The organism is Paenibacillus sp. OAS669, assembly GCF_014873645.1.
Classification (GTDB): domain Bacteria; phylum Bacillota; class Bacilli; order Paenibacillales; family NBRC-103111; genus Paenibacillus_S; species Paenibacillus_S vulneris.
In genome coordinates this window covers 532,422-763,107 of the sequence record NZ_JADBDR010000001.1, presented here as the reverse complement: position 1 = coordinate 763,107, position 230,686 = coordinate 532,422, and the positions used below count along the sequence as shown (strand labels likewise).

The 230,686-nt window shown below is 50.4% G+C and carries 217 protein-coding genes, 1 tRNA gene, 1 other RNA gene, 2 pseudogenes and 1 riboswitch (2 of these 222 only partly in view); of the genes and pseudogenes, 141 read left to right on the top strand and 80 right to left on the bottom strand.

The features are described 5' to 3' along the window. The 12 genes from GGC63_RS03025 to GGC63_RS02975 form a co-directional block, all read left to right on the top strand. Positions 1 to 613, top strand: partial view of a phytanoyl-CoA dioxygenase family protein gene (locus GGC63_RS03025; protein ID WP_079908517.1) — the 3' portion only. 218 nt of this gene lie to the left of the window's left edge; 613 of the gene's 831 nt are visible here — the last part of the coding sequence; its start codon lies beyond the left edge, outside the window; the stop codon is at positions 611 to 613. A 179-nt stretch (positions 614 to 792) separates the two neighbouring features. Continuing rightward, on the top strand, positions 793 to 1,155 hold the full coding sequence (locus GGC63_RS03020; protein WP_192701043.1) for a DUF2294 domain-containing protein: 363 nt from the start codon (positions 793 to 795) through the stop codon (positions 1,153 to 1,155). 163 nt (positions 1,156 to 1,318) lie between these two features. Beyond that, positions 1,319 to 3,670 carry an FdhF/YdeP family oxidoreductase gene (locus tag GGC63_RS03015; protein ID WP_192701042.1) on the top strand — a complete coding sequence of 784 codons (2,352 nt, stop codon included), beginning with the start codon at positions 1,319 to 1,321 and terminating at the stop codon, positions 3,668 to 3,670. A 6-nt stretch (positions 3,671 to 3,676) separates the two neighbouring features. Further along, entirely contained in the window at positions 3,677 to 4,477 is an 801-nt protein-coding gene (gene fdhD, locus GGC63_RS03010) for a formate dehydrogenase accessory sulfurtransferase FdhD (RefSeq protein WP_192701041.1), read from the top strand. A gap of 172 nt (positions 4,478 to 4,649) precedes the next feature. After that, the gene (locus GGC63_RS03005; protein WP_225947875.1) at positions 4,650 to 6,233 is read left to right on the top strand and encodes a glycoside hydrolase family 28 protein; all 1,584 of its coding nucleotides are present in this window, start codon (positions 4,650 to 4,652) and stop codon (positions 6,231 to 6,233) included. A gap of 191 nt (positions 6,234 to 6,424) precedes the next feature. After that, the gene (locus GGC63_RS03000) at positions 6,425 to 7,201 is read left to right on the top strand and encodes a TIM barrel protein (protein ID WP_192701040.1); all 777 of its coding nucleotides are present in this window, start codon (positions 6,425 to 6,427) and stop codon (positions 7,199 to 7,201) included. Between the two features lie 224 nt (positions 7,202 to 7,425). Further along, on the top strand, positions 7,426 to 11,262 hold the full coding sequence (locus GGC63_RS02995) for a response regulator (RefSeq protein WP_192701039.1): 3,837 nt from the start codon (positions 7,426 to 7,428) through the stop codon (positions 11,260 to 11,262). A 92-nt stretch (positions 11,263 to 11,354) separates the two neighbouring features. Then, positions 11,355 to 12,047 carry a response regulator transcription factor gene (locus GGC63_RS02990; RefSeq protein ID WP_192701038.1) on the top strand — a complete coding sequence of 231 codons (693 nt, stop codon included), beginning with the start codon at positions 11,355 to 11,357 and terminating at the stop codon, positions 12,045 to 12,047. 159 nt (positions 12,048 to 12,206) lie between these two features. Then, a complete protein-coding gene (locus GGC63_RS02985) occupies positions 12,207 to 12,536 on the top strand; it encodes a helix-turn-helix domain-containing protein (protein ID WP_079908524.1) in 330 nt (109 codons plus the stop codon). 37 nt (positions 12,537 to 12,573) lie between these two features. Then, a complete protein-coding gene (locus GGC63_RS02980; protein WP_192701037.1) occupies positions 12,574 to 14,892 on the top strand; it encodes an EAL domain-containing protein in 2,319 nt (772 codons plus the stop codon). After that, a complete protein-coding gene (locus tag GGC63_RS34830) occupies positions 14,871 to 15,002 on the top strand; it encodes a hypothetical protein (RefSeq protein ID WP_264082001.1) in 132 nt (43 codons plus the stop codon). Before GGC63_RS02980 ends, GGC63_RS34830 begins: the two co-directional genes overlap by 22 nt. Before the next feature lie 198 nt (positions 15,003 to 15,200). Further along, positions 15,201 to 15,968 (top strand): sugar phosphate isomerase/epimerase family protein, encoded by a 768-nt coding sequence (locus tag GGC63_RS02975; RefSeq protein WP_192701036.1) that lies wholly within the window; start codon positions 15,201 to 15,203, stop codon positions 15,966 to 15,968. Positions 15,969 to 16,039: 71 nt separating this feature from the next. Here the strand turns inward: GGC63_RS02975 and GGC63_RS02970 are convergent, their stop codons facing one another. Further along, on the bottom strand, positions 16,040 to 16,225 hold the full coding sequence (locus GGC63_RS02970; protein ID WP_192701035.1) for a hypothetical protein: 186 nt from the start codon (positions 16,223 to 16,225) through the stop codon (positions 16,040 to 16,042). Positions 16,226 to 16,307: 82 nt separating this feature from the next. After that, a complete protein-coding gene (locus tag GGC63_RS02965) occupies positions 16,308 to 16,454 on the bottom strand; it encodes a DUF6254 family protein (protein WP_179135845.1) in 147 nt (48 codons plus the stop codon). A gap of 197 nt (positions 16,455 to 16,651) precedes the next feature. On the opposite strand from GGC63_RS02965, the gene GGC63_RS02960 reads away from it, so the two are divergent. The 5 genes from GGC63_RS02960 to GGC63_RS02940 all read left to right on the top strand — a co-directional run bounded on the left by GGC63_RS02960 (position 16,652) and on the right by GGC63_RS02940 (position 21,152). Next, positions 16,652 to 17,419: an IclR family transcriptional regulator gene (locus GGC63_RS02960; RefSeq protein ID WP_192701034.1), complete on the top strand. Its 768-nt coding sequence runs from the start codon at positions 16,652 to 16,654 to the stop codon at positions 17,417 to 17,419. A 192-nt stretch (positions 17,420 to 17,611) separates the two neighbouring features. Next, complete coding sequence (locus GGC63_RS02955) at positions 17,612 to 18,532, top strand: fumarylacetoacetate hydrolase family protein (RefSeq protein WP_192701033.1); 921 nt, start codon at positions 17,612 to 17,614, stop codon at positions 18,530 to 18,532. Further along, on the top strand, positions 18,501 to 19,964 hold the full coding sequence (gene gucD, locus GGC63_RS02950) for an alpha-ketoglutaric semialdehyde dehydrogenase GucD (protein ID WP_192701032.1): 1,464 nt from the start codon (positions 18,501 to 18,503) through the stop codon (positions 19,962 to 19,964). Before GGC63_RS02955 ends, gucD begins: the two co-directional genes overlap by 32 nt. Positions 19,965 to 20,079: 115 nt before the next feature. Next, a complete protein-coding gene (locus GGC63_RS02945; RefSeq protein WP_192701031.1) occupies positions 20,080 to 20,532 on the top strand; it encodes a hypothetical protein in 453 nt (150 codons plus the stop codon). After that, entirely contained in the window at positions 20,529 to 21,152 is a 624-nt protein-coding gene (locus tag GGC63_RS02940) for a hypothetical protein (protein ID WP_192701030.1), read from the top strand. Before GGC63_RS02945 ends, GGC63_RS02940 begins: the two co-directional genes overlap by 4 nt. Before the next feature lie 6 nt (positions 21,153 to 21,158). Here the strand turns inward: GGC63_RS02940 and GGC63_RS02935 are convergent, their stop codons facing one another. Beyond that, positions 21,159 to 21,377 (bottom strand): hypothetical protein, encoded by a 219-nt coding sequence (locus tag GGC63_RS02935; RefSeq protein WP_192701029.1) that lies wholly within the window; start codon positions 21,375 to 21,377, stop codon positions 21,159 to 21,161. 174 nt (positions 21,378 to 21,551) lie between these two features. Between GGC63_RS02935 and GGC63_RS02930 the strand changes: the two genes are divergently transcribed. Continuing rightward, a complete protein-coding gene (locus GGC63_RS02930; protein ID WP_192701028.1) occupies positions 21,552 to 21,851 on the top strand; it encodes a hypothetical protein in 300 nt (99 codons plus the stop codon). Positions 21,852 to 22,037: 186 nt separating this feature from the next. Here GGC63_RS02930 and GGC63_RS02925 read toward each other — a convergent pair whose 3' ends face one another. Further along, complete coding sequence (locus GGC63_RS02925) at positions 22,038 to 22,664, bottom strand: FMN-dependent NADH-azoreductase (protein ID WP_079908534.1); 627 nt, start codon at positions 22,662 to 22,664, stop codon at positions 22,038 to 22,040. Between the two features lie 190 nt (positions 22,665 to 22,854). After that, positions 22,855 to 23,139 carry a hypothetical protein gene (locus GGC63_RS02920; RefSeq protein WP_192701027.1) on the bottom strand — a complete coding sequence of 95 codons (285 nt, stop codon included), beginning with the start codon at positions 23,137 to 23,139 and terminating at the stop codon, positions 22,855 to 22,857. Positions 23,140 to 23,371: 232 nt separating this feature from the next. On the opposite strand from GGC63_RS02920, the gene GGC63_RS02915 reads away from it, so the two are divergent. Continuing rightward, positions 23,372 to 24,037, top strand: coding sequence for a tetratricopeptide repeat protein (locus tag GGC63_RS02915; protein WP_079908536.1), 666 nt, complete (start codon positions 23,372 to 23,374; stop codon positions 24,035 to 24,037). A 39-nt stretch (positions 24,038 to 24,076) separates the two neighbouring features. On the opposite strand, the gene thiO is transcribed toward GGC63_RS02915, so the two are convergent. Together thiO and GGC63_RS02905 are read right to left on the bottom strand one after the other, a co-directional pair. Continuing rightward, on the bottom strand, positions 24,077 to 25,189 hold the full coding sequence (thiO, locus tag GGC63_RS02910; protein WP_225947874.1) for a glycine oxidase ThiO: 1,113 nt from the start codon (positions 25,187 to 25,189) through the stop codon (positions 24,077 to 24,079). After that, positions 25,186 to 25,824, bottom strand: a complete 639-nt coding sequence (locus GGC63_RS02905) for a thiamine phosphate synthase (RefSeq protein WP_079908538.1) — start codon at positions 25,822 to 25,824, stop codon at positions 25,186 to 25,188. The genes thiO and GGC63_RS02905 overlap by 4 nt, the downstream gene beginning before the upstream one ends. A 175-nt stretch (positions 25,825 to 25,999) precedes the next feature. On the opposite strand from GGC63_RS02905, the gene thiD reads away from it, so the two are divergent. The 3 genes from thiD to GGC63_RS02890 all read left to right on the top strand — a co-directional run bounded on the left by thiD (position 26,000) and on the right by GGC63_RS02890 (position 28,180). Beyond that, entirely contained in the window at positions 26,000 to 26,836 is an 837-nt protein-coding gene (gene thiD, locus GGC63_RS02900; RefSeq protein ID WP_192701026.1) for a bifunctional hydroxymethylpyrimidine kinase/phosphomethylpyrimidine kinase, read from the top strand. Between the two features lie 118 nt (positions 26,837 to 26,954). Beyond that, positions 26,955 to 27,386 (top strand): DUF86 domain-containing protein, encoded by a 432-nt coding sequence (locus GGC63_RS02895; RefSeq protein WP_192701025.1) that lies wholly within the window; start codon positions 26,955 to 26,957, stop codon positions 27,384 to 27,386. Between the two features lie 161 nt (positions 27,387 to 27,547). Beyond that, on the top strand, positions 27,548 to 28,180 hold the full coding sequence (locus tag GGC63_RS02890) for a helix-turn-helix transcriptional regulator (protein WP_192701024.1): 633 nt from the start codon (positions 27,548 to 27,550) through the stop codon (positions 28,178 to 28,180). Positions 28,181 to 28,255: 75 nt separating this feature from the next. Here the strand turns inward: GGC63_RS02890 and GGC63_RS02885 are convergent, their stop codons facing one another. From GGC63_RS02885 to GGC63_RS02870, 4 genes are all read right to left on the bottom strand, one after another. Then, positions 28,256 to 29,845: a DUF2339 domain-containing protein gene (locus tag GGC63_RS02885; RefSeq protein ID WP_192701023.1), complete on the bottom strand. Its 1,590-nt coding sequence runs from the start codon at positions 29,843 to 29,845 to the stop codon at positions 28,256 to 28,258. A 99-nt stretch (positions 29,846 to 29,944) separates the two neighbouring features. Beyond that, positions 29,945 to 30,679: a polymer-forming cytoskeletal protein gene (locus tag GGC63_RS02880; RefSeq protein ID WP_192701022.1), complete on the bottom strand. Its 735-nt coding sequence runs from the start codon at positions 30,677 to 30,679 to the stop codon at positions 29,945 to 29,947. 16 nt (positions 30,680 to 30,695) lie between these two features. Then, positions 30,696 to 31,319 carry a YhbD family protein gene (locus tag GGC63_RS02875; RefSeq protein ID WP_192701021.1) on the bottom strand — a complete coding sequence of 208 codons (624 nt, stop codon included), beginning with the start codon at positions 31,317 to 31,319 and terminating at the stop codon, positions 30,696 to 30,698. 312 nt (positions 31,320 to 31,631) lie between these two features. Further along, positions 31,632 to 32,273 (bottom strand): bifunctional 4-hydroxy-2-oxoglutarate aldolase/2-dehydro-3-deoxy-phosphogluconate aldolase, encoded by a 642-nt coding sequence (locus tag GGC63_RS02870; RefSeq protein ID WP_192701020.1) that lies wholly within the window; start codon positions 32,271 to 32,273, stop codon positions 31,632 to 31,634. 255 nt (positions 32,274 to 32,528) lie between these two features. Here GGC63_RS02870 and GGC63_RS02865 point away from each other — a divergent pair, with 255 nt between their 5' ends. The 9 genes from GGC63_RS02865 (at position 32,529) to GGC63_RS02825 (ending at position 41,524) form a co-directional block, all read left to right on the top strand. After that, complete coding sequence (locus GGC63_RS02865) at positions 32,529 to 34,127, top strand: OPT/YSL family transporter (protein WP_192701019.1); 1,599 nt, start codon at positions 32,529 to 32,531, stop codon at positions 34,125 to 34,127. 9 nt (positions 34,128 to 34,136) lie between these two features. Then, the gene (locus GGC63_RS02860; protein WP_192701018.1) at positions 34,137 to 35,204 is read left to right on the top strand and encodes a DUF917 domain-containing protein; all 1,068 of its coding nucleotides are present in this window, start codon (positions 34,137 to 34,139) and stop codon (positions 35,202 to 35,204) included. 29 nt (positions 35,205 to 35,233) lie between these two features. Further along, the gene (locus tag GGC63_RS02855; protein ID WP_192701017.1) at positions 35,234 to 36,169 is read left to right on the top strand and encodes a DUF1177 domain-containing protein; all 936 of its coding nucleotides are present in this window, start codon (positions 35,234 to 35,236) and stop codon (positions 36,167 to 36,169) included. Positions 36,170 to 36,234: 65 nt separating this feature from the next. Beyond that, on the top strand, positions 36,235 to 36,909 hold the full coding sequence (locus tag GGC63_RS02850) for an AroM family protein (RefSeq protein WP_192701016.1): 675 nt from the start codon (positions 36,235 to 36,237) through the stop codon (positions 36,907 to 36,909). A gap of 19 nt (positions 36,910 to 36,928) precedes the next feature. Continuing rightward, on the top strand, positions 36,929 to 37,876 hold the full coding sequence (locus GGC63_RS02845) for an aminopeptidase (protein ID WP_192701015.1): 948 nt from the start codon (positions 36,929 to 36,931) through the stop codon (positions 37,874 to 37,876). 238 nt (positions 37,877 to 38,114) lie between these two features. Next, the gene (selD, locus tag GGC63_RS02840) at positions 38,115 to 39,179 is read left to right on the top strand and encodes a selenide, water dikinase SelD (protein ID WP_079908551.1); all 1,065 of its coding nucleotides are present in this window, start codon (positions 38,115 to 38,117) and stop codon (positions 39,177 to 39,179) included. A gap of 76 nt (positions 39,180 to 39,255) precedes the next feature. After that, positions 39,256 to 40,287, top strand: a complete 1,032-nt coding sequence (gene mnmH / locus GGC63_RS02835; RefSeq protein ID WP_192701014.1) for a tRNA 2-selenouridine(34) synthase MnmH — start codon at positions 39,256 to 39,258, stop codon at positions 40,285 to 40,287. Between the two features lie 386 nt (positions 40,288 to 40,673). After that, complete coding sequence (locus GGC63_RS02830; protein WP_192701013.1) at positions 40,674 to 41,126, top strand: DUF948 domain-containing protein; 453 nt, start codon at positions 40,674 to 40,676, stop codon at positions 41,124 to 41,126. 23 nt (positions 41,127 to 41,149) lie between these two features. Then, the gene (locus GGC63_RS02825) at positions 41,150 to 41,524 is read left to right on the top strand and encodes a YtxH domain-containing protein (RefSeq protein ID WP_079908963.1); all 375 of its coding nucleotides are present in this window, start codon (positions 41,150 to 41,152) and stop codon (positions 41,522 to 41,524) included. A 148-nt stretch (positions 41,525 to 41,672) separates the two neighbouring features. Here GGC63_RS02825 and GGC63_RS02820 read toward each other — a convergent pair whose 3' ends face one another. From GGC63_RS02820 to GGC63_RS02795, 6 genes are all read right to left on the bottom strand, one after another. Beyond that, positions 41,673 to 42,824: a phosphodiester glycosidase family protein gene (locus tag GGC63_RS02820; RefSeq protein WP_192701012.1), complete on the bottom strand. Its 1,152-nt coding sequence runs from the start codon at positions 42,822 to 42,824 to the stop codon at positions 41,673 to 41,675. Positions 42,825 to 42,913: 89 nt separating this feature from the next. Further along, positions 42,914 to 44,725, bottom strand: a complete 1,812-nt coding sequence (locus GGC63_RS02815) for an EAL domain-containing protein (RefSeq protein ID WP_192701011.1) — start codon at positions 44,723 to 44,725, stop codon at positions 42,914 to 42,916. 58 nt (positions 44,726 to 44,783) lie between these two features. Next, complete coding sequence (locus GGC63_RS02810; protein ID WP_192701010.1) at positions 44,784 to 44,906, bottom strand: AgrD family cyclic lactone autoinducer peptide; 123 nt, start codon at positions 44,904 to 44,906, stop codon at positions 44,784 to 44,786. Further along, positions 44,903 to 45,463, bottom strand: coding sequence for an accessory gene regulator B family protein (locus GGC63_RS35290; RefSeq protein ID WP_192701009.1), 561 nt, complete (start codon positions 45,461 to 45,463; stop codon positions 44,903 to 44,905). Before GGC63_RS35290 ends, GGC63_RS02810 begins: the two co-directional genes overlap by 4 nt. After that, the gene (locus GGC63_RS02800; RefSeq protein ID WP_192701008.1) at positions 45,460 to 46,131 is read right to left on the bottom strand and encodes a hypothetical protein; all 672 of its coding nucleotides are present in this window, start codon (positions 46,129 to 46,131) and stop codon (positions 45,460 to 45,462) included. Before GGC63_RS02800 ends, GGC63_RS35290 begins: the two co-directional genes overlap by 4 nt. Positions 46,132 to 48,759: 2,628 nt before the next feature. Further along, a complete protein-coding gene (locus GGC63_RS02795; protein ID WP_192701007.1) occupies positions 48,760 to 49,413 on the bottom strand; it encodes a helix-turn-helix domain-containing protein in 654 nt (217 codons plus the stop codon). A 197-nt stretch (positions 49,414 to 49,610) separates the two neighbouring features. Between GGC63_RS02795 and GGC63_RS02790 the strand changes: the two genes are divergently transcribed. The 3 genes from GGC63_RS02790 to GGC63_RS02780 all read left to right on the top strand — a co-directional run bounded on the left by GGC63_RS02790 (position 49,611) and on the right by GGC63_RS02780 (position 53,535). Then, positions 49,611 to 50,048, top strand: coding sequence for a hypothetical protein (locus GGC63_RS02790; protein ID WP_079908562.1), 438 nt, complete (start codon positions 49,611 to 49,613; stop codon positions 50,046 to 50,048). Between the two features lie 155 nt (positions 50,049 to 50,203). Continuing rightward, a complete protein-coding gene (locus tag GGC63_RS02785) occupies positions 50,204 to 52,243 on the top strand; it encodes a glycoside hydrolase family 15 protein (protein WP_192701006.1) in 2,040 nt (679 codons plus the stop codon). Next, entirely contained in the window at positions 52,240 to 53,535 is a 1,296-nt protein-coding gene (locus tag GGC63_RS02780; RefSeq protein WP_192701005.1) for a glucose 1-dehydrogenase, read from the top strand. Before GGC63_RS02785 ends, GGC63_RS02780 begins: the two co-directional genes overlap by 4 nt. Before the next feature lie 122 nt (positions 53,536 to 53,657). Here GGC63_RS02780 and GGC63_RS02775 read toward each other — a convergent pair whose 3' ends face one another. Further along, on the bottom strand, positions 53,658 to 54,518 hold the full coding sequence (locus GGC63_RS02775) for an AraC family transcriptional regulator (protein WP_192701004.1): 861 nt from the start codon (positions 54,516 to 54,518) through the stop codon (positions 53,658 to 53,660). An 85-nt stretch (positions 54,519 to 54,603) separates the two neighbouring features. On the opposite strand from GGC63_RS02775, the gene GGC63_RS02770 reads away from it, so the two are divergent. The 3 genes from GGC63_RS02770 to GGC63_RS02760 all read left to right on the top strand — a co-directional run bounded on the left by GGC63_RS02770 (position 54,604) and on the right by GGC63_RS02760 (position 56,799). Further along, on the top strand, positions 54,604 to 55,041 hold the full coding sequence (locus GGC63_RS02770; RefSeq protein ID WP_192701003.1) for a disulfide oxidoreductase: 438 nt from the start codon (positions 54,604 to 54,606) through the stop codon (positions 55,039 to 55,041). A 118-nt stretch (positions 55,042 to 55,159) separates the two neighbouring features. After that, entirely contained in the window at positions 55,160 to 56,458 is a 1,299-nt protein-coding gene (locus GGC63_RS02765) for an alpha-glucosidase/alpha-galactosidase (protein WP_079908567.1), read from the top strand. Between the two features lie 164 nt (positions 56,459 to 56,622). Next, positions 56,623 to 56,799 (top strand): DUF11 domain-containing protein, encoded by a 177-nt coding sequence (locus GGC63_RS02760; protein WP_192701002.1) that lies wholly within the window; start codon positions 56,623 to 56,625, stop codon positions 56,797 to 56,799. Between the two features lie 89 nt (positions 56,800 to 56,888). Here the strand turns inward: GGC63_RS02760 and GGC63_RS02755 are convergent, their stop codons facing one another. Together GGC63_RS02755 and GGC63_RS34330 are read right to left on the bottom strand one after the other, a co-directional pair. Further along, positions 56,889 to 57,716: a methyltransferase domain-containing protein gene (locus GGC63_RS02755; protein ID WP_192701001.1), complete on the bottom strand. Its 828-nt coding sequence runs from the start codon at positions 57,714 to 57,716 to the stop codon at positions 56,889 to 56,891. 260 nt (positions 57,717 to 57,976) lie between these two features. Further along, positions 57,977 to 58,267: a hypothetical protein gene (locus tag GGC63_RS34330; protein ID WP_225947872.1), complete on the bottom strand. Its 291-nt coding sequence runs from the start codon at positions 58,265 to 58,267 to the stop codon at positions 57,977 to 57,979. Between the two features lie 31 nt (positions 58,268 to 58,298). Between GGC63_RS34330 and GGC63_RS34325 the strand changes: the two genes are divergently transcribed. From GGC63_RS34325 to GGC63_RS02735, 4 genes are all read left to right on the top strand, one after another. Further along, positions 58,299 to 59,042 (top strand): delta-lactam-biosynthetic de-N-acetylase, encoded by a 744-nt coding sequence (locus GGC63_RS34325; protein ID WP_318780971.1) that lies wholly within the window; start codon positions 58,299 to 58,301, stop codon positions 59,040 to 59,042. A 165-nt stretch (positions 59,043 to 59,207) separates the two neighbouring features. Continuing rightward, the gene (gene racE, locus GGC63_RS02745) at positions 59,208 to 60,017 is read left to right on the top strand and encodes a glutamate racemase (protein ID WP_318780970.1); all 810 of its coding nucleotides are present in this window, start codon (positions 59,208 to 59,210) and stop codon (positions 60,015 to 60,017) included. A gap of 156 nt (positions 60,018 to 60,173) precedes the next feature. Then, positions 60,174 to 61,085 (top strand): M14 family metallocarboxypeptidase, encoded by a 912-nt coding sequence (locus tag GGC63_RS02740; protein WP_192700999.1) that lies wholly within the window; start codon positions 60,174 to 60,176, stop codon positions 61,083 to 61,085. 304 nt (positions 61,086 to 61,389) lie between these two features. Continuing rightward, positions 61,390 to 61,629: a hypothetical protein gene (locus GGC63_RS02735; RefSeq protein ID WP_192700998.1), complete on the top strand. Its 240-nt coding sequence runs from the start codon at positions 61,390 to 61,392 to the stop codon at positions 61,627 to 61,629. Between the two features lie 144 nt (positions 61,630 to 61,773). Here the strand turns inward: GGC63_RS02735 and ytvI are convergent, their stop codons facing one another. The 3 genes from ytvI to GGC63_RS02720 all read right to left on the bottom strand — a co-directional run bounded on the left by ytvI (position 61,774) and on the right by GGC63_RS02720 (position 64,009). Continuing rightward, entirely contained in the window at positions 61,774 to 62,862 is a 1,089-nt protein-coding gene (ytvI, locus tag GGC63_RS02730; protein ID WP_192700997.1) for a sporulation integral membrane protein YtvI, read from the bottom strand. 24 nt (positions 62,863 to 62,886) lie between these two features. Next, positions 62,887 to 63,252 carry a winged helix-turn-helix transcriptional regulator gene (locus GGC63_RS02725; RefSeq protein WP_079908574.1) on the bottom strand — a complete coding sequence of 122 codons (366 nt, stop codon included), beginning with the start codon at positions 63,250 to 63,252 and terminating at the stop codon, positions 62,887 to 62,889. A gap of 205 nt (positions 63,253 to 63,457) precedes the next feature. Next, the gene (locus tag GGC63_RS02720) at positions 63,458 to 64,009 is read right to left on the bottom strand and encodes a hypothetical protein (protein WP_192700996.1); all 552 of its coding nucleotides are present in this window, start codon (positions 64,007 to 64,009) and stop codon (positions 63,458 to 63,460) included. Between the two features lie 233 nt (positions 64,010 to 64,242). On the opposite strand from GGC63_RS02720, the gene GGC63_RS02715 reads away from it, so the two are divergent. The 3 genes from GGC63_RS02715 to GGC63_RS02705 all read left to right on the top strand — a co-directional run bounded on the left by GGC63_RS02715 (position 64,243) and on the right by GGC63_RS02705 (position 67,583). Next, positions 64,243 to 66,417, top strand: coding sequence for a sensor histidine kinase (locus GGC63_RS02715; protein ID WP_192700995.1), 2,175 nt, complete (start codon positions 64,243 to 64,245; stop codon positions 66,415 to 66,417). Between the two features lie 18 nt (positions 66,418 to 66,435). After that, on the top strand, positions 66,436 to 67,074 hold the full coding sequence (locus GGC63_RS02710) for a response regulator transcription factor (protein WP_192700994.1): 639 nt from the start codon (positions 66,436 to 66,438) through the stop codon (positions 67,072 to 67,074). Positions 67,075 to 67,406: 332 nt separating this feature from the next. Next, on the top strand, positions 67,407 to 67,583 hold the full coding sequence (locus GGC63_RS02705; RefSeq protein WP_225947871.1) for a hypothetical protein: 177 nt from the start codon (positions 67,407 to 67,409) through the stop codon (positions 67,581 to 67,583). A 232-nt stretch (positions 67,584 to 67,815) separates the two neighbouring features. On the opposite strand, the gene GGC63_RS02700 is transcribed toward GGC63_RS02705, so the two are convergent. Continuing rightward, positions 67,816 to 69,021 carry a cytochrome P450 gene (locus GGC63_RS02700; protein ID WP_192700993.1) on the bottom strand — a complete coding sequence of 402 codons (1,206 nt, stop codon included), beginning with the start codon at positions 69,019 to 69,021 and terminating at the stop codon, positions 67,816 to 67,818. Between the two features lie 195 nt (positions 69,022 to 69,216). Continuing rightward, entirely contained in the window at positions 69,217 to 70,119 is a 903-nt protein-coding gene (locus tag GGC63_RS02695) for a LysR family transcriptional regulator (protein ID WP_192700992.1), read from the bottom strand. A 138-nt stretch (positions 70,120 to 70,257) separates the two neighbouring features. On the opposite strand from GGC63_RS02695, the gene thrC reads away from it, so the two are divergent. From thrC to GGC63_RS02665, 6 genes are all read left to right on the top strand, one after another. After that, positions 70,258 to 71,541, top strand: coding sequence for a threonine synthase (thrC, locus tag GGC63_RS02690; RefSeq protein ID WP_318780984.1), 1,284 nt, complete (start codon positions 70,258 to 70,260; stop codon positions 71,539 to 71,541). Between the two features lie 78 nt (positions 71,542 to 71,619). Beyond that, on the top strand, positions 71,620 to 71,922 hold the full coding sequence (locus GGC63_RS02685; protein WP_079908580.1) for a heme biosynthesis protein HemY: 303 nt from the start codon (positions 71,620 to 71,622) through the stop codon (positions 71,920 to 71,922). A gap of 33 nt (positions 71,923 to 71,955) precedes the next feature. Next, on the top strand, positions 71,956 to 72,183 hold the full coding sequence (locus tag GGC63_RS02680; RefSeq protein ID WP_079908581.1) for a DUF1450 domain-containing protein: 228 nt from the start codon (positions 71,956 to 71,958) through the stop codon (positions 72,181 to 72,183). A gap of 196 nt (positions 72,184 to 72,379) precedes the next feature. Next, the gene (locus GGC63_RS02675; protein ID WP_192700990.1) at positions 72,380 to 73,867 is read left to right on the top strand and encodes an esterase-like activity of phytase family protein; all 1,488 of its coding nucleotides are present in this window, start codon (positions 72,380 to 72,382) and stop codon (positions 73,865 to 73,867) included. Positions 73,868 to 74,013: 146 nt separating this feature from the next. Continuing rightward, positions 74,014 to 75,237: an MDR family MFS transporter gene (locus GGC63_RS02670; RefSeq protein WP_192700989.1), complete on the top strand. Its 1,224-nt coding sequence runs from the start codon at positions 74,014 to 74,016 to the stop codon at positions 75,235 to 75,237. An 80-nt stretch (positions 75,238 to 75,317) separates the two neighbouring features. Beyond that, positions 75,318 to 75,408, top strand: a riboswitch (cyclic di-GMP riboswitch). A 100-nt stretch (positions 75,409 to 75,508) separates the two neighbouring features. Beyond that, positions 75,509 to 75,808, top strand: a complete 300-nt coding sequence (locus GGC63_RS02665) for a hypothetical protein (protein WP_079908584.1) — start codon at positions 75,509 to 75,511, stop codon at positions 75,806 to 75,808. A gap of 247 nt (positions 75,809 to 76,055) precedes the next feature. Here the strand turns inward: GGC63_RS02665 and GGC63_RS02660 are convergent, their stop codons facing one another. Next, a complete protein-coding gene (locus GGC63_RS02660; protein WP_192700988.1) occupies positions 76,056 to 76,955 on the bottom strand; it encodes a LysR family transcriptional regulator in 900 nt (299 codons plus the stop codon). A 109-nt stretch (positions 76,956 to 77,064) separates the two neighbouring features. On the opposite strand from GGC63_RS02660, the gene GGC63_RS02655 reads away from it, so the two are divergent. Beyond that, positions 77,065 to 78,366: an adenylosuccinate synthase gene (locus GGC63_RS02655; protein ID WP_192700987.1), complete on the top strand. Its 1,302-nt coding sequence runs from the start codon at positions 77,065 to 77,067 to the stop codon at positions 78,364 to 78,366. Between the two features lie 171 nt (positions 78,367 to 78,537). Here the strand turns inward: GGC63_RS02655 and GGC63_RS02650 are convergent, their stop codons facing one another. Then, a complete protein-coding gene (locus GGC63_RS02650; protein ID WP_192700986.1) occupies positions 78,538 to 79,692 on the bottom strand; it encodes a THUMP domain-containing class I SAM-dependent RNA methyltransferase in 1,155 nt (384 codons plus the stop codon). A gap of 141 nt (positions 79,693 to 79,833) precedes the next feature. On the opposite strand from GGC63_RS02650, the gene GGC63_RS02645 reads away from it, so the two are divergent. After that, positions 79,834 to 80,469, top strand: coding sequence for an O-methyltransferase (locus GGC63_RS02645; RefSeq protein ID WP_192700985.1), 636 nt, complete (start codon positions 79,834 to 79,836; stop codon positions 80,467 to 80,469). Positions 80,470 to 80,659: 190 nt separating this feature from the next. On the opposite strand, the gene GGC63_RS02640 is transcribed toward GGC63_RS02645, so the two are convergent. Together GGC63_RS02640 and GGC63_RS02635 are read right to left on the bottom strand one after the other, a co-directional pair. After that, a complete protein-coding gene (locus tag GGC63_RS02640) occupies positions 80,660 to 80,842 on the bottom strand; it encodes a hypothetical protein (RefSeq protein ID WP_079908590.1) in 183 nt (60 codons plus the stop codon). Positions 80,843 to 80,877: 35 nt separating this feature from the next. Next, positions 80,878 to 82,092, bottom strand: coding sequence for an MFS transporter (locus tag GGC63_RS02635; RefSeq protein ID WP_144027733.1), 1,215 nt, complete (start codon positions 82,090 to 82,092; stop codon positions 80,878 to 80,880). Between the two features lie 365 nt (positions 82,093 to 82,457). Here GGC63_RS02635 and GGC63_RS34825 point away from each other — a divergent pair, with 365 nt between their 5' ends. The 3 genes from GGC63_RS34825 (at position 82,458) to GGC63_RS02620 (ending at position 87,022) form a co-directional block, all read left to right on the top strand. After that, positions 82,458 to 84,011 carry a CapA family protein gene (locus GGC63_RS34825; protein ID WP_318780969.1) on the top strand — a complete coding sequence of 518 codons (1,554 nt, stop codon included), beginning with the start codon at positions 82,458 to 82,460 and terminating at the stop codon, positions 84,009 to 84,011. A 331-nt stretch (positions 84,012 to 84,342) separates the two neighbouring features. After that, the gene (locus tag GGC63_RS02625) at positions 84,343 to 84,969 is read left to right on the top strand and encodes a fumarylacetoacetate hydrolase family protein (RefSeq protein ID WP_192701405.1); all 627 of its coding nucleotides are present in this window, start codon (positions 84,343 to 84,345) and stop codon (positions 84,967 to 84,969) included. Between the two features lie 85 nt (positions 84,970 to 85,054). Then, the gene (locus GGC63_RS02620; RefSeq protein ID WP_192700984.1) at positions 85,055 to 87,022 is read left to right on the top strand and encodes an ATP-dependent DNA helicase; all 1,968 of its coding nucleotides are present in this window, start codon (positions 85,055 to 85,057) and stop codon (positions 87,020 to 87,022) included. Positions 87,023 to 87,059: 37 nt separating this feature from the next. Here GGC63_RS02620 and GGC63_RS02615 read toward each other — a convergent pair whose 3' ends face one another. Continuing rightward, on the bottom strand, positions 87,060 to 88,235 hold the full coding sequence (locus GGC63_RS02615) for an HD-GYP domain-containing protein (RefSeq protein WP_318780968.1): 1,176 nt from the start codon (positions 88,233 to 88,235) through the stop codon (positions 87,060 to 87,062). 136 nt (positions 88,236 to 88,371) lie between these two features. On the opposite strand from GGC63_RS02615, the gene GGC63_RS02610 reads away from it, so the two are divergent. Beyond that, positions 88,372 to 89,196: a DUF92 domain-containing protein gene (locus tag GGC63_RS02610; protein WP_192701404.1), complete on the top strand. Its 825-nt coding sequence runs from the start codon at positions 88,372 to 88,374 to the stop codon at positions 89,194 to 89,196. A gap of 264 nt (positions 89,197 to 89,460) precedes the next feature. Here GGC63_RS02610 and GGC63_RS02605 read toward each other — a convergent pair whose 3' ends face one another. The 6 genes from GGC63_RS02605 to GGC63_RS02580 all read right to left on the bottom strand — a co-directional run bounded on the left by GGC63_RS02605 (position 89,461) and on the right by GGC63_RS02580 (position 95,160). Then, positions 89,461 to 90,792, bottom strand: a complete 1,332-nt coding sequence (locus GGC63_RS02605; RefSeq protein WP_192700982.1) for a diguanylate cyclase domain-containing protein — start codon at positions 90,790 to 90,792, stop codon at positions 89,461 to 89,463. Between the two features lie 160 nt (positions 90,793 to 90,952). Further along, positions 90,953 to 91,279, bottom strand: a complete 327-nt coding sequence (locus GGC63_RS02600) for a lipopolysaccharide assembly LapA domain-containing protein (RefSeq protein WP_079908595.1) — start codon at positions 91,277 to 91,279, stop codon at positions 90,953 to 90,955. Positions 91,280 to 91,371: 92 nt separating this feature from the next. After that, positions 91,372 to 93,162 carry an oligoendopeptidase F gene (gene pepF / locus GGC63_RS02595; protein ID WP_192700981.1) on the bottom strand — a complete coding sequence of 597 codons (1,791 nt, stop codon included), beginning with the start codon at positions 93,160 to 93,162 and terminating at the stop codon, positions 91,372 to 91,374. A gap of 235 nt (positions 93,163 to 93,397) precedes the next feature. Further along, entirely contained in the window at positions 93,398 to 93,577 is a 180-nt protein-coding gene (locus GGC63_RS02590; protein ID WP_079908597.1) for a hypothetical protein, read from the bottom strand. Positions 93,578 to 93,865: 288 nt separating this feature from the next. Further along, the gene (locus tag GGC63_RS02585) at positions 93,866 to 94,663 is read right to left on the bottom strand and encodes a TerC family protein (protein WP_079908598.1); all 798 of its coding nucleotides are present in this window, start codon (positions 94,661 to 94,663) and stop codon (positions 93,866 to 93,868) included. A 263-nt stretch (positions 94,664 to 94,926) separates the two neighbouring features. Then, entirely contained in the window at positions 94,927 to 95,160 is a 234-nt protein-coding gene (locus GGC63_RS02580) for a hypothetical protein (RefSeq protein ID WP_079908599.1), read from the bottom strand. A gap of 220 nt (positions 95,161 to 95,380) precedes the next feature. Here GGC63_RS02580 and GGC63_RS02575 point away from each other — a divergent pair, with 220 nt between their 5' ends. Together GGC63_RS02575 and GGC63_RS02570 are read left to right on the top strand one after the other, a co-directional pair. After that, positions 95,381 to 96,088 (top strand): class I SAM-dependent methyltransferase, encoded by a 708-nt coding sequence (locus tag GGC63_RS02575; RefSeq protein ID WP_192700980.1) that lies wholly within the window; start codon positions 95,381 to 95,383, stop codon positions 96,086 to 96,088. 102 nt (positions 96,089 to 96,190) lie between these two features. Then, entirely contained in the window at positions 96,191 to 96,388 is a 198-nt protein-coding gene (locus GGC63_RS02570) for a cold shock domain-containing protein (protein ID WP_079908601.1), read from the top strand. A 268-nt stretch (positions 96,389 to 96,656) separates the two neighbouring features. Here the strand turns inward: GGC63_RS02570 and GGC63_RS02565 are convergent, their stop codons facing one another. From GGC63_RS02565 to GGC63_RS02540, 6 genes are all read right to left on the bottom strand, one after another. Beyond that, on the bottom strand, positions 96,657 to 97,304 hold the full coding sequence (locus tag GGC63_RS02565; protein ID WP_079908602.1) for a nitroreductase family protein: 648 nt from the start codon (positions 97,302 to 97,304) through the stop codon (positions 96,657 to 96,659). Between the two features lie 110 nt (positions 97,305 to 97,414). Beyond that, the gene (locus GGC63_RS02560) at positions 97,415 to 98,515 is read right to left on the bottom strand and encodes an efflux RND transporter periplasmic adaptor subunit (RefSeq protein WP_192700979.1); all 1,101 of its coding nucleotides are present in this window, start codon (positions 98,513 to 98,515) and stop codon (positions 97,415 to 97,417) included. A gap of 12 nt (positions 98,516 to 98,527) precedes the next feature. Next, positions 98,528 to 99,931 (bottom strand): ABC transporter permease, encoded by a 1,404-nt coding sequence (locus GGC63_RS02555; RefSeq protein WP_192700978.1) that lies wholly within the window; start codon positions 99,929 to 99,931, stop codon positions 98,528 to 98,530. After that, on the bottom strand, positions 99,928 to 100,620 hold the full coding sequence (locus tag GGC63_RS02550; protein ID WP_192700977.1) for an ABC transporter ATP-binding protein: 693 nt from the start codon (positions 100,618 to 100,620) through the stop codon (positions 99,928 to 99,930). The genes GGC63_RS02555 and GGC63_RS02550 overlap by 4 nt, the downstream gene beginning before the upstream one ends. A 331-nt stretch (positions 100,621 to 100,951) precedes the next feature. Then, positions 100,952 to 102,106, bottom strand: a complete 1,155-nt coding sequence (locus GGC63_RS02545) for an MFS transporter (protein WP_192700976.1) — start codon at positions 102,104 to 102,106, stop codon at positions 100,952 to 100,954. A 29-nt stretch (positions 102,107 to 102,135) separates the two neighbouring features. Next, positions 102,136 to 103,467 (bottom strand): multi antimicrobial extrusion protein MatE, encoded by a 1,332-nt coding sequence (locus tag GGC63_RS02540; RefSeq protein ID WP_079908607.1) that lies wholly within the window; start codon positions 103,465 to 103,467, stop codon positions 102,136 to 102,138. A 171-nt stretch (positions 103,468 to 103,638) separates the two neighbouring features. Between GGC63_RS02540 and GGC63_RS02535 the strand changes: the two genes are divergently transcribed. The 4 genes from GGC63_RS02535 to pfkA all read left to right on the top strand — a co-directional run bounded on the left by GGC63_RS02535 (position 103,639) and on the right by pfkA (position 106,778). Beyond that, positions 103,639 to 103,956 (top strand): hypothetical protein, encoded by a 318-nt coding sequence (locus GGC63_RS02535; protein WP_079908608.1) that lies wholly within the window; start codon positions 103,639 to 103,641, stop codon positions 103,954 to 103,956. 149 nt (positions 103,957 to 104,105) lie between these two features. Further along, positions 104,106 to 104,702 (top strand): hypothetical protein, encoded by a 597-nt coding sequence (locus tag GGC63_RS02530; RefSeq protein WP_192700975.1) that lies wholly within the window; start codon positions 104,106 to 104,108, stop codon positions 104,700 to 104,702. Positions 104,703 to 104,745: 43 nt separating this feature from the next. Further along, positions 104,746 to 105,771 carry a tetraprenyl-beta-curcumene synthase family protein gene (locus tag GGC63_RS02525; RefSeq protein ID WP_192701403.1) on the top strand — a complete coding sequence of 342 codons (1,026 nt, stop codon included), beginning with the start codon at positions 104,746 to 104,748 and terminating at the stop codon, positions 105,769 to 105,771. 41 nt (positions 105,772 to 105,812) lie between these two features. Beyond that, complete coding sequence (pfkA, locus tag GGC63_RS02520) at positions 105,813 to 106,778, top strand: 6-phosphofructokinase (RefSeq protein WP_079908609.1); 966 nt, start codon at positions 105,813 to 105,815, stop codon at positions 106,776 to 106,778. A gap of 88 nt (positions 106,779 to 106,866) precedes the next feature. Here pfkA and GGC63_RS02515 read toward each other — a convergent pair whose 3' ends face one another. After that, entirely contained in the window at positions 106,867 to 107,298 is a 432-nt protein-coding gene (locus tag GGC63_RS02515; RefSeq protein ID WP_192700974.1) for a peroxiredoxin, read from the bottom strand. Between the two features lie 132 nt (positions 107,299 to 107,430). Here GGC63_RS02515 and GGC63_RS02510 point away from each other — a divergent pair, with 132 nt between their 5' ends. The 3 genes from GGC63_RS02510 (at position 107,431) to GGC63_RS02500 (ending at position 108,969) form a co-directional block, all read left to right on the top strand. After that, positions 107,431 to 107,640: a DUF3906 family protein gene (locus tag GGC63_RS02510; RefSeq protein ID WP_192700973.1), complete on the top strand. Its 210-nt coding sequence runs from the start codon at positions 107,431 to 107,433 to the stop codon at positions 107,638 to 107,640. Between the two features lie 96 nt (positions 107,641 to 107,736). Beyond that, positions 107,737 to 108,270 carry an NADPH-dependent FMN reductase gene (locus GGC63_RS02505; RefSeq protein WP_192700972.1) on the top strand — a complete coding sequence of 178 codons (534 nt, stop codon included), beginning with the start codon at positions 107,737 to 107,739 and terminating at the stop codon, positions 108,268 to 108,270. A 24-nt stretch (positions 108,271 to 108,294) separates the two neighbouring features. Then, on the top strand, positions 108,295 to 108,969 hold the full coding sequence (locus GGC63_RS02500; RefSeq protein ID WP_079908613.1) for a uracil-DNA glycosylase: 675 nt from the start codon (positions 108,295 to 108,297) through the stop codon (positions 108,967 to 108,969). Between the two features lie 73 nt (positions 108,970 to 109,042). Here GGC63_RS02500 and GGC63_RS02495 read toward each other — a convergent pair whose 3' ends face one another. Further along, the gene (locus GGC63_RS02495) at positions 109,043 to 110,224 is read right to left on the bottom strand and encodes a putative glycoside hydrolase (protein ID WP_192700971.1); all 1,182 of its coding nucleotides are present in this window, start codon (positions 110,222 to 110,224) and stop codon (positions 109,043 to 109,045) included. A gap of 130 nt (positions 110,225 to 110,354) precedes the next feature. Here GGC63_RS02495 and GGC63_RS02490 point away from each other — a divergent pair, with 130 nt between their 5' ends. Further along, positions 110,355 to 111,527, top strand: coding sequence for an MFS transporter (locus GGC63_RS02490; RefSeq protein ID WP_192700970.1), 1,173 nt, complete (start codon positions 110,355 to 110,357; stop codon positions 111,525 to 111,527). 8 nt (positions 111,528 to 111,535) lie between these two features. Here GGC63_RS02490 and tatA read toward each other — a convergent pair whose 3' ends face one another. The 5 genes from tatA to GGC63_RS02465 form a co-directional block, all read right to left on the bottom strand. After that, positions 111,536 to 111,781, bottom strand: a complete 246-nt coding sequence (gene tatA, locus GGC63_RS02485; RefSeq protein ID WP_192700969.1) for a twin-arginine translocase TatA/TatE family subunit — start codon at positions 111,779 to 111,781, stop codon at positions 111,536 to 111,538. Positions 111,782 to 111,899: 118 nt separating this feature from the next. Further along, on the bottom strand, positions 111,900 to 112,094 hold the full coding sequence (locus GGC63_RS02480) for a hypothetical protein (protein ID WP_028547871.1): 195 nt from the start codon (positions 112,092 to 112,094) through the stop codon (positions 111,900 to 111,902). Between the two features lie 159 nt (positions 112,095 to 112,253). After that, the gene (locus tag GGC63_RS02475; protein ID WP_192700968.1) at positions 112,254 to 113,078 is read right to left on the bottom strand and encodes a YitT family protein; all 825 of its coding nucleotides are present in this window, start codon (positions 113,076 to 113,078) and stop codon (positions 112,254 to 112,256) included. A gap of 150 nt (positions 113,079 to 113,228) precedes the next feature. Further along, positions 113,229 to 113,960, bottom strand: a complete 732-nt coding sequence (locus tag GGC63_RS02470) for a DUF4247 domain-containing protein (protein WP_079908618.1) — start codon at positions 113,958 to 113,960, stop codon at positions 113,229 to 113,231. A gap of 57 nt (positions 113,961 to 114,017) precedes the next feature. Beyond that, positions 114,018 to 114,551, bottom strand: coding sequence for a DUF4178 domain-containing protein (locus tag GGC63_RS02465; protein ID WP_192700967.1), 534 nt, complete (start codon positions 114,549 to 114,551; stop codon positions 114,018 to 114,020). 276 nt (positions 114,552 to 114,827) lie between these two features. On the opposite strand from GGC63_RS02465, the gene GGC63_RS02460 reads away from it, so the two are divergent. Continuing rightward, positions 114,828 to 116,414 (top strand): DEAD/DEAH box helicase, encoded by a 1,587-nt coding sequence (locus GGC63_RS02460; RefSeq protein ID WP_192700966.1) that lies wholly within the window; start codon positions 114,828 to 114,830, stop codon positions 116,412 to 116,414. Between the two features lie 103 nt (positions 116,415 to 116,517). Here GGC63_RS02460 and GGC63_RS34310 read toward each other — a convergent pair whose 3' ends face one another. Beyond that, the gene (locus tag GGC63_RS34310) at positions 116,518 to 116,610 is read right to left on the bottom strand and encodes a YjcZ family sporulation protein (RefSeq protein WP_225947869.1); all 93 of its coding nucleotides are present in this window, start codon (positions 116,608 to 116,610) and stop codon (positions 116,518 to 116,520) included. A 157-nt stretch (positions 116,611 to 116,767) separates the two neighbouring features. Between GGC63_RS34310 and GGC63_RS02450 the strand changes: the two genes are divergently transcribed. The 3 genes from GGC63_RS02450 to fsa all read left to right on the top strand — a co-directional run bounded on the left by GGC63_RS02450 (position 116,768) and on the right by fsa (position 118,769). Further along, positions 116,768 to 117,643: a YesL family protein gene (locus GGC63_RS02450; RefSeq protein ID WP_192700964.1), complete on the top strand. Its 876-nt coding sequence runs from the start codon at positions 116,768 to 116,770 to the stop codon at positions 117,641 to 117,643. Between the two features lie 77 nt (positions 117,644 to 117,720). After that, a non-coding RNA gene (gene ssrS, locus GGC63_RS02445) (6S RNA) lies at positions 117,721 to 117,901 on the top strand. Positions 117,902 to 118,112: 211 nt separating this feature from the next. Continuing rightward, a complete protein-coding gene (gene fsa / locus GGC63_RS02440; protein WP_192700963.1) occupies positions 118,113 to 118,769 on the top strand; it encodes a fructose-6-phosphate aldolase in 657 nt (218 codons plus the stop codon). 129 nt (positions 118,770 to 118,898) lie between these two features. Here fsa and xylB read toward each other — a convergent pair whose 3' ends face one another. After that, positions 118,899 to 120,440 (bottom strand): xylulokinase, encoded by a 1,542-nt coding sequence (xylB, locus tag GGC63_RS02435; RefSeq protein WP_192700962.1) that lies wholly within the window; start codon positions 120,438 to 120,440, stop codon positions 118,899 to 118,901. Between the two features lie 158 nt (positions 120,441 to 120,598). On the opposite strand from xylB, the gene GGC63_RS02430 reads away from it, so the two are divergent. Next, positions 120,599 to 121,762: an ROK family protein gene (locus GGC63_RS02430; RefSeq protein WP_192700961.1), complete on the top strand. Its 1,164-nt coding sequence runs from the start codon at positions 120,599 to 120,601 to the stop codon at positions 121,760 to 121,762. Between the two features lie 207 nt (positions 121,763 to 121,969). Continuing rightward, positions 121,970 to 122,359, top strand: coding sequence for a DUF1499 domain-containing protein (locus tag GGC63_RS02425; protein WP_079908624.1), 390 nt, complete (start codon positions 121,970 to 121,972; stop codon positions 122,357 to 122,359). Between the two features lie 94 nt (positions 122,360 to 122,453). Here GGC63_RS02425 and tpx read toward each other — a convergent pair whose 3' ends face one another. Beyond that, entirely contained in the window at positions 122,454 to 122,972 is a 519-nt protein-coding gene (tpx, locus tag GGC63_RS02420; RefSeq protein WP_079908625.1) for a thiol peroxidase, read from the bottom strand. A 101-nt stretch (positions 122,973 to 123,073) separates the two neighbouring features. On the opposite strand from tpx, the gene GGC63_RS02415 reads away from it, so the two are divergent. Further along, on the top strand, positions 123,074 to 123,967 hold the full coding sequence (locus GGC63_RS02415) for a LysR family transcriptional regulator (RefSeq protein ID WP_079908626.1): 894 nt from the start codon (positions 123,074 to 123,076) through the stop codon (positions 123,965 to 123,967). Positions 123,968 to 124,017: 50 nt separating this feature from the next. On the opposite strand, the gene GGC63_RS02410 is transcribed toward GGC63_RS02415, so the two are convergent. Together GGC63_RS02410 and GGC63_RS02405 are read right to left on the bottom strand one after the other, a co-directional pair. Next, positions 124,018 to 124,704 carry a zinc metallopeptidase gene (locus GGC63_RS02410; RefSeq protein WP_079908627.1) on the bottom strand — a complete coding sequence of 229 codons (687 nt, stop codon included), beginning with the start codon at positions 124,702 to 124,704 and terminating at the stop codon, positions 124,018 to 124,020. Positions 124,705 to 124,725: 21 nt separating this feature from the next. Further along, positions 124,726 to 125,157 (bottom strand): MerR family transcriptional regulator, encoded by a 432-nt coding sequence (locus tag GGC63_RS02405; protein WP_079908628.1) that lies wholly within the window; start codon positions 125,155 to 125,157, stop codon positions 124,726 to 124,728. A gap of 423 nt (positions 125,158 to 125,580) precedes the next feature. On the opposite strand from GGC63_RS02405, the gene GGC63_RS02400 reads away from it, so the two are divergent. Genes GGC63_RS02400 through GGC63_RS02390 form a run of 3 tightly spaced genes read left to right on the top strand, consistent with a single transcriptional unit; the run spans position 125,581 to position 128,863 of the window. Beyond that, complete coding sequence (locus GGC63_RS02400) at positions 125,581 to 126,969, top strand: ammonium transporter (RefSeq protein ID WP_079908629.1); 1,389 nt, start codon at positions 125,581 to 125,583, stop codon at positions 126,967 to 126,969. A 46-nt stretch (positions 126,970 to 127,015) separates the two neighbouring features. Continuing rightward, positions 127,016 to 128,095, top strand: coding sequence for a DUF294 nucleotidyltransferase-like domain-containing protein (locus tag GGC63_RS02395; RefSeq protein WP_192700960.1), 1,080 nt, complete (start codon positions 127,016 to 127,018; stop codon positions 128,093 to 128,095). A gap of 30 nt (positions 128,096 to 128,125) precedes the next feature. Then, complete coding sequence (locus tag GGC63_RS02390) at positions 128,126 to 128,863, top strand: exonuclease domain-containing protein (protein ID WP_192700959.1); 738 nt, start codon at positions 128,126 to 128,128, stop codon at positions 128,861 to 128,863. 102 nt (positions 128,864 to 128,965) lie between these two features. On the opposite strand, the gene GGC63_RS02385 is transcribed toward GGC63_RS02390, so the two are convergent. Both GGC63_RS02385 and GGC63_RS02380 read right to left on the bottom strand, forming a co-directional pair. After that, positions 128,966 to 129,418 carry a M67 family metallopeptidase gene (locus GGC63_RS02385; protein ID WP_225947942.1) on the bottom strand — a complete coding sequence of 151 codons (453 nt, stop codon included), beginning with the start codon at positions 129,416 to 129,418 and terminating at the stop codon, positions 128,966 to 128,968. Positions 129,419 to 129,469: 51 nt separating this feature from the next. After that, the gene (locus GGC63_RS02380) at positions 129,470 to 130,777 is read right to left on the bottom strand and encodes an MFS transporter (RefSeq protein WP_079908633.1); all 1,308 of its coding nucleotides are present in this window, start codon (positions 130,775 to 130,777) and stop codon (positions 129,470 to 129,472) included. Between the two features lie 207 nt (positions 130,778 to 130,984). Here GGC63_RS02380 and GGC63_RS02375 point away from each other — a divergent pair, with 207 nt between their 5' ends. Beyond that, complete coding sequence (locus GGC63_RS02375) at positions 130,985 to 131,530, top strand: TlpA disulfide reductase family protein (RefSeq protein ID WP_192700957.1); 546 nt, start codon at positions 130,985 to 130,987, stop codon at positions 131,528 to 131,530. A 63-nt stretch (positions 131,531 to 131,593) separates the two neighbouring features. Here the strand turns inward: GGC63_RS02375 and cimA are convergent, their stop codons facing one another. After that, on the bottom strand, positions 131,594 to 133,210 hold the full coding sequence (gene cimA / locus GGC63_RS02370; protein ID WP_079908635.1) for a citramalate synthase: 1,617 nt from the start codon (positions 133,208 to 133,210) through the stop codon (positions 131,594 to 131,596). A 199-nt stretch (positions 133,211 to 133,409) separates the two neighbouring features. Here cimA and GGC63_RS02365 point away from each other — a divergent pair, with 199 nt between their 5' ends. The 9 genes from GGC63_RS02365 to GGC63_RS02325 all read left to right on the top strand — a co-directional run bounded on the left by GGC63_RS02365 (position 133,410) and on the right by GGC63_RS02325 (position 144,219). Beyond that, complete coding sequence (locus tag GGC63_RS02365; RefSeq protein ID WP_192700956.1) at positions 133,410 to 133,562, top strand: hypothetical protein; 153 nt, start codon at positions 133,410 to 133,412, stop codon at positions 133,560 to 133,562. Next, on the top strand, positions 133,546 to 134,841 hold the full coding sequence (locus GGC63_RS02360; RefSeq protein WP_192700955.1) for a DNA polymerase IV: 1,296 nt from the start codon (positions 133,546 to 133,548) through the stop codon (positions 134,839 to 134,841). The genes GGC63_RS02365 and GGC63_RS02360 overlap by 17 nt, the downstream gene beginning before the upstream one ends. Before the next feature lies 1 nt (position 134,842). After that, positions 134,843 to 135,364: a molybdopterin-guanine dinucleotide biosynthesis protein B gene (gene mobB, locus GGC63_RS02355; protein ID WP_192700954.1), complete on the top strand. Its 522-nt coding sequence runs from the start codon at positions 134,843 to 134,845 to the stop codon at positions 135,362 to 135,364. 93 nt (positions 135,365 to 135,457) lie between these two features. Continuing rightward, on the top strand, positions 135,458 to 135,691 hold the full coding sequence (locus GGC63_RS02350; protein ID WP_079908638.1) for a ferredoxin: 234 nt from the start codon (positions 135,458 to 135,460) through the stop codon (positions 135,689 to 135,691). A 163-nt stretch (positions 135,692 to 135,854) separates the two neighbouring features. Continuing rightward, complete coding sequence (locus tag GGC63_RS02345) at positions 135,855 to 137,687, top strand: CHASE2 domain-containing protein (protein ID WP_192700953.1); 1,833 nt, start codon at positions 135,855 to 135,857, stop codon at positions 137,685 to 137,687. A 106-nt stretch (positions 137,688 to 137,793) separates the two neighbouring features. Next, a complete protein-coding gene (locus tag GGC63_RS02340; RefSeq protein WP_192700952.1) occupies positions 137,794 to 140,100 on the top strand; it encodes a FecR domain-containing protein in 2,307 nt (768 codons plus the stop codon). Positions 140,101 to 140,128: 28 nt separating this feature from the next. After that, positions 140,129 to 141,745, top strand: a complete 1,617-nt coding sequence (locus GGC63_RS02335) for a stalk domain-containing protein (RefSeq protein WP_192700951.1) — start codon at positions 140,129 to 140,131, stop codon at positions 141,743 to 141,745. A gap of 157 nt (positions 141,746 to 141,902) precedes the next feature. Further along, positions 141,903 to 142,628 carry an HD-GYP domain-containing protein gene (locus GGC63_RS02330; RefSeq protein WP_079908642.1) on the top strand — a complete coding sequence of 242 codons (726 nt, stop codon included), beginning with the start codon at positions 141,903 to 141,905 and terminating at the stop codon, positions 142,626 to 142,628. 157 nt (positions 142,629 to 142,785) lie between these two features. Continuing rightward, positions 142,786 to 144,219, top strand: a complete 1,434-nt coding sequence (locus tag GGC63_RS02325; protein WP_192700950.1) for a L,D-transpeptidase family protein — start codon at positions 142,786 to 142,788, stop codon at positions 144,217 to 144,219. Between the two features lie 67 nt (positions 144,220 to 144,286). Here GGC63_RS02325 and GGC63_RS02320 read toward each other — a convergent pair whose 3' ends face one another. Beyond that, complete coding sequence (locus tag GGC63_RS02320) at positions 144,287 to 144,424, bottom strand: hypothetical protein (protein ID WP_192700949.1); 138 nt, start codon at positions 144,422 to 144,424, stop codon at positions 144,287 to 144,289. A 164-nt stretch (positions 144,425 to 144,588) separates the two neighbouring features. On the opposite strand from GGC63_RS02320, the gene GGC63_RS02315 reads away from it, so the two are divergent. The 4 genes from GGC63_RS02315 (at position 144,589) to GGC63_RS02300 (ending at position 148,545) form a co-directional block, all read left to right on the top strand. Further along, positions 144,589 to 145,689, top strand: coding sequence for a quinone-dependent dihydroorotate dehydrogenase (locus tag GGC63_RS02315; protein WP_192700948.1), 1,101 nt, complete (start codon positions 144,589 to 144,591; stop codon positions 145,687 to 145,689). A gap of 27 nt (positions 145,690 to 145,716) precedes the next feature. Then, entirely contained in the window at positions 145,717 to 146,520 is an 804-nt protein-coding gene (locus tag GGC63_RS02310; protein WP_079908645.1) for a GTP pyrophosphokinase family protein, read from the top strand. Positions 146,521 to 146,532: 12 nt separating this feature from the next. After that, on the top strand, positions 146,533 to 146,961 hold the full coding sequence (locus GGC63_RS02305; RefSeq protein WP_192700947.1) for a DUF309 domain-containing protein: 429 nt from the start codon (positions 146,533 to 146,535) through the stop codon (positions 146,959 to 146,961). Positions 146,962 to 147,219: 258 nt separating this feature from the next. After that, positions 147,220 to 148,545, top strand: a complete 1,326-nt coding sequence (locus tag GGC63_RS02300; protein ID WP_192700946.1) for an ABC transporter substrate-binding protein — start codon at positions 147,220 to 147,222, stop codon at positions 148,543 to 148,545. A 103-nt stretch (positions 148,546 to 148,648) separates the two neighbouring features. On the opposite strand, the gene GGC63_RS02295 is transcribed toward GGC63_RS02300, so the two are convergent. Then, the gene (locus GGC63_RS02295; RefSeq protein ID WP_192700945.1) at positions 148,649 to 149,161 is read right to left on the bottom strand and encodes a thioredoxin family protein; all 513 of its coding nucleotides are present in this window, start codon (positions 149,159 to 149,161) and stop codon (positions 148,649 to 148,651) included. Positions 149,162 to 149,343: 182 nt separating this feature from the next. Here GGC63_RS02295 and GGC63_RS02290 point away from each other — a divergent pair, with 182 nt between their 5' ends. Genes GGC63_RS02290 through GGC63_RS02280 form a run of 3 tightly spaced genes read left to right on the top strand, consistent with a single transcriptional unit; the run spans position 149,344 to position 153,262 of the window. After that, positions 149,344 to 150,975 carry a hypothetical protein gene (locus GGC63_RS02290; protein ID WP_192700944.1) on the top strand — a complete coding sequence of 544 codons (1,632 nt, stop codon included), beginning with the start codon at positions 149,344 to 149,346 and terminating at the stop codon, positions 150,973 to 150,975. A 30-nt stretch (positions 150,976 to 151,005) separates the two neighbouring features. Beyond that, positions 151,006 to 152,517, top strand: coding sequence for an RsmF rRNA methyltransferase first C-terminal domain-containing protein (locus GGC63_RS02285; RefSeq protein WP_192700943.1), 1,512 nt, complete (start codon positions 151,006 to 151,008; stop codon positions 152,515 to 152,517). A 1-nt stretch (position 152,518) separates the two neighbouring features. Beyond that, positions 152,519 to 153,262 (top strand): pseudouridine synthase, encoded by a 744-nt coding sequence (locus GGC63_RS02280; protein ID WP_192700942.1) that lies wholly within the window; start codon positions 152,519 to 152,521, stop codon positions 153,260 to 153,262. A 228-nt stretch (positions 153,263 to 153,490) separates the two neighbouring features. Here the strand turns inward: GGC63_RS02280 and GGC63_RS02275 are convergent, their stop codons facing one another. After that, positions 153,491 to 153,583, bottom strand: a complete 93-nt coding sequence (locus GGC63_RS02275; RefSeq protein WP_079908652.1) for a sporulation protein YjcZ — start codon at positions 153,581 to 153,583, stop codon at positions 153,491 to 153,493. Positions 153,584 to 153,832: 249 nt separating this feature from the next. Between GGC63_RS02275 and GGC63_RS02270 the strand changes: the two genes are divergently transcribed. Continuing rightward, positions 153,833 to 154,924, top strand: coding sequence for a hypothetical protein (locus GGC63_RS02270; protein ID WP_192700941.1), 1,092 nt, complete (start codon positions 153,833 to 153,835; stop codon positions 154,922 to 154,924). Positions 154,925 to 155,077: 153 nt separating this feature from the next. Here the strand turns inward: GGC63_RS02270 and GGC63_RS02265 are convergent, their stop codons facing one another. After that, positions 155,078 to 156,469 carry an RsmF rRNA methyltransferase first C-terminal domain-containing protein gene (locus GGC63_RS02265; RefSeq protein ID WP_192700940.1) on the bottom strand — a complete coding sequence of 464 codons (1,392 nt, stop codon included), beginning with the start codon at positions 156,467 to 156,469 and terminating at the stop codon, positions 155,078 to 155,080. A 263-nt stretch (positions 156,470 to 156,732) separates the two neighbouring features. Continuing rightward, positions 156,733 to 157,149 (bottom strand): helix-turn-helix domain-containing protein, encoded by a 417-nt coding sequence (locus tag GGC63_RS02260; RefSeq protein ID WP_079908655.1) that lies wholly within the window; start codon positions 157,147 to 157,149, stop codon positions 156,733 to 156,735. A gap of 209 nt (positions 157,150 to 157,358) precedes the next feature. Between GGC63_RS02260 and GGC63_RS02255 the strand changes: the two genes are divergently transcribed. Continuing rightward, positions 157,359 to 157,565 carry a helix-turn-helix domain-containing protein gene (locus GGC63_RS02255; protein WP_079908656.1) on the top strand — a complete coding sequence of 69 codons (207 nt, stop codon included), beginning with the start codon at positions 157,359 to 157,361 and terminating at the stop codon, positions 157,563 to 157,565. A gap of 71 nt (positions 157,566 to 157,636) precedes the next feature. Here GGC63_RS02255 and GGC63_RS02250 read toward each other — a convergent pair whose 3' ends face one another. Continuing rightward, entirely contained in the window at positions 157,637 to 158,773 is a 1,137-nt protein-coding gene (locus tag GGC63_RS02250) for a GGDEF domain-containing protein (protein ID WP_192700939.1), read from the bottom strand. 401 nt (positions 158,774 to 159,174) lie between these two features. Between GGC63_RS02250 and GGC63_RS02245 the strand changes: the two genes are divergently transcribed. The 5 genes from GGC63_RS02245 (at position 159,175) to GGC63_RS02225 (ending at position 164,914) form a co-directional block, all read left to right on the top strand. Beyond that, positions 159,175 to 160,305 carry a glycosyltransferase family 4 protein gene (locus tag GGC63_RS02245; RefSeq protein ID WP_079908658.1) on the top strand — a complete coding sequence of 377 codons (1,131 nt, stop codon included), beginning with the start codon at positions 159,175 to 159,177 and terminating at the stop codon, positions 160,303 to 160,305. A 246-nt stretch (positions 160,306 to 160,551) separates the two neighbouring features. Next, positions 160,552 to 161,439, top strand: coding sequence for a carbohydrate ABC transporter permease (locus GGC63_RS02240; RefSeq protein WP_192700938.1), 888 nt, complete (start codon positions 160,552 to 160,554; stop codon positions 161,437 to 161,439). 16 nt (positions 161,440 to 161,455) lie between these two features. Continuing rightward, a complete protein-coding gene (locus GGC63_RS02235) occupies positions 161,456 to 162,334 on the top strand; it encodes a carbohydrate ABC transporter permease (protein ID WP_192700937.1) in 879 nt (292 codons plus the stop codon). A gap of 25 nt (positions 162,335 to 162,359) precedes the next feature. Next, complete coding sequence (locus tag GGC63_RS02230; protein ID WP_318780967.1) at positions 162,360 to 163,517, top strand: efflux RND transporter periplasmic adaptor subunit; 1,158 nt, start codon at positions 162,360 to 162,362, stop codon at positions 163,515 to 163,517. A 71-nt stretch (positions 163,518 to 163,588) separates the two neighbouring features. Continuing rightward, positions 163,589 to 164,914, top strand: a complete 1,326-nt coding sequence (locus GGC63_RS02225; RefSeq protein WP_192700936.1) for an ABC transporter substrate-binding protein — start codon at positions 163,589 to 163,591, stop codon at positions 164,912 to 164,914. A gap of 110 nt (positions 164,915 to 165,024) precedes the next feature. Here the strand turns inward: GGC63_RS02225 and GGC63_RS02220 are convergent, their stop codons facing one another. Together GGC63_RS02220 and GGC63_RS02215 are read right to left on the bottom strand one after the other, a co-directional pair. Continuing rightward, positions 165,025 to 165,945, bottom strand: coding sequence for an EamA family transporter (locus GGC63_RS02220; protein WP_192700935.1), 921 nt, complete (start codon positions 165,943 to 165,945; stop codon positions 165,025 to 165,027). Between the two features lie 135 nt (positions 165,946 to 166,080). Further along, positions 166,081 to 166,842 (bottom strand): glucose 1-dehydrogenase, encoded by a 762-nt coding sequence (locus GGC63_RS02215; protein ID WP_192700934.1) that lies wholly within the window; start codon positions 166,840 to 166,842, stop codon positions 166,081 to 166,083. Positions 166,843 to 166,930: 88 nt separating this feature from the next. Here GGC63_RS02215 and GGC63_RS02210 point away from each other — a divergent pair, with 88 nt between their 5' ends. Both GGC63_RS02210 and GGC63_RS02205 read left to right on the top strand, forming a co-directional pair. Then, positions 166,931 to 167,224, top strand: a complete 294-nt coding sequence (locus GGC63_RS02210; protein WP_192700933.1) for a hypothetical protein — start codon at positions 166,931 to 166,933, stop codon at positions 167,222 to 167,224. Positions 167,225 to 167,320: 96 nt separating this feature from the next. Next, on the top strand, positions 167,321 to 167,746 hold the full coding sequence (locus GGC63_RS02205; RefSeq protein WP_079908666.1) for a hypothetical protein: 426 nt from the start codon (positions 167,321 to 167,323) through the stop codon (positions 167,744 to 167,746). Here GGC63_RS02205 and GGC63_RS02200 read toward each other — a convergent pair. Then, entirely contained in the window at positions 167,672 to 168,718 is a 1,047-nt protein-coding gene (locus tag GGC63_RS02200) for a hypothetical protein (RefSeq protein WP_192701401.1), read from the bottom strand. The two genes, GGC63_RS02205 and GGC63_RS02200, sit on opposite strands and share 75 nt — an antisense overlap. A 161-nt stretch (positions 168,719 to 168,879) precedes the next feature. Here GGC63_RS02200 and GGC63_RS02195 point away from each other — a divergent pair, with 161 nt between their 5' ends. Beyond that, entirely contained in the window at positions 168,880 to 169,503 is a 624-nt protein-coding gene (locus GGC63_RS02195; protein ID WP_412973841.1) for a DedA family protein, read from the top strand. Between the two features lie 74 nt (positions 169,504 to 169,577). Here GGC63_RS02195 and GGC63_RS02190 read toward each other — a convergent pair whose 3' ends face one another. Next, complete coding sequence (locus GGC63_RS02190) at positions 169,578 to 170,282, bottom strand: DUF4309 domain-containing protein (protein ID WP_079908667.1); 705 nt, start codon at positions 170,280 to 170,282, stop codon at positions 169,578 to 169,580. 311 nt (positions 170,283 to 170,593) lie between these two features. On the opposite strand from GGC63_RS02190, the gene GGC63_RS02185 reads away from it, so the two are divergent. After that, positions 170,594 to 171,166: a xanthine phosphoribosyltransferase gene (locus GGC63_RS02185; protein ID WP_079908668.1), complete on the top strand. Its 573-nt coding sequence runs from the start codon at positions 170,594 to 170,596 to the stop codon at positions 171,164 to 171,166. 95 nt (positions 171,167 to 171,261) lie between these two features. Beyond that, positions 171,262 to 171,585 (top strand): hypothetical protein, encoded by a 324-nt coding sequence (locus GGC63_RS02180; RefSeq protein WP_079908669.1) that lies wholly within the window; start codon positions 171,262 to 171,264, stop codon positions 171,583 to 171,585. 167 nt (positions 171,586 to 171,752) lie between these two features. On the opposite strand, the gene GGC63_RS02175 is transcribed toward GGC63_RS02180, so the two are convergent. Next, on the bottom strand, positions 171,753 to 172,061 hold the full coding sequence (locus GGC63_RS02175) for a hypothetical protein (protein WP_192700932.1): 309 nt from the start codon (positions 172,059 to 172,061) through the stop codon (positions 171,753 to 171,755). Positions 172,062 to 172,208: 147 nt separating this feature from the next. Here GGC63_RS02175 and GGC63_RS02170 point away from each other — a divergent pair, with 147 nt between their 5' ends. Beyond that, complete coding sequence (locus GGC63_RS02170) at positions 172,209 to 172,436, top strand: hypothetical protein (RefSeq protein ID WP_192700931.1); 228 nt, start codon at positions 172,209 to 172,211, stop codon at positions 172,434 to 172,436. A gap of 86 nt (positions 172,437 to 172,522) precedes the next feature. After that, positions 172,523 to 173,158, top strand: coding sequence for an adenosylcobinamide amidohydrolase (locus GGC63_RS02165; protein ID WP_225947868.1), 636 nt, complete (start codon positions 172,523 to 172,525; stop codon positions 173,156 to 173,158). A gap of 71 nt (positions 173,159 to 173,229) precedes the next feature. On the opposite strand, the gene GGC63_RS02160 is transcribed toward GGC63_RS02165, so the two are convergent. Beyond that, complete coding sequence (locus GGC63_RS02160; RefSeq protein ID WP_179135855.1) at positions 173,230 to 173,373, bottom strand: hypothetical protein; 144 nt, start codon at positions 173,371 to 173,373, stop codon at positions 173,230 to 173,232. A gap of 128 nt (positions 173,374 to 173,501) precedes the next feature. Here GGC63_RS02160 and GGC63_RS02155 point away from each other — a divergent pair, with 128 nt between their 5' ends. After that, entirely contained in the window at positions 173,502 to 173,708 is a 207-nt protein-coding gene (locus tag GGC63_RS02155) for a hypothetical protein (protein WP_192700929.1), read from the top strand. A gap of 10 nt (positions 173,709 to 173,718) precedes the next feature. On the opposite strand, the gene GGC63_RS02150 is transcribed toward GGC63_RS02155, so the two are convergent. Both GGC63_RS02150 and GGC63_RS02145 read right to left on the bottom strand, forming a co-directional pair. Continuing rightward, positions 173,719 to 173,940 carry a hypothetical protein gene (locus tag GGC63_RS02150; protein ID WP_192700928.1) on the bottom strand — a complete coding sequence of 74 codons (222 nt, stop codon included), beginning with the start codon at positions 173,938 to 173,940 and terminating at the stop codon, positions 173,719 to 173,721. A 317-nt stretch (positions 173,941 to 174,257) separates the two neighbouring features. Further along, positions 174,258 to 174,599 (bottom strand): hypothetical protein, encoded by a 342-nt coding sequence (locus tag GGC63_RS02145; protein ID WP_192700927.1) that lies wholly within the window; start codon positions 174,597 to 174,599, stop codon positions 174,258 to 174,260. A gap of 198 nt (positions 174,600 to 174,797) precedes the next feature. On the opposite strand from GGC63_RS02145, the gene GGC63_RS02140 reads away from it, so the two are divergent. The 10 genes from GGC63_RS02140 to GGC63_RS02095 all read left to right on the top strand — a co-directional run bounded on the left by GGC63_RS02140 (position 174,798) and on the right by GGC63_RS02095 (position 187,945). Then, positions 174,798 to 174,885 (top strand) — tRNA-Leu (locus tag GGC63_RS02140). 74 nt (positions 174,886 to 174,959) lie between these two features. Beyond that, positions 174,960 to 175,445 carry a GNAT family N-acetyltransferase gene (locus GGC63_RS02135; RefSeq protein ID WP_192700926.1) on the top strand — a complete coding sequence of 162 codons (486 nt, stop codon included), beginning with the start codon at positions 174,960 to 174,962 and terminating at the stop codon, positions 175,443 to 175,445. A 541-nt stretch (positions 175,446 to 175,986) separates the two neighbouring features. Then, entirely contained in the window at positions 175,987 to 178,224 is a 2,238-nt protein-coding gene (locus GGC63_RS02130) for a helix-turn-helix domain-containing protein (protein ID WP_192700925.1), read from the top strand. 404 nt (positions 178,225 to 178,628) lie between these two features. Further along, entirely contained in the window at positions 178,629 to 180,227 is a 1,599-nt protein-coding gene (locus GGC63_RS02125) for an extracellular solute-binding protein (RefSeq protein ID WP_225947867.1), read from the top strand. A 168-nt stretch (positions 180,228 to 180,395) separates the two neighbouring features. After that, entirely contained in the window at positions 180,396 to 181,253 is an 858-nt protein-coding gene (locus GGC63_RS02120) for an ABC transporter permease (RefSeq protein ID WP_192701398.1), read from the top strand. Between the two features lie 32 nt (positions 181,254 to 181,285). Further along, complete coding sequence (locus GGC63_RS02115; RefSeq protein WP_192700924.1) at positions 181,286 to 182,158, top strand: carbohydrate ABC transporter permease; 873 nt, start codon at positions 181,286 to 181,288, stop codon at positions 182,156 to 182,158. 102 nt (positions 182,159 to 182,260) lie between these two features. Next, complete coding sequence (locus GGC63_RS02110) at positions 182,261 to 183,208, top strand: sugar phosphate isomerase/epimerase family protein (protein WP_192700923.1); 948 nt, start codon at positions 182,261 to 182,263, stop codon at positions 183,206 to 183,208. Between the two features lie 12 nt (positions 183,209 to 183,220). Next, entirely contained in the window at positions 183,221 to 183,880 is a 660-nt protein-coding gene (locus tag GGC63_RS02105) for a hypothetical protein (RefSeq protein WP_192700922.1), read from the top strand. Between the two features lie 23 nt (positions 183,881 to 183,903). After that, positions 183,904 to 185,637 carry a hypothetical protein gene (locus GGC63_RS02100; protein WP_192700921.1) on the top strand — a complete coding sequence of 578 codons (1,734 nt, stop codon included), beginning with the start codon at positions 183,904 to 183,906 and terminating at the stop codon, positions 185,635 to 185,637. A gap of 13 nt (positions 185,638 to 185,650) precedes the next feature. Next, positions 185,651 to 187,945 (top strand): glycoside hydrolase family 105 protein, encoded by a 2,295-nt coding sequence (locus GGC63_RS02095; protein WP_192700920.1) that lies wholly within the window; start codon positions 185,651 to 185,653, stop codon positions 187,943 to 187,945. Between the two features lie 141 nt (positions 187,946 to 188,086). On the opposite strand, the gene GGC63_RS02090 is transcribed toward GGC63_RS02095, so the two are convergent. Genes GGC63_RS02090 through GGC63_RS02080 form a run of 3 tightly spaced genes read right to left on the bottom strand, consistent with a single transcriptional unit; the run spans position 188,087 to position 191,481 of the window. Next, positions 188,087 to 189,502 carry a sensor histidine kinase gene (locus GGC63_RS02090; RefSeq protein ID WP_192700919.1) on the bottom strand — a complete coding sequence of 472 codons (1,416 nt, stop codon included), beginning with the start codon at positions 189,500 to 189,502 and terminating at the stop codon, positions 188,087 to 188,089. Continuing rightward, entirely contained in the window at positions 189,492 to 190,199 is a 708-nt protein-coding gene (locus GGC63_RS02085; RefSeq protein ID WP_192700918.1) for a response regulator transcription factor, read from the bottom strand. Before GGC63_RS02085 ends, GGC63_RS02090 begins: the two co-directional genes overlap by 11 nt. Next, entirely contained in the window at positions 190,192 to 191,481 is a 1,290-nt protein-coding gene (locus tag GGC63_RS02080; protein ID WP_192700917.1) for an FG-GAP repeat domain-containing protein, read from the bottom strand. Before GGC63_RS02080 ends, GGC63_RS02085 begins: the two co-directional genes overlap by 8 nt. 288 nt (positions 191,482 to 191,769) lie before the next feature. Here GGC63_RS02080 and GGC63_RS02075 point away from each other — a divergent pair, with 288 nt between their 5' ends. The 3 genes from GGC63_RS02075 to GGC63_RS02065 all read left to right on the top strand — a co-directional run bounded on the left by GGC63_RS02075 (position 191,770) and on the right by GGC63_RS02065 (position 195,901). Continuing rightward, a complete protein-coding gene (locus tag GGC63_RS02075; protein WP_192700916.1) occupies positions 191,770 to 193,467 on the top strand; it encodes a methyl-accepting chemotaxis protein in 1,698 nt (565 codons plus the stop codon). Between the two features lie 177 nt (positions 193,468 to 193,644). Continuing rightward, the gene (gene argS / locus GGC63_RS02070; protein ID WP_192700915.1) at positions 193,645 to 195,363 is read left to right on the top strand and encodes an arginine--tRNA ligase; all 1,719 of its coding nucleotides are present in this window, start codon (positions 193,645 to 193,647) and stop codon (positions 195,361 to 195,363) included. A gap of 340 nt (positions 195,364 to 195,703) precedes the next feature. Further along, complete coding sequence (locus GGC63_RS02065; RefSeq protein WP_192700914.1) at positions 195,704 to 195,901, top strand: YqzE family protein; 198 nt, start codon at positions 195,704 to 195,706, stop codon at positions 195,899 to 195,901. A gap of 88 nt (positions 195,902 to 195,989) precedes the next feature. On the opposite strand, the gene GGC63_RS02060 is transcribed toward GGC63_RS02065, so the two are convergent. The 3 genes from GGC63_RS02060 to GGC63_RS02050 form a co-directional block, all read right to left on the bottom strand. Beyond that, complete coding sequence (locus GGC63_RS02060) at positions 195,990 to 196,901, bottom strand: hypothetical protein (protein WP_192700913.1); 912 nt, start codon at positions 196,899 to 196,901, stop codon at positions 195,990 to 195,992. A 149-nt stretch (positions 196,902 to 197,050) separates the two neighbouring features. Further along, a complete protein-coding gene (locus tag GGC63_RS02055) occupies positions 197,051 to 198,085 on the bottom strand; it encodes a YqhG family protein (protein WP_192700912.1) in 1,035 nt (344 codons plus the stop codon). Beyond that, on the bottom strand, positions 198,082 to 199,890 hold the full coding sequence (locus GGC63_RS02050; protein ID WP_192700911.1) for a DEAD/DEAH box helicase: 1,809 nt from the start codon (positions 199,888 to 199,890) through the stop codon (positions 198,082 to 198,084). Before GGC63_RS02050 ends, GGC63_RS02055 begins: the two co-directional genes overlap by 4 nt. A gap of 159 nt (positions 199,891 to 200,049) precedes the next feature. Between GGC63_RS02050 and GGC63_RS02045 the strand changes: the two genes are divergently transcribed. Continuing rightward, on the top strand, positions 200,050 to 201,138 hold the full coding sequence (locus tag GGC63_RS02045; RefSeq protein ID WP_192700910.1) for a hypothetical protein: 1,089 nt from the start codon (positions 200,050 to 200,052) through the stop codon (positions 201,136 to 201,138). A 16-nt stretch (positions 201,139 to 201,154) separates the two neighbouring features. Beyond that, positions 201,155 to 201,997 carry a biotin/lipoate A/B protein ligase family protein gene (locus tag GGC63_RS02040; RefSeq protein WP_192700909.1) on the top strand — a complete coding sequence of 281 codons (843 nt, stop codon included), beginning with the start codon at positions 201,155 to 201,157 and terminating at the stop codon, positions 201,995 to 201,997. Between the two features lie 37 nt (positions 201,998 to 202,034). On the opposite strand, the gene dat is transcribed toward GGC63_RS02040, so the two are convergent. After that, a complete protein-coding gene (gene dat, locus GGC63_RS02035; protein WP_192700908.1) occupies positions 202,035 to 202,880 on the bottom strand; it encodes a D-amino-acid transaminase in 846 nt (281 codons plus the stop codon). Between the two features lie 517 nt (positions 202,881 to 203,397). Here dat and GGC63_RS02030 point away from each other — a divergent pair. From GGC63_RS02030 to GGC63_RS02010, 5 genes and pseudogenes are all read left to right on the top strand, one after another. After that, complete coding sequence (locus GGC63_RS02030) at positions 203,398 to 205,932, top strand: adenosylcobalamin-dependent ribonucleoside-diphosphate reductase (protein ID WP_192701397.1); 2,535 nt, start codon at positions 203,398 to 203,400, stop codon at positions 205,930 to 205,932. 132 nt (positions 205,933 to 206,064) lie between these two features. Continuing rightward, a pseudogene (locus GGC63_RS02025) lies at positions 206,065 to 206,780 on the top strand (hypothetical protein). 122 nt (positions 206,781 to 206,902) lie between these two features. Continuing rightward, on the top strand, positions 206,903 to 207,904 hold the full coding sequence (locus GGC63_RS02020; protein ID WP_318780966.1) for an NAD(P)-dependent alcohol dehydrogenase: 1,002 nt from the start codon (positions 206,903 to 206,905) through the stop codon (positions 207,902 to 207,904). Between the two features lie 385 nt (positions 207,905 to 208,289). Further along, positions 208,290 to 210,209 (top strand): PAS domain S-box protein, encoded by a 1,920-nt coding sequence (locus GGC63_RS02015; protein ID WP_192700907.1) that lies wholly within the window; start codon positions 208,290 to 208,292, stop codon positions 210,207 to 210,209. A 358-nt stretch (positions 210,210 to 210,567) separates the two neighbouring features. Continuing rightward, positions 210,568 to 211,743 carry a DUF4272 domain-containing protein gene (locus tag GGC63_RS02010; protein WP_192700906.1) on the top strand — a complete coding sequence of 392 codons (1,176 nt, stop codon included), beginning with the start codon at positions 210,568 to 210,570 and terminating at the stop codon, positions 211,741 to 211,743. 70 nt (positions 211,744 to 211,813) lie between these two features. Here GGC63_RS02010 and GGC63_RS02005 read toward each other — a convergent pair whose 3' ends face one another. Both GGC63_RS02005 and GGC63_RS02000 read right to left on the bottom strand, forming a co-directional pair. Further along, a complete protein-coding gene (locus GGC63_RS02005; protein WP_192700905.1) occupies positions 211,814 to 212,872 on the bottom strand; it encodes a hypothetical protein in 1,059 nt (352 codons plus the stop codon). Next, positions 212,869 to 214,704, bottom strand: coding sequence for an HSP90 family protein (locus tag GGC63_RS02000; RefSeq protein ID WP_192700904.1), 1,836 nt, complete (start codon positions 214,702 to 214,704; stop codon positions 212,869 to 212,871). Before GGC63_RS02000 ends, GGC63_RS02005 begins: the two co-directional genes overlap by 4 nt. Before the next feature lie 116 nt (positions 214,705 to 214,820). Between GGC63_RS02000 and GGC63_RS01995 the strand changes: the two are divergent. From GGC63_RS01995 to GGC63_RS01935, 13 genes and pseudogenes are all read left to right on the top strand, one after another. Next, positions 214,821 to 214,961: pseudogene (locus GGC63_RS01995) on the top strand (transposase); the annotation flags it as partial. A gap of 213 nt (positions 214,962 to 215,174) precedes the next feature. Next, a complete protein-coding gene (locus GGC63_RS01990; RefSeq protein WP_225947865.1) occupies positions 215,175 to 216,020 on the top strand; it encodes a class I fructose-bisphosphate aldolase in 846 nt (281 codons plus the stop codon). A gap of 16 nt (positions 216,021 to 216,036) precedes the next feature. Continuing rightward, positions 216,037 to 217,194 carry a Gfo/Idh/MocA family protein gene (locus GGC63_RS01985; RefSeq protein WP_192700903.1) on the top strand — a complete coding sequence of 386 codons (1,158 nt, stop codon included), beginning with the start codon at positions 216,037 to 216,039 and terminating at the stop codon, positions 217,192 to 217,194. A gap of 2 nt (positions 217,195 to 217,196) precedes the next feature. Next, positions 217,197 to 218,423 (top strand): carbohydrate kinase family protein, encoded by a 1,227-nt coding sequence (locus tag GGC63_RS01980; RefSeq protein ID WP_225947864.1) that lies wholly within the window; start codon positions 217,197 to 217,199, stop codon positions 218,421 to 218,423. Positions 218,424 to 218,426: 3 nt separating this feature from the next. Further along, entirely contained in the window at positions 218,427 to 218,987 is a 561-nt protein-coding gene (locus GGC63_RS01975; protein WP_192700902.1) for a D-lyxose/D-mannose family sugar isomerase, read from the top strand. Further along, positions 218,984 to 220,033, top strand: coding sequence for an aldose 1-epimerase family protein (locus GGC63_RS01970; protein WP_192700901.1), 1,050 nt, complete (start codon positions 218,984 to 218,986; stop codon positions 220,031 to 220,033). The genes GGC63_RS01975 and GGC63_RS01970 overlap by 4 nt, the downstream gene beginning before the upstream one ends. A gap of 21 nt (positions 220,034 to 220,054) precedes the next feature. Then, entirely contained in the window at positions 220,055 to 220,822 is a 768-nt protein-coding gene (locus GGC63_RS01965) for a DeoR/GlpR family DNA-binding transcription regulator (RefSeq protein WP_192700900.1), read from the top strand. A 302-nt stretch (positions 220,823 to 221,124) separates the two neighbouring features. After that, positions 221,125 to 222,036 (top strand): ABC transporter permease, encoded by a 912-nt coding sequence (locus GGC63_RS01960; protein ID WP_192700899.1) that lies wholly within the window; start codon positions 221,125 to 221,127, stop codon positions 222,034 to 222,036. Between the two features lie 8 nt (positions 222,037 to 222,044). Continuing rightward, entirely contained in the window at positions 222,045 to 222,974 is a 930-nt protein-coding gene (locus GGC63_RS01955; protein WP_079908723.1) for a carbohydrate ABC transporter permease, read from the top strand. A gap of 29 nt (positions 222,975 to 223,003) precedes the next feature. After that, on the top strand, positions 223,004 to 224,560 hold the full coding sequence (locus tag GGC63_RS01950; RefSeq protein ID WP_192700898.1) for a DUF3502 domain-containing protein: 1,557 nt from the start codon (positions 223,004 to 223,006) through the stop codon (positions 224,558 to 224,560). A 70-nt stretch (positions 224,561 to 224,630) separates the two neighbouring features. After that, positions 224,631 to 226,856 carry a helix-turn-helix domain-containing protein gene (locus tag GGC63_RS01945; RefSeq protein ID WP_192700897.1) on the top strand — a complete coding sequence of 742 codons (2,226 nt, stop codon included), beginning with the start codon at positions 224,631 to 224,633 and terminating at the stop codon, positions 226,854 to 226,856. Positions 226,857 to 226,967: 111 nt separating this feature from the next. Then, a complete protein-coding gene (locus tag GGC63_RS01940; protein ID WP_225947863.1) occupies positions 226,968 to 230,351 on the top strand; it encodes a fibronectin type III domain-containing protein in 3,384 nt (1,127 codons plus the stop codon). A gap of 105 nt (positions 230,352 to 230,456) precedes the next feature. After that, a protein-coding gene (locus tag GGC63_RS01935; RefSeq protein ID WP_192700896.1) for an ABC transporter permease crosses the window boundary here: on the top strand, positions 230,457 to 230,686 show its 5' end (the start). The gene runs 721 nt beyond the window's last position; the window shows 230 of its 951 coding nt (coding positions 1-230); the start codon lies at positions 230,457 to 230,459; its stop codon lies off the right edge, out of view.

The window sequence follows — 230,686 nt, the reverse complement described above, 5'->3', positions numbered from 1 at the left end:
GCTTCCGCTCATGGTTCAATTGCTGGGCCCTAATCTTCAGCTGCATATATCGCATTTGACCATCCGCAAGCCGAATCCGCAGGATGAGAAAACAGCATCACAAAGCTTTATTAACTGGCATCAGGATGGCCCGCATCCTCAGTTTCCCAAAATCAACGGGGTTACGTCCACCTACTATATTAAAACATGCTATATCCTAAGCGATATGTCCGAGCCTAATCGCGGCAACACCAAGATCATTCCGGGCTCTCATAATCGGCCGTTTCAGCCGGTTTCGCAAAATGTGGACGATATGCTTCAGGAGGAAGTCCAAATCTGCGGCAATCCCGGCGATGTGTTTATTTTTCCGCAAAATTTGTGGCATGCCGGTGCGCCTAACCGTTCCGGCTTTACACGGAGACAGCTGTTTCTAGGCTACAGTCCGATTTGGATGCGGCCCATTGATTATCGAACTGCATCGGAAAAACTCTTAAAGGATGCATCGCCAATCCGCAAGCAGCTGCTGGGTGTGATTGATGATAATCCGTTCAAATATTACGTTCCGGACGAATCGATGATCCCTTTAAAGCAGCAATTTAGGGGTGATTCCGGAAAGAGCGAGTATGCTCAGTAATCGTTTCAGGAATAGCTCTCGTATAGAAGGTAAGAACTCCATTAGGAATCGAAATAGATGAAATGCGGAATCGGCTTCATGCGCTGTAATAGCGGGGAGCCGAATTTGTATTGGGATTGAACAAAGCCGGCCTCCGTGATAAAATTTGGTTGAAGATAAGTAAATGAGGTTATCCATGTATGAACAAAACCGAAGCGGAATTCAGCAATTTAGTGAAAGCGTTTCGAAAACGCCACATGGGCAAAGGACCGCGTGAAATCCGCACGACCTTCTGCAAGCATTGGGCGATCTGCGAGATGGACGGCAATCTTTCACCTGTAGAGAAGTTTATTGCTTCCGGGACGGATGGCAAGCAGGCTCTGCGCACCGCGCGAACCGAAATGGTGAAGGAGATGTACAAGAACAATCCTCCGGTGGAGATGGAGCAGCTGCTCGGAGCTAAATTTCTCGAACTGTTCGTCGATATTGATTTGGAAAAAGATTTTGGAATGTCTATCTTCGTATTTGATCAGGACATTCAAAGCAAATTTGCCGTAAAATAATTTCATCATGTGCCGTTGGCACTTGGCAGCGAACCTGCTTAAGACTAACCGCCGCAGTAGACACTTCTTTTTTTATGAGATGTAAAAAGAGAGGCTGTTTGCTGCGGTTTTTTCATTGCCGGCTCATAGGCTGCAAATAACAAGATCATAGGTGGGAATCCATATGGGAACAACGAAGCATAACGGTCCGATTCGGCTGCCGAAGCGGCCAGATCCCAGGCTGTGGGTCAGCAAGGCCCCGTTCGGGCTTGGACAGGTAAAGCCGCATCATATTAAGGAGACTATGAAGATTGCGTGGGAGAACCGCGATCAGCTGCCTTATGCCTATCGCATTTTAACTCAGGGTGTGTGTGATGGCTGCGCTTTAGGGGTATCCGGTTTATACGACCGAACGCTTGAAGGGCCGCATTTGTGCACAACAAGGCTGAACGTACTGCGGCTTAATACGATGCCGGCCATTCGTCCGGAGGTGCTGCATCAGGATATCGGAGAGCTGGAGAAGCTCGACAGCACGGCGCTGCGCAAGCTCGGCCGAATCCCTTATCCCCTGATCCGCCGCAAAGGAGAGACCCGATTCTCCCGAATATCCTGGGATGAGGCGCTAGATACGATTGCCGGCAAAATCAGGGAGATCGACCCTAAGCAGCTGGCGTTTTATTTGACGGCACGAGGGATTACGAACGAATGCTATTATGCGGCAGCCAAGGTAGCCCGTCTGCTGGGTACGAACAACATTGACAATGCGTCCAGAATATGTCACTCCCCGTCCAAAACGGCTTTGAAGCGGTCCGTTGGGATAGGGGCATCCAGCTGCAACTACAAGGATTGGATCGGCACGGATGTACTGGTGTTTTGGGGCAGTGTGGCGGCGAATAATCAGCCGGTCTCGACCAAATATATGTACGCTGCCAAACGAAAAGGCACGAAAATTATCGTGATCAATCCTTACTACGAGCCTTCCATGGAGCAGTACTGGATTCCGTCTATCCCGGAATCGGCGCTGTTTGGCACGAAGCTGGCCGATGACTTTTACCAGGTGAACATCGGCGGGGATATCGCCTTCATGAACGGGGTCATGAAGCATTGGTTCGAGATGGAGGAGCAGCAGCCGGGAAGCGCTGTCGATCATGCCTTTGTGCAGGAGCACACCAAGGGGTACGAGGAGCTCAAGACGCATGTCTTGAAGAAGGATTGGGCGCTGCTGGAGAAGTCTTCTGGGCTAACCCGGGAACGTATGCTTGAATTTGCCCGGCTGCTGTCCGGTGCCCGTTCAGCGGTATTCGTCTGGAGCATGGGGCTGACCCAGCACCGCTTCGGTACGGATAATATATCACAGGTTGCGAATTTGGCTCTGCTCCGCGGGTTTCTCGGCAGAGAACACTGCGGCTTGATGCCGATTCGCGGTCATAGCGGGGTACAGGGCTCCGGCGAGATGGGCGCCGATCCCTTCAGCTTGCCGGGAGGGGATTTTAAACCCGGAGATATCGAGCGCATGGAGCGTCTGTGGGGCTTCGAGCTGCCCAAATGGCAGGGAGATATCGTAGGCGTATCGTTAGAGAATGCGCTCCTGCCGGAGGATCACGAGCGGAGACTCAAAGTATTTTACACGTCCGGCGGTAATTTCCTGGAGACGATGCCGGACCCGGAGTTTATAAGGCGGTGCCTGGAGCAAATCGATATCCGCGTCCATCAGGATATCGTGCTGAATACGTCCACGCTCGCGGAGGCACGTGAAGCGGTCCTTGTGCTTCCGGCGATGACCCGGTACGAGCAGCCGGGAGGGGGCACGTCCACCTCGACGGAACGGATGGTCTATTTCTCTCCCGAGATCGACGGGCCGAGAATAGGAGAAGCGCGCGCCGAATGGGCGATCTATGCCGAGCTTGCGGCCCGGGTGGACCTGCAGCACCAGCAGAAGGTGGGCTTTGCCACAGCGCAGCAGATCCGGGAGGAGATCGCCAGAGCGGTGCCCTACTATGACGGCATTCAGCATCTGGCGAACCGGGGGGACGTCTTCCAATGGGGCGGAGCCTGGCTGTGCGAGGACGGGATTTGTCCGACGCCGGACGGCCGCGGGCAGCTGCTCCCGATTGAGCTGCCGGAGCTTCGAAAGCCCGAAGGGCATTTCATGGTGACGACACGCCGCGGCAAGCAGTTTAATTCGATGATCTATAGCGAGACGGATCCGTTCAACAACGCAGACCGTTATGATGTGCTTATGAACGAGGAGGACGCCGGAAGTATCGGCCTGCGGGCAGGAGACGCCGTCGTGGTCTATAACCGTCATGGGCTGATGCACGGGCGATGCAAGTCGGTACCCATCCGGAGGGGTAATATCGAGGTACATTGGCCTGAGGGCAACAGCCTGATCCCCAAAGGGGTCTATGAGCCTCATGCAGGGATACCGGAATACAATATTGCGGCCGTGGTCGAGAAAGCGGAAACGTATCATGCCTTTAAGGATACCCGGTATGTGGAGAAACGGATTGCGGAGCTGGAGACGGAAATGGAGTGACGGAGCATGGAGAAATCGGTGACGGCGGGCTGGAAGATATTGAAGTATGATGGAGGCCGGCTGCAGGAGCGGGAGGACGAGGTGGCTGCGGAGTATCCTCTGACGGTCAGGGTGGACGGTGAGGAATTCGCAACGATCGTCTGCTCCCCCTCCGACCTGGACGATATGGTTATCGGATTTCTGGCTTCGGAAGGGATGATCCGGTCGGTGGAGGAGATCCGCAGGCTGTCCTTGGACGCGGACCGCGGCTTTGCCGATGTGGAGCTTGCAGCTCCCCAAAATACGGGCAAGGATTGGTACAACAAACGATTTATCGGCTCCTGCTGCGGCAAAAGCCGTCAGTTTTATTTCCATAACGATGCCAGGACGGCCAAAACGATAACTTCCCGAATGACCGTCAAGGCGGAGCAATGTCTTGCATTAATGCGCGAGCTTCAGCAATGCTCCTCCGACTTTCGCAGCACGGGCGGCGTCCATAATGCGGCACTTGCCAGCACGGAGGAGCTGCTGGTCGTCCGCTCCGATATCGGGCGGCACAACGCCTTGGATAAAATTTATGGTCACTGCCTGCAGCACCGAATTCCTCTGAAAGGCAAGGTGCTCGTGTTCAGCGGACGCGTCTCGTCCGAGGTACTGCTGAAGACCGCCAAGATCGGGGTGGGCGTTCTGTTATCCAAATCGGCTCCGACGCAGCTTGCCCTTCAGCTCGCGGATGATCTGGGAATCACGGTGGTAGGCTTCATCCGCGGCGATTCTTTTAATGTTTATACGCATCACGAAAGGCTGGAGCGGCCGGAACCCCAGTAGCCGCATGGCTTGCTGGGAATCGGTCAAAAGCCCGATAACGGCCCGGTTTTTGCTCTAATTTGGATAAATACTGAGATAGAGATTATTGTGGATAGCGGTATCCGTTGCTATGATATACCGGAATGAAAGAGGCATTGCTCTGTAATTACATTGTATTAGGAGGAAAACTGCATTGAACAAGTTTGCAAATTCAGCCGTTGGCAGCGATGGTAAAGCGCCGTTTGACATGCCTGAAATTGCGCTTCCGAATATACCGGAACGAAGCGTAACCATCACCGATTTCGGAGCCTGCGGAGATGGTGTGACTATGAATACGGCAGCGATCGCAGCCGCAATAGAGGCCTGCGCTGCTGCGGGCGGAGGAACGGTTATCATTCCTTCCGGAGTATGGCTGACAGGGCCGATCGTCCTGAAGAGCCGGATTCGTTTACATACGGAGCACGGGGCTGTCATTCGCTTCAGCCCGAACTATTCCGATTACCCGCTGATCGAATCGAATTTTGAAGGGTTGCCGTCGGTTCGCTGCATGTCTCCGTTGTACGGGGAGCAGCTGGAGGATATCGCGATTACCGGTCACGGAATCTTCGACGGCTCGGGGGATGCCTGGCGCCCGGTAAAACGCTTCAAGATGACGGACATGCAATGGAAGAAGCTGCTTGCCTCTGGCGGAGCGGTGGACGCGGACGGCGAGATTTGGTGGCCGACGGAAGCCGCCATGAACGGGGCCGCGACAGTCGAAGCGCTGCGTAAGCAGGGATCAACGTCCATCCAGGATTACGAGCCTGTGAAATCCTATCTGCGCCCGGTGCTGCTCAGCCTGCGCAGCTGCAGCCGCATCCTGCTGGACGGGCCGACGTTCCAGAATTCGCCCGGATGGTGCTTGCATCCATGGGTAAGCGAGCACATCACGATCCGCAATATCACCGTTCGCAATCCGTGGTATTCGCAGAACGGCGACGGCCTGGATCTGGAATCATGCCGCTATGCGGAGGTTACTCATTCCGTCTTTGACGTCGGCGATGACGCCATCTGCATCAAATCGGGTAAAAACGAGGAGGGCCGCAAGCTGGGCAAGCCTTGCGAATATGTCGTAGTTCGCGACTGCACCGTGTACCACGGTCACGGCGGATTTGTTATCGGCAGTGAAATGTCAGGAGGCGTACGCAACCTGCTCGTCTCGAACTGCTCGTTCATCGGAACGGATGTCGGGCTCCGCTTCAAGAGCACCCGGGGCCGTGGAGGAACGGTAGAGCAAATCTATATTCGCAATATCCGGATGAAGGATATCGCCCGTGAAGCGATTACCTTCAATATGTACTATGAAGTCAAGGGAGATCCCGATGCCCGTGCAGAAATCAATGAAGGCACGCCTCAATTCCGCGACATCTTCATTGAGGATACGGTCTGTGCGGGTGCAGAGGTCGGCATTCATCTGAAAGGCCTGCCGGAGATGCCGATTCGCTCCATCCATCTGAATCGGGTATCCATCGAAGCGAAGCAGGCGATCGAGTGTACGAATGCCGAGAACATCTCGATGCGCGAATTGACCGTCGTACCGGAGAACGGGCCGGTCGTCCGCGTTCACAACAGCCGGAATTTGCAGCTTGAGCAAGTCGTGTCCAAGGGCCGCCACGATGTATTCCTGCACGTTACGGGAGAAGGCTCGGAGCAAATCCGCTGCACTCAAATACCGTCCCTTACGCAAGACTCCGTCGTGCTCGGAGCTGAAGTGAAGGAAGACGCCGTACAGCTGTAACTCTAATCATAATCATAATCATAATCATAATCGTAAGCCTTCAGTTCCTATTCGGGATTGAAGGCTTATTCTTGTTTCGATGCCGCGATAGCCTGATCGAAAGGAATAAAGCACGGCAAGAAGGAAAATGGGAGGCACAGGAAGAAGTATCGGGGATAAGGCATGCTAACCAAGGGAGATGAAATAAGAAGATGAGACGTCATGAAGGTGAGGTTTATTTCGGCACGATACTTCTTGAACGAAATCGCTGGGCTGCAGGCAAGGAGCCTTCCTATCTTGTCAGCGAGTGGATAGAGCGCCTGAAGCAGGACGGGTTTGACGGTTTGGAATTGTGGGAGAATCATGCGGCTTTATGCGGCGGAGCCGAGCTGGAACGGCTGGCCTCATCCGCGATGCCCGTATCGGTCTATAATTCGTATGTGTCGTTCGAGGACGGGGCGGAGGAAGAGCGTCGGCAGGCTGCGCAGCTTATCGCCAAGCTGGGCGCCCAAGTGGTCAAGTTCAATTTCGGACGCGAGCAGGGCATGCTGGACACGTATATCCGCAACTGGAATGAATGGGTCCGGCTGCTTCCCGAGCCATGCCGTCTATTGTGCGAGTGTCATCCGAATACCGTGATGGAGGAGCCGCGGGCGGCGGCAGCGGCGATGAAGGCTATGGATCGCTGTGAGGCGATCATCCATCCGTTCCACTGCCTGGGGCCGCTGGAGGACTGGTTCGAGCATTTGGGCCCGGCGATTACTCACGCGCATGTTCAATACCGTTATGGAGGCCAAACCTTCCGGCGGTTAAGCTCCAATCCGGAAGAAATCGCCGGGAAGCTAGAGCTTATGAAGAAGGCCGGCTTTCAGGGCTCCTACACATTGGAATTCGTCGAGGGCACAGGACCGGGAGAAGAGCGCGAGAAGCTGTATCAAGCCGCTTTGGATGATCTTCATACGCTTAAAAGCTGGATCTGGGCCTGCTAAGCCTCTAAGCCTCGTTTTGCGTACTGGACCTCGCGCCCCCGGCGGGAGGTCCGGTCCTCTCTATTTCCCCCGCGATTTGCCTTACCCCCATTAGAAAAAGTTACCGAATTTGTTGTCGAAAATCGCTTGCGGCTGTAGGATAAAACGCGGGGCAGGGTTATAATGAAACTATCATAGAATCCATACCATACATTCAAAATATACTGTCACACGAAGGGGGAGCTATGAGGGCGTCGCTGAGGGTACGGATTAGCGTACTGTTTCTCCTTATTACTAGCATTTCGTTATCGTTGGTGGGATGGAGCAATTACAATGCCGCCAAGATGACCATCTTTCAATCGCTCAAGGATAATTCCCGGGCCAAGGTCCAAACGCAAGCGCAAGACTTGACCACCTGGATATCGAACCGGCTGGCTGAAGTGAAGGTGATCAGCCACAGCGATCTGATTCGGTTCGGCGAGGATAAGGATCGGCTGGACTATTTGCTGAGAGAGAGGGACCGGTCGACAGGGATGTTTACCTCTTTCGGCATCAGCGATGCGTCGGGGAAGCTGAGGATGATCAGCGGGGAGACGCTGCATATTGCGGATGAGGCTACGTTTAACGAGGTTTTGCGAGGAAATGATATCGTATCCAATCCATTTGTTCGCAGTACGGATGGAAAGCTGATTATTACGATGCAGGTTCCTATTTTCGATAATGATTACAAAATTAAGGAAGTACTGGAAGCGGATCTTCCGACAGACAAGGTCTTCAACGGCTTCACAAATTATATGGTTGGGCCGTCCGACGTTACTGTGTTATTCGAGAGGGACGGTACGATCATTTATCATCCGGATCATAGCAAAATTTTACACTCCAACGTGCTGGATTCGGATTCTCCGTTTCAGCCGATTGTCCCGGAGCTCGTTCAGAACCGCCACGGCTTTGTCGAGACCGAGGTAAAGGGAGAGCCTGCTCTTATCTTCTATTCCGAGGTGCCCGGGACCAAATGGTACATGGCGGTCTGCGTGCTGATGGAATCGTTTCAGAAGCCGCTGCAATCTCTTTTTTGGCGCACGGTCCTTAGCGTAATTTTTACAGAAATTATCCTTGGCATCATCATGTTCTACTTGCTGAACAAAATGGTTGCCCGTATTCGCCAAATATTGAACGTCACCGAAAATGTAGCCGGCGGCAATCTGAAGGTGAGTCCGGTTTTGTTCCGCTCCAAGGATGAGATCGGTGCACTGGCCCAATCGGTAAACGGGATGGTGGATAATCTCCGCAACCTGTTCGAAAGGTTAAATGCGATTATTAATCAGAATGATTACGCTATAATCGTTATTAATACGGATTACAAGATCACCTATTTTAACCGCAGAGCAGAGACGATACTAGGTTACAGCGCGGACGAGGTTATTATTAAAGAGAGCGTATTTCTTTTGCATGACCGGCAAGAGCTGGAGGAACGCGCGAAGCGTCTGACCGAAGAGCTCGGAGTTTTGGTTAAGCCGGATATATCCGTGTTTTTGACCAAATCGCCCAGACATGATCCGAAGGATTACGAATGGACATATATTCATAAGAACGGGACCCGGTTTCCTGTTAATTTGAACGTGAGTCCCATGCGGGACCAGCATGGATCGGTGACCGGTTACGTCGGCATTGCGCACGATATTCGCTTGTACAAGCAGACCGAGGATACTCGCAACCGCTTGTTAAGCATCTTAGACGCGGCCAAAGACTTAATCGCTTCCATTGATACGCAAGGAAATATATTTTATATGAATCCGGCGGGGATGGAGATTATCGGCATTCCGCAGCTGGACGAGCGTACGAAGGAAGCCAGGCAGTATCTGGATAACGGCACCTTCCGAATTTATATCAGAGGGCTGCACCGGGTGCGCGATAAGGGGTATTGGGAAACGAAATCCGATATCGTCACGACGGACGGCCGGAAGGTACCCATGTCTCTTATTGTAGTAGCCCACAGGGATAAATCCCAAAGGGTCGTTTATTATTCCGTCATTGCCCGGGATATCTCGGAATACAACCGGATTTGGGCGGAAATGCTGCAGGCCAAGCAGGAGGCCGATGACGCCAATGAAGCGAAAAGCCTCTTCCTGGCCAGGATGAGCCATGAAATCCGTACGCCGTTAAACGGCATTATCGGATTCGCCCAGATTATGCTGAGAACGGAAATGAGTGCGGCTCAGAAAGAATACGGCCATAAAATTTTGGCCTCCTCCAACACGCTGCTTCGGATTGTAAATGACATCCTGGATTACTCCAAGGTGGAGGCAGGGAAGCTGGAATTGGAAAAGGTATGCTTCAATATACACGAAATCATACGCAATTTATCGGATATGATGAGCGTGCTTCTTGGAAAAGAGCCGATTGATATTATCATCGACACTCCGGAGGAGCTTCCGGATGCCCTGATGGGGGACCCGCTCCGGCTGGAGCAGGTTTTGCTTAACTTGTGCAGCAATGCCATTAAATTTACCAAGCAAGGTGTCATTACGATCACGCTGACCCTGCTGGAAGCGGACAGTAGAGGGATGTTTATCGCATTTTCTGTCGCCGATTCAGGGATAGGCATTCAAAAGGAGCATTTGAGCAAGCTGTTCGAGCCATTCTCGCAAGCGGACGGATCGACCAGCAGGAAATATGGAGGAACCGGCCTCGGTCTGGTCATTTCCAAAAATCTCGTGGAAATGATGGGGGGCTCTATCTCCGTAACCAGCAAGGAAGGAGTAGGGAGCTGCTTTACGTTCACGCTGTACTTTGAGAGGGTTGCCTCGGCGAAGAATGAGAAGCTGGAGCTTACGGCCGGTCCATCTGCATACCGGATTCTTGTCGTAGAGGATAATCCCTTCATTCGAAGCAAGCTCAAGGAGCTGCTTGGTTCGCTTGCGCTCGAAGTTCTATGTGCCGCTTCATGGGCTGAAGGAGCCAGGCTGCTGGCCGCCTGCGGTAAGCATAACCCTGTTCATGCCGTTCTGCTCGATATGGAGGCCGAGGATATGTACGGCCCGGAGACCTGGCTTGAATGGAAGGAAACGGCTGAATCCGTCGATACCCGAACCATTGCGATGACCTCGATCTACGGCAGGGAAGAGCTGCTTCGGATGCAGGAACACGAGCGGCCGGACAATATTTTGGTAAAGCCTCTGAACCGGCTGGGACTATCGCAAGCGATCCGGTCTGTGCTTGAAGCACCGCCGGGTATCAAGGCTCCGGCGCCCGAGCCTGCCACGCAGCCGAGACCTCCTTCGGCTTGCCGCCGGGGACGAATCCTGCTTGCTGAAGATAATGAGATCAATCAGCAGGTGGCCGTTGAGCTGCTGCAGAGTGAAGGGTTCGAAGTGACGGTGGCGCGTGACGGCAGGGAAGCATTACATTATGCCGAGCAATTGAAATGGGACCTTCTGTTTATGGACATTCATATGCCCGAGATGGATGGATATGAGGCTGTTCGCAGGCTCAGGGCAGACCGCCGCTATGACGACCTTCCCATTATTGCCTTGACCGCCAGTGCGATGGCCAGGGAGCGGGAGCTATGCTTCGAAGCCGGGATGAACGATATTCTGAGCAAGCCTATCGATGTGGAGGAATTGGCCCGGATGCTGGACAAATGGACGGGCGTACGAATGCAGGCAGCAGGGGAGCGCCCCGATGTTCCAGAGCCGGAAGAGACGAAACCCGATGGTGAAAGGAACGGACAGCAGCAGCTCCCTGAGGTTCACGGCATGGATTTGGAGCGTGTACTGCACCGGTTGAACGGCAGGATGCCGATATTGATACATATCCTTAATCAATTTCAGATGGAATACCGCCATTTTACGGAGAAGCTGAGCACCCAGCTGGAGAACGGACGGCTCGATAACGTACGGCGAAGCATCCATTCTCTGAAGGGAGTTGCCGGCAATTTGGCGGCGGATCAGCTATTCGAGCTCGCATCTGCCATGGATGCCAAGCTTGCGGAAGAAGCGTACAGCGAATGGGAGCAGGAGCTTGCAGGGCTCGAGCGGGAGCTTACGGATATTCTGGCTTCCTTGAACGGCTGGAACGAGTAGGGAAAGAAATCCTAAAATGTAAGGAAAGTTTGAGCAAAAGATTTACAATTCAAAAAATTAACTTCATTTATCTTGCTAAAAGGTGAGCGTTCATGCACAAAGTATTTATTGTTGAAGATGACATTATTATCGGGGACATGCTTTCCATGTATTTATCCGAAGAAGGCTATACGGTTCACCGCACCGAGAGCGGAAAAGAGGCGCTGAGACTTTTGGAAGAGTTCGATCCTGATATTGTACTGCTCGACATGGTGCTGCCTGATATTAGCGGAATTCAATTGTGCGGAGAAGTCCGCAAAATATCGACGGTTCCCATTCTCGTCGTGTCCATGAAAACCGAGGTCATGGACCGGGTGAACGCGCTGCATGCCGGCGCCGACGATTATTTATGCAAGCCGTTCAGCATGAGGGAGCTGTCGGCTAAGGTAGCGGCAATGATCCGAAGAACGTATTACAATCATCAAATCAAAAATCCTGGAGCAGAGAGCGTCGCATCAAACCAAATCTTTTTGAACTATGAGAAAAGATCGCTGTATGTGAACGGACAGCACGTCGATACGACGTTTTCCGAATTTGAAATTATGAAGCTGTTCGTAGCCAACCCCGGAAAGGTATACAGCAGGGAGGAGCTGATCAACGCGGTACGCGGATTTGACTCCTTCGTGAACGACCGCGCCATCGACGTGCATATAGGGAATTTGCGCAAGAAAATAGAGCAGGATTCCAAGCAGCCGATGTTTATCAAAACCGTATGGGGGGTTGGATATAAATTTATGAATATGTAAAAAGCATAATGGCTTGCTAACAATCATCCATAAACTTTTTTTACAATTTTCGCTCATAATAGGAAGAATGGTGGATGATATTGCCATAATATGCGACTCTTTGTCATTTAATGTCGAACAACGAGATGAGTCATCAAAACAATGGGGGTCAAGTAATTCATGTTGGAAATCGTATCAACGAAATATGAAGGCAAATATTTGGACTATGTCAGGCAGACGATGCTTTCATTCGCAGAGAGAAATCATTTAACGCGCCGGGAAAGTGAAATCGCGGTTCTTTTGATGATCTACGGATATTCTAATCAGGAATTAGCTGATCATTGCTCCATTTCCGTGAAGACGGTCAAAAACCATTTGGACAATATTATGAAAAAGCTTGGCATTCACTCGACAAGAAAGCTGTATTCGATGCTGCTGCAGGCTTTTTGCTGTGAAGGCGGAATGGTGATGGCAGAGCAGGCCAGGCGATATGAAAGAATGAGCGGATAAATCATGGGATACCGGTAAATAGAGAAGAGGGGGAGCGATGATGTCGAACACATATGAAACGTTAGAGAAAATAGCTATCAACGCTTCCGTGCTTTTAACGTTTATCTTTTTGTTCCATTGGTTGTACCCTCTTATTTCCAAGCTTTCTAAACGTTGGGTAAGCGCTATATTCGGCGTTTGGTTCGGTATGACGGGCCTTGCGGTCATGCTCGATCCTCTATATATCGCCGATGGAGTGATTATTGATTTCAGGACAGTCCTTGTGGCATTGGCTGGGACTTTCGGGGGTAGTATCTCCGGTATCCTCGCGATGCTCATCGTAGGAGGCTACAGGGCGTATCTGGGCGGCGCCGGAATCATCAGCGGAGTAGGCGGGGTTGTAACGGCCATGGTGCTTGGCGTGCTGATGAATCGATATGAGCCCAGGTTCAAAAAGCCTACGCTGGCTTATGCCGTGTTCGGGGTCATCATCGCGCTCGAAAGCGCCTTATGGTTCCTTGTTTTGCCTAAAGGGCTGGATCAGTACCTGATTCAGCATATTGCCATTTATATGATTGTGACGTACCCGCTCGTAGTGATCATCATTCGTTACTTCATTACCCACGAAATCCGTAAGAAAGAGACGGAGGGCAGGCTGCTCGAAAGCGAGGAGCAGTATCGTACGCTTGTCGAGCATTCCAATGATCTGATTTTCCGCTGCGATCTGCGCGGAAATTTGTTATCGGCGAACAAGAAGTTTATGGATGATTTGGGGATCGAAGCCAAGGAGCTGAAGGAGCAGTGGGTCTTTGACGTCCTTGGGTTCAGGGACGATCTGGCCCGCTGGCAGGAGCTGCTTACGGATACTGTTTACGGGAAACGTCCCGTTACCTTTGAGAAGGAAGTGGCTCACAAGGATGGCAGCACGCGATTGTATGTGACCACGCTGTCTCCGGTGCTCGGTGCGGACCAACAGGTGAAATCGATCACCGGGACATGCTATGACATCACGAGAATTAGAAATTCTGAGCGGCGCATCCTGCAATTATCCCTGTACGATGCACTAACCGAGCTGCCTAACCGCCGGCTGTTAATGGAGAAGCTGAATCAGGCGATAACCGTATCGCAGGAGCAGGGCACATGCGTGGCAGTCGTCGTAGCGGATCTGGATAATTTCAAGCTGATCAACGATACCCGGGGCTATGCTTTCGGCGACGAGCTGTTGAACCGGGTGGGGCAGCAGCTGCAGCGCCTTGTATCTCCCAAGGATACGCTGGCCAGAATAGGCGAGGACGAGTTCGTATTGCTGCTGGAGGGCTTTGATCAGCTGCATCATTTGCTCTCCCGCATTCAAACGATACAGGATGAATTCCAGTATCCTCAATTTATACGGAACGAACAGATTTATACGAAGATGAGTCTGGGAATAGCGCTGTATCCCGGTGATGGGGATAATGCGGAGGAGCTGATTAAAAACGCCGATACCGCTATGTATAACGTGAAGTCCGCGGGGAAAAACCATTACCGCTTCTACAATATGGAAATGAGGGAAGCGCTCCTGAAACGAGGAAGACTGGAAGAGGCGCTTCGCAAGGCGCTTATCCATAATGAATTGATCCTGCAATTCCAGCCGCAGAAGGATCTTCGTACGAACCGCATCCGGGGCTTTGAGGCGTTAATCCGCTGGGTGCATCCCCAGATGGGTACGGTATCGCCAATGGATTTTATTCCGGTAGCGGAACAAAGCGGAGCGATTATTCCTATCGGTGAGTGGGTGATTCGCACGGCATGCGAGCGAAATAAGGTCATACAAAAAAATCATTTTCCGAACTCGATCATTTCGGTCAATATATCCGCCATTCAGCTTCAAAGGCCGGATTTTGCCCAAATGGTCATCGACATCCTGCTCGAAACCCGGCTTGCTCCCAAATATTTGGAGCTGGAAATTACGGAAAGCATCATGATGGAATCGTTCCAATCCGCGATTGGTAATCTGCAAACGCTTCGGGATTATGGAGTCAGCATTGCTTTGGATGACTTCGGTACAGGGTACTCCTCATTAAGCTACTTAAAACAGCTTCCGATCCGAACCTTGAAGATCGATAAATCCTTCATCAAGGATATCACCCGGGAGTCCGTGACAGATTCGCTTGTGGAATCCATCATTATTCTGGTCCACAGAATGGGGATGGAGGTTGTGGCAGAAGGGGTCGAGACTCAGGAACAGCTTGACTTTCTCCGTCAATGGGGGTGCGAGTATGTTCAGGGCTTCTTGATCAGCAAGCCGCTGTTCGAGCTGGAGATCCGGCAATTATCTGTTAATAAGCAGCCGGATACCCCGTCCTTTAAGGAAGCATGGGAACGTCCTCATGCCTGACACCGGCTGAATGGGGCAACGACAGCAAGGCCGTCATCAGCAGGGTGAAGGTAATGCGGCAGCAGCTGCGGCTGGACCGAAACGCTGCAGTTCTTCGATCGGTCGTATAACAAGAGTTGTACATTTTTTGGACTCCTTGATTTCAGCTGCATAGGCATAAAATGTACGGCAATAAAAGTAGAAAATGACGCGAAGCAACAAGATAGGTTCGGAAACGAAGCTGGTTTTCCATTACAATAAAAGCAGAAGTCCTTCTATAGTTCTGGCAGCGAATGACCCTGATAGTCATATTGGAGGAGGAATCGCTTATGACGGAATTTGGATGGTGTGCAGGTATTGGGCGTGCCGAGCAGGTCAAGGAGCACGGGTACGATTACATGGAATGTCCTCTTTCCCCGCTGATGAAGGAGGGACCGGAAACTGTCAAGAAAGCGCTTCCGATATATGCGAGCCTGGCTATTCCGGTCAAAGCCTGGAACAGCTTTTTTCCGTGGGATATGAAGCTGGTGGGTCCCGAAGCGGATGAGCGGAGAATCCGCAATTACGTGGCCCAGGCTGTCGATACGATGAGCCGGGCGGGTTCTTCCATCGCGGTTTTGGGCAGCGGCCGATCCCGGCATGTACCGGAGGGATGGGAGCGCGAGAGAGCGGAGGATCAGCTGGTAAGGCTGCTCTCCCTGATAGCGGATGAATGTGAAGGAACCGGATTAACAGTGGCTATCGAGCCGTTGAACAGGAAGGAATCCAATATCATCAACAGCGTAGCCGAAGGGGCTGCATTGGCCAAAGCTGTTCATCGGCCGCAGATTCGGGTGCTGGCGGACTTTTATCACATGGATGAAGAGCAGGAAGCCTTGGAGACGATCGCCGAGCACAAGGAGTGGCTGGCCCATATTCATGTAGCGGATACGGGGAGATGTTCTCCCGGAACCGGTCAGTACCCGTATGATGAATTCGTGAAGCAGCTGAGAGCGGCGGGCTATCAGGGCGGAGTGTCCGTGGAATGTACCGTTCATGATTGGGATAGTGAGCTTCCGGCTGCTCTAAGCTTTTTGAAGAAGAAGTGGGGCGCTTAAGTCCCTAAGCTGTGGCAATGCTTACGGTAAAAGCAAGCCCCCGGGGGGGGCCGGGGGCTTGCTCGGTAGGCTTACCTGCGTTTTTTACGATCGAGTTCCAAATCCTTCAGCCGAAATTTGTTATCCCATAGGAATTCCATATCATATTCGGTCGTATCGTTGCTGATGAACCGGTACATCGCATAGCAGAAGCCGTCGATAATACCGAACAAAACGATAATCCAGGAACAAAGCTCGATCCACAGCGCAGGTGCCATTGAATCATCCCCTTCTTCACGTTCTTACTCCCATTTTATGAAGAAGCCGGGAGGAAGATGCTTGGAGGGGACGGGCCAGGTATTATTGCTGGTTCCCGTTGTTGGAGGATTGCTTCGCCGCCTCGTACTCCTCGGCGTATTCTTCCAATGAAGTAATATGCCCATGCGGATGAGGCGTTTGCTTGCGGATTTTGGCTTCATTCTCGCGGCGTGCCTTGGATCTGCTCATAGGACTTGGACCTCCTTTGATGGATTTCGGGAAAACATACCCCACCCTAGAATGGGAAGCTTTCCAAACGTTTATTCATTCTTGTTAAAGAGTGGTTGTCAATTTATGACAACTGCATTATAGTGGAAAGTATACAACCAGAACAGCATTTTATAATATCAAACCTAAGGATCTACTACGTGCGAAGGAGTTACCACATGCCGATTATTCAGTCATTAGACAGAGCTCTGCGCATCCTCGACTTGTTCGATGAACAGGATAGTGAGCTGAAAATTACCGAAATCAGCCGAAAAATGGATCTGCATAAGAGTACGGTGCATTCCCTGTTGAAAACACTTCAGGAGCACCGCTACATCGAGCAGAACGAAGAGAACGGCAAGTATCGGCTCGGTATGAAGCTGCTCGAACGCGGCCATCTGCTGCTCCAGCAGCTGGATATCCGTACGCTTTCCCGTACCGTACTGCTGGAGCTCGCTTCCTTGACAGGGCAAACCGCTCATTTGGTCATACGCGAGGGCAGGGAGGGCGTATACATAGATAAGGTCGAGGGCGCAAGAGCGGTCATCCGGTATTCACGCATCGGCAGGCGGATTCCTTTGCATTGCAGCTCCGTAGGGAAGATCCTGGCGGCATTCCTGCCGGCGGAGGAGCAGGAGCAGCTTCTGCGGGGATACGAGTACACGGTCCACACCCCAAGAACGATAACGGACCCGGCAGCGTTCATCCGCGAGCTGGAGCAGGTAAGGAAGAATGGGTATGCCATTGATAATCAGGAGAACGAACCGGGAGTACGATGTGCAGCCGTTCCGGTACGCAACCACTCCGGGCAGGTTATCGCCGCAGTAAGCATATCCACGCTCGTATCCAATGTGAACGACGCCGAGCTGGAAGCCTTCCTACCGGAATTGAAAAAGGCAGGTGAGAGCATTTCCCGGCGAATGGGCTTCGGGATGGTCATGAGGTAGACGGGATTCTCATGCAAAATCTCTTTTAGCAAGCGCGGGAAAGCCGCAAGTAAGCTTTCCTGATGGGTCTCATAAGCTTCCGCTTAACGCGGGTTCTGCGTCAATGGCCAAGAATGCCGTTGGACGTAGTTCTCAAGTGCAATTTTATCAGAACGTCGTTTTATATTATAAAACAAATGGGAGGCGGCTATCTTGAGAATCATTCGCTACTTGGAGCAAGGAAAGGCGGTAATGGCAGCTGTAACAGAGGAAGGAAGCGTGTATCCGCTGGAATTCCGCGACTTATTCGAACTGGTGCAAACGGCGGAGCAGGAGGGAATAACGGCAGCAGCTTGGCTGAAACGGGAGCTTCCCGGCCGGACGGCCGTCGGAAGTGCCATGGAGGAGCTGGAGCTGCTCGTCCCCATTACAGCGCCGGAGGTGTGGGCTGCCGGAGTTACCTATGAGAGAAGCCGGCAGGCCCGCAATTATGAAGCGACAGGGGGCAAGCTGGACGCTTCCACCTTCTACGATAAGGTGTACGATGCGGAGCGGCCGGAGCTGTTTTTTAAATCCACGGCGGCTAGGACCGTGGGTCCAGGAGGCACGTTATGCCTGCGCAGCGATTCGGCCTGGCAAATTCCGGAGCCGGAGCTGGGGCTCGTGATCGATAGGGGGGGACGGATTATCGGGTATACGATCGGGAACGACATGAGCTGCCGCGATATCGAGGGAGAGAACCCGCTCTATCTGCCGCAGGCCAAGATGTGGCGCAGGTCCTGCTCGATCGGCCCGGCGATCCGGCTTGCCGATACGGTAGCCGATCCGTACGCGCTGGATATCGTGTGCCGCATTTATCGCCACGGGCAGAAGGTGGTGGAAGGAACCGCCAGCACCGGACAGCTGAAGCGCAGACTGGAAGAGCTGGTGTCGTTCCTGATCCGCGACAACGATATTTTCGACGGAACGGTGCTGCTGACCGGCACCTGCATAGTGCCTCCCAATGAGTTCACATTGCAGGACGGCGACCGCATTGAAATCGGGATTAGCGGGATAGGTACGCTGACGAATGAGGTAAAAACCCAGGAGAGGATGAATAACGATGACTGGAAGCAGCAATCGCACGTATCTTAATTATATCGGGGGGCAATGGACCGCCTCGGCTTCAGGGGAAACGGAAGGAAGCATCAACCCGGCGAACCGGCATGAAATCGTCGGTTTTGTGCAAAAATCCGTACAGGCCGACCTGGATGCGGCTGCTGCGGCGGCTAAGCAGGCGTCCCGCTCTTGGGCGAGATTATCCGGGGCCGCCAGAGGAGACTATTTGTATAAAGCAGCCAATGCGCTGGAGCGGCGGTTGAACGAGGTCGCGGAAATGATGACGCGCGAGATGGGCAAGACACTCCCGGAGGCAAAGGGGGAGACGGCCCGCGGAGTCGCCATTCTCCGCTATTATGCAGGCGAAGGCATGCGCAAGGTAGGGGATGTCATCCCGTCAACGGACAGCGAGGGATTGATGTTCACCACCCGCACCCCTCTCGGCGTAGTCGGCGTTATTACACCGTGGAACTTCCCGGTTGCGATTCCGGTATGGAAGATTGCACCGGCCCTTGTCTACGGCAATACCGTCGTATTCAAGCCTGCACAGGAAACGGCGGTAACGGCCGCTCTCGTCATGGAGTGCTTCCATGAGGCGGGCCTCCCGGCAGGAGTCATCAACATGGTAACAGGCAGGGGGACGGTGATCGGGCAGGGGATTATTGACCATCCCGACATTCAAGGCATTACCTTCACAGGCTCCGATCAAGTCGGCAAGCAGGTGGGCCTGGGCGCGCTTAAGCGCGGTGCCAAGTACCAGCTGGAGATGGGCGGGAAGAACCCGGTCATCGTTGCGGCCGATGCCGATCTGGATTTGGCCGTGGAGGCAACGATCAGCGGCGGCTTGCGCTCGACCGGACAGAAATGTACGGCAACGAGCCGGGTGATCGTCCATTCCGACGTGTACGAACCGTTCAAGAAGAAGCTGCTGGATAAAGTCAGCACCATTCGCGTGGGCAGCGGATTGGACGGGGATACGTGGATGGGGCCTTGTGCGAGCCAATCTCAGCTGGATACGGTATTGGGGTACATTGAACGCGGGGAGCAAGAAGGGGCTGTGCTGCTATGCGGCGGTAAGCAGCCACAAGCGAAAGAGCTGCAGGACGGCTACTATGTCGAGCCCACCGTGTTCGAAGCTGTTACCCGCGGCATGACTATCGCACAGGAAGAAATATTCGGTCCCGTGCTGGCTTTGATGAAAGCAGACTCGCTGGAGGAAGCGATTGAGCTGGCAAACGATGTGAGGTTCGGCTTAAGCGCTTCGATCTTTACCCGGGATATCGGCTCCATGCTTTCGTTTATCCGGGAGATGGATGCCGGTTTGGTTCGTATTAATGCGGAGTCGGCGGGGGTTGAGCTGCAGGCGCCGTTCGGCGGGATGAAGCAGTCCAGCTCGCATTCCAGAGAGCAAGGGCAGGCGGCTATTGAATTTTTCACCTCTATCAAGACAGTCTTCGTCAAGGCATAAGCTCTTTTTTCGGTAATCCAATCCCTCCCGGCAACCTTTTGCTGGAAAAAAGCGTCCTCAAAAGGTAGAGAATAACCGGCCAAAGGGGGGACAGCAGTTGAGGAAGGCTCTGCGAATGTTGGAATGGATCCTGGTCATTTCCCTGTTGCTGCAAATTATGATGCTCGCCGTAAGGCCTTATATTAGCATGAATAGTTACCAGAAAGAGATTCGTGAAGCGAAGCGGCTGGGGAGCTTTTACGAAGGCGGTTCAGAGACCCAGCTGTATTTCGGTAAAAAGCTGCGGGTGAATGGCGTTATCTACGGCGGTCAAGGGGAATTATCCGTATACATGACCGGAACGGGCAAAAATCCCAATAAGCTGCCGAATCGGGTACTGGCGGAAACCGACAGCGGGATTTCACTGACCCAGCGGGGTTATAGCAGCACGAACACAGCATTTCGCTCCGAAGGGAATTACTTATTCAGCGATGTGCCGCAGGGAGTTCACAGTGTTCGAATCTTTAGCGAAGCTTATGGAGAATCCTTCAGCTTTATGATTCCTTTGACCGGGGGGAACGTAAGATGAGGATAGCCCGCTTTGTACAACGGAACAAAGGTCATGTGTTGCGCTGGTTCATCATATTGGCTGTAGGGCTTTTCCTGCTGAGGCTTCATTATTCGGACGATCCCTGGACTCCGGAAGGGGTGGCTGCGGACGCTCTGCTCGGCATGGAAATGCCGCCTGCCCGGATTCATACGATGATAGAGAGCGAGGACAGCATTTTTGCCGCGCTGCTGTATGATGAAGAGCATGGAATGTTTCACCAAATGTTCATGTCACGCTCGTTCGGGTTATTGTGGGTCAATAGAGGCGGAGGCTTCGGCAGTAAGCTGAATCCGGATACGCTGATCAGCTTCAGAATGGGGATGTCGACGTTAGATAAGCGATATCACTATTATTATGCGGGGCAGGTTCACGATCCGAACGTAGTCCGGCTTCGCATTGTATGGCCGGATGGGCTGGAACAGATAACGGAGCCGCGGGACAATCTCTATATGGTCATTCGTTCCTTTTCCTTGAAGGATCCTGCAAGCGAGAATGCTTGGGACAGCAAGCTATATGCATATGACAGCGGCGGGAACCTCTTGTATGAGCTGAATGCTCAGACATGGGAAATCCAGAGACAGCAGCTCTCATCGTCATAACCGGGATCAGGCGCCAAAATAAAAAATGGAACCGTCGCTGCTCTGCAGGGTACGGTTCCATTTTTGTTTGTGCTTGCGATGAAGCCTGTCTTTCTTCTCAGTCAAGGTAGGTGTTTTTCGTTCAACCGGTACGAGTCCGTTCCATTGCAATCTTTGAAGCTCCGGATTCAACCCGCCTTCACGTACCCTTCGGGCGCGCGCTTTCTTTGCTTTACTTTGTGCCATAGTAGGCACCTCCTCCAATAAATTGATTTCATTTATATTATAACCGATGGCGGCGGGCAAGTGATAGTATGACAGTTTTGAAACAAAATGAAGAATCGGTTGTTTTCGCCACGTTGATTTGTTACCCTTAGTAAGGAGTAAAGCTTCATTGAATCGGTTTCGGGAGTGAGCAGGTTGTCTTACGATAATATATATTGGCTAATATTAAGCGCTGCGTTTGTTTTTCCTCTTCTTATCGGCATCCTGATCATGCTGAAGACGAAGAGAATGCTCGTTTCATTTTTAATATCCCTAGCAGTCAATCTGGCCATCACGGTGCCTAGCTGCATGTGGTGGAGCTCTCTGTTCGAAGGCTTCTCCCGCATGTTCGGATTGTTCGGCTTCGGTGTAGCTTTTGTAAACACGGAGGTGCTGGTGCTGTTCGCGCTGTTTATTATGAGAAAGAAAGCGCCGAATCCCGAGACGGTCCAGTAATCAAATTGTAATATGATATTCATCTGGCTTTAATGTTGGGCGGATATAATAGAACTCGACCCCCTTTATAATATAAACGACTTGATGGTCCGCAATCCGAGCGATTGTGGACCTTTTTCTGTCTGCAATAAAAAGAAAGCCCCCAATCCCTTATAGGGATTGAGGGTCTCGGCTGCAGAGCAAGGATTAGAATGCAGCAGCTGCTTGAGCCGCATTTTTCACGCCTTCGCTAATAATAGCTTCCGCTTTGTCAGGGAATTGGTTATGGCCTTCCACTACAACAGTTGTTACATCCTGAACGCCGATGAAGCCCATGATGGTTTTAGCATAGTTCAAGGACATTTCCAGAGAAGCCATAGGACCTTCGGAGTATACGCCGCCGCGTGCGTTCAGCAAAGCAACCTTTTTGCCGGATTGCAAGCCTTGAGGACCGTTAGCTGTATAAGCGAAAGTTTTGCCTGCTTGAAGAATGTAGAAGAAGTAGGTCAGCAATTGAGCAGGAACGGTGAAGTTCCACAATGGGAAGGCAAATACCACTTTGTCGGCAGCGATGAATTGCTCCAGGTATTTGTTAACGTTGCTTGCTTTTTGCTCTTCAACAGCCGTCAATTCAAAGCCTTTGCCTTGCTTGAACAAGCCTGTCAATGTGTCCACATCGTAGTAAGGAAGCTCTTCAGCGAACAAGTCCAGCTCTTGAATCGTATCTTGAGGATGAGTTTCTTTATAAGAAGCGAGGAAAGCGTCGTACAGCTTTACCGTAGCGGATTGCTCGGCAGGACGACCATTAGCTTTGACAAAAAGAACAGTAGACATGAATAATTCCTCCTTGAAAATAAGCGTAGATTGATAAGTAAGTAGGATGTGAAATAATAAACATCTTACGTTATGTAAGTATAATAAATTATGTACTTACTTTTGTCAAGTGACTTTAAAATATTGTTTTTATGTAAATGGGAACAAAAAAAGAGCCGGAACAAAGTTCCCGCTCTCAAGCCCTAAGCCGTTAAAGCTTGGCCTTACCCTGCGATTTTTTCGGTTGATGAAACATCTCGAGCTTCTTCTCCCGAGCCTCCCAGCGAAAATTCGCGATAAAGAAGCCGATAATAGCCATGACAATAATTCGAATGTAGACCCAGGAAGTGCTGACCGTTCCCTGAGTTAACCATTCCATGAGCGTAAACAAGGCCGCCAGAGGCAGCCCCCAGGACAGAACGCCAAAATACATGACATATTTGGCTTTCCCCATGGCTCTCGTCTTGCTCCATTTACTGGCTTGCATTTCATTCATGCAACTAATCCCCCCGGATTCTGCTACGTCGTAGCCATCTCAATAGTATCGTCTGCCTTGTTCATTCGCTGACACGGAGGCAAAGTCCTTCTCGTGCGCAAATTGTTCACAATCGTTAAGTAGAATATACCAAAATTGGGTTAATCTATCCAAATCGCTGGCGGAAAGTCAACATTTTAGAAAAATATGTTACAATAGGTGGGAAAAATAGACAAGGGAAGGGTACGGTGGAATGAGCAAGCTGCTGTTATTTGTCGCATTAACCTGGCTGACAGGGAATCCGTTTATCGCACTCATTGTGCTGCTGATTATTTTATATGCATTGGACCGAAGATTTATCGGGCTGACGCCGAGCATTTTCAAGCCCATTCAGCGGGCAAGAAGACTTGCCCGATTGCGGCAAGAGCTGAGCATGAATCCGCATCAAACGTCTTCCAAGCTGGATATGGCCCGCCTTCTCATGGAGCGCAGCCAATACAGGGAAGCGTCCCAGCTGCTGGAGCAAATTAGTACCGTCATGGAAGATTCCGCTGATGTCAGGGCGGAGCTTGGGGTGTGCAAGCTTAAGCTTGGCTCCCTGGAAGAGGGGGAGCAGCTGCTGCTGGAAGCGCTGGAGCTGAATCCGCGCGTAAAGTACGGGGAGCCGTACCTAAGACTGGCCGAAGCCTGGGCGGATACGGAACCGGGGAAAGCGATCCGTTATTTGGAGACGTTCGGCTCGGTGAATTCCTCGTCGTGCGAAGCCTATTACCGCCTTGGCGAGCTGTATGCGCGTTTGGGGCAAAAGGAAGAAGCCCGCAGAGCTTACCGTGAGACGGTAGAGCTGTACCGCGGACTTCCGAAATACCGGCGGCGATTCGAACGCCGGTGGGCCATGCTGGCAAGATTAAAAGGTTGAATGAGTTCGAATTTATGCCGTTCATTAAATAGGTGGCAGTTAGTCTACGGCGGCAAACATCCGGTCCGGCGTAAAGGCTGATAAATCCATATCCGGCTGCTGACCCGTCACGAGCTGACGGATGAGCTTGCCGGTGCCCGGGGCCAATAAGATCCCGTTACGATAATGACCGGTGGAGAAGATCAGTCCCGGCAGCTTGGAGGAAGCTCCCATGTAAGGCAGCCCGTCCCGAGTGCCCGGACGAAGTCCCGCCCAAGTACTGACCAGCTCGGCCTGCTCCAGCGCAGGAAGCAGCCTGGCCGCCTTGGCATGCAGTGCGCTTACCGCGGAAACATGGCATCGCTTGTCGAATCCGGCCTCCTCCTGGGTTGCGCCGATCAGCATCGTTCCGTCCTGCTTCGGCACGATATATCCGCCCTTTGTAAATATCGTTTTCTTGATCAAAGGGGCGTCGGTTTTGACGGAGATGCACTGCCCTTTGGACGGAAACATCGGAAGACGGAAGCCGAACGGTTCGGTCAACGCAGGGCTCCATGCCCCTGCGCATACAATAACATGATCGGCATACAATTCTCCTTCGGATGTTCTTACGCCGATAATGCGTCCGCCTCGTTCTACGAGATTGAAGACCGGCGTCCATTCCCGAATGTCGCAGCCCTGCTTATGTAAAGCAGCCTGAAGCGTCTTGGCCAGGTGGACCGGATGCACCTGATGATCCTTGGAGAAATACAGGCCTCCACGGACATCGGAAGCAATCGCAGGCTCCCATTCTCTCATAGCGTCCGCTTCCATCCATTCCGCATCCTGAATCCAGGCCAGTCGGCTTCGAAGCTCCTGCTCGTCCTCCTCGTTCCATGCTATGCGCAGGATGCCTTGCTGGATATACTGAGCAGAGACACCGCTTAGCTGCTCCAATTCTTCCGCCCATTCCCGATACAGCCGCTGACTGAGGCGGCATAATTCATAGAAGGAGCCGGGATGGTGAATTTCTACCTGAGCTCCCAGCATTCCGGCGGCAGCGGTGGAGGCCTCTTGAAGCAGAGCACCCTTATCGATCAGTGTACAGCGAACTCCGGCGCGGATCAGCTCCAGTGCAACGGCGCTGCCGATAATGCCTCCCCCTACAATAATAGCTGAGGTCGTGCTGTTCAATGAAATCCACTCCTAGGTATATGATGGGTACGATCGATAGCTTCGCGAAAGCGAACGATTTGTCCGGCCGGCTGCGGATGAAGCAGAACCGAAGACAGCACGGCAATGCCGGCGCACCCTGTAGATAATACTTCTTCAACGAGATCAGGCTCGATGCCCCCGATGGCGATCACGGGTACAGGACAAGCGTCCACGACCTCGGCTAATGCCTTGATTCCGCGCGGGGCGAGTCCCGGCTTCGAATTCGATTCATAAATATGGCCGAACAGGACATAATCGGCGCCTTGTTGAGCCGCGTCCACGGCTTCCTGCACGGAATGCACGGAGCATCCGATTCGTGCGGCCGGGGGCAGAATATGACGGCTTTGCGATACGCTTAAGCTGTTATAAGCGAGCTGGACACCGGGGGCCTGAACGGCCAGAGCCGCATCCAGACGGTCATTGATAAAGACGGCGCTTGCCTTCAGCAAGGGCTTGAGCTGTGCATACCACTCCGTGATCTCGCGGGCTCCGCGTGTTTTCTCCCGAATGTGCAGCACATCGATGCATTCGGTCGGACATTGCCTCAATATATCGGCAACCTCGCTCAACTGCTGCTTGCCTGTGGTCATAACATGCAGTGCGTGCTTATTCATCGTAAAGCTCCCTCAAAGGTTCTTCTTTTCATCATAACGCAGCCCTTTTGCACCGTCAAAGCGTTTGCCCAAGTTGTCATAAAAATATCAATAACTAGAAACTTGACGCTGGGAAAGCGGATAGATACACTTATTGAAGATAGGAAGGCTTGGGTAAGCGGAACGAGGAGGTATCATGGTGGATAAGGTCTATAAAGCACTAACGATAGCAGGGTCGGACAGCGGAGGGGGCGCCGGCATTCAGGCGGATTTGAAAACGTTCCAAATGCTTGATGTCTATGGAATGTCCGCCATTACGGCAGTGACGGCACAAAATACGTTAGGCGTGCACGGCATATATGATATTCCTCTGGAAGGTATAGAGAAGCAGCTGGAGGCGGTTATCGGCGACATTGGCGTCGACGCGGCCAAGACAGGGATGCTGTCCCAGCCTGAGGTGATCGAGCTGGTGTCGGCCCAAATCAAGAAGCACGGGATCACTAAGCTTGTCGTCGATCCGGTTATGATCGCCAAGGGGGGAGCAAGCCTGCTTGCGCAAAGCGCCCAGCATGCATTAAGGACGCAGCTGCTTCCGGTAGCCGCTGTAGTTACCCCTAACATCCCTGAAGCGGAGGTTATTACCGGACTCCGGATTACGACGCTGGATGAGATGAAGGAAGCGGCAGTCCGCCTGGTGCAGCAATTCGGAGCCGGTGCGGCGGTGGTGAAGGGCGGCCACAGCTCAGGTGAGCCAACGGATGTTCTATATGATGGAGAACGGTTTCACTTATTTACAGCCGAGCGTTACGAGACACGGCATACGCATGGCACCGGATGCACATTTTCCGCTTGTATTGCAGCCGAGCTGGCCAAGGGTCATAGCCTGCTGGAGGCGGTGCATACGGCCAAGCAGTTTATAACGCTGGCGATTCGGGATGAACTGGGAATCGGTGCCGGACATGGACCGACCAACCATTGGGCCTACAGCAGACAGCTGAGGGCAGATGCAGACAAGCTGAAGAAGGGACAATAATACGGATGAGCTACGAATATCTGATGCAGGCGGTCCTGCTGATTTTTTTACTAATTCTCTCCTTTCCGGCGATTCTGCTATGGTCCAAATGGAGAAATAAGAAACGGAGATAACAACGATGTATTACGTAAACCATGAACAAATTAACGTGCGTCTTCAATTTTTGCCGACGCTGTCACTTGCCTGCCGCGAGCTGACGGAGCAATGGCAGGGGGAAGAAGGGAAGCTGCTGCTTCATTTGGCGCAGGAACGGGTTCTTCATCTGGCCATTGAAACGGTGACGGATATCGGAAGCTTGCTTATCGACGCTTTTATGATGAGAGATGCGAGCAGCTACGAGGACATTATAGAAATTCTTGCAGGGGAACGCGTATTTGATGAAGCAACGGCACAGGTGCTGAAGCGTCTGGTTCAGCTTCGACGGCCGTTGGTCCAGGACTTTGCCTCTTATCCGCGGGAATCGCTGCATCCGCTGATTGGAGAGCTTCCGGCGGTATTAACCGCATTCGCCGAAGCGGTTCCTGCCTTTATCAGTAAGGAAATGGTATAATCCTTCATTCCTGAAATCGCCATAATTAGGCTTTTTGATACATTTTAGTATACTAATTTACTTATTGTCGTATTTCGTATACAATGAGATGTATCAGAACGTTTAATGGCTGAGGGGAACGACTCGGATTCCCATACTTACGAGGAAGGCGGTGAGACCGGATGAACCAGGAACAGGATGTATCGACGCGCAAAGTCATATTGACCATGCTTAAGACGAGCGGGGCATTGACCGTTAGTGAAATGGCTAAGCAGCTAGGCATTACGGAGATGGCGGTGCGGAGACATTTGAACACGATGGAGCGGGACGGTCTGATCGAGGCGAAGCTGGTGCGTCAGGCGATGGGCCGGCCTACCAACTTATACTCCCTGACGGAGAATGCCGATGATCTCTTTCCGAAGAAGTACCATCATTTAACGCTGGATTTGTTAAGCGAGCTGGTGGAGGAAGCTGGACAAGGCAAAGTGGACTTGCTGTTCGAGAAGCGCAAGGAGCGGCTGATCGGCCGTTATGAAGGTCAAGTCAGCGGAAAGCCGCTGCCTGAACGCGTTAAGACGCTTGCCGAGATTCAAAACTCGAACGGCTACATGGTCGATTGGTCCGAAGGGGAGAACGGCGAGTTCGTCATTAATGAACATAATTGCCCCATATCCCAGGTTGCCAATCAGTACAATCATGCGTGCCAATGCGAATTGAATATGTTCGAGACCTTGCTGGACGCCGACGTTCAACGCGTAGAATGTCTGGTCAAAGGCGGCAACAAGTGCTCGTATGTCATACAACCCAAAAACTAAAACCATCCCTCGCTTCTATTCAAGCGCGGCGATGGTTTTTTTTCTGATCATTATTGAATGAATATCTGAGATGATCTAGGGTTCCTGCTCGGCCGTTTCGCTGGTTATCCCGGGGCCGGCGGCTTGCCATTTTCCGTTAATATAAGCAATGCCGAAAGTAATGATGCCCAGGACGAACAAAACAATCACTTTATAGAAGGTTTCGCTTCCGGCCAAGTCAAAGACTAATGTCTTGGCTGCCACGCATAGGAGCACGAGCGAACCGAATACGCGAAATAACGATTGTCTGCTGTATGCTCCCCACATAAATAGAAGCAAAGCATAAAGCCCCCATGATATCGATAAAGTAAGCTGCAAATCGAGGAAACGATGCAGATCATATTCACCAATCATATTCTTGACCTGAACCGTCAGCAGACCGCCTAAGATGAGGTGGCTCGTGACGGAGTAAACGATGGATAACAGGCGGTTGTCTTCCGGGCGCAGCACGGCAAAAGACCCGCGTATAGAGAAGTAGAACCCCATGGCGGCAAGAAGCTCCCATGCCAGCGCAGACCAGTTAAGGAACGGGATATATACTCCGAACCAAACGCCCCAAGGAGCTGTCCATGTAACGAAGAACCAATAGACCACGACTGCGAACCATACGCCAATGGCCGAGGCCCTCAGCCCTTCAAGCCTTTTCCAAGCTCCTGCGACATACAGAAGTAAGGTAATCATCAGCCAGAAGTATACATTGAGCAGAGGCTTCACAGCCAGCTCTTTGCCAAACTGGGTCGAGGCGATTAACAGAAGCAGTCCGCCTCCCGATAATTTGGTGAGCACAGCGGCATTGAAGGAAGAAGTCAAACGGTAAACGAGAGCGGCCATGAGGATATAGCCGAGCCCCATAAGCAAGAGAGGGTAGGCAAAAGGGACGATTCCGTTCAAAATCACGATCGACCATCCCCCGAACACGATCGCGTTCAGTACCCCGAGATACAAATTCAAGCCGTCAAAGCGGAGATTCTGCTTCCAGGATGAGATCAGAAACGCCAATACATAGAACCCGTAGGCAGCTAACGCATAGCGGATAGGCAGACTCCAAAGCGTGGAGACGTCCGGATCGAATTGAATATAGTAGATCGTATAGAGCACCCAGGTGCCGATAAAGGACACGAGGCGCAGCTCGGTCCAGCTTTGGCGGATACTGAGGAAGAAGAAGACAACGTTAACTACCAGCAGATAGAGAAATAGGGTAAATACTTGATCTGTCTCCGGCCTCAAGATCATGGGGGACATCAGCGCACCAATCAGCCCGACATTCATCAAGATCCGAAGCTGGGCCTTGTAGGCCAGCACGCCAAGGAGGCTCGTCAATGTCAGCATGCAGATAAAGACGGTCATGGAATCCCACAGCGCGAAGTAGATGCCGGAGAAGCTGAAGGTGGTGTATAGCAGCGCGGCTCCCATGCCTGCGATAATTTCTCCTGAGAGAGGGAACCGCTGCATCCATTTCCAACCGCCTAATACACAGCCGATACCAATGGCAAGACCAAGGCCGATCTTTACCGTATCCGAAATCCAGCCCTGGCTCCAGGTATACTTGAACAAATAGAGGAACGAGCTTACAATAAACATCGCTCCTAGCAGGTGAATCCACGATTTTCGCAGCAGATCGTTCATGTCTGTCATCTCACTTCCATTATGGATCAGTCGATTATGAGATGATTGTAAGACGATCGGTCTGCTTCCATAAGTACTAACTTTTTCTAGTACCTTAAGCTATAGACGGTCACTGCGGTGAACGACGGAATTTTTGGCCTGCTCAAAATGCTCCTTGTACTCCACGCATTCGATTTCACAGCCTGGACCTATATGGACGGAGCTGCCGCGGACGACTCTCGCCTTCGTGTATTCCAGATAGATGTTATCGCCTTCGATAGTATCCGCTGTGAGACTATTTTCGGTCCGGGGAGCGAGGGAGTGAAGCAGCTTGTGAAAGCTGTAGGCCAACCCGGAACGGGTTACCTTGATGGTCTCCCCGCCAATTTCTCTTGCGGAGCAGGGTCCGAACAGCTGGATGTGAACCGTGCCCGCGTTCAGCAGACCGCCGATGGTAAAGGCTCCTTTGGCGGCAAACGATTCGGCCTCGCAATCCTTCAGCACGGTGACCTCGCCGCCGATTTGCAGCTGATCCCCTGTCAGGCTGCCTCCGATATCGGAGCTGCCGTACAGCTTAAGCCGCTTGACGGAAAGATCTCCGCCGATATCCGAGGTGCCGTAAATGTATGCCTGGTCCGAATCTACATTGCCTACGACAACGGACGTTCCGAAAATCTTGAATGACCGGGATTGGATATTGCCGTCTACGCGGCTTGTGCCGTAAATTTTGAAGTCGGTACAGTCCAGATTGCCGATAACCTGTCCTTCTCCCGTAATCTTGACCTCCTGATAGACACCCCCCGACGCGCTTCCCGAGCCGGCAAGCACCAGCCTTTGTCTTAATGCTTCTGCCATAAGAATCACCTTCCATTCAGTTGATTTTCAATTTCAATTCTTCAATGCAAGCGGCAACGTTCAAACGGGTAACGACTCGAACGCCGGACTCAAAGAATACTTCGCCAGAACCGGAGCACAGTAAAAAGGTGGAGATGCCCATTTTTCTTATAAAGATGATGTCCCCGCGGCTATCCTGCAGTTTAGGATAATGCTCGTTAAGGACCTGCAGCAAGATTGCTCCTTCATCGAGACTCATCTCGCCGGTCTGCAGCATTTTCTCCAGAATGAACAGATAGAGAATGCGTTCAAAAGGAAAGATGTCCGTGTCCCCGAGACGATCTGTAAAGAAATTCAAAGCAACCGTCGAAACAATGTTACGGTCTATAAGCTCCTGCTTCCAGAGCGATATTTCCGTAGGAGCCGGAGAAAGCAGGTCGGCCAGCTCATCCAATGACAAATCGTCTTTCATATTTTTGATCTTATCGATCCGGGCCAGTATTTTATGCTTGGGAAAAAAGGTCTCCTGCCCGGTAAAGGTTGATTTGCGTATAAACCATTCCTCAGGAATCAAATTTTTCCGTTTCCATCGGTATAGCTGGCCATAGGACAGGCCGGTTTGCTCCAGCAGGTCTTTCTTGGATATGATCTCTTGTTCCATGCGGCAGCACCTCCTTGCAAACCTAGTTTAGCATAACAATGTTACGTTGTAAATGAGAAGGTGACCCAGCTGCAAAGCCGGAGGCAGCCTGTGCCCGCAAAATAGCCCCATCTAAGCGGGGGAGTCGGTAGAAAAACCAGAACACGTGCTTCATTGCCCTGGTGGAATGAACTCCTTCCAGCCAAGCTTCCGAAGAAGCCTTTGCAATAAAACACTATTATTGTAAAAAAAGCTCTCCCGTTCAGGCACAGCCCTTCAGGGAAAGCTACTAACTGCGTTAAGCATGAAATTGTAAAAAAGCTTTGTACACGGTCACCCTTGGGATTGAGTGCGAGCGGTTAGACGCGCTGCTTTTTCTCGAACCCATTCGTAGTTGCCGTTCGCGATCTCCTTCAAATTGACGAGTGAACCGCCAATGCCTACAGCATAGCAGCCGATTTGCAGGAACTGGGCGATATTGTCCTCCGTTACACCGCCGACGGCAACCATCGGAATATGGTTTAACGGTCCCTGCAGCTCTTTCAAGTAACCGATGCCTAGACTTGCTCCCGGAAATATTTTTACCGCTGTCGCTCCCGCCTTCCAGGCTTTAACCACCTCTGTCGGCGTCATGGCTCCCGGGAATACCGGAGCACCTTGCTCTACGGCATAGCGGATGACGTCTTCATCCATATTAGGGGTGACCAGATAAGAGGCGCCTGCCTTGAATGCTTTCTCGGCATCCTCTCGGTCGAGTACGGTCCCTGCTCCTATGTACATGCGATCCCCAAACTGTTCTTGAAGCCTGGCAATCATGCTTTCCGCGCCGGGAGTATTCAAGGTAACCTCCATCACTTTTACGCCGCCGTCCAGCAGCGCTTGAGCCACACCGGCAATATGACCTTCCTCCACACCGCGGACAATCGCGATGATTCGCGTTTCTTCAATAAGCCGCAAACCTTCTTCCCTCAGCATACCCATCCACCTTATCTGTAAGTTATGAATCTATTATGCCATGCTTTGGCGCGGTTGTTAATCTTTGAACCTGTCCAAAGCGATACAGACGGTCGTATGCCCTGGCTGCAATTGCCTGTACTGCCAGAATGAGCACAGTACAAGCTGTTCCTGATAAGGAATGTTCAAACCTGAAAAAGCGAATAATGGGTATGTAAAAAACAGGGGGCCTAGGCCGCAGAGAAGATTCTGCCGCAACCCAAGGGGGATGATTTCATGGATAATGAAAAGAACCATCCGAGTATATTCGAGCCGTTTGCGTTAGTTCTTAACATTGTAACCGCGGTGCTGGGAGCTATTATCGGCATGCAAATCGTGACGACGCTCGGGGTAACGCCCAGTACGGCGATTATCGGCGCGCTGGTCGCTATGCTTATCGCAAGAATACCGGTTCAAATGCTGAAAAAGTATAAATCGGTGCACCGTCAAAATCTGGTGCAGACCTCCATTTCGTCCGCTACGTTCGGTGCTGCCAACAGCCTGCTGATTCCGATAGGAATCCCCTTTGCTATGGGGGCGCCTAATCTGGTCATACCGATGCTTATCGGGGCGGCGCTGGCTATGTTCGTCGATGCCGCGATATTGTACAAATTGTTCGACTCGAAGCTGTTCCCGGCATCCAGTACATGGGCTCCCGGAGTAGCGACAGCCGAATCCATTAAAGCAGGCGATACGGGCGGCAAACGTGCAGGCTTGCTTGGGGTAGGAGCCATTGTCGGGCTAATCGGATCTTATTTCAATATTTCCATGTCCGCGTTCGGTGTCGCATTTATCGGCAACATCTGGGCGCTTACGATGTTCGGTATCGGGTTGATGATCCGCCAATATTCGGTTCCATGGTTCCATGTCGACGTCAATAAGCTGTATATCGCTCACGGCGTTATGATCGGCGCAGGCATAATCGCTCTCATCCAGGCGGGGATGCTTATCTTCAGCAATCCGGCCAAAAAAAGGGACGGAAAGCAGGCAGGCGACGAGATCGACGAGAGTAAGCTCACGCGGTCGGTTCCAGAAGCAAGAAGAGCTCTAAGCTGGGGATTCGTCGCTTATCTGGTCATTGCGCTGCTTATCGCGTTTATCGGCGGGATTGTCTCCGAAATGTCCGTAGGGATGCTGATCGGCTTCATTGTTTTCGCCGCCTTTGCCGCTTTCGTTCATGAGCTGATCGTAGGTATCGCGGCCATGCATTCCGGCTGGTTCCCGGCCTTTGCCGTTGCTTTCATAACGCTTCTGTTCGGAATGATGATCGGCTTCCCGCCGATTGCGCTCGCTCTGCTTGCAGGCTTCAGTGCTGCAACAGGACCTGCGTTCGCCGATATGGGCTACGACCTCAAAACAGGCTATATTCTCCGTGGTAACGGGGAGAACAAGGAGTACGAGCTGCAGGGAAGAAAGCAGCAGTACATTACGGGGATGATCGCCTTCGGCGTCGCCCTGTTGACGGTGCTTGTCACCTATAACAGTTATTTCTCCCAGAACCTGGTCCCTCCGATTGACAAGGTATACGTATCTACAATCGAAGCGGGTACATCTCCTACAGTAGCCAAGCAGCTGCTGATTTGGGCCATCCCGGGAGCCATCGTCCAATTGCTCGGCGGACCGACCCGGCAGATCGGCGTTCTGTTTGCAACCGGTCTGCTCATAGCGACACCGAATGCATGCTGGGCCGTGCTGGTTGGTATTGCACTGCGCCTTATCGTGCTCAAAACCAAAGGCAAGGAGGCCGAAACCCCGATGAGCATTTTGGCTGCCGGCTTTATCGCCGGGGATGCGCTGTACAGCTTCTTTAACTCGATATTCAAAATGAAAAAGTGAGGTACCTCCATGGCAATTATCAAGCTGGATGAACAAATGGTGGAATACGCGGTGTATGGCGGCGCCGTGCTGGGAGGCGGCGGGGGCGGATGGATCGATGACGGCCTTCAGATTGGCCGTCTGGCCCTCGAGATCGGACAGCCTAAGCTGTACAGCATAGACGAGTTCCATGATGACGACCTGTTTGTAACGGTGTCGATGGTAGGAGCTCCAGCCGCCAAGGACCAGTTCGTGAAGCCGATTCATTACGGCAAGGCTTTGGATATTTTAACGCAAAAAATCGGTAAAACCGTTCATGCGCTTCATACGAACGAGAATGGTGCGGGTACGACCGTCAACGGCTGGTTTCAGTCCGCCATCACAGGGATTCCGCTTGTTGATTTTGCCTGCAATGGGAGGGCGCATCCTACAGGCGCCATGGGCTCGATGAATTTGTCCGAGGTAGAAGGCTACCTGTCCCACCAGGCGGGGGTAGGCGGTAAAGAGGATAACTATGTGGAAATCAGTATTTCCGGGTCGCTTGACAAGGCCGCTTCCTTGATTCGCAAGGCTTCGATCGAAGCCGGTGGGCTGGTGGCAGTGGCGCGCAACCCTGTGACAAGGGCTTACGCTTTGGCCAACGGTGCACCCGGAGCCATTACTCAAGCCATCGAGGTCGGAGAGGCTCTTCTTGCTCACAAGGGAGAAGCGGCCATCGATTCGGTGGTTGCCAAATTGGGAGGACAAGTGATCGTGACGGGGACGGTCACTGAATTCCAGCTGGAAACGGCCGGCGGCTTCGATGTCGGAACGGTACGGATCGACAGCTCCCACGAAATGACCTTCTGGAACGAGTACATGACACTGGAGAAGGACGGCGAGAGATTAGCGACGTTCCCCGATCTCATCATGACACTGGATGCCAGAACAGCCAAGCCTATCGTAACGGCTGCCATTCAGAAGGGTCAGCAATTAGCGGTGATAGCCGTGCCGAAGAGTAAGCTGCTGCTTAGCACCACGATGAGCAACGAGAAGCTGATGAAGCCGGTGGAGGACATTATCCACAAATCGATTCTGCCTTATTTGCATGCCAAATAAACTAACAAGACGCAGCGGAGGTTCCAAGGATGACATTAAAGCAGACGCTTATTACATTGGATGTATTGGACGATGGAACTGTAAACGGAGAAAGGGTCAAGCAGCTGTTCAAGGATTATCCGGACGTTTCCGTTCAGGTAACGGTCGTTAAGGGAGAGAAGGGCAGCACGGATTTCATTAAGATGGTTATTCCGGGTACGGAGGGCAAAAGCAAAGGAGGAAACGCCCCGACCTTCGGCATCGTAGGCCGTCTTGGCGGAATCGGGGCGCGTCCGACGCGCATCGGGCTTGTGTCTGATGCAGACGGCGCGGTGGCTGCTGTGGCTTCCGCCTTGAAGCTCGCAGAAATGCATACGCGGGGAGACTCGTTAAAGGGTGATGTAATCGTGACGACCCACATTTGCCCGGACGCTCCGACCAGACCCCATGAGCCGGTTGATTTCATGGATTCACCGGTCGATATTTTAACCATGAACCAGCATGAGATCGTTCCGGAGATGGAGGCAATTCTGTCCATAGATACGACCAAAGGGAACCGCGTGATTAATCATAAAGGCATCGCGATTTCGCCGACGGTAAAGGAAGGCTATATTTTGAGGATCAGCGACGACCTGCTGCGCATTATGGAAATGACAACCGGACAGCTGCCGGTAACCTTTCCGATCACAACACAGGATATTACTCCTTACGGTAATGATCTATATCATATCAATTCGATCCTCCAGCCGGCTGTAGCAACGGATGCACCGGTAGTGGGGGTTGCGATTACCGCGCAATCCATCGTTCCCGGCTGCGGTACGGGGGCCAGCCATGAGATTGACATCGCTACAGCCGTCCGCTTTGCCGTCGAGGTCGCCAAGGAGGTTACCAACGGCACCTGCGAGTTTTACAGTAAACAGGAGTTCGCGCGAATCCAGCAGCTGTACGGCTCGATGAAAATTCTTCAAACCTCGGGGAAGGCCTAGACGAGGGCATCAGCCCTCCCTAGACGAGGGCATCAGCCCTCCCTTGGCGGGGAAGGAGCATTAGGATGGCAGTCCAATTAGGAATGATTACTATCGGCCAGGCTCCCCGGCCCGATGTGGCGCCCATCATGGAGAAATATTTGGAGGGTCGCGCGGAGCTTGTACAGGTCGGTGTACTGGATGGAATGGATAAGGAAGCTATAGAACAGCAGGTAAGCCCGGAAGAAGGAGATTATGTGCTGACCTCTCGACTGAGGAACGGGGATTCCGTCGTCATGTCCCGTGAGAAGATTCAGCCCATCCTGCAAAAGAAAATTACGGAGCTGGAGCAGCGCGGGATCAGGCAGATCCTGCTTTTGTGCACCGGTGTATTTCCGGGGCTTCGCACAACGACTTCTTACCTGATCGAACCGGACCATATCCTTCCTCCTGCGTTGAAAGCTATGGCTGGAAACAGACGATTGGGAGTGATCGTGCCGCTCGAGGAACAGAAGGAGGATCTTAAGCCCAAATATACCTCACTGGGCCTCAATCCGCTCTTTGCCGTCGCTTCACCTTACCTTCATCAACCGGATCATTATCGGCAGGCGGCGTTCGAGCTGAAGGACAAGGCGGATCTCATCGTGATGGACTGCATGGGATATACCGAGGAAGCCCGGGAGCTTGCAGCCCAAGCCTCCGGATTACCAGTTGTATTGTCCAATGTACTTATGGCAAAATTAGTATCGGAAATGATTTGACGATAAAGGAAGACAGACGATGAATCCGAAACTTACAGAAATTAGCAAGAACGTCCTGAAAAGCTGTTTGGGGCTTAAAGAGAACGAAACCTTTTTGGTCGTTGCCGACGAAGTGAAGAAGGAGCTGGCCGAGTCCTTATTCGAAGCAGGAAAGCAGCTTGGAGCGGAATCGATGCTCGTTGTTATGAAGGAACGATCCAAGTCGGGGGAAGAGCCGCCTGCGCCCGTTGCGACGGCAATGGCTAATTCCAACGTGGTGGTCTGCATCACGAAGCATTCCTTGACCCATACGCAGGCCCGCAAGCAGGCAGCGGCAGCTGGTGCCAGGCTGGCGACTATGCCGGGCATTACCGAAGACATGTTCCTGGAGGGTGCAATCTCCGCGGATTATGTGAAGGTGAAGGAGCTGACGGAGAAGGTCACAGATATATTGACCGAAGGTCAAAAGGTTCGGATTGAGAAGGACGGCTGCATCTTAACCTTCTCGATCGCGGGCAGGAACGGAGTTCCGAGCACCGGCATGTATTTGAATCCGGGAGAGTCGGGCAATCTGCCATCCGGGGAGGCCTATATTGCGCCGATGGAAGGAACGGCGGAAGGGCAGATTGTTATTGACGGCTCTGTAGCGGGAATAGGCAAGCTGCAATCCCCGCTTAAGGTCACTATCGAAAAGGGCCGTATTGTCGATGCGGAAGGCCCGGATGCTGCAAGGCTGCTTCAAATTCTGGGCGACGGGGACGGACGGCAGCTGGGCGAATTCGGAATCGGAACCAACGACAAGGCCCGGATTACCGGCGTCGTGCTCGAGGACGAGAAGGTATACGGAACGATTCACGTTGCGTTCGGCAGCAACAATACCTTCGGCGGGGTCATTGCCGCAGGAGTACATATTGACGGCGTCGTTACGAAGCCGACGGTATACATCGATGACCGTTCAATTATGGAGAACGGACAGTTTCTCAGCTAAACAGGCTGGCTGGCGGATGAGTTATGCTCATTCGCCGGCTTTTTTGCATATAAGACGGGTTCCCCTCAAACTACCTGAACCGGCTTCGAAGTCAAGTAGCTTTCTCAACAGACTTGCCCCATAATGTGGGGTTATTTTTTGCCCGTCCATCCAAGCTCCAAATCTGTATTTTCGGGGAATACTGTGATAATGTTGGTATAAACGGTATTTGTATAAGAGAGAAAGGAAGTCGATTTCCATGAGTGAAGGGCTGACAGATAAAATCAAATTAACCTCGCTTTCGAGCAAAGGAGGCTGCGGTTGTAAAATCGGACCGGCGGATCTTCAGCAGGTCATCAAAACACTGCCTCAAGCCATGCCGAATCCCAATTTGCTGGTTGGCCTGGATACGAGCGATGACGCCGGGGTCTATAAGCTGACCGACGAATTGGCGCTTGTTCAAACCGTTGATTTTTTTACACCGATTGTGGATGATCCGTACTCCTTCGGTCAAATCGCCGCTGCCAATGCGCTCAGCGACGTCTATGCCATGGGAGGAAAGCCTCTGACCGTGCTCAATATTGTGGCATTTCCTATCAAAAAGCTGGATAAGCAGGTCTTGGCGGATATTTTGCGCGGGGCGGCGGATAAAGTGCAGGAAGCGGGGGCGACCTTGGTAGGCGGTCATTCTATAGACGATAATGAGCCGAAATTCGGTCTGGCGGTTACGGGCATCATCCATCCGGATAAAGTGAAGCCGAATGCGGGAGCGAAGGCAGGCGACAAATTAATTTTGACCAAGCCTATCGGAGTAGGCATTATGACGACTTCTATCAAAAAGGATGCCTTGAGTGAGGAAGAAGTCAAGCGTGTGACCCAAGTTATGAGCACGCTGAACAAAACAGCTGCTGAAGTGATGGAGCCGTTCTCGGTGCATGGATGTACGGATGTAACCGGATTCGGCCTGCTGGGCCACGCTGCGGAGCTGGCGAAGGGCAGCTCGGTCGGCGTTCGCATCGGCTTCCGCCAGGTTCCGGTTCTTCCGCGTGTCCGCGAGCTTGCTGAAGCCGGGTTTGTTCCAGGCGGCACGAAGAACAATTACGCTCATCTGGAAGGTACCGTAACCTTCCCTTCCTCTATGGATCAGATCGATCAATGGATATTGTGCGATGCGGTCACTTCCGGCGGCTTGCTCATCTCCGTGGCGGCCGAAGAGGCTGACAAGCTGCTTCGCAGCTTGGTTCAGGCCGGCGTAGAGGCTGCTTTGATCGGTGAAGTGACGAGCGATCATCCGGGGCAGATTCAAGTTGTTGATACGCTGTAGCCGAATCGGTCTGCAGCAGGAACCATGAAGGACGGTTGCTTAAGCGAATTCGTTCTTTATATAAGGAGAGAGGCAATTGTTTCAAGATATCACCGTAGAAGAGCTGCTGGAGCAAAAGAAGGACCTGACGCTGATTGATGTTCGATCGCCGGGCGAGTACCGGGATTTCACCATTCCCGGGAGCATGAACATTCCGCTTCTCGATGATGCGGAGCGTGCGGAGATCGGCACGATCTACAAGCAGGTCAGCTTTCAGGCAGCCAAAGACCGGGGGCTTGAGATTATTTCCGCCAAGCTTCCGAAATTAATTAAGCAATTCGAAGAGATTGATTCCCGCAAGGCCGTCTTCTGCTGGCGCGGAGGCATGAGAAGCAGAACAACGGCCACAGTGCTTTCGCTTATGGGCATCCGTGTTTATCGGCTGGCTGGCGGTATCCGCTCTTACCGCCAGTGGGTTGTCAAATCGCTCGAGCATTTCGAATTGAAGCCGCAAATGATCGTAATCAACGGCTATACAGGAACCGGGAAGACCACGCTGCTGCACAGGCTGGCTGAGCAAGGCATTCCCGTACTGGATATCGAGGGGCTTGCAGGTCACCGCGGCTCCATCTTCGGGCAAATCGGGCTGAAGCCGAATAATCAAAAAACGTTTGAAGCGCTTCTGCTTCAGGATCTGCTCCGGTATAACTATCGTCCCTTTATAGTGATGGAGGCGGAGAGCAAGCGGATCGGCAAAGCCGTCATGCCCGATTTTCTGGTCCAGGCGAAGGATAAGGGAATTCAGCTGCATTTGGACATGCCGATGGAAGCCAGGATAAGGCACATTGTGGAGGATTACGATCCCGCGGCTCACAAAGAAGAATGCCTCACGGCATTTGAACGGATACGTCGGCGGCTCCATACTCCGATTGCGGCTGAAATCGAAAGGGCGCTCATCATGAACCAGTATGCCGCGGCGGTCGCGCTGCTGCTCGAGCATTACTATGATCCGCGCTATGAGCATTCCGGCGAAAAGCATGTGAATGACTTCATTCACCTTCCCGTCGAAAATCCTGAAGACGCAGTGCAAAAGGTCACTTCGTTTTTGCAGCAGCTAAAATGGAAGTGATGAGGTAAGGCCCCTTCGGGGGCCTTTTTAGTTGTTGAGAAACCTGGAAAAAAATGAAAAATAGCTTTGGTGCCCCGGTGGGGTATCCCCCTCCGGCCGCTGTTGTTTTCGGAAAATTGTGAATATATTCGCTCTACAGCGGATATTTTCCGAAAACAAAGGCGGACGCTATCGCTCCTCCAAGGGACACCCCACCTATCACCTTTCGCATTTTTCGGTACGCTAGGGTTTCTCAACAACCCCTAAGGCCCCTTTGGGGCCTTATTTTGGTATGGGTAGAAAAATTTTTTCCATTTTCAGTGTCAAAACAAGCGCATGCTACTTATAATGTACTATTCCATAGGCATTCGTCTAGGAAAGTTGCCGATGGGGGGAGGTGGCGGTACGTGATTTGGCAAATCAGCGTAAGCCTGGCGTCCTTGGCTTTCATCATCTTGGCAGGGTATCTCCTCTTTATGCTGAGAGAATCCCGCAAGGCCATGGCCCAGGCTCAGGAGACATTAAGCGCCATTCAAGTGCAGCTGAAGCTGACTACCGAAGAATCGGTCCGTACGATTCGTCTGTCCAGACAATTGCTGGAGGACGTACAGGGAAGATTAAAGGCAACGGATGGGTTTGTAGCCGCAATGGAGCAGACGGGGGAAGCTGCCAGTACGCTATCCCATTCGGTGAAGCTGGTCTCCCGCACATTGTCCGATACGGTTCTGGAGGCTCGGGAATCGCTACATAGCCGACAGGATACAGTTAAGGACCTGATAGAGCTGACGACAACGGGAATCCAGCTATGGCAAAGATGGCAGGCCCAGAAGGCCTCCCCCAAGGGCAAGACTGGCGAATGATCAAGACGAAGGAGATGAACAGCATGGCAGCGGATAAAAAAGGAAAAGATATGTTGATCGGAGCCGTAGTAGGCACCGTTTTGGGAGCGGTGACCGCTCTGTTGCTTGCACCTAAATCAGGAAAAGAGCTTAGAGCCGATCTGGCGGAAGGCGTACACAACGTTTCCGAGAAAACACAGCAGGTTGCAGGTAACGTATTGGATAAATCCAAACAACTAGCCAGCACGATTTCGGAAAAAACTCATTCTCTCGGCAGCTCCACTACAGAATGGGCAGGCAAGGTCAAGGAAAAAGCGTTGTCTTGGAAAAACGGAAAAACCGACGAATCGGCTGAGGTTCCTGTTGCAGCAACGGTCATCGTGAATGAAGACCGGGAAGCTGAAGAGGAAGGGAAATAACCGAATAAGACATATAGCACAAAAACCATCCGTCCAAGGCAGAAGACTTGAGGCGGATGGTTTTTAACATGGTAGAGCTTTATAATCGGGGCTCCACGCAAAGTGCCTGAATCGGCTTCGGAGCCAAGCCCCCGCTTTGTGGGGGGCATTACCATTTCGAAGGATCGATCTTGCTTGGATCGAGTCCCTGCCATATGTTGCGGATATCGGCGGTTTCCGGATGGTCAAACACGAGCCAAGCCGTAGGCAAATACCGCTCACCATGCTCACTGGCAGGCTTGTTAATGATTTGGTTATCATGTACCAATACCGTGGACGAGCCGCCGTCCAGGTTGGCCGCTGTAATGGCTCCATGCTCCAGAAAAATATTCTGAATATCGTACAGCGTCGCGCCGATACTATAGCCCGGCTGTCTGCCGTCAATAATGGCAAACATGATAGTACCGTCTTCCTTCTGTGCCATACAAGTACGAGGGGCGATTCCCCATCCGTCCGCCTGATTCTTGATTTGGCCTACTCCATTAACGATAAACCGCGGAGCGAACGTTACGGCTTCCTGAACACCCATTTGCAGCAGCTCGGATGGCTTGTACTTCCCGGCGATCATCCGCCCGTCCTTATCAATGCCTACAATATGATTCGGTGTATTCATGCTTCCGTCGTTATAGAAAATTTTGCCCCCGGACATGACGAGACCTGTAGGCTGGAATCCGTTGCCCATCCATTCCGGGTCGACGAAGCCGCCAGCATTGACGCCTGCTACAGCTCCAAGCCGTTTCACCATGGAGGATACCTTTTCTCCTTTGCCTACCTTGTTCGGAACGGCAATTCTCAGTTTTTTGGGGTCATTCACAATAAGCAGCTTTCCTTTGAAATTTTTGCCTTCGATCGGCTCAATCTCAACGAGGGGTTTCTTTTGCTCCTTCTTAGGCTCCGCGGCGGTTGGTTTATTGACCTGCACCAGGTGCTGGTCCTTCACTTCCGTATAAGTGTCAAATTGCGCCCAGTACCGGTTGACCCGTTTCTCCAGCTCGTCGTTGCCAATCAGGTAAGCGGCCCAATGCCGATGCTGTGTTGTTATTAGCGTATCCGCCATGAGATAGCGAAGATTCGTTCCCGACTCTGTCAGAAAGAACCAGAGACTGAAGATCATCCCGAAGGTCATCAGTACAGACATCGTATAAAAGAATAGAGTTACAAGAGCGGAAGCCCGTTTCTTCTTCTTTTTTCGAGAGGAAGGAAGCTTCTTGACGGCCACTGTCGTACGCGTCTTAGGACTGCTCGATAAATTGGCTGGCATGTCTTCGTTCCCTTCAAAATATTGGATTTTCTACAGTTATAAACGTAAAAAAGAGAAAAAAGTTTCAGTTCAAGACCGCACTTTTTTCCCTATTTCGGCAAATATAGCTGTTTTTTCTCTTTTATCATCTTTTCAAAATCATCGGCGGCTACCGGCTTGCTGAACACATACCCTTGGATTTCATCGCATCCCCGGGACAGAAGAAATTCGAGCTGCTCCATCGTTTCTACGCCCTCTGCCAAGGATTTCATCTTCAGCTGCTGCGACATTGCAATAAGCGCTGTCACGATAGCGGCATTATCCTCGTCGGATGTGACGTCCCGAATGAAGGATTGGTCGATTTTTAACGTATGAACGCGGAACCGTTTCAAATAACTGAGGGAGGAGTAACCCGTTCCAAAATCATCGATAGAAATTCGAACTCCCAGCTCCTTCAAATGGTGCATCGTTTCGATCACTTGCGGGATATGGTTCATAGCAACGCTCTCTGTAATCTCCAAGCACAAATGCTCAGGCTTAAGCCCGGTTTCGTCCAAAATCTTTTGAATCATCGGAATAAATTGCGGCTGATGGAATTGAATGGCCGAAATATTCACGGAGACGCATAGTGCGGGATATCCGGAATCTATCCACTGCTTGGTTTGAATACAGGATTGCTTAAGAATCCAATGACCGATCGGGACGATGAGTCCGGTTTCCTCGGCCAGGGGGATAAATTCAGCGGGAGAGATCATACCCCATTCCGGATGGTGCCAACGAACGAGCGCTTCCATTCCATTGATGGTGCCGGTGTGCAAATCGACCAAAGGCTGATATAAAATAAGAAGCTCCTTACGTTCCAACGCTTTACGCAGATGAAGCTCCATGTTCAGCGTGTGCAGCGAGCGTTTGTTCATGTCGGGATGGTAGTAATGGTATGAATTCCCACCTTTCTCTTTGGAGCGGTACATGGCATTGTCGGCGTTTTTCAACAAGGTTTCGGCATCAATCCCGTCATTGGGATAAAGGCTGATCCCTATGCTTGCTGTTACGAACAGCTCATGCTTTTCAATGTGAAAAGGTTCCTTGACGAGATTAAGAATCCCTTTAGCCAGCTGCGCGGGCTCATCGACATGGGTCGTTTGGGAAAGCAGAATCATAAACTCATCCCCGCCAAAACGGGCGACAACATTGTGGTCTTTGATATATATTTGAAGCTTGCGCGCCAAAGCTTGCAAGAGCTGATCTCCAATGTGATGGCCTAGCGTATCATTAATGACTTTAAATCGGTCCAAATCAAAAAAAATAACGGCTACCCGATTTCCCGTTTTCTCTGATTCCTGAAGACAGGCTTTGAGTCGATCATCAAAATAGAGACGGTTCGGAAGCTCTGTCAACGAATCGTGATAAGCCATATGAATGATTTTTTCCTCTGCCCGCTTACGTTCATTCATCGCCCGAATAGTTGCATAGGAACGTAGAAATTGATCGTCTTTAGTCTCATTAACAATACGGGCAAACAATTCATCGTGTTGAATGGGATTATGATGGGCGGAAGAGGGGTCAGAGGTCGTGAGTAATTGCATTACGTTTTCGATGTGCTCTTTGTGAATACGTGCGGCAGAGGCTGTTTTGGAACGTTTGCGGTCTTTTTCACCTAAATAAACGATTCCTTTTTTCGTATCATAATCTTCTACGTGGTGCATGTTGACGATATTAGAGCTATCTAAGAGCCGAAACCCGTCCTCGAACAGCCATTCTTCCAAATTATCGAAAGAAAAATCAAGATAATACTGCCGATCCTTGGTGTGAACGATAACTTCACGTTCGCGAATCTTATCGATTTTGACAACACTGCTCGAATCCAAGATGATAATTTCCGACCCTCTCTTGCCGTCTCGCGTCACAGGAATTTTCTGCATGAAATTCAGCTCCATAAGAGAAGGATTGGTAGGCTGTCTTGAGGGACAGCCCCAGATATTATTTTTTCAGTAGTTCTTGTGGTGTTTCTGGGCGGTGACCTATTAAAGAGTTGGTTGTAATAAATAATGCTGCTAATGTCATAAGAATAGCATTTGCAAAATAGGCTAATTTTGTTTTCATAGATTAGGTATTCTCCTTTCTATCACATCTCTTAATTTATAAGATATAGTTGTAGTTAGAAATGCCTGTATAATGAATGCAGCACTTAAAACCGTAGAATTGATAATAAAATTACATCCAACGAATATTACAGAAATCAATTTTAAAAGAGGGTAGTACTTTTCATTAATACTACTTACGTTCTTTATATTATTAGGGGCAGTAATAATGAAAATAATAAGTGATAAAGAGTCAATAATGAAGAAAGCTACCGAGTAATGGAAAGTAAAGTTTGAAATTGTAATAAAAATAATAATTGATAATATACAGCAAGATAAGGACGAGGACATGTGCATGCCACCAGAAACATATCTAATTACAATAAATGAAATGATACCAACAATGCATTCTGCTACATGCCCGGTAAAAAAAGTAATGATGACTGCGACACATATCGCTGTAAGCGTATTGATCAAGAGGCTAATCGCATATCTTAATGCTATTTCAGACCCAGCTTCAGAGTAATTTCTACGGATGCACTTTGCAATGGCATGTGCAGATGAGTCTATAAAATTCATCTCTTTGATAACCTTTCACGTCTATTCTTCCAAAGTTTCTTGTTATGTCTATAAGCTAGATAAACACCAACTAACAGAATTATTCCAAGTATAATAGGTATAAAAATATGAATGGCAGACGCTTTAAAACTAACAAGTTCTATTTGTATCGCAACAATAGCTACTACAAGAATCGCTGAAAGTAAAAAATTATACCCCTTTAATGCATCGTTGCTAGTGGTATGAAATCCGAGCTTATATTTTTGAAGTGGAATAATAATAAGTGCAAGAAGCAATGCATTAATAAGATCATAGATAATGAATTGAGTTAGAGAGACTTTTAGAAGAGTTTCCGTGAACAAATTGAAGTGTCCTCCAACATAAATTACAATGCCTTCAATTGTTGCGGTAGCTAATATTCCTATCACGCATACCAAAAAAGAAAATATAAATGGTAATCCAAACAATATAGTAATTAGAATAATCTCGGATAAAATAACAGGTAAGACTGCATAATTTATCAAATCTAGGATGTCTCTAACATAAACCGAAACTGTTGCCATAACAATAGCAATGAGAGCAACTTTATGTAATGAATAGCGGAAGTAGATTCTAAATAAAGAAAGGCACAATAATACTGTAGTGAAAAACTCAATACTAGAGAAAAAGATTCTTACTAAATAGTACACAGCCCGTCTCCTTTAGAAATGAACGTTTAAAGTGGTTTTAATTAATTATAAAGACCTATTTCTAAAAAGAAAAAAGATAAAAATGTTAAATCAATATGAGGGTAATTAAATTAAGTTTAATATACTATTGTAAACTTAACAAGTAGAATTTTGTCGAATGAAGCGCTTTCTAGCTGCGGGTAGGTATCTTTTAGTTGGAGATGTTACCCTGAAGTAATCTGAAAATTTAGTAATATAAATGAAACATTTATACCACGAAATTCAATCCTCTAGTTCTTTTTCATAGGACATATGTATTAAGTATAAAAAGACAAGAAATAGCATGGAATGAATAATTAATATAATTTTGTTATAAAATATGAAAGAAACGCCACTAAAGTATAGCAATAATGATCCGAGGACTAACACAAGGTAAAACTTTGTAGGGAATTTTGCAGACTTTGAACTATGACTTCTTGATGTGATAAAGGAAAACCCAATCCTAAGTTTATTGAGAATAAAAGATAAAACTAAATTCACTGAACATAAAAAATAGATTTGAATGATGTAATCGTTACGAGTGATTTCAACAAACTTACCGTGGTCGAAGTTAGCTATTGCCAAATTGAATGAAAGCTCTAAGATAACATTGGTGACATATGTTATAGAAACTAGAAGAAATGAATGCCACAACTTAAAACGATAGATTAAGAATACACAAAGAAAATAACCGATAGGCTGGAGTACCGACAAGAGATAGATAATTTTGAATGTTAGCAGCACGATTGTAATCTGGGATAATAGTAATGTGGAAATAATGACGTGTGTTAGATATCTTGAGATCTTTAAACGAAATATTGATAGTCCTAATATTTGTAGTGTAAGCCACCAGTAACATGCTTGAAGAAAAGTTGTCCAAATCTGATCCATCTAGAAATTCCCCCGCCGCTGTGCATTATCTATTCTGATAACTCATTCCTATAAAACAAATTCATGATTAAACTAAGCTTGAAAAAGTAATGGAATATGCGGTGCTAGAACAAACCTCTACTCACTCCATCATCTCTTTCTCATGTGAAAGATGCAAAATAATAACCAGTGCAAAAAACGTAGTAGTTATAGCTAGCATGATAATTTCAGAAAAGTACTCAATAGTTAGGCTAGTAATCAAAATAGGAAGCCATCCAAGGATAACCGTCAAGATGAGTTTTTTCGGGAAAGCCTTTTTTCGAATCATTATATTGCTTGTTACGAAAGTAAAGCCGATTCTATAAAAGTACAGTAACACTGTAATTAAATAATTGATTGTTGTTAGAACTAAACCTTGGATGAAATAATCGTTTCTTGAGATACGGATAAACTCAATGTAATTATACTGAGCTAGCAGCAGGTTAAAGCTCGATTCCAACACAACATTTAGGCCGAAGACCAAGGTAGCCATGAGTAAGGATTGGACTATTTGGAGACGATAAAACACCCAAAAGCAAAGTAAAAGAACAATAGGATGTAGAATCGACATTAAGAAAATAAGTTTATAAGACTGTAGAAAATATGAGGTTTGTGTCAGAACTAAAGTACTGATAATGATACATTTTAAATATAAATGAGGCTTTATACGAAAAAGTACAAGGCCCATTAGCTGAACAGAGGGCCAGAATACCAAATAAAGTATAATCATTCTAACCTGTTCCAAATTGACTCCCTCCTAGTCATCAATTTCCATCAGATAAGATAAATGAAGTATGACACTTACGATCAATAATAATAAAGTGATAGAAAGCATAATAATTTTTTTGAAATAAACGATAGTAAGAGTGGTGATGCCAATAAGGATGAAGCCCAACCCTTCATTAATTACTCTGAAATTTCCTTCTTATAAGCCAAATAAAAGATAACGGCTAGAAAAATAAAAGTTATCCCATATGTAGCCATGATCCACTTGTTCCAAACATACAAAGAAAGGCTCGTACTTCCCAAAGAAATGATGCCTATGGTAAGAGCGGTCAGTATTTCTTTAGGCATGGGCTTGCGAGCGGAGTGACTGGAAATGAATGAGAATCCCAATCCTAACCTAGCTAATAAGAACACGCTCAAAAAGCATAGAAAAGAGACGGCAAAGCCTTGAATAAAGTACTGCTCTTGGTAAATGATTATAAAATCATTGTAATTAAAGCCCGATAAAATCCAGTTAAATAAGATTTCAAAGGCAAGGGCCATCGTGTAGGAGAGGACGACCATAATACAGGAGTAAATCCATTTAAACCGAAAAATGAGCCATACACATAGAAAAAAGCAGATAGGCTGAATGCTCGTTACAAGCAGAGCCAAATGAAAGCTTTGAATGATGTATGTAATTTGAGATAGCAGGACAATCGAGATCGTCAATTGCGGTATGTAGTTTCTAAACTTTAAACGAAATAGTGCCAGACTTAAAGAAAGCATAGAAGTCCAGGTTACCGCGAAGATAAGAAGTTCGCATAGCTGCCTCATTCATTCACCATTCCTAAAAAATAAAATCAGCCTAATTGCACTCATAGTACAAATAGGCCGAACACTATGTCAATGATATATTTTATAGTCATGATTGATATAGAATGTAAGTATAGATAATAGAAGAAAAGACTACCGTATCATGGTTCAATAATGAATCTACCCCTTAATAAACGAAGGGTTAATCCCGGCGGTCTTGCCGAAGGTAAACTCTAGGCTGGTCTGATTGTTATTGGCGATTTTGCGCAGGATCAGATCGTGGTATTTGCGTTGGCGCAGGGCGGACATGGAGACGAATAGTCCTTCACCCTTCGAATCGAAGTAGAGCCGGCCGTTCTTTTCATCATATTTGCGGATATGCTGGAAATTGGCGTAGACGTCCGCGTCCACTTTTTTGAACTCCAGATCGTCCAGCTTTTCCAGGAACTCGCTGAAGTCTCGTAAGGAATCGATGCTATGTCTTACTTTCGTTGCTTGATTGCAGTACATAATGTCTTTGGTCCCTACCTCAATATAATAGACGGTAGCCAAATCTATATTTATATTGGTGCTCGGCGCGTCACTAAAGTCCTGGGCTTTCAAGTGTCCGGCCTTGATCATCAAATCGGTGTAGGAGTAGCAGTAGGCGTCGGAAAGTTTTTTGAGAGTATCGGGAGAAGGGGTAATCTTTTCGTTGGTGGACCGGTTTTTTTCCAACTCCAAATCACGGATATATGCGTGCGATAAACCGCTTTTTTTAGCTGCTTCCCTTAAGGACATGGAACCGCGCAAGCCTTCTAAAAATTTACCAAATTCAGGGATAGGTTGTCCCATTTTGTAAATCACCTCTTTCTTTGTTTATTGTAATGGACAAGCTTCCGAAAAGAAATAGCTCTTAGAAAAAAATATAGGGGTTACTAGGCATGAATCTAAAAAATAATTAATAAAATAAAGTAAATCTTGACGGTTTGTAGTATAAATACTACATTAGCATAAAGGGCTGATTATCATCATGAAGGGGGATCATGGAGATGAGAGATAAGGTCATGAACCGTTGGAGCACTTATGAGCCCTTTTATGTGGCGTTTAACGGGTATAAAATTGCAGATATCGTCATAACAAGCCATGCCATATCCCGCTGGTCCGAACGCGTGGAGACCGATCAAGGCGGCATTGAGCACATTTGCTCCTATCTGTGGGATGCATTAAAGTTTGAACGGATCAAGCCTTATTACGAGAATGAAAAAGACGTGTATTTAATCGACGAAGATCTGGTTATGGTGGCCGAGTTTATGACCATCAAGGACGAAGTGGATATAGCGGGAAATCCTTTACATAAAATGATTGTCGTCACCTTCCTTGGGAGAGTGTCTGAAGACATCCAGCTGCGCGATTTGAAAGCTTACTATTCATGGCTGCGGCATTCGCGGCGGATGACCTTGGTCAAACATGGCCGTAAACGCAAATAAATATTGGCCAGTTGTTAAAAAAGAAGTATGCGGTGTCACACTGCATGCTTTTTTTGTGTTTTCTTCAGTGGTGCTTAAAGAACTTTAAGGCTGATTTGCATAAATTAGGCTTGTATTCGGGGACATTAGGGAGAGATAGGAAGGAGGAGCAATGTATGGCGCGTGATTTACCTTTGGGTAATGGCAATGTGCTGGTAAATTTCGATACAAGCTATAACCTACGCGATATGTATTACCCTTATGTGGGGCAAGAGAATCAGTCGGCGGATCATTTATCTCACTTTGGCGTATGGACGGGGGAAGACTTTTTCTGGATCGACCATCCGGAGCTGGTACGCAAGTCCTCTTATCTTAACGATTCCATGGTCACCAATGTGGAAGGGATTCATGAACGGCTGGGACTCAAGCTGCTGCTTCGCGACGGGGTGGATGTACAGGAAAATGTACTCGTACGCAAAGTCGTGGTTGAGAATATGAGGCCGCAGGAGAGAGTGGTCAAGCTTTATTTTCATTTGGACCTGCACTTATACGGAAATGGTGTGGGGGATACGGTGTACTATGACCCGGATCTTCGGTCACTTATTTTTTACAAAGGACATCGTTACCTGTCTCTATCCTGCAGCGGGGCAGGAGGGAAAGGCATCGGCTGCACCAGCTTTGCCATAGGCCAGAAGGAAATGAATGGCATGGAAGGTACCTGGAGAGATGCCGAGGACGGTCAGCTGGGCCGCAACCCGATTGCACAGGGCTCGGTGGACGGGACGATAGAGCTGGAGCTCAAGGTTCCAGCCAGCGGCAAGGCGGAGGCGTGGTTTTGGATTGGCTTCGGCAAAAGCCTGGATGAGATTAACGGCATCGAGCAAAATATCCGCCAAGCGACGCCTCACGCGTTTCTGCAAAGAACCTACAATTACTGGGAACAGTGGCTTGCCAAGGATCGCCATGATCTGAGCCTGATAGATAAGGATATGGCATCCTTTTATAAAAGAAGCTTGCTCGTTGTGCGCGCGAATATGGATAACCGGGGCGCTATTATAGCGGCGAACGATTCGGATATTTTGAAGTTTGCCAAGGATACGTACTCCTATATGTGGCCAAGGGATGGAGCGTTGATTGCCCATGCGCTGGATAGATCGGGGTATGTGGTGCTGACGAGCCGTTTTTTTGAATTTTGCAAACGAGTCATTACGAAGGACGGCTTCTTGCTGCACAAGTATAATCCGGACGGCTCCGTAGGCTCAAGCTGGCATCCGTGGATGAACCCGGCCGGAGAGAAGCAGTTCCCGATTCAGGAGGACGAGACCGCCCTGGTGCTGTTCGCGCTGTGGCATCATCATGAATTGGCCAAAACACTGGATAACGCAAGAGACGACTACGATAAATTCGTCATTCCGGCTGCAGGCTTCCTCGCGAGCTACAGGGATGCTTCGGGACTTCCTCTTCCTTCGTACGATCTGTGGGAGGAACGGTACGGCGTTCATGCCTTCACGGTGGCGAGCGTCTATGCGGGGCTGCTTGCGGCAAGCAAGTTCGCCGAGCATTTCCAGGATAAAGCACGGATGGTCTATTTCCGGGAAGCGGCGGGCAAGGTGAAAAACGCTGTCGAGCAGTATATGTTTTCGGAGCAGGAGAACCGTTTTATTCGGTCGTTGTACTGGAATCGGGAGAAAAATACCTACGAGCCGGATATGACGCTGGACGCCAGCCTGTACGCTCTGTTTGACTTTGAGATGTTCGCCGCTAATGATCCACGGATTGTCTCTACGATGAAGGCGATTCGGGAGAAGCTGTGGATTCAGTCGGAGGTAGGAGGAATAGGCCGGTACACCGACGATTATTATCATCAGGTTACTCACGATATAGGCAAGGTTCCGGGGAATCCGTGGTTTATCTGCACGCTTTGGTACGCGGAGTGGGTTATAGCCGTTGCAGGCAGTGAGAGCGAGCTTAAGGAAGCGGAGGATTTGATCCGCTGGACGATGAAGCATGCCCTGCCTACGGGCATTCTTGCGGAACAGGTTCATCCTTATACAGGAGCTCCGTTGTCCGTTTCGCCGCTCACCTGGTCGCACGCCTCCTACGTCAAGGTGGTACAGGAGTATATATCCAAGAAGAAGCTCCTCCAAAATAAACAGTTCGGCAAAGAGGACATCAGCGACGCGAAGCTGCTGCAGACCACGGGAGTGTCCCAATGAAGACGGTACGTTTGAACGGACTTCAGCCTCAGGCTGAGGGAAGCGGCAAGGATGCGAATGCATCGGCAGCAGCAGAACAAGGCTTGCGCGACCAAGCCAAGCAAGACAATCGGAATACCGCCGCAAATCCGGCAGGCGATCAAGTAAGGCTTGAGCTGATGGAAGTGGATCAGCCGGAGCGGAAGCAGCCTGATGACGTTCTGGTGCGCGTGCTGTGCATCGGTCTTGACGGTACCGACCGCGAGTTAATGACGGAGAAATACGGCGTCCCTCCGGAAGGAGAGAACGGGCTGACGATTGGTCACGAATCGCTTGGCGTTGTTATCGAGGCGGATGAAGCTTACGGTCTTGCCAAAGGCGATCTGGTCTGCGCGCTGGTGCGAAGACCGTGCAATGAGCCGATGTGCGTCAACTGCCGCAACGGCCATGCGGATTTTTGCGAGACCGGCCATTACGTCGAACGGGGGATTAAGGGCCGGCATGGCTATCTGTCCGAGTACTACGTCGAGGAAGCCAGGTATTTGGTCAAGGTGCCTCCGGCATGCTTGCATTACGGAGTGCTCACGGAGCCCCAAAGCATCGTCGAGAAGGTATGGGATCAGGTCGGACGCATTCAGCAGCGTCTGATCTGGCAGCCCCGGTCGGTGCTGGTGCTGGGCTCCGGGCCGCTCGGCCTGCTGGCGGCCTTCACCTCACGGTGTCTCGGACTCGACACCGTGGTATGGTCCAAGTCGCCGGCCGATAGTCTGGCGGCGGAGCTGGTTCGCGCCTGCGGTGCCGAGTACCGGCAGGCGGGAGAGCCCGGCGGCGCAAGCGGGCCGGACCAGGAATCCGCGGATACGCTCAGCGGATTCCTGGAGCGGAGCGGCAAGCGCGCCGATCTGATATTCGAATGCACGGGCTACAGCCCGCTCGCATTCGAAGCGATGACCGCACTCAGCCCGAACGGAGTGCTTGCCTTGTTAAGCGTCACGCCGGGCAGCCGGACGCTGAAGATTTCTTCGGATATGATCAACCAGGAGCTCGTCCTGGAGAATAAATGCGTGCTGGGCTCGGTCAATGCCTCGCGAAAGGACTTTGAAACCGGAATCTACCGGCTCCAGCAAATGGAGGCCAAGTTCCCGGGCCTGCTGGGCCGGTTAATTACGGACCGATTCACGTTGGAGCAGGTGCCGGAACTGGATTTTGGCCGCATCGCCATCAAGGCGGCTGTCGATCTGCTCCCCGAGTCCCAATGGCAGGAGCTGCTTACGGACAACGCCCGTCAGGTTGCTTACAGCTTTTCGGTATAGCAGCAGAGCGATTCATCGGCATCAGGCTGAAGAATCGCTCTGCTGTTCTGTATATATGTCGGAGCCTCCCGCCAAGTACCTGGATAAGCTTTGAAGCCAAGGCCTCACTTGTTTGCGTTGATTTATTGGCTGCAATCGTATGGATTCATCGTCTGATCCTGACGGTAATCCGAAGGGGAGCGGCCGTACCATTTCTTGAACTGCTTGGAGAAATACAAGGGATCGCTGAAGCCGACGGACGAGGCCACCTGCTCGACGGTCAGCTCATCCTGCAGCAGAAGCTTGGCCCGCTCCATGCGGATTTTCAGCAGAAAATTCATGGGAGAGAGCCCTGTCTGCTGCTTGAACATTTTGGATAGATGCGTACGGTGATAGCCGAGGCTTTGGGCCATCGATTCTATGGATATCGGCTGATGGTATTGCAGCGTAAGCCAGCGAATCGCCTGCTCTATCTGCTGCTGGATGCCGGAGGTTTCTTTTTTAGGGATGCTGTCGTGACCAAGCTCCTGTGCATATTCGGCCAGAAGCAGCCGCAAATAGCCTTCACACTGCATATCGCAATGCGGCTGCCGCCTGCGCATGGTCAGCTCCATCTGATGATACAGCGCCTGCATTTTACGATGGTTCTGGGTTAAGGCCACCGGCTGGTGCGGGGAGATTCCGAATATGCTTAAATATTCGTCCGCCCTGTTTCCCTTAAACCCTACCCAACGGTAGCACCAAGGATCCTGCTCATCCGAAGCGTAGCTGACCAGCTCTCCGGGGAAGATGAAGAAGCTGCTCCCCTTCTCCAGACGGTAATCCGTTCCCATGCAGCTGAAGGTGCCGCGCCCGGATACAACATAATGGACGAGATAGTAGTCAAGCACCTGGGGACCGACCCGGTGCAGCGGCTTCGTCTGGGATTGACCGCTGAAAAGAACCGTCAGCTCGCCTTTGCCGGGACGGGGATTAAAGGATACGGAATGATAGGATGCCTTCATATGGTACACCTCAATCAATTTTGATATGATGATAGAAGATTTGGAGAAGTATGGTACTAATGACTTGAGGAGAGAGCCGTTTAAGATGAATAGGAACCGATTTATAAAAGAAAATGCACTACATCTGTCATGGGTGGTAGCGCTTGTCGCCACGCTCGGAAGTCTCTATTTTTCCGAGATTTTGCATTTCTTGCCTTGCAAATTATGCTGGTATCAGCGCATTCTTATGTATCCTCTCGTGATTATACTAGCCATCGCGGCCGTGCGCAAGGATACGAAGCAGTACCTCTATGTGCTTCCTCTCAGTGTATGGGGAATGGGCATTTCACTCTATCATTACTTGATGCAAAAGACTTCTTGGTTTAAAGAGGCGGCGACCGGATGCGGACCGGTTCCGTGCGATGTCGACTATATTAATTGGCTGGGCTTTATTACGATCCCGTTCCTTGCGTTGATAGCCTTTACTCTCATAACGATATTGCATCTATTGCTGCTAGCCGTCGAGCGTCAGAACAGCCGGTGAAACGAAACTACAATTATCCATGTAAAAGTGGTTTGTCTCCATATGCATTTCCGGTTCCGGCAAGTATAGTCTAGGTAAGGTAGTAAGACTTAACTTGGGAAATAGGGGAGGAAGAAACATGTCCAAAATTACTTTTCTTGGAGCAGGCAGTACCGTATTTGCTAAAAACGTGCTTGGGGATTGCATGCTGACCCCATCGCTGCAGGGCTTTGAGCTGGCGTTGTTCGATATCGATCTGGAACGGTTGAAGGATTCGGAGAACATGCTGAACAACCTTAAGGCAACTACCGGCAGCACGTGTGTGGTGAAAGCGTATACGGACCGTAAAGAAGCTCTCCGCGGCGCCAAGTACGTCGTCAACGCCATTCAAGTCGGCGGCTACGATCCGTGTACGATTACCGATTTTGAAATTCCGAAGAAATACGGCTTACGCCAGACGATTGCCGACACCGTAGGGATCGGCGGCATTTTCCGCAATCTGCGGACCATTCCGGTCATGCTTGATTTTGCCAAGGATATTCAAGAGGTATGTCCGGACGCCTGGTTCCTGAACTATACGAACCCGATGGCGGTTCTTACCAACGCTATGATTACGTACGGCGGGGTAAAGACCGTAGGCTTGTGTCACAGCGTTCAGGGCTGCGTATCGCATCTGTTCAAAAACCTGGAGATGGATTCGACAGGCGTTCATTGGAAAATTGCGGGCATCAATCATATGGCATGGCTGTTGGAAGTCACGAAGGACGGTGTCGATCTGTATCCAGAAATCAAACGCCGCGCCCGCGAGAAGCAGAAGGAAACACACAAGGATATGGTTCGCTATGAGCTGATGTTCCGCTTTGGCTACTATGTGACGGAATCGTCCGAGCATAACGCCGAGTACCATCCGTATTTCATTAAACGCAATTATCCTGAGCTGATTGAGCGGTTCAACATTCCATTGGATGAGTATCCCCGCCGCTGCATTCGTCAAATCGATAAGTGGAAGACGATGCGTGACGAGATTGTCAATAACAAAAGCCTGGAGCATAAGCGCTCCAAAGAGTACGCCTCCTATATCTTCGATGCGATGGAAACGAACGTGCCGTTCAAAATCGGCGGCAACGTGATGAACACCGGCTTAATTACGAACCTGCCGAAAGAAGCCTGCGTCGAGGTTTCCTGCCTTGTGGATGCCGACGGCGTAACACCGACCTATGTAGGCGATCTTCCGCCGCAGCTGGCTGCGCTGAACCGTACGAACATCAACACTCAGCTGCTGACATTGGAAGCGGCGATAACCGGTAAGAAGGAGCATATTTATCATGCGGCTATGCTCGATCCTCATACGGCGGCGGAGCTGTCCATTGACGATATTGTCGCTATGTGCGACGATTTGATCGAGGCTCACGGTAACTGGCTTCCCAAGTTTGTCTAAATGATCCGATTGAACTCCCTTTTCAGCGCAATGCTGGAGGGAGTTTTTTGCGTCCGAAGTACGGTATTATCGGGCCATGTCTCTATTAGTATCAAGTCTGCTGCAGCGGGTTTCTACATATAATAAAATGTACGGTTTGTAGATTCGTTACCAGGAATATCTGAATGGGTCATGAATCGCTGCTTCGTGTTACGAAGCATACCAGTGTGAGGGAAGCCACGGTAGGAGACAGTATAGAATACACCATAACCATTCGGAACGTCGGTCCTATTGAAGCTAGGCAGATAAGGGTGCCGGATCTTCTACAGAGCGCCAGCTCGTTCATCCGGGGCCGTGTTTAGGGCAGCAGCCCGATCTAACCGAACGGAAGTCGTTGTCGTGGAAGAGGAAGATTAGCTGACGACAAGCAAAAACGGAACGAAAATCAAGATCATTTCGTTCCGTTTTTGGCTTTTTGTTTTTTTATCATGCGTCTTCCTTTGGTCATACCGGTTTTCTTATGGCGTAAAGATGACTTTGTCTTAGATGAGCTTCGCTTGTGAATGACAGGGGGCTGGGTATCGTTTAAAGAGGGGGCCTTCTCCAGGAGCTGGCCTGCATCAAGCTGTTGCCCGGATTCCGGCCGTTCCCGGCGGCGATTTGTTATTTGCATAGGCTCCTCCAGACTCCTCATAGCCATATCTTCGATTTCATCAACGGTAAGCGGCTGCTTTACCACTAGAAAATGGTACATAATTTCGTCGACGACGTTCGGTTGAATATGCCTTACAATTGTGCGTTCCTCCTCGTCGTACATGTTGGTCTTGAAGGGCATGGAATAGAAGAACTCCATCCTCAAGAGCTGAAAATCGTAGTCAGGAGGCTCCCGATCCATATCATGCGATGGGAATGCATAGGGGGTTATCAGCTCTCTCCAATAGGTTTCCCTTAGAAGGCGGCCGGTGAAATAGAAAGGACTGTATTCATTGAACCAGCTTTTGTAATGCGGATTAGCCGCATGAAAGTAGGTGTGCGCATAAGGAGCGACGATGCATACAATAGCTTTGTGCTTACATATCCGGTATATTTCCTTCATAGTATCCAGCAAAGGATCTATGTAGGGGAGCGAATGAACCGCAAATAAGCAATCCGCCGAGTCGTCCGGCAGAGGAATGCCCTGCAGGATATCACATACAATATCGACACCGGGTCCATCCTTCTTGTCAATTCCGATAAATCCGGGATTCTTCTGCGTCCCGCATCCAAGATCAATTTTCATTAGCAGCACCTTCCCGCTATGAACAATCCGATATGTTACATTATGTGGCTCGTCAGCCATCTGCTCTACACGATTGACATGCCCCTCCAGCCTAAATGCTGCTGTACAAGCTCATCGCATCCGGACAGCTTATCTGATATCATCGGAATTTCATTGTCACAAGTAGGTGTATTTGGTAAAATATACACGAACAAAAATTCGCTTTGCCGTCTTTGCATAACTTTTGGGACAAGCAGTTGCCGTTTGAATGTGTGATCATTTTACTTAAAGGGGACATCGATGATGATGAACAGCTCAAGGATAGGTGCTTTTGCAGTAATCTTTTGCCTCGTATGGACGACTTTGGCTTGTTCAAACTCTAACCCTACCTCTTCCGCAGGGGAGAAGCCGATGCCGTCAGGCGAAGCATCCAGCCATACTCCTGCTCCCCAGCCGACCCCGTCCGCAGGCTCGCAAGCCCCGGCCGCAGGGTCCTTCTCAGCGGCTGATGCCAAGGCAGAACCCGGTCCGACGGCTGCGCCGTCTGTTACTGCATCGCCTGAGCCGGTCAAGGAAGCCGCTGCTCCCAAACCGGAAACGGCCGTGTCGGCGACCTACCAATCGGGCACGGGAACCAAGTCTGCATCGGCTAACGATAAGAAGGCTCTTTCATGGTACTACATGAAGAAACCGAAGGGACAGGTTCCTTCATTTCCGAATGAAACGAAATCTTTTACCAAAGATATGAAGGCACTTTGGGTCGGCACAGGAAAAAAAGTATATTTGACAATCGATACGGGAGGTCCGATGGGAGATACGGAGCTGCTGCTCAAATCGTTGAAGGATAACGATGCGAAAGCTAACTTTTTCATTGCGGGCTATAACGTGAAGAAGGATCCTGATTTTGTTCGTCAGCTTGTAGCGGACGGGCACCTTGTCGCCAACCATACGATGACGCATACGGATATGAATAAGCAGACGGACGCACAGGTAAAAAAGGAAATACAGGATTACGAGAAGCTGTATAAAGAAGTAACCGGACAAGACATTCAACCTTACTTCCGGTTTCCTTACGGGAGCTACAATATGCATTTGTTGAGCCTGGTTTCCGAGATGGGATATACTTCGGTATTCTGGTCTACGGCCATGAGGGATTGGGAGCCGAGGAAGAACGGGGCGGACGATCCTTACAACGATATCATGAATAATTTGCATGACGGCAACATTATTCTGATGCATCAAGGCTCGGAGGAGAATATTCAGGCTCTGGACCGCATAATTAAAGGCGTGCGTGAGGCAGGCTATGAATTTGCCCTTTTAAGCGATATACCGGCGTCAGCCAAATGATAGCTTTTCTTCAGCTTCGCATGATGGATGGGCCCGGTTTCCTTCTGGTATGATGAATTGGCGCTGATCTAGCTTTGTTTGCTGGTACCTTTCTTCTTCTACCATCATACTCTATTAGAGGCATGCAGCGTATTATCAATTCACAGTCAAAGGAAGCGAATACTAGTGCAGCAAGCGATAGCCATTCTGGATTCCGGGGTAGGCGGGCTGACCGTAGTGAAGGAAGTCATGCGTCAGCTCCCGCAAGAGAAGATCATTTATTTTGGCGACACCGCTCGGGCACCGTACGGACCCAGAGCTCCACATGAAGTGGTTCAATATACGCATCAAATTGTTGATTATTTATTACAGTTTCAGCCGAAAATGGTAGTTATCGCCTGCAATACCGCAACTGCTGTCGCATTAGACGAAATTCGCGCACGTTTGTCTATTCCTGTGGTCGGCGTTATCCACCCGGGCGCACGCGCTGCAATCAAGACAACGCGTAACGGTGTGATCGGCGTTATCGGAACGGAAGGGACTATCAAAAGCAACGCATATGAGTATGCTCTGCGCCAAATCTCGCCTTACGTTCGGGTGGTCAGTGAGCCTTGTCCCAAGCTCGCCTCATTGGTAGAATCGGGGCAGTTTTACACGGAGCATACCCGTTCGGTCGTAGAACAGTCGCTTCAACGTCTGAAGAGTGAGCCGATGGATTGCCTGATCCTTGGCTGTACGCATTACCCGTTCTTATCCGATGCGATCTCGGATGTGATGGGACCCGATGTAACGCTGATCAGCTCGGCGGACGAGACAGCCAGAGAAATTAGCACCATCCTGTACCACAAAGGAATGCTTGCGACCTCCAATTCGATTCCGATTCATCAATTTTTATGCAGCGGGGATCCTGTGCTGTTTAAGCAGATTGCACAATCTTGGCTGAATGAGCAGATTCGTGTATCTCCTGTTGTATGGCAAGTCCCGCATATCATTTGATTCCGAACAGGCAGGCTGGGAATGTCCCGGCTTGTCTGTCTTATTTTATGGATAAAACGAGGGACAGATATGTCGCAGGGTGTTATCATCGGCAGCCTTTGCATGGCATACATATGTATTTGATATAGCTTCAGATGATAGCCAAGGGGGCGGACTATGAAGAAGTGTATCGTAGATACGAGCCAAGTATACGGCTACGAAGAGCTTCTGGCAGATATCGCGGAGCTTGAGCAGCGTTATTCCTTTCTTCAAGCGGGTCATGCAGGAAGAAGTGTTCTCGGCAAAAGCATACCCGTGCTTCGGATCGGAACGGGAGATTGTCCTATTCATGTCAATGCATCCTTTCATGCCAATGAATGGATTACATCGCTATTGGCAATGAAATTCGTTGAAGATCTGGTCCAAGCGTGCGCAAATATGGAGAGCTTGTATGGAATGGATGTTGATCAGCTGCTTGGGCAGACGACGCTTTGGGTCGTTCCTATGGTAAATCCCGACGGGGTTGAGCTAGTACACGGACGAATGGCTCCGGAGTCCCCGATATATGCCCAATTGCTGGATTGGAATCATGGCTCTGCCGATTTCTCCGGCTGGAAGGCGAATGCCAGGGGCGTCGATCTTAATGACCAGTTTCCAGCAGGCTGGGGGGAGGAAAAGGAACGCAGAGGGGTGACGTCGCCAGGACCCAGGGATTACGGAGGTGAGCAGCCGCTCAGTGAGCCAGAAGCTTGTGCTATCGCAGAGCTTACGCGAAGCCGTGATTTTCGGATGGTTCTTGCGCTGCATACTCAGGGGGAAGAAATTTATTGGAATTATCGTGACTTGGAACCGCCTGAGTCGGAGGAGATGGCCTGCAGGCTCTCCCTCGTGAGCGGCTATATCCCTATTAAGCTTACGGATAGCGATGCAGGATATAAAGATTGGTTCATCCAGGAATTTCGGCGGCCGGGCTTTACGATCGAAGCGGGGCTTGGCGTAAATCCGCTGCCTCTTTCCCAGTTTCCCGCCATGTATGAGGCCGTTGCCCGAATGATTCTGGAAGCCATGGCCATGGGGAGTAGGGTGTAGGCCGTCCGGCGGACGGTTTGTTTGTTGAAAAACCTGGTTTGCGTGAAGTTTGCTGCATATGGAGGTGGGGTATGCCTCGGAGGAGTTTACGTCCGCCTTTGAAACCCGTGAAAATACCGCTAAATATAATCAACTTTCACGGGTTTCAACAGCGGCTGGAGGGGCATACCCCACCGGAGTATACTGGCAATAGTTCAAGCTCTGCAGGTTTCTCAACAAAATCGCCGTCCAACGGACGGCTTTTTGTTTTTAAAGAAAAGTTCGATATACTATAGGGAAGTCGCGCTTACAGGAGGAAGTACAGATGTGGAAACGACTTTTATCATTCAAATATTGGGGACATGTGTTCCGCCGCATAGGGCCGATCCTTACCTCTCCTAGAGTGCCCTTATCCGAAAAGCTGCTGTTTGCCGTCCCGGTTATCATCTATTGGGTCATGCCCGACTTGATGCCGTATCTGCCCATTGACGATATCGCGGTCACATTGTTTTTAATGAACCTGTTCACCGGCCGCGTGGAACGTAAATATTTATCCACGAAATGAGAAAGACCCGAACTGAGGTTCGAGTCTTTCTAGACAGTATAGAATTTATAACTTTCGGGGCTCCCCGCAAAGTACCTGAATCGGCTTCGAAGCCAATGCCCCACTTTGTGGGGTTATTTTGTCTAGTCTAGGTGCCGTAACGGATTATTCTCCCTCCGGCCAACGAATCCAGCGCTGCAGGTACCCCTGTTCGTAGAGCGCTTTGATCGTGATGATCAAAACCGGGGATAAGAGAAGCCCGGCGACTCCGAATAAGGATAGCGAAATAATCATGAAGGACAGCATGGTGAAAGCTGACACCCCGAGAGAGTCCCCCGTAATTTTGGGCTCCATAATTTGACGCACCAGGATGACAACCCCAAGCAGGGCAGTCAGCCATACGGCTAGCACGGTCTGTCCTACGACAAATAAGTAGATGATCCATGGAATGAACAACGTTGAAACGCCGAGCAGCGGAAGCACATCGAATATAGCTGACAGTAAAGCGATGGAAAAGGAGTTTTTCACCCCCAAAACAAGCAGAGCGACAAAAATGACGATGAAGGTCAGACTGATCAGCTTGGACTGGGCCTTAATGTACCCGATTATGCCCTTCAATACATTTTCGCGCAAAAAGGTGAAGGCCGACTTGAACGTTTTGGGCGTCTTCTCCTTTGCGAGTTTTTTCCATGACTCTATCTCGATACTTAAAAAATAGGCCAAAATGATAGCAATAACAAAATTGACGACAAAGGTCGAAAAGCTGGTCAGCATGTTGAAGGTTCCGGTCAAGAACTGGCCGGCCAGCATGGTCAATTTTTGCGTAATTTGTGTGGAGTACTCCGTTATTTTTTGGGCTATATCATCAGGTAATGATGGCATGGTTTCAAGACGGCTCTGGAGAAGCTCTGTCTTAAGAATCAGCTGCTTTTGCAGGATCGATGAGTATTCCGGCAGCTTTTCTTTTAAATTCATGATTTGGCTTGTAAAAATGACGCCGACTCCCGTTAACGCACCCAGGATAACAAGAATGAACACGATCGTTGAAATAGCTGAGGCTATGCTCTTGCTTACCCCTTTCCTATTAAGAAATCGGGCAAACGGCTCGATAATCAGAAAGACGATAAAGGCGAGGAAAATCGGTGTGGCTATGCCATACAAATAGCTGAACAGCAGCATAAACAAATATACTGTGAGCAGCAGTAAGGCAATATCAAAAACAGTTTTCCAATATTTCTTGTAAAACGCTATCATTCTACACCTCGTCAGCAGGGGATGTTAGGACCACTTGGCGGCCCACAGCTTCATTTCTTTCAGTATTTGATGAAGATCCTGCCCTTTGGGTGTTAGCGTGTATTCTACGGTGACGGGCACAGTCGGATAAGCGGTACGTTCAAGAACCCCTTGCTCCTCCAGATGGCGGAGTGTTTCGGTTAACGATTTGGGACTGATGGCCTTTATTTTCTTTTGCAGCTCGCCGAAGCGCTTGGTTCCGCCGAACAATTCCCGCAGGACTAGAAAGGACCATTTTCCCCCGATCGCATCTAACGTTTTTTCAATAGAGCATTCGATATGGGTAGGCTGCTTCGGGATGTAATTGTTCTTCTGAATGACCTGGTTCTTCTCCGTTTCTGGCATGGACATGGCCAACCATCCTTTCCCTTTATAGTTGATTACACCGGGGTAAGTTTCTAGTTAATTGGTAATTATGTAATCAAAGAATCGCTACTATATTAATAGTAAAGAACAAAGAAAAAAATAGCAAGCCAGGCCTGCCATCTAAGGTACAGCTTCTTCCTAAGATTTTATTGGAATAGATGGTTTGCGATTTATTCCTCCATTCGACGGCTTATCCATGTTTATTTTGATTTGTTTTGCCAGCCCAAATGGCATAGCCCATCCCTACGTACGCCAGCCCCCAGAAGAAGGCGAAATATTTGTTGTCCTCCACAGGGAGCGCAATGGACATTAACATAAGCACCAGCAGTAACGAAATCCAGCGCGGAAATACATGGGCACGATACGTAAGCACCGTAAATACAATTGTCCCCCCTGTGAAACCGATAAGTGCTATGGTTCTTGTAAGGTTAAACAACATTCCTTCCGGGTTTATTGCCGGATTGCCGAAAATCATGGAGCCCCATAGCATACACGTTGTCAGGATATTGCCTACGGTGATAGCAAGAACCGTAATAAATCCGGTAATTCCCGTCTCTTTTGCCTGAACCATATAGGTAACCATTGTACCGACAGACATCAGGATGCAGGCGACAAGCCCGAAGGCGAGCTCCTGCATGCTTTCCGACCCCCAGATCAAGGAGCTTGGTGTCATTCCCATACGTGTAATGCCAGCGAGTAAACATATCATGCCTAACCATCGAACCATTTGCTTCTCATACATATCCGATGCATCCTCCCCAAAATTCATTCGTCATCATTTTCTTGCATTTTGATTGTAGGAAAAAAAGCATCATGAGGAATAGAGGAGCGCATCACATTATGATAGGAAGGTAAATCGGGATTTTTCGGGACATTCAGGAAGTCTTTCGGGAAATTAAAACATCTTCATATTCAAGGTATAGGAGGGCCGCTATAATAGAGGTAGATTTTAACTATGGGAGCGGAGGGAAGTCCATGCAGCGGACGCAGCATTCAATCACAGGGACTGGCAGCACCCCGGTCAATTGGCTTCATAGGAAAGGAATCCTTCTTAGTCTCCAGCTGTTAGCGGGAATGTTCAGTCTTATTACAGTGGTACTATACACAGCAGAGATCCCTGCCTATTATCATTGGCTTGTCTCTACATGTATCGAGAATGGCTGCGGTACCTGGGTGTCGGCGATGCCTATCGAAGCCGAAGGAAAGCTGCGCCTGTCGCTCGAGATGTATGCGCTTATCTTTGTGCTTATTGATGTTATTTTTACATTTGTCTATTATGCTGCGGCATTTCTTATCTATTGGAAAGGATTTCGCGAGCCAATGGCTGTGCTCGCTTCGCTTGCCATGGTTTCGTTCGGCACCTCGTTTCCGTCGTTGACCTCGGTTGCTTCCCAGGATACCGTCTTTTTGCACGGATGGTTTTTGCTTGTAGCTACTGTGGGATGGATCAGTTTATCGCTTTTGTTCCTTTTATTTCCGAATGGAAAATTTGTGCCCGGATGGACATATGTTGTTTTACTCCTCATTAGCGCGGTGGACGTAAGCAATTTGTTTTACGGCGGAAGCATTTGGAACGCCCTTGGTATTCCGCCTTTTTGGCAGTTTCTATGGTATGCTTCCTCGACGCTTATACTCATCTATTCTCAAGTGTACCGTTTTCGCAGAGTATCATCACCATCCCAGCGGCAGCAAACCAAATGGGTCGTATATGGGCTAGCCATCGGCATTACGGGCTTTGTCGTGATGAGCGTGCTGTTCCAGCCGAGCTTGAATGACGGTACAGCCTTGACGTATGTGTACCTTAATGCCATCCTTAATTTCATCTTGTTGGCCATTCCCGTAACCTTGACGATGGCTGTGTTAAGACACCGGCTATGGGATATTGACCCGCTTGTCAACCGGACCCTGGTGTATGCCGCATTGTCTGTCAGCGTCGCCGCGATATATATATTTTCGGTGTATTACTTGAGCCGCCTCTTCGAGACGAAGGATAACCTGTTTATCTCGCTCATTGCGACGGCGGTTGTAGCGGTTGTATTCGCTCCGCTGAAGGAGAAGCTGCAGCGCCTCATTAACCGGATGATGAAAGGGCGTCACGATGATCCCTATGCGGTTCTGCTCGAGCTCGGGAATCAGCTTATTCAGCCCCTAGCACCGGAAGCAATGCTCACAGCAGTCGCCTCTACGATAAAAGCATCTTTGCGCTTGCCCTATGCCGGCATTGTGATAGGAGTGGGCGGTCAAGATACCTTGGCTGCTTCGGTCGGGAACCCGGTGCACGAGGTGCTGCCTTTTGCCATTATTCATCGAGGGGAGCAGCTTGGCACGCTGTACTTATCCAGCCGTTCCCCCGGTGAGGCGTTTTCCTCTGAAGATAATAAGTTTCTGGACGTACTGCTTCGCCAGGCGGGACCGATTGTGGAAAATGTAAACATGACGCTCGGAATGAAGCTGCTTGCGAAGGATTTGCAGGAATCCAGGGAGAAGCTGGTGCTGGCAAGAGAGGAGGAGCGGAGGCAGATTCGTAAAAATTTGCACGACGATTTGGCCCCGCGTCTTGCTGCACTTGCTTTGAATGCGGCAACGGCGGAGAAGTATGTAGAAAAGCAGCCTGCTGTCGCGATCGAGATGCTGGCCGACTTACGCCAGGTGATTCGCTCGACGGTGGATGAAATTAGGACCCTGGTGCATGATTTACGTCCGCCTTCGCTTGATGAGCTTGGCTTGATTGGCGCCCTTCAAGAACGAATCCGCGAGCTGACCAAGCCGGCCCGGCTGTTGGCCGATGAGCAGGGAGCAGCTGCTTTGATCATCCGTTTAATAGAACCTCCGGAGCTTCCCGATTTGCCGGCGGCCGTAGAGGTGGCGGCTTACCGTATCGTTACGGAGTCATTGGTCAATGTCATTAAACACAGTCGGGCTACCGCCTGTACTGTCAAGCTGAACGTGTCCGACGCACAGCAGCTATTGGTTGACGTAACGGATAACGGTGCAGGCTTGCATCCATCTTATACGCAGCTGATTCCAGGTAAAGGGGGCATCGGTCTCGTCTCGATACGGGAACGAGCGGCGGAGCTGGGCGGACATTGTTCCATAGAACGATTGGAGCAGGGCGGCACCAGGGTGCTTGCCATACTGCCGATTTCATAAAAAAAGGGGTAACACGACATGAGAATCGTCATTGCAGAGGATCACCCGTTATTTCGCAGCGGCGTGCGCAACTTGCTTCGTACGACAGACGATCTGGAGGTGATTGGAGAGGCATCGTCAGGTGAGGAGGCGCTGGAGCTGGCAGGCCAGCTGCAGCCCGATCTGATTCTGATGGATATCCGCATGCCGGGTCTGAACGGCATTGAGGCGACTCGCCTGATCAAAGAAAGATACCCGGCGGTTGAGGTTTTGATCCTGACGATGTTTAGGGATGATCAGTCGGTTTTTACGGCTATGCGTGTGGGAGCGAAAGGGTACGTACTGAAGGATGCCGATGAAGTGGAGCTGCTGCAATCCATACGGATGGTGGGCAGCGGCGGCGCGGTGTTCAGCTCGGATATTGCCGGCCGAATGATGCACTACTTCTCACAGCCCTCAGCGGTAGCTGTGGATGATCCTGCCTTTGCAGAGCTGACCAGACGCGAGCTGGAAATTTTGGAGCGGATCGCCGAGGGGGATACCAATGCCCAGATCGCTAACCGGCTGCATATTAGTAATAAAACGGTGGCGAACTATGTGTCCAATATTTTAAATAAACTTCAGGTTACGGACCGTAATGCTGCAAAACGTTTGGTCCAAAAATCGCGCGAGGAATAGGATGAGATGAGGTCAAAAATACTTGAAATCGAATATATGCTCTAAGCTGGGAATCAACACGAGGACGCAATTAGCGGCAAACATGCGGGCCGATTGAGATCAGCTGTTCAGGATGGTTAAAGGTACAGAAGCCCAATCCTCTTTGTAGAGGATGAGAGGCTTCTTTTTTTCGCAATGTCTGAACAAAGCTTGCATTTAGCATAAGGGGGAATAGGTGCAGGATGATTCCCGGAATATTCCCGGACTTTTCCCGGCTATGTCTCATGTATCCCAGCTGCCCTTGCTGTAAGATGGATGAAGAAAGTCAAATTCAATGTATGGAGGTCATGATGATGAACATGAAAAAAGGCTTGAAATGGATCTTAGGAGCGATGGTGATTGCAGCGCTTGCAGTTCCAATTGCTGTGAGTGCCAAACCGGAAGCAAAACCTGAGGTAGCGGCAAAGCCGGAAGCTAAGCCTGAGATGCGGTATGCAGCTAAGCCGGAAGCAAAGCCGGAGGCGGGTTGACCTTCGGAAGCTGAAACGGGATATTCGGGATGCCGTACCGCTCGGCCGGTATAAGAATGCAGCAAGGTAGCTTCCAGATGGCTATGCTCCCGTCCCGCTACAGATAAGAATGCTTCTACACTCCTTCGTCAACCCATTTCAGGGTGAGTAGCTTAAGCAGGCTGGACAAACTCAAAAAGCCGTCCTTCTCTCTGGAGATGGGCGGCTTTTGGGTACTACGCAGCGGTTCACCTTATGAATTAGCCTTGAAACGAACCGGAAATTGCTTCACGCCATAGACGAACGGGCTCTGAATGTTATCCAGCTCGGTGCCTTCGATAAATTGAATCTCATCGAGCCGTTCAAGCAAGTGCTGAATGACGATTCGGCCTTCCAGGCGGGCCAAGGGGGCGCCGAGGCAAAAATGGGTGCCAAAGCCGAAGGAGAGATGGGCATTCGGCTTGCGGTCTGCAATGAACTGATCCGGATTCGGAAAATGCGATTCATCCCGATTGGCCGACGCAACCCATGAAACAATTTGCTGGCCCGTTTGAATCGGTGTTCCGTGTATTTCAACATCTTGGGTAACTACGCGGCCGATAGCCTGGATAGGCGGGTAATAGCGCAGCACTTCCTCGATGAAACCGGCTGTCTGTTCCGGCTGATTCCGAAGCTGTCTTTGCAGCTCCTGGTCCTCTGTCAATCGCCGTACGGCATTTGTAATCAGGTTCGTTGTGGTTTCGTTGCCGGCAGCTAACAAGAGGATACAGAAACCGAGAAGCTCCTCCTGCTCCAGCTTCTTTCCTTCGATTTCGGCAGCCAGCAGAAGTGTGATCAGGTCTTCCTGCGGCTGCCGTCGTCTTTCCTCAACGATCGTAGCAAAATAAGCATTTAGTTCTTTCATGGCTTGCGCCTTTTCCGTCATCACGCGATGAAAGGCTTCATCCGTATTCACTTCCGGTCCTTTAACGAGAACATCGGACCATTCCTTGAACAGATGCCGGTCTTTGGGAGGAACCCCGAGAAGCTCGGCAATAACGATGACGGGAAGCGGAACTGCCAGATCATGAACCGTATCCATTTGGCCGGAGCGGATAACCTTATCCAGTAATTCGTTAGTTATGGAAGCGATATGCGGAGCCAAATCGTTGACTACTTTGGGGGTAAAAGCTTTGTTGACGATAGCCCTCATCTGGGTATGCCGCGGCGGGTCCGTCGTCAGAAGGGTTTCTCTCTCCGACAGCTTGCGAACAGAGGAGAAGGTAGCGGGATCCTTCAAGATCCTATGCACGTCCTCATAACGAAACACGTCCCAGCAGCTGCGGCTCTCATCATAACGGACCGGATGGCTTTCCCGAAGACGATTGTATACGGTAAAAGGGTTCAGTCTCTTCTCCTTCGTATCCAGCTCGGCCATGGGCAGAATATTGGCATAGCGTTCAGCTTTAGCGATATCCATTCTTGCTAGCTCCTCTCGATTATCCTATGCCTTTTTAACTTACCCACTTTACTGGTTTGAAAAACCTCCTTTGCCATTTTCCAACGCTCGCGAATCCCAGGCAATGTTACGGTACTGCGAGAGACAGTGCTGCTGAATCCGGCACGTCATTATCACTCCCCATCCCTTTGAGGAAGCCTGGTTCTTGCACAATGGCTAGGTCATAGGAACAAAGGGCATCCTTTGCTTCACAAAGGAACCAAAATGCTGTGCAGCCGGTGAAAGCTCCTCGTTCACTCTGCTGTACAATGCGATCGGATTGGTTAGCTGAACGCCCTCCACATGAACTCTTGCGACCGTACCATGACGGACATGCTCGCCGACTTCCATAGCGGATACCAGGATGGCGCCGTACCCGGACGAAACTGCACGGATCGTTTCCCCAAGACCGTTGAACTGCAAGCCGACCTTCGGGGGCTCGATATTATGCAGCGAGCACAGCGCGAATAGCTTCTCCCGGGTAGAGCTGCCCTGCTCCCTCAGAATGAACGGCTCACGGACGATTTCCTTGAGTTCAACGGTGGTGTTGGCCAGTCGATGACCGGAAGGCACGATGAACCAGAGCTCATCCTCCATCAGCTCCTCGCGTTCGATACCGGCAGGGGCCTCTTTACTGCCCCCGATGACGGCAAGATCGGCTTCGTAATGGAGCAGCTTGCTGAATACCGATTGGGAATTGGCCGTTGTTAATGTAAGATCAACGTGCTCGTTCTGCTGCTTGAAGGCAGCCATGAGGGAAGGAAGAACAAAATTGGCAGGCAGGTACGTAGCAGCAATGGATAAAGTACCGAGCTTTCCGCTGCGGTATTCGTTCAGTCGGGCATCCACTTCCTTCTCCAGCGCAAACAGCTTGGCTGCGTAACCGAAGAGCAGCTCCCCGGCTTCCGTCAGCTGGACTCCCCGGCCTTGGGAGGCCAGCAGCTGCAGGCTGAGCTCCTTCTCCAGATTACGAATTTGCGCCGTTACAGCCGGCTGGCTGATATGGAGAGCTTCTGCAGCCTTCGTGACCCCGCCGCGAACGGCCGTTTCGTAAAAAAGCTTTAGCGCATGCAAGTTCATAACCTAATCGCTTCTCCTTTAAAGCATCAATATAATTTATGCTTTTATAAAAATCATATATTAGTTTTATGAATGAGTTTCTTTTATTGTAATGGGTAAGCGATAGAAAACTCAACAACCCGAAGGAAGGTGCTTATGGTGCGGTTTCAATGTATAGATTGCCAAGCGGAATTATCAATAGACGAGGCCAGGAACCCTTACATTTGCTTGTGCGGAGGTCTGCTCGATATCGTGCAGGATTTTCGGTCTGTCGATACGGAACGGTTGAAGCGGGAGTTCGATAACCGGTTGTCGGAACGCCTGTCTCCTTATGCAAGCGGGGTATGGCGCTATAAGGAGCTCATTCATCCGCTGCTGCCGGATGCCTTCATGACGACGAAATATGAGGGGAACACAGGTCTTTACTCCTCTGGCGTCCTGGCCTCGTATGCGGGAGTACGGAATCTGATGCTGAAAGCGCAGAGCGAGAATCCCAGCGGCTCCTTCAAGGATAATGGGATGACGGTAGCTGTCTCCCACGGACGTTCCGTCGGTTACACGAGGTTTACATGCACCTCCACGGGGAATACCTCTTCTTCCTTAGCCATGTATGCGGCTCTTTCAGGCTGTTCTTCTTACGTATTTTTGCCGGACCGAGGCATCTCGATGAACAAGGTATTGCAAACCCTCGCTTACGGAGCTCACTTGATTTCGTTCCCGGGAACCTACGACGACGGGATCCGGTTTAGCGAAATGTACAGCGAGGCGCTCGGCTTATACGTATGCAATTCGGTCAATCCATTCCGGATCGAGGGGCAGAAGAGCATCCTATATGAAATTGCCCATCAGCTCCGCTGGCAGCTGCCGGATTGGATCGTGGTGCCAGGGGGAGCTTTAAGCAACGCAACGGCCTTGGGTAAAGGTCTCAAAGATCTGTATGAGCTCGGATTCATCCATAAGCTGCCGAACGTTGCCATAGTACAAGCGGACGGGGCAAGTCCGTTTCATGCGATGGTGGAGGGAGGCTTAAGCGAGCTTAAGCCGGAGCCGAATCCTGCCACAAGAGCTTCAGCGCTGAATATTGGAAACCCGCCAAGCTGGAAGAAAGCCCTTCAGTACACATTAAAGCCGACTCAAGGAATCACCGTGTCCGTTACGGATGAGGAGATTATGGACGCCAAGGCGCAGGTGGACCGAAGCGGTATTGGATGCGAGCCTGCTTCTGCGGCTTCGGTTGCGGGACTCCGCAAGCTGGCGGGTCTTGGTGTTATAGATAAGGACTCTACAGCCGTCTGCATATTGACGGGGCATATACTGAAGGATACGGACGCAATAAGAGAATATCATCTGGAAAAGGAGACGAAAGGAAGATTCTCCAATTCAATCCATTATTCCAAGCTTGACGAAGCCAGTATTTCCCGATTCCTACAAACTGCCCGATAAATCGGCAGGATCAGGTTGCTTTCCCGGACAGGTTTCTTTACAATAAGGAGAAAACAATCAGTAGGAGATGTCATACAGATGAATTGCAAAATTTCGCGCAATGCCGCCAAAATGCTTTTAGCTGAGCTGGAAAAAGAAGAAAACAAGGATTTGAAGCTGCGTGTCTACATTACGCACAGCCATGGCGATCATGCCCATTATGGCATGAGCCTGGATACGCCTACTGATAAGGACGTAGTCGTAAGCACGGACAAGAACATCGATGTCATTCTGGAAAAAGACCAGCCGTTGTTGGATGGCGTGCGCATCGATTATTTCTATACGCCAGAAGAGGGCTTTGCTGTTACCAATCCTAGCAAGGGTAACCACGGAGACCACTAAGCCGTCTTCGGTTACGAAAGGATTGGGTTCACCATGGCGAATGATATTCGCGTTTGCGATAAGTGCAAGCATATGAAGATGAAGACGGCGCTGCCCAAGCTTCAAAAACTGGCTCCGGACGCCGACATTAAAGTGGCGTGCAAATCGTACTGTGGTCCTTGCTCCAGATTTGCATTCATTTATATCAATGGCCGTTACGTTACAGGGGCTACAGAGGACGAAGCCATCGAGAAAGCCAGTAAATATGTCAAAAAAGGATAGTTGTACATTAAGGGAACGTTTAGCTGAAGCTAGGCGTTCTTTTTTTAATTCTGCAAAGTACCCGGAGGTTTCGAAGTGAAGTCCTGGCTCTATGAGGTTGTCTTTACAAAATCTTCAAATGGCCTTCATATTCCATAAACAAATCGCTTCTATACTTGAAATCGTGAGTCTACGATGAAGAGTGCGGAGGGGTTCTATGAAAAAGTGGTTAAGAAAAAGAAAATGGCTGATCGCATCACTGGCCGTTTTTGCTTTAATGGGGACGCAGGCGGCCGGAGCGGCGCAAAATGCATTGGAGGAGATAGCGGTTAAGTTCAATATCGTATCCAACGGCAAGCCGGTTAAGCTGGATCAAGATGCAGTCGTCATCGACGGCAGTACCTATGTGCCGCTGCGTGCGCTCAGTGAAGCACTCGGCAAGCAGGTAGAGTGGAATGAAGCGACCCAGACGATTCAGCTAAAGGAGCAGCCTAAAGTAGAGGCCATCCATGAATGGAAAAACCCGTCCGAGCTTACGGCAGGAATTAAGGAAGGCGGCTTCTCCGGACTGCTTCACATGCCAAACGATCCGGCCGATGTGTTCTATACGCTGGCTGATCGCGGCCCGAACGGCGAATTCGGCAAGGACAAGCTGCGCACGTTCCCGGACGACAAGTACGTTCCGCGCATATATAAAATAAAAGCGGCGAACGGAACCATCGAAGTGCTGGAAACGATCAAGCTGCATTTACCGGAAGGCAAAACGGATGTCTATTCCAAGACCTCTGAATTGACCGGAATGCCGAACCTGGAAGGAAACGACGAGGTACCGTATGACGGCTCTGGCACGAAGAAGCTGGGCTACGATCCGGATGGCCTGGATCTGGAGGGCATCGCCTACAGCCCGAGCGACGATACCTTCTGGCTGTCCGATGAATACCGTCCGTCCATCCTTCAAGTGAAGAGAGATGGAACGGTCATCGGCCGCTATGTGCCTCAAGGCTCGAAGGACAAGCTTGTGGCTGCCGGCGCCCAGATGGAAATCTATGATACGCTGCCTGCAGTATACAATAACCGCATTGCCAATCGCGGCTTCGAGGGCGTAACCATTTCTCCGGACGGGAAATATTTGTACACCTCCATTCAAAGTCCGATGGCGGTACCCGATAAAAAGACCGGCGAAGAATCCCGCCATCTGCGGATTTTAAAGATGGACCTGTCCAACAAGAAAATCATCGGCGAGTACGTCTATGTTGCTGAAAACGCAAGCAGCTTCAAAAATGTCAAACAAAAGGATGTCGTCATCAGTGACTTGTCCGCGCTTAGCTCTGACGTAGTTCTGGTAGACGAGCGCGATAAAAACGCGGGAGAGGAAGCGCAGCTCAAGCGGATCTACAGAGCGGATTTTTCCAAAGCAACGAATCTGTTAGGCACTGAAGCCAGCAACGATCTGGAGAAGCTGACGATAGCGCAGCTGAAAGAGAAAGGAATCGTTCCTGTTACGAAGGAACTGGTTGTCGATGTCGCCAAGCTAGGCTATCCACATGAAAAATTGGAAGGCTTGACAGTCATTGATAAAAATACGATTGCGGTTGTAAACGACAACGACTTTGGCGTGGACGGCTACGATGATCAGGGCAAATTGAAGCTAAACCAGAACCCGTCTCAAATGTACGTGATCAAGGTAAGTGAAGATTTAAAATAACAATACATGTTTCCAGAGGGCTTTCCCATGAGGGAGGCTCTCTTTTTTTTGACTAAAGACAGGATGGAGGTTTTGAAGTATAATGAGTAAATCTTTTATTTACCAATGGTAGAAAAACTAGAGTTGGCGGCAAAGGAGAACACTGCATGCAGCGATTAGCATCATTTTTTCGTGAATATCATCCCATTGTCCACGTTCTTCTTTTCGGAACCATATTAGCCCGTACAGCCTCCTCTATGAGTATGCCGTTTCTGGCTATTTACTTATCCAAGGATACGCAGCTCAGTCCCGTTCTCATAGGAATGATTATCGGATTAGGGCCGTTAGCCTCCACGGTAGGAGGATTCGTCGGAGGAGCGCTGTCGGACAGGCTGGGACGGAAAACCATCATGCTGGCGGCACTGTACGGATGGGTGCTCGTATTTTTTGGTTTTGCCTTGGTGAAGTCTCCGGTCGCATTCATGCTGCTCAATATGCTGAACGGACTTTGCCGTTCCTTATATGAACCGGTATCCCAGGCGTTAATGGCGGACGTGACGGTCAAGGAAAAACGGCTCAAAGTATTTTCCTTACGCTATATTGCCATTAATGTCGGCGTATCAGTGGGACCGCTGCTCGGCGCTTTCTTCGGTACGATGGAAGCTTGGCTGCCATTTATGGTTACGGGGTTATTTTATTTTCTGTATGCGGCAGGTCTGGGAGTGCTGCTGCGCAGGTTCGGCATCAAACGGATCGAGGGGGAGAAACGCAGCAGTGTAACGATATTATCCGCATGGAATATCGTACGAAAAGACAGGGTGTTCCGCTTTTATATCGGCGGCGCTATCATGGGAGCGATCGGATACTCCCAGATGACCGTGACCTTATCGCAATATATTGAACAAAATATTGCCGGCGGCGCCTCGCTATTCGCGCTGCTTATGAGCCTGAATGCCGTTGTCGTCGTGCTGCTTCAAGTTCCGTTGTCAAGACTGTTCGAACGGTGGGGGCCGATGACAGCTATTGCAATCGGGAACGTGATGTTTGCCGTAGGGGATATCGGATTCGCTCTGTCGGCGGGCTGGATTAGTTTTATGCTATCCATGTTCTTCTTCACGCTGGGAGAAATTCTGAATTATCCGCAGGCAAACGTACTGGTAGACCGGCTGGCACCGGAAGGTATGAGGGGCACTTATTTCGGTGCGCAATCGTTCAATAATTTGGGACATTTCATAGGTCCGATGGTGGGGGGTGTCCTGCTTACGCATTGGGGCGGATCGGGACTATTTGTCACAATGGCTGTGATTACCTTGTTCGGAACCTTATTCTACCGCAGGGGAGAACAAATTTATAAATTAGGTCTAAAGTCCGTGGAAAATTCGCGAAATTAGGTATTAAAGAATATGTATTCCTTAGGGCCTATCTTATATGCTAGGGATGTCGTATTTTGTTGCGCGAATTGACAGATTCGATCTCGAAAAGGCAAAGCAGGTGAAAGCTTGTGACGCAAAGCTACAGGGGCTACGAATCCTCGCAGAGGTTCTTGCCAGCCAGCTGCCGAAGGAACGGTGTTACGCATAGATAGCGGACTCCTGCCTAGGCTCAGAGGGGTCTTTTCGTCGTGTTTGGGTACGCAAAAGTTACAGTCAGGGGGGTCTCGCCATGTCGGGTGAAGAACGGGAGTTTATGACCAAGCAAGGCTTTTTTACAAAGCTCGGAAGCAATTTGATCGGCGTATATTTGTCTAATGAAGGACCCAAGATGTTTATTAACCAGGAAGTGTTCGAGCTGCAGCATCCCTGTTGGGACGTAGAGATGGTTATGGGTAAAAACAGCCATCTGCTGACCTTTTACTGGCGCGGGGAAGTGAAATTCTCGTTTCGGTGCGATTTCGTGAACGATTTGTTTTTGAGCCTGTACGATTACTTAAGCTGCAGACTCGAAGCAAGAAGGCTGGCTTAGCCGCCAAAAGGAATGCATTGCTGCAAGCAGCGGTGCATTCTTTTTATATATGGCTATGTCAAATCCAACTGTTCCATTTTCGATAAAAAGGAAACCGCCTAATGGAAAAGCGGCCGAATTTAACTATATTGCGGAATCCTCTTCGACTATTAACATAGCCATACTGAAAAAGATGTTTGTCGGAGTTTAGAGTTCGTCTTAACTAACGCAACTGCCATTTTGTTCATAAGAAGCTGCTTCCATCCGGCTATGGAGCGGCAGGTCCGTCCTTCAGACAAAGATCAAGCATCGTTGTAGCCGCAAAAGATAACGGGACATCCTTCAAGGTCACGATACCGATATGACGGGGAGGAATTTCGGGCTCCAGCAGCACCGGGAACAGCTCGCCCGAAGCCAGCTCATCGCTGACGAACTGCTTGGTGACGCAGGAAATGCCTAATCCCGCCTTGGCGAACTGGATCAGCAGATCCATGCTTCCCAGCTCGAATTCCGGAGTGATTCTAACTTGCTGACCATTGAAAAAACGTTCCACATATTGACGAATGCTGCTGTCCCGCTCGAGCATAATAAGCGGCTGCAGGGCAAGCTCGGCGGCTGTCACCGGCCTTTTCATCAGCTCGGCATAGCTTGCTCCGGCAACGAAGATATCATGCAGCGGCTTCCAGCTTCGAATGGTTAGCTGATGATCCGTAATGGGCAGATTCACGACCCCAAAATCGATCTTCCCTTCCTTTAACAGCTTGACGGTTTCCTGCGTCGTACGGTTCGTCACATGCATCTTCACTTGAGGATAGCTCTTGTGGAACGATTCCAGGTAAGGCATCAACACATGCTTGCAGATGGTATCATTAGCTCCGATATGCACGACGCCGCCAAGCATCTGATGCATTTCCATCAGCTTGCGCTCTCCTTCAGCCAGGAGCTGGAACGCCTGATCCACATAACGAAGCAGCACCTCCCCCTCTACGGTCAGCTTAACGCCCCTGGAGGTTCGAAAGAACAGAGGGCCTCCCAGCTGCTCCTCCAGCTGCTTGATCGAATGACTGACCGCAGGCTGGGTGATAAACAATGCTTCGGCTGCCTTCGAGAAGCTCCTGGCTTTGGCCACGGCCAAAAATACTTTTAATCCTTCCAGATTCGTCTCCATCCATTATCTCCATTTATAGTAGATATTCATATTATTCATTATTTTTATATCACAATAACCAATATAATGACAATGTGAGGCTAACAAAATCAAAAGGAGAGGATACTCTTTGAAAGGAACGGTAACGGCAGTCGTAGGAGCGAACTGGGGAGATGAAGGGAAAGGGAAGGTAACGGATTTGCTGGCATCCGATGCGGATGTGGTGGTTCGATTTCAGGGAGGCAACAACGCGGGGCATACGATTATCAATGAATTCGGCAAGTTTGTGCTGCATATGCTTCCTTCCGGCGTTTTCCACGAACGGGTTATCAATGTCATAGGGCCGGGTGCTGCGCTCAATATAAGCGGCCTGGTTCAGGAGTATGAGAAGCTTCTGGCAAGCCAAGTTCCGGAACCTCAGCTTCGGATTTCGGATCGTTGCCAGGTCGTACTGCCCTATCATTTGCTGTTCGACGCGCTGGAGGAGGAACGGCTCGGAAGCAGACAATTCGGTTCTACGAAATCCGGGATAGCTCCTTTTTATGCGGATAAATATTTGAAAATCGGCATTCAGGTCTCTGATTTATACGATCGGCAGCGCCTGCTGAAACGGTTGGAGCAAGCGCTGGAATCGAAGAACATTATACTTGAGCATTTGTATCACAAGGATGCGCTTGCAGTGGAATCACTCATGGAGCAGCTGCTTCAGGAAGGCGAGGCGATTAAGCCGTTTGTGTGCGATACGACTTCGCTGCTGAATCGAATGCTGCATGAAGGTAAATCGGTGTTGATAGAGGGACAGCTCGGTGCTCTGCGCGACCCGGATCACGGGATATACCCCTATTCCACTTCCTCATCGACTTTGGCAGGCTTCGCTCCGGTTGGAGCGGGGATTCCCCCTTATGCTATCCGGCGCATTATTGCTGTCGCCAAGGCGTATTCCAGCTGCGTAGGAGCAGGGCCCTTCGTTACCGAGCTGCAGGGTGAGGAAGGGGACGAGCTTCGCCAACGCGGCGGTGATGGAGGCGAATTCGGCTCCAAGACGGGCAGACCCCGCCGTGTAGGCTGGTTCGACGCCGTTGCCACCCGTTATGGCTGCATGGTGCAGGGCGCTACGGAGGTCGCTCTTTCACTGCTCGACGTATTGAGCTATCTGGACCGCATCCCGGTCTGCACCGCTTATGAGATCAACGGGGAACGGACGAAGGAGTTTCCGACGACAGGGAGACTGGAGCAGGCCGTGCCTGTCTACGAATGGCTCCCCGGCTGGAAATGTGACATCACGGGAATCAAGACATTCGATGAGCTGCCGGAAGAAGCCAAGCAGTACGTCCGCTTTCTGGAGAAGCAGATCGGCGTTCCGATACGCTCGATATCGAACGGCCCTCGGCGGGAGCATTTTATATGGCGAGAGGAAGAAGTAGAGATATAGGAAGCCGGTCAGCCCTCTTACTTTCCAGGATATAGAGTCATAGCAGCAGGATGATCTTCTGCAAAAAAAGCCCCATCTGCCGCCCTGTTCTAGGGAGGAAGATAGGGCTTGCTGCTTTGCATGGCAGAGCTCTAAACGGTGAACTGGAACTTATTTCGACGTACCGGGCTCCTACTTCTCATCTTTGCGCCAGCCATAGAGGCCGCCGGGAGCAAAGTATTGATAAAGGTTGCATTCGATCCGTCCGTTGAACAGCTTGCGCTTCTTATCGGCTGGCCGGCCCATATACCGTTCCAGCTGCTTGCTTGGGCTCAGAATGAAGGTGGACCAGCTAGGCAGATGGGCGGTTACCCCGCCAAGCTGGCGGAGCACCTTCTCGACCTCGCTGCTGTCGCCAAGCCGTTCGCCGTACGGCGGATTCGTGATAATGCAGCCATAATCGCCGCGGGGATGCGCCTTGGCTACAGGCACCACCTGCAGGCTCAGCTCCTTCGCCAGCCCGGCCGCCTTGGCGGCGGCCAACGCCACATCGATCGCCTTGCTGTCGATGTCCGAGCCCGTGATCTCGAGCGGCACATCGTCCCGCACGAGATCGAAGGCTTCCTCCCGTGCCTCGGCCCACAGGGCCTCCGGCACGACAGGCCACGCCTCGGCGGCGAAGGTGCGCCTGAGGCCCGGCGCCAAGTTCCACCCGATCATCGCAGCCTCGATCGGAATGGTGCCAGACCCGCAGAACGGGTCGTACAGCGGGCGCTCCGCCTGCCAGCGGCTCAGCAGGATCATCGCTGAAGCCATCGTTTCCTTGAGCGGGGCTTCCGTCACGAGCTTGCGGTAGCCCCGCTTATGCAGGCCGACGCCCGTAGTGTCGAGGGTCAGGGTCGCCACATCGTTCAACAGCGCCACCTCAATGACGTACCGCGCTCCGGTTTCGCGGAACCATTCTGTTTGGTAGCGCTGCTTCATGCTCTCCACGATCGCCTTTTTTACAATCCCCTGACAGGCCGGTACGCTCGACAGCTGGGATTTATGGGAACGGCCTTCCACGGGAAATTCCGCATGCTCCGGGATCCAATCCGGCCAAGGCAGCGCTTTGGTTCCTTCGAACAGCTCGTCGAAGGTGACTGCCTTGAACTGTCCCATCTTGACCAGGATGCGGTCCGCGGTCCGCAGCCACAGATTGGCCCGGGCAATGGCAAGCTCATCCCCGACGAAGGTCACCCGTCCGTTCTCGACCGTGACCTGATCGTACCCGAGGTCGCGAACCTCCCTTGCTACAATAGCCTCCAAGCCCATAGGAGCCGTAGCAATCAAATGAATTTCTGACATATCAATTATTCACTCCGTAGTCTGTGATCAATCCCAAATTGCCGCTTCATCTTCGGTTGAAGTCTTTTTGGAAAAGCCATACAATAGTCTAGTATAGGATAAACATAGCGTTTATACAAATGATTCGGGAGGAAAAATTGCATGGAGCAGCTGACGGCGGAGCAATACGTAGAATCTCTTTTGGAACAGGATGAGCAATTGGAAAAGGTAACGCAGAGCATTGCCGAAAGCGGCATGAGGGACATTTCGGTAGCCAAAGGCTACGGCAAGCTGCTGACGCTTCTTATCAAAATGAACGGAGCACGCAATGTACTGGAGATTGGGGCGCTCGGCGGCTACAGCGGCATCTGTCTGGCTCGCGGATTAGGGGAGCAGGGGAAGCTGTACTCGCTGGAGCTGAAGCAGGAATATGCCGACCTGGCCCATCGCAATCTTACGGAAGCGGGGCTTGGTGATAAGGTTGAGTATCGGGTAGGGGAGGCTCTGGATAGTCTGGCCCAGCTGGAAGCGGAAGGTCATAGGTTTGACCTGTTCTTCATCGATGCGGACAAAGGCAATTATCCGAATTATTTGGAATGGGCGATCAAGCTGGCTAACCCGGGTGCCGTTATCGTCGGGGATAACACGCTTCTGCACGGGGATTCCATGAACCCGGAGGAGAACGGGAACCGGGTAATCAAGATGCGGGAGTTCAATGAGGGCATCACGCGCGATCCGCGTTTGGAAGGTGTTATCTTGCCGGCCTACGACGGATTGGCTATTGCCAGAGTCCGCTAAAGCCGCATACAACAAAGCCGCTGCATGCGTGCTCCCTGATCGGGGCGCGGTGTCAGCGGCTTTTTTTAAAGATTGGCTCCCCCGAAAAAGAACTGAATCGGCTTCAAGCTCACTCCTTCTCTGGGGTTTATTATGTAAAACCTAGCCCGCGTTGTTCCGCAGGATCCGTTCCTAAGAGGAGCTTGCCGATTTACGAAGCCTTCTGAAGTACGGTTTCGTTATCTTCCGGTTTCTGAGGTGCTTGCTTCTCATGATTGTTTTGATGGTAGACAACCTGCTTGTTGTGGTCATGGACATCCCACTGTGACCAATACCATATCATCAGCTCTGCACATACGATGACGAACAAAACCTTTTTTACACTCACTTTCATGTAAGCACCCCCGAAACTTCGTAAAATGATCCCCGTTATGAAGATGAATCCCCAGTACGGGGTTGAGACTTGAAGAGCGCTTTGCGTACCCATAATGCATTGGCGAACAGCAGCACGGCGGCCATAAGAAACAGCCCTTGAATATGAAGCCAGCCGGACAATACACCGCCTATAACCGGGCCCAGCATATTGCCGAGACTCAGGGCGCTGGTATTAAAGCTGTAAGCGCGGCTTTCCATTCCCTTGGGAGCAAAGCTGCTAATTAATGTCTGCACGGAAGGCAGCATTCCGCCCATAAAGACCCCGAGCATGAAACGTGCGGCAAACAATTGCCAAATATTCGTGACAAAGGCTTGCGGGATGAAGGAGATAGCGGCGCCGATTAGACAGACGGCCAGGATTTTGACCGACCCGATTCTATCGCTTAACCGTCCCAGAAGCGGTGAGGCGATCATGTTGGAGAAGCCGGTGACCGAACTGACGAGCCCCGAATAAAAGGCCAGCATTTCGCCTTTGCCGTGCAAATCCTGAACAAACAAGGGGATCAGCGTCATGGAGCTCAGCATGGAGAATTGAATGACGAAAGTAACCGCATAAAGGGCAGGCAGCTCTTTCGTTTTTTTAATTTCCTTGAAGCCCTCGATGGTAGAAATATTGGCTTTTTTCTTGGCTGCGGCGGCGTCGAAGTTCTCCTTCACAAGGAACATGGCAAGTAGCGAAGCGAAGAATAGCAGCGGTCCGGTAATGTAGAAGATCGGTCGGAAGCCGACCCATTCGGCCATCAAGCCCCCGATGAACGGACCAAGGATCGAGCCAGCGACACCGCCGGACTGCAGTGTTCCCATTGCAAACCCCATTTTGTCCTTGGGCGTATTGGTGGACATTAAAGCGACGGCCGCCGGCATGAATCCGGAGATGACGCCGTTGATAATGCGGAGTCCGAGCAGCTGCCAGGGGCTTGTTGCGAAGCCCATCAGTGTCATGACAATAGCCATGCCGAAGCCGGAACGAAGCAGCATGACCTTGCGCCCGTAACGGTCGGAGAGGCCTCCCCAGATGGGCTGGAATAAAAATGAGGTGACGAAATTACCCGCGAAGATGAAGCCTGACCACATCGCGATTTGATGGGGATCCGACATACCCATTTCCTGAATATACAGCGGCAAAAACGGAGTAATCATCGTCATGCCGCTCATCACTAGAAATTGTCCGATCCATAGGACGATTAAATTAATTTGCCATCTTGCCAAAACGGTTCTCCTCTTTTCCTGATGTCTATCCATATGCGTATTGAGTCGCGACCTGAGAATCGCTTAACCCGTCTAATCTCATTGTACCATATGCTTGGGAAATATTCACATTTTGCCCCTTCGACTAGTACCAAGGCTTATTCTCCAACGAGTTATACAGGACTTTATAGGTGATTGGTTCCATGACCCGCTCGGGAAGATTTGGTATAATGGCAGAAGGTCTTCTTTTTCCCGTACGACGTCATTGAGCGGACGGCTGTCTTTCATGCAGCATTTTTAAAAAGGGGTAGATCATCATAGAAGAAACACGATCCGAAATCCAGCAGGAACTGATAGAAGCACCATCCGAAGAACAAAAGGAATTGGTGGAATCACGCACCCAAAAACAGCTGGAGGAAAAGAAAAATATTCGCAAGACCTGGATCACACTCGGCGTACTGGCCGTATTGACCATTGCCTCATTCAGTTATCTTATGAACTGGTTGAACAAGAAGGATAATCCGGAATTATCCGCACCTCCTGTTGAAGTATCTCCCAAGGGATCGGGCGGCGCCGCGCCGGGGAATAATCTCGTTAACGGCAGCACAGTGAATACCGATTCCGCGCTTAACGGAAATGCCAAAGATCCCGCTCCTGCCGCAGATGCAGCGGATAGCGGCAAACAGACCGTCAAGCTAAGCTTTGTAGGGGATGTCATGTTCGGGAGCAAGGTGGAGGACATCCTGAAGAAGAACGGTTGGGACTATCCATACCGTTATGTAAAGGACTACTTATCGAAGGCCGACATTACAGTAGCGAATCTGGAGACTCCCATTACGATGCGCGGAAGCGCCCAATCCAAGGATTATGTATACAGATCGTCTCCGCAAGCACTTCCTGCGCTGCAGGCAGCGGGTATCGATTTGGTGAACACCGCCAATAACCATATTCTGGATTATGGTCCGGAGGGCCTTCTCGATACGCTGGACGAGCTGGATAAGATAGGCATGAAGCGCGTCGGAACGGGGCGGAACAGTGATGAAGCCTATCAATCGGTTATTATGGAACGCAATGGAATCAAGATCGCATTTCTCGGATTCAGCCGGGTAGCGGAAAATACGGACTGGTACGCGGGCAAGAACAAGCCTGGTGTAGCGGAATCCTACAGCACGAAGCTCCCCCTGGAGGCGATCGCCAAAGCGAGAGCGGAAGCGGATTTGGTTGTCGTCATCGCTCACTGGGGCGTGGAACGCAAAGATCGTCCGGTTAAGGACCAGACGGATCTGGCCCATAAATATATCGATCAAGGCGCCGATCTGGTCATTGCGAGCCATCCGCATGTCGTACAGGGCTTTGAGGTATACAAAGGCAAATGGATTGCGTACAGCCTGGGTAATTTTATATTCACAACGAATGAGGAGCCGGCCACATGGGAAAGCATGGTTCTCCATGCGGAATGTACAAAGGAGAGGACCTGCGAGCTGCAAATGGTCCCGATCCTGACGAAATGGGCGCAGCCCGTTCGAATGACGGACGAGGACGGAGCCAAGCTGTTTGACAAGCTTAGCAGCCTGTCCATTAACGCCAAGGTGGATAAGGAAGGGAATATAACGGAAGGACCTCCTCCGCCGCAGCCAACGCCCACTCCTACACCTAAGCCGGCGGCCCCAACGAAAAAGCCGGCAGCAACGGACACGAAGAAGGACCAGGGAGCCCCTTCGCAGAAATCGGGAATCACCTCCGATAACGGATCGACGAAGTCCTCCGGAAATAATACGGGTTCTTCTACTTCCAAACCGGGAGAACCGCAGCAGACGGTCAAACCTAAGGGAAGCACATCGCCAAAGCCGACACCGACACCTACGGCGACACCGAAACCGAAAACGTCGGCCAAGCCGAAACCAACACTGACCCCGGATTCGGACAGCAAGGACCCGTAATCATCGCTTAGGAGAGTGAAGGACATCTAATCGGATGCCTTCACTTTTTTATTGCTTTTCATAAAGACTATGGCTGATCAGGATAATAAATACTTTCAAAACCACTAGATATATAGCATGGAATGGTTTAGAATATAATTATATTTTGAAACTCGATTTCGCTGGTTGAAACAATCAAGGCGTGCATGTCCTGCCATTGTTCGGGCATTGACCATGCGCAGCTGGCGGCTCTTGAAAGCTGTGAAGAGGCAGCCAGGTCAGCCATTGAGATTTCTTCTCCATTCGATTATGCTATTGGAAAGTAACTATTATGAGAAAAGGAATGACCTCTATGGAATCCATTCGCAATATTTACTGCGTCGGCCGCAATTACGGCCTTCATGCGGCTGAGCTCGGCAATGAAGTACCGGATGAGCCGATGATTTTTACGAAGCCGACCCATGCGCTTGCTGTCATCCAGGGGCAGCCGATTGCGCTGCCGGGAGATCGGGGGGAGCTCCATTTTGAGACGGAGCTGGTGCTTCACATAGGGACGGATTATCAACCGGGAATAACCGTGGATCAGCTGGTGGATACGATGGCTCTGGGCATTGATTTTACGCTGAGGGACGTGCAGTCGGTTATCAAGAAGAAGGGGCAGCCTTGGCTGCCGGCCAAAGGATTCCGGAATTCGGCTGCGGTTACAGCATTTCGTGCTTTCCCGGGATCGGATAAGGTGAAGCAAACGGAATTTTCTCTGCGGCGCAATGGAGTGGAGGCTCAGCGCGGCAACATCAATGACATGATTTTCAACCTTCAAGTCATTGTCGATTACATTGCGAAGCATTATGGTCTGGGTCGTGGGGATATCATTTACACCGGAACACCGGCGGGTGTGGCGGCTGTGTCCTCGGGCGACCGGATGGAGCTCCTGTGGGGAGAAGAAACCTGCGGAGAATTTACGGTACAATTGGTATAATTGGGGAAGGATACCGGATGGATTCCAGTATCCTTTTTTCAATAGAGGGATTTAACATTTTGAACAGCATGGGGGCAAACGAACTTTGGAGCGGTATCCTTTTCAATATGATCATTCCCGGCCCTTTCTTCAACAGGTTGGGAATTGGGTAGCGGACGTATTTTACGATATTTTACCGGAATCGGGGTTTGAGGTCCGCGATGAGCAGATTTACATGGCGTTCCAGCTCGAGCGGGCCTTTGCGGAAAAGCAGACCATATTTGCCGAAGCGGGCGTAGGCACGGGCAAGACGCTGGTTTATTTGCTGTACGCGATCTGCTACGCAAGATATACAAGAAAACCGGCTGTCATTGCCTGTGCGGATGAATCGCTCATTGAGCAGCTGGTAAAGCCGGAAGGTGACATCGCCAAGCTGTCTCGCCACTTGAACATGGCTATCGACGCGAGATTAGGCAAATCGCCGGACCAATATGTGTGTCTGGTTAAGCTGGATGAAGCCAGACTGGGGCACGTTGACGTGGACACCTACTCGGATGTGTATGAGCAGCTGCCCGAATTTGTCCATGCCAGAGATACGATGCAGGCATTTCATGCCTATGGCGACCGTAGGCAGTATCCTTCTCTCAATGATAATCAATGGGAGAACATCAATTGGGATGCCTTCCAGGACTGCTTCGTATGCGATCGAAGGCATCGCTGCGGACAGACGCTTTCCCGGGATCATTACCGGAGAGCAGCGGATTTGATCATATGCTCTCATGATTTTTATATGGAGCATGTGTGGACCAGTGAGGGAAGAAAGCGGGAAGGGCAGCTGCCTTTGCTTCCTGAGCACTGTGCTGTCGTTTTCGATGAAGGGCACTTATTGGAATCGGCTGCCCAGAAGGCACTGACCTATAAGCTGAAGCATGTAGTGTTTGAGGAGCTTATCACCCGACTGCTCAAGGGAGAGGTTCGAGAATCGCTGGCTGTACGCATAGACGAAGCCATTATGCTGAGTGAAGCGATGTTTGAGGTGCTCGAATCCCAGAGCAGGACGATTGCTGGATCGGACCGGAAGCAGGTCATATTAAATGATCGGCTGCTGCAGGCCATTCAAGCATTTCAACATGTGCTGACCCAGATTGAGGAGGAGCTTGTATTCGAGAGTGAGCTCTTTACTTTGAACGAGTACCAGCTGCGGATTGTCGAAGAGCATCTGGAGATGATGCAGAAGGCGCTTGCGCTGTTCCATCAATCCGACAATGTGATTTGCTGGGTAACCGAGAGCATCAACGGGCTGTCTCTCGTCATCATGCCAAGAATGGTGAAGGAAGTGCTTCGCGAGAGAGTATTCAGCACGCAGATGCCAGTGATATTCTCATCGGCCACTTTATCCGTCGAGGGCTCCTTCGATTACGTTGCGGAGAGCTTGGGCATCGATAAGTATTTATCGTTCTCGGTAGAGTCCTCCTACGATTATGAGCATCAAATGGAGGTCATCGTGCCCAAATGGTCCCATAAAGGAACGTTCTCGGAGAAAATGAAAACCGCCGTACGGCTCTTGAAGCATACGGAAGGGAGAGCCTTGATCCTGTTCCCCGCAAAGGATGAGCTCCTGAGGTTCAAGAAAGAGATTGTCAACTACCCGGAATGTGCCGATATGCGCTTCGGGTTTGAGGGGGAGCGGGAGATTAGCGATCTGATAGCAGCATTTCAGAATGACGAACCAAGCATTCTTTGTGCGGTCAGCTTATGGGAAGGCCTGGACGTGCCGGGTCCATCGCTCTCCAACGTCATTATTTGGTCGCTGCCGTTCCCGCCGCAGGATCCGGTCTTTATGGCCAAACGGCAGGCTTCGGCATCCCCCTTCGAAGAAGTCGATATGCCGTATATGCTGCTGCGTCTGAAGCAAGGGATGGGCCGATTGATCCGTTCGCGGGAGGACCGCGGGATCATATCGATCTTCAGTGAGGAGCGTCCGGAGCTCGAAGGTGTATGGAAGCATATTGCGAGGCTGATGCCGCCGGGAGTACATTGGAAGGAAGCGCTGGAGCCTTCGCTTACAACATGACAACAACAGCCATGCATCCGCATGGCTGTTACCTTTTCTAGGGGAAGCGTACCGTATCGGAATAGGCTTCCCGTACATCCAGCAGCTTGGGCAGCTGCTCCATGAACGTATCAACGAGCGCTGGGTCAAAATGGCTTCCGCGCTCTTCCTTGAACAAAGCCAATATTTGATCAAGCTCCCATGCCTTCTTGTATACGCGTTCGGTTCCCAATGCATCGAATACATCGGCTATCGCCGTAATTCTTCCGTAGATGTGGATTTCCTCGCCCTTTAACCCCCGAGGATATCCGGTTCCGTTCCATTTTTCATGATGCTCGTGAGCAACGATAGCCGCGGTTTTCAATATACGTCTTTTGGAGTTTTTGAGCAGCGAGTACCCGATTTCACTGTGGGTTTTCATAACGGCGAACTCTTCGTCTGTCAGCTTGCCCGGCTTTTGCAGCAGCTCGTCCGGAATGGCGACCTTGCCGATATCATGCATCGGTGAAGCAATCCTTAACAGCTCCGCCTCCTCTTGACTCATTCCATGGCCGAGAGCTAACAGATAGGAATATTCAGCAACGCGCTTGACGTGGTTACCGGTTTCCTTGGAGCGGCTTTCGCCGATCTCACCCATCATATAAATGATTTCTTTTTGGGTTTCCTCAATTTCGGCCGATAGTAAGGCGGATTCCAGCGACTTTGCTACGTAGGATGCAGCCAGGGATAAATATTCAACGTCCTTATCCGTAAACGCTTCATCCTCCGTAAGCTTATTGATCGCTTGGTAGGCTCCCATGACTTCACCCTCGTTGTTGTGGAACGGGATCACCATCAACGACTTGGTGCGGTAGCCGGTCTTCTTGTCCATAGCGATGGCACCACTTAGCAGCACTTCTCTATACTCCATATTGGTATACGCATCGTTAATAAAAATCGGCAGCCCCGCAGCGATGGACCGTCCGACCAGGCCGGCATCGGCAGACATTTTGAGCGGGGGAACGCCATGAGCGACCTTGGAGTAAAGCTCGTTCTTTTGTTTGTCCAGCAGCCAGACGGTGCAGCGGTCGGCAACGATCATTTCTCTTCCCATATCCGCCATCAGAAGCAGCAAATGATCCAGGCATCGTTCATTCGTTATTTTGGAGACATAATGAAAAATAATCCGAAGCAGCTGCTGCGGATCATGCTCCTGTTTCTTTCCGGGCGCATTCACAGGGAGATCACTCTTCACATTATTATCCTCCCGAAGGGACTCTATTTTTTCAGCTAAGAAAATCATATTATAATGACTAAAGATCTGTAAATCATTTGTTTATAAGAAAATATTCAGGAAACCGGAAGTTCCCCTGGAATTCGGAGGAGGGTTTATATTGGATTGGGTCATTGGAATCGTGTGCAGCCTGGTCATAGCCGCGGCGGCTTATGCCAAAAGATCGCTATCAGCGTCAGGCACGGCTGCGGCTGTTATCGTAGGAACCGTAATGTATGTGTTCGGCAGCCTGTCGTGGTTCGGGACGCTGATCGTATTTTTTATTACCTCATCGCTATTGTCCAAGTGGAAGCAGCGCCGCAAGGCTGCGGTAGAACAGCATTATGCTAAATCAGGCAGAAGGGATGCGGGACAAGTGTTGGCGAACGGCGGGATCGGCATGCTTCTTTGTATCGGTCACAGCCTATGGCCGCACCCGTTCTGGTGGGCGGCTTTTATTGGGGTCATGGCAACGGTCAACGCAGATACGTGGGCAACGGAAATCGGCGGACTCAGCAGGTCGATGCCCAGGTCTATCGTCAACGGGCGTAAGGTCCCGGCCGGAACGTCAGGAGGGATAACATGGCTCGGGCTAACAGCTTCCCTGGCCGGGGGCATCGTAATAAGCGTATCCGCATGGGCGCTGCTTCAGCTTCAGAGAGCTCCTGAAGCCGTCCAAGCGAATGAAGGGTCCTTGACGGGCCTGGTACTCCTAGGTGCCCTGGGGGGAATGGCCGGCTCGCTTATCGATTCGTGGCTCGGGGCTGTATGCCAGGTCATGTACCGCTGTAAGGTATGCGGAAGGGAATTAGAGAAGAGCCGTCACTGCGATACGGCGGCAGAACGGATTCGGGGAGCCTCGGTGATGACGAACGATGCGGTGAATCTGTTGAGCTCATGCTTGGGAGGGGCTGTTTGCTTGATAGTGTACCGCTTGCTGTAACTCGTAAGAACAAGCGTAAGCAGGAGTCAACGGGAGGAAGCTCTCCTGAGATACCATATCGCTAGTCCGAGTACAGTGAACAAGATGATGAACGCTACGACCCAAATCATAGTTATGATCATTTCTGTTTCCTCCATTCTTGGATTGACTAAGAACAGAGCGGTCTCCGACAACGCTCTGTTTAAAGTTTGCGCCATTTGAGGAAAAAGAAATCATAAGACGAAAACAGCCGCCTGTTCCGATTGAACCTGCGGCTAGTTTGAATTATTCGTCCCGGTGATAGAGTCTGACAACATTTCTGCCCTCCTGCTTTGCTTGATATAGTGCTTTATCAGCTCGGAGGAAGAGCTCGCTCGGGTCCATATCGCGGGAAGGGATCATCGTTGCCGTACCGGAGCTGATGGTGATATAAGGAGAATGCTCGGATCGGGTATGGGGGATTTGGAGCAGCTCCACCTGCTGCCTGAGATGCTCGGCAACGGTTCTGGCCCCCGCAGCGTCGGTGGAAGGAAGCAGAACGACGAATTCTTCCCCGCCATAACGCGCAATAAAGTCTCCGGGCCGCTTGGCGGCTTTCCGCAATGACTCCGCTACACGTTGTAAGCATATATCTCCCTCGATGTGCCCGTATGAATCATTGTATCGTTTGAAAAAATCAATGTCGACCAGGATAAGCGACAGCGGAGTGGACATTCGGCTGCCCTGCTTCCATTCCTTGAGCAGGCATTCGTCAAAGCCGCGGCGGTTTGCTACCCCTGTTAAAGCATCGACGGTTGAAATTCTCTGGAGCAGCTCGTTCGTCTCGCGAAGCTGATTCTCTACATGCTTGCGGGCGGTTATATCCCTGGAGACCGTTATGACTTCTTTATTCAGGCCGCGCTTGTCGAGAATGGGCCTTGCCGTCGTTTCAAACCAAATATAGGTCCCGTCTTTCTTGCGGATCCGATAAGCGGACAGATCGATACGCAGATCAGTCAAGCTGGGCTCTTTATGCCCATCCGTGAATTGAAGATCGTCCGGGTGCAGCATATCAAATACGCTGCTCCCTACCAAGGCATCCGGTTCGTAGCCGAGCAGGGTTCTGGAGGCGGCAGAAACATATAGGTAAGTGCCGTTCATGGCAATTCTTGAAATCATATCCGTCGAGTTCTCGGTTATCATCCGAAACATCTCTTCACTCTCGCGAAGGGCAGCCTCGTTGTTTTTTTGCATCGTGATGTTGCGCAGATAAATGGTGAATAAATTCTTCCCCGGATAGGTTCGCACATCGAACCATTTGCCCAGCGGGGAGAACCACCATTCAAACGTTTGCGGAGTCTGTGTTGTCAACGCTGCCAGATAGTAGTCATAGAGAGGGGTACCGGCAGCATCAGGAAAGCATGTCCAAAACGAAGCGCCGAGCAGGTCGCTGCGGCTGCGCTCCAGTAAGTGTTCAGCGGCGCTGTTCAAATAGATGAAACGTCCATAGCTGTCCAGACTAAAAATACCGTCTGAAATATTCTCCAATATTTCCGATAGAAAGGGGGAGGATGTAGGGTTCATCTCGCTGATAGAATAGGACTGCTGCTCTTCGACTTCCTTCAACGGTTCTAGCATATGGAGGAATCCTTCCTGCATATTATGCAATAATTGGTAACATGGCATAGCTTTATTTTAATGAATGAAGCGGGAGAGTTCAATGGATAAATGGAAAAAAACGGGCGAATTTTAACCATTCTCCAATACACAGCCTGCCCTTGCTTTGAATGTACAATGTTTAAGGCTCGGGATGGGGCGGGAGAGCTGTTTCCGAAGGCTCAACTACGGCCGGACTGGCTGTAGCAACGGAAGAGCCAGCTTGGAGCTCCTGAAGCTGCTTCTCCAGCTGCTTGATCGATTTGGTCAGCTTGTACTGGCGGAAGAGCCCGATCAATCCGACAATGAGGCCGCCTAATAATGTAGAGCCAAGAATAACTAGAATGAGCGGAATATCCGCCTGGGTGAACAGGAATTGTACCCGAACCGGTTCTACGTTAATAACAGCAAATATGGCGGTAATTAGTGCAAATAATAATGTGAATATAATCATCCATTGAGCTCTCATGAGCTTAACGCCTCCTATCATGCTGCAGGTAATTATAGGATAAAAGAAAGCAAGGCTGCAGCATCATCATGTCCGCAGCCTTGCAGTCCATCTTACTTGGCCAGCTCTTCCATTTGCTCGAGCAAATCCTTGAATACATCCATAGCCTGTTGAATAGGCTCCGGAGTCGACATATCCACACCTGCACGTTTCAAAATATTGATGGAATAATCGCTGCCTCCGCTTTTCAGGAAGCCAAGGTAACGGTCCACAGCCGGTTGGCCTTCGTCAAGAATTTGCTTGGCGAAGCTGGTAGCCGCCGAAAAGCCGGTAGCATACTTATACACGTAGAAGCTGTTATAGAAATGAGGGATTCGAGCCCATTCCATTTCGATGTCCTTGTCGACGACCATATCCTTGCCGTAATAAAGCACGTTAAGGTCATAATAAATTTTGCTGAAATCCTGGGGAGTCAGCGACTCGCCTTGCTCCGCCTTTTCATGAATGATTTTCTCAAATTCGGCAAACATCGTCTGACGGAACACCGTCGTTCTGAACTGATCCATGTAATAGGTCAGCAAATACATTTTTTCCTTCGGATCGGTCGATTTCTTGAGCAAGTAATCCATAAGAAGCGCTTCGTTCAGGGTGGAAGCGACCTCTGCAAGGAAAATCGTATACTGCGCATAGCGGTATTCCTGGCTGGCATCGGACAAATACGAGTGAATGGCATGACCCATCTCGTGCGTGAGCGTGAACATGCTGTTCAAATTATCCTTATGGTTCAGCAGAACATATGGATGCGTGCCGTATGCGCCCCAGCTGTAGGCTCCGTTTCGCTTGCCCTCATTCTCGTAAATATCGATCCAGCCGTTACTGAAGCCTTCCTGCAGGATGTTCAGGTAATCTTGGCCCAGCGGCTTCAAGCTTTCCTTCACGGTCGCCTGTGCCTGCTCGTATGTAATATCCATCTTATATTCGTCTACCAGCGGAGCGAATAAATCGTACATGTGCAGCTCGTCGACCTTCAGAAGCTTTCTGCGAAGCTCCATATACCGGTACATTAGCGGCAGCGACTGATGGATGGTGTCGATCAGGTTGGTGTACACTTCTTTTTTGATGTTGTCTCCGTACAGGGACATTTCCAGTGTGGAAGGGTACTTTCGAACCTTGGAATAAAAAATATTTTTGGTCACATTCGCAGCCAGCGTTGCGCCGATCGTATTCTTATGCTTGGCGTACGTAGCGTACATGGCCTCGAACGCATTTTTGCGGACTTCACGATTGCGGCTTTCAAGAAATTGTATGTAACGGCCGTGCGTCAGCTCGACTTCTTCGCCCTGTTCATTTTTCACTTTCGGGAACTTCATGTCCGCGTTATTCAGCATGCCGTAAATCGTATTTGGCGCTTGTGACAAATTGCCGACCTGAGCAAGCAGAGCCTCCTCCGATTTGGAGAGCACGTGCTGCTTTTCCCGGATCATTTCATCGAGCGTCCGCTTGTAGAAGCTGAGCTCGGGATTACTGATAAGCTTCTGCAGCTCGTCATCCGATAAGCTTAATATTTCGGGAGAGATGAAGGATAAGGCCTCGCCGGTTTCTACGCTTAACCTTTTGGCTTTTTCGGATAATGCTTGGTATGTAGGATCGGCGGTATCCTCATGATGCTTCATGTTGGCATACACGTAGAGTCTTTCCATATGTAACGAGATAGAGTCTTCCAGCTCGAAGCATTGCTTGATGGCGGCGGGATCCTTCAGCTTTCCGTGAAATGCGCCAACCTTTTGCAGGGCTTCCTTGACCTCTTGGTACTCTTTGTCCCACGCTTCCTGGTTAGGGAACAAATCTTCGAGCTGCCAGCGATGCTCGGCAGGCACGTCACTTCTCTTAAGTACTTGATTCATGGGAGGCCTCCTCGTATTTTTGGATGGTTTGGTTACACCGTCTGCGGCTGTAGGAGCTGAGAGCACGGTTCCCGCAAACAGGATACCCGTCATCACTAACGGAAAAAAACGCATAGTGCATCATGCCCCCCTGCAATTTTTTTCCTAGTATGACCGGATTGTAGCTATATTATAAGAGAATCTGAATTCGAAGTAAAACAGATCCTTTAGTCTGCACGAAGAGAACTATCCACGGTTAATGCAGGCTGAAAAAGCTGTAGACGATCAAGGTAAAAGAGAAAGCCACCATTACAAGAGCCAGGATGGCGAGGGGGCGCTTGACGGAGCTTGGCAGCGAATCTTTCTTCATAATTAATACGAGCGCAAAGCAGAACGAAACGATAATAAACGTAAGAATGGAAGCGGAATTACTCATTAAAGTCACCTCATTACAGCAGATCGGTTGTAGTGTGTCCATTTCTGGCAATAGAATCCTATTATCACCAATTCGACACGCTGCCGTGAATTCCTTGTTTTCCGGATGATGAAGAGGAGGGGACCAGGAGCTCTCCAATCATTGTACGAACCGTGAAGGCAAAAGAGAACCGGCGATGCACCGATGCCCGATGATTTCATGCTGGCTGCCGATAGACGAACGAAAGCTCCCTTCATCGGTCATCCCGGTAATGTAGGGAAGATCGAAGAGGGAGCTTCAGTTGAACCATTAACCGTTGGATTTGACGAGCACCAGACGGCCTTTTTCATCGCGCCTTGCCTGGAAGCTGTCATCCGGCTGGATGTCGGCTTCCTCTACCAGCTCTTGAGGAATGGTCAGATGTCCTTTGTCATTGATCGATACGAAGAAACCGAACAGCTTGGTCCACAATCCGGCCAGCAGCACTCCGGCGACAACGACAACGACCAGCAGCCATTTTATGACAGGATTTGCGTCGAACCAGCCGTGCACCAGAGGGTCCTCGGTCAGCATTTTACCGGCTGTTAAAGCAAGAATGCCTGCGCCGATATACATGATCCAAGGAAATTTCTCCATCCAGCGGATGAACAGCGTGCTGCCCCAGACCATGATCGGAACGCTGATAAGCAGGCCGATGATGACCAGCAGGAAGCTTCCGTGTGAAGCGCCTGCAACAGCCATCACATTATCGAAGCCCATGACCGCATCGGCAACAATGATGGTTTGAATAGCGGGCCACAGGCTCGGCTTGGCTTGAATCTCGTGATCCTTCTTATCAACAAGAAGCTTATAGGCGATCCATACGAGGACGACGCCGCCGATAAGCAAGAGAGCCGGCATCTTAAGCAGCCAGACAACAACCAGTGTGGCTGCGGCACGAATGACGATGGCCCCGATAGTCCCCCATAAGATAGCTTTCTTCTGATGCTCTTTGGGTAAATTTCTTGCTGCGAGTCCGATAACGATGGCATTGTCTCCGGCAAGCACCAGATCAATCAAAATAATGCTTAGTAATGCCGTGAAAAATGTCGGGTCTAACCATTCCATGTCCATACCGCTCCTTTGTTAAATAGTTTACATAAAGAAGACCTCTACCGTACGTGGTAAAGGTCTTCAGTAAACACAAAAGACCTCTACCGTATAGGCAAAGGTCTTGCTAACAACGTTGCGTTGCCAATAAAGCCGGGGCTTGCACCCGAACTGACGACTTTATTGTGACAGCTACTCCCCTTTGGAGGACGTCCTATGTAATTAAGTTTATTATAGGGGGAGGACAAGCTTAAAGTCAAGCCCTCGGCTCCAAAAATTGGCTATACTTCTTTTAGCGCCTGCATGATGGCGTTCCATTCTTCTTGCGAACCGTCGAATTTGTCCTTGGAGAAGCGGTCCTCCGCCCAATGCATCAAGGCCGGCCTGCTTAGAAAGGTATGGCATTCCTCGCCCCATTGATCGGAGATTTCACGCAAGATGATCGTTTTGCCGTTGACCTCCACCGTCATCATATTCCACTTGTCGCGTTTATAAATTAAGTGCTTTTTAATCATTTGTCCGGCTCCATTTCTTTTCACAAGATATCGGCTGAATCATACCTCAATAGGGGGAGGAAATCAAGCGCAGCAGTAATTAGCGCATGCAAAAAGGCCATTGCCAAAAAATGGGCCAGCATGGTAAAATTCCACTAAGCCGGCGCAGGCAGGCTTGCAGCTGCGGCATAGGGGTCGCAGTAAGCAAAGTTGAGAACAGTACAGGACAGGAGAGATGAGTATGGTGAACAAGCATTACGAACAGGCAGGCGTCGCCATGACGTGCCGCTCATTCACAGAGTATGAGCTTATGTTTGCGTTGGACAAGGAACAGCTGCAGGAGGGCCCGATCCTTGACGTCGCGTCCGGAGCGTCATCCTTCTCGGCGGAGGCAGCAGCCAAGGGATACCGGTCGCAGGCAGCGGATCCATTGTATTCAATGGATGCGGAAGCCATTAGGGAGCACGGCGAACGGGAGATTGAGCTGTCCACAAGAAAGCTGGATGCTATCAAGGATGTATATGATTGGAGCTATTACGGGGATTTGGACCGTCATCGCGCCATGAGAGAGCAGTCGCTTCAACGTTTTATCGAGGACTTTAAGCGGCATGAAGGCTCGGACAAATACACGGCAGCCCGGCTACCCGAGCTTCCGTTCGATAACGATTCCTTCTCGCTGGTGCTGTGCAGCCATTTTTTATTTTTGTATCAGGAGCAATTTGACGAAGCATTCCATTTACAAGCCGTGCGGGAGCTTCTTCGCGTATGCCGCCAAGGCGGTAGAGTCCTGATATACCCTCTGTATTCACTTCGTTGGGAGCGGTACCCGGCCCTGGATTCTATGCTTGCCGAATTTAGTTCTGAAGGGATTACAGTTGAGACAGGCGTATCGCGCCTTGCTTTTATTCCGGAATCTACGGAATTTTTAATTCTAAAAAAATCATCCTGACATAGAGCTTGATTCTCTTTTGAATATTGCTTTATAATGATTCTGATGGTATAATCAACGTATTCGCCCTTAGATGGCGATACTTCTAGGAGGTTGTTTTCATTGAAAGGTACAGTTAAATGGTTTAACGCAGAAAAAGGCTACGGATTTATCCAAGTTGAAGGCGGCGACGATGTATTCGTTCACTTCTCCGCAATCCAAGGCGAAGGCTTCAAAACTCTTGAAGAAGGCCAATCCGTTGAGTTCGAAATCACTCAAGGAAACCGTGGTCCTCAAGCAGCTAACGTCATTAAGCTATAAGATCTAAAAACGGCGGCGTGAGACTCGAATAACCCCATCCTTTTTGGGTGGACTTACATCTTGGTATTGCGTCGGTTTTTCTTATATATTAGTGCCATAGCATCCAAAAAGAAAGCATCTCTCTAAAACTTCGGTTTTGGAGCGGATGCTTTTTTTTGTTGATATTTTCGTATGTACACAATTCAGTGGAACAACGGTATTAGGGTGGAGCAACAAAATCCGCCCCTTCTAACAGAGGCGGATTGTCTATCATTTCTCTATAATGAAATTAGTTCACGATGCGCAAAATATCATCTACTTCCTTGCGGGGAAGCTTGCCGGGGCGCTCAGCCGGATATCCCAGCGATATGACCATATTGATCTGGCAGTGCGCCGGAATTTCGAGATATTCACGCAGCTGCTCGGAAGCAAGCAGGACCGGACCGGTCATAGGGCATGTAGCCATGCCGCGGGCATGGGCGGCAAGCATCAGATTCTGTGCAGCGAGACAGCTGCTCTTGATGCCTTCCTCTTCCCAGACCGACTCGGGAACCAGCTTAACGGGCTCGAAGATGCGGTCTCTAAACTTGGACGTATATGGAGTCGCCAAGCATACGATAAGCACAGGCGCATCCGAGAAAGCGGTAGCGTAAGGACCAAAGGATTTGACGAGCAGGCGTCCTTCCTTGCTGAGTCCGCGCTCTTCGGCCTCGGCCGCTTTTTTATGAAGCTGCTCCCATGTGAGCTGCTCGATGTGCTTGATTTTTTCGCGATTAACAATGGCGATGAATTCCCAGGTCTGGGAGTTGGTATCGCTTGGCGCGTAACGTGCGCAGTCGATAAGTTCTTTTATATCTTCAATGGCAACTTCCTGATCGGTGTATTTGCGAACGCTTCTACGTTCGTGGAGGATCGTTTTGAATTCATCATAATGCATCGGTTATTCCATCCCTTCAAGCTCGCCTAAGCATGGTTTGTGACTTGGTACTATGAGCTACCGTTCAATTATATCGGGTTTATGTGGGAATGACAACCTATGGATTTGTTTTATTGAATAACAACGGTATCCCCTTCATTCAGCCCGCTAATAATTTCCGTCTTATCCGGCGTCTCGAGTCCGATCTTGACCTCGCGCTTTTCCAGGGCTCCCTGCCCGTTTTGCAGCATAACGTAGTATTGGTCTTTATCCCGCTGGATGGCCAGGGTGGAGACGACGAGAGCATGCGGCTTCTTATCCGTAACAATCGTCGCTGTCAAGCTCAAGTCCGCGATAAGCTGCTCGTTAGGCTCCAGGGAGATAACGACTTCAAACTGGGCAGCCGCCGTATTGACCGTATCGCTGCTGGAGCTGTTGTTTTTGGCAAATTTGGATATATTGCTGATTTCCCCCTTCAGCTTCGTATTTTTCAGCGCATCGACGCGCACCTCCACCGGCAACCCGACCTTCAGATGAAACAAATCATATTCACCGATATAGCAGATCAGCTGCAACTTGGTCAGATCGACGATTTTTCCAATGCGTTCGTTTTCTTTAACGGATTGCGGCTGCTTCGTGCTGTCGAACAGAAAAATACCGGTTTCGGGAGCCGTATATTGGGCGGATTGGAGCTTGTCCGTTTTTTGCTTAAGCTGGGTCTTCATATGTTCCAGATTCAAGCGGGTAATCTCCTCCTGCACCTCCTTGCTCTTGGAATCGGCATAACGCTGCTTGGCGTCTTTTTCCGATAAGCCTTCGGCGTCAGCGTTGATGGTTTGATTAGGCAGATCCTTCTGGAATTGGGCGAGCTGGAGCTCAAGCTCCTGCTTCTTCATATTCGCCTGAAGCGTGGCGATTTCGTCATTCAGCGAAGTGGCGTCCAGTTGGAACATGACATCCCCTTTGTTGACCTGGGCGCCGTCGTTGACAGACCAGGTTTTGACATCGGCTGAAAAGGGCGCATTGACGTAGGTCTCTTTTTGATAGGAGGTTTTGCCCTTTACCTCAACGGAATTGGTCAAATCCTCACGGGTCACCTTGAAGCTCAATGCGGATACAGCTGTGCCCGCCGCCGGCTGCGGCGGAGCTTTATGGCTTTGGATGTATAGCGTTCCTGAAATGCCTATGACGAGAATACCGGCGATGGCCGAAATCCATGTTTTCTTTTTCATTGAATGACTCTCCTAGTCTCGTTTGATTGCAGTTAACGCGTCGGTGCGCGAGGCCTTAACGGCAGGATAGATGCCGGACAGGACGCCGGTCAGAACCGCAAAGAACAGCCCCACAGGCAGGATCCAGCCGCTGATGAACAGGATCTCCTGTTCCGATCCCGGTCGGGGAGGGGAGAAGCGCAGCACGGCGATATTGATTCCCCAAATGACCCAATAGGACAACAGGATCCCGCAGGCTCCCCCGATGACACCGAGCAGGGCGGATTCCACCATGAACATGTGGCGAATTTGTCTAAGGTTCGCGCCGAGCACCTTCATGATGCCGATCTGCCGGCGCCGCTGATAGGTAGACATGGTCATCGCGACGATAATGGAGATGGAGGCGACAAAAAGGATGAAGAGGCCGACTCCGCCGAAGACAAGCCGCAAGATGACGAGCTCTCCTTGCATTTGCTCTTCCCGATGAAGGTTCGTTTCCGCCGTCAGCTTCAGCTTCTTGATCAGCTCCTCGAGCTCGCGGACATGAGAGCTGGAGTCGACCTTCATCTTCACCTCGTTAAACTCGGGCTCAACGGTAATGACGCTATTTGAGCTGCCGCCTGACTTTTTGCTGTCGTTCGCATTGGCGGCGTTCATGGCGTCGCGGAGCTTTTTCCCCATGGCCGGGGAGATAAATGCGGTCTTCATATGCATGACGACATCGTCAGGCATGCCTTCCGGCTTTTTCAGAATCCCGACCACGCGAAGCGGGAATTGCAGATTGGAAACCTCTATGCCGTCGGAACGGAATATTTGAGGCTTCAGCACGATTTGCTTCTGGTATAACGGATACGACACCTGCATCTGCCGTCTCCAATTATCGGAGGCTTCCCGGCTGTCAAGCTGATCCTGCAGCATCTGGCTGCGGGCCTTGGAGATTTGGGCATCGAACAAGCCCATCGTCGCACCGTAGCTTAATATGATCGTATTGTCGAGATCGGCCGCTCCGCCTTGCTGAAGCTCGAAGCCGAACGCCTCCAGCGTATCCAGCTCGGTAGCGTATAAATTGTTGATGTTGCCTTTCTTGCTGTCGACTTCAAATTGAAATTGATCGAATGTCTGGTACGTTGCAATAGATTTCACATGAGGCAGCGTACGCAGGATGTCAATCTTCGCTTTGCTCAGTTCGTAGGGCTTATTGGCATTCGTGTCCGCAGGATCGATATTGGGAGCGAATCCGCTGCGGATCGTAATTTCATCGGATTTCATATAATAGCTCATTTGGGTGCGGCTGTAATGGTTGATGGATTCCCCGAACGACAACGCTACGATGATGGAGGCGGAGCCGATCGCAATCCCCATGGCACATAAGGCCGTTACGACCATTCGCCGACGGAGCTGCTCCCATCCCAAGCGCAAATAATCATTAGCCTTCATTCCTCATCACCAGCCCATTGCGCGTCTTCGATCAAATAACCGTCCCGCAGCTGAATGACCCGCCGGGTCCGCTTGGCCACTTCCAGCTCGTGGGTGACGATAACAAACGTAATCTGCAGCGTCTGATTGAGCTCGATCAGAAGGTCGATAATTTCCTTCTCGGTTTTGGTATCCAGATTCCCGGTAGGCTCATCTGCGAACACAATGGTAGGCTCGGTCACCAAAGAACGCGCGATACTAACGCGCTGCTGCTGTCCGCCGGACAGCTGAGAGGGGAACATTTCAGTCTTCCCGCCCAGCCCGACCTTGTTCAGCAAGGCCAACGATTTCTCCTTGCGGATTTTGGGCTTCACGCCCTGAAATATGAGCGGAAGCTCGACATTTTCCCGGACCGTTAGGTGAGGGATCAATTCATAGGATTGAAAAATAAATCCGATATGGATTCTGCGGAATTCCGCAAGCTGATTTTCCGTCATTTTCTCAATCGCTTGACCGCTGATCAGAATGCTGCCCTGGGTCGGCTTCATCAAGCCGGCCATCAAATTCAGCAGCGTCGATTTGCCGGAGCCGGAGCTCCCGAGCAGCGCAACGATTTCCCCTTTGGCAACGGAAAAATCGATGTCATGCAGAACCGGTGTTTCTTCGTTTCCATTGCGGAAACGGTGTGATAGATGTTCTACTGCAAGCACATAACCCCTCCGTCATCTTCATGGTACATAAGCATGGCAAGTCCGATAGAACCCAGATCCTCTCTAATGCAGTCTTTCTAGTGAGCTTTGCTCTGCTCTTTGGCTCGTTTTAGCGCCATCTGGAAGGATCAAGACGGCAAACCTGCTTTCGAGAATGGGACTTTCCGGTATAGTAAAAAAGCCCTTGTTGCAGGTCATGCAGCAGGGCTTTGCTGGACTCACACCATGCCATCACCTATATAGACGTCAGGATCGGGCATTTTCTTGCACTTTTTGCAAAAAAATGTGAGAAATTATGAATAATTGATGAAAATTCGGGAAAAATGAAGGATTAATCTTCAGGATATACATAGTGCAGCAACAGAAATCCGGCGACGCCGAGTAAAGAGAGCAGGGATCCGATTCCATACATCCAATGGGGACCGAAGTCGCGGAACAGCCAACCGCCGAGCGTACCGCTGACCAGGCCGGCCAGTCCCGACCAGCAGACAGCAAAAATCGCCTGACCGGTCGACCTGTATTCATCCGGTACGCTTCGTTGAATATATCGGATGACCGTGAAGAAGAAAATACCGAAGGATATGCTGTGCATCGCTTGAACGGCAATGACCCATAACGGATTATCGATCTGGCTCATCAAGAGAAAGCGAACGGCATAGACGATCCCGCATACGGCTAGCAGCGGTAGCTCCTTGTACTTATGCCCATATTTGCTAAGCAGGAAGAAGGTCGGTATTTCACTGGCTGCCGAAACCATCCAGGACCATCCGACGATCGTTTGGTCCGCTCCGAGCTGCTTCAGGAACAACGCCAGAAAGCCGTCATTAAACCGGTGGGCAACGGAGACAATCGTAATCGCCAGTAAGAAAAACAAGAGTCTACGGGAGGCCACAATCTGCACCAGTCCGGCGAATTCCAGCTTTTTGCGGGAATGGCTCCGCGCATCCGTCAGCATGAGTGACAAGACAAGGGAGAGGCTGATAGTGCAGAGGCTTAGGACCGCGGTCAGGCTCGACCCCTGCTGCTTGAGCAGCATGCCGAATACAAGAGAGGCAACGGCAAAGCCGATAGAGCCCCAAATCCGGAAGGAGGCGTAGCTTTTGTTCGTGCCGCTGATACTGAGGAGCGTCAGGCTGTCGTTTAATGAGCTGGTAGGAGACTGAAAAAAGAAAAACAGGGCCATAAAGAATATAAGCAGGCCGAAATGTCCGGTATGAAACACGATGAAGGCCATGATGAGCTGGCCCGCAAGGATGCATATCAAGATCTTTTTCACCGTTTGAAGCTTGTCGCTGATAATTCCCCAGAACAAATTGGATACGATGCCGATCATAGGCCCGATAGAGTACAAGAGACCGATCTGGATCGTCGAATAGCCTGCGGACTGGAAGTACAACGGGAAGTAGGACACGATAATAGCCATTGTCATATAAAAAGAAAACGTGAATCCGCGCTGGATTCCGAAGTTCGTTTGTTTTGCCTGCATGGTGCTTTCCACTTGCTAATCACTCGATTCTATGATTTTAATGTCATTTGAAACGGCGGTTTGTCGCTTGACTTGAGCACCTGCCGCAGCACGAGCCATACGACCGACGCCTCTGCGGCGAGTCCGAGCGATTGAGCCAATGCTCCCACCATTCCGTTCCAGCCCGGTGTCAGCACAATGGTTAGCACCAGGGAGATAAGCGTGACGGACACGTTCGCAGCTTGGGACCAGACCATCACCTTCGTTTCACCGCGAAGCATAATCATGCCGTTTCCAAAGTCAAGCCAAGGAAACACCAGCGTCGTAATCATGAACACTCGAAGCGTGTCCAGGCTGGCGTGCATGAGCCGTTCGTTGACACCCATTACATTTTCCATAAACCACGGCCCGACAGGGGTATAAGATAACAGAGCAATGAGAATGCTCGGAATAAAGGCTAATACGAACGTAAACCGCATAACGGCTTTAGCGTCTTTGCGGTAAAAATTTAAAACGATTTGATGAATATAGGAAAAAAAGCTTTGCACCAGATTCGTCAAGCTGCCGGCAATAGCAAATGATGCGATGGCCAGCTGAAAATCCGTCGTTTTGCCTAAAAACGCGTTGACAGCGGGCCCTACAATAACGGCAATAACTGAAGAATAAAGCAGCGGCCGGTAAAAATGGAAGATTTGCTTCGGCTTTTCAATCGGATGGTCCGGCTTTTTCTCGGGTATTTTCTTCAGCAGCGATCTGCCTTCCCAAATACTGACGGCTGCCTCGACCATCATCCCTGTCAAAAATAAAATGGCTCCGACCCGGCCGCTGTTAACCTGATCGGTATGGATGAAATACAATGACAGCAAGTACATGGCTACGAGCCGGATCACCATGCCAATGGTCAGCCATTTGGTCCGCATATTGAAAATGATGATCCCGTGATACAGGCACCGCAGACCGGAGAAGATGCTGACGAACATAAGAATCTGATACACCTCGACCATCGGCTGTATCATGGAAGGCTCCGCTCCGAAGAAATGCAAAAACACCCATTTGCCGATGGGAGTATAGCAGATCAATGCGCCTAGCAGCATAATGCAGGCTAATATGTACCAGCTGATAACCGACATCGCTCGGAACGATATCCGGTCGCGGACCAGAGCCGAGCAGGTTTGCCTCATTAATACGGCCGGTCTTTCGGTCAGACCAAGAATACTTAAAGGCAGAGCATAGCTTGCAATGATCACTTCCGGCTGTGCGGAGCGCGCAAGCGTACTGTTAATGATGACGTGGGAAATGGTAACGAGGCTTGCTGAAACGCCTAGCGGGATAAAGAAAGCAAGAAGCTGCCGAAACGTTACTTTCTGTTCTTGGGTGTTCATAAGTGCACTCCTACCTGGTAGTTTAACGTTAACAAAGCACGCTAAACAGTATAGCATACATTCCTTGATATGAGCGCGGAAAATTTCGATAACCACTGGCAGAGGGCCGCGGCTTCATGGTACAGTAATGGAGACAAAAACGAACGCTTAAACAAGAAAGGCGGAACCTCCATGACATGGACTTTTGTAACAGACGAACGCCTTGGTATCCCCCTTCCGCATTTGGAAAAGGATTGGGAGGATTATACGGAGGCGGAACGGTCGGAGATCCTGCTGCGCTGGGAAGAGATTCGCGGAACGATTCCGGATCAGGTGAAAAAGCTCGAGCGCATTATCATACGCAAGCAAAATCAGCTGGATGTCGAGGATAACTTTCAAGTATCCTGCGAGCTGAACAGCGAGATTGCCGAATTGGCGGGCACGATCAACGAGCTGCATCTCTGGTTTAGAGTCAATCAGGAAATTACGGATTCAGCGGCTCATCATTAAGCCTCGGCAGAGGTTTTCTCATCATGATAGAAAGCATCACTTTGCGGGTCAGCCAATGAAAATCATCCAGTGATTTAAGGTGGGCATTGTCCTTACTTTGTAATATAATAAAGGTTATGAGTTTGATAGGAAAAGAGGTGAGAAGCACCTTGGCATGGACGGAAGCGGTAACCTGGGTATGGAATATACTGAAGGATCACAAGCCGTCGCTCTATCCTATGGAAGAATGGGATGAGCTGCACGATATTCGAATAGCCAAGCTGCCGGCGGAAGGACTGGATCCGGGAAGTCAGCCCTACGCTTTGGCGACTAAAGCGGGCTTGCATTTATTAAACGAGAGTCTGGATAAATCCCATTCCCTATCCCAGGAGATCCATAATCCTACAGGCAGCTATTGGCACGGGATTATGCACAGGATGGAAGGGGACTACAGCAACGCAAAGTACTGGTTTCGCCAAGCCGGTGCGCATCCGGTTTATGAACCGCTGCTTGCCGCCGCTCAAGAAGCTTGCAGGAGCTATGACATCGACAGCATCAGCAGCGACTCGATGAAGAGCAGGCTGGCTGCGTTCATTTCCGGAACATCATGGGATGCAGCTATGTTCACGGATCTTGTTGAGCAGCAGGTCACCGTAGTGCAGGATGATACGGCGGACGAGCTGCTGATCGAGCTGCAGTGGCTCGAGATCCGATTGTTATTGCAGTATTCGTATCAAAGGAGCGGGGGGAACTCGCTTGAGCTTTGAGTCTCGTCATATTTCGCGCGTTCCTAACAATTCCTTGCATCTTATGCTGCGCGTTTATCGCTATGTGCTTCCGGAGGTTCGGGAGCAGTTGAATTACTGGCGGGAGATTGCAGAGCGCATTCCGGATCCGGAGCTGCGCAGCCAGGCCATTGCCAGCATGACCAGCAAGCAGTTTCACTGTCAAGGCGGGGCTGTCTATGCCGTCGCCAATTTGCCGATGCGTCATGTCTTGATTCCGCTCATAGTGGCTCTGCAAACCATCAGCGATTATTTGGATAACCTGTGTGACAGGAGCACCTCGCTGGATGCCGACGATTTCCGCATGCTGCATCAATCGATGCTGGATGCCGTTGATCCGGCGGAGCCTTTGCACGACTACTATGCCTACCGTACGGAGAAGGATGACGGGGAGTACTTGAACGGGCTGGTCAAAACCTGTCAGGCGAGCATCCGGCTGCTGCCTTCGTATCAGCTTGTGGGGGAGCATGTCAGACGGCTGGTGGGCTTATACTGCGATCTGCAGGTGTACAAGCATATACGCCATGATTTGCGGGAAGAAGCGCTTCAGACGTGGTGGAGCAAGCACGAATCGCAATATCCGGCCATAAGCTGGAATGAGTTCGCAGCCGCAACCGGATCGACATTAGGCATGTTCATGCTTTTCCTGGCCGCTTCCGACCCGGAATTACAATCCGAAACAGTGAATCATATTGATGCCGCTTATTTTCCTTACATATGCGGTCTGCATATCCTGCTTGATTACTTGATCGATCAGGAAGAGGACGAACTTGGCGGCGATTTAAACTTTTGCAGCTATTACGCTAACATGGATCAGACGATCGAGCGGATTGCTTTGATTGTCCGGGAAGCCCGGAGCAGGGCCGATCAGCTGGACCATCCGGCCTTTCACCGTATGATTATCGAGGGCCTGCTTGCGCTCTATCTCTCCGATCCGAAGGTGAAGGAGCAAAAGCAGGTTAAGCAAATATCGCGGGAATTGATGAAGGGGAGTCCGCTGACCCGACTCTTTTTCTTTATCAACAGTGTTTGGATTCGCAAAACATCATAATTTGCCAGCACGGAACGTGCATCATTTGGGAGGAACTATACATGTCTATTAAAAAAATAGCCGTCTTGACTAGCGGCGGAGATTCGCAAGGTATGAATGCAGCAGTGCGCGCAGTGGTGCGCAGCGGTTTGTTTCACGGACTTGAAGTGTTCGGGGTACAGCGTGGCTACGCAGGTCTGATCAATGACGATATTCGCGAGATGGACCTGCGCAGCGTAGGGGACATCATTCAACGCGGAGGAACGATTCTGCAAACCGCACGCTGTAAGGAGTTCACGACACCGGAAGGACAGCAGCTGGGTGCCGAAAACCTGCGCAAGAGAGGTATCGACGGACTGGTCGTTATCGGCGGCGACGGCTCTTATCAAGGTGCGAACAAGCTCAGCAAGCTGGGCATCAAAACTATGGGCTTGCCTGGCACCATTGACAACGACATTCCATTCACCGACTATACGATTGGATTCGACACGGCTGTTAGCATCGTGGTGGATGCCATCAACAAGCTCCGTGATACGATGAGCTCCCATGAGCGTTCTTCCGTCGTGGAAGTCATGGGCAGACATTGCGGAGATATTGCATTGTATGCCGGACTTGCCAGCGGCGCCGAAACGATCCTTGTTCCGGAAGTTCCTTACGACCTGGACGAAATGGCTCAGCGGATGAAAGTCAATTTCGGGCAAGGCAAGCGCCATAGTATCATCGTTGTAGCCGAAGGCGTCGGCAAGGGCGAGGATATCGCCAATGAAATTTCCAAGCGTAACGGCATTGAGCCTCGTGTGACGGTACTGGGACATATTCAGCGCGGAGGCACACCGACGCATAACGACCGGATTCTGGCCAGCAAGCTGGGCGATTTTGCCGTGCGCAAGCTCATTGAAGGCGATTCGGGCAAATCCTGCGGTGTTATTAAGGGCGAGCTTGTAGCTACGGATATCGATCTGGTAGTCAATACGAAAAAAGAATTTAACATGGACTTATACGAATTGACGAAGCGTTTGTCCCAATAATCGCATAGGTCTTCTAACAGAAAACCCGTTCGAGCTTCTCCGTGGGAGGAGAGGCAGCGACCGGGTTTTGTTGTGCGCAGTTCTTTATTCAGTCAGCAAGAGCCGCCAAAATTTCCTTCGTTGGACGGTTTCCCTTTTTGGCGTATACAATCTTCCCCTCCCGATTGATGACATATACGATGCGCTGCTGGCCAAGAAGGAAGACCTTGCCGACGTCGTACAGCTCCCGGATTCGTTCGTCCTTATCGGATACAAGGGGGAAATCGTAGGCATATTTTTGAGAAAAACGCTGATGCTCCTCCATCGTACCCGGGTTGATGCCGAGCACAAGGGCGTTAAACCGGGCGTACTGCGATTTGGAATCGCGAACGGCGCATAGCTGTTTGGTGCAAATGGGTGTTTCGTCCTTAGGGTAAAAGATAAGAACGATCGGCTGCTGCCCTAGTGAATCGTTTAATCGGACAGGCCCAAGAGTGCTTTCCGCTTCGAAAGCCGGAGCGGGTTGACCTATGGCAAGCATGGAGGCTCATCTCCTATCGGGGTCTATGATTAGTCCCATTGTAACGAAAAGCGGAAAACACATGCAAGCCGGTCCTGAATCTGTTACCATAAAGGACATAGCTTAATATCGTCCTTCAAGGAGAGAAGTCCTATGTATTTGTACAAGCTGGAAGTGGAATTACAGGAGCAGAAGGTGTATATGACCGTGCTTGCAGAGAATGAAGCCCAGGCATTCGATTTCCTGGAAGAGCATCTGGTCCGCCATTTTGTCAGCAATCCGGAAGTGGTGGAAGCAAGCATTATTGAGAAAAAACGGGCTGTGACAGGAGCGGGTTATATTATGGAGACCCATATGAAGTAAGAAAGGGCTGCAAATAGGAACTTCCTGTTATTGACTTGTTATACATATTATACTAAAATGTATGTAAAGTAACGAACAGAAAAGGAGCTGCCCGATATGAAAATAACCATTTTAGCAGGAAGCAACCGCAAGCAGTCCACAAGCACGCAATTATGCCGCTATATTCAAACGGTATTGGAAGGTCACGAATGCGATGTAACGCTGATTGAATTGAATCAGCTTCCTATTCCATTCTACAGTCCGGATGCAGAATATGCAGACGAGAATTTGCAATTCATGAAGACACAGCTGCTGGAGGCGGACGGTATCGTGCTGGCGACTCCGGAATACCATGGAGCACCGACAGGGGTATTGAAAAATGCGCTGGATCATGTAGGCTTCGACCATTTCGACGGGAAGGTTGTGCTGTCTGTGAGCTCAACAGGGGGAGCGGTGGGCGTCAGCTCGCTGCAGCAACTTCAAACGATCGTACGCAACGTGCACGGGATTAACTGCCCGGAATGGATTTCGATTGGCGGAGAGCAGCGGCTCTTTACTCCTGAGGGGGTGCCCGCCGATAGCAAAACGAAGGATCGGGTACACCGGACGTTGTCCTATTTTGTCCAAATGGTGAGCAAGTTTCGCAAGTAACGAAGAGTTGGAGTGGAATCAGGTATGACCATCTTGAACAACGATTGGCAGGCTCTGCTTGCTTCGGAATTTGAAGAGCCTTACTACAAGGAGCTTCGCCAATTTTTGAAGAATGAGTATAACACCCGTACCATTTATCCTGATATGTATGATATTTTCAATGCCCTTCATTTGACCCCTTATGCTTCGGTAAAGGTCGTTATCCTGGGGCAGGACCCTTATCACGGACCGGGCCAAGCGCATGGATTGAGCTTCTCGGTCAAGCCGGGGGTGCCTGCACCTCCTTCATTGCAAAATATGTTCAAGGAGCTTCAGGATGACTTGGGCTGTACCATACCGAATAACGGATATTTGGTACGCTGGGCCGAGCAGGGCGTGCTGCTGCTCAACACGGTGCTTACCGTGAGGGAAGGGTCGCCCAATTCTCATAAGGGAATGGGCTGGGAAAGATTCACCGATCGTGTCATCTCGCATCTGAACCAAAGGGAAGAGCCCATTGTGTTTATCCTGTGGGGAAGCCATGCCCAGCAAAAAATGCAGCTGATCACGAACCGCCATCATTTCATCCTGCGGTCGGTTCATCCGAGCCCGTTGTCGGCTTATCGAGGTTTTTTCGGCAGCAAGCCCTATTCGCAAACGAATCAATTTCTTAAGAGTATCGGCTCGCCCGAAATTGACTGGCAAATTCCGAACTTATAATATTCCAAGATCGTCGAAGACCCCGCCGGAGCTGCTCCGGACGGGGTCTTATCATGGGATGACAAAAATAAATTCACTTATAATCTACATTCGCGGTGTACGTATTAACCGCATTCCACAACAAAAACTCGTCTACGCCGTTATCCTTCAAAGCCCTGATTTGCTCTTCAATTTCATGCTTGCCGTATTTGATATAGCCCTGAACCCAGGAGGCGGTGAAATCCTGAATCCATGGTCGGACAATAGGTTGGATGCTGCTGATCGGCTCGAGCTTTTTATGTGTATCCTTGATGGCGCCGTTAATCGTTACATAAGGCTCGGCATCGGGAACCTTGGCGCCGAACCAACCAGGACCATAGTGGCTTGGATAAATCATGGGGCAGATGACGTCCACATTTTCCGAAATTTTCTCGAAATCTTGTCCGATCCCTTCCGCCGCAGGTACGGAAGCGGCATATCCGAAGATATCCACCGAGACTCTGACGCCCAGAGGGGCCAGCTGCTCATGAGCATATTTCACAAATTCGGCTACCGCATCGATTCTTGAACGCTCGTCTTTGTCATATTTTAATGTATCCGCACGTTTCTCAAAGCCTTCCGGGAAGCGGACGTAATCGAACTGGATTTCCTTGAAGCCTGCTTTGGCTGCTTCTTTGGCAATGGCAATATTATAATCCCACACTTCTTTTTTGTACGGATTGACGAAGCTGTCCGGTGTCGCTTTTCCGTTGCCCCAGACGCTTCCGTCCGGATTCAGGAAGGAAAGCTCGGGGTGCTTTTTGGCCAAGACGGTATCCTTGAATACGACAATCCGGGCAATCGGATACACTTGATGCTCCTGCAGCGTGTTTATGAGCTTGGGCATATCGGGAATGATCTTTTGGGTCGTTTCCATCGCGGCCAGCTCGGCGTTGCCGGTATCGTATGTAATGTAGCCCCAGTCGTCCTTAATATCGATAACCATGGAATTAAGCTCGGTATCATCCATTAGCTTCATCAATGTATTGAGCCTGGAACCGCCCGCGCTGTGGGCAGTGACGTATACACCCTTGACCTTGGGTGCGTCCTTCTGAGGGTCTATCTTGTTAACGGGTCTCAGGTAGCTTCCGTCAGAGCTGTTCGAGCCCGAAGCCTGCTGGACGACGGCATTTTTCGAATCAAGCGAGGCTTGTACCAGCTGTTCGAAGCTAACATCCGGATGATCTGTTTGAACCTGACCCATGACCATCAAGAGCGATGCTAATAATAATTCCATGCTATTCGATCTCTCCTTGCCAGAATGATATGTTTTATTATAATAAAAGAGTCAGTAGGTTCATAGAGAACTTTGACGCATTTTGTAGAAATGTGTGTTTCATTATATTACCCAAAAGAGGACCGGTGCTATGAAAAAACAAATATGGACCCTGCGTGGACTTCTTTTCTCTTATTACGCAACTACAGCGGTTCTAATGCCTTTTCTTCCTATTTATTTCGGACTTAGGGGCTATTCTTCATCGCAAATCGGTTTATTGATGATGTTCGGACCGTTCGTAGCCATATTCGCACAGCCTCTTTGGGGATATTTAAGCGATCGCTATAATACATCGAAGCTGATTATTGGCATTCTGTGGCTGCTTACGTTTCTGTCTAGCGCAGGAATTTTTTATACGAACAGCTATATGTCGGCGTTTCTTTTTATGCTGCTTCTTTATTTCTTCATGCTGTCCTCGGTACCGCTGCTGGACAGTCTGACCATCAAGGCGACGATGCAGGCGGGACTTACCTATGGATCGGTGAGGATGTGGGGGTCGATGGGGTATACGCTGACAGCGATGACGGCGGGAATTGCGCTTATCGCTATGGGCGGAGTTCTGCACATCCCTTGGCTCTATTGGTCACTCTGGATTCTTCCGTTTGCTCTGCTCTATTTCTTGAAGGATGATAAGGGCAGCGGTCAGCGGATTTCATTAAGCGCGTTGTCGAGTGTGCTTCAGAACCGGCTGTTTTTATGGTTTCTGTTTCTTGTCTTTATCCTGATGGTGCCGCATCGGATGAATGACGGGCTGTTTGTGCTGTATTTAAAGGATTTGGGTGCCAGCGATTCGATGGCGGGATGGGCTTGGGCGCTTGCCGCGCTGAGTGAAATCCCTACATTCGCTCTATTTGGAAGAATCATGCACCGGTTTCACGAGCTGGCGATCCTTGGCATCGTAGCTGTACTGTATACCGTTCGCTGGATACTGTATGCTTGGATTACGGATCCGAATCTATTGATTTGGTTTCAAATGTCGCACTCCGTTACATTTGCCGTCTTTTGGATCGTTGCGGTGCAGTATGCCGTTCGGCTGGTTCCGGAATCGATGCGGTCTACGGGTCAAGCCATGCTGTCGGCGGTCTTTCTGGGCTTGGCCGGCATTACGGGAGGATTTGTAGGCGGATATATTAAGGATGAGTGGGGAGGGCACGCCATGTACAGCTTTGGAGCCGTATTGACGGCTGCTGCTGCCGTTCTTATCCTGGGGACGCATGCTTACTTGCTCAGGCAAAAAAAATCATCCGGCCTTGATGGCGGATGAAAGGTTGATTATTTGTTGGTTTGATGGTTTGTGTTATCGTGCTGTTGATGAGCTTCGGCAGCCGATACGAGTTCTTTCTTTGGTGCAGGGGATTCATCGGTAGAACCTGAGTTGCCGTTGCCTGTTGTAGCGTCTTTAAACTCGCGGAACATTTTGCCGAATCCGCGTCCGAGCTCGGGTAATTTGTTCGGACCGAACAGCAGCAAAGCAACGAGAGCTATTAGTATGATATGCCATGGTGAGAGTGCGCCCATGCGATCAACCTCCGTTTTATAGTCTTGAATCTATCATACCATTATTTAAGGTATTTATATGTATAAATTATTACGAAAACATAAATTTTTTCGGCTAAAGTCGAAAATAAAGACGCCCTCAGTGGAGCAAGGCGTCTTTTTGATGTTCGGAAATGCTGTATTGAATAATTTCCATTGCATCCTCCGCTTCCAACGCTTCAAGCCCGTTACGCAGTACAATCTCAAAATCGAGTTCGGACCGCTTCAGGAAAGGATACAACTCGGGAGTCAATCTCATCACAATCGTCGATAACTTTACTGTTTCCACAAGCATCACCCTTTCTCATCATCTGGTGGAGAAGAATAGGCAAAACTTCCGTGAGCAGAACAGGTAAAGCATGAGGATGGAGTGAAATTACTGACCTCATTATAACATATTTTATGATAAAAGGTATGGGATATGTTTCTAATAATTTCTTTAGATGATCTCGATCTAGCCTCGTCTGAACTGCCCCATGATGGAGATAGTTTCCACTATGTTGACGAAGGCGTCAGGTGCCGCTCTGCGGATCAGATGCTGCAATTCGACGAGCTCGTATCTTGTCGTTACGGTCATAAGCATGTGCTGCTGATGCTTGGTATAAGCGCCTTCGGTGCTCAGGACCGTCACACCCCGCTGGATCTTCATCAGCTGCTCAAGCAGCGCGTCTTTATTGCGGGTCACGATGAATACGGTCACCTTCAAATGCCGGGTATGGATCGTATCGATAATTTTGCCGCTAATGAAGATGGAGAGCATGGAGTATAAGGCCAGGTCCCAATTTTCCTTGAGATAGCCGAGAGCGACTATGACGATTCCATTCAAAACGAACAGGGAGGTCCCTAACGGGAAATCCCGTTTTTGTGTAATGATGGAGCCGATAATGTCGAACCCGCCCGTGGAGCCTCCCACCCGCATGCAGATGCCTGCGCCTATCCCGACTAGAACCCCTCCGGTTACGGCTGCCAGTATCTCGTTTTGAGCAAAAGCATGCTTAGGAATGATGTTCATGAGCCAGGAGGTGACAATGACAGAGACGACGCTCAGAATAATGAATTTACGCCCGATCTTCAGCAAACCCCATATAATGACAGGAAGGTTGCTGATAAAATACAGCATCGCGATATTCCAGCCGGTCAAGTATCCGACAATCATGGAAATGCCGGAAATGCCGCCGCTTAGCAGCTGATGCGGAATAAGAAACGAGTTGAAGCCGATGGAAACCAGTACCGAGCCGATAATCGTTACTATGATAGAACGGGCCCAATGATAAACCATAGAAGTGCCTCCATAACGTCGTTGTACATCTATATACAGTATGGAGCTTGTTTCCTGATTTCAATCATGAGCGGTACATAACGGAAACCATATACGCAAGAAATAGCCCTGCGGCAGCGAAGGACTTTCGCCGGCAGGGCTGGGTACGGCTTATTTTCTTTTGAATGAACCCGATCGGGTGCTTGTGCTTGGCGAAGATTTCGAGCTGGAGCTAGGAGCTTTGTAGGTTGGGCTCGAACCGTCGTTCTTGCGAATATTGCTGCTTGAGCTGCTGCTTCCTGAGGAGGAAGGAGGCGTTGTCGCTTTCGAACCGGTGCTGAAGCTTCCTTTCCGCTCGGTGGTCGACGGCGCCGTCGTGCTGCTTCCGGATTTGGATGTCGACGAATTGGGCGAAGCCTGATTTTTGCCGTAATCGTCATACCGCTGCGTACCCGTATATCCGCGATAATCGCTGCTTCCCCGGCTGCTGTTGAACCAGCCGCCCCCGAACAAGGACTGCAGCAAGGAGGCCGCTACATAGCCTTGAAGGAAGGAGGAGTCATAATTTTGCTTGGCATACTCGATGGAATCGAGCTCTACCAAGGTGTTGCTTGCGTTGTTAGGATCCTTCTGCAGGTTGATGATTTTATTATCGTATACAAGGAACATTTGATCCGCCGATTCCTTGCTCGTTTCCTTCGGCTTTTCGTTGCCCGCGATTTCCTTCGCCACGGTAGGAACGTCCTTGCCTTCGACGGAATAAATTTTGGCCGTGCTTTTGCCCTGGCCCTGAACGTCAATTAAGGAGTAATTGTCTTTAATATAATTGCCTGCGTTGCCGCATGCCGTAAGAAGGGCAAAGACCAGCAGCATGGCAAGCCACTTGAACGATCGCTTTTTCATCGCAGTATCACCTCCATACAAAGATGCGAGCGAATCTTGGGCGGCAGCAGGTCAAGTTTAACGGCTGCCTTTGATGAACTTGATTTGTCCCACCGGAGTCTTGCTTCCCTCCATCGCGATAAACTTGCCGTCCTGCCATTGAAGGAAGAAGTATCGTCCGTCCGGTCCGAAATAGCGCCAGATCATGAGCTCGTCATTGCCGCGGAAATCCGTATGTCCGTCCGCCCGAACCATGTCGCTGCGATGGTTTTCCAGCTGGAACGTAGCTTCGCCGTCAAGATCGAGCTCGGTCGGCACGTCATGAGGGCTGTCCAGCGAGCCTTCAACAAATTGGCAGAGGAAGCATTCGTAGGTGCGACCCTTTTCGACCAGCAGGCAGGCGAAGGAGTTGCCGTTCTGCAAGTAATAGGCGTACCGGTGAGGCGGAAACCCTCTATCAAAATAAGTAAGCTTTCCCGAGACCACATATTCCTCGAGATCCACGTTTATAATATCTCCGACCTGGGTTTCTTCAACAGGATTTGAGGCATTAACAGGAGGCTCTTCTTTGTTGCTTTTAATGATGTTACCCACTCTTTTCCAAATCGACATAGCCATTTCCCCTTTACGATATATCATAAAAAGATGATCTTCTTGAGACTATTATACATATTATATACGATCAAGCGGAACTTAAGGTTTCACCGTGAAATTTCTGGAATATCATTTCCGTTTGTGGTATAATACTAAAGATATTCTTAAGTACGGCCTTGCGTATTTAAATTCGAATGCTTCGGACGCATTTTGCAGATACAATATAAGGATATAGGAGTCGCACTTAAGGGTAAAAATAACAAAGAACCCTACATTAAAAGGAGATTAGATCATTTGAAAACTTTTGCAGAATTCGGCTTAGAGCCAAAGGTACTTCGAGCCATTACAGAGATGGGTTTTGAAGAATCCACACCAATCCAGGAAAAAGCTATTCCCATCGCAATGGATAACCGCGACCTGATCGGGCAAGCACAAACCGGTACAGGAAAAACCGCTGCCTTCGGAATTCCGTTGGTTAACAAAATCGATGTGAAGGAAGAAAAAATCGTCGCTTTGATCATGTGCCCTACCCGCGAATTGGCCATTCAGGTGGCTGAGGAGATCGAGAAGCTTGGAAGATTCAAGGGGATCCGTTCCCTTCCGATCTACGGCGGTCAAGATATCGTGAAGCAAATTCGCGCATTGAAAAAGAGACCTCAAATCATTATCGGTACTCCAGGCCGTTTGCTTGATCATATCAACCGTAAGACCATCAAGCTGGACGACGTGCAAACCGTTATTTTGGACGAGGCGGACGAAATGCTGGATATGGGCTTTATGGATGACATTCAATCCATCCTGAAGCTGGTTCCGGAAGAACGTCATACCATGCTGTTCTCCGCAACGATGCCGGTCAACATTCAAAAGCTGGCTCACCAGTTCCTGAACAACCCGGAGCATGTATCCGTCATTCCTAAGCAAGTTAGCGCACCTCTGATCGATCAGTCGTACATTGAGCTGCACGAAAGACAAAAATTCGAGGCTCTGTGCCGCCTGATTGATATGGAAGCTCCAGATCTTGCGATTATTTTCGGACGTACGAAGCGTCGTGTCGACGAGCTGTCCGAAGCGCTGCAAAAACGCGGCTATACGGCAGAAGGTCTGCATGGTGACTTGTCCCAGAACCAGCGTGACAATGTCATGCGCAAATTCCGTGACGGAAGCATCGACGTGCTGGTAGCAACGGACGTGGCAGCCCGGGGCTTGGACGTTTCCGGCGTAACCCATGTTATTAACTTCGATTTGCCTCAGGATCCTGAGAGCTACGTTCACCGCATCGGCCGTACCGGCCGCGCTGGTAAGGAAGGCGCAGCGTATACGTTCGTAACGCCAAGAGAAATCGATCACTTGTACTTTATCGAGAAGATCACTCGCCATAAAATTACAAGAAAACCGATGCCTAGTCTGGCAGAAGCGATCGAAGGCAAACAAAAAATGACAGCCGAGCGCATCCTTGAAGTGCTTCAAAAGGATGACCACAATGAATATAAAGGCTTGGCGATTCAATTGCTGGAGCAGCATGACTCCGTTCATCTGCTTGCCTCCGCATTGAAGCTGCTGACAGGCGATAAGAAGGAAATCGAGATCGAATTGACTCCGGAAGAGCCGCTGCGCGCTAAGAAAAGAAGACCAGACGTACGCAGCTCCGGCCGCAGACCATCCGGTCCTTACGGAACAGCCGGCGGTGCACGCCGCGGCGACGGCAGATCGTATGACCGCGACCGTTCCGGTTACTCCTCGAAACCTCGCAGAGACGGCGGCGGAAGAGACTACTCCCGCGATAACCGCGGAGGACGCTCCGAGGGCCGTGAATATAATCGCGACCGCGGGTTTAACCGTTCTACTTCTTCCCGTTCCAACGAGGAATTGGTTAAAAATTAATGAAAAAGGTGGAGCTTTCTTTATGAAAGCCCACCTTTTTTTTGATGCAAACGGATTGGAAATGCATATCGGGATGGTTCTCGCGGGAACCCTCGAAACCATCTTAAAAGAAGCATCCTTGAAGAATGATAACAAGCAGGATAAACAGGACAAGGATGATGCCGGTTGAGGTCCATACATTTGCTCCAACGGACATGGTTGCCAACCTCCTTTACTTGTGTGAATGCCGGGTGCTACTATAGCATATGACTATAGACAAAAACCGCATAGACAGCTACCTAGTTGATGAAAAATAGGCTATAATATAGCTTATATAGTTATCAGCACATGTAGATCGCTAAGGAGGGCTTATATTGGAGTTTAGAGGGTTAATGGGGGGATTTTACCGTATATCGGAATGGATCATGCGGTTATCCGTTATAAATGTGTTATGGGCGCTTTGCTCGCTGCCGGTTTTTATCGTAGGGCTGATGGGCCTCATGTCGCTCCAGATTGACGAAACCTTTTCGCAATTTTACTTCTTCCTTCTGATACTCGGCGTTTTGTCACCGTTTACACTTTTTCCTGCAACTGCGGCCATGTTTTCGGTTGCCCGCAAGTGGCTGACCGGTGAAGAAGATGTGCCGTTGTTCAAAACCTTTTTCCGCGGATATAAGGAAAACTATAAGCAAGCCATGCTGGGCGGTCTTATCTATTTGGTGTTCGGGATCGTTATCGGTGTCAATTTATATTTCTACAACACGAGGCCAGGTAATTTAAGTCTGTTGAAATATTTGATCTTGATGCTGACCGTGCTGCTTACGGTATCGCTGTTTCATTTTTTCTCCATCTTATCTCATCTTCATATGAAGCTGCTTCAAATAATTAAAAATGCGGTGCTGATCTCGATTGGACATCCTGTCCGCTCGATTTCAATGCTGGTATTAAATGGAGTTGTCATTTATTTCAGCTTCGCCAAATTTACGTTCCTGATCCCGTTCTTCATGGGCACCATTGTTGCCGTTATTTCGTTCTGGCACTTTAACCATATCTTCGGCCGCCTGCAGGAGAAGCAGCAGGAGTTGGCCGAGAAGGAATCGGAGGCGCAAGCCGCCAGTGACGAGCAAACAGCGCTTGAATCCGATACGGATCAAGCAGAGGCAGACCATGCAGAGAAGAAGGAACCGTCCTCAGCTGCGGCAATGAATCAACAGGATGATGGCGGGCATACTAAACCTGACAAACCATAGAAATTTTGCTATGGCAGCAAGTTCTTCTTGTTCAAGGTTTACATTCCGTCGAGAAGATCATATAATGAATGTACAACAAAATCCTGCGATGTTCGTTTCGGTTTTAAGTTGTTTTGAACCAATGACTGTTTCTTGGGAGTCCTACATTGTAGCGTTGCTGACATGCCCCCGAAAAGGGACCTCAAACACGCTTCTGCGGACACCCACCTGCGAGAGCGGGTTTGAAACGCTAAATCGGACGGCATATGCGGGTTTTTTGCTGTAATTTCGCTGCTTTAATTCATAGTCTGTATTGAAGCAAGTGCCAAAAGCGTTCCTGTTGAATTCGTTTATCATTTCATGCTATGTCTACGACCTGCATCTTTTGAATTCAAGAGATAGGGGACAAGCTCTTTGGTATCTTACCTTCATTGCATTAAAGCGGTGTAGAAACAGATTGAAGGAAAAGATATGAAAGGGTGACTAGGTTTTGAAACTGTTTATCGACACAGCCAATGTGGAAGAAATTCGCAAAGCAAATGATCTGGGAGTCATTGCGGGGGTTACAACCAATCCTTCTCTTATCGCTAAAGAGGGCAGAGACTTCTTCGAAACGGTTAAGGAAATTGTCTCCATTGTAGGAAATGTTCCTATCAGTGCCGAAGTAATTAGTCTTGAATCTAAAGAAATGGTTGAGCAAGGACGCAAGCTGGCCGCATTGGGCGAAGGCATCGTTGTTAAAGTGCCAATGACGGAAGAGGGCTTGAAAGCAACCAAGATTTTCACGCAAGAGGGCATTAAAACCAACGTAACCCTGATTTTCAGCTCTACTCAAGCATTGCTTGCAGCACGCGCAGGAGCAACTTATGTGTCTCCGTTCATCGGCCGTTTGGACGATATCAACCAAGTGGGTATGAACCTGATTAGAGAAATCAGCGAAATTTTCAAAGTACACAATATTTCCTCGGAAATTATCGCGGCTAGCGTTCGTCATTCCGCTCACGTGATTGAAGCAGCTTTAGCAGGTTCGGATATTGCAACCGTTCCTTATAAAGTCATTCAATCCATGGCCAAGCATCCTTTGACAGATGCAGGAATTGAACGTTTCCTCGCCGACTGGGAAGGCGCGAAATTAAGCCAGTTCTAATTTCGGTACATATAAAAAAGCCTGTTCAGCTGACTGAACAGGCTTTTTTAATTTCATAGGGCATCCCGCAATTACCTTGATATCAGCCTAGAGGCCAACGCCTCACTTTGTAACGCCCCGGCCTTGCCATTACCCTTCCGAAGAGGAGGAGGCCAGATCCGTTAATTGATGCAATGTCGATTTGAGAGTGGGGTACAACGTACGGAATACTTCATAGTATTTCTCGTACTGTGCTTGATTCTCAGGCTTTGGTTCTACCCGGTCGACAACTTGTATCCATTGCTCGCATAAATCGCTTATATCCCGTTGTAGAACGCCTGAAGCGGCCATGACTGCGGCACCATAGGCAGGGCCGTCCGTCGAATTGACGGTGACGACAGGATAACCGAAAATGTCGGCGATCATTTGTCTCCAGAACAAGCTGCGAGCACCGCCGCCATTGACGCGCAATTCTTTGATTTCAATGCCGGAGGCCTTAATGAGCTCCAGCGAATCGCGCAGGCCGAAGGTGATTCCTTCAAGAACGGCGCGGGTAAGGTGAGCTTTGCCATGACGCAGGTTCAGGCCGACAAAGCCGCCGCGAGCCTTAGGATCGGGATGAGGCGTACGCTCGCCGGTTAAATAAGGCATGAACAGCAGCCCTTCGCTTCCGAGCGGAGCCGATGCAGCAAGCTCTGTCAGCAGCTCATACACATCGCGGCCCTCTGCTGCGGCTTGTTTTTGCTCCTCCTGTGCAAGGTGGTTCTTCCACCATTGGAACGAGCCTCCGGCCGCGAGCATGACGCCCATGCGATGCCATTTGCCGGGAACGCCATGGCAGAAGGAATGCAGCCTGCGCTGTTCGTCGGCTTGATAGGAATCGTCGTGTACGAAGACGACGCCCGAGGTGCCCAGAGCGACGGAGGCGATGCCCTGCTTCACGACGCCGACGCCCACCGCACCGCAGGCTTGGTCGCCGCCTCCGGCGACAACAGGCGTACCGGGTGCAAGGCCGGTACGTTCAGCCGCAGCCGATGTCAGGCGGCCTGCAATATCATTGCTCTCATAGAGCGGAGGCAGCCATTCCATAGGAATGCCGAGCCCTTCCACCACTTCCGTTGACCAGCGGCGGTTAGCCACATCCAGCAATAAAGTCCCGCTCGCGTCGGCCATATCCATGCCGAACTCTCCCGTAAGCTGCAGCCGTACATAATCCTTCGGCAGTATCAAATGTGCTGTCCGCCGGTAATGTTCCGGCTCCTCATCACGAAGCCAGATGACCTTCGGAGCTGTAAAGCCGGTCAAAGCCTTGTTGCCTGTAAGCCTTCCGAGCTCCTCCGAGCCAATCGTTTGTTCGATCCATTCGCATTGTGCAGCTGTCCGCTGGTCACACCAGAGCAGGGCAGGGCGGACCACCTTCCGCTCGCTGTCGAGGAAGACTGAGCCGTGCATTTGTCCGGACAGCCCAATGCCCGCCACGTCTTGACCGCTTATAGCCGCCTTGTCCAATAGTGCACGTATGCAGTCGGCCGTTCCCTGCCACCAATCCTCCGGATGCTGCTCCGCCCAGCCAGGCTGCGGTTGAAGAAGCGGATATTCCACGCTGTGACTTGCCTTTACCTTACCTTGATCATCCACTAAAATACATTTAACAGCGGATGTCCCCAAATCGATACCAAGAAAATAGGTCATGATCTTCACCTCAAGCATAAATTAACTTTGTTTATTAAATAAACAAATGCGTGATATAATATATTCGCAGGCAAATTGAAAATTCCTGCTGACTTTTGGTACCTGGTTATATAAAATAAATTTTGCTAGCGGTTAAAGGAAACGGATGGTGGAAAGCAGTGAAGCGTGGGACAATGTCAGGGGATAGCTCCCTGTTAAAATCGATCAATAAATCAACTTTGCTCAAGTTAATCAAACTACATGCACCTATCTCCCGGGCGGAGCTTGCCAAGCGAACCAAGCTGACCCGGGCAACGGTATCGGCTCTTGTAGAAGAGCTGATGAGCGAGCATTGGGTTGTTGAAACGGGGATCGGGGAATCCAGCGGCGGCCGCAAGCCCATGATGCTGGAGATTCACCATAAGGCAGGCCACATTATTGGCGTCGATCTTCGGTCGACCAACATGCTCGTTCTGGTTACGGATATGTGCGGAGCCGTGATACGCAAAACATGGTATCCCTACGAGCAAGGAGAAAGCGCAGAGGGGACGCTGCGGCAGCTGTTGTCGATCCTGAAGCAGGAGCGTGCGGCGCTGCCTGCTAGTCCACTCGGCTTGCTTGGCGTCGGGATAGGTATTCACGGCTTCGTGGAGTATCCGTCCAGCCGCATCTTATTCGTGCCGCATACAGGCTGGAAAAAGCTGAATTGGAAGGACGCGATCGAGGAACAGCTGGGTATACCGGTCATCATTGATAATGAAGCGAACCTGGCCGCTCTGGGCGAATTGGAATTCGGCGCTGCTGCGGATTGCTCCAATATGCTGTATTTAAGCGTCGCCGGAGGGATCGGGGCAGGCCTTGTACTGCAAGGCGAATTATTCAGAGGCAATAACGGCTATGCCGGGGAAATCGGGCACACGACGATGGAATTGAACGGACGCCCCTGCTCCTGCGGCAATCAGGGGTGTTGGGAGACATATGCATCCGAGAGAGCGATTGCGAATGATTTGCATGTCGAATATGCTCCTGGTTTTACCGAACGGATATTGGACAGGCTGAATAAAGGAGATGCCGAGACAATCTCGGTGGTTCGTAAAGCAGGTCTGCATTTGGGAGTCGGCATCGGGAATATGATGCATACGCTAAACCCGCAAATGATCGTTATAGGCAATGCCATGGGACAATACGCCCCTTGGATCAACGAGAGCATTCATGAGTCGTTGGATTCGAGATTCTCTTATTTAAGCTCGTTCAGCGTCCGTGTGGCCTACTCCCGGCTGGGAGAGGATTGCTGTGCTCTGGGTGCGGTTTCCGCTGTCATTCGTGAGAAAATGATCGGTTAGAAGCTACCCTTTTGAACGTCCAAAAGGATCAGGTTCTCCAAGTACAATAAAGGCATTTTTTGTCATCCAGCTGTAATATTTCTTCATCTGTTTATCATAAAGATGTCAAAAATGTGAAATAACTCTTTCTCAATCCATCAAACAATGATATGATAAAAGACAGTGTAAACCGGATTTTGTATTGTACTTCAATGAGGAGGGAAGGCTTTGTTAAAGCGCACCTTAATCGGCCTTATTCGCAGCCACGAAACAACAGGGGAAAGAGCGAAAGATCCGGCTTTGAAAACCCGATACTATAAACTTTCGATGGATCAGGTTTGGGATGAAGTCACCAATATGTTTAAGAAAATGAACGGCTACAAGCTGCTTCATGAGGTGAAGAATGTCGGGGAGATCGTTGTAGAGAAAAAGACGATCACAGGTCGTACGCAGGATATTACGTTAACCTTATTTGCTATTAATCCGGTAAAATCGGCTGTGGATATTTATTCAGCATCCAGGGGCTCGTTAGGTGATCTTGGTTCGAATTATCGGACTATCCTTGAGATATACAGACAATTGGATAAGCGGCTTGCTGCTTATAAAGTTGACAAGTAGTAGCGAATTTCTTGCAGAACAGGCAGCAAACATAAAAACAGCGGGAGAAGCTGGGCTTCTCTCGCTGTTTTTTCTTGGGCAGCTGTATGTATGATTACACTAACTTCTTAACAGCTTCCACTGCTGCTTCATAGTTAGGATGCTCGGTCATTTCGCCCAAGTACTCTACGTATTGAACGGTGTCGTTAGCATCGATAACGAAGATGGATCTCATCAGCAATTGAATTTCTTTGATCAATACGCCATAAGCTTCGCCGAAGGATTTGTTCTTGTAGTCGGACAAAGTAACGACTTTGTCGATGCCTGCAGCACCGCACCAGCGGGATTGAGCGAACGGAAGGTCAACGCTGACTGTCAGCACCACTACGTTATCGCCAAGCTTAGCTGCTTCTTCGTTGAAACGGCGGGTTTGCGCGTCACATACACCGGTATCCAAGGAAGGAACTACGCTGATCAGCTTCACTTTGCCTGCATAGTCAGCCAAAGATACTTGCTCCATCAGGTTTTTGTTTACTTTAAAATCAGGAGCTTTGTCTCCTACCTTGATTTCTGGACCTACTAAAGTAATCGGATTGCCTTTAAACGTTGCTACTCCGGTACGTTCTTGTGCCATGGAAATGGGCCTCCTTAAATACAATGAGAATGATTGGTATTTAACCTTCATTTATTATAAACTTTTTATTAGGAACTTGTCCAATCGGAAGGAGAACCGTTGTGGAACTTAGACAGCTGCAATATTTTGTGAAGGTAGCCCGAAAACAGCATGTGACCCAAGCGGCCGAGGAGCTGCATGTGGCCCAATCGGCGGTGAGCCGCCAAATCCATCAACTAGAAGAGGAGCTCGGTGTGTCCTTGTTCGTTCAGAAGGGCCGCAATTTGCAGCTGACTCCGGTCGGTAAATTATTTTTAAGCCGGGCGGAAGCGGTATTGACCGAATTGGAAAGAGCGGTTATTGAGGTCCGCGAATTTCTCGATCCGGAGGTAGGGGAAATTCGGATCGGGTTTCCTCATAGTCTTGGCATTTATCTGCTTCCGACCGTCGTCGCGAACTTTCGCCAGTCCCATCCGAACGTCAAATTCAAGCTGCGTCAAGGCACATATAACAGTCTGATCCGCGATGTGAAGAACGGGGAGATAGACCTGGCCTTTATTTCGCCTCTGCCGAACAGAAATGAGCATGTCAGTGGAGAACTGCTGCTTCAGGAGGAAATGTACGCTATCGTCCCCCAAGGCCATGTACTGGCCGATTATAACGTGATCCGATTGGAGCAGCTGAAGGATGAGGCGTTCGTTATGTTCAGCGAGGAATACTCGCTTCGGAATATCGTACTGGAAGCCTGTGCCAAAGCGGGTTTTGTACCCCGGATAGGATTTGAAGGCGAGGAAACGGACACGATACGCGGCTTGGTTGCTGCGGGAATGGGGGTCAGTCTCCTGCCGGAAATGGCATTGACCGAAATCAGCCAGCTGCAGCCTGCCAAGGTAAGGGTCATTGAGCCGCAGGTTACACGCAGCGTAGGGCTGATTCATAGGGCGGGGGAGAAGCTGCCGCTCGTAGCGGAGGTATTTCAACAATATTTACTGGAATTTTTTAATTGTAAAAAATAAAGCGCAAATGAAAAACGCCGCTTCTGCGGCGTTTTGTTGTTTGTATGCGATTAGTCGTTGTTGCGGTTGGTGAAGATCATAATGTACTTCACGAGCTCAAGGAGTGAGATCAGTGCAGCGGCTACGTAGGTGAGCGCCGCAGCATTCAGCACCTTGGCCACTCCGCGCTCTTCATCGTTCGTAATGAAGCCTTCGGCGACCATCAAATCTCTGGCGCGGTTACTTGCGTTAAACTCTACAGGCAGCGTCACCAGCTGGAACGCAACGGCCGCGGAGAAGAAAATAATACCGAGTCCGAGCAAGAAGCTGAATTGCTGGAAGATCAATCCGGCGATAATGAGCAGCGGAGACACGCCGGAAGCGAAGTTCACGACCGGGAACATATTGTGCCGGAGCGTAAGCATCGGATAGGATACTTTATGCTGGATGGCATGACCGACTTCGTGACAAGCAACGGAAATGGCTGCGATCGAATTCTCATAGTACACAGGCTCGGATAAGCGCACAACCCGATGAATCGGATCGTAATGGTCGCTCAAGGCGCCTTGTACAGGCTCGATCGGCACATCGTACAAACCGTTGGCGTCAAGCATGCGGCGGGCCGCTTCATACCCCGTCATCCCGGAATAAGTAGGTACTTCCGCCCATTTGTTGAATGTGCTTTTGACTCGGAATTGAGCCCAGAGAGAAAGCAAAAAAGCGATGATGATCAAAAAATCCATCGGGTGAAAAAACATGGCAGCAGACCTCCTTACAAATTAGGAAAAGGGGCTTTTACCCAATAGCAACAGCAAGGCTTCGATACACGCAGCTGTATGCGGTGTGAGCATCTTGTTGAAATATTTCAGTTGGGACGGCTTGAGCTTGTCAAGAATCGGACTGATCTCCTGCACTTCCTTCTGCAGCTGCTGCAGGTGAAGCTGGATATTCGTCAATTTATCGGTAACGATCTCATCGTGACTTACCTTGGTCCACAACTTTAAGCTCGCCTTGATTTCCTCTAAGGTATACTTTTCCCTTTTCATATTTTCAATACGTTTGAGTCGCGTTAAAGTTTCATCGCTATACAAACGATAATTAGTATCTGAACGTTTCTCCGGCTCAATGAGTCCCAGCTTCGTATAATAGTCAATCGTTCTAGGACTGACATTGGTCAAACGGGCCAGCTCACCGATTTTATACAGCTTCATATCCCCATGGATATCCCCTCCTATATAGAATCTTATTAATTAGTATGTATGTATATCTAATGCTCTTTAGTATTTATGATAACTGATATCAAACCATACAGTCAAACGTTATGCTTTTGCATAACGCCTTATGCTTTTTCGTGCAGCTGACGAAGGTAAGGCACCGAGCCTTGAAGGAGGAAAATTATATTATAAAAGCATTAGCTCGTACTCATTTGTCATAAAATATAACATTGAAATAAGAAAAACACTAGTAATTATGTTGTAAAACCGAATTATGCGTATTTTATGTAAGGTTATTTTTCGTTTTTTACCGTTTTTTTAGGAAAAATCTATTGTCAAAACAAAATACGCTGTATATAATGACATTAAGATTTTCAATTCATGTTATATAAATTAACATTAAAGAGGAAGTGGTTAACCATGTTTAAGAAGTTGCTTGTTTCAACAGGTGTCCTATCTATGCTGGTACCTACTATGGCTTTTGCTGCAGATGATAAAACACCGGCACAGCTCGCAAGCGCCATCGACTCTGTATGGGTGATGCTGGCAGCGATCTTGGTTATTTTCATGCAAGCGGGGTTCGCACTTCTGGAAGCTGGGTCCACTCGAATGAAAAATGCCGGCCATGTTGCCGGGAAAACCATTCTTACCTTCGGTATATGCGCAATAGCCTTCTGGGCTATCGGTTTCGGCTTTGCCTTTGGTGACGGCAACAGCTTTATAGGGACGGGGGGCTTCTTCCTGGATGGAACTCAAGAACAAGCGACAGCATCCATAAGCCTTTTTGCAGAATCTCCTATTCCTATCGGTATCTTGTTCTTGTTTCAGCTTGCTTTTTGCGGCGTTTCCCTTGCCATCGCTTGGGGCGGCTTCGCGGAGCGCGGTAAGCTTCCGGTGTACTTCATCTTCGGGATTTTGTTCACGGTATTGATTTATCCGGTAGTAGCTCACTGGGTATGGGGCGGCGGCTGGCTGGGTCAATTGGGCATGCAGGATTTTGCCGGTTCGACTGTTGTTCATTTGCAAGGTGCGACAGCAGCGCTGGTAGCTACTCTTTTGCTTAAACCCCGCATTGGCAAATACAATAAAGACAGAACTCCAAATTTGATTCCGGGGCATAACCAAGTATTATCCGTACTCGGCGTTATCATTCTTTGGATCGGCTGGTTCGGATTTAATGCAGGATCGACTCTGAGTGCAACGGGCGACGGATTCTTCGGCTATGTGGCCTTAACAACGAATCTGGCGGCGGCAGCCGGTGCGGTAGCGGCTATGGTGGTATCCTGGATGTATTTCGGCAAGGCGGACATTCCAAGCATGTTGAACGGGGTTCTTGCGGCTCTGGTTGCCATCACGGCAGCATGCGCTTTTGTAACTCCACGCGACGCCATCATTATCGGGGCTTTGGCAGGCATCATTACCTTCTTCACGGCACAATGGTTTGAAAAGGCAGGCATTGACGATCCGATTTATGCCTTCTCAGTGCACGGGATCGCAGGGATTTGGGGGACGCTGTCCACAGGCATTTTTGCAACACCGGAATTAGCTGAGAAAGTGGGAGTCGGTAAAGCCGGCCTTCTGTATGGCGGAGGCGTGGAGCAGCTGGGAGTTCAAGCATTAGGGGTATTCGGAGCGTTCATCTTTGTTCTTATTCTATCCTTTATTATTCTGGCTATTATAAAAGCTACCGTCGGTTTGCGTGTTACTGAAGAAGAAGAAATTATCGGTCTCGATTTGTCGGAGCACGGAACCTACGGTTATCCGGAGCAAATGAAGAAATCGGCAGCGGGCGGTGCCCACACGGTTTAGATAGTTTTAGAGAGACAATAATTTGACAGGCTGAAGGAGATGCTGCATGGAGCTGAACTCAATGGAAATGATTCGAACGGCAATTCAATCGGCAGGCTGCACCGGGCAGCTGCGTCTATTGCGGGATCAATTGCATGAGGAATTTGAGCGGCGTCTCCTTCACGCCTATTCCTTGGATTGGAATCGGGAGTTAAACCGGATTCACGATATGATGATTGCCCGGGTTGTGCAAATAGCCGAGGAAACGATGCTGCAGGAGGAGGGGGCCGCGGCGCCTGTCCTTTATGCCTTTTGTCTCTTCGGAAGCGGGGGGCGTGGAGAGCAGACGCTCTGGAGCGATCAGGACAACGGATTGATCTATGCAGATCCTGCGGATTCGGAAAAGCTGGGGGAAGCCAAGACGTATTTCGCAGAACTGGCACAGCGGATTAGCCAGATGCTGCTGGAGCTGGGCTACCCGCCTTGCTCGGGCGGCGTGATCTGCACCAATGACAGATGGCGTAAATCATGGAGCGGCTATCGCTCGATGCTCTTCGAATGGCTTCAAGATCCTCATTGGGAGCACATGAGATATCTGCTTATTATGGCGGATATGCGTGTGATATATGGCGATGGGGAATTAGTCCGGCGCCTTATACAGGAAGTAACGGGCTATGTGGAACGGAATCCCATTATCCTGGAGCATTTGCTTCATAATACGCTTCATCACAAAATATCGCTGGGCTTATTCGGTCAGCTCATTAAAGAGAGATATGGAGAAGATGCCGGAGGAGTGGATATCAAATACGGCGCTTACATCCCCATTGTAAATGGTATTCGCCTTCTTGCCATCGAAGCGGGCTTGAGCGAGACGTCCACGGAAGGGCGTATAACGAAGCTGCTGGAGGCAGGGGCTGTTGAAGAGGAGATTGCCCAAGACTGGCTGGAGGCTTTGGCTATCGCGTTGAAATTCCGCTCCCTGACCCCTTTCCAAGTGGAGAATGGAAGCTATACGACGCGAGGGAAGCTTCCGGCCGATAGGCTGACCAAAGAACGCACGAGTGAATTGAAGCTATGCCTGCGGATTGGGAATGATCTTCAGAAATACGTGAAAAAAGCTGTGCATAAAGAGATAGAGCAAGGTTAGAAGCACGCTAAACTTAAGAGGTGATATCACGTGAAAGACATGAGACCTGCTGGGCGGATGTGGCATCTCTATAAAATGGGCGGACTCACCCCTGCGCTGACCTCCATGTTTGATGCGCATAGCGCCCAGCAGATGGCTTTCATTCGATCCATTATGAAGGAGCAGAGAAAAAACTCCTTATACGATATCCCCCTGGAGACGGTGGAACTGGTTGTTTTCGACTTGGAAACGACCGGTTTTTCGCCGTATAACGGGGATGAGATCATTTCGTTCGGAGCCGTAGCAGTTAGAGGCGATATGGTGTTGGAGGAGGAAACCTTCTACAGTCTTGTTAACCCCAAACGGCCGATACCCGAACATATCGTGGAGCTGACGGGAATATCGAATGAAATGGCCGGCAAGGCTCAGGATTTGATCGGAGGGCTTCGCGAGTTTCTCGAGTTTGTGCAGCAAAAGCTCCTGGTTGCCCATGGAACGGGGCATGATAAGCATTTTTTGAATGCGGCCTTATGGAAAACGTCCAAAGTCAATCTATCGCACCGGATGCTGGATACAATGCTGCTTGCCAAATGGCTGCACCCGAAGCTGCAGCAGTATGATCTGGATACACTGCTGGAGCTGTACGGCATTGAAGTGACGAACAGGCACCATGCACTAGAGGATGCTAAAATGACGGCTCGCTTATGGGGAGGGCTGCTGCAAGAAATTCGCTCCAAAGGGATTCACAATTTGGGAGATCTGTACTCCCGGCTTAGCCATCAACATTAAAACCTTCAGCACAGCGGAGTGCCGAAGGTTTTTTTGACTTTGTTAAAGATTTCACAAGACTCTCCGGCTTCAGACTGCTGAGGCACTTTTTATAGGAGGATCTCATAGAGTAGTCCGCCAGCTCGCAGGAAGAGCATGAAACGTTTGCTCGTCCGTCTGTGCAAATCGGTAGGCTCGGATATCAGGAGCATCCAGACGAACCAGGGAGACAATCCAATGAGTCGGAATTTGCTTCCATGAGGTCTGCATATCTTCATCGGATGGAACGGCGGCAGCCATAGGATGGGAATGCAGAATGCCTACAACGGTTCCTTTATTTCCTTCAGCAGGGGCAGGGTATATATATGGAAGCATTGCGGCCGGATCCATGGAAAAATGCCGCAAAGGATCATGCGAAGCATTAGCGATAGGAGCAAAGCAATCAACAAAGATCCCCACATCGGATTCAGCTCCTAGAAGGAATCCGCATGCCTCATAAGGATACTGACGGATACAGTAACTCAATATCTCAGTCCTAATCTTATCAGGAAGCAGGATAGTATAAGACAATGACATCATCCTTTTACATTCAGATGATGTCATTATAGCTTGCCGGTTCTTCAGCAATCAACCGATATTCCCTTGCGGCTTAATGAGGAAAAATACGAGCCCTAGTGTAATAAGCGATAAGGCAGTAACGGATATAAACACCGTTTGATGCGATATATCCATCATCCAGCTGAACAGCGGCGGACCGAACGCTACCCCCAAAAATCGCAGGCTGTTATAGATGGAGGTGATCATGCCGCGCTCTTCCTTTTGAACGGATCCGGTGATCATTGTATTCAGACATGGAAGCAGCAGCCCTGTGCCGATACTGCTTACTGTGAGAAGACCTATCAAGAAATAGATGTTTTTTCCGAGGAAGAAAATACATGCACCCAAGGATAAAGTCATCAAAACCATCCCTATATTCATCAGCCATCTCATCAGGGTTCCGTTTTTCTTAATATTGGCGCCCGTTGTATAAGAGGTCACGACCATGCCTAATAGCGGAATGGCCAGCACTAACCCCTTCATAACGCCTTTGACATTATACGGCGCATCCTCTAATATGTCCGACAAATAAAACAGGACACCGAACAAAATAAACAATGCTAACGAGCCGGAGAAAAAAGCGGTAATGAGCCAGCGGCCTTTTTGCTTAAGGATGGAGCCGATTTTTTGCAAATAGGGCTTTAGCTTTGGCGGAGCCTGTTCTTTTTTGGGCTCCTTCAGGAAAAACATGACGGATAGCAGTGATAGCAGACAAAACACAGGAAATGCAAAAAATGCCGCATACCAGACGATAAGCGCTAAGAGCGAGCCCAGAATAGGACTCACTACCTTGCCTATCCCGTTAGACGCCTCGGTAAGACCAAGCACCTTGCTTTCGGTCGCACCCTTGTATAAGTCTCCTGCCAGTGCCATCGCAATGGCTGCCGTTCCTGCGGCCCCGAGACCCTGAATCGCTCTTGCGATGATGACAATCCAATACGATTTCCAAACAGCGCCAAAGCCGGCCAGCACTCCTGCAGCACCATAAATAATTAAGGAAGGGATCATAATGCCTTTGCGGGAAAAACGGTCGGACAAATAGCCTGAAATCGGAATGATGATCCCCGCGGTGACGGAAAACAGGGTGATAACCAAGCTGCTCTGGAATTTGCTGATTCCAAGCTGCTCCTGCATTTGCGGCAGAATCGGAACTAGCATCGAGTTGCCCAGAACCAGCACAAGCGGGACGGAAGCGATAGCGATAAATTCCCATATGGAGCCTTTGGAGCCCCCGGCTTTTTTATTTGACGCTGTATTGCCGGACGTCTCCGTTTGCTCCGGGGAAATATCACTTTCGAACGTGATGTTCAATAATTTTTTCGATTTGGTCTTTTGCATCTGCAGAAATTCTCCTCTTCAGCTGCTTATTTAACGTAATCCTAATGTACCCTTCCTTCAGGCTCAACATTCTTCATTCATATGCCAAGGAAGGGGGAACTAAAAAAGCTCCTTTCTGGGTACAATAGATGAAATGAAAGATAATCGTATGGACCTGTACAACGGAAGATGGCTTCCTAGAGGTTGCTTAATAAGGAGTGCGCGCTCATGAAACGAAATGTTCCTGCTGTATGCATCGCATTATGCCTGGTCGTATTGGCGGCTTACCAGACGCTGCTGAATCCGGGGCTGGAAGCGGAAGCCAGCTCTGCTGCCGCTCCCTTCAGGGAAATGAAATACAATCAGCCTGTCCCGTCCTTTACGCTTCAGGGGCTCGATGGGAAAACGTATCGGGTAGGAGGGCAAAGGGACAAGCCCTTGATGATTAACTTCTGGGCTTCCTGGTGCGGTCCTTGTAAGGAAGAAGCCCCTGATCTGGCGAAAGTGTACGAGAAATATAAGGATAAATTCGACCTGTATGCAGTCAATGTAACGAGAGAGGACCGAATGGCTGATGTCCAAAGCTTCGTCAAACGGAATGGCTTTACGTTCCCCGTGCTGCTGGATAAAGAGGGGGCAACGGCGGAGCTATACCGCATACTGTTCGTTCCGACGAGCTTCCTGATTGATAAGCAGGGGGTACTTCGCGAGGTTATCCATGTGCTGCCTCCGGAGCAGCTGGAGCAAAGAATTCAGTCATTGATTCAAGGATAAAAAAAGCTGTCTTCAACGCAGGTCACAGTACCATGCGTTAAGACAGCTTTTCTCTTGAAATGATCAATGATTCACGATGCCTACGCGTTCCTTAAGATCTTCGGAATGCGCCAGCGCCGTTTTGCCGATGAGAGCATAGCGGATACTGTCTACGAGAGCGTCCCAGCTCGCTTCGATTACGTTATCCGACACTCCTACGGTGTTCCACGAATTATTGAAGTCGGTGGATTCGATCAACACACGAACTTTAGCGGCTGTCGTATCCTTCTCATCGAGGACACGAACCTTATAATCGCTTAAATGAACGCTGTTCAGAGTAGGATAATACTGCTGGAGACATTTGCGAAGGGCGTTGTCCAGTGCGTTCACTGGACCGTTGCCTTCGGCCGCGTTGTATACGGTCTCTCCGTTCACTCTAAGCTTAACGATAGCTTCGGTGACTACAGGGTGGTTAGCGGATTTGACTACCATAATCTTGAAGGATTCCAATGTAAAGGCTTCTTCCAGCTTGCCATACGCGTTGCGGATCAGCAGCTCCAAGGTTGCGTCGGCTCCTTCGAATTGGAAGCCCTGATGCTCCATGTCCTTGATTTGCTCTATTAACTGCTTCGTTTGTTGATTGCTGGTATCGAAATCAAGTCCCAGCTCCTGCGCCTTGAATACCAGGTTGCTTTGTCCGGCCAGCTCGGATACGAGAACTCGCTGCTTGTTTCCGACAAGCTCGGGGGCGATATGCTCGTAAGTGCTGGAATTGCGAAGGATCGCAGACACGTGAATGCCGCCTTTATGAGCAAACGCAGCCGACCCGACGTAAGGCTGGTTGATGGGCAGATGCATATTAGCGATTTCGCTCACGTAACGCGCTACGGTAGTCAGACTCTCCAGCTGTTCGCTGCTGATACATTGATAGTTCAGCTTAAGCTGCAGGTTCGGGATAATAGAGACCAGGTTCGCATTCCCGCATCTTTCGCCGAAGCCGTTGATCGTGCCTTGAACCTGCGTGGCGCCTGCCATTACGGCTGCCAGACTGTTCGCAACGCCAAGCTCGCAGTCGTTATGAGCATGAATACCTACAGGACAGGAGACGGTTTGCTTAACCACCGTTACAATGTCCGTAATCTCATGAGGCAGGGAGCCTCCGTTCGTATCGCACAGAACGATCCAGTCCGCACCTGCTTCCTCTGCCTTCTTGATCGTCTGCAGCGCATACTCGGAGTTGTTTTTGTAGCCGTCGAAGAAATGCTCCGCATCATAGATGACTTCCAGTCCGTTGCTTTTTAAATATTTGACGGAATCATAGATCATGGCCAGGTTTTCTTCCAAAGTCGTCTGGATCGCTTGATGAACGTGGAAATCCCACGATTTGCCGAATATCGTAGCAACAGGCACCCCGACCTCCAGAATGCGGTTGAGGTTCACATCGTTCTCTGCGAGAGTATCTTTGCGGCGAGTGCTGCCGAACGCAGTAATTTTGGCATTTTTCAGATCCAATTCCTTGACGCGGTTGAAAAATTCAATATCTTTATTGTTGCTTCCGGGCCAGCCGCCTTCGATATAATGAACGCCAAGAGAATCCAGCTTACGGGCAATTTTCATTTTGTCCTCGACAGATAAGCTTATACCTTCGCCTTGGGTACCGTCTCTTAATGTGGTGTCGAAAATTTTTACGGGATTAGCCATGGATTGTCCTCCTGATCATACTGAACTACTCTAAACATAATTGTAATATTATATCACAATATTTCCCGATAAGGATATTGTTTTCACAAAATAGATGGAATGTCCGCCTTGACCGCTATATCGCAGAATTGTATGCTGAGACTAGCTGTTCTAATGCTATTTTACGGTGAATAGGATGATGGGGGGTACTAAAAACAACATGTCTGAACAAAGAATAAAGCCAATACCGGGTCCGCATCAGGATCGTGCGGAGCTTGCGGCATGGAGTCCGGCGACGGGCCGGCCGGATGATGCGATGATTGCGTTCAAATATAGTGCAGTGGTGCCCGCCGGATATGAGCAGTTTCAATAACGCAGCTTATCCTGTAAACGGAAGGGTCATTCTTCATATCGATATGAACGCATTCTACTGCTCGGTACACGAAGCGGTGGACCCTGAGCAGTACAAGGGCAAGCCGACCGCAGTCGCAGGCAGCGTAGAGCTGCGAAAGGGCATCATTGTTACCTGCTCCTATGCTGCCAGAGCAAAAGGAATCAAGACAGGCATGCTGGTTGGACAGGCGCAGAAGCTGTGCCCGGAGCTGATCCTCATTCGTCCGGATTTTGATTTATACCGGCAGTTTTCAAGACGCTTCATGAAAATTGCTTACGAGTACTCCCCGCTCGTAGAGGCTATGTCCATAGACGAATGCTATATTGACATTACGGGCTCCAAGCAGTTCGGTACTCCGCTGGAGATTGCGGAGCAGATTCAGAAGCGGATTCGCAACGAGCTCATGCTGCCTTGCTCTGTAGGAGTTGCTCCGAACAAGCTGCTAGCGAAGATGGCATCCGATATGAAGAAGCCAAACGGCATTTCGGTGCTGCGGAAGCGGGATGTCCCCCGCGTTCTCTGGGACAAGCCTTGCGCTTACTTGTACGGAATCGGAGGCAAAACGGCGGAGAAGCTTAAGCGCCTGAACATTCATACGCTCGGACAGCTTGCCCAGGCCAGCGATAAGCTGCTCTCGGAGCAGTTCGGCGTACTAGGAGCCCATCTGAAGCGATCGGCTAACGGAGAGGACGATTCACCGGTACAGCCCGAGCAGGATCCAAGCAAATCGATCGGGCATACGACAACGCTGCCGAATAATTATACGGAACGGGCGGATATTCATCGGGTGTTTCTCAATCTGGCCGACCAGGTCGGCAGACGTCTCCGCAGACAGAAGCTGCTGACCCAAACCGTACAAATTACAATCCGCGATCCCGATATGAAGACGATCACGAGAGCATGCAAATTAAATAATCCGACAGAAAACCGGGAAGATATTTACGAGATGGCATGCAAGCTGTTCGAGGATCATTGGCCTGCGGGGAAGCCGGTCAGGCTGCTCGGCATTACCTTACAGAATCTGCTTGACAAGACAGAGGCGCCGGTACAGCTTGATCTGTTCGATTATCAGAAGCAGCCGCTGAAGGAAAAGCTTAACCAGACGATGGATGCGCTTCGCGATAAATTCGGTGAGCACGCTATTCTAACAGCTGGCATGCTAGGTAACGATCCGTCGACATTAATTCGCAATCATAAAGCAAGAGGGACCTCGCTGCAGATGGATCATTTGAAGCAGCATCCTCTGGAGGAAGATTAGGATGATACCGTTCATTGGTTTTGCTGGCTTCTCCGACAGCGGGAAGACCACGCTGATCTCAAGACTCGTGAAGTACTACCAGAATCAAGGAATCCGGGTTGGCGTGATTAAACATGATGCCCATGGGCATTATAAAGAAGCGGCCGGTTCGGACTCATCGCAATATATTCATGCAGGCGCTTCTGCCGCTGTCGTCGTCTCACCCGAATCTTATATCGTGTATCGAAGGGAACCCCATACGCTTGAGCAGATGGTGGAAAAGCTTCAGTCCGAGGCACTGGATCTGATTCTGGTAGAAGGCTTTAAACAAGGGAAGCACGACCAAATTGCCTTGTTCCGAAGCGAGGAACAGGCGAATATTATAAACCAGCTTCCCAGGGAGCCTGTCGCTGTCGTTGCACCGATGGAACTGACGGGCTGCTGCCCGGATTTTGTTCCACGTTTTGCCCCGGACGACATTGCATCCATTGCGGAATTTATTCTTTTACATATAAAGTTTAACGCCCGTGAAGACGGTTGCTAGACTTTATATTTGAACTTTCCTGCGTTTTATATTATATTTTAGGTAAAGGCCGCTAAATCAATAGGGTTCTCAAATATAGGGAGGAATATTACAATGGCAAAATACACTTGGGTTGATAAAGAAACCTGTATCGCATGCGGTGCCTGTGGTGCAACCGCTCCTGACATCTATGACTACGACGATGAAGGCTTGGCAGAAGTCATCTATGAGGGAGACGGCAACAAAGGCGTAACCGAAATTCCGGAAGATCTGTACGATGATCTGCAAGACGCTCAAGACGGCTGCCCAACGGACTCCATTAAAGTTGCTGACAGCCCGTTCAACTAATGCTCTCTAGTTCGATAGTTCATTAGACGATGAAGACCTGTTATTAGGTAAATATACCTAGTAATGGGTCTTTTTGCATGTTTCTTTAATGAATCTTTATGATATGATGGAAGATTTGTGTTACTATTAGGTACGAAACTTGGGTTGGAGGTTGGAAGCACGAATGAAGAAATCATTCAGTAAATCTGCGGTTATTACCATTGGCAATGCATTAGTCATACTGCTTTGTTTTAGTTTTTTGGTTATCGGTCTCTGGAGAGTGCTGTCCAATCAGGCGTTCGATTTCAACTTGAAGCAGTCCATGACCGGACAGCCGCATGAGGATATTGTCGTCGTAGGAATTGATACTGAATCTATCAAATCGATCGGACCCTATCCTTGGGACAGGAAGGTGTATGCGGAGCTGGTAGAGCGTCTTGAGCATGCCGGAGCGAAGGTGATCGGGTTTGACGTCGAGTTCTACACAGAGAGCGGCAATCCGGAAAGCGATAAGACGTTTGCTGAAGCCCTGTCTAAATATAAAAATATTGTTCTCCCGTCCCATGCGGAAGTAGAGAGTGAATTTGCCCGCACCATGAGGATTAAGGAAGGAGACTGGATTACAGCGAGGAGTGTCCAGCAGCCTATCCCGCTGTTCCGGCAATATGCGAATCCATCGCATATCAATGCGACCTACGACAGCGGAGGTACGATTCGTACCAACTGGCTGCAAATCAAAACGCCCGAGGGCGTCCTCCCTTCGTTAGGGCTGGCTATGGCGCAGCTGGGTGGAGTGGATGTGAGTAAATATCTGAATGCCCCGGCTATCCAGAACCGGCCCAAATCGGAGATGTACATTAAATGGGATGCGAACGAGCTGGATTTTGAGACGATTCCGGTCTCCCGCGTAGTAAGCGGTACGGTTCCCGATGATGCATTCAAGGACCGTTTTGTCCTGATTGGCTATACCGCTCCAGGATCGGATGAAGGGATTACCCCTATCGAGGAGCACATGCATCTGGTCTACGCCCATGCGAATATATTGAACCAAATCTTGAAGCAGCAGTGGATTCAGCCGGGGAAAGGAGCTGTCACAGTCGCTTTGGCGATCCTGATGGTGCTTTTGTACGGTTTTCTGACATGGAAATTAAAGCCTATTACCGGTCTTATCGCCATCTTTGTATTATCCATCCTGCTGCTGCTTGGACAATATCTATCCTTTGCCTACAGTGATTATTATATCGATACGATAGGGGCGGTCGGCAGCGGTTTTATATCGTATTTAACCAATCTTGCAATGAAAACCTATTTTGAGACCAAACAAAAGAACTATATTACCAAGCAGTTCGGACGATACATATCACCGGATCTGGTAAGGGAGATTGCCCAAAGCGATTCGGAAATCCAGCTGGGAGGCATCAGCAAGGAGCTGACCGTCATGTTCCTGGATGTGCGCGGATTCACGCCTCTATCTGAAAAGTTGAAGCCTGAAGAGGTGGTAGACTTTTTGAATTTGATGTTCAACCTGATTACGGAGCGTGCATTGGAGAATCATGGAACCATCGATAAATTTATCGGGGATGCGGCTATGATTCTGTATAATGCTCCATTGGATGTGCCTCATCATCCCTATCACGCAGTGAAGACCGCCTATGAAATTCAAAAAGGAATGGAAAAGGTCCGAGCGGATGTTATGGAAAAGTATGGAGTTACCATCAGCGTAGGGATCGGGATCAATACAGGGGATGTCGTCGTAGGAAATATCGGGTCCTACCTGCGGGTCGACTACACGGCTATCGGTGACAATGTCAATACGGCGGCCCGAATCGAGTCGAGCACGAGCGCAAATCAAATTCTTGTTTCGGAATCCACCTATGAGCTGACAAAGTCTTATTTTGAGTACAACTATGTTGGTGAAAAGCTGATGAAGGGGAAAAGCAAGCCCTTGAAGCTGTTTGAGGTTGTTGAATGGAAGTCGGCTCCAGATAAGGGGAAGGAAGCGTCCCAGGTGTCATAAATCGCCATTTTTTGCATTGCCAATTGCTGCCTGCCAAATTACAATTAACTAGAGCGCGGCAATCGCCATTTAATAGAAACGTCCGTAAGTTGAGAGGAGCATTATTGTGAAATTCGATAAGAGGATTGGGGTACATAACGGCAATAGATTTATAGCGATGTTCGTCATAGGCTGCATGTTCATTTTTTTGCTATCCTCCGTTTGGGTTCCATCCGCAGATGCCAAATCGACGCGTGCGGCCATAGTGACCGAGGTCATTGGCGACGTCAGCGTACGGAAAGCCGGCGGTTCAAAAACGTTTACGGCCTATACAGAGATGACCCTGAATCAGGGGGATTTCATCACGACCGGCAGCAATTCGTCCTTAACATTGAAGATAGCCGACCGAGATGATGAAATTACGCTGGGTGACAATACGGAAATCTCCATTACAGAACTGATTGATTCGGGCAATGGAAAGACGTCCAAATTCAAAATGTGGGCAGGGTCGGCCTGGGCCAAGGTCAAGAGCCTTGTCAGCTCCCAGGATGAATATGAGATTGAAACTCCGACGGCGGTCATGGGGGTAAGGGGAACTCATTTCCTGACCATGGTAGATCCTATAACAGGCCAGACCACCATGGTCACTACGGCAGGTGTCGTTCATGCGGAGACTCACAATGCGGATTCAATCGGTTCTGACTCAGTTAGCCGAAGTGTCAATGTGTATCCTTCACAGCAGATTAGTCTGGACTCCAGAGATCCGTCCATCGATCTTCGGACACAAACGAATTATGCGGATTTTGGGGGAATCATTCATCAAGCATCCCCGAAAGTGCTGGAGACGATAATTAGAGATTATCCCGATATTGCGAAAGAAAATGAAGAGCTCAAGCAAAGATTGTTAAACAATTTCCAAAGCGGTATCCAGAAACCGGACGGCAGCATTCTGAAGCTGCAAAGCCTGGAAGATCTGAACAGAGTGACCGCGAATTTCGATGCGTTCATCCCTGCTCTTGCCAAAGCGGCGGTTGATGCCGGAAAACTAAATCAGGCAGTCATAGACAGAGTGAATGAGCAGCTCAAGGATATGTCCAAAAAGATAGATTTGAACGCGCCGCCTGTCCTGGACACATCGGCAGGCATCGATCCGGACATTCAAGCCTTGAAACAATCACAGCAGGAGAAGCCCGGACGGTTTACCGAGGAATATGCAAAGCTTCAGGAACTCATTCAGATGTACAAGGATGCCATTAATGCAATTAGAATCGAGAATGGACAGTTGGCGGATGCCAACCGGAAGCTGATGGATGAAGCGAATGAATTGGCCAGGCTGCAGCTGAATCGGGCAAATAATGACGGCAGTAGTACAAACCCAGGGAGCGGGGGCACAGCAGTCGGTGGAGGCAGCAGCGGAAGCGGAAGGCCATCGGGAGGAATCCGTCCAGCCCAGCCGGAGCTGGTGAGTCCAACAACCGGTATCACGACTTTCAATCCGGCGGTGTTACGCTGGAAGGCTCCAGTCGGTCAGACGGTGTCCGTGTATCATGGCAGCGAGCTGCTGGGAACGGTAGAAGGGAGGGGCTCTGAGGAAGTAACTATGACTCTGGGCGTTCTTCCGGAAGGAACATACCGCTTGACAGCAGAATCCGTTCACAATGGAATACCTAGCGTATCGTTATCATTACCTCCTATCACCATCTCGGATATGCCTATATTGATTAGTCCTACAACCGATTGGATCACGAACGTGCCGGTGGTAGTAGCTAAAGGTCCGATCCAAACAAAGCTTAAGATCCTGAACCAAGGCCAGGTGATAGCAGAAGCGGACGGCCAGGGAGACCAGGAGGTTACTATTCCGTTAAACAGCCTGGTGACGGACCAATTAAAGGTCTACGATCAATTGACACTAGTAGGCGAGAGAAACGGTAAGCAGACGAAGCCGGTGCCTCTTCCGAAAATAACGACAGACGGCTCCATGGGAGTGCTCCTGAAATCGGCAGTCAAGCAAAATAATACGGTTACGGCAACCCTAGCAATGAAAAACTTCGTGAATGCAAAGGCTCTTTATGCGGCTGAGGTTCATCTGGCCTATGATAACAGGCTTAGCTTTACAGGGGATGGAACGGTAACTAAAAATCCGAATACGGTATTCGGCTCCCTGCCCCAAAGTATGGAAGTATTAAAGCAGTCGAAGGGGACCGAACAATCGGAGCTGATCTATGCGGCGACCAACTTTGGTACCGATGCCGATGCAGGCTTAATTACCGTTAACGGAGAAAAGCTGCTGGCCGCGATTCCTTTGACATTATCCGGAACGGATACAAACGGCTTGAAGGTGAAGCTGCTTTATTACAAAGTGGTTGATAAAAACGGGAATGTCATAACGGAAGTCAATCTGCAAAATAATCCGGTCGAAATACCGGTTAACTAGACCTTGCACAGAGGGGAACAGAAATCTTATGAAAAAATCAGCGAAGCTGTTATTTTCCTCGGTCGTTGCCGTCAGCTTGATTGGCGGAGGTACCGGGGCATCGGCAGCATCTATCGCCAAGGACGGATTAAGAAACAGCAGCGGGCAAATCATGATGGATATTACGACCTATGCCGGTCTTGGAGATGACGGCAGTCATGATGATGCGAACAGACTGCAAGCAACGTTCCGCAGCCCGTTTGGCTTGCTAGTGCGCAAAGACGGAACCTTGCTTGTGTCTGACCGGAGCAATCATTTGCTGCGCAGCATCTCCGGCTCCCAGGTAAGCAGTATGGCAGGCATGATCATCGGGAAGGACAATAAGGGCTTCCCCATTGGCGGGCGATATGATGACATTGCCGCTCGTTCCGTCTTTCAACAGCCGGAGGGGCTGGCCCAAGATGCTCAAGGGAATCTTTATGTCGCTGATGCAGGCAATAACGCCATTCGTAAAATCGATGCTTCCGGCAAAGTAGTAACGCTTGCGGGTAACGGATTGATCGGGAATAAAGACGCCAAGGGGACGGAAGCGACCTTTAATCAGCCGCAGGATGTTGCAGTAGGGGCAGATGGCAATGTTTATGTAGCTGATACACTAAATCATGTCATAAGGAAGGTCGCTGCCGACGGCACGGTGACCACGCTGAACGCACCCTCCAAAAGAGTCGCGGAGGTAACCCCGGGGCAAGCTGTGTGGAGCGGAGATTATTTGGACGGGGATATCGCCAACGCCAAGTTTAACGAGCCGACGGGGCTTGCCATCGACAGCAAAGGGAATTTGTACGTTAGCGATTCCGGCAATCAAAGGATCCGGTATATAGATTTCGGAACCGGCAAGGTAACGACGGTGGCCGGCGGCACAGCTGTAGGTGAGCCGTTGTATAGTAAGACAAGTCTGTATGCAGACGCTGGGTATGAGGACGGCGATGCCTTGAAGGCACGCTTTAACTATCCGATGGGTATTGCGTTGACGCCTGAGGGCGGTTTGCTTATCGCCGACAGCATGAATCATTCTATTCGGTACCTATATGATGGCAAAGTGGTCACGCTGGCTGGAGATACCGCATTAGCAGCCGGGGAAGCGGACGGAATTGAGCGCTCCGCCCAGTTCCACAAGCCGACGGATGTCGCTGTAGCCGACGACGGATCGGTCTATATTGCCGATGCGTTCAATAATAAGATTCGCCAGCTTCAGCTCTATAAGCTGCCCGCCGATTTGCTGAAGGATGACCATGTCAAGGTTGTGCTGGAATCGACGGTGCTGGCATTCGAGGCCCAGCCCGAGATCGTGAATGACCGTACCATGGTGCCGGTTCGGGCTGTAACTGAAGCGTTGGGCTATCAAGTAAGCTATGACGAAGTGAACAGAAGCGTTCAACTGACAAAAGGCGGCGTAACCGTAGAGTTGTATGTAGACAAGACCGGGCTGATGAAACGGGAACAGGGTAAGCCCGAGATGGCCATAGACACAGATACGGCTCCTTATATCAAGCAGGACCTCACATTCGTCCCGGTCCGTTTCTTTGCTGAAGAGATCGGGTTAGACGTACAATGGGATGAAGGGACAAGATCGGTCCTGTTGCGAACGAAGCAAAGGAATAAATAAATTCAGGGTGCAAAGACCTATACTGTAAAGAAAGGAAGTTTTGATTCTTTCACAGCATAGGTTTTTTTGGAAGCATTAGGACCTCATCTGAGTCTCAAACGATTAATGCTGCTTCAAATCATCGCAGTTCATACGGTCATGACGGGAGGAGTAGTCGGTGTCCGACTTGCAGCAGCTTCACGATAAAATTGCTGAATTGGAGCAAAAAAACAACGAGCTTTCCTTCTTGCTCTATTCGGCGCTGCTGGCATACAGCAGCTTGAATGACAAGGATGAGCTTGTCTCGATGAGTGTGATTCGTTCTTTGGTTCTGGCCTTGGATTCCAGAGACCCGTATACGGCAGGCCATTCCTCAAGGGTTGCCTTATATTCCTTATGGATTGCGAGAGAGCTGCAACTTCCGGAAGAGGAGTGCAAGCATTTTTACCGGGCTGCCCTGATGCATGATATCGGAAAAATCGGCGTACCCGACAAGGTGCTTCTGAAGGCAGACAGTCTGGATGACGAGGAGTTTCACATCATGATCTCCCACACGACCATTGGCGCAAGAATCTTATCGAGAATGGAGCCGGAGGAAAGAATGCGTCAGGCGACTGAGGTAGCGAAGTATCATCATGAAAAGATGGACGGCTCCGGTTACCCGGACGGACTTCGGGGGGATGAAATTCCATTCTTTGCAAGAATTGTTGCCGTGGCCGACGCCTTTGACGCGATGACTACGGATAGGCCGTACTCGAAAGGAAGGAGCTACCGGGACGGCCTCAGCGAGCTCATACGCTGTAAGGGCACTCATTTTGATCCCGTCGTGGTGGAGGCGTTCGAGAAGGTCATGGAGCAGCGGGACTATTTGGAGGGGGATTCCAAACTGGCGGAGCAGGTATAATTCCGAAGAAGCCTTCCTACCTAGCGCACAAGCCCGGATTACCACATGAAGCCAAGACGGTTCGTTGAGGTTTTCGGGTGTTTTTGTCTGCCCCTTTAAAAAAGCGGGACGGCTGCCGATATTAATGGGAGAAGGTGGAAAGAAGGGGTCGGTCGCCATGAAAGCAAAAGACCATGATGAGCAGCTGCGCCAGTTTTTTCAGCATCATCCGTTGGAAAATCCGGCGTATCTGAAACAATATGTTCGCGAGCATCCGAACAATAAAATGGCCTGGTACCTGCTCGGACGGGAATATGACGCACAGGGCAAGCGCGGAAAGGCGCTGTACTGCTACACGCAAGCAGGCGAGATCTATGAAGCGTTCGAGAACCAAACGATCGCTGTATCGCCTGAATCGGAGCAGTCCTTGCGCCAATGGGAGCAGCAAAGCAGAAGGAAGAAGCTGCAGCGGAGGCTTCGTTGGACGGCATTGAGTGTCTTCATGGTGCTGGGAGTTTTACTGGCGCCCGAGCTGCGCCAGAATAAGGACGGAGAACGAGCAGCCCTGCCTGCCGGGATGACCCGGGAGCAGGTTCAGGAGACCAAGGTTTATTACGTTACCGGAGCCAAAAGCAAGGAAAATACCGCCGCGGCGCTGCAGGAAATGCTTCTCAAGGAACGGGTGAACCGGTACGCGATTCTGGCCTATGGCAAATCGACCGAGGATGGGAAATGGATATCCTGGACCAAATCGCCTCCGATTCTTCTTTCTGTCGAGGGGAAAGAGGATGCAGCGTTGCAGCAGATCCAGTATCATGACGCAGAGAGCTGCAGCTGCCAGCCGACAGATGCAAGCAAACCGAAGGCCATTTTCGCGGCTTGGGCGGAACAGCGTGAACAGGAGCTGATCCTGAGGTCTGCGTTGGCTTCATACAAGCAGAGAACCGGCAAACCCCCGGAAAGCTTGAAGGATTTGAGCCAGCCTTATCCTAATAATGTACTGCCGGGAGTAACCCCTTTTATGGAGCAGCTGTTTGAGCAGGGGAACTCATCGGGGGCAGGCGAGCCTCCCGCAGAGTCTGCCGGAGGAGAAGCAGGCGGCGCAGCGTCTCAGACAGCCGAACCTAACGCATCCTCCATCGGCACCGGCGGCCTGGTGAAGCCTTTAACCGAGCCGCTTCGCATCGTGGTGGATAAGAGCACGCATCGGCTGGCTCTTGTAAGCGGCCAGATCATTGTCAGAAGCTATCCGGTAGGCTTAGGCGCGGACCGAACGCCGGAAGGCACATTCGAAATATCGGAGAAGGTCCGCAATCCGAACGGGAAGTCTAACGGTGAATTCGGAAGCCGGGGTATGACATTATCCGATACTCTATATGCCATACATGGAACGAACAAGCCGTCGAGCATCGAAAAGGATCAGTCGCTTGGCTGCATCAGAATGCTGAAGGAGGATGTCGAGGAGCTGTTCGATATGGTTCCTCTCGGGACACCGGTGACCATCGGCAAGGGTCTGCTTCCTACCGAGATCAAGCGAGGGGCTCCGGTTCTCCAGCTGCCGGCACAGACGGAAGAGACGAACCCCGGCAAGGTGTATAAATGGTTAAATTAAAGAGGAGCGGTCCCTTCGTCTTAAGGTTGGAAGGGAGGCTCCTTTCGTTTTTTCTTCATATAAGCGCTTACTTGTTGAAAATAAAGAGCAAGATCATGATGATAACAATGGCCGCAAATACAGAGCTCGTCCCAATGATAAGCTTTTTGTTGACCGTTTCTTTCGGTTTACGCTGCTGCAAGTACGTAGGTTTTTTTCGATTCATAGGAATTCGCCCTGCCTTTTTCCATAGTTTAAGCATATTTTAACATAATGTCCCCCCTAAACAATATCATTTTGAATAGCCGGTCCTCTTTATTTTTCGCGCATAAAACGATAAACTGTTCAAGTAGAGCTACTTACAGAGAACGGTTAGGGGAGAACGATTGCATGCTTTATAAGAAAATAGCAAAACCGGTGCTGTTTCGGATGGATCCGGAAAAGGCGCACCATTTGATCATAGACGGGCTACATACGGTAGGAAAGCTGCCGGGGGGCAAAGCTCTGCTGAAAGGGATGTACGGCGTTCCCGAATATGCGGAGCTGGCTACGACACTTTGGGGTCTTCGCTTCGCCAATCCGGTCGGGTTGGCAGCAGGCTTGGATAAGAACGCCAAGGCGGTCCCCGGCTTTTCTAACATTGGCTTCGGATTTATGGAGGTCGGCACGGTAACGCCAAAGCCGCAGCCGGGCAACGAGCTGCCGCGCTTGTTCCGATTGCCTGAGGATCATGCCTTGATTAACCGGATGGGATTTAATAATGTCGGGATTGATGCGATGGCGGAGCATCTGCGGGAAGCAGGCAAGAGAAGCATTCCTGTAGCTGTCAATATCGGTAAAAATAAAATAACGCCGAACGAGCAGGCCGAAGAGGATTACCGCTTATGTATTCGTGGGCTGTACGCTTACGGCGACTTTTTTGTCGTGAATATCAGCTCGCCGAACACGCCGGATTTGCGAAATTTGCAGCATGGGGATGATTTGTCCCGATTATTGGCTGCAGTGAAGGATGAAATGCATCAGCAGCATCAAAAGCACGGAGGTCCCGAGAAGCCCGTACTGGTGAAAATAGCGCCGGATCTGGAGCAAGAGGAGATCGGGTACATGGTGTCAACGATAGTGAACAGCGGGGTTTCCGGCATCATTGCCTCCAATACGACCATATCCCGGGCGGGATTGACCGATAAGCATAAAGGAGAAACAGGCGGATTGAGCGGAAGACCGTTGACGGAGCGTTCAACGAAGCTCATTCATACGATTTACGCGGCTACGGAAGGCAAGCTTCCGATTATTGGCTCCGGCGGTATTTTTACCGCGGAAGACGCCTATGCCAAAATATGTGCAGGGGCAAGCCTGGTAGAGGTCTACACGGGAATGATTTATGAAGGGCCGGGGTTGATCAGACAATTGAACGAAGGACTTCGGTCACTGCTGCGCAAAGACGGCTTCAAGCATATCTCCGAAGCGGTTGGGTCGGCCCATAGACGTTAGCAGGTTAGCAGGAATGGAGGAACACGGATGGACGGACGAGACTGGAAGAAATTTTTATTGCCTTACGAGCAAACGGTAGAGGAAATGAAGGTTAAGTTCAAGACGCTTCGCACCGAATTGAAGGCCCGCGAAGAGTATTCTCCAATAGAGTTTGTAACAGGACGTGTCAAGAAGATCTCGAGCATTTTGGAAAAAGCCAAACGATTGAATGTTCCTATGGAGCAGCTGGAGACCGGGATTGAGGATATAGCGGGCATACGGATTATGTGCCAGTTTGTAGAGGATATCGAACGGCTTGCCGAACTGATCCGCGAGCGCGAGGATATGACGCTAGTCTACGAGAAGGATTATATTCGCAATAAAAAGCCGAGCGGTTACAGAAGCTATCATATGATCGTAGAGTATCCTGTGCAGACAGCGCTCGGAATGAAGCGGGTGCTGGCTGAAATCCAAATTCGGACTCTTGCCATGAATTTTTGGGCTACCATCGAGCATTCGTTAAATTATAAATACCGGGAAAGCTTGCCTGAGGACGTTATCAAGCGGTTAAGCAAGGCCGCTGAAGCGGCCTATCAGCTGGACGAAGAAATGAGCAGCATTCGCGAGGAAATCGTAGAATCGCAGCAAATGTTTGAGGATAAATCCAATATTGTAACGAGAGTGCTGAACGGCATTCAGGAGCTCTATTTTTATCGTCGTGTGCGCGAGGCTGCACAATTTCAGCTGAGATTTAACGAAAATTGGGAAATCGAGGACATGTGGTATTTCAAAGAGCTGCTTAGTGAAATCGATGAGGCGATTGGACGGGCGAAAAAAGGGCACCAGGAATAACGGAGGTGCAAGATGCAGGCTTCGTATGATAGGCTGTATGTCGAGTTTATCTATTATTTTAATAGGACGAGGGATTATTTCGAATGCCATGAAGTGATGGAGGAGCTATGGATGGAGGAAGGTCGGGCTCCATTGTATCAAGGGCTCTTGCAGGTCGCTGTTGGTCTCTATCATCACCGCAACGGCAATCTGAGCGGTGCTGTCAAGCTCTTTACGGCGGCTTTGGAGAAGCTGGAGCCGAGACAGGCAGAGGGGCCTGGCATAGACCTGCCGAAGCTGGTAGCGGACAGCAAGCTCTATTTGCATCGTTTGGAACGGATAGAGGAGAAGCCCTTCCTATTTTATGATTTGGATATTCATATCTCCGATCCGGTACTGAACCGCCTTGTGGAAGAGCTGTGCGAGAACCCGCCGAAACCTCATGAAGACGGACATGAATAGGGATCAAGACCGTTGTAGCCCCGAGCTATAGCGGTCTTTTTGCGTTCATATAAGTATTTTTTTACGTAGAAGAGGAGTTGAACGAAACAATCCGACGCATGATAGATTCGGCAGCAATACGTAAACTAGAGGGAGGCTTCATTTGTCTTAGAATAAGACATAAATAGATGAGTTACAGACATTAAAATGTAAGCGTTTCCGTTATAAAATAAAAGCGATGCATTTGAAAAAGTAAAGTAACTAAAGGGGGATACAAAAATGAAAAAGCTGTCCGTAGTCTCGCTCGCACTTTGCTTTACCGTATCGCTGGTTGGCTGTAACGGAACGGAGAAGCCCGCTGCGCCAACAGCCCAAGAAAAGCCTTCTGACACCATTCCCGAGCTCAGTAAGGACAAGGTCACAGTAAAAATAATGGCAAGCGGAGGAATGTTCTCCGATGATGAGGTAAAGAAATATATAGCCGATCCGGTTGCCAAAAAGTATCCCCAAATTACGATCGAAAGGATCAACGCCTCTGCGTCCAAGCTGCCTGAGCTGATATCGGCTGGAGAAATTCCCGACATTGTCGCTAACTATCCGGGGCCAATGGGCAGCAATCTGGCGGAATATAAGCTCTTATTCAATATGGAGCCGTTGATTAAAAAATACAGATTCGACACGAGCCGCTTTTCGCCTGAAGCGTTGGAAACGCTGAAAATTGCCGGAGGCCAGGATTATTTGGCCGGACTGCCCGCCTATACGAACTCCTTCGCGCTGTTTTATAACAAGGATATATTCGATAAGTTCGCCATTCCTTATCCTAAGGAGGGGATGTATTGGGATGAGGTTGCAGAGCTTGCCAAGAAGCTGACAAGGACGGATAACGGCGTTGCTTACCGGGGAATTTTTCCAGACGGCATCGGCCGCATTCAGCAGCAGCTGTCCATTCCCTTCGCCGATTTTAGCTCGAACAAATCGCTTCTTTTGAGCGATCAATGGAAAGAGGCCTTCCAGCTGTGGGGCGCTCAATTCAAAATTCCCGGCTTAACCGAAGGTGATTTCAAGGTGCCGAACGCGGGTAAAAATCAAACGGCCTTCGTGAACGGCACTTTGGCGATGATTGCCAGTCACAGCAACCTGCTGAACACGCTAAAAACCGCTCCTCAGGTCAATTGGGACATGGTGACGTATCCGCAGCACCGCAAGGCGCCTGGGATCGGGCAGCGGCTGGACTCCCCGATCTTGTCCATTACAGAGCAAAGTAAAGTGAAGGATGCGGCCTTCCTTGTGCTGGACACCATTTTGTCCGATGAGGTTCAAGCCGAGATGATGCGCGGAGGCCGGATGACCGTTCTGAAGGACGAGAAGCTGAAATCCGAATTCGGCAAAGGCTTGAAGGAATTCGAGGGCAAGAATTTGGCCGCGATGACCAAGCTGAAGTTCGCGGTAATGACACCGTTTAAATATTTGCCGGATGGAGATGTCGATAAAATTTTAACGAAAGCATTCAATGCATATATCGTGGAGGAGACCGACTTGAATACCGCTCTTCGTACCGCGGATGAGGAAATGAACAAGCTGATTCAGGACAAATTGCGTAAATAAGCTGTGCACAAAAGAAAGGATTGCTTTTCATGCTCTGTCTTCTCATCGAAGAAGGGGCATGGGAAGCAATCCTTTTGTTATAGCTGAGGGTAGATTAACCGTGCTATTGGGAGCTTTTATATTTTTGCAAAAACTGCTTAAAGGTATCGGCGGTATGTCCCTGCTCCCCGGCAGCGGCGATCCCGCCTTCGATCCGCTCCACTTCCTTACCGCCTTTGTAGTAAATCAGCGTAGGAGTGTACTTAATATTATATTTACTCCAGCCGTCCTTGAACTCCTCCAGATTGAACTGCTTCACGTCGAGGTTCAACTCTTTGGTCATCGGATATAGGATTGGCGTGGTGCGTTTACAGTGAGGACATGTCGATGCGAAATAATAAAGGAAAAAATCCTCTTTATTGCTTATTTTCTTGTCCAGCTCCGCAGGCATAATCAGATTCTGATAGTTCGGGTCGTTCAGCAGCTTGACAGTTTCTGGATTCAGCTTCTCCGGTGCTACACCGTAGGGGTTATTGGCGTATTGGCTGTTCTTGGCTTTATCCGATTGCTGATTAATCACGTAAATGGCTGCGAACAAGACAACAATAATGGACAAATAAATAGCGAGCTTTTTCATACATTCCCTCTTTCCGGAAAAATAGCATGTTTCAAACCTATTCATTCGCCGCGTTGAGCCGGATTTCCTGTTATATGCCGAGGGATTATTGAAGGAATTTTGACAAAAGCGTGGAATAATTCAATAGGCATTTTTGTTCTGCCTTTATGCCTATACAACGAATAGACTGCGGGGAAATTGACTTGCGTAAACAACGGATTTCTATCCATCCTTATCTATGGCTTCTCTTGGGTCTTCTAGTATTGAGCGGCCTGTTTTATTCGGTGTATTTCGTCTTTATACCCAAATCGCAGCATGCTGCACAAGTCAATGCCGCAGAAACCACCAAGGACCGGGCTAAAGTATTTACGTCCGCGGCTCCTTATCGTGTGTTGGAGGACTACAAGCTCAAGAATGCAGACTTGCCGATATATGATTTCGGTAAGCTTCAAATAACCAGATCAAAAATTAGTCGCGGGACGGCGCTCAATGTCAAGAAGGGTCACGTCATAAAGCAATATACAACCCCGGACGGGAATGGAATGCTGTATTTTATCCAGAGGGAGCAGAAGCTGGAGAACCAGGCGTGGACACAGGTGGACATGGCAGCTATGGAGCCTCAATCCGACCAGCCCGTTCAAGAGACGATTGCTTATACCTTCGGTCCGATGACGGAGCCGTTCACACAATCCACACAGCTGTGCGGTTTTCTATCGGATCATGAATTTTTGTATACGACTGTCCTGAATGACGAACAGCAATGGGTTTATCAGGTCAACAAAATGAACCTGGCCTCCAAAACCATTACCCCCGTGTTGGAGCTGTTCCGATATGAAGAGCTGCCCAGCAATGCAGGGAAGGCTTTGCCTGTTATATATTCCGCCGTCTTGACTCCGGATATGAAGCATTTGTTTGTTCGAGACAGCATCAACGGCATTACCCATTATGATTTGCAAACAGGGGGGAGGAAGTGGATCGTCAGCGGCTCTAATGAAATTCATCCCGGCGAGCATTTTGAAATCATCGGGAACAGCGGCATAGCTATCTATGGCGCTAACCGCTATCAGAGCGATGTGTCTTGGATCGATATGAACGATGGCTCGATACGCCAGCCTTTTAGTTCAGAGCAGGGGTTCGTTGATCCGGGAACGGATGCAAAAGGCAAGGTTATGTATTATAATTTTACTTATGACCGAAGCGACAGCAACGTTCTGAAGGGTGACAATCAGACGCTGCTCTTGTCTTATGGAGTTCAGCTTGTTGATTTTAAGGGGAATATGCTAAAACGATTCGCGCTTCCAAAGGATTCGAAGGACAGGCTGGAATTCGGCGGGTACAGCGAAAGCAAAAAGGCGGTTCTGCTGCATCAGTATACGATAGGAACGAACAGCAAAGGGGCAGCCTATAAAAAAACGGTTCGCTGGCTGATCGGGGATATGGCCACAGGCACAATGACGGAGCTGAAAAAGGTGGATGTGCCGGACAGCTGGGATAAAAACGATATCGTATTCGGTAAAATATGCATAGAGCCTTATTCTCCTGCAGCCGAAGCGCAGGTTTTTGTCAATGTTGCGGATAACAGCTATTATATGAGCCGCTGGAAAACAAAACAGGTTGCGCTGCATCAGGATGAGGATGTCGTTATGTTCGCGGACGTGGTCAGCAAAAGAGTGTTCTCGAGCTCTTTCACGCGGCCGGATCTCCTGGTTGCAGCCTTCAGCTATAAGAAATATAATTGGGACAATCAAGATTTCGGCTGGATGAACGGACGCTGGATGGCTCGTTATCAGAACCAGCCGGATGGAGATAAAATTTTCTTTTTTCAAATTAATTAGTGCATAGTTGCGGAAAGTTGGACAACAGGTATGGGCAGTCAGTTGCCTGAAGCATTTGTAACGAAGATGAAATCATTGCTGGGAGAAGAATTTCCGGCATTTATAGCCTCTTATGAGGAAGCAAGGAGGTACGGCCTCCGTGTCAACACTTTGAAATGCAGTGTGAACGAATTTCTATCCTTAATGCCTTCCCTGCAGGAACCGATTCCTTGGACCTCGACAGGGTACTATTACCAAGAAGAAGATAGACCGGGCAAGCATCCATATTATCATGCAGGGCTGTACTACATACAGGAGCCGAGCGCTATGGCGCCCGCAGAGCTGCTGGATGTTCAGCCCGGCGAACGGGTGTTGGATTTATGTGCCGCCCCCGGCGGGAAATCGACTCAAATTGCCGCTAAGCTGCAAGGGCAAGGGCTGCTGGTTACGAACGATATTCATCCGGACAGAGTCAAGGCATTAGTCAAAAACATAGAATTGAACGGCGTTCGAAATGCGGTGGTGTTGAATGAGCGGCCCGACAAGCTGCAGCACCCGTTTCGGGCGTTTTTTGATAAAATATTGATCGATGCTCCATGCTCCGGCGAAGGCATGTTCCGCAAGGAAGAAGAGATGGCCAAAGCCTGGCATCCCGACTGGGTAACCCGTTATGCTTCCATGCAGCGGGATTTGCTGAAGCAAGCCGCTATCATGCTTCGTCCCGGCGGACGCATCGTCTATTCGACATGTACGTTTTCCCCGGAAGAGAACGAGGCGATGATCGCGCAATTTATTGCTGCCCATCCCCAATTCCGAATTGTCCCTATCCCTATGGAACACGGCTTCCAACCGGGAAGACCGGATTGGCTGGATATAGCGGAGCTAGGCTCCCTGCAAGCGGCGGCTGCAGCCCAGGAGGTAACGGGTACCGCCAGATTATGGCCTCATCATCTTGCCGGTGAAGGGCATTTTGTAGCCGTTCTTGAGTATCACGCGGATAAGGCATCTCCCGAACGGTTAGCAGCGGAGACCAAGTTTTTGAAGGCGGATAAAGAGCGTTTGAAAACCAAAGGCAGAGACCGTTACGGCACAGACAAGTTTTTATTTAAAAAGCAGCCGGTTATTGATCTTCAGCCGTTTTACTCCTTTATGCAGGAGCTGGCGCCGGAGGTGCCTACGGCCAATATCGTCCTGCATGGAGAGCATATATACCTGTCTCCCGAAGGGCTTCCTGATCTCAGCGGCATTCGGGTCATTCGTCCGGGCTGGTATATGGGCAGTGTCCGCAAGCAGCGCTTCGAGCCGTCCCATGCGTTGGCGATGGGCTTGATGCAGAGCGATGTGAGACGCTGGATTGCGCTGTCCGTTAAAGCATCGGAAACCGTTCGATACCTTAAAGGAGAAACATTGGAGATCACGGAGGAGCAAGTCCTTCTGTCCGGTGATTTGGATAAGAAGAAAGGCTACTGTCTCATTACGGTTGACGGGTATGCTGTCGGCTGGGGGAAATGGATGGACGGCATGCTCAAAAATGAGTATCCCGCAGGTTGGAGGTGGACTTAGCATGAAGCAAACGATGAGGCTGGACAAGCTGCTGGCGAATACTGGGTACGGTTCGCGAAGCGAGATTAAAGTGATGGTGAAACGCGGAGCTATTATCATTAACGATCGCCCTGTCAAGGACAGCGGGATGCAGGTGAATCCATGGACGGATGTGATAACCGTGGATGGAGAAACGGTCCGGTATCGTGAATTCATCTATGTCATGCTGAATAAACCGCAGGGTGTCGTTTCGGCTACGGAGGATACAAGAGATCGCACGGTCATTGATCTGCTGGATGACGAATACAAGCATTTTCAGCCTTTTCCCGTCGGGAGGCTGGACAAGGATACCGAAGGCCTGCTATTGCTGACCAATGACGGAAAGCTGGCCCATAATCTGTTATCACCGCGGAAGCACATTCCCAAAACCTATTTTGCGGAAGTGGAAGGCGCCGTGACGGAGGAAGACGGCAAGCAGTTTCAGCAGGGAGTTCAGCTTGATGACGGCTATGTTACGATGCCGGCCCAGTTGACCATTTTGCAATCGGGTCATCCCGATCAAGGGATCGTCTCAAAGATTGAATTGACGATTATGGAAGGAAAGTTCCATCAGGTCAAAAGGATGTTTCAGGCAGTGGGTAAACGCGTCGTCTTTCTTAAACGAATTTCAATGGGCCCTTTACTTCTCGATGAACATTTATTACCCGGGGAATACAGGGAGCTGACAGAAGCGGAGCTTCAGGAGTTAAGACAAGCGAACGGATAGCTGCATTAATAAAAGCGGGGAACCTTAAAACATAAGCATAAATGAAGAAGACCGGAGCTCGTAGAGCCCCGGTCTTGCTGTGTGTGGCGCAAGCTTCATTGCTTTATCTGCATTTGCCTGGTTTATCGGTTGTTTTCTTAAAAGCTGACGAATCCCAGAGCAGCTGTTTATTTTCCTGTCATGGATGCATGACTTTCAAATCGTAGCAGTACATTATCCTTTATCCGATTACAACCAGCCAGCGCGGGTTACGATAACCAACAGAATAAACAATACGAGAATGACACCGACACTTGTAAATACTCCTCCAACTCCGGACATGCTGATTCCTCCTCGTGATTTGATATCATTCCGATAGGCAAGGGATCCATTATAGTTGTATTCATCCTTTACGCGGCATTTGCGGTGCCGCCCCACTTGGTATCGGAATTACTATATCCTATGACAAACATCATGATCGGTTTGGACTCCTGTCACAAGGTATATATTTTGGGCTTCAGTAGGACACTCTAATTATGGTGGTTTATATAAGGCACTACGACGATAAAAGTCCCATTGGAGGCGAGTATCATGACCGAAATCATGCTTAGACCGGATATGAAAACGGCCGGCGGGGAAGTAAACGATATTTTGTGGGACCATCAATTTGTCGGCAGTATGACCCTGGTATACCGCGAAAATGACCGCATTTGCGGGTCTGTGCAATTGGAGCAGGCCATGCTACCTCCCCATGCGAAGCAGCAGGTTATGGCTTATCTGCAAAGCTATGTTCAATCGTTAATCGATGCTATGGCGATTCATACCTGCGACGTGCTGGTCACTTACAGTGAATATGATCACATCATATCGACCGATCGTTTGGAATCCGGCCTGGAGGTTCAGAATGTCGAGGAGGATTACGATTATGGGCATTGGGCGGATGAGGATCGATTAGAGGATGAGCATCCGAATGAACAAAATGACTATCAAATGGTTACCCCTTCCTGGGATGGTCCTTTGCAAGAGGAGATTGACGATGGTGTCGACGAGTATTATGAGCTGGTCATTGTAGCCGAGTCTCGCAACAAAGTGGAATATCATATATATGACAACGAGCAGCTGCTCGTTGCAGAGGCCGATATTCATATTAACGGCAGAGAGGTCAACGGAACGGTCAGCTGGCAGGTCGAGCCGGAGGATGATGAGATCGAGGTGATTACGGATCTTCTGGTCAGCGATTTTGACGAAGATTCGGTGGACGCCTTCGTGATTCATATGGAATGGGACGATGAAATTATTGAAACCATTGAGTTGACGCACGAGGATCTATTAGATGCTGACTTCGATTCCATGGAAGATGACGAGGAAGCAAATTCGTGGAATCAAGACGAATATACTATTGTATTGGCCCGGGATGATGGCGATATGCTGACCTATGAAATTTATCAGCAGTCCCACGGAGGACTGCCGATCGGCACCGCCACGGTTGACATCAGCCAGCGTCAGCTGACCGGCTTTATCGACTTCAGAGAGCCTGGCGATTCCGACGACAGGGAAGAGATTGCTATGCTGCTGATGCAGGAGCTGGATAAGGAAAAAGATTTTGAAACCTTTAACGTCACGATGCTGTTCAAGAACAAGCCATTTGAGGAATTGATGTTCGAGAGTGAGCAGGTCCATTAATCGATGCGCATCACAAACTAAAAACACTCCGCAGGCTGGGCTTGAAGCAGGAAGTATCCCTTATGGCGATACTCCTGATTTCAAAGCAGCCGGGAGTGTTTTTTACTGCTGGGCTTAGCAGTGCGGTTCAGTTCACCGCACTACAAAGCGAACTTATGATCCGACGCGGCGCAAGCCCTTCGGATAATGATTCTTTACTTGGCCGCCGCTCAGCTTGCCCCATCCGAGCGGCAAGCCGTCGATGGAGATAAGCACCCAGCCGTTATCGTCAGCCGGACTGTTCAGCGTCTCTCCGCGGAGGTAGCGGCCGATTTCGGGAGACTCCGCCGGGAAGTCGAGCGCACGCCGCGCGGCCCCCCGCGGCAGAGCCAGAGCTAGCGCATGAGACGGCTCAATGCGCGCTTTTTTCACTTCGGCCAGGTGAAGGCCAGGCCGAAGCACCTTCAGTCCGTTCAGGGAGCTCCGCTCGAACGGACAGCCTTCCGCAGCTGGCAGCCAATACAGCTGCTCGCCGAACAGAACGGCTTCTCCCGGAGGGAGCTCGAAGCCGGGCAATGCTTCCGCGGCGAACGCGCGAAAGAGCTTCATCGCCTCCTCCTCGGGTCTAGGGGAGGAGGCTCTTTTGCCGCCGGCTTTGCCGCCGGCTTTGCCGCGGGGGGTTACGGCGGCGGCAGAGGCGGTAACCGCCGCCGCAGCGTCTCCGTCGCCCTTGCGCAGCAGGGCGACAAAATGCCCCTCACCCGCATGCAGGTGAGGCCAGATGCGTTCGATGCGCAGCAGCTCGAACTCGGGGTAATGGTCGAGCAGAGCGTCGACGGTGCGTTCATTTTCCGCAGTATTGAAGGTACAAGTCGAATACGCAAGCAGTCCCCCCGGCTTCAGCATCGTCACGGCAGCCTGGAGAATATCCCACTGCCTCGCGGCGCACATGGCCACGTGATCCGGCGACCATTCCTCTACCGCATCGGGGTCCTTGCGAAACATGCCTTCGCCGGAGCAGGGGGCATCGACCATCATTTTATCGAAGAAAGCAGGGAATTTCGCCGCCAGCGGGTCCGGGGCCATTTGGGTGACGACCGCGTTCGCCACGCCCATTCGTTCTATATTTTCGGCCAATATTTTGGCCCTTGCCGGATGGATCTCGTTGGTTATCAATAAGCCTTGCCCCTGAAGCTTGGCGGCAATCTGCGTCGACTTGCCTCCAGGCGCGGCGGCCAAATCCAGCACAATATCGCCCGGCTTCGGATCGAGCAGCGCGACGGCGGACATCGCGGAGGGTTCCTGGATGTAGTACAAGCCTGCGGCATGGTAAGGATGCTTGCCTGGCTTGGCGTTATCGGCATAATAATAGCCGCCTTCACACCATGGGACAGGAGTCAGACCGAATTGCTCCGTCAGCTGTTCAAGCAATCCTTGATTTATCTTGGCAGGGTTTATGCGCAGCCCTTGTGTCCGCGGCAGTTCATAGCTGGCCAGGAAGCGCTCGGCTTCTTCTCCAAGCTGTTCGCGCATTTGCTGTTTAAAAGATTCGGGAAGTGATATCATCTTGAAGTCATTGCTCCTTATATTCCTTGACTTGATGCCGTCGTGTCTGTCAGTTGAAGCAAATACCGGTGAATAGGAAGTCTAAGCATCAGACCCTATTATACAAGTTTCTCCTTATGGTGAGAAGTAAAGCACAAGTGACTGCCATGATGGGTGCTGTCAGTGCAGCCTATGAATAACAAAATCCCACTAACCTGCGGCTGCCAGCCAAGATCAGTGGGATTTTACTTTTTTCATTTCATTATGGGGAAGGAAGTACGGGTTTAATCCAGTTCATGATTGGAATCGACGCTCGACGACGAGGCCCTTTTCTTATCCCGCCAAAATAATGCCGTCAGCATTCTCTCGATCCATTCCTTGTCCTGCTCCGTGAGTTCAATACCGTCAAAAGTCAATTCATTTTCGCGTATAAACCGGCGTAAATTGACCCTTGGCCGGGAATAGCCCGATTCCCGTTCGGTTTCCGTTTTCTCCAGATATCCGGCGACCTCCATGAGTTCGGAATAGGGGGTGTTCAAGCCCTCGGAGAGCTTCATAAGCACATCAGGGGACGGGACGCCGCGGTTACCGTTTTCAAGTTGGGAGATGTAGGCGGCGGAAACACCGGAACGGTCAGCCAATTCCCGGATAGTGAAGCCTTTTAATTTGCGCATATCGCGCAGCTGCTCGTAAAAGTTCATTCATGACACCTGCATTTACCAGAAGTAAACAATAGTTTAGCTTTTTAATGATATCAGTAAACATAGGTAATTTCAACGGTCGGCGATACCATAAAATATGGAAGAAGGTACTAAGTTGCAAAAGTAAACAAAAATCATTGCACAAGTAAAACAAAGTAAGTATAATGTTTTTGGGGCAACTGGAAATAAAAGAGAGGAAGACATATCGAATGAAGATTAGAACGAAGACAGATGCATTTGTAAGAGCTCGCATTATCAAAGGAATGTCCCAGAGGGAACTGGCCAAGCAATCGGGACTTAGCCCGTCCTATATCAGCTTGTTGGAGCGTTCGGTCAAAACGGTAGGGCCGGCTACCGCCAAAAAGCTAAGCGAGCTGCTGGAGCAGCCGCTGGATATGCTGTTTGTTATTGAATAGCCGGCATTGCCCGAATATATATCTATTGTGCTGCGGCAAGGCGAAGAATAGTCCCCATGGTCCCGCATCGGTCAAAAGGCGACCACCTTGTTCTTGCCGCTAGTCTTGGCTTTATACATGGCTTCATCCGCCTGCTTGATCAGCTCGTCTGCCGTAATGTTTTTCTTATAGCGGCTGTACCCCATGCTGACGGTAACGATAGTCTCCGCCTCGACCCGGGCCCGTATCCGTTCCGCAAGCTCACTTGTGTCCACCTCGGTATCCGTCACCATCACAACCATTTCCTCCCCGCCGTAACGGCCGCATACCCCAATTTCCTCGGCTTCTTCCTTGAGGATTTGAGCAACCTGCTTCAGTACCAGGTCGCCCATATGATGGCCTTTGGTGTCGTTGAGCTTTTTGAAATTATCGATATCGCTGAAAATAATGGATATGCCCACCCGTTGAGCGATATGCTGTGAGACGCGATTGTAAAAATATTTACGATTGTAGAGTCTCGTCAACCCGTCCGTAATGGAAGAATTGTAAATCGCCTGCATGATTTCAATGATCCTCTCGAAGATAAACAGGAACAGCACGAGATGGAAGGCCATCGGAATCAGCTGCTCAAATTTGTTCAAGATGAACTGTTCATTGTTAAACAGGTACATATTGGCCATATGGATCATATGGGAGCAAAAATACAGCGTCAGCATGACTTGGTATTTGCCGTTCTGCCCGATACGCGGGTTGATAAGCAAAAAGCTGATGAAAATGAGCAGGAACAAGTACAGCTCCATTCCCAAAGGCTGCATCAAACTTACCTGATCCGTGCTTCCCTGGAGCCAGTCCGGCATATACCAGTAAGTTACCGATACGAAGATAGTTCCGAGCATACATAGGATGAAGACAACCGTATCCTTCCACTTGGTAGGATTATACAATTGATAGATGCCGGTATTGACCAGCAAAAAGGAAAGCACCTTCAGCAAGAGAGCTATGAATTTGGCAAGATCGCTCTCGGTTTGCGTAATTTCGAATACGATGAGCTGCCCGTATTGAACCATGAGAATCAGCAAAGACAGCATGAGGGAGAAATAGCCGATCTTCCGTCGGCTGAGCAGCAGACGAACGGAAGCAAGAAGCGTTACAAGCAGAATACTCAAAATAATGGTGCAGGAGAAGACCGTACCCGATGTACCGGTCCACAAGTCAGTCAATTCGTTCATCAAGAATTAAAGCCCTCACATTCGGTAAAAAGATATAAGAATTCATGGAGAGATCGCCAGCATGCAGTTCTTAGACTGTATCGTTTTCATTTTTATCGGTAACCGAAGTGCAGTTTTTGAGAGGTATTGAAGAATCCTCCTGTTCGGTTGGGGCCAGGATTTCGTTAAGCGCTTTAATCTCTTAATTATACTTGATGGAATGAAAGGAAATCTATCAGAACTGTAAAATAGAACCCGGTAATTGGAAAAGGGAAGCTCCTGCTCTTTTTGCCGGAACTCTTGTAGTGACTTCTCAATGCTGTTACGATGTAGATAGGGATAGTTCGGAGAGCGCGTCCTTTACACCATGTGCCAATGGTGCCTTTAATGAAATCAATGCAGGACAGTCACGGAGGGCTATCATGAACATTTTACAAGCATTATTTTTTCCCCCGGAGCAGCCTGGCGGAGTATCTTCTATGGTTCCTTTTATGCTGGATCGTTTCAACAAACGGGGCTGGGAAATGGAATTGTTTTCGCTGCCTAAACGGGTAAGAAGCAAAGGGACGGAGCCGGTACAGTTCTCAACCTTTAACTGGGAGGATTATGCGGGAAATCCGGTCGTCGATAAATACATTCAAACCTATAAAGATTATGTCTGGTGGACGAAGCTGCGGCTTCATAGCCAATATGATATCATCCATGCCCATCATCCTATTGCCGGCCTTGTCATGAAACAGCTGTTTCCGGACACACCGGTTATAATGACCGTTCATTCCAGCTATGAACGTGAGCTGATCCTTAACGGCAAAATCCGCGTGAACAGTCCGGAGCACAGGTTCCTGACCTCGATATACAGGGAATTGGAGGAGCGGGTCGATCAGCTGATCACCGTTTCGAACGCCTTCAAGCAGTATTTGTCCGACTATGTGCAGGAACCGGAAAAGATCGGCGTCATCCCGAACGGCTTCGACGAAAAGCGATTCCGGCCGGTACCTCATGAAAATAAAATTCCGCAGCTGATTACCGTCTGCCGTCTTGTGCCTGCCAAAGGTCTGGATATTCTTCTCCTCGCTTGTGCCGAGCTGAAGAAGCGGGGCAATCCCTTCGTGCTTCATTTGATCGGGGATGGTCCGATTCGTCAAGAGCTGGAGCAGATGGCTATCGAGCTGAACATTTACGAGGAAATTATTTTTTACGGGTATATGCTGCATCCGGAGGATTTCATGCCTTTCTTCGATGTGTTCGTGCTTCCGTCACGTGCCGAAGCGTTCGGCTCTGTGTTTGCCGAGGCGGCTTTATGCGGCCTGGCGCTGGTCGGTACGAATGTAGGCGGCATTCCGGAACAAATCTCACATGGGCAGAATGGGCTGCTTGTTCCGGTCGAGGATGTGCAGGCTCTGGCTAATGCCTTGGAGAAAGTGATCAGCGATCCGATATATCGTTATAACTTGGGAAGGGTCGCCTGGGATAAGGCACAAAAGTCCTATTCGATGTCGCGGGTGGTACAGCAGTTGAAAAGCGTGTACCGGTCGTATCGGAAAAGCGAATAAAGCTTGAATTGGATTAGTGAGGCATGTTTTTGAAATTATAGAGTAAAATTATAACTTTCGCAGCTTCCCCACAAATCCCAATTTGTGGGGATTTCATTTGGCAAAAGTAACAATTTAAGAAAAGTTTTAACATTCCCCTATTTCTTTTTAAAGAGTTTTCCTTATTCTTGTTCCAGTACTAAGTCTAATCGCAGGATGTGCGGTTTAAGATTTGACTCGGCACCGGAAGGGCAGGAGAAAACGAAAATGAAGAAATGGGGTTTTTGGCATGCTTGCTTTAGAAACAACGATGCCGCAGCGGCATGGATGTTCCTCTCGCCCAGCCTGATCGGCTTTGCGCTGTTTTACCTGATCCCGTTCGCCCAAGGCGTCGGCTACTCTTTCATGGATCGTGCGGTCGGCGGCCGGTTCGCCGGATGGGATAACTACCGCAGCCTGCTAGCGAGTGAATCGTTTCGGAAGGCAGCGTCCAACACGTTTTATTTTACCTCTGTCACGGTTCCGCTCATAGTTGTGCTCTCCTTGGGCTTGGCGCTGCTGCTGAACCAGAACCTGTACCTGCGTAATGCGCTGAGAACCGCTTATGTGCTGCCGCTGGTCGTTCCCATAGCCTCGATTATCGCCGTTTGGCAGATGCTGTTCGATTGGAACGGAACGCTCAACGCCTGGCTAAGCTATTTCGGCCATGAAAAGGTCGATTGGATGAAGACCGATGCGGCGCGTAATGTCGTGATAGCCGTTTATTTGTGGAAAAATATCGGGTACAACATGATTTTGTTTTTGGCGGGATTGCAGCAAATTCCGAAAGATTATTACGAAACCGCCAAGGTGGAGGGCGCAGGCCGGGTGCGGCAGTTCGTTGGTATTACGGTCGTTTATTTAACGCCGACGATGTTTTTTGTCGTCATCATGTCCATTGTCAATTCGTTCAAGGTGTTTCGCGAAACGTATCTGATCGCAGGCGATTACCCGCACGACAGTATCTATATGCTCCAGCACTACATGAACAATACGTTTGTGTCGCTGGATATTCAGAAGCTGACGGCGGCGGCGGCGATGATGTTCCTATGCATTTTATGGATTGTGCTGGCTTTGTTTGCGGTTGAACGCCGTTTCCGGCAGTTCACCGAGTAGCAGGAGGGAAGATGGATTGCGGAGGACTAACTTTTTGCAAAAAGGGGCGCTGACAATCGTCGTGACCATTATTGCGGCGGTGCTGCTGTTTCCGATAGTGATTACTTTCACAAACTCGCTCATGACCGGGCAGGAAATTGAAATCAATTACGGACCCATCGGAACAATGAACGAGGCTTCCGGCGGGGAAGCCGGCCGTTTCGCGAATTTGAAGCTGCTGCCCGATCAAGTGTCGCTCAAGCAGTACGGCGAAATTTTGGTGAACAGTCCGAGATATTTGACGATGTTCTGGAACTCGGTATGGATGGTCGTACCGATCATTGCGGGACAGGCATTTGTAGCGGCCCTGGCGGCGTACGCGTTGTCCAAGCTGCAATTTCGCGGTCGGGATCAGCTGTTTCTCGTTTACGTGTTGACGATGCTTATGCCATTCCAGGTGACTCTGGTGCCGAATTACATTATGGCGGATCGACTAGGGCTGCTGAACAGTGTGTCTGCGGTTATATTGCCGGGTATTTTTGCGGCGTTCGGCGTGTTTATGCTCCGGCAGTTCATGCTGCATATTCCGTATTCGTATATCGAAGCGGCCAAAATCGACGGAGCCGGCCATATACGGATTTTCATGACGATCATCGTTCCGATGGTCAAGCCGGGTGCAGCTGCGCTGATCGTATTATTGTTCGTCGATTACTGGAACATGGTGGAGCAGCCGCTTATTTTTCTGGACGATCCGTTCAGACAGCCGCTGTCGGTCTATTTATCGAAAATCAACGAGGGCGAGCGGGGAGTCGCTTTTGCTGCATCGATGCTGTATATGACTCCGATGGCGCTGCTGTTTTTGTATGCGGAATCTTATTTTATCAAAGGAATTCAGCTGTCCGGTATTAAGGGGTAGCTGCAGCGGTTAGGAGGAGCAGGACGTGGGGACGGAGCAGCATGAGGAGCTTGGACAACGGCGCCGTAAACGAAGCATTCAAATCGTGTTCGGCCTGTTTATCGGGCTGCTGCTATTTTTTACTTTATTCAGCAACACGCTGCAATCTATGGCGCTGCCGAAGGTGAAGACGGAGAAGCCGACCGTCGGCAGCATCGAACACAGGCTGGAAGGAAGCGGCATATTGCGGCCTCTGGCGGAAGCTAAGCTGACGAATCCAGCGGGCTGGAAAGTGACGGCCATTGCCGTGAAAGAAGGAGACATCGTGAACAAGGGGCAGCCGCTGGTCGCCTACGACAGCAAAACGGCCGAACGGGAACTGCAGGATGAGCTGGCTCAATTGGAAAAGCAAAAGATCGAGCTGCAAAACGTTCAAGACCAATACGTTGCATCGGCAACGGAGGGGGATGCGGCGAAGTCCCGGAGAGCGGGGCGCGATATCGAAACGCGCAAGATCGATCTCGGCGTACAGGAACGCAAAATAAACGAGTTGATGGGTCGTTTGGCGAACCATAAGCAGATTGCGGCGCCGTTCGACGGGATCGTAACGAAAGTGAACGCAGTCGAAGGACTGGCGTCCGCAGGAGAGCCGGACGTCGTCATGACGAACAACAGCCGGGGCTACCGGTTGGAGCTTCCGGTCGATGCGTCGCTGCTGTCGAGCTTGGGGATTGCGATGGAGGAGAAGGTGCAGGTCGAAGTGCGCATGCCGTCCGACCTGCAGCCGAAAATCGTCGAAGGCACCGTTTACGAGATAGCCGATACGGAGCCGCGAACGGACAGCTCATCTGCCGGCAAACAGGAGACGGTTGCACAAAAGACTGTCCGTGTGAAAGTAGCGGACCCCGGGCTGAAAGGAGGTGAGCAGGCATTCGTCAAGCTCACCAAGCCTTCGCGACGGGAGGGACGAATCGTTTCGAACGAGGCGGTTCATTCGGACCGCGAGGGCAAGTTCGTTTACAAAATCGAAGAGCGGAGGGGCGCTCTAGGCAATGTGTTCATAGTTCGCAAAGCCCGGGTTCAAGCTATGGATTCCAACGACAAGGACACACTGATCGAATCGAGTGTCGTTCATGTGCATGATCTTATTATTGTGGAAAGCAGCGAGCCTTTGCAGGAAGGGAATCGGGTCAGATTGGAGTAGAACCGAGTGCGGCGGACGATTTGATCTTACTCGGAACGACTCAACCAAAAGGAAAAGAGAGGAACCAGACAATGAAAAAGCAACTATTAATCGGATTTACATGCATGACGCTGGCGGCTGCGACCGGATGCCAAACCGGAAGCGGAGGGGAGGCGGCGAGCAAGGAGAAGCCAAAGTCGAAGGACGGTAGGACGGTTGTTACATTGTCTTTAATGGGCTCGGACTGGTACTTCGATGAGATGGAGAAGCTATTCGAGCAAAAGCATCCGGACATCGACCTGCAAATACAAGTTTACAAGCAAGGGGAGGCGGAATGGGCCGAAGGCGATTTTGAAAAGTACATCAAGACGACGAACTCGGCGATTTTATCGGGAACCGGAGCGGATATTTTCGATTTGAGCAGCTTGCCTGTAAGCAAATATGTCGATAAAAAGCTTCTCCTGGATATGAACGGCATGCCGGACAAGTTGAACAAAAGCGATCTGCATATGAACATATTGGATGCATTGAAAATAAACGGCGGGCTGTACACAATACCGACTTCGTTTTATGCAGGCGTTTTTGTCGGGAACGGGGACCTGCTGGATAAGACAATCAAGGTGGACGACAAAAGCTGGACCTGGGAGCAGTTCGAGGAAGTATCGCGCAAATTCATGCAGCAATCGAACGGCAAAGGGGACCGCTACGCCTTGGCGAATTATGCGCCGGAGCACTTTTTGAATATATTGGTGGAGAACAACAGCACGGATTTCATCGACCCGGCGACCCGGAAAGCGAAGTTCGATTCGCCTTTATTCGTGCAGAATATGAAGCGAATTAAAAAAATGTACGACGATCGCATTATGACGGCGAATAAAGCCCAAATCGGCAATCAATTGTTTTACTCTACTTATTTGCTCTCGCCGTTGGATGTTGCCGAAACAGCCTACCGGTTTTACCCGAATCCGAAGCTGCTGCAAAGGCCGCATCCGCAAGGCCATAAGGACGGAAGCACGTTCCTCGTTCGGAATCAGCTAGGCATCCGGGCCCATTCGGCGGTCAAGGAGGAAGCGCAGCAATTCATCGCTTTCCTGTTGTCGGAGGAGGCGCAATCGTTGCCGAACCGGGAAGGCTTCTCCATGCTCAAATCGGTCAACGACAAGCAGATCGGCGACGTTCAAAAGCAAGCGGCCGGCGGATCGTATAAGCTTCCGTCCGGAGAATCGGTCAAGACGTCCGAGAAACCGTTCGTCGAGCTTAAGCAGCTTATTAACACAGCCAATCGCTTTGCCAAGACGGACAACAAGGTGCTCGACATCGTCAAGGAAGAATCCCAATCGTTCTTTAGCGGTCAAAAGACGGCAGAGGATGCGGCGAAGCTGATTCAGAACCGGGCAACCACCTATTTGAACGAATAGTGAATGATCTGGCGCAGGAGCAGGCCTGCCAGTGGTATTTTACATGAGATTATAAAATAAAATTATATATTCGGAGCTTCCCCACAAATTTCACTTTGCGGGGAATTCCTTTAAGCCGCAAGCCGAAGAATGAGAACACCGATCAGTGCGCAGGTCAAACCGCCCGCTTCCAGGCGGCTGAACCTTTCTTTCAAAATAAAGCGGGCATATAAAAGAACAAAGACCACATTCATCGCTATGACTACAGACACAAGTCCGGTCACGCCCAGCTTGAACGCAGGCATAACCAGCATCATTCCGGAAATATTGGTGATTCCTACGAACATCCCCCAAAATAACGTCTTGGAGCTGCTCCAGCCTCTATTGGCCGAAGCTGCTGAGGGACTAGATTCGGCCTCTTGATCCTCGGCCGCTGCGGCAACCATAGCTCTTGCAGAGGCCAGCTTACGCCGGCTCATATACCAGGAGATGCCGAACAGGAGGCTTCCTGTCACATACATCATGAGCAAGGTTGGCAGGGTAGCAGCTCCCAGCATGGTAGCCTTCTTCGAGGACAGGTCGGTAATCCCGAAGGCAATCATCGTGATAATGCCCCACTGGGCACCCTGAAGATTGCGCAGGGATATGTCGTTGGAATATCTGATCATGAGGATCCCGAACACTATGACGAGAAAGGCCATCGATTGCCACAGATTGAGCTTTTCGCCCCATAGCACATAAGCCAATATAACGACCACAACGGGAGGGAGACCCGTAAACATCGCGATTAGCGAAGCTTTCCCTACAGCAAAGCCCCGATACATAGAAGCGTTGGAAATAAAGGAGAACAGCCCCATCCATACGCCTACCCAGCAGCCCTCGGACCATGGCTGGCCTGCAAATAGATTGACAACCGCCGCAATGATCGTTCCGGATAAATAAACGCCTAGCAGGAGCAGATTGCGGTCAATCGGCCGCTGCGACGTCCATTGATATAAGATGCCCCGCATACCGAAACATATGGCCGAGGCTGCCGCAAATAGAAACCACATCGTTTTATTAAACCCCTCGCTGTCTGTTTTCTCGCAAAAGGAAAGCCTCCCCCGCACTTAGGAGAGAGGAGGGGCTTTCCTATCATCACCATATAAACAACCGCTGAAAGCGGCCGTTTATCCATCAAAATTGCTTTACTCCTCGTAGATCATTTTGACCGTCATCCCGCCGTCGATAACGAGGTTTTGGCCGGTGACAAAGCCGGCCTGATCTCCTGCAAGATAGAGGCAGGCCGCTGCGATATCGTGCGGAGTACCCACGCGCCCGACAGGGTGCTGCAGACGGTCGCGCTCGCTATGTACCAGCTTTTCACGCTTCGATGCCTTCTGCCAATCGCGGGTTTCAATCCACCCCGGACTGATGGCATTCACGCGAATGCCGTAGCCTCCCAAGCTTACCGCCATGGCATGAGTAAGAGCAAGCAAGCCGCCCTTGGAGGCGGAGTAAGCCTCCGTATCTGCTTCGGACATCAGCGCACGGGTAGAGGCCATATTAATGATCACGCCGCTGCGCTGCCGCTTCATGATAGCAGCCGCATGCCGGGAACATACAAAGGCTCCCCGCAGATTGACGCCGATAACTTCATCAAAATAGGCTATAGGAAGCTCCAGCATGGAGCCGTTGCGGCTGATGCCCGCATTGTTCACTAGTACATCCAGGCGCCCCAGCTCTGAAGCCGTCACGTTCATCCATTTGGAGATTTCGTCTTCCTTGGCGACATTCACACACATAAAGAGGGATTTGCCCCCTGCCTGCCGAATCTCCCGAACAACCTCCAAGCCCGCCTCCTTATCCATGTCGGCGATCGATACCTCGTAGCCCGCTTTGGCAAAAGCGAGCGACACCGCTTTCCCGATCCCTTGGGCACCGCCCGTTACAGCAGCAACCTTATTCATAGAGGAGCCTCCTTATTTAGAAACTCATTGCTTTTTTTACAGTATATAAATACTATAGTATATAGGATTAAGAACGGAGGCGCAATGGATGGAACCCGGACAACGAACCGACCGCGAAATTACATATCATGTAGGCTGGAAGCGGGGGAAAATTACGCAAAATCACGGCACCCATCCTTCGGAAATCGTAGCGGAAGAGCATGCCCTCGTTGATAGCAGGCTAAGATCATCGGGCTTGCTGGGATGGAATATGCGGTATATGTGGAAAAAGGCGGGGACCGTTCATGAACGAACGCTGCTGATCGTGCTGCCGGTTATTCCGGTGCTAATGTTTGCCCTGTCGTTATGGCTGGTGTACCGGCTAGCCATTCATCCCTACTGATGAGAACGTCTATTGAAGCTCCTTTCATAGATGTGCTTTACCAGAGTATGCTTTAGGAGAAACCGAACAAGAAGCTTCAATAGGAGGATACCGAAATTGAAAATGACATTAGCCATATTAGGCGGAGCCGTCGGCTTGATTGTAACGGCTTCGGCTATTATGCTGATTTGGTTCGTTTATCAGCTGAGAAGCAGCAAGGAGCAGGGGAGCTCCCAGAGCCCGCAGAAGACGGGAGCGGCCTCCTTCCTTCTTCAGTGGACTTTTTTTGATTACGCCTTAGTTGGCGTCTTTGCCATAGGCAGCTTGTTTTTATTCACCGACGTAGTGGCTGTCATCCGGGATGCGGACAGCTACCCGCTCTACCACTATGGGTACTTGTTATGCGGCTTTGTATTCACGCTATTCGGCATGCTGTTCATGGTTGCCAGGCTGGCGGTGGTGCTGTCGTTAGTTCGTACTGGCGGGCCTGCTCCTGCGCCAGATCATCATAGTCATCCAGGCCATGCTGATCATCCCGAATAGCGGATACAAGGTCGACAGAAGAGCTTTAAAGCCGAGCTGGCTGATCAAGTAGCTTAGCAGCAGAACAATCCAGAGAATCCAGTTCCTTGAAAGCCGGGTCCGCTGCTCCAGCTGCAGGGTAAGGCCGTAGACATCGGCAATAAACGTTGTGAAGATTTCCCCGTAAATGACAAAGACGAACATCAGCTGTATGGTCGGTCCGACCTTCCGGATCAATTGTCCCATAGGAATTTCGAATTGCGAGATGCCGGGCATCTGAGCGGACAGAGCATAGTGGCCGGCCAGCAGCATCATGCCAATAGCGACTCCTCCCCAAATTCCGCCCCAGAATAGTACGGATCGATCCCGGATTTGTGCGCCGAGCGGGACAAGCACCCCTTGAGCCATGCTGAGATTAAATGCGGCGTACAGGAAGGGGGCGAACCAGATCCTCTCCAGCGGGTAATCGGAAGTCAGATGGAGCCAATTGCCTGAACCGGGCAAGTCCCAGGAATACCAGACGATAAGCATGCTGAAGCTCAGCATTAACGGAACGACGACGGAATTGACGGCGACGATGGCTTGCATCCCTTTGCTCAATACGGCATACGCGAGCAGCAGCGTAACCAACAGACCGGATTGATAAGGCATATGAAATTGCTCCTCGAAGACGGAGCCGGCTCCTGCCAGCATCACGGTCGTGACGCCGAACAGGGTGACCAGAGTAAACAGACTCACCCATCCTCCTACTCGGGGACCGAAGAGAAGCTTATTCAAATCCTCATAGGAATGCGCTTTAACCTCGTGCGCAATAAACATTAATTTAATTCCGAGCCAGACAAACAGTATGCTGGCGATTCCGATCGTCAGAGTTGCCATCCACCCGTACCTTGTAAAAAAAGTGAGGATTTCTTGTCCGGTAGCAAACCCGGCTCCTACAACGGTGCCGACATAGGTGAAGCAAACTTGCATAATGCTGCCGAATTTTCTCATCATGACAGGTCCACCTTTCATGCGGCTTGTTCCATAATAGTACAAGGTATGAACCGTGGGACGAACACATGACATGAACTTGGGAAAATGCCAGGTTTCTGTTAAAATAGGATAGGCCTCATTTTACCGTTTATATAATTTTTTTGCAGGAGCGTGTCTGTGTGCTGGATGATATTTTGCTGCTGATTGAACATTACGGATACATCGCCCTGTTCGGCTTGTTGGCTGTAGGGATAGTAGGACTTCCGGTCCCTGATGAAATCTTAATGACGACGGTTGGTTCATTGACCTCGAACGGAGGGCCCTTATCTTTTTGCAAATCGTTACTAGTCAGCTATGCCGGGACCATGACCGGGATGCTGGTCAGCTATTTCCTGGGGAAGACGGTAGGGAAGCCTTTCCTGTACCGCTATGGCAAATGGGTGAAGCTGACACCGCAAAGACTGGACTTGGCAGAGGGATGGTTCAAGAAATACGGACTGTGGACGGTTGCTTTTGGCTATTACGTACCGGGGGTTAGGCATTTTACCTGCTATTTGGCAGGAGTCAGCGCTGTATCGCTTTGGAGGTATTTGCTGTACGCAGGCACCGGAGCGCTGATCTGGTGCGCATCGTTCCTGACGCTAGGTCATTTTATCGGTGTGAACGCGCCAAAAATTATGCATCTTATTCATCACTACATGGGAATCAGTGCCATAGTGATTGTCATCGTAGCAGCAATCGGCATCGCTTTGTTTATGTGGCTTAGAAAACGAGGGGCGTCCAAACAGAAAAAAACAGGTTGACACGACAAAAAAGCTTGAGTTCAGCGGAACTCAAGCTTTTTTCAATTTCAGGGTCCCCAGACGGAACGCGGTCATTATTCGGCGAACAGCTTAATGGAGTTGAGCTTATCCGTCTTAGGGTCGATATCGAGCTTCAATACGGCATCCTTGGATTTATAGATGAGGACGTAGCTTGTATTGGAGTCGGGCTTGCCTAATGCTTTGTAGATATCGCTTGTGGATTGGCCCAGCTTAAGCCCGTTCAATCCGGGATTGATTTCGCTGCTGCGAATATCGATGAATTGAAGCTGATTTTGCTTGTTGTAGCCCACCATAAAATCCGTATAGTCATAAACAGTAATAGGATCCGTTTCGTCTTCCATTTGAAATTGCTCCTTGGGCTTGCCATATTTACTGGTGACTGCATCAGGCGATGATTTCAAGGTCAAGCCAAGCAGAGTCGGCTTGGTTTGATTGTAGGTCTCTTGAATATCGATCTTCGGCTTAGGTGTTGCCGTCGGTTTGACGGTTTCCGGTATCTCATCCTGCTTTGAGCCGTTCTCGGCGCTTGCGAGCGATACCTTGTCATTCGGATTGACTTGCTGCTGTGATGTAACTGCGGCTTGTTCTTGGGTTGGATCCTTACTGGTTTGCTGAGGCGCAGCAGCAGCCGGCGTAGCTGTCGGAGCTGCGGTAGGCGTAGGGCTTAACGCCTCGGACCCTTGCTTGCATCCGGTTATCAGCAATATGAGGATGAAAGGAACGAGCCAGCGAGCGGCGTATGTAAGTGTGTTCATCATCCCAGTCTTCCTTTCTGGAAAATTTAGAAGGTTGCGTTATAAAGCAATATTAATCATACTCGCTACCCATTGAATCATCAAAGATCGTATACTTACAAAGATCGGCGAATTTCATGAAAATGATTAGATATGATTTTCAAAGCACCATTTTCATGGTCTAGGTCCCCGTTTCTTGCTATCTATTCATATAGACGAGTTTGAGGCTGAAAAAGTTGCATAAAGTTTATAAAAGTTTATCCGTTTAGGACTTGAAACCCGGATTCCCGTTATGATAAGTTAACGGAAAAGGTTTTTCGGATGGAGGATACCGAATGGAATTATTAAAGCAAAAAATTAGAGAGGTCGGAGTCGTGATCTCCGATGATATTATTAAGCTGGACGCTATCTTGAATCATGCGGTTGATCCTGCGCTGACGACAGCGATGGGCAAGGAATTCGCCCGATTGTTCAGAGAAGACCGCGTGACCAAAGTGCTTACGATAGAATCATCCGGAATTCCCATTGCGTTTGCCACGGCGCAGGAGCTCAATGTTCCTATGGTATTTGCAAGACGCAAAAAGAGCTTGAATACGGACAATACCGAAATGTACAGCGAACGGGTGCCTTCCTTTACGAAAGGGCTGGTAACCGATATTATGGTCTCGAGAGAATGGCTCGGTGAACAGGACCGGATTTTATTGATCGATGATTTTATTGCCAACGGGGACGCAGCAAGAGGCTTGATCCGGATCATCCGCCGTTCGGGAGCGGAGCTTGTCGGAGTCGGCATTGCGGTTGAAAAATCATTTCAAGCAGGCGGTCGAACCATCCGTGAATCCGGGATTCGCGTTGAGTCTTTGGCAAGGATTGCATCGCTCGCAAATGGCGAGATTGTCTTCGAGTAGAGGCGAATCAAGAATTATTTTCAATTTTATTAACTATTCCCTCCACTGTGTTTTTCCTTTATAATGGATTCAAGCGAAAGAGAGGAGGCATTGCTATGGGGAATGAGATTCCGGCCGATTTTTTTGTAACTAAGTTGAACGAAGCTAAAATTCACTTTGAACGTGCCCTCGATTGTAAACATACAGAGTTTGACGACCTGTATCCCTATATGATTGAACATCCTCAATTTTTTTGGTACAAAAGGTATGTGGCATGGTCTGAATTGTTGACTATCGTTAAGCTATGCGAAGACCTTGATGTAGAGTGGCAGCAGCAGTTTTCACAGCAGCAGGTCGAGTATATCAAGAAGAGAGTCATGTCCAGTAAAGTGCTGGATTATTGGTTTGAGACCAATGACTCGAAAGAACACGTCAGCTGATTAGTGCACTCTGAGATAGATAAAATAACCCCATAAGGTTTCGGATATGATTCAGGTACTTTACGGGAAACGTTTGAAAATGGTAAATTCTATATCCAAAAAACCTACCGTCCTCGAAAGGCGGTAGGTTTTTGTTTATGCTGCGGGTAAAATGGGCCCACGTAAGGTTAGTGAAGCATGTTCATGCTTTCGATATGTTTTTTGGTCTCGGGTGTACCCAGATCATACAGCTTGCGATATATCTCCCGCAGCCAATAATCGGACGCATCATTGTCCCTGAAGTTATGATTAATCGGATGTGCGCTCGAAGCTCCCTTAGCGGTACCTTCCTGAGCCTCGGCCGATTCCTCGAACAAAGCCTGAAGCTGATTAATCTCTTCGTCATTGGCCTGTATTTCAAATTCGAATTGGCCGGTCTCTTCCGGTTCTGTTATTTCCCCTGAGCCGACATCAATGTAAAATGTTTTTTTCTCCATTGCGGCACAAAAACTCCTTTCCAAAGTCGGAACGACTGCTTATGTAAAACGCTTGTAAAGAAGAGAGCATACGTCTTCTGTTTATTGTACACCTGGAATGGTGTATTCTATTCTTAAACTACAGTTTGTCCAAAGGAGAGTCGTAGGATGATCAGTGAGGAGCAGTTGGACCGGTATAGAATAGAGGGGACCAAGCTTAGAGTGGTGAGGGACGCGGATCCTGCGAATGACGTCAAAGGAATTGTTGTTGCCTGGGACGATACGACGGTCATGATCCGTAAGCAAAATCGAAGAATCGTGAAGCTGGACCGAAGCTATCATTACCAGCCGATGACCGAGGAACGTTATTCGGGCTGGAACGGGGAAGGGCTATGACGGGCTTTGCCTCAAATCGCCCAATAACCCCATCGATATCAAATTTAAGATACTATGAAGCGGAAGACGGCTTAAACAGCTACTTTATGATAGAGAGTATCGAGCCGCTCCGCACGTTGAATTCGTCGATGTGGGGAGAAGGCTTCGGATGGCATTCACGCCTGATGAACCGACAGGTGGACCGCAGCTATTCCAGCTCGGATCCGCTGGCTGAGATGCATCAATTTATGCGTATGAGAAGCATCGGCATAGAAGAGACGGCGGCCTTATTAACCGCAGCTAGAGTGCAGGACAGAGGCTACTCCCAGGAATCCGGGGATAAGGGGCTTAAGGTATGCACCTGGGCTACTGTCGGCTTAAGCAACAAAGCGAGGGCGGGCTCCTTACGGAACATGCATGAGCTGTTCCCTGGAACCATTAACCTGATCGTAGTCATTGATGGAATCCTGACGGACGCGGCAATGGTCAATGCCGTGATTACAGCGACGGAGGCGAAGGCCGCTGCACTGCAGGACGCAGATATCCGCTTAGCGGACAGTCGGGAGACCGCGACAGGAACAACAACGGATGCGGTTATTATAGCCGCTACCCAGAAGGGAGCTTCGTATCGCTATGCGGGTACAGCTACCCAGCTTGGCTATGGCATCGGAAGAACGGTGTATGAAGCAATGGCTTATTCCATTCAAAGGTATAAGGCCTGGGAACTGTCACAGCAAAAATGAAACCTGGAGCCCGCAAAGTTCTTGCTGAACGGGCCTCAGGTTTTAGTATTTCTGGATAAGTGCGGTTATTGTTACCTGCCTTCGGGACCGCGGCCACAGCCTTCGGATTTCTTCGGAGGGTTGTTGCCGTCGGCCATTTTGTCGCCGAATTGGTCCAGACGGGAAGGATGCCCCGCAGGGCCGTCGTTGTCGGGTTTATTATTTCTGCCTGCCATTTGTATCACCTCCACATGAAATAGAGTCTCATGCTAGCCGATTTTTATCCGCTGAGTCATACGTATAATATTGGAGCCTTCAGAGAAACTAACTCTGTAATCGAGATATGTGGGGGCGAGGGTTGACGATGGATGATCAAGTGGTGCATTTGGACGATTTTTACGCGTTAAGGATTCATAGAGAAGGAAAACGCGGGGTCAACGGCGAAATCATTAGATTAAACACGAATTCCATACACCCGCCAACACATTTGTTCGATACTCCAAGCTTTGAGGATGCGGAGGCATTAAAGGAATGGGCAGCCCGAGCCTTGCAGGCTTACCGGGAAGGGTAGATGAGAGAGGCTACTTTTTAAATGCCCCGACGATGTACAGCAATCCCAGGGTGGCCAGCATGCCGATCATGATGAACATGAGCCCGCTTATAAACAATATGGCTCCTGGAATAATAAAGCTGATGATCAATGTAATTCCGATGGCCCAAAGCATCGTTTGAAAGGTCAGCTTGATAAAACCCCAGACGAATAATGCCGCAACCACTCCCATAGCGAGCTGCAAAAAGATCATAATGCTCCCCCCCTTGCCCTATATATATGGGCTTAAGCGGGAGATCATGATACAAGCTTCACGAAAGAACAGGAATATCCAACGTTTTTCCTGCATACGATGTAATCCGGCAGCTAACGAACGTATTCGATTCTATTCGAACAGCGGGAGGAGATAAGATGTCCACGGAAGGTTCCGCATTGAAAGGAACGGTGTACGGCATTTTGTTTACGCTTCCAATTTGGGGAGCTATCGCCTGGATTGTTTTTGAATGTTTGGATTAAATAGCTCGGGTACCTCTTTTCGTCAAGAAGAGAGGTACCCGATTGTTCTATTGGTTACAGGTTTGATTCCGATTTGGAAATGGCTTTATTGGAGCGGAATGTAATTTTTGCCGACCCGTTCGGGTTTCCTTCCGCTTGGTATTGATAGGTTGTCGTATAATCAGGGGACGACTTATCTCCCGATTCGGAGATGAGCTTGCCCTCGCCGCCTACAATCCCTTTCACTTCATCAGATGTCATGCCCAAATTGATTTTGTCATATTTTTCTTTTGTCATGGTAGCTAGCGGGGCTGGGGTTGGAGTTGGCTGTGCAGCATTACCGCCGGAATGACTGCAGCCGATGCTATTGCCGGCAATAACTGCTGCAAGCATAAGAACACAGATTGATTTTACCAAGTCTATCGCCTCCGAAGTACGGTTTAGGATATTCCATATTGCTCTTAAATTGCATTTGAAGCAATGTTCAATTCATCTCCAAACCGAATCGTAAATATACGGATTTCATGCCTTTTAAAAATTTTGTTTGACAACGGGGCAAAATAGGTGATATTATACAACTTGTCCCCTTCAAAATATGAATGAGACATAATATATGCGGTCATGGCGGAATTGGCAGACGCGCACGGTTCAGGTCCGTGTGGGCTAACCCCCCGTGGAGGTTCGAGTCCTCTTGACCGCACCAACTATAACAAAACCACCATCTGATATCTCCGGATACCAGATGGTTTTTCATTTGGAGAGGCAGAGTGACATGCAATGATTATCCGTACCGCAGTTATTGAAGATGTTCCTTCTATTCTTACCATTTATAACGAGGCCATCCTGAACACCGTGGCAACCTTCGATACGGTTCCGCGTACTTTGGAGCAGCAGGAGACCTGGTTCAAGCAGCATGGCGATCGTTACCCGATTATCGTGGCAGAGCTGGGAGGGACGGTTGTAGGCTGGGCATCCCTTAACGCTTATTCGGATCGTCTGGCGTATGCTCGCACCTCTGAAATGTCCCTGTATATTCACCATGATTTTCGTGGGCAAGGCATTGGGAAGCAGCTGATGGAGAAGGTGCTTGAGGCCGGCAAACAGGCAGGGCTGCATACCGTCCTGTCCCGGATAGTGGAGGGCAATGACAGCAGTATTTACATTCACCGTACATACGGCTTCGACTATATCGGTGTCATGCGTGAAGTAGGCTTCAAATTCGATAAAATGCTGGACGTTATTCTTATGCAAAAAATGCTGTGATCGTTCATAAAGCCGCCGTTGGGCGGCTTTTTTGCTTTGCACAACGGCTGTAGCGGGCTTGTACCGGCGGAGTACATTGGCAAACATTCAAATTAATCGTATTACCCGCTATTGTTTATCTAATGGAAGGCTCCCCTCCTGTATGTTATCCGGCAGCGAGCTTGGTATGAACAGACAGAGTAGTTGGAAAGGTCATGCTCAGGAAAAAGGTTGGTCGTCTGAAAAAAGTTGGTTGTCATTAGCCTTCTGTTAGGTTACAAAGTAAGTAGCTTACCTGGGTGCAAATGGCGGTTTTTCCCAGGATGCAGGTGGAGCTTGTCGGAGAAATCCGTTCCGCTGTATAATGACTACACCGATAGGGCGGAAATACCCGGACAACCCGTTTTTGTTCGACGAACGAAAGGCGGGTTGATTTATTTTCACATTTCGGGCGAAGCAATTAGGGTTCACATTGGCTTTCTTGGTTCAAGAAAGATGTGTACGCCGGCTTGATCCTATAGAAGCACTTATCCCATTAATCGTGTAAGGAGTTCATAGGCGTATGGAAAAGACCTGGTATAATCGATTGCTGATGTCGTATTTTCCGATCTTGTTCATCACCGTTAGTATCATTATTTTTGTATCCGTTTCCATGATGAGCGAAATTTCCATTAAGGAGACCGAGAAGGCCAATCGGATTTTTGCCAAATATGTGATTGATTCTATGGAAACCTCGTTGAAGGCAGTGGAGAGGGTTATTTTGGAGGAAGCGGGGAACAGCGACGCCTTCTATGATTTTTTCGAGATGAAGAACAAATCGGAGGGGGGAATGGTTTACTACGAGACGTCCAAGGAGCTGCATAAAATTCTTGACGATAACCCGATGATTCAATCGATTTATTTGTACCGCGCTCAGGATCAGCTGGTTCTGACGACCAACGCGATTCAGCAGCTGGATAACTTCCAGGACAAGGAATTCGTCGAGGAATCCTTCGGCAATCCGAATAATACGGGGTGGTCCGCCGTTCGCATGTATTCCGGCCTCAGCCTGCAGCCTAAGGAGAAAGTCATTTCCATAAGCAAGAAGGCGCTGCTGCCTTTCGGCAATCAGGGCATTATCGTGGTCAACGTCAGGGTCAGCTCGCTTCTGCGCATTGTGGACGAAATGATCAACGCGGATATTACCTTCATGGATATTAGGGATGCAGGGGGGCAGCGGGTATATCCGGTCGAGCTTGAGGAAGACAAGTCGCTCTCGGCACAAGGAAGTGTCATAACGGATATTCATTCCGATGTCATCGGCTGGAATTTCGTCAGCGGCATTAAGGGAGGGCGCATGTTCAACTGGGTCTCGGCCATCTCCCATATATGGCTTGGCATCGGCATAGCGACCGTGCTGTTCAGCATTATCTATACCCTGTATGTAACACGCCGGAATTACAAGCCGATCGAAGGCATCATGCAGCAGATCAACAAATACCAGAGCCGCAGTGCGCCTAGAGGGAAAGGCGGCGACGAATTCTCGTTTATCGGCAAAGTGCTGGACAGTTTGATGGAGCAAACCAACCGCTACGAGAAGCAGTATCAGGAGGATTTGATCATTAGGCGCAAGCAGTTTTTCCTGGAATGGATTGGTGGACAGTCTCCGATGAGCCGGCAGGAATGGGCTGCCCATATGAACCGGTACAAGCTGCCGAGCTCTTATACTAGACTGATTGTTTGTGTCGCAGAAATCGACGGATTCCCGAATTTCCAGCAAAGCTACAGTGTGACCGACCAGAACCTGCTCAAATTTGCTTTGACCAACGTCGCCCAGGAGCTGGCGGATTCCGAATGGCTGACAGTTTGGGCGGAGTGGATATCCGACAAACGGCTGTCGATTCTGCTCATGCTGCATACGGAGGAGGACGCGAAGCTTGAGGGCGTGAGCGATTTGCTTGACCGCTTTCGGACTTGGGTGGCCGTGAATTTGAAGTTCTCCTTAACCGTCGGTGTCGGAAGGAGCACGGAGCAGTTAACGGAGGTATGCAATTCCTTCGAGGAGGCGGTCACGGCACTCCAATATAAAATGTCGCTCGGCAACAATCAGGTCATCCGTTATGAAGAAATAGCGGCGGCCAGCTCCGGAGATACCCATAAATATTTTCAGCTGATGGATGCAATGTGCCATGAATTTCGGATCTCCGACAGCAGCTGGCAGCTTCATGTTGACCAGTTCGCGGAGTATTTGGAGCAGGATGTGCTGAAGGGAGCGGAGATCCACCATTTGCTGCAATATGGGGTTCGACTGCTCGAGCGCACGTTGGAGGGATTATCGTCCGATATTATCGAATACTGGAGGAAGCATGTTCTTCCCCGGCTCACAGAGGCGCTGGATACTTCAGAGACAACAGAAGAGCTTCTGCCAGCCGTCGTCTCCTCGCTTAAGCAGCTGCACAGCCAATACGTATCCCTTCGGGATGCCAAAAATCATCATCAGCTGGCAAGCGACATTCGGCATTATATCGAAGACAACTATGCCAATCCGGACTTATCGCTGAATCTGATCTCGGACCAATTTAATGTGAACGGCAAATATTGCAGCCATCTGTTCAAGGAAGTGTACGGAATGAAATTCGTAGATTTTCTCATGAATTTACGGATGGAGCAGGCCAAGAAGCTGCTATTGCAAACCGAGCTGCCCTTGCAGGATATTTCGGAGAAAGTAGGGTATACCCATTCGATTTCATTCGGACGCACCTTCAAGAAGGTCGTCGGCGTCACTCCCGGGGATTACCGCAAATATATGCAAGCCGAGTAAGGTGCGGAAGGCTCCCATGGTCAGCATGAGGAGCTTTCTTTAGTTTTATACGCTGGTGAAGACGGCGGCTCGTCTATGCGATCCCAATAGGATTGTAAGCGGCTTAACGGAAGAAAGCTCCAATGGAGAGAGGCTTGAGAAATCCGCACGGGAGTAAGGAAAAGAGCACTTCGCAGAGAAAAGTTGGTCATAAGAAATCGGTTGGTCGTCAGGAATCAAGCGCTATCTGACAATCGGTTTATGCGGAAGAATCATGTTGGTTGACCCTTAGCCAGGGCGACCTGTATAACTTGAATTACATCCCGCCGGTCCTCCAATCGGGCGAAGCAAGTGCAAGACAGATATATCTAGGGGGACATGAAGGATATCTTAACGAAGCTCAGATGTAGAGGAGATGAATCACCTTGAAAAAGAAAGCGCTTAAACGAAACGCGGCATCCATATTGGCGGCAGTTACGGCATTTGGTTTATTGGTCGGTTGTACCAGCAACGGGGGGCAAACGCAATCAGGCTCGGCGGGAAGCGGCGGCAGCGGTTCTAAAGAGCAAGTGACTTTGAAGGTCGAAGTGTTCGACCGCGGCAATTCGCCGGCGGGTATGACCGTAACGAACAATTTGGTGACCAAATGGGTGCAGGAAGCGTTCGGCAATCCCAATAACATTAAATTGGAATTCGTCCCTGTCCCCCGGGCTCAGGAAGTAGATAAGCTGAACGTTTTGATGGCGAGCGGGGATGCTCCGGATATTGTGTTCACCTACGACCCAAATCTTGTATACAAATATGTGCAGCAGGGCGGCTTGATGGATCTGGGTAAATTGCTAGATGCAGGCGGCGCCAATCTGAAAAGCTATCTCGGTGAAGATACGCTGAATTACGGCAAATTTGACGGTAAGCAGTACGCTATCCCGGCCAAACGCGTGTATTTGGGCAAGTATTCCTCGATGATCCGGCAAGACTGGCTCGACAAGCTGGGTCTGCCGGTTCCGAAAACGACCGAGGAAGTATATAACACGCTGAAGGCATTCAAAGAGAAAAGTCCGGGCGGCAGCGGTACCATACCGTTAGGCTTCTCGCTGGCGCCAGCCTCCTATGAACCGATCATCTGGCCGTTTATTAAGAAAACGTCCGAGGAAGAACGCTATACGCTGATGCAGCTGCTGGGTTCGGGCGATAAGCCGACGCTGATGCCTGGACATAAGGAAGGCGTCAAATTCCTTAACAAGCTGTACAACGAGGGACTGATTTCGCCGGATTTCGCACTGGATAAAGATAAGAAGAAGCTGCAGCAGGACGTAATGACGGGCAAAGTAGGCTTGTATGCGGAGGACGCAGGGCAAAGCTACGGCACCGCCCCTGAAGTGGTAGGCATCCTGCAGAAGAACGTGCAAGGAGCCAAGATTACGCCTATCGATCCTTATACCAACGAGGAAGGCAAGCACTCCAAGCCTGCATATCAACCGGCCGGGATGTATATCATGATTCCGAAGTCGAGCAAGAACGGCGAAGCGGCCATGAAATATTTGAACTGGATGGCGCAGAAGGATGTCCTGAACCGCCTTACTAACGGCGAGGAAGGGAAGAACTATACGCTTCAGGACGGACTTCCTATTCTGAAGGACGATGAAGCTACCAAAAATCTCCTGTATAACGCCGGAGATATGAGGCTGGTATCGAACGGATTGGATCTCGGCGACAAAGCCAAAAACTTAAAAGCGATGGCGCTTGCGGCACCTGAAGCCTATCGTGCGGATGCAGCTATTTCCTTCCAGAACGGATTGGCTGACGGGATCGCTCCGCTTCGCTTCGACCGTCCTATTCAAGCCGAGGTCAAGTACGGAAAAGTACTGCTGGACAAATACGAAGAAATGCTTGTCAAATGCATGATGGCCAAGCCGGAGGATTTTGACAAGGTTTACGACGCGATGCTGAAGGACTATATGTCCAGCGGTGGCGATGAAATCAAGAAAGAACGGACGGAAGCCTACAAGTCGATGAAAAAGTAAATAACTGTAAAATCCCTTGGCTGCAAAAGCAAATAGATAGAACCCGGGAGGGGGCTCCGGCTCCCTTCCCAACGGTTCGCAAGCAAACGGTTAGATGAGGCAGGAGGAGGCTTGAGAGAAGTGCGAGGTGCAGGAACTTATTTAAATCGTTATTGGCAGCTGTATGCCATGCTGATGCTGCCTATTGCTTACTTCCTTGTATTTAAGTACGGTCCGATGTACGGTGTGACGATTGCGTTCAAGGATTTCAACTTGTTTCAGGGCATCAACAAGAGCCCGTGGATCGGCTTGGATACGTTTCGCGAAATTTTCAAAATGGACGCCTTCTATGTGGCGCTGCGCAACACCTTTATGCTCAATTTTTTGGATTTGATCTTTTCGTTCCCCGCCCCGATTTTGCTGGCGCTGATGCTTAACGAGCTGGGCAGAGCCTGGTTCAAGAAGCTTTCCCAGACGATCCTGTACTTGCCGCATTTTATCTCCTGGGTTATTATCGGCGGCATTGTGTATCAGGCATTTTCTACGAACTCGGGTGTGGTTAACCATCTTCTCGGAAACATCGGAATCGGTCCGATTCCGTTTCTATCGGATAAATACTACTGGCTTGTTACGTACTTGGGCACAGGGATCTGGCAGAGCGCCGGATGGGGTACGATCATTTATTTGGCTGCTTTGACCGCCATCAACAAGGAGCTGTACGAAGCTGCTGATGTAGATGGAGCGGGACGGTTTGCAAAAATTTGGAACATTACCCTCCCGGGGATTCGATCTACGATCATCGTGCTGCTTATTTTGAAGCTGGGGGAAATGGTGCAGATCGGCTTTGACCGTCCTTTTGTTATCGGCAATGTGACGGTGGCGGAATTTTCGCAGGTGCTTAGCACGTTCGTATACAAAATCGGGATGCAGACAGGGGAATATTCCGTTGCTACGGCGGTCGGCTTCTTCCAGGCTATCGTGGGGCTGGTGTTCATTCTGACCTCCAATTACATCTCCAAGAAAACAACCGACGAAGGCATTCTGTAGCCTTTTCCTCGTACAGAGAAAGGAGTACGTTTATGAACACGAAAATGGGCAATCGCCTGTTCGATGGGATCAATACGGCGCTGCTGCTGGTCGCTCTGATCCTATGTCTAGCCCCCTTTTTGCATATCCTGTCAATATCTCTCAGCTCTAACAAGCCGATTATGTCGGGTGATGTGACGATTTTTCCGGTTGATCTCAATTGGGAGGCATACAACCGGGTACTGGCTGATGCGGCGATGATCCGCTCTCTGGGCCTATCGGTCGGACTTACGGTGCTGTTCACCGTACTGTGTATGGTTATGACCATCTGTGCGGCTTACCCGTTAACCAAGACAGAGCTTAAGGGACGTAAGGTGTTCATGTATATGATCGTGTTTACGATGTTTTTCAGCGGGGGGATCATTCCCGAATACATCCTCGTGAAGGAGCTTCATCTGGTCAATACCATTTGGTCGCTGATTTTGCCGCTGCTGGTAAACCCGTTCTACCTGATCATATTAATCACGTTTTTTAACGGCATTCCCAAGAGCTTGGAGGAGTCGGCGGAGCTGGACGGAAGCTCTCATTTCGGAACGCTGATCCGGATTATTCTGCCTTTGTCGATGCCTGCCATTGCAACGCTAAGTTTGTTCTATGCGGTCAACCGCTGGAACGGCTTTATGGACTCGTTATTTTACATCACCGACCCGAACCTGTATCCGCTTCAGCTGAAGCTGTATCAGATGATTATGAATAGCATGATGACCGATCAGATGCAGATGGAGGGCGCGCAGATCGTGCAAATTTTGCCGGAGAGCCTGAAGGCTGCCAGCATTGTGGTGGCGACGCTGCCTATTCTGGTCGTGTATCCGTGGCTGCAGCGGTATTTTGTGTCCGGGATTATGCTTGGCTCGGTCAAAGGATGAGTGCAGGTTATTAGGGCAACGAATACTGCGGAAAGTGTTGCGGGAAGAGCTAGTTTTCGTAAAGATCGTTCGTTAGGTAATACACAATGGAGGGGAGCAGAAATGCTGGATAAGGGAGAATACTCGTTTTCGACCTGCTGGAATATTAAGCGGCACACGGTCGGAAGGGAGATGGTGGAGGAGATCCGGTCACTCGGATTTCGTTATGTCGAGCTGAACTATAATGTGACCGACGAGCTTATGACTACGATTGAACCGATGATTGAAAAAGGGGAAATCGGAGTATCCAGCGTGCACAACGTGTTTCCTCATATTGCCGACAAGGATTATGATACTGATTCGGTCATGCTCGGCTTCGACGACGAGGCAAAGCGGGAACGGTCCGTTGAGCTGCTGATCCGGTCAATGGAATATGCTCACCGGTACGGGGCCAAAGCGGTCGTAGTCCATCCGGGAGAGGTTCCGTTCGAGTACAACATAGACTCCGAGCTGAAGAAGGTCTATCGCGAGGAAGGCAAGGAGTCGGCGGCGTACCGTGGGCTGTGGGCGCAGATGCTGGAGCGGAGGGAGAGGCTCAGCCCGATTTATACGAAGCGGATTCAGGAAAGTCTGGAGAAGGCGAGCGAGCATGCCGCACAACGGGGCTGGAACGTCGCCATTGGCATAGAGACGCGTTCGCGCTGCTATCAGATGCCGACGCTGATGGAGGCGAAGACGATCTGTGATAGCCTGCAGGGAGCGCCTGTCTATCTGTGGTACGATATCGGCCATGCGACCATGATGGAGCGGATGGGCTTGTATGATAACGCCGCCGAGCTGGAGCAGGTTAAGCGCTATATCTATGGCGTCCATATTCATGAGACGCTGGAGCTGTCCGACCATTGGTGTCCCTATGTGCACAGCAACGATCTTACAGGCTTTGACCGTTTCCTGGGGGCTATCGAACAGGCGAAGGTGAAGGTGTATGAGCTGAAGGCCGCTTGCCAGCCGGGCGAAATCGAGGAAAGCCACCGGATTATTACCGGCAAGCTGGATGGTTTGAGAGGGTAGGTGGGAGATTTCATGGACCGCGAGCTGGCTCTGAAATATGCGCCTGTGCTGTATTTCGATCATCGAGAGCCGTTTTATCCGGTTAGGGTAGGAGTAACTGTATTTCGGGAGCCGGGGGAATCCCCGTCGTTTCGCAGAAAAATTCGGTTCACGAATGATACAGCCTGCGTTATCGAATATGCCATTTACTGGGACTACGATATTCAGCATTTGTACGAGCTCGAGCATGTATGGATTTACGTGGGGCAGGATGGGGAGGTCACGGATGCGGAAGCCAGCTTCCACGGCAAATATTTGAAATCGTTGCTGCCTGGGCGAAGTAATGTCCAGGGGACGCAGGTCCGGCTGTATTCCCAGCCGGGCAAGCATGCCTTTTCGCCGCTGCCCGAGCTGTTCGAGCTCTTGCCGGGCATGCGGTCGTCGGTGAATGAAGACGCCGGCATCGACGGCTTGACGGTACCGGAGATGTTCCGCAGCCGGGTTGGTGCGGATGCGGCGATCCATTGGCTGGTCGAGCGGCATTTGCGCTCGCTGGCTTTCGAGCCGTCGATGCAGTTCAAAGCGTATCACATTCCTGATGAGCTGTTCGTAGATTGGGCTGACTTGGCGGAGGAAATCCCGGTTCGCATAGAACGGGAATTGGAACGCCTAAGAGCAATGTACTTAGCATGATGTAACCAGAAGAGGAGAGAGCCATGGATTCGACATATAAGAAGCTGGTCCTATTATATGATGAGGTGACGCAAGCGACCTTGGGCAAGCAGGTGAAGGACGCTTCGAACAAATATGCGGGCGGTATTATGGATGATTCGGGTATCCCGCGGCCGAACCACGGCGGCACGCCTAGTGTGATGGCCTATTGGGCATGCGCATTGGTTAATCCGGATTCACGGTATTATCATGATCCGGAGCTTCTTACGGCCCTGGACCTGGCGGCCGATTTCATGCTGAACCGCCAGCATGCGGACGGGACCGTGTCGCTCGGCTCGACGAACTTCAACTCGCCTCCCGACACCGGTTTCGTCGTAGGGGGAGTAACCCAAATGTACCAGCTGCTGCACAGGCATGGCTGGACTGCAGTACAGCCGGCGGCAGAGAAACTGCGGCGGTTTCTGGAGCGGACGATCCCCGCTATGCTGACCGGCGGCTGCCATACGCCGAACCACCGCTGGGTGCTTACGGCGGCGCTGTCGCTGCTTTACGAGATATTTCCGCTGCCCGAGCTTGCAGCAAGGGCTGAGGAATGGCTCGCTGAAGGACTTGACATCACGGAGGACGGCGAATGGACCGAGCGCAGCAACGGCATTTACAATGCCGTCAGTGATATTGCGCTTTATCATACGGGCCGCGTGCTGGGCAAACCTGAGCTGCTGGAGGCGGTCCGCCGCAATCTGCGCATGATGGTCTACCTCGTTCATCCTTCCGGCGAAATTGTCACGGACTATTCCGGCCGTCAGGATTTCGGCCATCCGTATCACCTGGGTACGTATTTTCTCTCTTACCGGCTGATGGCTGCACTCGATAAGGACCCGTTATTTGCCGCAATGTCCGATTGTGCCGGGTCCTGCATCAGCGGACCGGAAGGTGTAAATAACAACGCGCTGCTGCAGCTGTTGCTATATCCCGAGCTGACGGATATAAGCGGTTTGGAGCGTGCCCCGCTGCCGGATCGCTATGTCAGGGTGATCAATGGCTCGCATCCGATTCGGGAGCATCTCGAAGCTATCGATTCAGTAGGTCATCATATGAAAATCCAGCATAGCAGCATGCATCTGGCGTTCGGTGCTCCGCTCGTCCGCATTCGGGAGCGGGAGACCAGCGTCACGATCATGACGAGAACGCCGTCGTTTTTTTCTCTGCGGCACGGCGAGGTGAGGCTGCTTGGCTTGAAGCTGTCCACGTCCTTTTCGCCGGGTATTGTGAAGTTCGATGAGCTTTCTGTTAGCGAAACCGGATATACGTTGGGGATTACGATGGAAAAAGGCTATACGGGCCCCATCCCGCAGCACCTGCTTCCGGAAGGGCGTGCACAGCTCAGCCCTTGGTATTTGCTTCCGCACCAGCACAGGCCGCTGACGCATGTGCAGTCCCACCGTTTGAGAGCAGAGCTGACGCCAGGGGAATCGGAATGGACTCTTCGAATCGTCTCAGATGACAGGGAGGACGTATTGACTCAGCTGACATTTATTCTAGGCGCTGAAGGCAAGCTGGAAGGCGAGGGCTTGGAAACGATCGGCGAAGGGCGATATGTGCTGACAAGCGGTGCCGCACGCTATTCGGCTGGAACTCACGCGATCGAGTTCTCTCCCGGGGGGCATGAGCATTTCGTGACGGAGGTCCGCGAGGACAGCCATCCGGCAGGCTGCCAATATGTCCATCTGAACTGGGTGACGCCGTTCGATAAAACCATCAGGATCCGATTGCTGTAATAGGAGGGTGGGTATGACGCATTACTTTCATGAGCAAGAAAGCGTCGCATCGCGGTTCGGCGATGACGATGCAGCCATCCTGAAGGTTTTGGCCGAACGGTACGTGGGTGCCAATCCCCAGGCAGGCTTCACCTATCGGGCGTTTTACGCTTCCGGTATATTGCAAAATGAGGAGGGGCTCTATGAGCTTGATCTGGCCCGGCGCTTTCCAGCTGCATTGCCCGGGCAGACGGCCTACGCCTGCGCGCTCGTATGGAGCGATGGGGAACGCAATCTTGATTTGCTGATTCGCTGTCTCGGTCCTGTACGATTTTTCTTTAATAGGGAGCTGGCCTACCGGTCGAATGTTATAGACGAGATGAAACCGGGTGCCAGCGCCAAGCTGAATTTGAATTTCGTCAAAGGCTGGAATGCGCTGTTCCTCTCGTTTCGCTGTACGGCGGTCGGCTTCGGCTGCCTGATTGGAGCGGACGAGGCCAAGGTCCGCATTCTGAACGTGCTATCCCCGTTCTCCGAACGGCAGGGACAGGCAGGATGGGCCTTCTCGGAGCCGGTGAAGGAAGACCTCATTCCACAGGGATGGGGCGTGCCGGAACTGCTTGGAGCCGAACATCCTCGTGACATACGCTGGCTGCCACGGGTACAGTGGGATGAAGACGCAGGAAGGCTTCCGACGCTGGAGCGGTTGTTCGGCAGGAGGCCAGGGAGCCAGGCCTATGCCTGGACCAAGCTGGACTGTTCCCGCATGACAGGGGAGTGGGTCACGCTTGAGGGGAGCTCGTCTGGTCCGGCCGAGGTATGGGTAGACGGCGATCTTGTCTTAGCCGTCGAGGCCTCTCACGGAGCCCCCTTCGCGGGCCGCTTCCGGCTGACGGCGGGCAAGCACGATCTCCTTTTTCGCAGCGTTTGCGGAGAGGCATCATGGGATTGTTCGCTGCAGGTTACGGGAGAGGGAACGAGCCGCCCCGAGCTGGCAGCCCCGATCCCGGTGCTTGGAGCAGAAACGCCATGGCTGTACGCGGGACCTTTCGGCGCGGAGCTGGAGCTTCCGTACGATGAATGGGTTCGTACGGATCGACTGTACCCGCTGGACTCGCCAGCGGTTATGAGTGTCGGTGCTGCTGATGCCGTTCAGCCGTCTGCCGATAGCTGGACGTATTGGCAGCTGGATCTGCCGGATGCCTGGATTCGTCCTTATTATGAGAACTCCATGCTGAGCAATAAATGGACCGTTGGGAACGTGACGAACTATGCACGCTGGGATTATCCCCTAGGCGTCACGGTCTACGGGCTGCTGCAGACGGGACGATGGCTGCAGCGGCCCGATTTGATCCGGTATGCGGCTGAGCATGTGCAGGCATGCACCGATTTGTACGAGTACTCGCTATGGGACCGTGAGCGATACGGCTTCCCCGCCATCAATCAGCAGCTCGTCATGATGAAGATGCTGGATAACTGCGGCTCGTTCGGCTCCGCCATGCTGGAAGCATTTCGCGATTGCGGGGACTTAAGGTTTCTTCCTGTAGCGGACCGGATCGCGGATTTCATGTTGAACCGGTTGGAGCGCAAGGAGGATGGAGCCTTCTACCGCGTATGTGCAGATGAATACTCGGAGAATACGATGTGGGCCGATGACTTGTACATGAGCGCGCCGTTCCTGTGCCGGTTCGCTCAAGTAACCGGGAGGCCGGAAGCGCTGGATGAAGCGGCTCGGCAGTTCCTGTTGTTCCGCAGCTATTTGTTCTTGCCCGATGAGCGTATCATGTCCCACGTGTATGATTTCAAATATGGGGCAGCGACCGGTATCCCTTGGGGGCGCGGCAATGGCTGGACGCTGTTCTCGCTATCCGAGGTACTGGAGGCGCTGCCGGAAGATCATGCGCTGCGTCCGGAGCTGCTCGGCTTCTTCCGCGAGCTGTGCGAAGGGTATGCCGCGCTTCAGGCGGATAGCGGGCTGTGGCATCAGGTGCTGAATGATCCGGAGGCCTATGAGGAGGCGTCGTGCACGGCGATGTTCGCCTATGCCTTCGCACGAGGAGTCCGCTTCAAATGGCTGCATGATCCGCAGCGCTTTACTGCCGCCGCTTTCAAGGCATGGGCGGGCTTAACCCGGTACGCCATCGACCGGCAGGGCAATGTTCACGGCGTGTGCAGCGGCTCGCGGTATGCCTTTACGCCGGATTACTACAAGTATGATTTATTGACCGTCACCAACGATAATCACGGGATCGGTATCATGATGCTTGCAGGAACCGAAATCGCCAAGCTGAAGTGGTATCTGGCGGAGGCGAAGCAGAGCGCTGTATAACAGCTCTGCAATTCCTTATCCCTATCCTTATGAAAATGACCCCTTGTTGTTCGAGGGGTCAGTGTTGTTGAATAAACCAATAGTTCACGCAAAATAGGTTTTTCAACAGAACCAGGTCCCATGAAGTCTAAGGGGCCTTTTTCATGCTTCTTCTCGTCCTCCAGGCAGCCGCACAGTAACCTCAGTTCCGGATTCATCCGAGGTAATCGACAATGTGCCGGAGTGCAGCGCAACAATCTCCGAGCAAATCGCCAGACCTAGACCGGTTCCTTCGCCTTGGGGATGAACCTGATAAAACTTCTCCATGACCCTCGATAAATGCTCTCCAGGAATGATCACTCCCTGGTCATGAATCCTTATGCCAAGATAGCCCGATTCCTCTTCCGTTATCGTAACCCTAATAGCCGTATCGGAATAAGCGAATTTGATTGCGTTGTCCGCAATATTGAGAAAGACCTGCTTCAGCCGGTTTTCATCCCCGGGAATTAGGACGGGTCCGTCGATGCCCTCCTCATCGTATATGAATGTGACTTGTTTGGATTTCGCTTTGGCCGCTAATTGCAGCACCACTTCATTCAATAGCTGAGGCAGATCAACCGGCTGAACCTCCAAAGCCAGCTGCTTCTGCTCCAGCCGGGAGAAATCGAGAAGCTCCTCTACAAGCCCGACCAAGCGGTCCGTCTCCTTGGAGATGACCTTAAGCCCGGTTCTCGTTTCCTCATGATCCTTCATATCGCCCAGCAGGATCGTCTCGCTCCAGCCCTTGATGCTGGTTAAGGGGGTCCGCAGCTCGTGGGAGATCGAAGAGATGAAGTCGTTTTTAAGCTGATCGCTTTTTACGATTTCCTGCGCCATGTAATTCAAGGTTTTGGCCAGATCCCCTAATTCGTATTTAAAGCCTTCGTCGACCCGGGTATCGAGCCGGCCCTTGGCCATTAAGGCAGAAGCGGCTGTAATCCGGTTAATCGGCTTTACGATCGAGTTGGCCAGCCCCAGGCTGATTAAGGAAACGGTAGCCAGAATGACCAAGCCGATGAGCAGGGCGATATTAGTCAGATTGCGGATGACATGATCGACTTCCTCCAAGGAAGTGACGTAGCGAAGCAGGGCGATAGGCTGTCCGTTCCACTCCAGCGGCGTAGAGACGGCCAGCACCCTTTCTCCGGTACTTGCGTTCCTGCCAATCCACCGGCTCGTATCACCTTGTGCGGCGGACTTTACATCTTTGGTCTTGATCTGCTCATGGACGGAGAATCCGCTGGTGCTTGCCAGCACCATCCCTTGATTGCTCAGAATCTGAAGCTCCGCATTATCGTGCGCGAAGGATTCGATCACCTCGGGAAGCTGGCTGTCGAACATGAGCACGTTCAGATTATTATGGAACTTGTTGTAGAAGGAAGCAGACACCTGAGCGTGGTTGCTCAAATTGCTCGCTATGCTGTTATAGTAAAAGGTTCTGACCGAATACAGGAAGACACTCTCGGCCAATATCAAGGTCAGCAGCACGACAAGCACATAGTGGGAAACGACGACTCTTTTGATTCCTTTACGTTTCATGACCCATATCCTTCCACCTGTAGCCAAGCCCCCAGACCGTTTCGATAAAGGCCGGCTTGGAAGGATCGTCTTCTATCTTTTGCCGGACACGGCGAATATTGACGTCGACCATTTTCGGATCACCAATGTAGTTGGCTCCCCAAACTTCGTCCAGCAGCTTGTCGCGGCTTAAAGGAATGTTGGGATGCTCCATAAACATGCAGAGCAATGCGAGCTCGGTGGGCGTCACATCGACGACGGAGCCGTTCTTCCTGATCTCCCGCTGCTCCTTATGAAGCTCAAAAGGGCCGGAGCGGAGTATGTCATGCTGGACGGGTGTCCAGCTTTGAAGCTGAACGCGGCGCAGCAAGGAGTGTACCCTTGCCATTAATTCGCCGGGACTGAACGGCTTGCTTATATAATCGTCGGCTCCAAGGGAGAGACCGAATATTTTATCTTTCTCCTGAACCTTGGCGGTCAAAAAGATAATGCCCACCCGTTCGTTAGCTTCGCGGATTTGCCGGCATACCTCGAAGCCGTCAGGTCCTGGCACCATGACATCGAGCAGCGCCACCCCAAGATCGGGATGCCGGCGGAACTGCTGCAGCGCTTCTTCACCGGTCGCGGCTTCGATGCTATGGAATCCTTCTCTTTTCAAGTTGACGACAATGAAGCTTCGGATGGATTCCTCATCTTCAAGAATTAGCACTTTATTCATGGGAACCCCCCTTTTGCTCAAGCTCTATTACAGAATGAAATTGTTGGACGTACGGCCTGCTTTGTTCGGTTAGATGCAAGAGAGTGACTGTTTTTTCGGTTCTTCCAATTTCCTGCCATCCGGGATCGGCGTCGTTCCTGTTTTCGCTCGGAATCGTCTTCCATTCGACGAGAGCTTCATCCCGATCTGGAGCCAGGAAGCGAATCGCATTCCCTTCGGGATCCCTTGCAACACGGAAGGAGTCGTTCCATTCGGTCGGAATATCGAAATAAAAGCTGTTGGTATAATCATAATAGCGCTTATAAAGCGGCTGCTTCTCCAACCCCTGCTGACCGTCCCAACGGTAATATTCGGTAATCCACGGCGTAGTGGCGTATGATTCCTCCTCCGAGCCCTTCGGTGCAACGAGTAGCCCGATTTCCATAAAGCCGTCTCCGTTATAATCGCCGCTTTTGGTAGACCCCGGGTTAAAGGGAGCTTTGTCGTCGGGGAATGCTTTGACAAGCTGACCGCCATCAAAATAGACCAGCTGCGTGCTGGACGAGTGAGCCCCAAGTCCGGCGTCAAGCAGTAAGCCTCTCTTTGACCCTGTAACATTTCCCGCAGCGATGTTGTAATACCCGTTCACATAGGGGTCCAGCTCTACGGTTCCGATGGCTTGAAACTGCCGTGAATATTGGACCGTTGTTAACTTGGCGGCAACGCCGCGATCCATTGTTAAAATCGTTATATCCTTCACCTGGTCTTGATTCAGATCGTCCACGACCATTTCCGTATAAGGAGTCTGATACAGCTTGGTTAGCTGCTGTCCGTCCAAGTGATAGACGACGAGGCCCTTATTGATTTTGGCGCCGCCGGAATAACCGACCAACAGGTCTGTGACGCCGTCCTGGGTGACGTCCTCGAATAGAAGGGTATCGAGCTCATACCCGTCGCCTTCAAATTCGCTCAGCAGCGTCCAGCTGTCGCCATTCTTTTGCCAGAGCATGCCCTTGATGCGGATTTCTTTATCGGGTGTCTGATAGAACACGACCGCTTCAGGCGTGCCGTCGTTATTGAGATCCTTAATATAGATGGAGCCGGTGTCGGCCGACTTCTTGGGACGGATAATAGAGGCTCCGCTCGGCAGTGCCGATTGAATCACCTGCTTCAAGCTTTCCTTCTCTTCCGGAAGCTTGGGCATTCGCATATAGGATTGCGGATCATTGGACAGCGAGCATCCGCCGATCAGGGCTGTCAGGATCATGAATAGCAGGATAGTGGGCCAAGATTTGGCTAGCAAGTTGATTTCGCCTACTTTCTGTTTGGCTGGAGGGGTGTACCCTCACCGGAGCCTATTGGCAGTGAGTCAAGCTTCACAGGTTTCCAAGAGACTCCGGGGCCCGCCACGGATCATAACGATTATAACAGCTAATCCACGGCCAAAGAGTAACAAACTCATTACATTTTGTCAGGAAGCTTATGGGAATTAGGGAGGGTGTGATATAAATCACAGTAGGCGGCAGCGGTTCTGGCTACTATGAAATCAATCACATCTACATCTTGGCTAAAAAGAAAAGAGGGGTCTTCAATGAGATTGGGAATCGTAGGAAAAGTGACTTGGCTAGTTGTCATTGCTGTTGTAACGAGTGTTTTGTCCCTGCTTGTCATCGGCTATTACGTTAATTACAAGCAAATCGACCAAGCGGCCGGCGATGAATTGATAGGCTGTGCAAGCATTACCTCGGGGCTTCTGACGCTGGCCGAAATCAAGGAGCTGGCCAATGGTCAGGCTAGCCAAGCCTTGAGGGATAAGGTGAACTGGATCGTCGACCACAAGCCGATTTTCAAAAACGCCGCCATTATGAGTCTGGACGGGAAGCTGCTCGTTCCTGACAAGCGGCTGGAGAAAGAAGGCTTTAAAGCCGGCGACTCCTTTTACATAGATCGTGAAGCCGTCGATATGCTGGTCAGCATGAAGCACCCTATGGCATCGTCTGTCTATACGTTCGGAGAAGGAGCAAGGAAGACAGGCTACGCTCCGATCTATGCAGATCATGACGCTTCCAAAAACATCGTGGCTTTGATGGCCATCGACTTTGACGCCGGCATCCTGGAGAACCGCACATGGACCATGCTGAGGTTCACGCTCCAGACAGGAGGCATCTTCCCGGTCCTTGCCGCATTCATAGCCTTTCTGTTGATCAGCCGGATGATCAAGCCGATTGAAGCGATTAGCGAAAGAGTCCGCTGCATTGCGGACGGCGATTTGACCGGAGAACCGATCGCGTCCAAAAGCAAGGATGAAATCGGCAGCCTGGTGCAGTCTGTTAATCAAATGACTTCGCATTTGAAGGAAATGATCCAAACGATTGATGACACCTCCCGTGAAGTAAACAAGACGACCAAGCTGCTCGCGGGAGATGCGGACCGTACGGTCGCTTCTATTCATACGATGACATCAGCGATACAAGAAATAGCTGCCGGAGCCGAAGCCCAGGAGAAGGGGACGGAGGATAGCGCCAATGCGATGGAGGAGATTTCCCGCGGTATGAGTGAGATTGCCGACTCTTCGATGGCGATGGCGGAAATGATGTATGACACGTTAAAAGCGGCTGAGCAAGGAAGCGGCAATTTGGATAAAGTGCTGCACCAAATGGATTCCATTCATCATTCTGTCGAATCTTCTTCACAAGCTGTACGTGAGCTGTCCGCCCATTCTGAAGAGATAGGGGAAATCGTAAGGGTGATGAGGGACCTGTCCGCTCAGACGAATCTGCTGGCGCTTAATGCATCGATTGAAGCGTCGAGGGCTGGAGAGGAAGGACGGGGCTTTGCCGTAGTCGCAGGCGAAATCCGCAAGCTGGCCGAGCAGTCGGGCAGATCCTCCGAGCACATCGCGGAATTGATAGAAGCGGTTCAAGGGAAAGTGGCTCACATGGTAGCGGCTATGCAGAGGGAATTGAAAGAGATGGAGCTGGGTAGAAGCTATGTGAATCAAATGGCGGGAGGCTTTCATAGCATTGTAGAGAAGGCGCAAAAAACGAACGAGCAAATTATGGAAATCTCGGCCATATCCGAACAAATATCGGCAGGCTCGCAGGAGGTATCCGCTTCGGTGCTGGAGACGGCTGCCATAGCCAAAAACTCCTCGGTGCAGTCCTCCCAGGCGGCGGGCTTATCTCTCGGCCAGCTGGAATCGATGAGGCAGATTACAGGATCGGTACATAGGATAGAAACGATGTGTGAGGAGCTGAACGTGCTTGTTCGGAGATTTCGCATATCGTAAGGATTTGGCGGGTTCTGCCGCTTGACTCGATTTTTCATGATAGATATAATATGAACATATGTAAATGATGGCAAACTCACAAGACGTATGGCGAGCACCCCGCTTGGGGTGCTTTGTTGCTTGAATATACAGAAACAAACAGAAGATTTCAGGGTGGATGGAAAGGGGTCTATGACGATGAATTATAAGAATATATTGGCGGCACAGCTTGCCTCGAGGCTGGAAGGAGTGACGGAGGATTTCCTTGCAGATTTGGTTGAATACCCGCCGAATCCGCAAATGGGAGACCTGTCCTTACCCTGCTTTAAATTGAGCAAGCAGCTTCGTAAAGCGCCGCAGGCGATTGCAGAGGAATTGAAGCTGCAATGGGAGGGACATCCTGCGTTTCAACGCGTGGAGGCCGTATCCGGTTATTTCAATGTATTTCTGGAGCCGGCAAGCTTCGCTTCCAGCATAATTGGCGAGGTTCTGGAGAAGGGAGACCGTTACGGCTCGCAAAATATTGGCCAAGGCCGCAACATTGCATTGGACTTCTCTTCGCCTAACATTGCCAAGGCCTTCCATATCGGTCACCTGCGTACAACGATGATCGGGAACGCCATTTATAAAATCTATGAGTTTCTGGGCTATAATTGTATTGGAATTAACCATTTGGGCGACTGGGGAACCCAGTTCGGCAAGCTTATCGTAGCGTACAAGCTGTGGGGGGACAAAAGTGTCGTTGAAGCGGACGGAATCGACGAGCTGCAGCGCCTGTACGTGAAATTTCATGACGAGGCCGACGTAAAGCCGGAGCTTGAAGATGAAGCCCGTTCCTGGTTCGTGAAGCTGGAGCAGGGGGACGAAGAAGCTCTGCAGCTGTGGAGATGGTTCGTTGAAATCAGCTTGAAGGAATTCCAAAAAATATATGACCTGCTGGGCGTTCACTTTGATTCTTATGCGGGCGAGAGCTTCTATAACGATAAAATGGCCGCTGTTGTAGAGGAGCTGAAGCAGAAAAATCTGCTTGAAGAGGACCAAGGCGCGCTATTGGTACGCCTGGACGAATACAACATGCCTCCAGCCTTGATGATCAAGAAGGACGGCGGCACACTGTATCATACACGGGACGTTACGGCGGCGATCTACCGCAAGAACACCTATGATTTTGATAAATGTATCTATGTGACGGATGCAGGGCAAAGCCTGCACTTCCAGCAATGGTTTAAAGTCATCGAGCTGATGGGCTACGAATGGGCGGACCGCCTTGTGCATGTGCCATTCGGTAAAGTCAGCCTGGAGGGCGCCAAACTATCGACTCGCAAAGGCAACGTGATTCGTCTGGAAGAGCTGCTGACGCAGGCGATCGAGAAGACCAAAGCGATTATTGAGGAAAAGAATCCGAATCTGGAAAATAAGGATGAGGTTGCCCGCCAAGTCGGCGTGGGAGCTATCATTTTCAATGACTTGAGCAATAACCGGATTAAAGATATCGTGTTCTCCTGGGATGTTGCCTTGAACTTCGACGGCGAGACAGGCCCTTATGTTCAATATACACATACCCGCGCATGCAGCGTGCTGCGCAAAGCCAACGGCGGGGACTCCATCGCATTCGATGCGAAGCTGGAGCAAATCGATGCCTCGCTGCTGCAAAATGCCGAGTCGCAAGGTCTGCTGAAGCAGCTGTACTTCTTCAAGGAGCGTGTTGAGCAGTCGATGCATAAGCTCGAGCCTTCGATTGTCAGCCGCTATTTGGTGGATCTATCACAAAGCTTCAACCGTTTCTACCACGAATGTCCGATTCTGGTGGAGGATCAGGCGCTTCGCCAAGCGCGTCTGGCGCTGGTGAAATGTACCCAATTCACGATCCGCAACGGTTTAGCGTTAATCGGGATCGAAGCCCCGGAAAAAATGTAATCCATTCACCCGATGTCCTCGTGAAAACGAAGGGGATCGGGTGTTTTTTTGTCTGGTCGGAACTCCACACCATTTCATTCATGCACAAACGTATTGGTTTAGCCACGGAAAGTTGGACGTACCCCCCTCGAGGCATCCCCTGCCTCTATATGTAGCATAGTTCGCGCAAAACCGTTTTTTCTCATCAAGGCAAATCCTTCAGCACACGAACTACAGAAACTAGACCAGGAAGGTCTGATGAACTGCGGTTCTATGGCGAATAATTTCATCCTGGAAGAGTATGAGCGCTTGGACAAAGTGGCAACAATGGTACCATATGAACCAGGGAGGAAGATGGCTTATGGCCAAAGGAGATGAGCTGGTCAAATATATGACCGAGCAATTCGTCAAGTATATGGAGACGCCGAGAGAGATTCGCAAGCAAACCCGGGCAACGCAGAGAGAGATGCGGGAGCAATGGCAATACCGATGGTTCGGGATGCTTCCGTTAGCGCTCCGAATGTGGATAGAGAGCCTGGATTGGCGCAAAAAAAAATGAAAAGCTTCTCTCCTTGGCCGCGAAGTGGAAATACTCTTCGTGCTTAAGAGGCGGGAAGCTTTTCTATATAGGAGAGGAGGAGAAAAACCTAATGGAATAGTTTGCCCAGCTTGGAAGCTGCGGAATAGGGAATAGCCCTTGGTCCGTCCTGCTCCAGCAGCAGGAACGCTTCTTCATTCGTCCATTGATGGTACCCGGTCACGGCCAATGGTAAAGTGATGGAGCCGTTGTACAGCTCTGCGACGTACGTGAGCCTGCTTTGCTGCTTGAGAGCGTTTGCAAGCGTCCCGAACGTATCCAATGAAACCGGAGTACCCTTGACCCACGGAAGCCGGTCATAGGGATCGAAGGATTCAAGTTGAAGGCTTGACATTATGGAATGCTTGGTCAGTACGGATGACGCGGGCTCTTTATCCGATGGTACCTCCTCGAGCTGCTTATCGGAGGTAAGCGGGAGTACTTCTCCGCTCTTGGCATCGATGATAAACTGCTCCGTTCCCGAGGTTACTTTCCAGACGGCGTACAAGGGTCCGGAATACCAGCGTTCTGCCTTGTAAGAGGAATGAATAAGTTCAAGCTGTACCAGCGACTGGTACAGAGTGTTCAAGCTGAATAGCGGCTTGCTGCCTCTGCCGTACTCGGCGAGACGATACTTGGATGGATCATTTGGGTCTGCGGCGTAAATAACCATGTAGCCAACCTCCGCCGTCCCTGCTTTGAGCAGCACGATCCAACCGTGAGTGCCCGGACCGAGAGGGGAGCTCGTCCAAGAGGCCTGCTTCCAGGCTTCAAAGCCCTGCTCGCTGGAAATACGCTTCACCCAGCCGTTGACCGCATCCATGAAGGTCGGGCTGGTGACGGTTAGATCCGACGTCGCGGGTGCAAGTTCGGTTGCCGGGATCGGCGGGTTGTCGGGAAGCGCTGCCGTATGAAGCGGCTTCGCTGCCAGGAGGCTTGTCCACAGAAAAAGCCCGGCGAGCCATATTGTCGATCGTTTCATCCTTTCACCTGCTTGTCTTGGATATCGGGCACGGATGCTGTCACTTGAAGGAACTGCTATGCCCTTATTGTATAAAATATGCCTTGAAAAGTTTGTTAGAACCTGTAACGCTGCAAAAAAAAGTTTGCTTCTTTTTTTGGCGCAATTCGTCAGTTCATAGCCGGATTTCTTGCGTGAAGATGAAACAGTCCGCAATTGATGACGGATATTAGGATGCGGGGCCGGAACTGCCAATCGATTTCCTGCCGGCGGTTAGCATATTGAGCTTCGATTTCCTGCCGTTTTTCAATATCCGTATTGAGAATCAGCGGTTCGTAATAGGAGCGTATCCGTTGAAGCTCATCGGCAAGGCGCAGTTGGGCTTCTTCAGCCCAGGAATGGTCGTAGCCATGCAAAATCGTCTCCAGGTGCTGCTCCAAGTAAATGACGGCTCGAGGCAGAGTGAATTTATCAGGAATCATATAGACCTGAGCCGGAATTCTCGGCGACAAGCGTCTGTCACGCAGCCGTTCCTGGAAGTTCTCGCAGATTTCCCCCGTGTTCATCTGGAAGCCGAGAGAATGGATTTCGCTTCGCTTCATATCACAAGCAAACTCTACTTTATAATTCACCTGCATCCAGGTTTCATAGGCCGTTGTAGACAAGGGAGAGGCTTTGCCCTGCTGCTCGGGCTTATGCTGCTCGAATAGATGAACAAACCGGCCCTTGCTGCGGACCGCTTGGAAAATTTGCTCCAGCCTGCGGCTCCCGAACGTGACCTCGTCCTTCGGAACACGGGCGGTCATCTGGGTCGGAACGAAGCCGAAGTAGCGCCCCAGGATACTGTCCTGCTGCGCAGGCGGCCCGGGCGGCCCTCCCGGAGCTGCTCCGGCAGCCTGCGCCGCCATGCCGGGCAGCTGCGCTTGAGGAGCCGGGGATACGGTTTGGCCAGGACCTGCCACTGTGGCTGCAGCGGCGGAGGACGCCTTGTACGCCTCCGGATCGAAGATGAAGGTGCAGGTCATGGTCTCCGGTGCGACACCGGTGCGCTCTACAAAGCTCCAATAATAGGGCCGGTAGGTAAGCTCCTTATCTGCGGAGGGAGAGAGCTTCACGGTGACATAAGCCGGATGCTTCTCCAGGATGTCGCAATTCTCCGCTTCCAAGTAGCGCATAACAAAGCTCTGAATTTCCTCCGTTTTCATGGAGACACCTCCGCTTCGCCGGAAATCGGAGCAGTTTGGCCAACGGCATCCAGCATGGCGGTCAGCCTGTTCCCTTCCTGGACCTGGCTCTCTCTTTCTACCTCCGAGCGGATGGTAGACAACGACCGCCCGAGATCGTCCATTTGTCGGCGGATATCTTCTTCTCCGGAGGAGGAGAGAATCATTTGGGCCAAATGCTTCTCCAGCGAATTTGTTTTCTCAAACCGTTCAAGAATGGTATCAAGCTCCCCGATGACGAGCTCGAACATGTTGATTTTTTCATGGAGCAGGGACAAAATATATTCTTCTATCGTTCCCTTGGTAGATAAGTTATAGATGTGTACATCATCCTGCTGGCCAAGCCGATGGACGCGGCCAATCCGCTGCTCCACTCTCATCGGATTCCATGGGAGGTCGAAGTTGATCATGTTATGGCAGAACTGCAGATTGATGCCCTCGCCTCCGGCTTCGGTAGCGACCAGGACCTGGGCGCGGTTGCGGAATAAATCCATCATCCAGTCTTTTTTGCCCCGGTTCATCCCGCCGCGGTAAGGAACAGCCGAAATTTTGTGCTCCTTCAAATATTGAATCAAATACTCCTGAGAGGCCCGATATTCTGTGAAGATGATGACCTTATCATTAATCTCCCGGATCAGCTCCATCACCTTCTCCGCCTTCGTATTCGCTTTAATGCTGCGGATCAGCTCCACCAGCTGCCAAATACGCGGACGTATCGGGGAGTCCTCCGCCGTCTTCTTGAACATATTGACCAGCGTTATGAATACAGCATCGCGGCTGCTGCATACCTCCCGCTGAAGGGTTACGAGCGATAAGATGCTGCTGAGATCGCCCTTGGATTCTTCATAGCGGTTTTTGACGAAGTCGGTGACACCGTCGTAAAGCGCTTGCTCCTCGGGGGACAGCGTAAGCGGAATGTTGCGGACGATTCGCTTGGTGAAGTGCACGTTGCCGTCGCTTCGTCGATTGCGGATCATCACCTTCGACAGCTCCTGCTGCAGCTGATCTTCATTTTTCGGAATGCGTTTATCAACGACGAAATTGGCCTGAAAGCTGCCATGCCCGCCAAGCTGTCCAGGCTTCAGCAGCGTAATCAAGTTATACAGCTCGCCCAAATCGTTCTGCACCGGTGTTGCGGTCAAGAGCAGGCAATACTTTTTGCGGAGCTCATTGATGAATTGGTAGTTGGTCGTTTTCTTGTTCTTAAGCTTATGAGCCTCATCGACAATCAGCATATCGTATTCCATCCCAAGGACGATTTCCCGGTGCGGATCGCGCTTGGCCGTATCCATGGAAGCGACGATAACGTCGTACTGCGCCCACATATATTCCTTTTTCTGGGCAACGGCTGCAATGCCGAATTTCTGATTCAGCTCCCGCACCCATTGCAGCACAAGGGAGGCAGGGACGAGAATCAGCACTTTTTTGACCAGGCCGCGAATCATATATTCTTTTAATATCAACCCGGCTTCAATCGTTTTGCCTAAGCCCACCTCGTCGGCCAATATCGCTCTTCCGCGCATTTCGGTCAGCACTCTTTTAGCCGTTTCAATTTGATGGGGCATTGGAGTTACATTTTGGATATGAACGAGTGATTGCAGCTGGTCAAAGCTGGAAATCAGCGACGACTTCTCGGCTTCATAGGCAAGCTGATACAACGTCCAGTCATCCCACGGACCGTTGCGAAGCGCTCTTTCGTGTAATTGCTCGAACCATTCCCGCTCATAATGCAGCTGTACATGTTCGTTAAAAGGCCGCACGTGTTCTTGTTTGTCTGTTGGTTGCATTAGCATGCCACTCCTTTTGACGCTTCCTTACATAGAAGGAAAGCTGGCAAACATAAGGGTAAAGCGTTAAAAATTAGTATGGACGAAAAGAACTACTTTCATAACCCGCATGAATGCTATATGATGATTAAATACAAGGTGGGAAAGGAAGGATGGGTATTGAAGGTATGGCTAACCTCTCTTGCTGCGGTTGTCCTGATCGGATTTGGCCTGTACCATTATGTAAGCAGGGACGTGAAACCGAAGCTGACTACGATTGACGCCGAGACCACTCAGGCCATCGATGAAACCGGAGATTTGCTGGTGACCGATAACCATCAGGTATTTTCCGTTAACAGCAAGACACAGCAGGGCAAGCTGATTTTGCAGACGTCCCAGCCGATAAGCAGCATCAATTATACCTCGGATCATACGGTGATCACGGTGTACAATCCGGAGGATGCCAAAGCGTTCAAGGGCTTCTATATAAGGGACAAGCAGTCGGACCATTTTGCCCAATATGCCACTCCGCAGCTATCGCCTAAGCACAGCTATGTGTATGGGGATTGGATGTTCGTATCGTCCGCAGAAACAACGGCACAAAAAGGGGCGGACATGACCAAGGTCGGCATTTACCAGCTCAAGGAGCATAAATGGGTGAAGGAATGGCTCGTGCCCGGCGGCGTAGAGGATGTTAGAGGCTCCGGCAAGGAGGTCTATTTCGTCACCTCCAACAATACGGATACCAGCTCCAACCTGTATAAAGCCGATTTGCAAAGCGGGGACTGGGGCAAGATGATCCAGGAGGCCAGACGGTATCCCCTCGATCAAGTCAGCATCGATTCGAACGGAGAAGTATACATGATGATCTCCCAGCGAAAGAAGACGGAATGGTCCAATAAAATATTCAAGTTTAATCCGCAGCAAGTGCCTTACGAGCTTACAAGCAATTTTGTATCCAATACGAGGCCTTATTCCTTTACGATATCCGCTCTGCAAGGTAAAATGCTAATTGATCGTTTTGACGTGACGAACAACACTCCGGACATTGAGAAGCCTCTGGCTCTGCTGGATTTGAAAAGCCATAAACAGATGCAGCTGGCTTGGGATCATCGGCCGGTAAGCATCACGACGCTTGGCGATCAATTCGCCGTTCTCGGAGAGGACGGGGCGATTGCTTTAGTCGGTTTGGATGCGACCGAGAAGCCGCAGCTTGAATTTAAGCTGGAGGAGTTAACGGAAGGCAAGGAAATTTGCGGGAAAAGATGAAAGGCGGTTAGACAGCATGAAGCCGACATGGCGATTTGTTTCCTCGGGATTGCAGCATCCCGCTTATAATATGGCTGTGGACGAAGCGATTCTGATCGCGCACAGCGAAGGAAAGTCGGGGCCTACGGTCCGATTCTACGGATGGAATCCGCCGACGCTATCGATAGGATATTTTCAAAAGTCGGAGGAGGTTCATTTTGAACAGCTCCAAAAGGAAGGGCTTGGCTTTGTCCGCAGGCCGACAGGCGGCCGTGCCGTACTGCATGATAAGGAATTGACGTACAGCATCATCGTCTCGGAGAGCTATCCTGGCATTCCGAGCGGTGTTACGGAAGCCTATCGGGTTCTGAGTGAAGGGTTGCTGTTCGGCTTCCAGAAGCTGGGGCTGGATGCGCAAATGGTTCATCTGGCTACGGAGGAAGAGAAGAGCAAGTATGCTTCCATGGGCTCTGCGGCGTGCTTTGACTCTCCATCGTGGTATGAGCTCGTGGTCGAAGGGCGCAAAATTGCCGGCAGCGCCCAAACCCGGCAGAAGCAGGTCGTTCTGCAGCATGGCTCGATTCTGCTGGACATGGATACCGATCAGCTGTTTCGCGTGCTGCAATTCAAGAATGAGCGGATTCAAGCCAGATTGAAGCAGCAGTTTACGCAAAAAGCCGTGGCCATCAACGATATTTGCCTTGAATTAGGCAGAGCGCCGGTACAGCTTCAGGATCTGGAACGCGCATTCCGGGAAGGAATGGCGGAAGGATTGAACGTGGAGCTGGAGGAAAGCGGGCTGACGGAATACGAGCTGTCGCTAGTCGAGCAGCTGATGGCAGACAAATATGCCAACGATGAATGGAACCTTCGGAGATGATTCTCCGAAGGTTTTTTGCTGCGTAGGGGGAGAAAGATCAGCTCTTTATTGCTGCTTTGGGAAGACGCTCTTCAAAGGCTCTTTGGAGCTTCACTGTGACCGGTCCGGGTACTCCCCGGCCTACTGTTTGCTTATCAATACAGATGATCGGAGTAATCTCCGTGGTCGTTCCGGTAATAAAAGCTTCGTCAGCCGTCCGCAGATCATCTAGAGTAAACGCTTCTTCCCGAACGGGGAGGTTGAGCTGGCGAGCCAGCTGAAGCACAAAAGCCCGGGTAATGCCATGCAAAATCAGGTGGTTGGCGGGATGCGTTCTGAGCTCTCCGTTCTTGACGATCATCATGTTCGAGGCGCTGCATTCCGTAACGGTTCCGCTGCGGTGCAGTATGACTTCATGAGCCCCTTGATCCAGCGCATGCTGCTTGGCCATAACGTTAGGAAGCAGGTTCAATGTCTTCAGGTCACAGCGAAGCCAGCGGATATCCTCCATGGTGATTGCTGTTATCCCCTTCTCCATGGTTTCAAGAGGTCTGGCCATCTCCGTCGTATAAGCCATGAGCACCGGCTCAGCTTGTGCAGGGAATGGGTGAGATCTTGGTGCGGCGCCACGGGTAATTTGCATATAAACCGTACCCTCCGCAAGCTCGTTCAGCAGGATCAATTGGTTCAGCAGCTCATCCAGATGCCGCGTTGAATAAGGGAGCGGAATCCGCACATCTCTGGCGCTTTTCTCCAGTCGTTCGTAGTGGCCTTCGGCTTCAAACAAAATGCCGTTGTAGACACGGAACACCTCGTATACCCCGTCTCCGAAATAGTAGCCGCGATCATCCGGAGATATGCGGACCTGCTCCTTGTGAACAAACTCATTTTGGTATAAATACATTCAAACGGGCCTCCTTAGGGCAAAATATACAGGAACATATGTTTGTTATTTTTGCATAAACTATGTTATAATACCAATCAACGGATAGGCTGAGGATTATCATTTTCCCTGCTACTCAAATAGGTTATCAATGATAGAAACAGATGTCAAAATCGAATGGATCGCCCTGAGGGTGCAACGATTTTTAGCAGGATGCCAATAGGTCTCCGGACTCTAATTGACCATTTTTCGCCGCTGGGAAGCACTGATTTTTGTCGAATAAAATGAAGCTGGTGTTAACGAAAAAAAGCGAATAAAGGAGCAAATAGGAGTATTCGGCTCGACGTCTTGTCCTAATTTCCAAATTCCGCTACTGGCCCATTAGAAGCACTATATATTGTATTGTATAATGGATAATGCATACCAGATATTGTGATATTTGTTGTAGTTTAATTTTCGGGAGGTTGTTGTATTGAACACGGTGAACGGCAATAAACTCGAGGGATTAAGTGAAAAAATATTTCTAGACCGCTACGCGATGAAGGACGCGGATACGAACCATACACAGGTTGGAGATACCGTACTTGTTTTAACGAAGGACGATCCTAAATTTCCGGCCAAGGAAGTCGGCGAGGTTGTCTCAAGAGACGGTAAGCAAGTTCGTGTAAAGCTTCGCAGCGGAGATATAGTGGAATCTTCCATAGAGAAGCTTACTTTAACATTGGAGAAAACACCGGAGCAGCTGTGGGACCGGTTGGCCCGGGCCATGGCTTCAGTCGAAGCAACCCCCGAGAAGCAGGACGAGTGGACTCATAAATTTAGATATATATTGGATGATTGGAAGCTGGTTCCCGGAGGCCGGATTGCTGCAGGCGCGGATGCCAGCGATGAGCTGACGTTGTTTAACTGCTATGTTATTCCGTCACCGCATGACAGCCGCGGAGGCATAATGAGCACACTCTCCGAAATGACAGAGATTATGGCGCGCGGAGGCGGCGTCGGCATCAATCTGTCCTCATTACGTCCGCGGCGCGCTGTAGTAAAAGGAGTTAACGGCTCCTCAAGCGGTGCCGTATCCTGGGGCGGATTGTTCAGCTATACGACCGGTCTGATCGAGCAGGGGGGCAGCCGCCGCGGCGCCTTGATGCTCATGATGAACGACTGGCACCCGGATGTCGTAGACTTTATTACTGTCAAGCAAACGATGGGACAAATCACGAATGCCAATCTGTCCGTCTGCGTCAGCAACGGCTTCATGAAGGCCGTGAAGGAAGATCTGAACTGGGATCTTGTCTATCCTGATACGACGGACCCTGAGTATGATGAGCTGTGGGACGGAGATTTGGACAAATGGAAGAAGCTCGGCAAGCAGGTGAACGTGTACCGCACGGTGAAGGCGCGCGATGTATGGCATACGATTATTGAATCGGCGTGGAAATCGGCAGAGCCTGGCGTCGTATTCATGGAGTACTACAATCAGATGTCCAACAGCTGGTACTTTAATCCGATTATTTGCACCAATCCATGCGGGGAGCAGGGGCTGCCTGCCTGGGGCGTCTGCAATTTGTCAGCAATCAATTTATCCCGATTCTATGATGAGACTAAGCAGGACGTGGCATGGGAAGAACTCGGCAAGGTCGTTCGCTACTCCACACGCTTCCTTGATAACGTTATAGATAAAACGCCTTACCATTTCGAGCAAAACCGGATTAACCAGCAGGGTGAACGCCGTGTAGGGCTTGGTACGATGGGTCTGGCAGAGCTGATGATCAAGCTCGAGATTCGTTACGGCAGTCCGGAGTCGCTCGTATTTCTGGATCAGCTTTACGGTTTTATCGCCAAAGAAGCTTACCTTGCTTCGGCGGATATCGCCGCCGAGAAGGGCAGCTTCGAGAAATTCGAAGCCGAGCCGTTCCTGCAAAGCGGCTTCATGAAGTCGATGACGAGCGTCTATCCCGAGGTTGGAACAGCCATTCAGAAAAAGGGTATGCGCAACGTTACTGTTATTACGCAAGCACCTACAGGCAGCACAGGGACCATGGTTGGAACCTCTACAGGGATCGAGCCGTACTTCGCATTCGAGTACTATCGGCAGAGCCGTCTAGGCTTCGACAAGCAGTATGTGCCTATTGCCCAAGAATGGAAGGACGCTCATCCGAATGAGGAGCTTCCCGACTACTTTGTGACGGCGATGGATTTGTCGGCGGAGGATCATATTCGAGCCCAAGCCGCTATTCAGAAATGGGTCGACAGCTCCATCTCGAAGACGGCCAACTGTCCTTCCGATTTCACCGTAGAAGAAACCAAGCGATTGTATGAGCTTGCCTTCGATCTTGGCTGCAAAGGGGTAACGATCTATCGTGACGGCAGCCGCGATGTGCAGGTGCTTTCCACGGATAAGAAGGAGGAGACTTCTACTCCATCGGAGACGTTGAAGGCTGAAGCGAAGCCGGAGGCGGCACAAGCGGGCGAGGAACTCAAAGCAGTCAGCAGCGTGCTCCAATCTATGGCGGTTTCTGCCGATGCGAAGCCTGGCACGGTAGTGGATAAGGAATACAAACGCCGTCCGCAAATCCTGCGCGGCGCTACTTATAAATTCAATACACCGTTCGGAATGGCCTACATTACGATTAACGATATGAACGGCTCTCCGAGTGAAATCTTCTTGAACGTTGGGAAAGCGGGCTCCGATGTGTTCGCGATGTCTGAGGCATTAGGCCGAGTCATTTCCTTGTTCTTGCGTTACGGCGACCATGGTAATAAGGTGCAGCTTCTGACAAAGCATCTTAAAGGCATTGGAGGCTCCGGTGCGATCGGCTTCGGTGCCAACCGTGTCGAATCGATTGCGGATGCGGTTGCCAAGGCGCTGGAGATGCACGGCGATTTCTCCGACGAGGCGGACGCTTACGTCACAGCAACTCAGGAAGTCGTCACAGAGACGACGGCCCAATACGCAGTGAACCGCCAGTCGGCGACTTCGCTCGACTTGTGCCCATCCTGCGGCAGTGCTTCACTTATTAACACCGAGGGCTGCAAAAACTGCAGCAACTGCGGCTATAGCAGATGTAGTTGAGGGTAAAGAGAGGGGGAGTCCCTCTCTTTCTTTTAATATTTAGGCTATGTTAAACCTTATTGTTGATATTTGATGGTTACGAACATTTGTTCTATAGTGGGGGTAATCATATGGTTTGGAGCTGATTACCCTATGGATATAAAGGAACTGATAAAACTCGCTAAGGGCTTGGACAGTAAGGACAAGCAACAGCTTATTCTCTTTTTGCAGTCGGAAACCAAAGGTGGGGCAGCTCCTTCCCGAGTGATTGATGAAAATCAAGAGCAAAAGCATAAAGACGGGCTGGTTTGCCCGCATTGCCATAGCCATAGCGTTGTTCGTTTCGGAAAGTACACAATTACAACACGAGCGGGAGCGGTCAAACGCTAACGTTATCGCTGCAAGTCTTGCCTTCAGACGTTCAATGACCTGACGAATACGCCTCTCCAGCGGACGCGGCGACCTCATCTGTGGGTTCGCTTTATCGAACTGATGATTGAAGGGTTTTCGCTGCGAAAATGCGCCGAACTGATGTATGAAGAGGTTTCATTCGTGATCCTCTTTTACTGGCGCCATAAGATTCTCGCTGCGCTTAAACACATTACCGTTTCAAGTCCGAAGGGAAACAGCGCGTCAGCGTTTACCATATCCAGAACGTCAACAGCTACCATAGCCGTCTGAAGAAGTGGATGGACCGTTTCAACGGTGTGGCAACTAAATATTTGGAGCATTACCTGGCGTGGTTCCGCTATCTTGACAGCAAGGAATATGAGAACACAACGTCGAATAAGAAAAACATGTTGGTGTCCTCATGCCTTTTCTCTGTGAAGAATACGAACGCTAGGCTTCGACGGATGGCATACTGTTGAGTGATCGCGAGTATAGTTTAGGCTGAAACCAGAAATGTGTGCTTTGCGAATGGTCGGACTCAACCATGTTAGAAAAGACCTATGCAATGAACATTAGTTTAGGATTGGAAGGAGGTCGTCAAGTGAAACAAGGGGTAGGTAAAATGAGGGCACTGGTGTATGATACCTACGGAACGCCCGATGTCCTACGAATGGAAGAAGTGGAAATCCCCCAACCTTTGGATCATGAAGTGCTGATCAGAGTGCACGCTGCATCGGTGAATTCCTGGGATTGGGATCTCCTACGTGGAAAACCGTTTCTGACCCGACTTGGCGGACTTCGCAAGCCCCGTTACCGCACCCTAGGCGCTGACATAGCGGGGCGGGTAGTCTCTGTGGGCGCTGCTGTCAATAAGTTTAGGCAGGGGGACGAAGTTTTTGGAGACATTTCTGGTTGCGGTTGGGGCGGGTTTGCTGAATATGTATGCGCTAACGAAGAAGCATTGACGCAAAAACCTGAAGGTTTGAGTTTTGAACAGGCAGCCGCCATTCCACAAGCGGCTGTTCTAGCCTTACAAGGATTACGTGATAAAGGAAAGCTTTCAAAAGGTTATCAGGTTTTGATTAATGGGGCGGGCGGCGGTGTGGGTACATTTGGAATTCAATATGCCAAATTGCTTGAGGTTGATGTGACTGGTGTGGATAGAGCTGAGAAGCTGGAAATGCTGCGTTCAATCGGAGCAGATCACGTGCTGGATTATACGAAAGAAGATTTCACCAACAGCGGTCGGCGTTACGACGTGATCCTTGATGTTGTCGGGAATCGTTCAATTTTCGAGATCAAGAAAGCACTCAAATCAGGAGGCACGTATGTCATGGTTGGCGGTTCTCTGCCTCGGATCTTTCAGGCTTTGCTGGTGTCTCCGTTGATCGCTTGGGTTGAAAAGAAGAAAGTGAAGGTACTAGTTCATAAACCGAACCATAACGATCAGTTGGTTTGGAAATCCTTGATAGAAACAGGTCAGGTCACGCCAGTTATAGATCGACGGTTTTCTTTAAAGGACACAGCAAAAGCACTTGAGTATTTTGGAGAAGGTCGCGTGGTAGGCAAGGTTGTCATTAATTTGGAAACACAGGTTCATTGAGAGTCAGTTACGGAGAACTCTTTAGCTGAAAAACCCGCCGTACAATGGCGGGCATCTTTCAAAACTCGTCCAAGGTGATACGCCAAGAAAAAGCTCGAAACGCTTTGGCAGGAAAAGCTCCGTAGATACTGCCGGAGGTGGAGCCCTGGGAGCCGTAGTCGGCTCTGCATTGGGTCCTGTAGGCACTATTGTTGGCGGCATTGTAGGCGCTGCTGTAGGTAACAAGGCAGGAGAAAGTGTCGGAGCAAATGTTGACGATAACGATCAAGCTGGTAATTTATTTTTAGCATGTGACCTTGTTTCAAATCTATCGTCTTGGGGTAATAAAGGTTGAATCATATGTTCTTTATTATATGAGATATGAGAAAGGAAAGAAGGGCGGACTATGCAGCAATTAACGGAAATCGACCACCAGGTTCTTTTTGAACAAGTATATCGCATTGCTCCCATAGGCATCGCTTTTGTCTCATTAGACAGAAAGTGGGTCAATGTAAATCCCACCATGTGCAGAATATTCGGTTATTCGGTAGAAGAGCTGAGGGAACTTACTATGAGAGACCTGCTCTTTGAAGCAGCCGAAAGCCAGACGGAGGTTCTAATAAGTGAATTGCTAGATAACGGGAGAGAATCCTGCCAAGCGGACGAACGTTTCGTACAGAAAAACGGCGAAATGATTTGGGCTTCCTTGCACGTTTCTCTGGTTCGCGATGAGAATGATGGAAGTCCGCAATATTTCATTTTCCAGATCATTGACAATACGAGGAATAAGCTTGCCGAGCAAAAGCTGCAGGAAAGCATTGAACGCTATACTTCATTAAAAAAATACAATCATGACGCTATCATATCTTTTGGACTGGATGGTAATATTATTAACGGTAATCAAATGGCGGAGCAATTAACCGGCTATAAAATAGAAAAGCTAATCGGAGAGAGTATCTCCAAAATCCTGGGACCTAAAATTTTGGCTGATATTTTTTCCTCAGCTCAGGATTATTCGTCTGTAGAAAAAAATATTAATTATATTTATCACAAAGATGGACATACGGTTGAAGTGCTGGCCACTTTGGCTCCCATTTTTATACATAGTAAGAACTTCGGATTTTATCTCATTGCCAAGGATATGACGGAGCAAAAGCGGCTGCTTATAGAAAAAGAGGCTGCTGAGAAAACGAACAAGGCCAAGAGCGAGTTTTTGGCCATGATGAGTCATGAGATCCGGACCCCTATGAATGGGGTTATCGGCATGACGGATTTACTGTTGGAGACCCAATTGGATTCGGAGCAGCAGGAGTATGCGCAAATTATAAAAAAAAGCGGGAACACACTTCTCACGATCATTAACGATATTCTGGATTTTTCCAAAATCGAGTCAGGGGTTTCTGAGGTCGCTATGGAACCGTTCAATGTTCGAGTCATTGTCTCGGAAACTATCAATATTATTATGCCAAGAGCATTGGAAAAGAGCTTGGTGATTTCTACCTCGGTTTGTCCTAATGTTCCTAATATTGTAGGTGGCGACGACACGAAATTAAGGCAAGTGCTTATTAATTTGCTTAGTAATGCTGTGAAATTTACAGCGGAAGGCACGATATCCGTTTCGGTGGAGTGTCTGTCCCTCGAACGGGATCATGTTTGTCTTCAGTTTTCTGTTCAGGACACGGGGATTGGTATTCCTAAGGACAAAGCCGCATACTTATTTGAGCCATTTTACCAAGTCGATAATTTCATGACCCGTAAGACAGAGGGGACAGGCTTAGGCTTAGCTATTTGTAAAAAGCTGGTTCAGCTTATGGGCGGGGAAATCACCTATGAAGCCTCGGCTGAACCATCCGGATCGCGGTTTGTCTTCACGACCCAATTTCAGCTTGAACCCCATTCGGAGACAAATTCCTTAGAATATGCTCTTGATCCTATAAGTATGACGGACAATACTCTTCATATTCTGATAGCTGAGGATAATGCCGTGAATCAGATCGTGTTAAAGAAGATGGTTGAGAAGCTGGGATATCGGCCTGCTATCGTGGAAAATGGCCTTGATGCGGTTGAAGCGGTTCAACGCTTCCCTTATGATATTATTTTTATGGATGTGCAAATGCCGGGAATGGACGGATTGGAAGCCACCCGGCAGATTAAAGCCAATATGACGGGTGGGAAAACTCCATTCATTGTAGCGGTAACGGCTCATGCCATAAAAGGCGATCGCGAAAGATATTTATCCCAGGGAATGGATGAATATGTGAGTAAACCCATTAGTATGAATGCGGTAGCTTCAATTATAGAGAAGTTTATGGAGAACACACCTTAGGGTGTGTTTTTTAGTATGGGATAGATACTGATCGCTCTACTAAAGGTTGGGGGAGGGGATACGGATACTTTCTCTATAGTCATCCTCTACTGTTCGGTGAAAATAAAGTATTTTCTTAGTGCTTAGGTTAAGATAAGTCCCCTATTCGGATGCGTTGCTCTCGTGCCGACTGGGGCTGGCGTGTTCGAGCTCTCCAAAATGAGCGTAACACCCGAGTTGCGGGGGCGCGAATTCGGGCGGAAGAGCGGATGTGTTTATGGATATGGAACTGCAGGCGTCTGCCGGTCATGCTAGAATTTGACAGCCGCTTTTGGGGTCAAGTAATCTAGTAATAGTATTTCCCAGAGGAGGCATGGCATTGAAATATTTTACTATATTTGCATCCAGAAACGATATGGACGATATCGAAGATATCATTACGGACCTGTATGCGAAAGACCATACCATCGAGAAAAATAGAAATGATTATACTGTCGAGACAGGCTCGCTGTTCAACAAGCGGAAGACGATTATCCGGGTGTCGAATGAACGCACGAATCCCGCTTACTTCGAAACGAATATTCCCGGGATGATGGGGTTTTACGACCGCATTCCTTTTGCCGACGACCATCGGAAGGGACTGGTCTTAACGCAAATCTCCGTATTGAATACGATAATCGCGCTCGAAGCGGAGAAGGAGCTGAACGAGAAGCAGCTGCAGCTATGCATGGCGCTGCTGTCCAAGGTCGAAGGGATCGGCTTTTTGCAGGATGGAACGCTTCTTGATTACGACGGTCAAGTCATTGTGTATCCTGACGGAACGTCGGGTCCGGCCGATTTCCGGCCCCGGGCCTGCACCGTGAAAGTGCTCGGGCCGGAGGCTGTATCCGATGAGGGCGAGCGAAGAAAAAGAGCCTCCATCGATTATATCCGGGAGCGCGGTGTCCCGCATCTGGAAGCTTTGCCTCAGCTGCCGTCCGCAGCCGAATGCCGATGGAAGTCACAGGAAGAGATCGCCAGGAGAGCGGTTGCTCTGCTGATCGTGATCCAGTACGCTTGCGACATCGCACAAGGCGGCGACCTCGCCGAGTCTAAGGATTTTGTTATGAATACGCTGCGGAAATTCGGCGTAGAGGACGAGTTGACCCCAAACGAACGCCGGCTGCTGGAAGCGGAAGAACCGGCGCCGCAAGAGGCCGTCAATATCGCATGGCAGTACGAAGCGTACTGGCCGCTGATCTGGGCGCTGCAGCTGGTGGAGACGCTGGAGTTCCCCGACCGGATTTGCGATTGCAACTATGCGATTGAGGTCGTCTCCCGCTGCGGCTCGTTCGAGGAATTTTACCGGCAGACGGCCATGCGCAGCCGGGAGGAAATTTTGGATGAGGCGGACAAAATCTATCGTCTGCAATGGGCGTGCGTAAACAGCCGCATCCAGGGACAGGAAGCCCCTGCAGGCATGAACGAGAGCGTCGTGATGGAGAGGCGCAGAGGATTGTTCTGGATGGTCGGCTGCGACGACGAGGAATGGGATCATATTCCGATGGATACATAAATAGCGATAAGAACATGCGCAAGGACCGCTCGGAAGATAACCGGGCGGTCCGTTTTCGATTTCGAACGGCTTAGTCGCGCAATGCGACCGAGGCCAGTTCGGAATAAACTGTATTACCGTTGCGCTGGTCGTACTTCTGTGCTGCGGAGATCGCAAGCCCGCCCAAATGCCGTGCCAGCTCTTCCAAAGACATATCCCCGTTCGCCCATACGAATGATGCCGGCAGCCTGGGCCGGTAAACCGGATCCTCCGCGGCGATCCTTCGCAGCAGCTTTGACGAATACAGGTGGAAAAGCATCGTCTGGTATGGATCCTCATGCTGCAGCGTCAAGGCGATATGCTGTTCGAACAATTCGATCCCTTTCTTCGGATTGGCTACCGCCAAATACTCGATATGCCTCGCAAGGGCCCCGACAAAATCCCGCTTTCCTTTGACCAGCCTGTAGCCGCGGGTATGCGCCTTAGCCGCTTCCTCCGCGGACCGCGCGCGATACAGCGGAAGCAGAAGATAGGAGATCGTAATATGAGGCACCTCGGCGCAGCGCATCGAGCCGGACAAAATAGGCTTAGCCGCTTCCAGCGCCTTCTCGTCGTCCCCGGCTTCGGCGTAATACTGCACAATTTGATTTTGCTCGCAGGCGATGCAGTCGCTCATGTCGTCTCTTCGCAATGTTTGAAAGCGTTCCATGAATGTCCCGGCTTCTTGCAAACGGCCCAGATCCATGGCCAGCCGGAAGCGGTAATACCAATACGTGCGGGGGCCATACCCGTGCTCCTGGTATCGTTTGCCCAAATCCTCGGCCAGCGCTTCGATCTGCTGCAGCGGAATATCCGGGAAGTGGGAGATTTCCCCGAGAATCCATTTGTACGACCATAACAGATCGTAGCTGTCGAATAATTCGGGATGCCGGTCGTACTGTCCCAGCTGCCACGAGAACGCAACGACGGCTTTCAGCGGAAATCCGTTAAAAATAGACGTTCGGACGATATCGCTCCTTATATCGTAAGCCAGCTCCAGCAGTCCTTCGGCATCGGCGATGCGCACCGCCGCCTCCAGCACCTCGAGCTTCGCCGCGCCGTCCGGAAGCGATCCTGCCTCCTGAAGCAAAGCCTGCAAATCCTGATTCATTCGGAAGTCCCCCCATTCTTGGACGTGGCGGCAAGTCCCCATTCGATAAAGCGGACGATGCCTTGATTCATCGCATTCAATTCCCGCCGGGTCATCGGATAATGTCCCATCATCAAGGCGTTTGTGTACAGCACTTCTACCGCGGCCGGAAGCATCTGCGGATGAGCAGACGCGAATACGCGTGCTATCATCGGATTGTCCAGATTAAAGTAGAGGGTGGAATAGGCGGATTCGTTCAGTCCCGCACTCAAATTACCCAGCACGGAGGCTAGCAAATCGGGGCTCGATTCCCGGGCATTCTCGATGGAGCGGAGAGCCGACGATTCTCTTGATAACGTATAGAGCGCGGGTAGCTCGGACGGCTTGAACCGTTTCAGCTGCACCTGGCATTTAAAGCTTTGCAGCGCCGCATCCGCCAGACGGATCGCTTCGTAATAACGGCTTTTTTCCTCAAGGGTAAGATCGGCGAAGGCCAAAGATACATCTTCCGGAACAAGGCGTTCCAGCTCCAGCTCCGGCTTCAGGTAGGCCAGCCCCTCCAGCAGCTCTGCATTGTAGATATAGCCCCCGTTCAGGACAAGCTGCGATTGCGCCGCCGCTACATGGGCAATCTGCCGATATTCATCCACGGAGAGGGTATAGTAAAGCTTTCTTCGCTCATTGAGCAGCTCTCCCAGCGTACGCTCGCCATAGGTGCTTTCGAAGGCCAGCCAGCGATAAATAACCGAGAGAAAATCCGCGTCTTCGGCCGCCAGCGCTTTCATGGATAGCACATGAAGTCCGATCACGTGCTGCAGCCGGTCCGGCTCATACTCTCCCATCCGCATCAGCTCATCCCGAATGGCCTGCCCCAGCTCGTTTCTGACTTCCTGCAGTCGTTCATCCTCATAGAAATGCTCGCGCGAGGCGGTCGGCTGCAGCTCGTCGGTCCAAACGAGACATTTGACGAAGAAAGCCCATTCCGGCAAAATGTTGTCCGCTTGATCCGATACAAGCATTTGCTTTAAATAGACTCTGTGCGCCCGCCGTGCGTTCAAGTTGACGGTATGCGGCAGGATGAAGGCTATGCCGCCGGTCCGGCCGTTTGAAGTGCGCAGCGGAATGAAGTCCTGGAATCGTTCCCCGAGCAGCCGCTGTCCGAAAGCCAGTACCTCGTGGCGGCTGCCACGAGCCAATTCAGGCTCTTCGATCCAGGCAGGGCGGGAGCTGTTGATAATCTCCTGCATTCCGTCCGCTCTGAGAGTGACGGGGTAAGGCAGCAGAGCGCCGTAATAGAAGAGCAGTTCCTTGATCGTCTCCGGCTCGAAATATGATTCGCAACCCGGCTTGCTGCGCAAGTAGACGCGGGTTCCCGTGGACAGACGGGTATCCAGCTTGCGGATCGTATACGTGCCGTCAGGCTTGCCGCGCCATTCCATCGAAGGCCCGCCCTCGGCCGATTGCGTCAGGACGATAATTTCATCACTGACCATAAAGCAGGACAGCAGGCCGATGCCGAAACGCCCGATAAAGGACGTTTCGGCCGCCAGGAAATCTTCCCCGACCTTGGAGGAATGGCCGATCATGGCCAGGAAACGGTGGATATCCTCCTCGGTTAAGCCGATGCCGTTATCTTCGATGGTCATCGTCCGATTGGACCCGCTGCCCGCAATGTCCACCGACACTTGTCCCGCGTTTGCCGGGTCGATTGTATTTCTTGCCGTAATGGCGTCCGTTGCGTTCTGCAGCAGCTCGCGCAAGTATACCTTCGGACTGCTATACAAATGGTTGGATAAAATGTTGATCATGCCGCTCAAATTGACCTGAAACCGATATTCATTTTGTTCGTTCATCGGACACACTCCTTTTCTTGCTTTCCTTTCTATTCTACAATCAATCGTGCACTAATTTCCAACTTTTCGGATTTCTTCCCGCCCCACAGTTTCGATGAAAGCACTGCCAGTAGGCAAGGCGGATGATCGAGCCGGAGCCTGTATTTGGTGATATCAAGAACAATCGGGGATTCAAAAGATTCCTGCTTCGAGGCTTACCCAAAGTAAGCTTAGAGGTCGGGTGGCTTTCGCTTGCCCATAATTTGCTAAAGAAAGCGGCAGTAGACCTCCAAAGTTGTCTTCCACATTTGACGACATGGAAGCTTTCTCTTGAAGGTGTTTTGTTTAGTCTCATGCTGTGGGGTCAGTCCCAAACCGGCTATGGGCGGTTTATTTTTTTATAGACATATGTTATAAAATAACATAATATTATGTTGTAAACGAACATATATGTTATAAATTAACTTAATGCTATGAAAGGGTGAACACGTTTGATACCAAAACCCAGATTAAACCGGATGTTCAGCGCCCAGGGAAAATGCTTTGACGTCGCTATGGATCACGGCTTTTTCAACGAGACTTCCTTCTTGTCCGGCATCGAGAATATGAAGCAGGCGATCACGGCAGTCGTCGAAGCGGGCCCGGATTGTATCCAATTAAGCCTTGGCCAGGCTCGGCATTTACAATCGATTCCTGGTGGACGCAAGCCAGGACTTGTTTTGCGTACGGATGCGGCTAATATTTACGGTCATACGCTTCCGCGTTTTTTGTTTAGCGAGCTGATCGACAAGGCCGTAGAGCACGCCCTGCGCATGGATGCGGTGGCGGTTTGTGTGAATTTACTGCTGCTTCCAGGCCAGCCGGAGCTTCACCATCAATGCGTCAGGAACGTATCTCTGCTCAAGACCGAGTGCGAGAAATACGGCATGCCGCTTATGGTCGAACCGCTGGTCATGCTGCCTAACGAAGCAAAGGGCGGCTACATGGTAGATGGTGATATCGACAAGATTTTGCCGCTTGTTCGGCAAGCGGTGGAGCTGGGCGCAGATGTGATCAAAGCGGACCCTTGTGATCATGTGGAAGAATATCATCGCGTTATCGAGATAGCCTCCGGGATTCCCGTTCTTGTGCGGGGCGGGGGCAGGGCCAGGGATGAGGAAATCGTCAGACGTACCGTGCAATTGATGAAGCAGGGCGCTTCCGGTATCGTATACGGCCGCAATGTCGTTCAGCACCCAAATCCGGCCGGCATGACCCGGGCCTTGATGGCGATTGTTCATCACGGGGCTGCCGAAGCGCAAGCATTAGCTCTGCTCGCCGGGGAATCTGCAAAATAAGGAGAGAAGATAGGTTATGTCAAAAACGATCATACGCTTCGGCGTCATTGGCTGCGGGTTAATGGGTAAAGAATTTGCCAGCGCAGCGGCCCGCTGGTGTCATTTGACAAATGTCGATTTCCAACCCCAAATTACCGCTGTTTGCGACGCTAACGTCTCAGCAACGCAATGGTTCAAGGAACATGTGCCAAGTGTGAAGGCCGTGTATACGGATTATAAGGAGCTGCTGGCCGACCCCTCCGTTGACGCCATATACTGCGCCGTGCCGCATCATCTGCACGCGCAAATCTATGTCGATATTATAGAGTCAGGCAAGCATTTGCTAGGCGAGAAGCCGTTCGGAATCGATCAGGACGCGAACCGCCTCATTCAGGAAGCTGTCCTGAAGCATCCCGATGTTATCGTACGCTGCTCTTCGGAATTTCCGTTTTTTCCGGGGGCTCAGCGAATCGTTCAGTGGGTGAAGGAGAAGAAGTTCGGTACAATTATGGAGGTCGAGGCGGGCTTCTGGCATTCCAGCGATCTGGACCCGGGAAAACCGATGAATTGGAAAAGGCAAATCGCTTCGAACGGCGAATATGGATGTATGGGGGACTTGGGCATGCATGTCCTGCATCTGCCGATGCGTTTCGGCTGGAAGCCGAAGTCCGTCCGAGCGCTGCTGGCCAACATTATACGGCAGCGGCCGGATGCTTCGGGGAGCCCAGTTCCTTGCGAAACTTGGGACAACGCGATTCTTGCCTGCGACGTCGAGCTGGAAGACCAGCGGTTTCCGATGGTTCTATCGACCAAACGCATCGCCCCCGGGCATGCTAACACCTGGTTTATCCGGATCGCGGGAACGGAATGTTCCGCGGAATTTACGACCAAGCATCCAAAACAGATCTCCTATTTGCCGTACACGCCGGGAGGCGTTCAGGCATGGCATGTGGAGGATGTGCCGTATCAATCGGCCTACGGCACCATAACCGGAGGCATCTTCGAGTTTGGCTTCTCGGATTCGATCCTCCAAATGTGGGCGGCCTTCTGCGACGAGCTGACGCACGGGAAGGACGCACGGCTTCCCTTCCGCTGCGCGACGCCGGAAGAAGCGGTTGGCAGCCACAAAATATTCACGGCGGCATTGGAGTCGAACCGGACCGGACAAACGATTCCAATTGACTGGAGGAATTGATATTGAAAACCGATGAGATGGATGTGATTGTTGCCGGACACATTTGTCTGGATATCATCCCGGCAATGGAGGAGACGCATGCGGGAACGAGTGCTTTCTTTGCTCCGGGCAAGCTTGTCAATATCGGACCGGCAATCCTCTCTACCGGAGGCGCCGTCTCCAACACCGGTATTGCGCTTCACCGGCTCGGCGGCAAAGTGAAATTGATGGGCAAGATCGGAACCGATCCGTTCGGTGAGACGATACTGACGATATTGCGCCAGCATAGCCCGGCCTTGGCGGACGGCATGATCATCGCACCTCATGAGCACAGCTCGTATTCCATCGTCATCAGCCCTCCGCATAGAGACCGCACCTTTCTGCATTCGACGGGAGCGAACGATAGTTATTCGGCTGCGGATTTGACTCCCGCCCACCTGCAGGATGCGAGGCTGTTTCATTTTGGGTATCCCCCTCTCATGCGCAAAATGTATGAAAATCAAGGAGAAGAGCTGGCCTTGCTGTTAAAGAAAGCAAAGGATCACGACCTTACCGTATCTCTTGATATGGCGAGGCCTGACCCTGATTCCGCAGCAGGGAAGGTCGATTGGACCGCTGTACTTACCCATGCGCTGCCATATGTTGATATTTTTATGCCCAGCTTCGAAGAGATTCTGTATATGCTGCAGCGAGAGCGCTTCGAGCGCCTGCTGGGGGAGGCTCCTGACGGTAATCTGCTGTCTTACGCCGCTGACGGAGGGCTTTTGAGTGAAATGTCGGAGCAGTTATTGCAGATGGGAACGGCTATCGCTGCGATTAAGCTGGGAGAGCACGGATTGTACGTGCGAACGACATCTAATGCAGACCGTCTGAGAGCCATGGGGCCGTGTGCGCCAGAACAAGCGATGGCGGAGCATTGGCTCGGGTGTGAGATGCTGACGGCCTGCTACGAGGTGGATGCTGTGGGGACGACGGGTGCCGGCGATTGTACGATAGCGGGTTTCCTGACAGGGTTATTGAGGGGCTTGTCACTGAAAGAGTCGCTTCATGCCGCGGTCGGGGCCGGTGCGTTCAATGTAGAGTGGGCGGATGCGACAAGCGGGATTCCGAGCTGGCAAGAGGTCTGGGAGCGAATCGGCCGGGGATGGGCCAAGCGCGGGATGAAGCTAGATCTAACTGGATGGAGCCTGCTGGAGCCTGGATTATGGGTCGGCCCGCACCATCAATTCTATGTTGAAGGGCAGGAATGAACGATGAAAAGAAGCGAATACCAACGGGCTCAAGAAAGGGCGGCGGCCATTCTGAAATCCGGCGGCATTGTGATCGCAGAGCCGGAAGCCGAGCATATCGAAGTCGCGGATTTCGGGCTGGGAGACCTTGAAGCTCAGGGTTTGCAATTAATTACCTATGTAAATTCGGATCGTTACTGCGCCAAGGAGCTGGTCCTGTTCCCGAAGCAAACATGCCCCGAGCATCTGCATCCGCCGATAGGCCATGAACCCGGCAAAATGGAAACGTTTCGCTGCCGGTTAGGAAAAGTATTGCTCTATGTCGAGGGCGAGGCCGCTTCCGACATTCAAGCCGCGCTTCCGCCGGGCAGTGAGGCATATTACACCGTTTTCCATGAAGTGGAGCTGAATCCGGGAGAGCAGTATACGATCGCACCTGGAGTCAAGCATTGGTTTCAAGCGGGCGAGGAAGGGGCCGTCGTATCCGAATTTTCCAGCACCAGCCGGGATGAGTACGATCAGTTCACCGATCCTCGTATCGCAAGGCTGCCGGTTATCGAAGAGGACGGGCAGGATCGGACATGAGGCTGTACGGAAAAGATTGGTCTCGTCGCGAGTTGGAGGCGCGTGTAGGCAGAGTTGAGCAAATAGCCGGCATTCGGCGATTCCTCAGCACGGAAGGGAAGGAGTCGGGTGTTGAGCAGATTCAGGTTCGCACCGGCGCGGGGCTATGTTATTATGTAACCCCAACCAAGGGATTGGATATTTCCTTAGCAGAATTCGGCGGAACGCCTATCAGCTGGCAGTCCCCTAACACTGACGTCCACCCCGGCTATTATGCCGCACAGGAGAATGAATGGCTTCGAACGGCGTCAGGAGGCTTGCTGATGACCTGCGGCTTGACTCAAGTCGGATCGGCTTGCGAGGATCAAGGGGAGCAGCTCGGCTTGCACGGCCGGGCGCATCATACCCCTGCAGCCCAGGTTGCGGCAACAAGCGTGTGGCAGGGAGACGAAATGGACATGACGATTTCCGGCGTAGTAGAAGAAACGTCCATATTCGGCGGAACGCTTCGTCTCTCCAGGCAAATTCGCAGTCAACTCGGCAGAAACGAAATCATCATCCGCGATGAGGTGCGGAATATGGGCTTCTCTCGCTGTCCTCATATGCTCTTGTATCATTTTAATTTTGGTTTTCCCTTATTATGTGAAGATACGCGGATTTACATCGGCAGCAATGAAGCCGTTCAGGCGAGGGGGAGCTCGGTGTTGATTGACGGATACGACCGTTGGCAGTCACCCGATCCCGCTTTTCAAGAAAAAGTGTACTATCATAGCTGCGGGGCTCAACCGGAAGTCCGTATTGAAAACGCTAACTTCCCGCTGGCGCAAGGTGCTGGAAGGATTCGGGTTACGCTTTGCTGGTCGGCTGAGACGCTTCCGCTGCTGGTACAATGGTACATGCCAGGAGCCGGAACGCACGTGCTTGGCCTGGAGCCGGCCAATTGCCGTGTAGAGGGCAGATGGAAGGAGCGGGAGCAAGGAACACTTGTGTATTTGGAGCCAGGCCAAATCGTGCGGCATGAAATCAGATTGAATGTGGAACAGGTTACTGGGATAATAGAAGCATGAAGAAAAGTTACGGGGGTTCACATGTCACAGTCGCATAATCAAGTAAACCAACGCCAACAGCAAATTTTGGATCGGATGGCTCTGACCGGCGAGGTAAAAATCGCCGAACTGAAGGAGATGTTCGATGTTACCGAAATGACCTTGCGTAGGGACATGGAAAAGCTGGAGCAGTGGGGACATATAAAGCGCACCTTCGGTGGGGCAATCTTGCTCGGCAAGGATATCGAGCTGCAGGAGCGTATCGGCGTCTTGATCGAGGAGAAGATGCGAATCGGCAGGCGTGCGGCTGAGCTAGTGCTGCCCGGAGATTCGATCTTTCTCGATGGAGGCTCGACGACTCTGCAGGTGGCGCGATGCTTGGCGCCGGACCGCAATATGACCGTCGTTACCAACGCGCTGAATATCGCCGCCGAGCTTCGAGGGAAGCGGATTCCGACTATTATCATCGGCGGCATGATGCTGGATGCGACGGATACTCTGATCGGCCCCGTTGCAGCCAATGCGCTGTCGACCATGGCGTTCGACCGGGCGTTCATCGGAGCAACGGGGATGGCTGTCAAGCATGGGTTCAGTAATTCCAATATGTACGAGACAGAGATTAAGCGTATCGCTATCGCACAGTCGGCTGAAGTGAATATTGTCATGGACCATACCAAGTTTGGCAAGCAGGACTTGTTCTCCTTCGCGGCTTTGCATGCTGTGAACAGGCTGATAACGGATAGCCTCCCTGACCGGGAGCTGAGCGACGCTTTGCTGGAAGCGTCCGTTGAGGTAGTGGCTGACGCCTAAAGTCAAGTGTATTATAAATCCGAAAGCTCAAGCGGGCCGTCCTGATGTCATCGCAGATGACAGGACTACCCGCTTATTTTATACCTATGTAAACTCACCCAAATAACACTGACGACCACACAGATGCAGTGCCGCTTATGGTAGGTAGGGCCTTAAAATGCGGTTTGGAATTTGACTTTCCCCGGTAAATCCCCGGTTTATCGCAAAATCGGAACCTGAAAAACAGTATTCGAACTATCCAATCCGCCGAAATTTCTTTATGGTGAAAGGGAAAACCATCATGAAGAAAGGGGCCGTTACATTTGACAGGGTTTATCGAGGAAATTGTAAAAAAACGCCAGCTCTATTTACTGGCCTTGCCGGGCATTATTTTTTTGGCCATCTTCTCGTATATTCCGATGTTCGGGCATCTCATAGCGTTTGAACGCTTTCAGCCTGTGAAGGGAATATGGGGCAGCCCATGGGTAGGGCTGGACAATTTTAAGTTTTTTTTCGGAGGGAGCGATTGGCTGCGGGTCACCTTCAATACGGTGTACTTGAATCTGTTATTCCTCCTCTTCGGGATCGGCTTTGCCATCGTGCTCGCCATTCTGATCAATGAAATTCGCTCGGTCATCGTCAAGAAGCTCAGCCAATCGCTGATATTTCTTCCATATTTCATCTCCTGGCTGGTCGTCAGCTTGATGATGCTCGCCTTTATGAGCACCGACGGTATTTTGAACAACGGACTGAAGCAGATCGGGATTGGCGGGATCAACTGGTACCAGAATGCCCAGCTGTGGCCGTTTATTTTAACCTTGGTCTACGTCTGGAAATTCGCGGGCTATTACTCGATTATATTTTTGGCGGCGATCGTCGGCATTTCTTCGGAATATTACGAATCGGCAAGGATCGACGGGGCGACCCGGTTCCAGCAAATCGTTTTTATTACGATTCCGTCGATCCGTTCTGTAATTGTTGTCCTGCTGCTGCTCGGAGTCGGAAGAATTTTCTTCGGCGATTTCGGGATGATCTACGGCATCGTCGGGGACAACTCCATTTTGTATCCGACCACGGATGTGATCGATACGTATTCGTTCCGCGCGCTGCGCCAGCTGGGCAACTTCGGCATGTCTTCCGCCGTCGTTCTGTATCAATCCGTTATGGGCTTGGCGGCCATTTTGATCTTTAACAAAATCGCTAAAAAAATCGACCGCGAGTCGAGCTTATTTTAGGAGGGCTTATGGAACATACCGCTGTGGCTTTACCTGGAAAACGCGCTCGAACCCGAATCCGGGAAGACCAGTCCTGGGGGGAGAAATTATTCGTAGTCCTCATCTACGCCGTCGTTATTTTGTTCAGTCTGGTGTGCGTCATTCCGTTCTGGATCGTGCTGGCGGATTCGTTCGCTTCCGAGACGAGCTTTTTGCAGCATGGCTATCAGCTTCTTCCGAGTGAATGGAGTCTCGATGCGTATATATATTTGCTGCAAGGGGAGCAATTTATTTCCAGCTACAAAAATTCACTGATCGTCACCGTCGTCGGAACGGTACTGGCCGTCCTCATGACGTCGATGTTCGCTTATGTGCTTGCCCATCCGATGGTGAAATACCGTCATATTTTATCCTTTCTGACGTATCTGGCGATGGTGTTGGGCGGCGGGCTAGTCGGCTTCTACATCATGGTGGCGAATTGGCTGCATTTGAAGGATTCCTTGTGGGCACTGATTCTTCCTTATTTGTTAAATCCATTCTATGCCTTTATTCTCGTAGCGTTCTATAAATCGCTTCCATATGAAATCAACGAGGCGGCGACGATCGACGGAGCGGGGGAGATGAGGCTGTTTTATACGATCATCATTCCGATATCCACACCGGTCATTGCGACAGTCTCACTCTTCTATGCGATTCAATATTGGAATGACTGGTATTTGTCGCTCTTATTCATTGACAATCACAAGCTGCATCCCTTGCAGTTAATGATTCGCCAGTTACTTTCCAATCTTAATGTATCCGCTTACGTAGGGGGCGGGGCGAGCTACCAGGTGACGGCGCCGACAAATGCCATTCAGCTGGCGATCGTCTGCCTTACCATCGGACCGATCGTCTTCCTCTATCCGCTGCTGCAAAAATATTTCGTAAAAGGCATTACCATTGGGGCCGTCAAAGGCTAATTCAACGATACACAGGAGGTCATTTGCACATGAACAAGAAAAAAACGACCGGCGCAGCCGCAGCCATGCTTTTGCTTACAGCTCTGCTGATGGCTTGTACGAACAGCGGAGCAGAGCTTTCCGACACGGCCAAGAAAGCCGATAATACGGGAGATGGGAAAAAGCAAGAGCCAGTGACATTGAAAATCATGGTCCCGGGCGACCGCCCCAAGGATTTCGATGAGGTCATCCAGGAGGCGGAGAAGCGAATGGCCAACTCCGTTAATGTCAAATTGGATGTGGTCTTCGTACCATGGGCCGACCTGGCGCAAAAAACGCAGGTTACCCTCTCGTCCGGCGAAGAGATCGATTTGATCTTCGATGCACCATGGCTGCATCTCACACAGCAAATCGCTGCAGGCAGCTACGCGCCGTTGGACGATCTGCTCCGGCAGTACGGACCGACGATTTTAAAGAACCGTCCGCAGCAGATGTGGGACGCCAACAAATTCGACGGAAAAATTATGGGTATCCCGAACGGGAATTCCTTCCTGCAGGGCCGCGTTTACTACGTGCGAAAAGATTTGCGTGAGCAGTTGAATATCCCGCCGATCAAGACCTATGACGAGCTGATCCGCTTCGCCTATGCCGTCAGAGACGGAGTTCCTAACATCACACCGTTCATTCCGGCCGGCCAGGACGTGAAGAAAGGATTGTCGGAGGGCGCATTCCGTCATTATTGGGCAGATAATAAGGAGAATATCGCCCCGAGCCCGGTGCTTTCGGAATCGCTCGTCTTGTATACCAAAAATAACGACGGAAAAATTTACAATCTATTCGATCAGATGGAGCCCATGGTCTGGTCCTGGATTCAAAACGCCCGCAAGCTGTATCAGGATAAGATCATCAGCCAGGATGTTCTGGCGATCAAGGATGAAGCCGAGCTGCTCAAGCAGGGCAAGGCGGCCATCATTGCCAGCAATGATTTCGGAGTGAGGGACGACGTGCAGAAAGCGTTGAAAAACGCTAACCCCAAAGCGGAATTGGAAGCAGTGACTTTCATGAATTTGGAAAAAGGCGCCATGGTAACGAATTCTCTTCAATACAACTTCATTTCCGTTCCCGTCGTGAGCAAGCATAAAGAGCGTGCCATCCAATTCCTCGAATGGGCCAATCAGAAGGAAAATTATGATTTGCTGGTGTACGGGATTAAGGATAAAAACTGGGAAGCCGTCGGGGACGACCAGTACAAATTCAAAGGCGACGGTTACAAATGGTTCCCGTTCGTATGGGTTTGGAATCCAACGACCGACAGGCAGGATGCGAGCCAGGACGAGGAGACGAAAAGGCTGAACAAGTGGACCTCCGATGCAAGCAACTTCAAGATCGACAAGCTGTCTGGATTTACATTCAACAATGCAGCAGTCAGCAATGAAATCTCGCAATACGTTAGTATCGAAGCCAAATACTACTCAGCCTTGTTCAACGGCGTGGTAGATCCTGAAACCTACTGGTCCAAATTCAAAGCGGAGGCTGCACCGCTAGCCAAGAAAATTCAATTGGAAGAGCAAAAGCAGATCGACGCATTTCTTGCTGGCAAAAAATAGCGGGACGCTTCATCACATACGAGAATTTGTGCTTTAATGAATAGGAAAAAAGAAATGAAGGGGAATAAGAATGCTGCGATTACGGCCTGAAAAAACATACCTTCGTAACGTTTTGAATATGGGAATTTTGTTTACGGTGGTCATTCTCATCTTCTCCTATTTATTAAGGCAGCAATATGCCAAGCAAGCTTATGACGACATAAACCATTTGATGGAAATCAAGACGGACAGTCTGAGCCAAGGCTTCGAGTACCAGCTGGATCATCTTCGTTCTTACGCCTTAAGCATGTATCAGGATCCGGACATCTTCAACTGGCTGATGTCCGATCTTAACGATCCTTTGGCTGCGGCTTCGTCCTTTAAATCGGTTTCGAAATTCATGAGCCTGCAGTCGTATATTGGAACGACCTATCTGGTGAACACCAAAACGCAGCGGGTAATCGACTCCAAGGAAGGCATCCATACATTTGCCGAATTTTCGGATCAGAAGATGCTGGCACGCATTAGCAGCCAGCCTCCGATGACTTTAAGATTTTTCGATCATACGCTCGGAGACGAGTCCTTTCTGGCCTTGATCGTGCCTGCGAACCGCTCCCAAATCGCAAGCCAAGGGTATCTGGTCATTTTATTGAACAAAAGCCTGCTCGAAACCTATTTGCTGCAAAATCTGAACGATCCCGCCACTGGCATCGTCATTACCGACAGCGAGCAGAACGTCATTCTTGGCAGCTCCGGCGCGTTCCGCGAGAAGCAGATGCTGCGTCAAAACTCGGCTAACCATCAATTCGTAGTTGAAGGCAATGTCTTTCTAATCCATTCCCATGCCTTTAAATTAGAGGACTGGACGCTGTATTCCACCGTCCGACTGAAAGACATCAGCGGCAAAATCGACCGAATCCAAATGGAAATACTGGGGATGTGCCTTTTCCTGCTGCTGCTGCTTTCCGGGCTTACCTACTGGAATTCACGACGCCATTTCCTGCCGTTCAGCCAATTGGCGAGCCAGATCAGGCAGACGGTTGCCACGGCCGTGTCCGTCCCCGAACCCAGCCGAAATACGGAATTCGCCATCATCAAATCGGGTCTAGACCATATGGTCAAAACCGTGGAAGAGATGAACCACATCATAAGAAACCATCAGGAAGTGGTCAAGAACGAATTTTTGCGGCAATGGCTGCTGCAGGGGACCTACCATGAATCCTTCCTGGAAAATAAAAACATGAAGCTGCTGCTCTTTCCTGAACTATATTTGGCCGTTCTGCGTATTAACCGGTTCAAGTCTTTCTCGGACCGCTATTCCTACGCTTCGAGGAAGCTTCTTCTGTATGCAATGGGCAATATTACAAGTGAAGTGATGGGGAGGCACGGCTTTGCTATCGAGAATGTGGACGTGGGCAGCGATCATTTGGTCGTGTTTATCGGCGGTGGAAAGCAGGAGAGGACTCCGCTCCAGGCACTGAATGAAGCGCGGGAAGAGATCGGGCGCTGGCTGCAAATTCGGGCTACCGCTGCACTTAGCGGCAGAACGCCCAAGGACGGCAACATGCGCAGCCTGTATGACCGTATTTACGACCTGACTTTGCTGGGATTTTTCAACGAGAAGGACAGCGTGTATGTAGAAGAAGATATGCCGGATTATTGGCCGAAGCCGCAGTCGGGGCTCGACGAGAAGCTGGTTCAGGAGCTGATCCAGGCCGTTCGCAAATCCCGGAAGGATCAGGTTCAAGAGCTATTGGACGCGATCTTCGCCGAGCTTCACCATTTGTCCTATGCGGAATGCCAGTTTCAGCTGAAGCTGCTGTTTTTCTATATTTTCAAAGCTTTCAATAAAGTGATGCTCGATCAGGAGCTGGGCGGGGTGGACTTGTTACGGAGATTCGACACCTTAGCCGATGTGAAGGAATGGATCTGCCAGCAGCTTGCCGGTATTATTGACAGCATTGACATCAAACATTCCAATTCAAACCGGAAGGAAGAATTGGCTGCGGAAATTTTTGATTATGTCAAACAGCATCTTCAGGATCCGATGCTTTCTTTGGAGGGGATTGCGGATTATTTGATGCTTTCCGTCAGCTACGTCCGATTGGTATTCAAAGAGACCTACTTGATTACACTATCGGATTTCATACACCAGGAACGGCTGGAGCAGGCCAAGCAATTGCTTGTTTCCACAGATTGGCCTGTGCTTCACATTGCGGAACGGTCCGGGTTTCAATCGAAAACGACGTTTTTTACCTCATTCAAAAAGTATACGGGCTTAACACCGAACCAATATCGAGAGCAAAAGAGCGAATAACGGCAAGCGGCAGCGGGCAGCGGCGTGAAAGGGGGTGAAATAGCAAGCAACCGAAAAGCCGATCAATTGCGGTGTACCGAACCGAATGCTTTGAACTTTGGAGGTGGATGAATGATGTTGACGCGAAAAACCAGAAAATTGCTAAGTTTTGTCCTTGTATGGCTAATGGCCATTAGCAGCGTTCCTATCACGCATGCGTCGGAGAGCGGCCAGCCGGTCATGATCAACTTGCTGGCGCAGGATATGGACACCCATTTCGACGGCGGAGTAAGTCCTTTTACGCTGGATAACAGCAGCAGCGGCGGTTCGCAAAGAATCGTGCAATGGAACGGCAACAATGCGCTTGAGTTTCGTGACGCTTCGCTCGGCACCAATGCCGCAAGTTATTTCTATTATCAATTGAACAACGGCAAGCTAAAGGACAGGATTAATGTGATTTACGGTATGCCGACGGGAAGCGCTCCAGTGGAATTCATCCTGGAATACAAGCTGAAGCGCAGCGCCGCCAGCGACAAGCCAGTGGCCAAGGACATCTATGCCCAGCTGCAGTTCGCGCCGTACGACAACGTGTTGATTCCCCGCTTTCCGGCCGGTTATCCGAGTATTTCCGGTACAGCGGCTTATCTGAACAGCGATCCGAATGCGATGGGAACGATTAACGACAGTGACATTCCGAGCTATCGTTTCAAGATCGTTCCGAACGGCGGGCAGAAAACGATTACGAGCATCAAGCTGGCCTTCTCCGTCCGCGTCGACACCGGCGGTACGGATGAAGCCTACATCGTCGACGATTTGGCGGTCTACGAGGTGGCAAGCGGGCAAAATCAGGATACTGTACCGCCTGCGGCACCGTCGAATTTGACGGTCACAGGGAAAACAGATACGAGCGTTAGCCTGAGCTGGACGGCTTCGACGGATAATGTCGGAGTAACAGGATACGATATGTATCGCGATGGCAAGCTGCTGAAAACAGTAAGCGGTTTCACGATGAGCGATCTTGTACCCGGATTGATGCCAAATACGGCTTACCGGTTTACCGTCAAAGCGAGGGACGGAGCAGGGAACGTATCGGGGCTGAGCAATGAAGCCGTCGTCACTACATTGCCCTCGATCAGCGGGATGCCGGAGCCATTCGGAGATACGGATATCGGCAGTGTGGGCACGGTGGGCCGTGCCGTTTATAACCGGGATACCGGCACCTTCAAGGTTCAGGGCTCCGGAACGGATATCTGGGGAACGGAGGATGCGTTCCACTATGTATACCGGCCATGGACGGGCGACGGGCAGGTGGTGGCGCGCGTCTACAGCGTCGAGAATACAGCCCAATGGACCAAGGCAGGGGTTATGATCCGAGGCGATATAACGAAGCAGTCCCCTTACACAATGATGGAGGTGACGCCTGCGGGAGGGGTCTTCTTCCAGGAACGGCTTCAGCCAGGAGCGGACTCCAGCCAGACGGCAGGAACCAAAGCATCCGCGCCTTACTGGGTGAAGCTGGTGCGGCAGAATAATGTGATCAGCGCGTACGATTCGGCCGATGGCACGAACTGGACGTTTGTTAAGAAAGAGGCGATGAATCTGCCGGAGACGGTTTATTTCGGTCTGGCGGTAACAAGTCATAACAACAACCGGCTGGCGGCGGCGGAATTCGATAACGTGAGCGTCGGTCCCATCCCGCCTTCGGATAGCACGAATGCACCTTTTCCCGGCACTTTAGACAGCCGAAGACAATGGCTGTGGGGCAAGACGAAATCGATGTCAGAGCTGGGTGGACAGCTCAATATTACACAGTACGTCGCGCAAATTCTCGACGGGCAGAATGCCACCGCTAATCTCCAAAAGCTCGACGCTATGTTCCAAACGTACGACTGGGAGCAGTACAAAACGGTCGCCAAAATGTATGCCTATTTGCTGGTCGGCGACCGGTTCAGCAGCGCGATGACGGATCATGTCCGGTGGTATTTCTCGCAATATGCCTATGCAAAGCTGCCCCAAACCGAAAATCTCCGAATGAGCAACTACACAGCAGGTTATTTGGTAGGGCAGTATTTGTCCGATTTGAAGGATTTGAACGGCAAGTCCGGGGCTGTGCTGAAAGCTGAGAACCGGGCTAATCTCGAGGAGATGCTCGATTCGGGAGTTCGCTACGGATGGGCCGAATATGAAAGTCCGGAATATACGTTCATGACCTATTTGTGCTTGAACGCCTTGTACCAGTATTCGGATGAACCGGATTTCAAGCAGAAGGTTAAAATGGCCATGGACATCATGTGGTTCGAGTGGGCGAACGACTGGATCAATGGAACGTTCATCTCTACATCCAACCGGGCCAAGGGAGACTCGGTTTCGGCAAGCGATCCGACATGGAGGGGAGCGGACCATACCGCTCTGTCTTGGATGTATTTCGGCTCCTACCGGGCGCAGGAGAGAATCGGCGAATCGGAAGGGATGGCGCCTGTAACGTACCGCCCGTATCTCGAATATTTGGGCCTGGTACTGTACCGAGGTATGAGCTATGAACCGCCGGAAATGGCTGTCAGGATCGGCCAAACCGCTGATAAAAGCTACGTGTCCCGCAAAGCCAATCTGCAAAATTCGAGCGGCCGCAATCTTCGCACGTACCGTCAGGCCTATGTCCGGCCGACTTGGGGCCTGTCTACCGAGGTAACGTATAACCGCGTCGACAACTGGATTGAAGATATCCCCGTGGTGCTGCGCTGGCATTCTCCCAAGCCGAATCCACTCTTCCGTCTGTCCGTCGATCAGGGGGATGCACCCATTGGCAATTATGACCAGCCAGCCAACCATCGGATTATGCAGGACGGTAAAGCGGCGGTGGGCGTGTACAAACTGCTAAATACTCCGAGCTCCAATTTTATTAACGCCATGTTCCCGGACACCGGTTCGATTATTGCGAGAGAAGAGCAGGCGGGATGGGTATTTTGCGATGCCGGACCGATGTATTTCGCTTTTAAGATGATTAAGCCGTATTCATGGTATGAACAGACGCCAACCGATCCGGCGAACAAGGTCAAGACGACGGCCCAGCTTCATCCTACCAAACAATTGCTCTACAGCTACCATATCCTTCGCAGTCAGGCCGATACGAATGGATGGGTGCTTGAAACCGCAGACGCTTCCGAGTATAAGGACTTTGCTGCCTTCAAGAACGCGGTTCTTACGAATACGACAGTCGACAGCACGCATATCAACGAGGCCAACCCGCGTCTGATTTATAAAAGCTTAAGTGGGGATTGGATGGACATTACGTTTGATTCCGCTGCGGACGCATACAACAATACACATAAAATCAACAATACGCCCGTCGATTATTCCGCCTTCAAACTGTTCGACACACCTTGGCTGCAGCAGAGGCAAAATGCCGTTATGTTCACTGCATCTCAGGGAGGCGAGTCGTTGACCTACAATTTCGCCGATTGGACGATCACCCGCTCGGTTGTTCCAGCGGCGCAGCAGGGGAATAGGAAGCAGTAAAATCGGACTTTTCCCCGGTATAATGGTTCTTCACTCCGGTTTTCCGGTCATCCGCTTTCCGATACACTATCCTTTGTAAGCACTTTCTTGCAGGAGGACATGAAGATGGAGCTGGTGACAGCCGGAACCGCTGTTGAAAAGAAGACGACTCCCCGGAGTCGCCTCGGAAGGTTATGGAAATACAAGCTGCTATACCTGCTGCTGATGCCTGCTTTTATTTGGGTGTTCCTGTTCGATTATCTCCCCCTGTACGGGATCAGCATCGCGTTTATGGATTACAACGTCATTCAGGGCTTCTCCGGAAGCGAGTGGGCGGGTCTCAAATATTTCCGGAT

Bases quoted from the DNA above. Each gene is read 5' to 3' on its own strand.
- GGC63_RS03020 (WP_192701043.1), top strand. From the start codon at position 793: ATGAACAAAACCGAAGCGGAATTCAGCAATTTAGTGAAAGCGTTTCGA.
- GGC63_RS03015 (WP_192701042.1), top strand. From the start codon at position 1,319: ATGGGAACAACGAAGCATAACGGTCCGATTCGGCTGCCGAAGCGGCCA.
- fdhD (WP_192701041.1), top strand. From the start codon at position 3,677: ATGGAGAAATCGGTGACGGCGGGCTGGAAGATATTGAAGTATGATGGA.
- GGC63_RS03000 (WP_192701040.1), top strand. From the start codon at position 6,425: ATGAGACGTCATGAAGGTGAGGTTTATTTCGGCACGATACTTCTTGAA.
- GGC63_RS02995 (WP_192701039.1), top strand. From the start codon at position 7,426: ATGAGGGCGTCGCTGAGGGTACGGATTAGCGTACTGTTTCTCCTTATT.
- GGC63_RS02990 (WP_192701038.1), top strand. From the start codon at position 11,355: ATGCACAAAGTATTTATTGTTGAAGATGACATTATTATCGGGGACATG.
- GGC63_RS02985 (WP_079908524.1), top strand. From the start codon at position 12,207: ATGTTGGAAATCGTATCAACGAAATATGAAGGCAAATATTTGGACTAT.
- GGC63_RS02980 (WP_192701037.1), top strand. From the start codon at position 12,574: ATGATGTCGAACACATATGAAACGTTAGAGAAAATAGCTATCAACGCT.
- GGC63_RS34830 (WP_264082001.1), top strand. From the start codon at position 14,871: ATGGGAACGTCCTCATGCCTGACACCGGCTGAATGGGGCAACGACAGC.
- GGC63_RS02975 (WP_192701036.1), top strand. From the start codon at position 15,201: ATGACGGAATTTGGATGGTGTGCAGGTATTGGGCGTGCCGAGCAGGTC.
- GGC63_RS02970 (WP_192701035.1), bottom strand. From the start codon at position 16,225: ATGGCACCTGCGCTGTGGATCGAGCTTTGTTCCTGGATTATCGTTTTG.
- GGC63_RS02965 (WP_179135845.1), bottom strand. From the start codon at position 16,454: ATGAGCAGATCCAAGGCACGCCGCGAGAATGAAGCCAAAATCCGCAAG.
- GGC63_RS02960 (WP_192701034.1), top strand. From the start codon at position 16,652: ATGCCGATTATTCAGTCATTAGACAGAGCTCTGCGCATCCTCGACTTG.
- gucD (WP_192701032.1), top strand. From the start codon at position 18,501: ATGACTGGAAGCAGCAATCGCACGTATCTTAATTATATCGGGGGGCAA.
- GGC63_RS02945 (WP_192701031.1), top strand. From the start codon at position 20,080: ATGTTGGAATGGATCCTGGTCATTTCCCTGTTGCTGCAAATTATGATG.
- GGC63_RS02940 (WP_192701030.1), top strand. From the start codon at position 20,529: ATGAGGATAGCCCGCTTTGTACAACGGAACAAAGGTCATGTGTTGCGC.
- GGC63_RS02935 (WP_192701029.1), bottom strand. From the start codon at position 21,377: ATGGCACAAAGTAAAGCAAAGAAAGCGCGCGCCCGAAGGGTACGTGAA.
- GGC63_RS02925 (WP_079908534.1), bottom strand. From the start codon at position 22,664: ATGTCTACTGTTCTTTTTGTCAAAGCTAATGGTCGTCCTGCCGAGCAA.
- GGC63_RS02920 (WP_192701027.1), bottom strand. From the start codon at position 23,139: ATGAATGAAATGCAAGCCAGTAAATGGAGCAAGACGAGAGCCATGGGG.
- GGC63_RS02915 (WP_079908536.1), top strand. From the start codon at position 23,372: ATGAGCAAGCTGCTGTTATTTGTCGCATTAACCTGGCTGACAGGGAAT.
- GGC63_RS02905 (WP_079908538.1), bottom strand. From the start codon at position 25,824: ATGAATAAGCACGCACTGCATGTTATGACCACAGGCAAGCAGCAGTTG.
- thiD (WP_192701026.1), top strand. From the start codon at position 26,000: ATGGTGGATAAGGTCTATAAAGCACTAACGATAGCAGGGTCGGACAGC.
- GGC63_RS02895 (WP_192701025.1), top strand. From the start codon at position 26,955: ATGTATTACGTAAACCATGAACAAATTAACGTGCGTCTTCAATTTTTG.
- GGC63_RS02890 (WP_192701024.1), top strand. From the start codon at position 27,548: ATGAACCAGGAACAGGATGTATCGACGCGCAAAGTCATATTGACCATG.
- GGC63_RS02885 (WP_192701023.1), bottom strand. From the start codon at position 29,845: ATGAACGATCTGCTGCGAAAATCGTGGATTCACCTGCTAGGAGCGATG.
- GGC63_RS02880 (WP_192701022.1), bottom strand. From the start codon at position 30,679: ATGGCAGAAGCATTAAGACAAAGGCTGGTGCTTGCCGGCTCGGGAAGC.
- GGC63_RS02875 (WP_192701021.1), bottom strand. From the start codon at position 31,319: ATGGAACAAGAGATCATATCCAAGAAAGACCTGCTGGAGCAAACCGGC.
- GGC63_RS02870 (WP_192701020.1), bottom strand. From the start codon at position 32,273: ATGCTGAGGGAAGAAGGTTTGCGGCTTATTGAAGAAACGCGAATCATC.
- GGC63_RS02865 (WP_192701019.1), top strand. From the start codon at position 32,529: ATGGATAATGAAAAGAACCATCCGAGTATATTCGAGCCGTTTGCGTTA.
- GGC63_RS02860 (WP_192701018.1), top strand. From the start codon at position 34,137: ATGGCAATTATCAAGCTGGATGAACAAATGGTGGAATACGCGGTGTAT.
- GGC63_RS02855 (WP_192701017.1), top strand. From the start codon at position 35,234: ATGACATTAAAGCAGACGCTTATTACATTGGATGTATTGGACGATGGA.
- GGC63_RS02850 (WP_192701016.1), top strand. From the start codon at position 36,235: ATGGCAGTCCAATTAGGAATGATTACTATCGGCCAGGCTCCCCGGCCC.
- GGC63_RS02845 (WP_192701015.1), top strand. From the start codon at position 36,929: ATGAATCCGAAACTTACAGAAATTAGCAAGAACGTCCTGAAAAGCTGT.
- selD (WP_079908551.1), top strand. From the start codon at position 38,115: ATGAGTGAAGGGCTGACAGATAAAATCAAATTAACCTCGCTTTCGAGC.
- GGC63_RS02825 (WP_079908963.1), top strand. From the start codon at position 41,150: ATGGCAGCGGATAAAAAAGGAAAAGATATGTTGATCGGAGCCGTAGTA.
- GGC63_RS02820 (WP_192701012.1), bottom strand. From the start codon at position 42,824: ATGCCAGCCAATTTATCGAGCAGTCCTAAGACGCGTACGACAGTGGCC.
- GGC63_RS02815 (WP_192701011.1), bottom strand. From the start codon at position 44,725: ATGCAGAAAATTCCTGTGACGCGAGACGGCAAGAGAGGGTCGGAAATT.
- GGC63_RS02810 (WP_192701010.1), bottom strand. From the start codon at position 44,906: ATGAAAACAAAATTAGCCTATTTTGCAAATGCTATTCTTATGACATTA.
- GGC63_RS35290 (WP_192701009.1), bottom strand. From the start codon at position 45,463: ATGAATTTTATAGACTCATCTGCACATGCCATTGCAAAGTGCATCCGT.
- GGC63_RS02795 (WP_192701007.1), bottom strand. From the start codon at position 49,413: ATGGGACAACCTATCCCTGAATTTGGTAAATTTTTAGAAGGCTTGCGC.
- GGC63_RS02790 (WP_079908562.1), top strand. From the start codon at position 49,611: ATGAGAGATAAGGTCATGAACCGTTGGAGCACTTATGAGCCCTTTTAT.
- GGC63_RS02785 (WP_192701006.1), top strand. From the start codon at position 50,204: ATGGCGCGTGATTTACCTTTGGGTAATGGCAATGTGCTGGTAAATTTC.
- GGC63_RS02780 (WP_192701005.1), top strand. From the start codon at position 52,240: ATGAAGACGGTACGTTTGAACGGACTTCAGCCTCAGGCTGAGGGAAGC.
- GGC63_RS02775 (WP_192701004.1), bottom strand. From the start codon at position 54,518: ATGAAGGCATCCTATCATTCCGTATCCTTTAATCCCCGTCCCGGCAAA.
- GGC63_RS02770 (WP_192701003.1), top strand. From the start codon at position 54,604: ATGAATAGGAACCGATTTATAAAAGAAAATGCACTACATCTGTCATGG.
- GGC63_RS02765 (WP_079908567.1), top strand. From the start codon at position 55,160: ATGTCCAAAATTACTTTTCTTGGAGCAGGCAGTACCGTATTTGCTAAA.
- GGC63_RS02760 (WP_192701002.1), top strand. From the start codon at position 56,623: ATGGGTCATGAATCGCTGCTTCGTGTTACGAAGCATACCAGTGTGAGG.
- GGC63_RS02755 (WP_192701001.1), bottom strand. From the start codon at position 57,716: ATGAAAATTGATCTTGGATGCGGGACGCAGAAGAATCCCGGATTTATC.
- GGC63_RS02740 (WP_192700999.1), top strand. From the start codon at position 60,174: ATGAAGAAGTGTATCGTAGATACGAGCCAAGTATACGGCTACGAAGAG.
- GGC63_RS02735 (WP_192700998.1), top strand. From the start codon at position 61,390: ATGTGGAAACGACTTTTATCATTCAAATATTGGGGACATGTGTTCCGC.
- ytvI (WP_192700997.1), bottom strand. From the start codon at position 62,862: ATGATAGCGTTTTACAAGAAATATTGGAAAACTGTTTTTGATATTGCC.
- GGC63_RS02725 (WP_079908574.1), bottom strand. From the start codon at position 63,252: ATGTCCATGCCAGAAACGGAGAAGAACCAGGTCATTCAGAAGAACAAT.
- GGC63_RS02720 (WP_192700996.1), bottom strand. From the start codon at position 64,009: ATGTATGAGAAGCAAATGGTTCGATGGTTAGGCATGATATGTTTACTC.
- GGC63_RS02715 (WP_192700995.1), top strand. From the start codon at position 64,243: ATGCAGCGGACGCAGCATTCAATCACAGGGACTGGCAGCACCCCGGTC.
- GGC63_RS02710 (WP_192700994.1), top strand. From the start codon at position 66,436: ATGAGAATCGTCATTGCAGAGGATCACCCGTTATTTCGCAGCGGCGTG.
- GGC63_RS02705 (WP_225947871.1), top strand. From the start codon at position 67,407: ATGAACATGAAAAAAGGCTTGAAATGGATCTTAGGAGCGATGGTGATT.
- GGC63_RS02700 (WP_192700993.1), bottom strand. From the start codon at position 69,021: ATGGATATCGCTAAAGCTGAACGCTATGCCAATATTCTGCCCATGGCC.
- GGC63_RS02695 (WP_192700992.1), bottom strand. From the start codon at position 70,119: ATGAACTTGCATGCGCTAAAGCTTTTTTACGAAACGGCCGTTCGCGGC.
- GGC63_RS02685 (WP_079908580.1), top strand. From the start codon at position 71,620: ATGAATTGCAAAATTTCGCGCAATGCCGCCAAAATGCTTTTAGCTGAG.
- GGC63_RS02680 (WP_079908581.1), top strand. From the start codon at position 71,956: ATGGCGAATGATATTCGCGTTTGCGATAAGTGCAAGCATATGAAGATG.
- GGC63_RS02675 (WP_192700990.1), top strand. From the start codon at position 72,380: ATGAAAAAGTGGTTAAGAAAAAGAAAATGGCTGATCGCATCACTGGCC.
- GGC63_RS02670 (WP_192700989.1), top strand. From the start codon at position 74,014: ATGCAGCGATTAGCATCATTTTTTCGTGAATATCATCCCATTGTCCAC.
- GGC63_RS02665 (WP_079908584.1), top strand. From the start codon at position 75,509: ATGTCGGGTGAAGAACGGGAGTTTATGACCAAGCAAGGCTTTTTTACA.
- GGC63_RS02660 (WP_192700988.1), bottom strand. From the start codon at position 76,955: ATGGAGACGAATCTGGAAGGATTAAAAGTATTTTTGGCCGTGGCCAAA.
- GGC63_RS02650 (WP_192700986.1), bottom strand. From the start codon at position 79,692: ATGTCAGAAATTCATTTGATTGCTACGGCTCCTATGGGCTTGGAGGCT.
- GGC63_RS02645 (WP_192700985.1), top strand. From the start codon at position 79,834: ATGGAGCAGCTGACGGCGGAGCAATACGTAGAATCTCTTTTGGAACAG.
- GGC63_RS02640 (WP_079908590.1), bottom strand. From the start codon at position 80,842: ATGAAAGTGAGTGTAAAAAAGGTTTTGTTCGTCATCGTATGTGCAGAG.
- GGC63_RS02625 (WP_192701405.1), top strand. From the start codon at position 84,343: ATGGAATCCATTCGCAATATTTACTGCGTCGGCCGCAATTACGGCCTT.
- GGC63_RS02605 (WP_192700982.1), bottom strand. From the start codon at position 90,792: ATGCTAGAACCGTTGAAGGAAGTCGAAGAGCAGCAGTCCTATTCTATC.
- GGC63_RS02600 (WP_079908595.1), bottom strand. From the start codon at position 91,279: ATGAGAGCTCAATGGATGATTATATTCACATTATTATTTGCACTAATT.
- pepF (WP_192700981.1), bottom strand. From the start codon at position 93,162: ATGAATCAAGTACTTAAGAGAAGTGACGTGCCTGCCGAGCATCGCTGG.
- GGC63_RS02590 (WP_079908597.1), bottom strand. From the start codon at position 93,577: ATGAGTAATTCCGCTTCCATTCTTACGTTTATTATCGTTTCGTTCTGC.
- GGC63_RS02585 (WP_079908598.1), bottom strand. From the start codon at position 94,663: ATGGAATGGTTAGACCCGACATTTTTCACGGCATTACTAAGCATTATT.
- GGC63_RS02580 (WP_079908599.1), bottom strand. From the start codon at position 95,160: ATGATTAAAAAGCACTTAATTTATAAACGCGACAAGTGGAATATGATG.
- GGC63_RS02575 (WP_192700980.1), top strand. From the start codon at position 95,381: ATGGTGAACAAGCATTACGAACAGGCAGGCGTCGCCATGACGTGCCGC.
- GGC63_RS02565 (WP_079908602.1), bottom strand. From the start codon at position 97,304: ATGCATTATGATGAATTCAAAACGATCCTCCACGAACGTAGAAGCGTT.
- GGC63_RS02560 (WP_192700979.1), bottom strand. From the start codon at position 98,515: ATGAAAAAGAAAACATGGATTTCGGCCATCGCCGGTATTCTCGTCATA.
- GGC63_RS02555 (WP_192700978.1), bottom strand. From the start codon at position 99,931: ATGAAGGCTAATGATTATTTGCGCTTGGGATGGGAGCAGCTCCGTCGG.
- GGC63_RS02545 (WP_192700976.1), bottom strand. From the start codon at position 102,106: ATGCAGGCAAAACAAACGAACTTCGGAATCCAGCGCGGATTCACGTTT.
- GGC63_RS02540 (WP_079908607.1), bottom strand. From the start codon at position 103,467: ATGAACACCCAAGAACAGAAAGTAACGTTTCGGCAGCTTCTTGCTTTC.
- GGC63_RS02535 (WP_079908608.1), top strand. From the start codon at position 103,639: ATGACATGGACTTTTGTAACAGACGAACGCCTTGGTATCCCCCTTCCG.
- GGC63_RS02525 (WP_192701403.1), top strand. From the start codon at position 104,746: ATGCTGCGCGTTTATCGCTATGTGCTTCCGGAGGTTCGGGAGCAGTTG.
- pfkA (WP_079908609.1), top strand. From the start codon at position 105,813: ATGTCTATTAAAAAAATAGCCGTCTTGACTAGCGGCGGAGATTCGCAA.
- GGC63_RS02515 (WP_192700974.1), bottom strand. From the start codon at position 107,298: ATGCTTGCCATAGGTCAACCCGCTCCGGCTTTCGAAGCGGAAAGCACT.
- GGC63_RS02510 (WP_192700973.1), top strand. From the start codon at position 107,431: ATGTATTTGTACAAGCTGGAAGTGGAATTACAGGAGCAGAAGGTGTAT.
- GGC63_RS02505 (WP_192700972.1), top strand. From the start codon at position 107,737: ATGAAAATAACCATTTTAGCAGGAAGCAACCGCAAGCAGTCCACAAGC.
- GGC63_RS02500 (WP_079908613.1), top strand. From the start codon at position 108,295: ATGACCATCTTGAACAACGATTGGCAGGCTCTGCTTGCTTCGGAATTT.
- GGC63_RS02495 (WP_192700971.1), bottom strand. From the start codon at position 110,224: ATGGAATTATTATTAGCATCGCTCTTGATGGTCATGGGTCAGGTTCAA.
- GGC63_RS02490 (WP_192700970.1), top strand. From the start codon at position 110,355: ATGAAAAAACAAATATGGACCCTGCGTGGACTTCTTTTCTCTTATTAC.
- tatA (WP_192700969.1), bottom strand. From the start codon at position 111,781: ATGGGCGCACTCTCACCATGGCATATCATACTAATAGCTCTCGTTGCT.
- GGC63_RS02480 (WP_028547871.1), bottom strand. From the start codon at position 112,094: ATGCTTGTGGAAACAGTAAAGTTATCGACGATTGTGATGAGATTGACT.
- GGC63_RS02475 (WP_192700968.1), bottom strand. From the start codon at position 113,078: ATGGTTTATCATTGGGCCCGTTCTATCATAGTAACGATTATCGGCTCG.
- GGC63_RS02470 (WP_079908618.1), bottom strand. From the start codon at position 113,960: ATGAAAAAGCGATCGTTCAAGTGGCTTGCCATGCTGCTGGTCTTTGCC.
- GGC63_RS02465 (WP_192700967.1), bottom strand. From the start codon at position 114,551: ATGTCGATTTGGAAAAGAGTGGGTAACATCATTAAAAGCAACAAAGAA.
- GGC63_RS34310 (WP_225947869.1), bottom strand. From the start codon at position 116,610: ATGTCCGTTGGAGCAAATGTATGGACCTCAACCGGCATCATCCTTGTC.
- xylB (WP_192700962.1), bottom strand. From the start codon at position 120,440: ATGACCTATTTTCTTGGTATCGATTTGGGGACATCCGCTGTTAAATGT.
- tpx (WP_079908625.1), bottom strand. From the start codon at position 122,972: ATGGCACAAGAACGTACCGGAGTAGCAACGTTTAAAGGCAATCCGATT.
- GGC63_RS02410 (WP_079908627.1), bottom strand. From the start codon at position 124,704: ATGTTTTTTCACCCGATGGATTTTTTGATCATCATCGCTTTTTTGCTT.
- GGC63_RS02405 (WP_079908628.1), bottom strand. From the start codon at position 125,157: ATGAAGCTGTATAAAATCGGTGAGCTGGCCCGTTTGACCAATGTCAGT.
- GGC63_RS02400 (WP_079908629.1), top strand. From the start codon at position 125,581: ATGTTTAAGAAGTTGCTTGTTTCAACAGGTGTCCTATCTATGCTGGTA.
- GGC63_RS02395 (WP_192700960.1), top strand. From the start codon at position 127,016: ATGGAGCTGAACTCAATGGAAATGATTCGAACGGCAATTCAATCGGCA.
- GGC63_RS02385 (WP_225947942.1), bottom strand. From the start codon at position 129,418: ATGTCATTGTCTTATACTATCCTGCTTCCTGATAAGATTAGGACTGAG.
- GGC63_RS02380 (WP_079908633.1), bottom strand. From the start codon at position 130,777: ATGCAAAAGACCAAATCGAAAAAATTATTGAACATCACGTTCGAAAGT.
- GGC63_RS02375 (WP_192700957.1), top strand. From the start codon at position 130,985: ATGAAACGAAATGTTCCTGCTGTATGCATCGCATTATGCCTGGTCGTA.
- cimA (WP_079908635.1), bottom strand. From the start codon at position 133,210: ATGGCTAATCCCGTAAAAATTTTCGACACCACATTAAGAGACGGTACC.
- GGC63_RS02365 (WP_192700956.1), top strand. From the start codon at position 133,410: ATGTCTGAACAAAGAATAAAGCCAATACCGGGTCCGCATCAGGATCGT.
- GGC63_RS02360 (WP_192700955.1), top strand. From the start codon at position 133,546: ATGAGCAGTTTCAATAACGCAGCTTATCCTGTAAACGGAAGGGTCATT.
- mobB (WP_192700954.1), top strand. From the start codon at position 134,843: ATGATACCGTTCATTGGTTTTGCTGGCTTCTCCGACAGCGGGAAGACC.
- GGC63_RS02350 (WP_079908638.1), top strand. From the start codon at position 135,458: ATGGCAAAATACACTTGGGTTGATAAAGAAACCTGTATCGCATGCGGT.
- GGC63_RS02345 (WP_192700953.1), top strand. From the start codon at position 135,855: ATGAAGAAATCATTCAGTAAATCTGCGGTTATTACCATTGGCAATGCA.
- GGC63_RS02335 (WP_192700951.1), top strand. From the start codon at position 140,129: ATGAAAAAATCAGCGAAGCTGTTATTTTCCTCGGTCGTTGCCGTCAGC.
- GGC63_RS02325 (WP_192700950.1), top strand. From the start codon at position 142,786: ATGAAAGCAAAAGACCATGATGAGCAGCTGCGCCAGTTTTTTCAGCAT.
- GGC63_RS02320 (WP_192700949.1), bottom strand. From the start codon at position 144,424: ATGAATCGAAAAAAACCTACGTACTTGCAGCAGCGTAAACCGAAAGAA.
- GGC63_RS02315 (WP_192700948.1), top strand. From the start codon at position 144,589: ATGCTTTATAAGAAAATAGCAAAACCGGTGCTGTTTCGGATGGATCCG.
- GGC63_RS02310 (WP_079908645.1), top strand. From the start codon at position 145,717: ATGGACGGACGAGACTGGAAGAAATTTTTATTGCCTTACGAGCAAACG.
- GGC63_RS02305 (WP_192700947.1), top strand. From the start codon at position 146,533: ATGCAGGCTTCGTATGATAGGCTGTATGTCGAGTTTATCTATTATTTT.
- GGC63_RS02300 (WP_192700946.1), top strand. From the start codon at position 147,220: ATGAAAAAGCTGTCCGTAGTCTCGCTCGCACTTTGCTTTACCGTATCG.
- GGC63_RS02295 (WP_192700945.1), bottom strand. From the start codon at position 149,161: ATGAAAAAGCTCGCTATTTATTTGTCCATTATTGTTGTCTTGTTCGCA.
- GGC63_RS02285 (WP_192700943.1), top strand. From the start codon at position 151,006: ATGGGCAGTCAGTTGCCTGAAGCATTTGTAACGAAGATGAAATCATTG.
- GGC63_RS02280 (WP_192700942.1), top strand. From the start codon at position 152,519: ATGAAGCAAACGATGAGGCTGGACAAGCTGCTGGCGAATACTGGGTAC.
- GGC63_RS02275 (WP_079908652.1), bottom strand. From the start codon at position 153,583: ATGTCCGGAGTTGGAGGAGTATTTACAAGTGTCGGTGTCATTCTCGTA.
- GGC63_RS02270 (WP_192700941.1), top strand. From the start codon at position 153,833: ATGACCGAAATCATGCTTAGACCGGATATGAAAACGGCCGGCGGGGAA.
- GGC63_RS02265 (WP_192700940.1), bottom strand. From the start codon at position 156,469: ATGATATCACTTCCCGAATCTTTTAAACAGCAAATGCGCGAACAGCTT.
- GGC63_RS02260 (WP_079908655.1), bottom strand. From the start codon at position 157,149: ATGAACTTTTACGAGCAGCTGCGCGATATGCGCAAATTAAAAGGCTTC.
- GGC63_RS02255 (WP_079908656.1), top strand. From the start codon at position 157,359: ATGAAGATTAGAACGAAGACAGATGCATTTGTAAGAGCTCGCATTATC.
- GGC63_RS02250 (WP_192700939.1), bottom strand. From the start codon at position 158,773: ATGAACGAATTGACTGACTTGTGGACCGGTACATCGGGTACGGTCTTC.
- GGC63_RS02245 (WP_079908658.1), top strand. From the start codon at position 159,175: ATGAACATTTTACAAGCATTATTTTTTCCCCCGGAGCAGCCTGGCGGA.
- GGC63_RS02240 (WP_192700938.1), top strand. From the start codon at position 160,552: ATGAAGAAATGGGGTTTTTGGCATGCTTGCTTTAGAAACAACGATGCC.
- GGC63_RS02225 (WP_192700936.1), top strand. From the start codon at position 163,589: ATGAAAAAGCAACTATTAATCGGATTTACATGCATGACGCTGGCGGCT.
- GGC63_RS02220 (WP_192700935.1), bottom strand. From the start codon at position 165,945: ATGTGGTTTCTATTTGCGGCAGCCTCGGCCATATGTTTCGGTATGCGG.
- GGC63_RS02215 (WP_192700934.1), bottom strand. From the start codon at position 166,842: ATGAATAAGGTTGCTGCTGTAACGGGCGGTGCCCAAGGGATCGGGAAA.
- GGC63_RS02210 (WP_192700933.1), top strand. From the start codon at position 166,931: ATGGAACCCGGACAACGAACCGACCGCGAAATTACATATCATGTAGGC.
- GGC63_RS02200 (WP_192701401.1), bottom strand. From the start codon at position 168,718: ATGAGAAAATTCGGCAGCATTATGCAAGTTTGCTTCACCTATGTCGGC.
- GGC63_RS02190 (WP_079908667.1), bottom strand. From the start codon at position 170,282: ATGATGAACACACTTACATACGCCGCTCGCTGGCTCGTTCCTTTCATC.
- GGC63_RS02185 (WP_079908668.1), top strand. From the start codon at position 170,594: ATGGAATTATTAAAGCAAAAAATTAGAGAGGTCGGAGTCGTGATCTCC.
- GGC63_RS02180 (WP_079908669.1), top strand. From the start codon at position 171,262: ATGGGGAATGAGATTCCGGCCGATTTTTTTGTAACTAAGTTGAACGAA.
- GGC63_RS02175 (WP_192700932.1), bottom strand. From the start codon at position 172,061: ATGGAGAAAAAAACATTTTACATTGATGTCGGCTCAGGGGAAATAACA.
- GGC63_RS02170 (WP_192700931.1), top strand. From the start codon at position 172,209: ATGATCAGTGAGGAGCAGTTGGACCGGTATAGAATAGAGGGGACCAAG.
- GGC63_RS02165 (WP_225947868.1), top strand. From the start codon at position 172,523: ATGATAGAGAGTATCGAGCCGCTCCGCACGTTGAATTCGTCGATGTGG.
- GGC63_RS02160 (WP_179135855.1), bottom strand. From the start codon at position 173,373: ATGGCAGGCAGAAATAATAAACCCGACAACGACGGCCCTGCGGGGCAT.
- GGC63_RS02155 (WP_192700929.1), top strand. From the start codon at position 173,502: ATGGATGATCAAGTGGTGCATTTGGACGATTTTTACGCGTTAAGGATT.
- GGC63_RS02150 (WP_192700928.1), bottom strand. From the start codon at position 173,940: ATGATCTTTTTGCAGCTCGCTATGGGAGTGGTTGCGGCATTATTCGTC.
- GGC63_RS02135 (WP_192700926.1), top strand. From the start codon at position 174,960: ATGATTATCCGTACCGCAGTTATTGAAGATGTTCCTTCTATTCTTACC.
- GGC63_RS02130 (WP_192700925.1), top strand. From the start codon at position 175,987: ATGGAAAAGACCTGGTATAATCGATTGCTGATGTCGTATTTTCCGATC.
- GGC63_RS02120 (WP_192701398.1), top strand. From the start codon at position 180,396: ATGCTGATGCTGCCTATTGCTTACTTCCTTGTATTTAAGTACGGTCCG.
- GGC63_RS02115 (WP_192700924.1), top strand. From the start codon at position 181,286: ATGAACACGAAAATGGGCAATCGCCTGTTCGATGGGATCAATACGGCG.
- GGC63_RS02110 (WP_192700923.1), top strand. From the start codon at position 182,261: ATGCTGGATAAGGGAGAATACTCGTTTTCGACCTGCTGGAATATTAAG.
- GGC63_RS02105 (WP_192700922.1), top strand. From the start codon at position 183,221: ATGGACCGCGAGCTGGCTCTGAAATATGCGCCTGTGCTGTATTTCGAT.
- GGC63_RS02100 (WP_192700921.1), top strand. From the start codon at position 183,904: ATGGATTCGACATATAAGAAGCTGGTCCTATTATATGATGAGGTGACG.
- GGC63_RS02095 (WP_192700920.1), top strand. From the start codon at position 185,651: ATGACGCATTACTTTCATGAGCAAGAAAGCGTCGCATCGCGGTTCGGC.
- GGC63_RS02090 (WP_192700919.1), bottom strand. From the start codon at position 189,502: ATGAAACGTAAAGGAATCAAAAGAGTCGTCGTTTCCCACTATGTGCTT.
- GGC63_RS02085 (WP_192700918.1), bottom strand. From the start codon at position 190,199: ATGAATAAAGTGCTAATTCTTGAAGATGAGGAATCCATCCGAAGCTTC.
- GGC63_RS02075 (WP_192700916.1), top strand. From the start codon at position 191,770: ATGAGATTGGGAATCGTAGGAAAAGTGACTTGGCTAGTTGTCATTGCT.
- argS (WP_192700915.1), top strand. From the start codon at position 193,645: ATGAATTATAAGAATATATTGGCGGCACAGCTTGCCTCGAGGCTGGAA.
- GGC63_RS02065 (WP_192700914.1), top strand. From the start codon at position 195,704: ATGGCCAAAGGAGATGAGCTGGTCAAATATATGACCGAGCAATTCGTC.
- GGC63_RS02060 (WP_192700913.1), bottom strand. From the start codon at position 196,901: ATGAAACGATCGACAATATGGCTCGCCGGGCTTTTTCTGTGGACAAGC.
- GGC63_RS02055 (WP_192700912.1), bottom strand. From the start codon at position 198,085: ATGAAAACGGAGGAAATTCAGAGCTTTGTTATGCGCTACTTGGAAGCG.
- GGC63_RS02050 (WP_192700911.1), bottom strand. From the start codon at position 199,890: ATGCAACCAACAGACAAACAAGAACACGTGCGGCCTTTTAACGAACAT.
- GGC63_RS02040 (WP_192700909.1), top strand. From the start codon at position 201,155: ATGAAGCCGACATGGCGATTTGTTTCCTCGGGATTGCAGCATCCCGCT.
- dat (WP_192700908.1), bottom strand. From the start codon at position 202,880: ATGTATTTATACCAAAATGAGTTTGTTCACAAGGAGCAGGTCCGCATA.
- GGC63_RS02030 (WP_192701397.1), top strand. From the start codon at position 203,398: ATGAAGGACGCGGATACGAACCATACACAGGTTGGAGATACCGTACTT.
- GGC63_RS02015 (WP_192700907.1), top strand. From the start codon at position 208,290: ATGCAGCAATTAACGGAAATCGACCACCAGGTTCTTTTTGAACAAGTA.
- GGC63_RS02005 (WP_192700905.1), bottom strand. From the start codon at position 212,872: ATGAATCAGGATTTGCAGGCTTTGCTTCAGGAGGCAGGATCGCTTCCG.
- GGC63_RS02000 (WP_192700904.1), bottom strand. From the start codon at position 214,704: ATGAACGAACAAAATGAATATCGGTTTCAGGTCAATTTGAGCGGCATG.
- GGC63_RS01985 (WP_192700903.1), top strand. From the start codon at position 216,037: ATGTCAAAAACGATCATACGCTTCGGCGTCATTGGCTGCGGGTTAATG.
- GGC63_RS01975 (WP_192700902.1), top strand. From the start codon at position 218,427: ATGAAAAGAAGCGAATACCAACGGGCTCAAGAAAGGGCGGCGGCCATT.
- GGC63_RS01970 (WP_192700901.1), top strand. From the start codon at position 218,984: ATGAGGCTGTACGGAAAAGATTGGTCTCGTCGCGAGTTGGAGGCGCGT.
- GGC63_RS01965 (WP_192700900.1), top strand. From the start codon at position 220,055: ATGTCACAGTCGCATAATCAAGTAAACCAACGCCAACAGCAAATTTTG.
- GGC63_RS01955 (WP_079908723.1), top strand. From the start codon at position 222,045: ATGGAACATACCGCTGTGGCTTTACCTGGAAAACGCGCTCGAACCCGA.
- GGC63_RS01950 (WP_192700898.1), top strand. From the start codon at position 223,004: ATGAACAAGAAAAAAACGACCGGCGCAGCCGCAGCCATGCTTTTGCTT.
- GGC63_RS01945 (WP_192700897.1), top strand. From the start codon at position 224,631: ATGCTGCGATTACGGCCTGAAAAAACATACCTTCGTAACGTTTTGAAT.
- GGC63_RS01940 (WP_225947863.1), top strand. From the start codon at position 226,968: ATGATGTTGACGCGAAAAACCAGAAAATTGCTAAGTTTTGTCCTTGTA.